The sequence below is a fragment of the Streptomyces anulatus genome (genome assembly GCF_014650675.1).
GTDB lineage: Bacteria > Actinomycetota > Actinomycetes > Streptomycetales > Streptomycetaceae > Streptomyces > Streptomyces anulatus.
In genome coordinates this window covers 114286-343469 of record NZ_BMVK01000004.1, presented here as the reverse complement: position 1 = coordinate 343469, position 229184 = coordinate 114286, and the positions used below count along the sequence as shown (strand labels likewise).

Genomic DNA, 229184 nt, shown 5'->3' with positions numbered 1-229184 from the left:
TGGTTGATCTCGTGGCAGGCGCCGGAGGCCGGGCGGGAGTCGCCCGCGACCGACATCGAGATGCCGGTCAGCACGAGCCCCTCGGCCAGCACCTTCAGGAAGGCGTCGTCGCCGACCCCGCCGGGGTGGCGCAGCACTGCCTCGCCCGCCTGGCGGGCCATCGCGGCCGCCAGGCCGTCGATCTCCTCGCCGTTGACCTCGTGGGCCAGCTCCCAGTCGGCGACACAGGAGATGTTCGAGATCGCGTCGCCGATGCCGGAACGGACGTAACGGGCGGGCGCCTCACGGATCACGTCGAGGTCGATGACCACGGCGATCGGGGTGGGGACCCCGTAGGAGCCGCGCCCGTTGTCGTTGTCCAGCGTGGCGACCGGCGAGCACAGGCCGTCGTGCGAGAGGTTCGTCGCGACGGCGACCATGGGCAGCCCGACCCGCGCCGCGGCGTACTTCGCCACGTCGATGATCTTGCCGCCGCCGAGGCCGACGACGGCGTCGTACCGGTTGCCCTTGATGCCGTCGGCGAGCTTCACCGCCGAGTCGATCGTGCCGTCGGACACCGGATACCAGTCGGCACCCGGCAGGACCGGGGCGAGCCTCTCCCGCAGGGCGCGCCCGGAGCCGTCGCTGATCGCGATGGCGAGCTTGCCCGAGGAGGAGATCCGCTGATCGGCCAGGAGACCCGCCAGATCGTCCATGGCGCCGCGCCGGATGTCGACGACGACCGGGGACGGAATGAGCCGGGTCAGTACTGGCACGCGATCTCACGGCCCTTCTTGAGGTCGTCGTGGTTGTCGATCTCGACCCAGGTCACGGTGCCGATGGGGGCCACGTCGACGGTGAAGCCGCGGTTGACGAGCTCCTGGTAGCCGTCCTCGTAGTACAGGTCGGGGTCGCGCTCGAAGGTGGTCTTCAGCGCGTCCGCAAGCTCCTCGGCGGCCTCGGCCTCGATGAGGGTGACGCCGATGTACTCGCCGGTCGCGGTGGCCGGGTCCATCAGCTTCGTGATTCGCTGGACGCCCTTGCCCTCCTCCGTGATGACCTTCATCTCCTCGTCGGCGAGGACCTTCTCGGTGTCCAGGGCGAGGATGATCTTCTGGCCCTTGCCGCGGGCGTCCAGGAGGGTCTTCTCGACGGAGACCGGGTGCACGGTGTCGCCGTTGGCGAGGATCACGCCGCGCTTGATGACGTCACGGGCGCACCAGAGGGAGTAGGCGTTGTTCCACTCCTCGGCCTTGTCGTTGTCGATGAGCGTGAGGGTGACGCCGTAGGTCGCTTCCAGCTCGGCCTTGCGGGCGTAGACGGCCTCCTTGCGGTAGCCGACGACGATCGCGACCTCGGTGAGTCCGACCTCGGCGAAGTTGGCGAGCGTGAGGTCGAGGACCGTCTTGTCGCCGTCGACAGGGACGAGCGCCTTGGGAAGCGTGTCCGTGTAGGGGCGCAGACGTCGTCCTGCACCGGCTGCCAGTACGAGGCCGATCATGCGAGTTCTCCTTCGTCGTGTACGGCGGGGGCCGAGGAGGACACCCAGAAGCGGATGGACTCCACGAGCACCACCAGAGCCACGGCGACCGCGAGCGCGGTCAGGGCCGTGGTGAAACCTGAGGTGTGGGTGAGTACGGCGGCGAGGACGACCACCAGCGCGGTCCGGCCCTCGTGTCCACCGATCGTCCGCACCAGCCACTGGGGCGGCGCGCCGGTGCCTCCGCGAATGCGGTACACCGTGTCGTAGTGATGGTAGGCGACGGCCGAGACCAGCCCGAAGGCTGCCGGAACGGCGTGCGGGACGTCGCTGCGGGCCGCCAGCACCAGGATCGTGACGTACTCCGCGGCCCGGAAGAACGGCGGCACCAGCCAGTCCAGCGCGCCCTTCAGCGGGCGGGCGACGGCGAGGCCGGAGAGGACCACGTACACCGCGGCCGCGGCGACGGTCAGCGGGCTGCCGTACGGGAGGAAGAGGGCACCGCCGATCATGACCAGCGTCCCGAGCAGGGCGACGGCCGGGGCGGTGAACGCGCCCCGGAGTCCGGGGGCGACGGCCGCGACGGCCTGGGCGAGGGGGCCGGAGTCGGCGAGGTCCGCGAGGGCCCGGGCGGCGCGGTCGGTGCGGCTGGCCCTGCGGGTCAGCGAGCGCAGCAGGCGGCCGGCCGTGGTGTAGCAGGCGGCCAAGGAGCAGCCGACGAGCAGGGCGTAGAAGACGACGCGGGGGGTGGTGAGCGCGGTGAGCACGGCGATCATGGCCCAGCGCTCACCGATCGGCAGCACGATCATCCGCCGCACCCAGACCGTCCAGCCGACGTTGTCGAGCTTGTCGGAGAGGGCGGCGGTGGGGCTGGTGTTGGCGACCGCGTCGTGGTTGGCCTCGTTGAACGAGAAGTCCACAACGTGGCGGCAGGCCTGGAGGACCATCGCGCCGAGTGCGAGGGCCCACACGTCGTCGCCGCCGCGTACGGCGCCGATGGCGAGCCCGGCGTAGTACGCGTACTCCTTGGCCCGGTCGAAGGTGGCGTCCAGCCAGGCTCCCATCGTGGAGTACTGCAGCGAGTAGCGGGCGAGCTGCCCGTCGGTGCAGTCCAGCACGAAGGAGACCAGGAGCAGGATCCCGGCGGCGACGTAGCCGCCCCGGGTGCCGGTGGCCGCGCTGCCGGCCGCGATGAGCGCGGTGATCAGCGAGGCGGTGGTGACCTGGTTCGGGGTGAGGTTGCGGCGGGCGCACCAACGGGCGATGTAGCGGGAGTAGGGGCTGATGCAGTACGTGGTGAAGAACCCGTCGTGGGCCTTCACCGCGTTGCGCAGCCGTACCGCCTCGTCGTCGACCGAGGCGAGGCCCGCCTCGGCGGCGGCCTGCTGCTCCGGGTCCGTGGGGACGACCGCGACGAGCGAGCCGAGGGCGGGGCGCTGTACGGCGGTGCCCTCGGCCTCCAGTGCGACGGCGATCCGGCCGGGGACGGTGCGGTCCTCGGGCGCGGGGTCGGCGTCCGGCTCGACGACCGGGGCGCCCGCGCCGACCGCGGCGGCGGTGCGGTGCAGGGCGCGCAGCAGGGCGCCGCGCGCCTCGGGCTGGGCGGTGAGCGCGCCCGGGACGGTGGCGGCGGGGAAGCGCGGGTCGGTCAGCCCGAGCCGCAGCGCGTGGACGTGGCCCACGAAACGCGGGTCGACGAGGGCGACCCGGCGGCCTGCCGGGACGGCGGCGAGGAGCGTTGCGGCGTCACCGGCGTCGGCGGCGGTCTGCACGTCGAAGCCCAGGGACCGCAGATCGTCCGCGAGCGACGACCCGGGTACCGGCGCACCGGTGAGGATGGCGGTCGACAGACGAACTCACTCCTTGGCACTGACGTGGACGGCACGCGGCGGCACGGCCACGGGGCGGGCCGGCGGCGTGTCGGCTGAGGCTATCGGATGAACGGAAGGCCGAATTCACCGCCCGTTTGTGCGCTGTACGGGTGGACCTGCAAGCCCGGGCGGCGTTGGCGATCATCATCATCGATCGGGGGCCCGGCCCACAAACCGCCGGTCGGTGCCGGAGGGCGGGCCAGGGCCTGTCGTTCGGATCAGGCCGGATCAGGGAGCGGGGTCCGGTGCGTGCAGCTGCAAGGCGGAGGATTGAGGCAACGCGGAGCGTTGGTGACTGATGACAACGCCGCAGATGCGCGTGCCGGGGCACGCGAGCCCGGCATGATCCGAACGACAGGCCCTTAGGCTGACGGGCATGACATGGCTGATCACAGGCGGGGCGGGATACATCGGGGCACATGTGGCGCGGGCCATGGTGGCGGCGGGCGAGCGGGTCGTGGTGCTCGACGACCGCTCCAGCGGCATCGTGGAACGGTTGCCGGACGCGGTCACGCTGGTGGAGGGCTCGGCCTCCGACCGGGCTCTGCTGGACCGGGTGCTGGCCGACCACGCGGTGAGCGGTGTGGTGCATCTCGCGGCGAAGAAGCAGGTCGGCGAGTCCGTGGAGAAGCCGCTGCTGTACTACCGGGAGAACGTGGCCGGGCTGGCCGTCCTGCTGGAGGCCGTGGTCGCGGCGGGGGTGTCGCGCTTCCTCTTCTCGTCGTCGGCGGCCGTCTACGGCGTACCGGACGTGGACCTCATCACGGAGGAGACGCCCTGTCTCCCGATCAATCCGTACGGCGAGACCAAGCTCACCGGTGAGTGGCTGGTGCGGGCCGCCGGGAAGGCCCACGGGATCTCGACCGCCTGTCTGCGGTACTTCAACGTGGCGGGCGCCGCCGCACCCGAGCTCGCGGACACCGGGGTCTTCAACATCGTGCCGATGATGTTCGAGCGGCTGACGCGTGGTGAGGCCCCGCGGATCTTCGGCGACGACTACCCGACGCCGGACGGCACCTGCGTCCGCGACTACATCCATGTCGCCGATCTGGCGGATGCGCATCTCGCCGTCGCGCGGCGGCTGGACGGAGCGGGCGCCGGCGACCTGACGCTGAACGTCGGCCGGGGCGAGGGGGTCTCGGTCCGGGAGCTGGCCGAGGTGATCGGCGAGGTGACGGGCCGCGGCCCGAAGCCGGTGGTCGAGGCGCGCCGGGCCGGTGACGCGCCGAAGGCGGTGGCGTCGGCCGCGCGGATCACCGAGGAGCTGGGCTGGACGGCACGGCGGGATGTGCGCGAGATGGTGGAGTCGGCCTGGGAGGGCTGGTGCCTGCGCCACCCCGAGGCGCTGGACGAGCGACGTCCGTGACGGGCGGCGGGGGCCTCTCGGCCGTGCGCGAGTGATCGTGTCAATGCTCTGACCTGCGGAACGTTTCCGCAGGTCAGAGCACATGACAACGGTGTTCAGTGCCGTGTTGCCTGATACCCCCCACCCGTAGTTCACTGGCCATGTCGGGGCGGTTTCGCCCCGGCGCCGACGCACGGACCTGGAGGCGTTTCGCATGGGGGCTGGCCACGATCACGGGCATACGCACGGCGGGCCGCCACCGACGGGCACGGCGGCCGCCGCGTACCGGGGCAGGCTCCGGGTGGCCCTGGCAATCACGCTGAGCGTGATGGTCATGGAGATCGTCGGCGGGGTGCTCTCCGACTCGCTGGCCCTGATCGCGGACGCCGCCCACATGGCCACCGACGCCCTGGGGCTCGGGATGGCGCTGCTCGCCATCCACTTCGCCAACCGTCCGGCCGGGCCGAACCGCACCTTCGGTTTCGCCCGAGCGGAGATCCTGGCGGCGCTCGCGAACTGTCTGCTGCTGCTGGGGGTCGGCGGCTATCTGGTCTTCGAGGCGGTCGAGCGGTTCATCACCCCGGCCGAGACGAAGGGCGGCCTGGCCATCGCGTTCGCCGCCGTCGGTCTCGTGGCCAACGTCGTCTCCCTCTCGCTGCTGACGCGCGGGCAGCAGGAGAGCCTGAACGTGCGGGGCGCCTATCTGGAGGTGCTGGCCGACACCCTGGGCTCGCTCGCCGTGATCATCTCGGCCGGCGTCATCATGGCGACCGGCTGGCAGCCCGCCGACCCGATCGCCTCCCTGGTGATCGGCCTGATGATCGTCCCCCGGACCGTGAAGCTGCTGCGGGAGACCCTGAACGTGCTCCTGGAGGCGGCGCCCAAGGGTGTGGACATGGCGAAGGTACGGGCCCACATCACGGAGCTGCCCGGGGTCCTGGACGTCCACGATCTGCACGCCTGGACGATCACCTCGGGCATGCCGGTGCTCTCCGCCCACGTGGTGGTGCGTCAGGAGATGCTCGACTCGATAGGGCACGAGAAGGTGCTGCACGAGCTGCAGGGCTGCCTCGGGGACCACTTCGACGTGGAGCACTGCACCTTCCAGCTGGAGCCGAGCGGTCACGCGGAGCACGAGGCGCGGCTCTGCCACTGAGGCCCTCCGCGTGCGGGCCGAGGGGTGCTAGTCTCGGTTCGCTGAGACGTTCGAGTCTCGCGGTGGAGCGGAGCCCGGTGACACCGGGACCCTGACGAGAGGAGCTGAGGTTGATGACGGTCACGACGACGCCTTCCCGGCGCGGTAATCGATCCTTCCTCATCTCCCGGGTTTCCGGCTAGGTCCGCTTCTTCCCGGATCGGGTCGGAGCCCTCACACTCAAGGGTTCCCACGTTGACCGACCACACTGACAACGCCTCGCGCACCGAGGCGTCCTCCACCCCCGACGAGTACGGCCACGGCGTGTATGTGCCGCGCCCCGTCGATCCTCGATGGACCACCCGTCCGGAGACACCGGCGGACCGTGCTGCCGTGCACGCGATCAACACGGCCGCTTTCCCGACCCGGGACGAGGCCGACCTCGTGGACGCCCTGCGGGCCGACGCCGAGGCCTGGCTGCCGGAGCTCGGCCATGTCGCCGAGGCCCCGGACGGTTCCCCGGCGGCGTACGCGCTGCTGACCCGCTGCCGGGTCGGCGACGCCCCGGCGCTCGCACTGGCCCCGGTGGCCACCTCTCCCGCGTACCAGCGGCAGGGTGCCGGGCAGGCCGTGGTGCGGGCGGTGCTGAACGCCGCCCGGATGCGCGGTGAGGCGCTGGTGCTGGTGCTCGGCCATCCCGAGTACTACCCGCGCTTCGGTTTCGTACCGGCCTCGCGGTACGGAATCCGGCCAGGTTTCGAGGTGCCGGACGAGGCGATGATGGCCCTGGTACTGGACGATTCCGTCCCTGTTCCGGCGGGCATGATCCGTTATCCGGCGGCCTTCGGGGTCTGATGACCCGTCCGTCCCGCCGTGCCCGAGGGGCGCGGCGGGACGGACATGCCCGGACCCGAAGTGCGGACAAGCGGCTTTTGTACGGCAGACTTGACCGGACTCCAGGGGTCCGGCGCACGAGGCCGGGGACCAAAGCGAAGGATGGGTATGCCGACCACACCAGCCACCGCGACGCACAGCTCGTCGAACGGCACCGCAGAAGCGATCATGCTCGAACTGGTCGACGAGAACGGCACCACCATCGGCACCGCGGAGAAGCTGGCGGCCCACCAGGCCCCCGGGCAGCTGCACCGCGCGTTCTCCGTGTTCCTCTTCGACGAGCAGGGGCGGCTCCTGCTCCAGCGCCGGGCACTCGGCAAGTACCACTCCCCCGGCGTCTGGTCGAACACCTGCTGCGGGCACCCCTATCCGGGCGAGGCCCCGTTCGCGGCCGCCGCCCGGCGTACGTACGAGGAGCTCGGGCTCTCCCCCTCGCTGCTGGCCGAGGCCGGAACGGTCCGCTACAACCACCCGGATCCCGCCTCGGGCCTGGTGGAGCAGGAGTTCAACCACCTGTTCGTGGGGATGGCGCAGACGGCGCTGAAGCCGGACCCCGAAGAGGTCGGGGAGACCGCCTTCGTGACGGCGGCGGAGCTGGCGGAGCGGCACGCGCGGGCGCCGTTCTCGGCGTGGTTCATGACGGTGCTGGACGCGGCGCGGCCGGCGATCCGTGAGCTGACGGGCCCCTCCGCGGGCTGGTGAACCCTCGCTCGTATCCGTACGGGGCGGTCAGAGCTGCGTCTTCAACGGCAGCGCCGCCCAGATGATCTTTCCGCCGCTCGCGGTGTGCTCGACGTCGCAGGTGCCGCCCGCCTCGGCGGTGATCACCTTGACCAGCAGCAGGCCCCGGCCGCCGGTCTGCGCGTAGTCGGTCTCCAGGGCGGTGGGGCGGTAGGGGTGGTTGTCCTCGACCGACACTCTGACCCAGTCGGCGGCGATGGCCACCTCGACGGCCAGCTCGGGCGAGAGGAGCGCCGCGTGCTTGACGGCGTTGGTGACCAGCTCCGAGACGATCAGCAGGAGCCCCTGGAGGATGTCGTCCTCGATCGGCACGCCCTGCCTGCCGAGGAGGTCGCGTACGGCGTGCCGGGCGCTCGGCACGGAGGCGTCCACGGCGGAGGCGGTGAAGCGCCACACCCCCTCGTACGACACGGGGTCGGCGGGGGCACTCCCGAGGCTCTCCATCGTCCGGCACCAGCTCTCACTCGCACTGCACTGACCGTCGAGTAAAGAGTGTTGGGAATGGCCTGGTCCGGACCGTGCCACTGACCGGAAGTAGCCAGGTATCGGCGCTATTTGACCAAACGCGCGTGTCCCCGACAGCCCAGGGACTACTTCTGCTCGCCTTCTGGTGATGTGAACGGCTCGTCCGAGTTCGGAGCAGTTTCATCGAGCCGCCCCGCGACCATGCTGACGATCCGTCGGCCACCGAGACCGAAGGCGATCAGTCCGAGACCGTCGAACAACAGGGCCAGCGAGAAGAAGCAGCCGAGGACGTAGAGGCTGCTGTGCGGCCAGTCGAACAGCACCAGCAGGCCCAGGAGCAGGCCGAAGGCTCCCTGCAGCAGCGTCCAGCCCATCTGCGGACCGCGCACCACGACGCTGCCGACCAGCCGGAAGACCCCGCCGGTCAGGAAGAGCAGGGCGGCGAACATGGTCAGCGCCTCGGCCGTGCCCTCGGGGTGCTTGATGACGACGACGCCGGCGGCGATGTTGAGGGCCGCGACCACCACGCCCAGCCAGAAGTAGTTCGTGCCGCGTGACTCGATCGCGTGCAGAAGCCCGACCAGACCGCCGACGAGCAGCAGCCAGCCGAAGAGCAGCATCGAGGTGAGCGTGGCGACGCCGGTGTAGACGAGGCCGATGACGCCCGCGATCACCAGCAGCGTGCCGAGCAGGGCGAGCCAGCCGAAACTGCGGCTGAGCTTCCTGCCCTCGACGGTGGGTTCGTTCATCGACGACTCCTTACGGTGCGTGCCCGCCCCGCGACCCCTTCTTGATCATAGGTTCGAACCCTCCGGATAGCATCCGGCGCATGGACCGTACGGAACCCCGGCTGATCACGTCCGTCGAGCGCGGCGTCGCCACCGTCGTGATCGCGAACCCGGCCAAGCGCAACGCGATGACCACCGCGATGTGGCGGAGTCTGCCGGAGCTGCTGGAGCGGCTCGCGGCCGACCCGGCGGTCCGGGTGCTGGTGCTGACCGGAGCCGGGGACACCTTCTGCGCCGGGGCCGACATCTCCACGCTGCGGGAGATCCCGGAATCCGCCCAGGGCCTGGCGGTGGCGGCCGAGGACGCGCTCGCCGCGTTCCCCCGGCCGACGCTGGCCGCCGTACGCGGCTACTGCGTGGGCGGCGGCAGTCAGCTCGCGGCCGCCTGCGATCTGCGGTTCACGGAGGAGGGGGCCTCCTTCGGGGTCACCCCGGCCAAGCTCGGCATCGTCTACCCCGCCTCCTCGACCCGGCGGCTGGTCGCACTCGTCGGACCGGCCACGGCCAAGCATCTGCTGTTCTCCGGCGAGCTGATCGACACGGAGCGGGCGCTGCGCACCGGCCTGGTCGACGAGGTGCTGCCCTCGGGCGGCCTGGACGAGCGGGTCGAGGAGTACGTACGGGTCCTGGCGTCCCGGTCCCTGCTCACCCAGGCCGCGGCGAAGGAGTTCGCGGCGGGCCGGACGGACCGGGACGCCCACTGGGCCGGGGAGGCGCGGGGTAGCGGTGACACGGCGGAGGGCGTCGCCGCGTTCCTGGAGCGGCGCGCGCCCCGGTTCACCTGGACCACGGGGCCTACCGCGTGATGTGACGGCTCCTGGCCCGCCATTCCTCGACGAGGGCCGCGGGCGCCTTCTCCGGTGATCCGCAGTCGTAGGGCGGCTGCGGGTCGTACTCCGTGAGCAGCTGCACCGAGCGCGCCACGTCGTCGCCCGCGATCCGGCCGAGCAGGGTCAGCCCCATGTCGATGCCGGAGGAGACCCCGGCGGCGGTGACGTACTTGCCGTCGAGGACGACGCGCTCCCCGGTGGGCTCGACGCCGAACTCCTTCAGCGCCTCCAGCGCCAGCCAGTGCGAGGTGGCCCTCCTGCCCTTCAGGAGCCCGGCCGCGGCCAGCAGCAGCGAACCGGTGCAGACGGAGGTCGTCCAGGTGCTGGTGGCGTCGACCGAGCGCAGCCAGCCGAGCAGGGCCTCGTTCTCCATCTGGTCGCTCTGGCCGGGACCGCCGGGGACGATCACCAGGTCCGGGGAGGGCACCTCGGCGAGCGTCTTCTCCGCGACGAGCGCGAGGCTCCCGCTGTCGTTGCGGACGGGGCCGGTCCGTTCGGCGACGAAGACGGGCTCGGCGCCGGGCGCACGGCTGAGGATCTCGTAGGGGCCCACCGCGTCCAGGGCGGTGAAACGGTCGAAGAGCAGGATGGCGATCTGCACGGGAGCTGCCTCTCGGTTCGGTCGGTGGCGGTTCTGGCGACGGTCGGGCGCTGTTGTGACGGCGCTGTCGGCGGTCAGGGTGCAGTTGACGATCGGGCGCTGTCGGCGGTCAGGTGCTGGATGCGGGGGTGCGGAAGCGGCGGCGGTATTCGGCAGGCGCCGTCGCGAGGGTCTTCACGAAGGCACGGCGCATGGCTTCCGGGGTGCCGTAGCCACTGGCGCGGGCGATCCGCTCGACACCGTCGGCGGTGTCCTCCAGGAGCCGGCGGGCGTGCTCCAGGCGGACGCGCTCGACGTACCGCCCGGGGGTCGTTCCGGTCTCCGCCCGGAACGCGCGGGCGAAGTGCCGGGGCGAGAGCCGGGCGCGGGCCGCGAGGGCGTCGACCCCGAGGTCGGCGTCCGGGTGCTGGGTGATCCAGTGCTGGACCTCGCGCAGCGGTTCGCGCCGGGCGGTCTGGGCGCTGAGCTGGGCGCTGAACTGGGCCTGGTTCCCGGGGCGGCGCAGGAACACCACGAGGTGCCGGGCGATGTCCAGGGCGAGGTCCCGGCCGTGGTCCTCCTCGACGAGCGCGAGCGCGAGGTCGATGCCCGCGGTGACGCCCGCCGAGGTGGCCAGTCTCCCGTCCCGTACGAAGATCGGTTCGGGGTCGACCCGGACGGCCGGGTAGTCGCGGGCCAGCCGCTCGCAGTAGTTCCAGTGGGTGGTGACCCGGTGGCCGTCCAGCAGGCCCGCCTCGGCCAGCAGCAGGGCGCCGGTGCACACGGAGACGAGCCGCTCCGCCCTCGGCCCGTGCTCGCGCAGCCAGCCGGTCAGCTCCGGGTGGGAGCCGCGGGTGCCCTGCCCGCCGGGCACCAGCAGGGTGTGCGGTGCGGGCGCGTCGGCCAGGCTGCTGTCGGGCACCAGGGTCAGGCCGCAGGTGGACCGGACGGGTCCGCCGTCGAGCGAGGCGGTCCGCAGGTCGTAGGAGACGCCCGGAGACCGGGAGGCTCCGGCGAAGACCTCCATCGGGCCGGTGGCGTCGAGACTCTGGATGCCATCGAAGAGGACGACGAGGACGGTTCGCTGCTTCACGTCCGCCATCCTGTGCGGTGGGCGACGATGGCCGCAATGACGAGTACCCCACCTTTCCTGCCATCGGCCTGCCCTCGATCAGCGCTCGGCCTACGCTGGACCCGCGCTGGAGGATCGTTCCGTTCCCCCGGGGTTCCACTCCGTACCGACCAGTCGGTAACGTGCTGGTATGAGTAATCTCCCGGCCCGCGCGGAGCGCCGCTGCCACAACGCCGTCAACCCACTGCACTCCTGCATCTTCTTCTCCCCCGACCTCGGTGCGGAGATGGCGAAGATCGGCATCGAGGATCCCGCCGCCGCCTACTTCGCAACCCGGGCCGCCGCGCTCGGCGCGGTGGGCGCGGGGACCGTCGGCGCCACCTTCTACAACTTCAACCCCGTGCTGGTGGCCCGCCATGTGCCGGCCGTCTGGGAGACCGCCTCCCCCGACGTGGTTCTCGACGCCCGGATACGGGCGGCGGACTCCACGCTGCGGCGGCTGCTCGGCGAGGAGATCATCGCCTCCGACGAGATGGCGGAGGCGGCCCGCCTCGCGCTGCGCGCCACCGAGGCCTGCACCCCGCACGCCCGCCCGCTGTACGCCGCGCACGCGGATCTGCCGGTGCCCGAGGAGCCGCACCTGGCGTTCTGGCACGCCACGACCCTGCTGCGCGAGCACCGGGGCGACGCGCATCTCGCCGCCCTGCTCGCGGCCGGCCTGGACCCGCTCGAATCGCTCGTCAGCCACACGGCCACCGGCAAGGGCATGGCGATCGGCTGGATCCTGTCCACCCGCGGCTGGCGCCGCACCGACTGGGAGGCGGCGTCCGACCGGCTGCGGGAGCGCGGACTGGTGGCCGACGGCGAGGAGTTGGCGCTGACCGGGGCGGGCACGGCGCTGCGCGCGGAGATCGAGGAGGCGACGGACCGCATGGACACCGCCCCGTACCGGCACCTGGGCGCGGAGGGCGTGGAGCGGCTCACCGAACTCGCGCGCGGCTTCCTCTTCACGGCCGCCGCCGCGGGCGCCTTCCCGGCCTCGGCGACCGGCCAGGGCTGACCCGGGACAGGCCCCCGCACCGCCCGGGGCCCCCGCACCGGTGCGGGGGCCCCGGGCGTGTTGCCCGAGGTCACGCGACACGGCCCCCGGCCACCCGGCACAATGCAGACCAGGGGGGATGCCCCCCGGCAAGCAAGAACGTGCTCATCGCGACACGAGCACGGCCAGCACAGCCAGTACGAGAAGGCGAGTCGGGAAAACCGTGACGACGTCCATCGAAGGCAGGATCGCCGAGGAGCTCGGCGTACGTGAGCGACAGGTCAGGGCGGCCGTCGAGCTGCTCGACGGCGGATCGACCGTGCCGTTCATCGCGCGCTACCGCAAGGAGGCGACCGAATCCCTCGACGATGCGCAGCTGCGCACGCTGGAGGAACGGCTGCGCTATCTGCGGGAGCTGGAGGAGCGGCGTACGTCGATCCTCGAATCCGTGCGTGAGCAGGGCAAGCTCGACGCCGCGCTGGAGGCGAGCATCCGGGCCGCCGAGACCAAGGCGCGCCTGGAGGACATCTACCTGCCGTTCAAGCCGAAGCGGCGGACGAAGGCGCAGATCGCCCGGGAGGCGGGGCTCGAACCGCTGGCGGACGGGCTGCTCGGCGACCCGTCGGTCGACCCGCTCGCGGCGGCCGCCGCGTTCGTGGACGGCGACAAGGGCGTCGCGGACGCGGCCGCCGCCCTGGACGGGGCCCGGTCGATCCTCACGGAGCGGTTCTCCGAGGACGCCGACCTGACCGGCGAGCTGCGCGAACGCATGTGGACGCGCGGCCGGCTCGCGGCGAAGGTGCGCGAGGGCCAGGAGGAGGCCGGCGCGAAGTTCGCCGACTACTTCGACTTCGCGGAACCGTTCACCGCGCTGCCCTCGCACCGGGTGCTCGCCATGCTGCGCGGCGAGAAGGAGAACGTGCTCGACCTGGTCCTGGAACCGGAGGAGCCGGAGGCCGCCGACCGGCCCGGCCCCTCCGCCTACGAGAACATGGTCGCCCGTCGCTTCGACATCGCTGACCGGGGCCGCCCCGGCGACAAGTGGCTCGGCGACACCGTGCGTTGGGCGTGGCGGACCCGGATCCAGGTGCACCTCGGCATCGACCTGCGGCTGCGGCTGCGCACGGCGGCGGAGGACGAGGCGGTGCGGGTCTTCGCCTCGAACCTGCGCGACCTGCTGCTCGCCGCCCCGGCAGGGACCCGGGCCACGCTGGGCCTGGACCCCGGATTCCGTACGGGGGTGAAGGTCGCGGTCGTCGACGCCACCGGCAAGGTGGTGGCCACCGATGTGATCCACCCGCATGTGCCCGCCAACAAGTGGGACCAGGCGCTGGCGAAGCTCGCGCACCTCGCGAAGGAGCACGCGGTCGACCTGATCGCGATCGGCAACGGCACGGCGTCCCGCGAGACGGACAAGCTCGCCGGTGAACTGATCGACAAGCACCCGGAGTTGAAGCTCACCAAGGTGATGGTCTCGGAGGCGGGCGCTTCGGTGTACTCCGCCTCCGCGTTCGCCTCGCAGGAACTGCCCGACATGGACGTGTCGTTGCGCGGCGCGGTCTCCATCGCGCGGCGGCTCCAGGACCCGCTGGCCGAGCTGGTGAAGATCGACCCGAAGTCGATCGGCGTCGGCCAGTACCAGCACGACCTGTCCGAGGTGAAGCTGTCCCGTTCGCTGGACGCGGTCGTCGAGGACTGTGTGAACGGGGTCGGGGTGGACGTCAACACCGCGTCCGCGCCGCTGCTTTCGCGGGTGTCGGGCATCAGCTCGGGCCTCGCGGAGAACATCGTCGCGCACCGGGACTCCAACGGCCCGTTCCGGTCCCGCAAGGCCCTCAAGGACGTGGCGCGGCTCGGCCCGAAGGCGTACGAGCAGTGCGCGGGCTTCCTCCGGATCCGGGGCGGCGACGACCCGCTCGACGGCTCCAGCGTGCACCCCGAGGCCTACCCGGTGGTGCGGCGGATGGGGAAGACGTCGGGTGGCGAGGTGGCCTCGCTGATCGGCAATGCGGAGGCCCTGCGCGCTCTGCGGGCCGCGGACTTCGTGGACGACATGTTCGGGCTGCCGACCGTGACGGACATCCTCAAGGAGTTGGAGAAGCCGGGGCGCGACCCGCGTCCGGCGTTCCGCACCGCGACCTTCAAGGAGGGCGTCGAGAAGCTCGGCGACCTGGAGCCCGGCATGGTGCTGGAGGGCGTCGTGACCAACGTGGCGGCGTTCGGCGCGTTCGTCGACGTCGGCGTCCACCAGGACGGTCTGGTGCACGTCTCGGCACTGTCGAAGACGTTCGTGAAGGACCCGCGCGATGTCGTGAAGCCCGGGGACATCGTGAAGGTCAAGGTCATGGAGGTCGACGTGCAGCGCAAGCGGATCTCGCTGACGCTGCGGCTGGACGACGAGCCCGGCGCGGGCGGCGGCTCCGGCGGCGGGCAGCAGGGCCGCGGCGAGCGGGGCGGCCGTCCCCCGAAGCAACGCCAGGGCCAGAGCCAGGGGCAGCCGTCCGGTGGCGGCCAGGGCCGACAGGGTGGCGGCGGCCGGGACCGGCGCGGCGGTGGCGGCGGCGCGTCCCGGCAGGGCCAGGGGGCTCCGGCGCCGGCCAACAGCGCCATGGCGGACGCGCTGCGGCGGGCCGGGCTGACCGACCCGAAGCAGGGCGGCGGCCGGGGACGCTGAACGAAGCGGGTGGTGGGGGCGGGTCGCCGTGTGCGGCCCGCCCCCACCCCGTGAACGACCTCAGACTTCCTTGACCTGGCCGTCGGCCACCTCGATGCGGCGGGTCGTGCGGACCGCCTCCAGCATCCGCCGGTCGTGGGTGACCAGCAGCAGGGTGCCCGTGTACGTCTCCAGGGCCGCCTCCAGCTGCTCGATGGCGGGCAGGTCCAGGTGGTTCGTCGGCTCGTCGAGCACCAGGAGGTTGACGCCCCGGCCCTGGAGCAGGGCGAGGGCGGCGCGGGTGCGCTCCCCCGGGGACAGGCTGGTCGCGGGGCGCATCACATGGTCGGCGCGGAGGCCGAACTTGGCGAGCAGCGTGCGGACTTCGGCCGGTTCCGTGTCGGGCACGGCCGCGCAGAACGCGTCCAGCAGCGACTGCGCGCCGAGGAACAGCTTGCGGGCCTGGTCCACTTCGCCGACGACGACGCCCGAACCGAGCGTGGCGTTCCCGGAGTCCAGCGGCAGCCGCTCCAGCAGGGCGGCCAGCAGCGTGGACTTGCCGGCGCCGTTGGCCCCGGTGATGGCGACCCGGTCCGCCCAGTCGATCTGGAGCGAGGCGGGTCCGAACGAGAAGTCGCCGCGCGCCACCTGGGCGTCGCGCAGGGTCGCGACGACGGATCCGGAGCGCGGGGCGGAGGCGATCTCCATCCGCAGCTCCCACTCCTTGCGCGGCTCCTCGACGACGTCGAGACGTTCGATCATGCGCTGGGTCTGCCGGGCCTTCGCGGCCTGCTTCTCGCTGGCCTCGCTGCGGGCGTTGCGGCCGAGCTTGTCGCCGTCGGTGGCCTTGCGGCGGGCGTTCTTGACTCCCTTGTCCATCCAGGAGCGCTGCATATGGCCGCGTGCTTCGAGGGACGCCTTCTTGTCGGCGTACTCCTCATAGCCCTCGCGGGCGTGCCGGCGGGCGGTCTCCCGCTCCTCCAGGTAGGCCGCGTAGCCACCGCCGTACAGGTTGATCTGTTGCTGCGCGAGGTCCAGCTCCAGCACCTTGGTGACCGTGCGCATCAGGAACTCGCGGTCGTGGCTGATGACGACGGTGCCCGCGCGCAGGCCGGACACGAAGCGCTCCAGGCGCTCCAGTCCGTCGAGGTCGAGGTCGTTGGTGGGCTCGTCGAGCAGGAAGACGTCGTAGCGGGAGAGGAGCAGCGAGGCGAGTCCCGCGCGGGCCGCCTGTCCGCCGGAGAGCGCGGTCATGGGCCGGTCGAGCCCCACGGTCAGGCCCAGCTCGGCGGCGACCTGCTCGGCCCGCTCCTCCAGGTCCGCGCCGCCGAGGGCGAGCCAGCGCTCCAGGGACTCGGAGTAGGCGTCGTCCGCGCCCGGGGCGCCCGCGACCAGGGCCTCGGTCGCCTCGTCCATGGTGCGCTGGGCGTCGGCGACGCCGGTGCGGCGGGCCAGGAACTCCGACACCGTCTCGCCGTCGCGACGCTCGGGCTCCTGCGGGAGGTGGCCGACGGTGGCGGTGGGCGGGGAGAGCCGCAGCTCGCCCTCCTCCGGGCGGTCGAGCCCGGCGAGCAGCCGGAGCAGGGACGATTTGCCCGCGCCGTTGACTCCGACGAGACCGATCACGTCACCGGGGGCGACGACGAGGTCGAGCCCGGCGAAGAGCGTGCGGTCGCCGTGTCCGGCGGCGAGGTCCTTGGCGACGAGAGTGGCAGTCATCAGGGTGTCGATCCTAATCGCCGCCGCTCCATGCCCATCGCCCCGTGCCCCTGGCCGCCGGTTTCCGGCTTCCGTTAGCGTCCGTGGAGCGACGGGCCCGTACCGAGGGACAGGAGTGACCGTGATGGCGGATGTGATCGTGGTGGGTGGCGGGGTCATCGGTCTGACCACCGCCGTGACGCTGGCGGAGCGCGGGCTGCGGGTGCGGGTCTGGTCGCGCGATCCGGCGGGGGCGACGACGTCGGCGGTGGCGGGGGCCCTGTGGTGGCCGTACCGGATCGAGCCCGCCGAGCGGGTGGGCGACTGGTCGCTGGCGACGCTGGCGGTGTACGAGGAGCTGTCGGGCGCCCCGGAGGAGACCGGCGTACGGCGGGTGGCGGGGCTGCACCACGGAAAACGGCTCGCGGCGCTGGGCGACTGGTCGGCCGGGCTGAAGGACGCCGCGGAGGTGCCCGAAGGGCTGCGGGTGACGCTGCCGCTGCTGGACATGCCCGTCCACCTGGCCTGGCTGGAGCGGCGGCTCGCGGCCGCGGGCGGGGCGGTGGAGCGGCGGGCGGTGGCGGGGTTCGGCGAGGCGGCGGAGCGGAGCCCGGTGGTGGTGAACTGCACGGGGCTCGGGGCGCGCGAGCTGGTGCCCGACGCCGGGGTGCGGCCGGTGCGGGGGCAGTTGGTCGCGGTGGAGAACCCGGGGATCGAGGAGTGGTACACGGAGGCGGATCCGGCGTCGGCCGCGACGACGTACTTCTTCCCGCAGCCGGGCCGGCTGGTGCTGGGCGGTACGGCCGAGGCGGACGATCCGCGCACGGAGCCCGACCCGGGGACGGCGCGGGCGATCGTGGCGCGGTGTGCGCGGATCCGGCCGGAGATCGCCGGCGCCCGGGTGCTCGGGCACCGGGTGGGGCTGCGGCCGGCGCGGGAGGCCGGGGTGCGGATCGAGTCGGAGGCGCTGCCGGGCGGCGGTCTGCTGGTGCACAACTACGGGCACGGCGGCGCGGGCGTGACCGTGGCATGGGGATGCGCGCGGGCGGCGGCGGCGCTGGTGGGCTGACCGGGGGCCTGCCGGGAACGGGTCCGCCCGGTGGCGCGCGGGTCACGGCGTACCGGAGCCCGCGACCGTTCGGCGGTCGCGGGCTCCGGTGCGGACGGTTGGTTCCCCGGTCAGTCGGAGGGGCGCTTCTCCGTGGCCGTGGAGCCCGAACCGGTGGGATCGGGCCTGTGGCGCTCGTCCGTGACGGTCGCGGCCCCGGGGCCGATGCGGATCTCGAAGTCGCCGTCGTACTTGGCGTGCCCCTCGATGACCGCGGACTCGACGGCCTCCACCCCGAACTCCTGGCGGACGATCTGCGGGTCCTTGCGCAGGTCCCGCATCAGGGCCACGCACATGCCGAGCATCACGATGGTGAAGGGGGCGGCGACCAGGATGGTGAGGTTCTGGAGCCCGGCCAGCGCATCACCCTGACCGTCACCGATGAGGAGCATGATCGCGGCGACGGCACCCGTGACGACACCCCAGAAGATGACCACCCAGCGGCCCGGCTCCAGGACGCCCTTCTGCGAGAGCGTGCCCATGACGATCGACGCGGCGTCCGCCCCGGAGACGAAGAAGATGCCCACCAGAATCATCACCAGAATGCTCATCACCGTGGCGATCGGGAACTCCTGGAGGACGCCGAAGAGCTGCGCCTCGGGGGTGTCCGCGCCCGCGAGTTTGCCCGCCTCGTCCAGCTTCATGGCCGAGCCGCCGAAGACGGCGAACCAGACGAGGCTGACCGTGCTGGGCACCAGGATGACACCGCCGACGAACTGACGGATCGTCCGGCCGCGGCTGATCCTGGCGATGAACATGCCGACGAAAGGCGTCCAGGAGATCCACCAGGCCCAGTAGAAGACCGTCCAGCTGCCGAGCCAGTCGGCCACGTCACCGCCGCCGGTCGCCTCCGTGCGTCCGACGAGCTGTCCCAGGTCGCTCACGTAGGCCCCGAGGGACGTGGGCAGGAGGTCGAGCACGAAGATCGTGGGTCCGGCGATGAACACGAACAGGACGAGGATCAGCGCCAGCACCATGTTGGTGTTGGAGAGCCACTGGATGCCCTTCTCCACACCGGATACCGCGGAGACGACGAAGCAGACCGTCAGTACGGCGATGATCGCGATGAGCAGACCGGTGCCGGTCTTCTCCATCCAGTTCAGTTCCTCGAAGCCGCTGCCGATCTGGAGCGCGCCGAGTCCGAGGGAGGCGGCCGAGCCGAACAGCGTCGCGAAGATCGCCAGGATGTCGATGAAACGGCCGAAACCGCCGTAGGCGTGCCGCTCGCCGATCAGCGGCACGAAGACGGCACTGATCGTCTGCCGCCGGCGCCGCCGGTAGGCGCTGTACGCGATGGCGAGCCCGACGACCGCGTAGATGGCCCAGGGGTGCAGCGTCCAGTGGAAGAGCGTGGTGGCCATCGCCGTCTGCATCGCCTCGGCGGCGTCGGCGGGGTCGGTGCCGGGCGGCGGGGTACGGAAGTGGGCGAGCGGCTCGCTCACGCCGTAGAACATCAAGCCGATGCCCATGCCGGCGCTGAACATCATCGCGACCCAGGAGATGGTCCGGAACTCCGGTTCCTCGCCCTCCTGGCCCAGGCAGATCTTGCCGTACCGGCTGATGGCCAGCCACAGCGCGAAGATGACGAAGCCGGTGGCAGCGAGCATGAAGGCCCAGCCGCCGTTGTGGATCAGCCCTTCGAGCAGGTCGCTGGAAACGCTCTCCAGGGAATCGGTGGCGGTCGCTCCCCATACGACGAAGGCGAGCGTGAGGACCGCGGCGACGCCGAACACCACTCGGTCGGTGGTGGGAGTCCTGGCACTGACCGGTTCAGGGGGAAGGTCGGCCGTGACCGACAGCCCTTCCCGCCCGTCCGTCGTCTGGTCGTCCTGGGACACGAATGGCACCTTTCACCGTGGCTGAAAAACGCTCCTTGTAGGCAGTACCACACCTGCCCGGAATCCCGAAGGATCAACAAGCGATGTCAGCTTGACCTTTTGTGATGGAGTAATTCGCCCGCTGATCAAGAAGGAGAGGGATTAGATTACGGGCAAACTGACGCAAAGACACAAACACGCCGCCCCCCTCCTCCGGCTGGGCCGTGACGCCGTGCAGGGCCAGCTCGTCCTTCACCGCCGCGTACTGGGCCGCGTCCAGCCGGTAGCCGCACGGCGGGTCCGCGAGGATCTCGGCGGGCTCGGCCGGGTCGTTGTCGGCGCCGCCGAGGTACACGGGCCCCCGGTCGGCGAGGCCGGTCAGGCGCGAGAGGGCGGTGGCCGTCCGGAGCCGGGCGCGCTGCTCGTCGGTGAAGTCGAAGAGACCGCCCAGCGCGGTCCGCTGGGAGTGGACCCTGCGCCGGTGGTTGAGCGCCTGATCCGCCTGCTCCGCGTCGCTCAGCGCGTCGACCCGGGATTCGATGAGCAGGCCGACGGCGTGCTTGAGGCCGGAGGTGTTGCGGAGGATGCGCTCCTGGCCGTCGCCGGCGACCTGCTTGACGGGCTCCCCGGTGGCCGGGTCGGTCCAGATGCCGTAGTGGCCGCTGCTGTAGCCGCCCGCCGTCGCGGCGGGGCGGACGTACCGCTCGGAGAGGGTGCGCGAGACGTCGTGGACCCGGTGGTCGACGTTGAGGTTCCTCGGCCACAGCGCGAACAGGTCCTTGTCGTAGTACGGCGGCGTCGCGCCGTACTCGTGCAAGTCGTAGATCACCTGGGGCCGTTCGTCGCGTACGACGGCGGCGACGGCCCGTGCCTCGGCGGTCTCCAGGGCGATGTGGTCGCGGTTGACGTCGACCCCGTCGGCGTTGCCGCGGGTGTCGGCGGCGCGCCCGTCGGGGTTGGCCGTGGGCAGCACCAGCAGGGTCGTACGGGCCAGGAAGGCGCGGGTCGCCCGGTCCTCGGCGAACGCCAGGTCACGGATGGTGGTCAGACAGGCCTCGCGTCCGGCGGGCTCGTCGCCGTGCTGGCTGCAGATCAGGAGCACGGTGGTGGCCCCGGGGCGCTCCTGCCCGACGCGTACGAGCCGCAGCGGCCGGCCCTGACCGGTCGTGCCGACGCGGTCCACGGAGACCCGGTCGCTCCCCCGGTCCACCGCGGCCAGGAAGGAACGCTCCTCCGCCTCGCCGGTCCAGCGGGCCCCCTCGCTCGTCTCGAACCCGGTGCGGGGCGGACGGTGAGCGGCCTCCGCCGGTGCGACGGCGAACGGGAGGGCCAGAGCGGCGATCGTCGCCGCCACGGCGCTCCGCCGCATCGCCCGCACGCCGCGACGCGCGGACCGCGGCCGGCCGGGGCCGGCGACCGGCGCGAGCCACGGGTGCGGGCTGAGCACGCGGAGCGTGCGGGCGATGCGAGGGGTCATCAGCGGTTGCCTCCGGAACATGGGGGGGCGGGCGCCGTGACGCCCGTCCGGCTGTCGGCAATGTGCGGACGTTACCCCGGTCAACTCCTGTGCGACAGGGGGCGATCACTGCCATCCGTGCGGACGTCCGTGACGACGTAATGGCGATCGTGTGACAGGAGTGCCCGGAATGGCCCGTCCTGCTCCGGCTGGTGCATAGCCTCGTGACGACCGGTCGGAAGATCATCCGACCCGACCATGTGGAGTTTGCGTGCACCGCAGATTCATCGTCCCCAGCGCACTGGCGGCCACCCTTCTGCTGGCGATCCCGGCAGCGGCCTCACCGGGCACCGTGGGCGCCCCGGGTATCGGCGACCCCTACTACCCGGCCAGCGGAAACGGTGGCTACGACGTGTCCCACTACGACCTGCGGCTGAAGTACCGGCCCACCACCGACCTGCTGGAGGGCACGGCGACGATCCTCGCCACCACCACGCAGGAGCTGTCCCGCTTCAACCTCGACTTCGGGCTCGACGTCTCCGAGGTGCGGGTGAACGGCAGGAAGGCCCGGTTCGCCACGAGCGGCGACCACGAACTGGAGGTGACCCCGGCGGCTCCCCTGACGAAGGGCAAGGACGTCTCCGTCGTCGTCCGGTACGCCGGGAAGCCCTCCGAGCTGAAGATCAACGGCTGGACCGCCTGGGCGCGGACCCCGGACGGCGGTGTCGCGGCGCAGGAGCCGGAGTCGGCCGTGTGGTGGTACCCGAGCAACGACCACCCGCTGGACAAGGCGACCTACGACGTGTCGGTCTCCGTCCCGGACGGCACCCAGGCGATCAGCAACGGGGTGCTCCAGTCGCAGAGTTCGAAGCTCGGCTGGACCCGCTTCAACTGGCGCTCCGACAAGCCGCAGGCGACCTATCTGACGACGCTCGCCATCGGCAGGTTCGACATCACGACCGACAGGACGGCGGACGGCCTGCCGGTCCTGAACGCCTACAGCAAGGACCTCGGCCCGAACGCCGGTGCGGCCCGGGCGAGCATCGAGCGGACCACCGAGGTCGCCGAATGGCTGACCGAGGTGTTCGGCCCCTACCCGTTCAACGCGCTGGGCGGCTACGTGCCGAACGTGACGAGCGGCTTCGCCCTGGAGACCCAGACCAGGCCCTTCTACAGCCCCAAGCAGTTCGCGGGCGGCGCCAACGTCTCGGTCGTCGTCCACGAACTGGCCCACCAGTGGTACGGCGACAGCGTCTCCGTCGACGGCTGGAAGGACATCTGGATCAACGAGGGCTTCGCCCGCTACAGCCAGTGGCTCTGGTCGGAGAGGGAGGGCGAGGGCACCGCGCAGGAGCTGGCGGACTACACGTACGCCCAGCACCCGGCCGACGACCCGTTCTGGAAGGTGAAGCCGGGCGACCCGGGCCCGGACGACCAGTTCGACCTCGCCGTCTACGACCGGGGCGCGCTGGCGCTCCAGGCGCTGCGCGACGAGGTCGGCGACGCCACCTTCTTCGAGCTGCTGAAGGGCTGGCCGGCCGAGCACGCGTACGGCAACGCGAACGTCGGCGACTTCGTCCGGTACGCGGAGCGGGTCTCGGGCAAGCCGCTCGCCGCGCTCTTCGACACCTGGCTCTACCAGCCGTCGCGCCCCGCGCTCCCGGCGGCGGCCGACGCGGGGATCGCCGGGGGTGCGCTGTCGGCGCGGTCGGCGGCGCGGGTCGAGCGCCCCGCCTCCTGGCAGAAGATCGCGGCGACGAACACCGTGCACGACCACGGGGACCGCGGCGATGAAGCCGGCCGGGGGCAGGCGGGACACGACCACCGCTGACCTGTCCCGGGGCGTCGGAGCGGCGGGCGTTCAGCCGTTCCGACGCGCCCCGGCGGTGCGGGCGCCCCGTCCCGCCGTACGCGACGCGGCGCGGGCCGCTCGTGCCCGGGGCAGATAGCGCAGCCGCTCCGGGAGGGCGGGGACGACGAGGCGCAGCACCGCGCACATCCGGCGCAGCCGCTTCTCCTGGTCCGGGGTCCACGGCAGGCCGACGGCCATGCGGGCGTCGGGCGGCATGAGCCCGATGGTGACGAACCGGCGGAAGCGGGCCAGCGGCGGCAAAAGCACCGGCCACAGCGCCCGCAGCAGCAGCCGGAGCAGCCACGGGCCCCGGTCCGGCGGCGGGACGGACTGGTCGGTGGCGACGAGCTCCCGCACGACGGCGGTGGCCTCGATCTCCCCGGCGAGCATCTTCTCCCAGTACGGCCAGAAGTCCTCGATGGTCTGAGGCATGTCCCGGTCGTGGATGCCCAGGATCCGTCCGACCTGGAGCCATTCCGCGTACAGGGCACGCTCCTGGGCGGGGCTCATGGGGCGGATCAGATAGCGGGCCGCGTGCTGGTACACCGGGAAGCCGGTGGCGTGCACCCAGGCGTAGTTGGCGGGCGTCAGGGCGTGGTAGGGGCGGCCACGGGTGTCGGTCCCCCGGATGGTGCGGTGCAGCACCCGCAGCCTGCGGCCCTCCTCGGCGGCCTCCGCGCCCCCGTAGACCCAGAGCTGGAGCGAGCGCAGCGAGCGTTCACCGCGCCCCCAGGGGTCCGTACGGAAGACGGAGTGCTCGTCGACACCGGCTCCGACGGCCGGGTGGGCGACCTGGAGGGTGAGGGCCGCCGGCAGCATCAACAGGGCGCGGATGTCCCCGGACAGGCTCCAGAGCACTCCGCCGGGCGGGGGCGGCTCGGGGTTCTTCACGTCGGTCGCGCCACTCATCCGTGCTCCCGCGGTCCCGGCGGGCCTGCCGTGCGCTGCCCGTCCCCTTCCTCTCCATGATCCCTCGCTCGCGGAAGAACCCCGGCGGCGGGGTCCGGGACCGCCCCCGCCCCGGTCAGTCGTGGTCGTACACCGTCACCGGTATGCCGGCGGATATCAGGCGTCGCTCGATCAGCGGCTCGATCCTGGACCACGTGCCGCCCGCGAGCCCGCAGCCGATCCGCGGCATATGGACCGAGGCCTCCAGCTCGGCCGCCCTGACGGCCACCGCGCCGAGCGCCGCGTCGATCGCCTCGTACCGCACGGGCACCCCCTTGCTGCCGGTGCGCATGCCCCGCTGGCCGACCATGTTGGCCACCCAGAGGTAGGGCCCCACCTGCACGAACTGCGCCGCGCCCAGGGCGAAGTCGTTGCCCGCTCGCTCCCGGTGCCAGCGTCGGTAGGCGGCCTCGGGCTCCGGCCAGCGGCGGGAGAGGGCCAGGACGAAACCCTTGCCCCAGCCGCCGAGGTCGTTGCAGACGTGGACGATCAGCTTGACGCCCTTGCCCTGGGGGGCGGTGGCGTCCCCCCGTACATAGATGATCTCCGACATGCCCTCACCGTACGGGCCGCCACTGACAACGGGTCCGGGGTGGACGGCGGGGCGATGGTGCCGGAGACTTTCACAGTAATGGTGAGACAGCGGAACTGTCCGATACGAGGGTTCGACGGCGGGGAGCAGAGATGGCGACGGGGACCGACGAGCCGACGCTCACGGTGGACGAGCTGGCGGCGCGCGCCGGGGTCACCGTGCGTACCGTGCGGTTCTACAGCACCCGGGGCCTGTTGCCGCCCCCGGTCATCGGGCCCCGCCGGGTCGGACACTACGGGCCGGACCATCTCTCGCGCCTCGCGCTGATCGAGGAACTCCAGCAGCAGGGCATGACGCTCGCGGCGATCGAACGGTATCTGGAACAGTTGCCGCCCGACCTGAGCGCCCACGATCTGGCGATCCACCGGGCCCTGGTCGCGTCCTGGGCGCCGGACCGGACCGAGGAACTCTCCCGGGCCGAGCTGGAGCGGCGGGCCGGGCGGGCGCTGTCGGAGGCGGATGTGGAGCGGCTGGCGGCGATGGGCGTCCTGGTCCGGCCGCAGGAGGCCGGCGGGCCGCACCGGGTGGATGCGGGGCTGCTGCGGCTCGGGGTGGAGCTGCTGGACGTGCCGATCGCGCACGAGACGATCCTGGCGGCGCGGACCGTTCTGCTGGAGCACACCCGGGCGGCCGCCCAGGAGATGACCCGGCTGTTCAAGGACGAGGTGTGGAACCCCTACCGGGAGCGCGAGGGCGACCCGGAGCATGTGGCGGCGATGAAGTCGCTGTCCGCCGACATGCAACCGATCGTGGTGCAGGCGCTGGTGACGGCGTTTCAGCGCTCACTGAAGGAGGAGCTGCGGGCCGCGTTCACCGCCGAGTGACGGTGAAGGCGGCCCGCGAGCGCCTCAGTCGTGGAAGGTCTCGCCCTTCTCCGCCTTCTCCACCAGCAGCGCGGGCGGCAGGAAGCGGTCGCCGTAGCGCTCGGCGAGTTCCCGGGCGCGGGCCACGAAGCCGGGCAGGCCGCCCTCGTACCCGTTGATGTACTGGAGGACGCCGCCGGTCCACGGCGGGAAGCCGATGCCCATGATGGAGCCGATGTTGGCGTCGGCGACGGAGATGAGGACGTTCTCCTCCAGGCAGCGGACGCTGTCCAGGGCCTCGGAGAAGAGCATCCGCTCCTTCATGTCCTCGAAGGGCACATCGGCGTCGGGCTTGGCGAAGTGCTCGCGCAGTCCGGGCCAGAGGCCTGCCCGCTTGCCGGCCTCGTCGTAGTCGTAGAAACCCGCGCCGCCGCTGCGTCCCGGGCGGCCGAACTCGTCGACCATGCGGTCGATGACGTCGTCGGAGGGGTGGCCGGGCCAGGTGCCCCCGGCCTCCTCCACCGCGCGCTTCGTCTCGTTGCGGATCTTGCGCGGCAGGGTCAGGGTCAGCTCGTCCATCAGGGAGAGCACCTTGGCCGGGTAGCCGGACTGGGCGGCGGCCTGCTCGATCGACGCGGGCTCGACGCCCTCGCCGACCATGGCGACGCCCTCGTTGATGAACTGGCCGATGACACGCGAGGTGAAGAAGCCGCGCGAGTCGTTGACGACGATCGGCGTCTTCTTGATCCGGCGGACCAGGTCGAAGGCGCGGGCGAGCGCCTCGTCGCCGGTGCGCTCGCCCTTGATGATCTCGACGAGCGGCATCTTGTCGACGGGCGAGAAGAAGTGCAGCCCGATGAAGTCGACGGGGCGCGAGACGCCTTCGGCGAGGACGGTGATCGGGAGGGTGGAGGTGTTGGAGCAGAGCAGCGCGTCCGGCTCGATGACGTCCTGGATCTCCTGGAACACCTTGTGCTTGAGGGCGGTGTCCTCGAAGACGGCCTCGATCACCGCGTCGCAGCCCGCGAGGTCGGCCGCGTCGCCGGTGGGGGTGATCCGGGCCAGCAGTCCGTCGCGCTCCGCCTCGGTCGTCCGGCCCCGGGAAAGCGCCTTGGCGAGCAGTTTCTCGCTGTACGCCTTGCCCTTGGCGGCCGCTTCGGTGGAGACGTCCTTGAGGACCACCTCGATGCCGGCCCTGGCGCAGGAGTAGGCGATGCCCGCGCCCATCATCCCGGCGCCGAGGACGGCGACCTTGCGGACGGGTCGCTCGGGGATGTTCCTGGGGCGGTTGGCACCGGAGTTGACGGCCTGGAGGTCGAAGAAGAACGCCTGGATCATGTTCTTGGAGACCTGGCCGGTGACCAGCTCGGTGAAGTACCGGGCCTCGATGGTCAGGGCGGTCTCGAAGTCGACCTGCGAGCCCTCGACGGCCGCCGCCAGGATGTTGCGCGGCGCGGGCATCGGCGCGCCCGCGAGCTGCTTCTTCAGGTTGGCCGGGAAGGCGGGCAGGTTGGCGGCGAAGCGCGGGTTGGACGGGGTGCCGCCGGGGATCTTGTAGCCCTTGACGTCCCAGGGCTGCTGGGACTCGGGGTTGGCGTCGATGAAGGCGCGGGCCTTCTCGATCATCTCCTCGCGGGTGGCGGCGACTTCGTGGACGAGCCCGTTCTCCAGGGCGCGCCGCGGCGTGTACTGCGTGCCCTGGAGGAGCACCTTGAGCAGGGCGTCGGCGATGCCCATGAGGCGTACGGTCCGGGTGACGCCGCCGCCCGCAGGGAGCAGGCCGAGGGTGACCTCGGGCAGGCCGATGCGGGAGCCGGGGGCGTCGAGGGCGACGCGGTGGTGGCAGGCGAGCGCGATCTCGTAACCGCCGCCGAGGGCCGCTCCGTTGATGGCGGCGACGACGGGCTTGCCGAGGGTCTCGATGCGGCGGAGCGAGGCCTTGATGGCGTTGCCGGCGTCGAAGGCGTCCTGGGCGTTCTCCGGGCCGACCTTGATCATGTCCTTGAGGTCGCCGCCGGCGAAGAAGGTCTTCTTGGCGGAGGTGTAGATGATGCCGCGGATGGAGTCCTTCTCGGCCTCGGCGCGGTCGGCGACGGCCGCGATGGAGTCCTTGAAGGCCTGGTTCATCGTGTTGGCCGACTGGTTGGGGTCGTCGAGGACGAGGGTGACGACGCCGGTGTCGTCCTGCTCCCAGCGGATGGTCGTGCTCTCGGTCATGGCGGTGTCTTCTCCGTAAGCAGGTGGGCCGGGAACTCAGATGCGTTCGACGATCGTCGCGACGCCCATGCCGCCGCCGACGCAGAGGGTGACCAGGCCGAACCGCTGGTCGCGGCGCTCCAGTTCGTCGATGACGGTGCCGAGGATCATCGCGCCGGTCGCGCCGAGCGGGTGGCCGAGCGCGATGGCCCCGCCGTTGACGTTGACCTTGTCCAGGGAGAGGCCCATGTCCTTGACGAAGCGCAGGACGACTCCGGCGAAGGCCTCGTTGATCTCGACGAGGTCGATGTCGTCGATGGTGAGTCCGGCCTTGGCGAGCGCCTTGCGGGTGGCGGGGGCGGGACCGGTGAGCATGATGGTGGGCTCGGAACCGGAGACGGCGGCGGAGACGATACGGGCGCGCGGGGTCATGCCGTAGCGCTCGCCGACCTCCTTGGAGCCGATGGCGACGAGCGACGCGCCGTCCACGATGCCGGAGGAGTTGCCCGCGTGGTGGACGTGGTCGATCTTCTCGACCCAGTGGTACTTCTGGAGCGCCACCGCGTCGAAGCCGCCCATCTCGCCGATGCCCGCGAACGAGGGCTTGAGACCGGCGAGGGAGTCGGCGGTGGTGCCGGGGCGCAGGTGCTCGTCGTGGTCGAGGACGAGGAGGCCGTTGCGGTCCTTGACCGGGACGACGGAGCGGGCGAAGCGGCCGCCCTTCCAGGCGGCGGCGGCGCGTTCCTGGGAAAGTGCGGCGTACTCGTCGACGTCGCGCCTGCTGAAGCCCTCGACGGTGGCGATGAGGTCGGCGCCGATGCCCTGCGGGGCGAAGCCGGTCTCGAAGCTGGTCATCGGGTCCATGGCCCAGGCCCCGCCGTCGGAGCCCATCGGCACCCGGGACATCGACTCGACGCCACCGGCGAGGACGAGGTCCTCCCAGCCGGAACGGACCTTGGCGGCGGCCAGGTTGACCGCTTCCAGGCCCGAGGCACAGAAGCGGTTCTCCTGGACCCCGGCGACGGAGTCGGGCAGGCCGGCCGCGATGGCGGCGATGCGGGCGATGTCGGAGCCCTGGTCGCCGAGCGGGCTGACGACGCCGAGGACGATGTCGTCGATGGCGGCCGGGTCGAGGTCCGGGAAGCGGCCCCGGATCTCGTGGATGAGGCCGACGACCAGGTCGATCGGCTTGGTGCCGTGCAGGGCGCCGTTGGCCTTGCCTCGGCCGCGCGGGGTGCGGATCGCGTCGTAGACGAATGCTTCGGTACTCAAGACAGCTGCCTTTCGAGGGTGGTTGTCGGCCCGGGTGAGGGGCGGCTCAGGCGAGCAGCGAGCGGCCGATGATCTCCTTCATGATCTCGGTCGTGCCGCCGTAGATGGTCTGGATACGGCCGTCGGTGAACGCCTTGGCGACCTTGTACTCGCTCATGTAGCCGTAGCCTCCGTGGAGTTGGAGGCAGCGGTCGGCGACGCGCTTCTGCAGTTCGGTGGCCCACCACTTGGCCATGGAGGCGTGGACGGCGTCCAGGACGCCGTCGGAGTGGTCGACGATGCACCGGTCGAGGAAGGTCCGGGTGACGGCGCACTCGGTGGCCATCTCGGCGATCTCGAAGCGGATGTGCTGGAGCTTGGAGAGGGGGCGTCCGAAGGCCTCGCGCTCCTTGACGTACCGGGTGGTGATCTCCAGCAGGTGTTCGGCGGCGGCGATCCCGGCGACCGCTATGCCCATGCGCTCCTGGGCCAGGTTGGTCATCAGGTGGATGAACGCGCCGTCGCGCTCGCCGAGGAGGTTCTCCTTGGGGACGCGGACGTCGTCGAAGAACAGTTCGGCGGTGTCCTGGGACTTCTGGCCGATCTTGTCGAGGTTGCGGCCGCGCTCGAAGCCCTCCGCCCCGCGTTCGACGACGATGAGCGAGAGACCCTTGGCCCCGCCGTCGGGGGTGGTCTTCGCGACGACGACGACCAGGTCGGCGAGGATGCCGTTGGAGATGAAGGTCTTGGAGCCGTTGAGCAGCCAGTGGTCGCCCTTGTCCTCGGCGGTGGTGCGGATGCCCTGGAGGTCGGAGCCCGCGCCCGGCTCGGTCATCGCGATCGCGGTGACGGTCTCGCCGGAGCAGAAGCCGGGGAGCCAGCGCCGCTTCTGCTCCTCGGTGCCCAGGCCCGTGAGGTAGGGGCCGATGATGTCGTTGTGCAGGCCGATCGCGAGTCCGGGGGCCCCGGCCCGGGTGAACTCCTCGGCGAGGACGGCGCTGTAGCGGAAGTCGTCGCTGCCGCCGCCCCCGTACTCCTCCGGGACGGCGAGACCCAGCAGTCCCGCGCGTCCGGCGGCGAGCCAGGCCTCGCGGGAGACGATGCCGTCCTGCTCCCACTGCTCGTAGTACGGGAGGACCTCCTTGGCCAGGAAGGCCCGGACGGTCTCGCGGAAGGCGTCGTGCTCCTCGGTGAAGATCTGCCGTTGCACGGGGTCTCCTAGTAGGTCTCGGGTGAGTCTGCGGGCCGCAGTGCGGGGACGTCCCAGTCGGCGGCGACGGCGGCCGTGTCGCCGCCGGGCCGGGCGGGCCCGCTGCGTACGGAGACGGGGGTGGCCGAGAAGCGCGGGGCGGGGGCGGGCTGGGTGAGGCCGCTGTGCTCGACGAAGGTGGAGCGGGCGGCGAGGTGCGGGTGGTGCGGCGCTTCGGTGAGCGAGAGCACGGGGGCCACGCAGGCGTCGGTGCCGTCGAACACCTCGGTCCACTCGGCGCGCGTACGGGTCAGGAAGCGCTCGGTGACGGCGGCGCGCAGCTCGTCCCAGCGGGCGAGGTCCCACCGGTCGGGGAAGGCGTCCGCGATGCCGAGGAGGCCGATGAACTCCGCGTAGAACTGCCCCTCCAGCGGGCCGACCGCCATGTGGCCGCCGTCGGACGTGGCGTAGGTGCCGTAGAACGGGCAGCCGCCGTCGAGGAGGTTCGTGCCGCGCCGGTCCTGCCAGCTCCCGGCGGCCAGCATGCCGTGGATCATCGTGGCGAGATGGGCGGCGCCGTCCACGATGGCTGCGTCGACGACCTGCCCCTCACCGTGGGCGCGGGCGTGCTGGAGGGCGGCGAGGACGCCGACGACGAGGTAGAGCGAGCCGCCCGCGTAGTCGCCGACCAGGTTGGCGGGGACCACGGGCGGCTCGTCCGGCTTGCCGATCATGGACAGGGTGCCGGTGAGCGCGAGGTAGGCGATGTCGTGTCCGGCGCGCTCGGCGAGCGGCCCGTCCTGGCCCCACCCGGTCATCCGGCCGTAGACGAGCTTCGGATTGCGGGCGAGGCAGGCCTCGGGGCCGACGCCGAGACGTTCGGCGACGCCGGGGCGGTAGCCCTCGATCAGGATGTCGGCGCGTTCGACGAGGTCCAGGACGCGGGCCGGCCCCTCGTCGCTCTTGAGGTCCAGGAGGACGGAGCGCTTGTTGCGGTTGGTGAGGTCGGACGCGGGATCGATGCCGAGCCCCGCGCCGCCGGGCCGGTCGACGCGTACGACGTCGGCCCCGAGGTCCGCCACCAGCATCGCGGCGAACGGTCCGGGTCCGATGCCCGCCAGCTCGACGACGCGGACACCGGTCAGCGGACCATGCCCGGACCTTGGGCCTTTCGCCATCTGTGAGCCCCCAGGGGTGTGACACAACCGATGTAACATCAGTGATGCTAAGAACGCGCCGGGCTCCGCACAACCCCTTGGGCCGAGCAAGCGCTTAGTTCTTCCACCCGATCCTCTCGCATCCGGCCCGCCCGGCCGGGCGCCGCCACGTCGCTCTCCGCTACCCTCTGCCTGCCACGTCGGCACCCGGCTCGCAGCGGAGGTACTCGTGAACAGGCAGAACGACGCGACACGCCCCTTGGACGTCGTCCTCTTCGGTGCCACCGGCTTCGTGGGGACGCTCACGGCCGAGTACCTGGCGGCCCACGCCCCCGCCGGCCTGCGCTGGGCGCTGGCCGGTCGCAGCCGGGCCAAGCTGGAGGGGCTGCGGGAACGGCTCACCGCGATCGCCCCCGGCTGCGCGGACCTGCCGCTGCTGGAGACCGACGCGGACGACGCGGAGGCACTGGCCGAACTGGCCGCCTCCACCCGGGTGGTGGCCACGACGGTGGGGCCGTACATCCGTTACGGCGAGAAGCTCGTCGCCGCGTGCGCGGAGGCCGGGACGGACTACGCGGACCTCACGGGCGAGGCGGAGTTCATCGACCGGACGTATCTGGAGCACGACGCCCGGGCCCGCGAGACGGGGGCGCGCATCGTGCACGCCTGCGGCTTCGACTCCGTCCCCCACGACCTGGGGGCGTACTTCACCGTCAAGCAGCTGCCCGAGGATGTCCCCCTGACCGTCGACGGCTTCGTCCGTACCGATGCGGTGTTCTCCGGCGGAACGTTCGCCTCGGCGCTGACCGCGATGGGCCGGGGCCCGCAGATGCTGGCCGCCGCCCGGGAGCGCCGGCTGCACGAACCGCGCCTGGTGGGCCGGCGCGTCCGCACCCCGGCGGGCTCCCCGCACTTCAGCGGGTCCGTCGGCACCTGGGCGCTGCCGCTGCCGACGGTGGACCCGACGATCGTCGGCCGCTCCGCGCGGTCCCTGGAGCGGTACGGCCCCGACTTCCGCTACCGGCACTTCGCCTCGGTCAAGACCCTGCCGATGGCCCTCGGCGCCCCGGTGGCGATCGGTGCGCTGGTGGCCGCCGCGCAGGTGGAGGGCGCCCGGGAGTGGCTGATGGGCCGTTACGAGCCGGGGCAGGGGCCGGACGAGGACCGCCGCCGGCGGAGCTGGTTCACCATCCGCTTCGTCGGCGAGGGCGGCGGGCGGCGCGTCTTCACCGAGGTGTCCGGGGGCGACCCGGGCTACGGCGAGACGGCGAAGATCCTCGCCGAGTCGGCGGTGTGCCTGGCCCTGGACGAGCTGCCGGAGACCTCCGGGCAGGTCACCACGGCGGTGGCCATGGGCGACGCGCTCCTGGAGCGGCTGACGGCGGCGGGGCTGCGGTTCCGGGTTGCGGCGGTGCGGTAGCCGACGCCACCGGGCGGACCCGGCGCGTCTAGAAGATCCAGCCGGCCAGCGTGTAGAGCATCGCGCCCAGCCAGACGAGCCCGACGGCGCTCCCGAGGAGCATGCCGAGGGCCATGCGGCGCTGAGCGGGGTCGAAGGGCTCGGTGCGGACGGCTGTACGAGAGGCGTTCATACGTGTCAGCCTGCCCAGCCGTACGGATCTACGCCATCCGTACGCGTACTCAGTTGCAGGACTGTTCCACGCCCGGGACCGTCACACGGCGGGCGGCGGCTGTTCGCGTACCCGGGCGGGGTCCCGGGCGCGCGTCAGGCGGTCGCTTCCCGCAGGGTCTGCCGGCACAGGGCGTCCGCCCGGCGGGTGCTCTCCGGCTGGCGGAAGCGGCCGGCGAGGCGGAGCGTGTGGGCGCAGGCGTTGTCGAGGCTGATGCGGTGGCCCACCGAGACGAACACCGGGTTGGTGTTCTCCTGGGTGCGCAGCGCCCGGCCGACCACCTCGTCGCCGTCCAGCAGCGGGGAGAAGTCGCCGCGCCGGGGGCCGGGGGCCTCGTACGTGAACGTGAACGGGTTCTTGCCGACGCCGATCACCGGCAGCCCGGTGAGCACGCCCAGGTGGCTGGCGAGTCCGAAGCGGCGCGGGTGCGCCAGACCGTAGCCGTCGCAGATGACGAGGCCCGGGTCGACGCTCAGCCCCTCCAGGGCCTCCAGCGCCGTCGGGATCTCCCGGAAGGCCAGCAGCCCGGGGACGTACGGGAAGGTGATCCGGCCGACGGCGGTGGCCTCGTCGACCGTCTCCAGGGTCACGGCGTCCAGCACCACGGCCGCCGCGACGACGACGTCCTTCACGTCGTCGTAGGCCACGTCCACCCCGGTGACCAGCCCGGTTCCGGGCTCCGGTCCCGCCTCGTCCAGGATCACCCGGCCGCGCAGCCGGTCCTGGATCGCCCGGCCCTCGGCTTCGTCGGCGGGGGTCTCGTGGGCGGGGGTGGGGGAGGTCGTCATGTCCGGAAGCTTATGCGGTGACGGGCCCGTGCCCGTTACCCGGTGTCCTGCGAGGTCCGCAGGTCCGGCCGGGTGTACCGGTCGCGGCCGGATCCTCATACTGGCGCGATGGACAGAGCGGACCGCGAACGTCTCGACGGCCTGGCGCGCAACCCGGCCGGCATCCTCACGGCGGCCGGGGTCCCGTAGCCTGATGATCATGTTCGTACTCGAATTGACCTACACGGCTCCGGTCGAGCGCGTCGACGCGCTGATGCGGGAGCACCTCGCCTGGCTCGACGAGCAGTACGCGGCGGGCGTGTTCATCGCCTCCGGCCGCAAGAACCCCCGGGACGGCGGAGTGATCCTGGCCGTCGGGGAGGACCGGGCGGCGATCGAGAGGACCGCGGCGGCCGACCCCTTCGCCGAACACGGTGTGTGCGCCTACCGGATCACCGAGTTCATCGCCACCAGGACGGCGCCCGCACTCGCTCCGTACCAGCAGCCGTTGCCGTGACGGACTGTCGGGACCGCCCCTCCCGGTACGGCTCCGGCCGATGAGTTTCGGACCGATGAGTTTCCGGGGCGGGGCCGGTCTGCACGGGTATGGAGACGTACACACTCAAGACAGCCGGCGCCGACCTCGTCCACGACGTACGCGGGCCCCTGCCGACCGCTGACGGCCGCCCGCCGTTGTTCATGATCGGGCAGCCCATGGACGCCACCGGATTCGTCGCGCTCTCGGCACGCTTCCCCGAGCGGACCGTGGTGACCTATGACCCGCGGGGGCTCGGCCGCAGCGTCCGCAAGGACGGCCGGACCGACCACACGCCCGAGACCCAGGCCGACGATGTGCACGCCGTCATCGAGGCGCTCGGGGCCGGGCCGGTCGAGATGTTCGCCAGCAGCGGCGGAGCGGTCACCGCTCTCGCCCTCGTGGCGCGCCACCCCGGCGATGTGACCACCCTCGTCGCGCACGAGCCGCCGCTCATCACGCTCACCCCGGACGGCCCGGCGGCCGTCCGGGCGCGGGCCGGGGTCCGGGACGCGTACGAGAAGCGCGGGTGGGGGGCCGGGATGGCCGCCTTCGTGGCCATGACCTCGTGGGAGGGCGAGTTCACCGACGCGTACTTCGCACAGCCCGACCCCGACCCCGCCGCGTTCGGCATGCCCACCGAGGACGACGGCACGCGCGGCGACCCGCTGCTGTCCGACGGGTCCTGGGCGATCAGCGACTACCGGCCGGACGTCGACGCCCTCGCCTCGGCCGCCACCCGTGTGGTGATCGCCGTGGGCGAGGAGTCCCGGAGCGTGCAGACCGGGCGGACGTCCGACGCGACCGCCGAACTGCTCGGGCAGCGGGTGACCGTCTTCCCGAGCCATCACGGCGGCTTCCTCGACGGGGAGTTCGGCTATCCGGGCAAGCCGGACGAGTTCGGGCAGCGGCTGCGGGAGGTGCTCGACGCCTCGTAACCTCGTAGGGCGGTCTAGAAGCCCAGCCGGGCCACCCGCCCCTTCTCGCCCGCCGCCCAGCAGCCCAGGTCGGGCGTGCAGTCGACGGTGTCGTACGAACCGGAGTCGACCGTCCGCCAGGTGCGCCCGCCGTCCAGGGTGAGGTCGGTGCCCGTCGGGCCGACGGCCAGGGCGGCGGAGCGGCTGTGGGGCAGCCAGGTGACGCCGGAGCGGTAGGCGGGCGGCGGGGTGGCGGACGCCCGCCAGCTCCGGCCGCCGTCCCCGGTGACGGCGGCCGCCTTCGGGGAGGCCTGGTCGGGGCGGTAGTCCCCGCCGACGGCGATACCGTGCCCCCGGTCGCGGAAGGCGACGGCGAAGACCCCGCGGGCCGGGTCGCCCGCCGGGAGGGTCGACGCGCTCGCCGTCCAGGTCAGGCCCCGGTCCCGGGAGTGCAGGACCCGGGCGGTCGCCGCTCCCCCGGTGGTCAGCCAGACGTCCTTGGGGCCGGAGCTGACCAGGCACTGGCCGCTCGCCGCGAAGCCCGCCTCGCCCGGCTGGGCGGCGGGCATCCCGGCGTCGGGCAGGACCCGCCAGGAACGGCCGCCGTCCGCCGTGGACAGGACCCGGAACTTCCCGTCCACCGGGTCGCCCGCCGCAAGACCGTGCCGACTGTCGAAGAACGTCAGGCAGTTGAAGAAGGCGCGGGGGTCGGTGTTGCGGAAGGACTCCGTCCAGGTGGCCCCGCCGTCGTCGGTGCGCAGCACCCGGGAGGCCTCGCCCTCGCCGATGGCCAGGGCGACGGCCCGGCGGCCGTCGAACGCCTCGATGTCCCGCAGCTCCAGTTCTGCCGCGCCCGGCGGTGACACGTCGCGCCAGGTGCGGCCGCCGTCGCCGGTGCGCAGGACCGTGCCCTTCGACCCGGCGACCCAGGCGGTGGTGCGGCTGACCGCCGCCAGCCCCCGGAAGCGGGCGTCGGTTGCGGTGTCGGTGAGCCGCCAGCCGGGCAGCGGTCCGCGAACACCCGCCTCCCGGGAACCGGCCGCTCCGCCCGGCGCTCCGGCCGGACCTTCCGCCGGTGCCGCGTGTGCGCCCGGTGCGACCAGTGCGGCGGCCAGGGCCGCACCGCCGGTCACCAGTGCCATCAGCCGTCTCGTGTTCCCCATGGCCTTCATGGCGCTGGAAGCTAGCCGACGGGTTCCGGCCCGTCCAGGGTGCGTCGCCGCCGGCCGGGCAGGAGAGCGGGGGTGCGCGGTGGCCGGCAGGGGCCGCCGGAAGCCGGTGACGCAGCTCACGCCGCGCGCCGGTGCACGAAACGAGGAGTTCCGTCGTCTACTCCAATGCCGGGAACCGTTTACCCGGCCGTGCGAGAGGGAGCAGGTCTTGTCCAGCGTTATCGAGCAGTCCGTGCAGGCCCGCATGGTCGCGTCCGCACCGCGGATGGAGACTCTGCCCGCCACGCTTCAGTACGACCGCCAGTACCCCTTCGCCGTACGCATGGCGTTCCCGGCCCCGGCGACCCTGGAGGGCACCGAGGTGTCCTGGGAGTTCTCCCGCGAGCTGCTGGCCACCGGGGTGGACTCCCCCGCCGGGCAGGGAGACGTGCGGGTGAGGCCGTTCGGGTACGAGCGGACCGTGCTGGAGTTCCACGCCCCCGAGGGCATCGCCATGGTCCATGTGCGCACCGAGGAGCTGCGACGCTTCCTCCAGCGGGCGCAGGAGCTGGTTCCGGTGGGCGACGAGCACCGGTATCTGGACCTGGACCGGAGTCTGACCGACCTGCTCGGCGGTCCTCGCTGACCTCGTAAACCCGGTTGCCGGGCCCGCGCCCCGGCCCTACCTTCGTGATGGTTCCTGTTGTCGTCGATCGGAGTGGGACGTTGCTGATCTGAGGTCCTGTGCACACCGTGCAGCGCCCGCCGCGCCATGTCGCGGCCGGAGCGCCCGTGTGCGATCTCAGCTTCCGCCGACCGTCCTTGTCGTTCCCGACGTACAACGGGAGATCCGTATGCCTGCCACCGACACCCACATCAGCTGTACCTCCCTCGCCTTCTCCTGGCCCGACGGCAGCGAGGTCTTCACCGGCCTCGACCTGGCCGTGGGGCCCGGTCGTACCGGTCTCATCGGCCTCAACGGCTGTGGCAAGTCCACCCTGTTGCGCCTGGTCGCCGGTGAACTCGCCCCGCATTCCGGCGGGATCAGCATCCGCGGCGAACTGGGCCATCTGCCCCAGACCCTGGTCCTGGACACCGCGCTGCGGGTCGACGAGGTGCTCGGCGTCGCGGACCGGCGCGCGGCGCTCGACGCGGTCGAGTCGGGCGACGTCCGGCCCGAGCACTTCGTGGTGATCGGCGACGACTGGGACATCGAGGAGCGGTCCCTCGCCACCCTGGACGGGCTCGGCCTCGGGCACATCGGGCTCGACCGCACCATCGGGGAGATGTCCGGCGGCGAGTGCGTCCTGCTGCGGCTGGCCGCGCTGCTGCTGGAACGGCCCGGGGTGCTGCTGCTGGACGAGCCGACGAACAACCTGGACGCGTACGCCCGTCGGCGGCTGTACGACGCGGTCGACGCCTGGACGGGCGCGCTGCTCGTCGTCAGCCACGACCGGGAGCTGCTGGAACGGGTGGACCGGATCGCGGATCTGCGCGAGGGCTCGGTCACGTGGTACGGCGGAAATCTGTCGGCGTACGAGGAGGCGGTGGCCGTCGAGCAGGAGGCGGCGCAGCGCATGGTGCGCGTCGCCGAGTCGGACGTCCAGCGACAGAAGCGTGAACTGGCCGACGCTCACATGAAGTTGGCCCGCCGCAAGCGCTACGGGCAGAAGATGTGGGACACCAAGCGTGAGCCCAAGGTCGTCATGGGGCAACGCAAGCGCTCCGCGCAGGAGTCGGCCGGCAAGCACCGCATCCTGCACACGGAGCGGCTGGCCGCGGCCAGGGAGCGTCTCGACGAGGCGGAGCTCGCGGTGCGGGAGGACGAGGAGATCCGGGTCGAACTGCCGGGCACCCGGGTCCATCCGGGCAGCGAGGTGCTGCTGCTGCGCGATCCGGTGCCGCCCTACGGCACGCCGCTGCGGGGCGGGTTGATGGTGCGGGGACCCGAGCGGATCGCGCTGACCGGTCGTAACGGGGCGGGCAAGACGGCGCTGCTGCGAATGATCGCCGGTGAGCTGGCGCCCCTCTCGGGCGAGGCGAGCACCCTGGTCACGACGGGCTTCCTGCCGCAGCGGCTGGACGTGCTGGACGACGCGTCGTCGGTGGCGCGGAACGTGGCACGGTCGGCCCCCGGCCGGACGGACAACGCCGTGCGGGCACGGCTGGCCCACTTCCTGTTCAAGGGGGCTGCGGCGGACCGCCCGGCGGGGACCCTGTCGGGCGGGGAGAGGTTCCGGGCGACGCTGGCGATGCTGCTGCTGGCCGACCCGCCGCCCCGGCTGCTGCTGCTCGACGAGCCGACGAACAGCCTCGATCTGGCGAGCGTACGGCGGCTGACCGAGGCGCTGGAGGCGTACGAGGGGGCGTTGATCGTGGCGAGCCACGACGTGCCGTTCCTGGAGTCGATCGGGATCACCCGCTGGCTCCGGCTCGACGGCGGGCTGCGGGACACGACGGCGGAGGCGGTGCGCGAGGGCCGCTGAGGCGGGTGCCCGTCTGCCGACCCGGCCGCCTGCGGCCTGTCCTTGATCCGCCCGGCGTCGCGGTCACGAGCGCGTCCTCGGATCTCCCGGGAAAAGGGGACAGAAGCTGTCGGGTATCCCGCCTAGCGTCACGCTCATGGATCGCTTCCCCGAGTACGGCGCGGAGCCGGAAGGCCCCGGCCCCACGCACCGCGACATCGTCATCACCGGCGCGCGCGAGAACAATCTGCGCGACGTCTCCCTCCGGATCCCCAAGGGCCGTATCACCGTCTTCACCGGTGTGTCCGGTTCGGGCAAGTCGTCGGTCGTCTTCGACACGATCGCCGTGGAGTCGCAGCGGCAGCTGAACGAGACCTTCACCTCGTTCCTCCGCAACCGGCTGCCGAAGTACGAGCGGCCGCACGTCGAGTCCGTCGAGGACCTGTCGGTGGCCATCGTGATCGACCAGAAGCCGCTGGGCGGCAATGTCCGCTCCACGGTCGGCACGGCGACCGACATCTGGTCGGTGATCCGGGTGCTGTTCTCCCGGTGCGGGGCCCCGAGCGCGGGCGGGGCGACCGCGTACTCCTTCAACGACCCCACCGGGATGTGCCCGGAGTGCGACGGGGTGGGGCGCACGGTCCAGCTGGATCTCGACCGGGCGGTCGACTGGTCGAAGTCGCTGAACGAGGGGGCGCTGCTGCTGCCCGGCCTGACGGTGGGCAGCTGGGAGTGGAATCTGTACGGGGGTTCGGGGCGCTTCGACAACGATCTGCCCCTGTCCGAGTTCGGCGAGGAGGAGCGCCGGACCCTGTTGTACGGTTCGGGGTTCACCGTCCGCATCGACATGCGGACCGGCTCGGCCGACATGCGGTTCGAGGGGGTCGTGACGCGCTTCGAGCGCCTGTACCTCAAGCGCGACACCGCCTCGCTGTCCGAGAAGCGGCGCGAGGCGGCCGCCCGGTTCACCGTGGAGCGGGTGTGCGGGGCCTGCGGCGGGGCACGGCTGAACGCGGCGGCGATCGCCACCCGGATCGACGGGCTCTCGCCCGCCGACTACGGACGGATGGAGGTCTCCGAACTCGTCGGCGTCCTGGAGCGGGTCGACGATCCGGTGGGCGGGCCCATCGCCGCCGCCGCCCGGGAACGGCTGGAGCGGCTGGTCGGCATCGGGCTCGGGTATCTGAGCCTGGACCGGGAGACCACGACCCTGTCGGGAGGCGAGGGCCAGCGGCTCAAGATGGTGCGGCACCTGGGCAGTTCGCTCACCGGGCTGACGTTCGTCTTCGACGAGCCCAGCGTCGGGCTGCACCCGCGCGACGTCGGGCGGCTGGGCGATCTGCTGGTGCGACTGCGCGACAAGGGCAACACGGTGCTGGTCGTCGAGCACGACCCGGATGTGATGGCCGTCGCCGACCATGTCGTCGACATGGGGCCGGGGGCCGGTTCCGACGGCGGTCACATCGTCTTCGAGGGGACCTTCGAGCGGCTGCGCGAGGCCGACACACTCACCGGCCGGTCGTTGCGCGGCCGCACCCCGCTCAAGGAGACGGTCCGCTCCCCCACCGGCCGGCTCCCGGTGTACGGGGCCGATCTCCACAATCTCAAGGGCCTGGACGTGTCGTTCCCCGCCGGGGTGCTGACCGCGGTGACGGGGGTGGCGGGATCCGGGAAGTCGACCCTGGTCTCGCGGGTGTTCACGGCGGCGTACCCGGAGGCGGTGGTGATCGACCAGAGCGCGATCACGGCCTCGTCGCGCTCCACCCCCGCCTCGTACCTCGGCGCGCTGGACGCCATCCGCAAGGTCTTCGCCCGGGAGAACGGCGTGGACGCGGGACTGTTCAGCTTCAACTCCGCCGGAGCCTGCGCGGGCTGCTCGGGCCGCGGAGAGATCTCGACCGATCTGGCGTTCATGGACCCGGTCACCACGACCTGCCCGGAGTGCGAGGGCCGCCGGTTCCACGACGATGTGCTGAAGCACCGGGTCGGCGGCCGGTCGATCGTGGACGTCCTGGACATGACGGCGGCGCGGGCGGCCGGACTGTTCGAGGATCCGGTGCTGCTGCGGAAGCTGCGCACCCTCGACGAGGTCGGCCTCACCTACCTCACCCTGGGGCAGCCGCTCTCCTCCCTGTCGGGCGGTGAGCGTCAGCGGATCAAGCTCGCCACCCAACTGCACCGCACCTCCAGCGTGTACGTGCTGGACGAGCCGACGACCGGACTGCACCTGGCGGACACGGGCACGCTGGTGGATCTGCTGGACCGGCTGGTCGACGCGGGGAACACGGTGATCTGCGTGGAGCACAACCTGGATGTGGTCAAACGGGCGGACTGGGTGATCGACCTCGGTCCGGACGGCGGCAAGGGCGGCGGGGAGCTGGTCTTCGAGGGGACGCCCGCGGATCTGCTCGCGCATCCGACGTCCGTCACCGGCCGGTATCTGCGCCGGGATCCAGGGGTGGAACCGCTCCCGGGTCCCGAGGTGGAACACCCCCGCGATCCAGGGGTGGAGCAACCCGTTCCGGAACGGTGAAACGGGGCCCGGAAAGGCCCGGAAGGGCCCCGGGGAGGCTCTGGCGCATCCCCCCACCTGGGCGTATCACTCCGTGTATCCACTCGCTGCCGGGGGCGGGCTTGGCTTTGGCCTTACCGTCGCCTTAACCTACGGTCACGTAACCTACGAAGCCGTAGGTAATTCTCCCGTCCCCAGGAGCTCCCCGTGACGATCACCTCTCCCCACCTCGGCAGTTCGAAGGCGTGGACCGACGCCCAGCTGCTGTACGCGCTGGAAGAGGTGGTGGAGAAGGAACTCAACCGCCATCTCAAGGTCGCCAAGGACTGGATGCCCCACGAGTACGTCCCCTTCTCCGACGGGCGGAACTTCCCCGGCGTCTTCGAGGACGGCGAGGCGTGGTCGGCCGACCAGTCCAAGGTCACCGACATCGGCAAGATCGCTCTCGTGGTGAACCTCCTCACCGAGGACAACCTCCCCAGCTACCACCACGAGATCGCCTCCCTCTTCGGCCGCGACGGCGCGTGGGGCACCTGGGTGCACCGCTGGACCGCCGAGGAGGGCCGCCACGGCATCGTGATGCGCGACTATCTGCTCACCTCGCGCGCCGTGGACCCGGACAAGCTGGAGCAGTTCCGCATGGCGCACATGGCGGAGGGCTTCGAGTCGGACAACCGGCACTCGATGCTGCACTCCGTCGCGTACGTCGCCTTCCAGGAGCTGGCCACCCGTGTCTCGCACCGCAACACCGGCCACCAGTCCGGCGACCCGGTCTGCGACCGGATGCTGGCCCGGATCGCGACCGACGAGAACCTCCACATGGTCTTCTACCGCAATCTGCTGGGCGCCGCCTTCGAGCTGGCCCCGGACCTGACCATGCAGGCCGTGCGCGACGTCGTCGTCGACTTCCGGATGCCCGGACACGGCATGCCGGGCTTCGAGCGGGCCGCCGCGCAGATGGCGATCGGCGAGATCTACAACATGCGCATCCACCACGACGACGTGATCCAGCCCGTGCTGCGCTTCCTGAAGGTCATGGACATCGACGGGCTCGGCCCGGAGGGTGCGAAGGCCCAGGAGGAGCTCGGTCTGTACATGGGCGGGCTGGACAGCGAGGCGTCGAAGTTCGACGAGAAGCTCGCCGCCCGCAAGGCCCGGATGGTGGCGCGCGGCCGCGCCTGATCCCCACCCGGGGTCCTGATCCCACCCGGGGCGCCCGATCCATCGGGCGCCCCGGGCCCGCCGGGTCCGTGACGTCACTCCTCGGCGGTGGCCTCGGCGTACGCCACGTCGCGCACGTCGTCCCAGGAGTGCTGGCGGAGCATCCGCAGCTGGGTGCGCCACGGCCCGGTCCACCCGGTGCGCAGGCCGCACGCCACGGTCAGTTCGGCGGCGAGCAGGCCCTCGGCCGGATCTCCCGTACCCGCCAGCCGTGCGACGACGAGCAGCAGGGTGTCCGGGTCGCCCGCCTCCGCCCCCCGGTAACCCGCGACCCGCCTGCCTACCGTCGCCGCGGTCCTGGCGGCCAGTGCGGGGCGGCCGGAGTGCAGGGCGGCGAGCGCGACCAGCTCGGTGTGCAGGGTGTCCGGGTCCCCCGCCAGGTCCAGGGAGCGCGAGAGCAGGGCGACGGCGTCCGGCACGAGGTCGCGGTGGGCGGCCAGGGTCCGGCCGGCGGATGCGAGCACCGCCGATGCGGGCCGGTTGTTCGGACCGGCCCGCAGCGACAGCGTCCGGGCCAGCCGGCCGAGCCGCCGGCGGGCGGGCCGGTCGCGCTCCGTCCCGGCGTCGTCCGCGGTCTCGCCGGTGGCCAGCAGCGACAGGGCACGGTTCAGCGCCCCGACGGCCTCCGGAGTGGTCAGGGCCGCGTCCACCAGGGCGTCGGCGGCCGAGCGCCACCTCCCCCGCCGGTCCAGATCGGTGACCGCGTCGACCAGGACCGCCGCCGCGTGCGGGGCCCAGGGCAGCCAGCGGACCAGCGCGGTGTGGGCGAGGGCGGCCAGCGTGTCGTCGTCCGTGCGGCACACGTCCTGGACCAGCCGGGCGTAGCGCGGCCGCAGGGCGGGGTCCAGCTCCGTCGGGTGCGCCCGCAACACCGCCACCCGCAGCGCGTGTTCGCCGCCCGCCGCGTCCTCCGTCGCCTCCCATACCCGTACGTCCGCGAGCAGCGGCGTACCGGCGGCCACGCAGGCGGCCCGTACGTCGAGGTGCTGGCCGGGCCGCCCGTACGCGTCCGCGAGGAGACCGGCCGCCTCCGCCCGGGGCAGCAGGGCGGCGGCGAGGCGGACCATCTCCTTGCGGCTCGTCACCTTGCCGGTGCCGGGGCCCGTGCGGGCGGCGAGCAGGGGGGCCAGCCGGGAGGGCCGGGTGCACGCCGCGGCGCGGCCCGCCACGTACACCGCGACGCGGGCCCGGTCGCCGCCCGCGTGGGCGAGCAGCTCGGGCAGCGCATCGGCGGGCCGGTCGGTGTGGGCGAGTGCGGCGAGCGCCGCCTCCGCGATCACCACGTCCCGGTCACCGGTCCAGGCGCGTACGGCGTCGGCGCCCTGCCCGGGTATGCGGGCGAGCTGCCCCAGGGCGGCGGTGCGCAGGTACAGCGGCAGCTTCTCGTCCGCCACCGTGCGCTCCACAGCACGCTGTGCGGCACGCTGCTGACGGGGCGTCCAGCGTTCGGCTCCGGCGACCTCGACGGTCCACCGCTCCCCGGGCCCGAGGAACCGGCCCCGGGGTGGTGTCCCGTCGAGGCATGCCTCCAGCAGGTCCGTCCGCCGTCGGGTCACGACGTGCCGGACCTCGGGGAGGCCGATGGCCGATGGGTGCCGGGCGAGCAGGCTTTCGACCCGCTCGTCCCGGCCCGCCGGGGCCCGGAGCCAGAGCCCGGCGGCGCTCCGGGCGGCCGCCGGCTCGCCGTAGTTCACCGCCTGCCACAGCAGGTCCTGGAGGCCGGGCATGGCGTCGGCCCGACGGCCCACGGCGCGGGCCAGGGCCAGGACGAGGCCGTAGTCGGAGCGTTCCGCGCCCGCTTCCAGCCAGGGCCGCAGCGCGTCGAAGACGGTGTGCTCCTGGCCCCGGCGCAGCGTCCGGTCCAGTCGGCCGAAGTCGGCGCTGCCGCTGGTGCCGGTGATCCGGACCAGGGTGCGCAGCGCCCAGTTGAGCAGGTCGCGCTGTCCGGTCACCGCGTGTTCGCGCAGCGCGCCGACGGCCAGGGAGCCGAGGGCACGGCGGGTGGCGGCGGAGGAGTCGCGGGCCTCCACGGCATCGGCGGCGATGCGGTCGAGCAGCGGCTCCACCGCGTCGGTGAAGAGGGCGGGCTTCACCCCGGCCAGGGCGGTGAGGGCGGCGGAGCGTACGGGGTCCTGTTCGTTGCGCAGCCGCAGCAGGTCCTCCAGCACGGTGGCGACGTGGGCCGGATCGCCGGAGCGGCCCGCGCTGCCGACGAGCAGCCCCCAGGCCGCGGCGCGGTCGTCGGCGGCGGGCCCGCGGGTGGCGGCCAGGAGCTGTTCGCGTCCCTCGTCGAAGGGGAGGTGGGACACGGCGTCGAGGACGGCGGCGTCGTCCCCGCGGGCACGGGCCCGGTCCGCCGCCCGGCGGGCCACGGCCGCGACCCGGTTGCGGGGCAGCGCGTCCAGGAACCGGGTGTCGACGGAGGCTGCCGAGGTTGCCTCGCCCCCGTCCTCGGTGAGCGCCTCGTGGAGTGCGGCTCGACGGCCGGGCGGCAGGGCGCGGAGGATCCGGGGTCCCGGGCCCGCCGGGTCGGGGGCGCTGCGGGCCAGTTCGACGAGCAGGGGGTCGGGCAGGGCGCGGACGAGGCGGCGGAGCTGGGTCCCGCTGAGTGCGTGGAGCACCTGCGCGCAGACGTCCGCCCCGATGACCAGGCGGGCGACCCGGACCGGGTCGGCCGAGACGAGCTGACCGAGGGGGGCGCCCAGCACGACCGGGAACCGGGTGGGGCCGAACCGTTCGAGGAGGTCGAGCACCCGGTGCGGAAGGGCCCGGGTCGCGGTGGCGACGCCCCGGGGGTGTCCGTACCCGTGCCACCAGGCGTCCCGGCCCGCCGCGGGGAGGCCTGCCAGCTCCTCCTCGGCGGAGTCCAGGACCGGTCCGGGGTGGTGGTGGCCGAGCGAGGACCAGCAGGCCGTCGAGCGCCGCAGTTCGGGCAGCAGCGTTCCGACCGTCGCGGCCGAGCAGCCGGGCAGCAGCCGGGCCGCCTCGATGTCGCCGTGGGTCTCGCGCTCCGCGAGCACCAGGCGGTCGGCGAGCGCGGTGCGGCGTTCGGCGACGATCGCCCGCACGAGATGACGGCGCACGGCGGCCGGCGCGTCGGCGAAGGCCCTCTCGTACGCCGCGTCCGGCACCCCGAGTGTCCGCGCCGCGCGCAGGGCGTGCCCGCGCACGACGGCGTCCTCGTCGGCGAGATGCGCGCCGATCCACTCGGCGTCCCGGCCGACCGCGGCGGCGATCACCGCGATCCGGCGCTCGTACGGGTCGCCGTCCTCCAGTTCGTCGAGGACGGCGCGCAGCGCCCCTTGGGCGGCCAGCCGGCCCGCTGCGGCCGCCAGTTCGCTCATGCGCCCCGGATGGGGCAGCGCTTCGAGCGCGTCGAGCAGGGCGGCGGCGAGGACGAGGGGCGGTGCGTCGGTCATGGCCCGATTGTGCCGGGCCCGGCCCTAACACCCCAGGGGTTTACGGTGCGTGTGTGCGGCCGGGGACGTTCAGCCCCGGTCGCGTCCTTCTCTGCGCAGCCGCTCGCGCTCCTTCTCCGAGAGCCCGCCCCAGACGCCGAACCGCTCGTCGTTGGCGAGTGCGTACTCCAGGCAGGCCAGACGGCCTTCGCAGGCGTTGCACAACTGCTTGGCCTCGCGGGTCGAACTGCCCGGGGCCGGGAAGAAGAACTCGGGCCCGGCCTGCGCGCACAACGCGGACTCCTGCCAGGCGAGCGCGTCGTCGGTCACGGTGTTGATCAGCATGGTGCACACGGTGCCCGGTGGCGATAAACAACCGATCAACGATTCATCAATTCCGCTCCGAAGCCGGTCCCTGAGTCCTCGCCGGAGCCACCGGGGCCGCGGTCCCCCGCTCGTGGCTACTGCCTGGGCTCGGGCCTCATGACCGCGAAGACCGCCCCGAACGGATCGGCGACGTTGGCCATCTTGCCGACGCCGGGCACGTCCATGGCCGCCAGGGTCTCCGTGCCGCCGAGCCGCTTCGCCGTCGCCACCGTGGCATCGACGTCGGCCACGGCGAAATACGGCAGCCAGTGGGGGCCGCGTGCGGCCTCGGAGGGGACGTCGCCCATCCGGACCAGGCCGCCGAACGACGCCTCCGGACCGGCGCCGGCCGGGTGGACGGTGGTGTAGGTGTAGTCGGTGCCCTCCACCTTCAACTGGTCGGTCCCCCAGCCGAAGACGTTGTTGAAGAACGCGGCCGCCGCCGGGACGTCGGAGGTGTACAGCTCGGCCCAGAGGAACGAGCCGGGTTCCTGGACGACGCCGAAGCCGGGGTGCTTCTTGGGCTGCCAGGCGGCGAAGTACGCTCCGGCCGGGTCCGTGAAGCCGCCCATGCTGCCCAGGTCCAGGACGTCCATCGGCTCGAACGCGGGGCTGCCGCCCGCCCGCTCCACCGCCGCGGCGGTGGCGGCGATGTCGGGCGACTGGAAGGAGACCGACCAGGCGCTCGGCGATTCCTCCTCCGACACCGTCATCACACCGCCGACGTACCGGCCGTCCAGGGTGAGCATCCCGTAGCCGCCGACCTCGGGGCCGCCGGGTACCAGATCCCACCCGAACAGCTCCCGGTAGAAGGCGGTGGCCGCGTCGAGGTCGGGCGTGCCGAGATCGACCCAGTCGGGCGCTCCGTCGAGGAAGGTGGGGCTGATCATGGCGTGCTCCTCCGTCGGTCCGGGTGATCCTGCTCGTCCTGTGCTGCCGGGTGATTCCTCTCGTTCCGAGTCTTGCACCGGGCGCCGACGACCGCAGTCCGCGCGGGTCCGACCGGGGTGCGATACACCTGCGGAGCCGTGGGGCCCGGCTGCGGACCGGTGGGAACCGGGTCCGGCGGTGATCGCTGCTGTCATGCGGCTCAGAGTAGACAGCGCCGAGGGGCCGGGGCGAAGCGTTGGAGCGGCGCGTCGTCCCGGCCGTCGGGCGGTGTCGTTCAGCGCCGTACGTCCAGGGACGGGAGCACGGTCTCGGCGACGCGGTAGGCCTCCTCCAGCAGGGGGTTGCCGGACAGGATGAAGGTGTCGACGCCCAAGTCCTGGAATTCCCGGAGTCGTTCGACGACCTGGGCGGTGGAGCCGACGACCGCCGTGCCGGGGCCGGGCCGGAAGAGGCTCATGCCCGGCCACATGTTGGGGTGGACCTCCAGCTCCCGCGCGCGGGCGGGCACTCTGCCGCCGTGCTGGCGGAACTGCCGCTGCCAGCCGACACCGTCCTCGCCCGCACGGTCCCCGAGCTGCCGGGCGTACGTGGCCTCGCTGGTGACGTCCAGCAGCCGGTCGGCGGCCGCCCAGGCCGCGTCCTCGGTGTCGCGGACGATGAGGTGCAGGCGCAGCCCGATGCGCAGGGTGCGCCCGTGGGCGGCGGCCCGCGCCCTGACCCGCTCCAGCTTCTCCTTGAGGAGGTGCGGGGGCTCGCCCCAGGTGAGGAAGACGTCGACGTGTTCGGCGGCCATCTCGATGCCGGGGTCGGAGGAGCCGCCGAACCAGAGCGGGATGTGCGGGTCCTGGACGGGCTTCAGCTCGCGGAAGGACGCGCCCGCGTCTCTCAGGTCGTAGAAGCGGCCCCGGTGGTCGAACACCTCGCCGGCGGTGAGCCGCTTCACGATCGACCAGTACTCGGCGCTCAGCGCGTACCGCTCGTCGTGTTCCACGTGGAGCCCGTACTCCTGGAGGGACTTGGTGGATCCGTTGACGACGTTGAAGCGCAGCCGCCCGCCGAAGAGGGTGTCGAAACTGAGGGCCATCTTGGCGAGCAGGGTCGGCGAGATCAGTCCCGGGTGGACGGCGAGCAGCGGCTTGAACCGGGTGCTGGTGGACGCGGCCAGCGCACTGCCGAGCGGCCAGACGTCGTAGAGGTCGGTGGCGAGCAGCGCACCGCTGTAGCCGAGCTGTTCGACGGTTCCGGCGAGTCTGCTGAGGTAGCCGAGGTCGACGGGGCGCCGGCCGGACGGCTCCCAGGGGTAGGCGCCCTCGCGCGGGATGATGTACCAGAGGACTTCGGTGGCCATGGCCCTCAGACCGCCTTCGCGGGTGCGTGGGCGACGGCGTGCGCCACGGTGACCGGGCGCTCGATGAAGCCGGTGCGGTGGAAGATGTCGGCGGCCTCCTGCTGTTCGGCGAGGAAGGCGTCGCCGACCTCCTCGATCCGCCACGGCAGTGCGGAAAGCGCGCTCTCCCAGTCCTCGACCGTGCCGCCGAGGTCGGCGGAGGCGATCCGCGCGGCGTCGCGGGGGTGGGCGGCGGCCCAGTCGTCGGCCCGCCGGAGCGCGCGGGTGAGGGCGTCGATGATCTCGGGCCGCTCTTCGGCGAGTGCGCGCCGGGTGAAGAACACCGAACGGTCGGTGATGACGTCGCCGGTGCGGATCAGGGTGCGCAGCCCGCCGGTGCGGCGGGCTGCGGCGAGCTGCGGTCCCTGCGCGACCCAGGCGGCGACGGCTCCGGTGCGCAGGAGCTGTTCGCTGTTCTCGGTGGAGCGTTCGGCGGTGATGTCGTCGGCGTAGGAGAGTCCCGCGTCGTCGAGCGCCTTGGCGATCAGGTGCGTCTGCCAGGAGCCGATCGCCAGATGGACGGTCCTGCCCTTGAGGTCGGCGGCCGTCCGCAGGGGGCTGTCCTCGGGGACCAGCAAGGCACCGTGCTCGGGGCGCGGGGCGGAGACCGCGGTGTAGACGAGGTCGTGGCCCGCGGCCTGGGCGGTGACGGGCGGGGTGGAGCCGGTGCCGCCGAAGTCGATGACGCCCCGGCTGAGCAGCTCGCCGGTGCGGACGCCGTTGCTGTACGGGTGGAAGGCGACGCTCTCGCCGAGGGGCTCCAGCTCCTGCTGGGCGAAGCCGTGCCGGGTCAGGTGGTAGAGGTGGTAGAGGGACGGATTGCTGGCGTGGACACCGATGGTGATGGTCATTCAGATCACTCCGACGGAGAGCGGGGCGGGCGTGGTGGCGGGGCCCGTGGTGGGCCCGGTGGCGGCTCCCGGCGCGGCGGGGACGCCGAGATCGTCCAGGAGGCGGCGGCGCAGTGCGGCGAAGGCCGGGTCTCCGGGGTCGCGGGGGCGGTCGACGGCGACGCGCTCGTCGGTGACGAGCCGCCCGTCGCGCAGGACGGCCACCCGGTCGGCGAGCCGTACGGCCTCGTCGACGTCATGGGTGACCAGGAGCACGGCCGGGCGGTGCTTGCGGCACAGTTGGTCGACCAGGTCGTGCATCTTCAGCCGGGTCAGTGCGTCCAGGGAGGCGAACGGCTCGTCCAGCAGCAGCAGTTCGGGCTCGCGCACCAGGGCCCGGGCGAGGGCGACCCGCTGGGCCTCGCCGCCGGAGAGGGTGGCGGGCCAGGCCTCGGCGTGCCCTTCCAGGCCCACTTCGGCGAGCGCCCTCAGTCCGTCCGGCGTACGGGATCCGGGCAGGGCGACGGTCACGTTGGCGAGGACCTTCTTGGACGGTACGAGGCGGGGTTCCTGGAAGACGATCGTGCGGCTCTCGGGCACCAGCACCTCTCCCCCGTCGGCCCCGTCCAGCGCCCCGAGGATGCGCAGCAGCGTCGTCTTGCCGCTGCCGCTGGCGCCCAGAAGGGCGACGAACTCCCCTCGGGCGATGTCGAGTTCGAGGCCGTCGAGCACGGCGCGGCTGCCGAACACGCGGCGCAGCCCCCGTACCCGTACGGCTGTGGACTGCTTCCTGTCACCGGTCATCGGCGGGCTCCTTGCGGGGTGCGCCACGGCATCAGGACGCGTTCCAGGAGGCGGACGAGGATGTCGGCGGTGAGGCCGAGGAGCCCGTACACGAGGATGCAGACGGCGAGGATGTCGGTGCGGGCGTAGCTCTGGGCCTGGGACATCAGATAGCCGATGCCCGCGGTGGCGTTGATCTCCTCGGCGGCGATGAGGGCGATGACGCTGAGCGTCATGGAGAGCCGCAGTCCGGCGAGGAGCGAGGGCAGCGCGCCGGGCAGGACCACTTCGCGGACGATGCCGAGCCGGCTCATCCCGAAGGCGCGCATCGCCTCGATCAGCTTCGGGTCGGTGGTGCGGACGCCGCTGGAGGTGGAGACGTACATGGGGAACGTGGTGGCGACGGCGATGAGGAGGATCTTCGCGGTCTCGTTGATGCCGAACCAGACCATGAACAGCGGGACGAGGGAGAGGAAGGGGATGGTGCGCAGGGTCTGGAGGGAGGAGTCGAGCAGTTCGTCGCCGAGCCGGGTGAATCCGGTGACGATGCCGAGCGTGAGTCCGGCGGCGAGGCCGACGATCAGGCCGAGGCCGGAGCGGGTCAGCGAGGTGGTGAGGGCGTCGGGCAGTTGCCCGTTGCCCCACAGCTCTCCCACCGCGCGGAACACCTCCGCCGGTGAGGCCAGGACGTCGGCGGTCAGCAGCCCGGTGGCGGACGCCGCCCACCACAGGGCGAGCAGGACCACCGGGCCGAGCGCCCGGACCGTGACGGCGTAGGAACGGCTCCGGGGTCTGCGCAGCTGCGGGCGCGGGGCGACGAGGCCGGGGGGCGGAGCGTCGCCGGTGTCGGGGGCGCCTGTGCGGGGTGGGCCGGCCGGGCCGGCCGCCGGGGTCACGCTCATGTCAGCTTCTCCACGTCGAGGAGGTGGGCCGCCACGTCGACCTTCTCCTTGGTCACCTTCTGTTCGGCGTAGAAGGCGGCGACCGCCTCGAAGCGGGCGATGTCCTCGGGGCCGATCGGGTCGACGGTGCCGCCCTGTGCGGTGAACTCGGTCTGGACCTCCTTCGCCTTGCCGGTGACGGCGGTCGGGCCGACGTCGGTGAAGACGTTGAGGTAGGCGGCCGGGTCCTTCTTCTCCCGGGCACTGGCTTCGTGGAGGTAGTCGTAGAGCGCCCGGACGATCTCGGGATGCTGCTCGGCGAAGCCCGTACGCACGGCGTTGAGGCTGTAGTTGTCGGAGCCGATGGCCGCGCCGTCGGCGACGAAGTGCGCCTTGCCGCTGCCGATCTCGGCGACCGCGTAGGTGGCCCAGACGGCCCAGGCGTCGACCTGTCCGGCGTTGAGGACGGCGGCGGTCTGGTCGGGCCTGAGGTAGACCCGCTCCACCTTCTCCGCCGGGATCTTCGCCTTGGCCAGCGCCTTGAGCAGCAGGTACTCACCGGTGCCGCCCTGGTTGACGGCGACCTTCCTCCCGATGAGGTCGGTGACGGATTCGATGCCGGAGCCGTCGCGGACGAGGATGCCCTCGCCTGCCGCGTCCGGGTCGACGGCGGTGAAGAACTTGAAGCCGGGGCGCTGCGCGAGGGAGGTGATGCCGGAGGTGATGGAGCCGGTGGCGATGTCCAGCTGGTCGGCGTTCATCGCCTGGGCCGCCGGGGCGAAGGGCCCAGCACTGCCGGTCCACTTCACCTTCGCGCCGACCTCGCCCAGCGCCTTGTCCAGGCTGCCGTCCTTCTTGCCGAGGGCGAGCACGCCGGAGTTGCCGGGGTCCGGGATGCGCACCTCGACGGTCTTCCCGGAACCGGAGCCGGAACCGTCGGCGCCGGTGGTGTCCGCCTCGGAGGTGCCGCAGGCGCTCAGCGCGAGGAGTGCGGTGGCCGTCAGCAGGGCGGCCGGAGCGGTGGTGCGGAGTGGTCGGGTGACCTGCATGGTGGTGGTCCTCGGGGTCAGGGAGTGGCGGGTGGCGGGAGTGCGGGCGTGCCGTTCAACGCGGCGGCACGGCGGAGCGGTGCGGGGTCGGCCCAGGATTCGATGTCGACGGCCTCAGGGAGGAAGCCGTGGGCGCGCAGGGCCCTCTCCTGTTCGGCGAGCAGGGCGAGACGGCGCGGCGAGAGGTCGGGGTGCAGGGTGCGGTGGGTGCCGGGGAGGTAGGCGCCCGCGACCCCCTCGGCCCCGGCCCCGGTCTCGGCGCCGAGGATCCGGTCGACCTCGTCCGGCCGGTCCGCGGCCCAGTCGGCGGCCCTGAGCAGGACGGCCAGGAAGCGGTCGACGAGCCCGGGGTGTTCGTCCAGGAGGTCCTGGTGGACGGTGATGGGCCTGGGTGTGCCGTTGTTGATCCGGTGGGCGGGGTCGGGCAGGTCGTCGAGTTCGACGGCCACCTCCGCGCCGGCCCGGCGGGCCGCTTCGACGGCGACGGCTCCCTTGACGTACACCGCGTCGACGTCCCCCCGGCGCAGCGCGGCCAGTCCGGCCGACCACTGCTCCCGGGAACCGCCGGCCGGTACGTCGACCGGGACGGTGTCCGCGAGGCCGAGGCCCGCGGAGGCGAGAGCCCCCTCGAAGCCGCGCAGGGCCATGGCCCGCCAGAAGTCGATGGCGATGGAGTGGACCGGCAGGGCGATGCGCGATCCGCGCAGCGCGGCGGCTCCGCGCAGTCCGGAGCCGGGGGCGACCAGGATGCTCTGACGCTCCTCGATCCAGGTGAGGCCGACGAGCCGGGTCCGCTCACCGCGTGAACGCGCCCAGAGGGCGGGGACGTTGCCCCCCTCGCGGAAGAGGCCGGGCAGTGCGTGGGTGTAGTGCGCGGAGCGGTCGGCGTCGGGTTCGGCGTCCTGCAGGGAGCGCACCGCGATGCCGTCCCGGGCGAACTCGTCGGTGAGCCACCGCCGGTCGGCGGCGATGCCGGTCGCTGTGGGCACAGGACAACGGGTGAACCAGAGCGTGCGGGGCAGGACGGGGGCATGCGTCATGGAGGTGTCTTCCCGGGAGGGTCGGCTGAGCGGGCGGAGGCCGGTGAACGGCGAAGGACGCGATGCGGCACGCGACTGCCGCGGACGCCCCGTTGGCCCCCGTACGCCCGTGGGGGCGGGACAGGGGGTGGCACGCGGTGAGGACGGCTGCTCGGCGAGGGGCGGTACGCGCGGACGCGGGAAGCGGAACGCGCCGCGGCTCGACCGGGCTACCGGGCTACCGGGCTACCGGGCTACCGGGCTACCGGGCTACCGGGCCGTCGTACGGGACCGGGCGGTAGGCCGGGTGCGCGGCGTGCGGCGGCGGTCAGCGACAGGTGGCGCTGGAGACGCGGGCCAGGTCGATGTGGCGGCGCGCGGTGAGAGCGAGCGGCACCGGGACGCCGGGGGCCGACTGCACGACGGTGTGTCCGGACATGGTCCACGGCTCCTTTCCGCTCGTCGGTGGGGACGGCCGAAGCCTGCCACGGATCCGGACGGGCCGACAACTCGCTTCCCATGATGTGGGATTCCATATGAACAGCGTGTTTCCCGCGAAGGATGAGCCCCTTATCCACTCCCGTAATGTGGCAACGATGGAGCGCCCTTCCCATCTCACGAGCGGAGAGTGAACCGATATGACCGAGACCGCGGCAGCACGCGCCCCGGGCGGCGCCCAGGCGGTCCGGAGGGCCCTCGACGTCCTGCACTGTTTCCATGACAACGGCCCCGACCTCAGCGCCTCCGACCTGGCCCGCCGCCTCGGACTCCCGGTCTCCACCGCCCACCGGCTCGCCCGGACGCTGCTCGCCGCGGGCTTCCTGGAGCAGGACCCGCGCACGTCGCGCTACCGCCTCGGCCCCGCCGTGACCGAGCTGGGCCGGCTGTCGTACCACCAGCGCGGGCTGCATCTGGCGGCGCCGGAGCTGGCCGACCTGGCGGAGCGGACCGGCGCGACGGCCGACCTCGCGCTGCGCAGCGGACCGCACGCGGTGATCGTGGCCGGCGGCTCCGTCACCCCGAAGGTGGGGCTGCGCAGGCCGCTGCACTCCACGGCGCTGGGCAAGGTGCTGCTGGCCTGGGCCCGGCCGGGCGAGGGCGGCCCCGGCACGCTGCCGCCCCTGCCCGCGTTCACCGACCGCACCATCGTCGACCCCGCCGCGCTGGAGCGGGAGTTGGAACGCGTGCGGACCGACGCGTACGCGGTGAACGACGGTGAGTCGGCGCTCGGGGTGCGGACCCTGGCGGTGCCGGTGCTGGACGGTGCGGGGTACGCCCGCTTCGCCCTCGCCGTACGGGCCACGCCGGAGGTGATCACCCCCGAACGCACCGGGTGGCTGCTGACCGAGGCCCGCTCCTGTGCCCGGGCCCTGGAGGTGCTGCTGCTCTCCCCCGCGGAACGCCGCCCGCCCGCCGGGCCGTAGCGCCCGCCGCCCGGCGCCGCGCGGCCGGCAGGGGCGGGGCGCGACCGGCGGGGCGCGACCGGCGGGAGCGGGGCCCGGTGGCGCACGCCCGGGGCCTGTCGGTGGGGCGTGGCACGATGGCGCGAAAGCCGACGGAGCGGGACCCGGGGCGGTGAGACACCCCCTCCGGGAACAGAAGGACGCACATGAAGCAGAGCGGGGCGGCGGGCGGCACGGCCCTCGGGACACTCGCGCGCGGGGCCGCCGGGAGTCCGGTGCCCACGGGCAGCGCGGTCCGTGAGCTGCTCGCCCGGGCGGAGCGGCTCCTGGAGAGCGCCCGAGCCGTGCCGGCGGACCGGGCAGACGCCGTGGACGCCGTACGCTCCGTGCTCGATCCGCTGCTCGACTCCCTGGTGGGCCGGGAACTGGCCGCCATCCCCGTCTCCCGGCTCAAGGACGTCACCGAGGGGCGGCTGCGTCTCGGGGCGCTGGAGCAGGCCGGGTTCGGCACGGTCGGTCAGGTCCACGGCACGCACCGCTACGAGCTCCGGCAGCTCCCCGGAGTCGGTGCGCACACCGCCGACCAGGCGCTGGCCGCCGCCGCGCAGATCGCCCACGCCGTGCGGGACACCGTCTCGGTGCGGATCGACGTGGACGCCCCGGACGACACCAGCACCGCACTGGTCGTCGCCCTGCACCGGCTGGCCGAGGCGGGTGCGGACGCGCGGCGGGCGGTGGACGCGGCCCGCCGGCTCGCCGAGCGGCTCGGGCCCCCGGTGGCGGCGGCCGGGCCGGCCGGGAGCCGGCTGCGGATGCTGTTCACCGGGCGGGAGGCACGCGCACGGGTGCGCGAGGCCGTCGACTCGGTGCGTGCGACCGTGGCGGACGCCGTGGAGCGGGAGCTGCCGGTGCTCTTCGCCCAGGCGTCGGCGGACCTGCTGCGGTCACCGGCGTCGCCCGCCGAGGCCTGGGTGGACTTCGAGCTGCGGTCCGCCGAGTACTACAGCCTGCTCGCCGAACTGTCCGGCAGCGGGCCGGACCGGGACGCCGCCGAGGGGTTCCTGCCCGCCGGGATCGCGGACCGGGTACGCGCGCTCCGCCTCGACGACACGCATCTGCGGGTGTCCCTGCGCGGGTACCAGGCGTTCGGGGCGCGCTTCGCGCTGACGCAGAAGCGGGTCGTCATCGGGGACGAGATGGGGCTCGGCAAGACCGTGCAGGCCATCGCGGCGCTCGCCCATCTCGCCGCCCACGGCGAGAGCCACTTCCTCGTGGTCTGCCCGGCGAGCGTACTGATCAACTGGACCCGGGAGATCCGGGCCCGCTCCACCCTGCGCGCCGTGCCGGTGCACGGCGCGGAGCGGAGCGAGGCGTTCGCTGACTGGCGCGAGAACGGCGGGGTGGCGGTGACCACGTTCGACGCGCTGCACCTGCTGCCCGGGGCGGGGGCCTCGGTGCGGCCCGGGATGCTGGTCGTGGACGAGGCCCACTTCGTGAAGAACCCCGCGGCCCGCCGGTCGCGGGCGGTCGCCGGCTGGGCGGACCAGGTGGAGCGGGTGCTGTTCCTCACGGGCACCCCGATGGAGAACCGGGTCGAGGAGTTCCGCAGCCTGGTACGCCGGCTCCGCCCCGAACTCGCGCCGTCGGTCAGCGGTACGCACGGCGCGGCCGGTTCGCAGGCCTTCCGCCGGGCCGTCGCCCCCGCCTATCTGCGCCGCAACCAGGTCGACGTGCTGGCCGAACTCCCGGCGCTGGTCCAGGTGGACGAGTGGGAGGAGTTCGGCTCCGAGGACCGGGCCGCCTACCGCGAGGCGGTCGCCTCCGGGCGGTTCATGCGGATGCGCCGGGCCGCCTACGCGGTGCCCGGGTCCTCCGCCAAGCTGGAGCGGCTGCGCGAACTCGTCGACGAGGCGCGGGACAACGGCCTGAAGGTGGTCGTCTTCTCCTACTTCCGCGAGGTCCTCGCGACGGTCGGGGACGCCCTGGGTCCGGACGCCTTCGGGCCGCTCTCCGGGAGCGTCCCGCCGGCCCGGCGACAGGAGCTGGTCGACGCCTTCTCCGCCGCGGACGGGCACGCGGTGCTGCTGAGCCAGATCCAGGCCGGGGGCACCGGGCTGAACATGCAGGCCGCCTCCGTGGTCATCCTGTGCGAGCCGCAGATCAAGCCCACGCTGGAGCACCAGGCGGTCGCCCGTGCGCACCGGATGGGCCAGGTGCGCACGGTCCAGGTGCACCGGCTGCTGGCCACGGACAGCGTCGACCAGCGCCTGGTGGAGCTGCTGGCCCGCAAGGACCGGCTCTTCGACGCGTACGCCCGGCGCAGCGACCTCGCGGAGACCACCCCGGACGCGGTGGACGTCTCCGACGCCGCACTGGCCCGGCGCATCGTCGAGGAGGAGCAGCAGCGGCTCGCGGACGACGCCCGCCGTCCGTGACCGGGCCCGCCCCCGGCACGGGCCCCGTGACGGACGGGGTCAGTGCTGGTGCTCCCCGGCGGCCTTCCCGGCCTTCTCCTCGGCGCCCTTCGCGCCGGACTTCTCCTCGGTCCTCTTCTCCGCGCCGCCCGCCGCGTGGTGGGGTTCGTAGCCCGGGATCGTGCCGTCGGGCTTCTTGATCAGCAGGAGCCCGGCCATCCCCATGTCGGAATGGCTCTGGACATGGCAGTGGTACATCCAGGCGCCCGCGCCCACGCGTTCGCCCGCGATGATCTGGAGGCCGAAGGAGTCGGCGGGGCCGCAGATCTTGTTGTCGATGACCCGGCTCGGGTCGTCGGGGCCGGTGAGGATGCCGGTCCGGTTGTCCGCCCAGCGGTGACCGTGGATGTGGAAGGTGTGGTAGTACTCACCGTGCGTGATCATCACGAATTCGAGCCGATCACCCACCGTGGCCTCGAAGTTGACGCTGTTGTGGGCCGTCTTGTTGTTGATCGTCATGTCGTTGAAGACGACCGTGCAGGTCTGGTCGGGCAGGATGTCGCCCTTGCGGCGCACGACGACCGGCCCGTAGAGCCCCTTGCGGATGCCGCCGGTGCCGTGGTCCGTGCCGACGACGTGGTCGTGGTAGTGCCAGTAGCCCGCGCTGCCCGGCTCGTAGGTGCCGTCCTTGCGGAGGCGCGGGGCGTGGGTGCGCCAGGTGTACGTCCGGGTGCCGCCGGGCTCGACGTGACTCTTGTTCATCCGGGTGCCGTCGTTGGCGATGTCGTAGTCGACGCCGTGGACGTGGAGGCTGGCGTCGACGTCGGTGAGGTTCTCGAACTCGATGTGGACCGTGTCGCCCTCGTTCAGCTCGATGAGGGGGCCGGGGATCGAGGCCTTGCCCTTCTCGAAGCCGTAGCCGAGCTGACCGTCCGCCAGCTTCTCGGCGTACATCTTCAGTCGGCGCACCACGCCGCCGGCCGGGGCCGTACGCGGCGGGTTCTCGGCCGAGCTCGCCTCCACCGCCCCGAGCGACAACGATGTCACCCCCGTCGCGGCCGCGGCTGCGCCACCGACCAGCATCCGCCGGCTGAAGGTCCTTCGGTCCATGTCGAACTCCCCACTGCGATAAGGAAACTGGCGATGCCGCCGAAACGGAACGGCGCTCACGGGATCCCGGAACGGGCCACACCGTAGCCGGGGCATCCCCGTTTATCCACACCCAGGACAAAGTTCACACGATTGCTGCCATACCTATTGGCGGACCGCGAAAAGAGGTCTAGCTTCGTGCGCTGTCGCAGTGAATCAAGAGGTACTGACGAAGAGTGAGCAAGCCACAGTCACCGAGAGGTGCAGTGACCACAGAGGGGTGGGTGACCACATGCAGCGCGCATCACATCACCGGTCCAGATCACGACGCGGCCTCGCGGCGGCCGTGGCGGCCGGCGCACTGACCGTGTCCATGCTGGGCAGCGGCGGCCCGGCCAGCGCGGATCCGTCGCCGGACCGGGCCCTGGTGGAGAAGATGGCGACAACGTTGTCGCTGCCGACTCCGCCCGGCGCCGCGAACCAGGTCAAGGTGCTGGTCTTCCACGCCTCGGCGGGCGACGAGGCACCGTACACGGACGCCGGTATCGCGGCGATCGAGAAGATCGGGCTGAGCGGCCCGGAGGCCGGCCGGTTCACCACCGTGGCCACGGCCGACCCGAAGGTCTTCACCAACGGCAAGCGGCTCGGCTCCTTCCACGCCGTCGTCTTCCTGACCGGCGGGGGCGACGTCCTCGACCCGGAGCAGGAAGCGGGCCTGGAGGCCTACATGGAGGCGGGCGGCGGTTTCCTCGGCATCCATGACGCGGCGCGGACCGAACCGTACTCGGACTGGTTCACCGGACTGGTCGGAGCGCGTCCCGCGGCGAACAGCCCGGCTTCCGTACAGCGGGCGACCGTGGAGATCGGCGACCGGATCCACCCGGCCACCAAGAACCTGCCGTTGGAGTGGAAGCGCCCCGACAAGTGGCTGAACTGGACGAAGAACCCGTCCGGTGACGTGCACACCGTGGCACGCGTACGGGAGTTGACGTACAAACCGGGCGCGAGCGCCAACGGCTGGGACCACCCGGTCTCCTGGTGTCGCGACTACGACGGCGGCCGGTCCTTCTACACGGCCATGGGCGGTACGGCGGACAGCTTCGCGGAGACCGACTTCCGCGACCATCTGCGCGGCGCCCTCGCCTGGACGAACCGGACCTCGCAGGCCGACTGCAAGGCGACGATCACCTCCAACTACACCGCCGAGCGCCTGACCCAGCCCAACCAGCCGGGCCAGAACGACCAGATCGGCGAACCGCACGGTCTGGTGACCGCACCCGACGGGCGGGTCTTCTACATCGGGCGCGGCGGGGCCGACAGCTCCGTCCCGGTCGTCATCGACTGGAACGACCCGAACATCGGCAAGGGCAAGGGCGAGATCCACGTCTACGACCCGAAGACCAGGAAGGTCACCCTGGCGGGTGCGCTGGACGTCTTCGGCAACAAGGGCGGCGGCGACGAACTGGTCAAGGTCGAGGAGGGGTTGCTCGGCATCGAGCTGGACCCGGACTTCGCGTCCAACGGGTGGGTGTACCTGCACTACACCCCGCACGCGAAGATCGACCGCGACAAGCGCATGGCGACCCGTCAGGTCTCCCGCTTCACCTTCGACTCCGCGACCGGCAAGCTGGACCTGGCCTCGGAGAAGGTGCTGCTCGGCTGGCCGGTGCAGATCAACAGCTGCTGCCACGCGGGCGGCGGCATGGCGTGGGACTCGAAGGACAACCTGTACATCGCGACCGGTGACAACAACTCCTCCGGCTTCAGCGGTGGTTACTCCGGCAACAACCCGGAGCCGAACTACAAGGGCGTCGGCTTCGCCGACGCGCGGCGCACCGCGGGCAACACCAACAACCTCAACGGGAAGATCCTGCGGATCCACCCGGAGGACGACGGCACGTACACCCTGCCGTCCGGCAACCTCTTCACCGGCGAGGAGCCGGACGAGGGCGGCGGGAAGACCCGGGGCGAGATCTATGTGATGGGTGTGCGCAACCCGGCCCGGATCTCGATCGACGCCTCGACGGACACGCTGTACGCGGGCTGGGTCGGCCCCGACGCGGGCGCCCCGTCCACCACCTGGGGTCCGGCGAAGTACGACACGTTCGCCGCGATCACCAAGGCCGGCAACCACGGCTGGCCGTACTGCATGGGCAACAACCAGCCCTACCGGGACCGTAATCTGCCCGACCCGAGCAAGCCGCTGGGATGGTACGACTGCGACGCCCCGAAGAACGAGTCGCCGCACAACGACGGCCTGGTCAAGATCCCGCCGGTGACCCCGAACACCATCTGGTACTCCCCGCAGGGCGGCGGGGTCGACTACCCGCGCGACGCGAACGGCGTGCCGAGCTACAAGGCGGAGGAGGGCAAGGAACTGCTCCCCTGGCTGAAGGGCGGCGGGCAGGCCACGATGAACGGCCCGGTCTACCGCTACGACGCGCAGAGCGGGTCCACCGCCAAGTGGCCCGCCTACTGGGACGGCAAGTGGTTCGTCGGCGACTTCTACGACGACACCCAGCCCCGGCACGCCGTGCTCACCGACCCGAAGACGGTCGGCAAGGGCGGACTGCCCACGCACGCCGAGTCGTTGAAGAAGATCATCCCGGTCGGGGCGGACGGCATCCGCAACCTGATGGACTGGAAGTTCGCGCCGGACGGTTCGCTGTACGTCCTGGACTACGGGCGCGGCTTCTTCACCTCCGACCCCAAGTCCGCGCTGTGGCGCGTGACCTACAAGGGCGGCGCCGCGACCCCGGCCGCCAAGGATCTCGTCGGAAAGGCGGCAGCGAAGTGAGACATCACCCGCACCTCGCACGCGGGCGGCACCGTCCGCCGAGCTTCTGGGTGGCCCTGCTGGCCTCCCTCCTGATGGTCCTCGGACTCACCTCGACGGCCGCGTACGGCAAGGGGGACGACGCTCCCCCGGCGGCCGCAGCCGACCAGGTGCTGAACTGGACCGCGGGCGACCCGATCGACCGCTATCTGTCCGCGCCGAAGACGGCGGTGGCCGGCAAGGCGACCATCGTCTTCGAGAACAGCACCGCCACCGGGAACACGACGAGCATGCCGCACACGCTGACGTTCAGCGTGTCGGACCCGGAGTTCAACAACGACGTCCAGCTGAACATCCTGGCCAACCCGGGTGACGCCGAAGGCGGCAAGCACAGCGTGGAGGTCACGCTGTCGCCCGGCCGGTACTTCTACCACTGCACGATCCCCGGCCACGGCATGATGCAGGGCATCCTGACCGTCACCGAGGGCAGCGGCGAGGACACCGAGGCCCCCGCGACCTCGGCGAAGGTCGACGGCGACCAGAACGGCGACGGCGCGTACATCGGCCAGGCCACGGTCGGCATCGAGGCCACCGACGAGGGCTCCGGCGTCGACACCGTCGAGTTCGCCCTCGGGGCGGACGGCGAGTGGCAGCCCTACACCGCGCCCGTCGTGGTGAACGAGGTCGGCGAGCACACGGTCCGCTACCGGGCCACCGACAAGGCCGGGAACGTGGCGGCGGAGAAATCCGTCGACTTCGCGGTCGCCGCGCCGCCGACCGACGACAAGACGCCGCCGGAGACCTCGGCGACCGTCTCGGGCGAGAAGGACGACGCGGGCGCGTACCTGGGGATGGCCACGGTCACCGTGACCGCGTCCGACACCGGTTCCGGCGTCAACACCATCGAGTACGCGCTCGGCGCGGACGGCGCGTGGCAGCCGTACACCGCACCGGTGATGGTCCACGAGGTGGGCGAGCACAAGGTCCGCTACCGGGCCACCGACCGGTCGGGCAACGTGGCGGACGAGAAGGCCGTCGACTTCACCGTGGTCGAGCCGCCGTCGCAGGACCAGACGGCTCCGGAGACCTCGGTGAAGGTCGAGGGCGACAGGAACAGCGACGGCGCGTTCATCACCAGCGCCAAGGCCACCGTCTCGGCGACCGACGACGACTCGGGCGTGGACAAGGTCGAGTACTCCCTCGACGGCGGTCCCTACCTGGCGTACACCACCCCGGTGATCGTCGACCGGGTCGGCTACCACTCCATCGCCCACCGGGCGACGGACAAGGCGGGCAACACCTCCGAGGCGAAGAAGGTGTCGTTCACCATCGCCCAGGGCGGCGGGGTTCCCGCGCCGAACTGCGCGGAGTTCGACGAGCGGCACACCGTCTTCGTCGGCACGATCGACACGGGCGTGCCCAACAGGATCACGCGCAACCGCTGCACGATCAACGAGCTGATCGAGGACGAGAAGGACTGGTCCTCCCACGCGCTGTTCCTCAAGCACGTGACGACGGTGCTCGACAAGCTGAAGACCGACGGCGTCATCGACCAGCGCGAGCGCAGGGCCATCAACCAGGCCGCCAAGCAGTCGGGCATCGGGAAGCCGGGCCAGGTCGAGGGCTACACCAAGCTCTTCGACGGCACGGCGGCCTCGCTCGCCAAGTGGCAGCACGTGGGTGGCGGCAAGTTCGAGCTGAACGAGGAGGAGGGCTCCATCACCAGCTCCACCACGGTGGACGGGATGGGCATGCTGTGGCTGCCGAACCGGGCCTACGGCGACTACTCGCTCAAGCTCCAGTGGCGGGACGACGCCCCGGGCTCGGGCAACGCCAACGGCGGGGTCTTCGTCCGCTTCCCGAAGGTCCACGACCACCCGGAGGAGTCGCGCCCGGAGTGGGTCGCCATCAAGTACGGCCATGAGATCCAGGTCAACGACCGGCCGGACGGCGACATGTACAAGACCGGTTCGGTGTACGGCTTCGACCGGGTGGGTCTCGGCGGCGCCGGCGTCACGCCGAAGGGCACCTGGAACGACTACGAGATCAAGGTGGTGGACCAGCACTTCGAGATCTACCGCAACGGTGTCCTGATCAACGAGTTCGACAACACCGGCGGTCAGCTCTTCGAGCCGCCGCGCGGCGACGACCCGGGCACCGACGGCCGGCGGTTCGCCTCCGGTTACATCGGGCTCCAGGTGCACGGCGTCACCGACGTCATCTCGTACCGCGACATCCGGATCAAGGAGCTGTAGACCGCAGGGCCCGCTCAGGTGGCCGCGTCCGCATGCTCCGGCGTGCGGGCGCGGCCACCGGGGTGTCGGTGCCGCCACACCCAGAACACCGTGCAGGAGACCAGCGCCCAGCCGGCGAGGACCAGGTAAGGGAAGACGAACTGGTGCCCCTGGTAGTAGACGGCGGTGTGCTGGGCGTTGACGGAGGCGCCCGGCGGCAGCCAGCGGCCGATGTGCCCGAGCACCGAGGGCAGCAGCGGCCAGGACACCGCCCCGCCGGACGACGGGTTGCCGAGCAGCACCATGACGCCCCAGGTGGGGATCATCGCCCAGCGGCCCATCAACGTGTTGAACATGGTGAAGACCATGCCGGAGGTGAACATCGTGAACGCCAGGATCAGCCAGGACTGGACGAACGGCAGGTCCACCGCCCCGAGCCACCAGTCCACGGCCGCGGCGATGGCGAATCCGCCGAGCAGGGCGTAGGCGACGGTGAAGGCGATGCGTTCGGCCGGGTTCAGGCCGTGGGCGTGCACGCTGAGCTGGATCGCGCCGAGGAAGCCCATGATCACGGCGGCCAGCGAGATGTAGAACAGGGCGAGTCCGCGCGGGTCGCCCCGCTGGAGCGGCTTGATGTCCCGGACCGTGACCTCGACCCCGGTGGCGTCGCCCACCTCCAGGCCCGCCTTGCCGAGCAGCTCGGCCACGGACGCGCCGGAGGCTCCGGCCACGTCGAGGGCGACTCCCCCGTCGGACGCGCGCACGATCGCGAAGACCTTCTGCTCGTCCATGGCGCGGCGGGCGTCGGGGACGTCCGGGTAGTCGCGCAGTTCGAGGGAGGCGTCGAGGGCCTTCTCCATTCCCGCGACGAACGCCTCGCCGCGGACCACCTCCGGCCGGGTGACCAGGGCGGCCGGGATGCGGTGCGGGGTGGGGTCGGCCATCGCGTACGTGTAGGAGCCGGCGAAGAGACCGGCCGCGGCGGCGACGATCAGAACGAGGACGGTAGCGGGGAGGAACGGGCTGTTCTTGTACGTCTCCCAGCGCTCCCGGAGCGTCGGGGCCCGCCCGTGCGCGCCGTGCCGGTCACCGCTCCCGCTCACGCCATCTCGCCGTCGTCGTCGTGGCGGGCGCGGCTGGGCTGGACGCGCCTGGGCTCGCCGGGCATCTTCGGATACTCCGGCGGATAGGGCATGTCGCCGAGCCCGCGCTCCTTCTCGTCCCGGTCGGCCAGTTCCAGCAGGGCGTCGAGCCGGAACGCCTCCTGGTCCATGTCGGCGTGGACGTCGCCGAGTTCGGCGTAGCGCGCCGGGAGCGTGACGATGTCGAAGTCGCGCGGTTCGGCGTCGTCGATCTCCTCCCAGCGCAGCGGCGCGGAGACCGGGGCGTGCGGGAAGGGGCGTACGGAGTAGGCGGAGGCGATGGTGCGGTCGCGCGCGGTCTGGTTGAAGTCGACGAAGATCCGCTCGCCGCGCTCCTCCTTCCACCAGGCGGTCGTCACCCGCTCGGGCATCCGCCGCTCCAGCTCGCGCCCGGCGGCGATGGTGGCGCGCCGCACCTCGGTGAAGGTCCAGGCGGGCTCGATGGGCACGAAGACGTGGATGCCCCGGCCGCCGGAGGTCTTGGGCCAGCCGCGTACGCCGTGGTCCTCCAGGACGGAGCGCAGCTCGTGGGCGGCGGTGACGGCGTCGGCATAGGTGGTGCCGGGCTGCGGGTCCAGGTCGATGCGGAGTTCGTCGGGGTGGTCGGTGTCCCCGGCGCGGACGGGCCAGGGGTGGAAGGTGAGGGTGCCGAGGTTGGCGGCCCAGATGACGGCGGCGAGCTCGGTGGGGCAGATCTCGTCGGCGGGGCGGCCGCTCGGGAAGGCGATGCGGGCGGTGGGGATCCACTCGGGGAGGTTCTTCGGGGCGCGCTTCTGGTAGAAGAAGTCGCCCTCCACCCCGTCCACGAAGCGCTGGAGCGTGGTCGGCCGGTGGTTCAGGGCCCGGGTGATCCCCGGCCCCACCGCCAGGAAGTACTCGGCCACGTCCCTCTTGGTGTAGCCCTTCTCCGGGAAGTACACCTTGTCCGGGTTGGACAGCCTCACGGCCCGTCCGCCCGCGTCCAGCTCCACCGCTGCTCCCATGACGGCCACCGTAGGCCGGTCGCACATATGCCGCACATCGGGAGACATGGGCACGAGGGCGGTCCAGAATCGGCCCATGGACCTGCCGGTGATGCCCCCCGTGAAGCCGATGCTCGCCAAGTCGGTCTCCACCATCCCGCCGGGCATGAGCTACGAGGCGAAGTGGGACGGCTTCCGGGCGATCGTGTACCGGGACGGCGACGAGGTGGAGCTCGGCAGCCGGACGGGCAAGTCCCTGACCCGCTACTTCCCCGACCTGGTCGACGTCGTACGGGAGAACCTCCCGCCGCGCTGTGTGATCGACGGGGAGATCGTCATCGCCCACGAGGGGCGGCTCGACTTCGAGCGGCTCGGCGAACGCATCCATCCGGCGGACTCCCGGGTACGGCTGCTCGCCGAACAGACCCCGGCGAGCCTGATCGCCTTCGACGTCCTCGCCGTCGACGACACCTCCCTCCTCCCCACCCGGCAGGCGGACCGGCGGGAGGTGCTGAGGGCGGCGCTCTCGGAAGCGTCCGCGCCGGTGTTCCTCGCCCCGGCCACCACGGACATCGAGGTCGCCCGGGAGTGGTTCGAACGGTACGAGGGGGCCGGGCTCGACGGGATCGTGGCGAAACCGCTCGATCTCCCCTACCGGCCCGACGCCCGGGCGATGTACAAGATCAAGCACGAGCGGACCGCCGACGTCGTGGTGGCGGGCTATCGCGAGCACAAGAGCGGCCCAATCGTCGGCTCGCTCCTGCTCGGCCTGTACGACGCCGACGGCAAGCTCCAGCACGTCGGGGTCTGCGCGGCCTTCCCGATGAAGCGGCGCGCCGAACTGGCCGAGGAACTCGCGCCGCTGCGCGTCGGGTTCGCCGAGCACCCGTGGAGCGCCTGGGCGGACGCGGCGGCGCACGAGCGGTCCCGGCTGCCGGGGACGCAGAACCGCTGGTCGGGCAAGAAGGACCAGTCCTGGGTGCCGCTGCGCCCGGAGCGGGTGTGCGAGGTGGCCTACGACCACATGGAGGGCGACCGGTTCCGGCACACCACCCAGTTCCGTCGGTGGCGGCCGGACCGGTCCCCCGCGGGCTGTACGTACGCCCAGTTGGAGGAGGTCGTCTCCTACGACCTGTCCGAGGTGCTGTCAGGCGGCTGATCCCGGCTCACCGGTCGGCGTGGCGCAGGGCTCGTCCGACGCGCCCGGGTCCGCCGTACCCGGGTCGCCGGACGGGGACGGCGACGGGGTGTCGTCGGGGCAGCCCGGGTCGGTCTCGCCGGGGTCGGGCGGTGTGGTGGGGCCGGTCGGGCTGGGACTCGGGCCGGGTTCGGTGGGACCCGGGTCGGTCGGACCGGTCGGGTCGGGGCTCGGGCTCGGGCCGGGGTCGGTGGGGCCGGGGTCCGTCGGGTCGGGGCTCGGGCTCGGTGAGCCGGGGCCCGTGGGACGAGGTGTCGGCGTCGGGCTCGGCGGCCGGGTGGGCTGCGGGCCGACGACGACGCCGCCGTCGCCCTTGCCGGGACGTGCCGGTGCGCCGGGCCCGCCGACCGGCGCCTTGGGCGGGGTCTTGCCGCCCGGGCCGGGGCTGGCCGGGAGGACGCCCTTGCCGTCGGCGACCGGGTGGCTGCCGCTGCGGTAGAACTCCAGCCAGGACCGTACGGTCCGCAGGTAGGTGTCGGACCGGTTGTAGCTGAGGATGGCCCGGTCGAGGTCGGCGCCGCGGGTCAGATCGCGGGACCCCGCACAGAGGTAGCGCCCGGCGGCGAGCGCCGCGTCGTAGATGTTGTTCGGGTCCCGGCGGCCGTCGCCGTTGCCGTCCGCGCCCCAGGTCGCCCAGGTCGAGGGGATGAACTGCATCGGCCCGACGGCCCGGTCGTAGGCGCGGTCGCCGTCGTACGCCCCGCCGTCGGTGTCCCGGATCAGGGCGAAGCCCCTCCCGTCGAGCGCGGGGCCGAGGATCGGGGTGAGCGTCGTCCCCCGGGCGTCGACCCGCCCGCCGGACGCCTGGCCGGACTCGACCTTGCCGATCGCCGCGAGCAGTTGCCACGGCAGTCCGCAGCCCGGGTCACCGCGGCGCACCGCGCTCTCCGCCTTGCGGTAGGCGGCCAGCACGGTCGCCGGAATGCCCGCCTCGGACCACGCGCGGGCCACGAGCGGATCGGGCTTCGCCCCGGGCTTCAGGGGCGCGGGCGGCTTCGGGGACCGCAGCGGCGGTAACTCGGTGTGGTAGGCGTCGTCTCCCGGCACCTCGCTCCACACGACGTCGTCCGACGACGCCGCCTTCCCCTGCCGGGGCTCGGACGGTGCGAACCCCGGGGCCTGGGACGCGGTGAGCGCGGTCATCGCGGCGACGGCGGTGGCCGTGGTCCCGATCCGGCGGCGCACCGTGCGGTTGAAGGTCATCTGGACTCCCCTCTCCGGGGCTCAGCGGGTGAACGTGTCGATGGTGGCGATCAGCCAGGTGTCCCCTCGGCGGACGGCGTCCACGGCGAACATGGCCGCCGCGTAGGTCGTCTCCTCGTCCTTGCCGGTACGGGTGTTGCTCTGGTCGGCGAAGATCAGCAGCCGGGCGCGGTCGCCGTCGAGGAACTCGACCCCGCTCTCGGTCACGGTCGTGGTCAGGACGAGCTTCTGCCGCGGAGCCTGCTCCCGTACGTCGGCGAGCATGTCCTTGTGCTGCTGCACGGCCCGGCCGGTCAGATAGGTGCTCGCGGCACGGTCGGACCGGGCGGGCGAGGCGTAGTCGTACGAGAACACCGCGCCGACCGCCTCGCTGATCCGGCCCTTCACCTCACTGGTCCGGCCGATGTCGGTGAGCGCGGTGTTCTGCCGGGCCGGCTCGTCGCGGAGGTCGCCGGCCGAGGCGAACGCCCAGACGGCGAAGGCTCCGAGGAGGACGGTGAGGGCGCACAGCACGGCGGGAAGTCCGACGCGCAGGCGGGACGCCTTGCCACGGGGGGCGTTCCCCGGGGCGTCGGGGGCGGTGTCGGAGCCGGCCGTGGCATCCGTGTCGGCATCGAGATCGGAGGCGGTGTCTTGCGCAGCCTGCGGTCCGGCATCGGCATCGGTGTCGGTAGCAGTGGCGGTGGCGGTGGCCTGCTCGGAAGCCTGATCCGGCTCGGCCCCCGGCGTACGCGGTGGCGCCGTGGCCAGCCGGCGGCGGCGGTTCACGAGGTGACGGGTCGTCGACATGCGTGGGGTCCTCTCCGGAACGTGCGGGGCAGGCGGATGCGGGGGCGGGGGGTCAGCCGCCCGTGCCGCCGACGGGCGCCTGGCCCAGCGCGCTGAGCTTCCACCCCCCGGCCGTGCGGGTGAGACTTCCGAGCAACCGGCTCTCCTTCACCGCCGGTTCGCCCTTCGGCGCGGTCACGGTGACCCGCAGCGCCACCATCACCCCTGCCCGGCCCGCCCGTTCGTCCAGTTCGGTGACCGCGCCGGAGAGGACTTCCGCCGTGCTCACCGTCTTCGCCTCGGCGATCTGCTCGGCGAACGCATCTCGTCCGTCGACGAGTTGGCGGTGCAGATCGCCGGTGGTGGACTGTTCCCAGCTGTCGAGCCCCTTCTCCAGCGACCGGTGGTCCAGGGTGTTCATGTTCTGCACCGCCTGTTCGCCCGCCGCCAGTGCGTCGTCCCGCGTCCGCGCGAAGGCCGCCGCGTCGTCGTGCGTGGCCTCGTAGCGCAGCCAGCCGCCCCAGCCCGCCGCTCCGGCCGCGCAGACCGCCAGGGCCAGCGCGACGATCACCAGCGGATTCCTCGTTCCCGCCCGCACCGCCCCCGCCGAGCCCTCCCGCCCCGTGCCCTCCGGTGCCGTTCCCTGCCGTGCCGTCCGCTGCCGTGCCATGTGCTGCCTCTCCCCTGCCTGCCGAACCGGACCGGTGCGCCATCGCCTCCGGCCCGCCGTCATGTGGAGCCGATCTCGACGATCCACCAGCGCCCTTCGCGCAGTTCCGCGACCACCGTGAGCTGCGCGGAGGCGGTGGTGGGGGCGCGGCCCCGGCGCTCGTAGACCTGGTCGAGGAAGACCAGGAGGTGGGCGCTGCTGCCGGTCAGCCGGGTCACCCCGGCCCGGACGACCTCGGTGGTGAGCGTCAGCTTCTGGTCGGCGGACTGCCGCTCGACCTGGCCGAACAGCGCCGCGTACTGCTGGAGCGCCTTGCCCGCCAGGATCTCCTTCGCCGCCGCCCTGGTGGCGGCCGTGGCCCCGGGGCCGTAGGAGAAGATCTTCCCGAGCGCGCTGCTGACGTCGCCGGTGACACGGGTGGTCGCCTCCGCGTCGGTGAGCGCGAGGTTCGCCGTGGCCGGGGTGTCCCGCAGCTGGCGTCCCTCGGCGTACAGGGCGCCGCCCGTGGCGATCAGGGCGACCGCCAGAAGTGCGCCGAGGACGCGCGGCCATCGGCGGCGGGACACGTCCACGCCATCCGACACGTCCGGCTCGCCCGGCTCACCCGGTGCGTCCGGTGCGGCCGGTGCGTCCTTCTCCGCCGTGGCGTCCGTCGGGTCCGATGCGTCCGTCACGTCCGTCGCGTCCGCCACTTCCGCCGCGTCCGTTGCCGTGCTGTTCACCGTGGTCGTTCCTCCCCGCGGTCTCATCGGCCGCCGCCCGTTCCGATCGCCGTGAGCGCCTTGACCTTCCAGCCGTCGGCCGTACGGGCGAGGGTCGCCCCGAACCGTTTGCGCTGGGTACCGGGCGCGCCGGTGCGCGGGGTGACCGCGACGTCCACGGTGGCGATCAGCTCCGCCGTGCCCGTGCGCTCGTCCAGTGCGGTCAGCGCCGCCGAGGTGACCTTGCCCCTGGCCGTGTCGCCCGCGGTCGTCAGGGACTTCGCGTCGGCTTTACGGGTCCGCTCCAGCTGGTCGTGCAGCGGACCCGTGGAGGAGTCGAGCCAGGCCCGCAGCCCGTCGTCGACCCGCTTCGCGTTCTCGCCGTCCAGGCTGTTCAGCGTCGCGAGGTGCCGTCTGCCGTCGGCCAGTGCCGTGTCGCGGGCCTTCGCGTAGGACAGGGAACGGTCGCCGCGCGCCTGCCCGTACGACCAGGCACCCAGGCCGCAGACCAGAGCGGCGACGAGCAGCACGGCCCAGCCGGCCCGGCGTCGGGTGCGGGGCGTCATGAGCCGCCTCCCAGGCCCAGCAGCCCGGCCATGCCCTCGGTCGGCGGCTGTGTGCTCGCGGACCCGGCGTCCACGGTTCCCGGCAGCTTCATCGAGCCCGGAACGGCCGGCTTCGGCACCGGGCCGCCCTTGGGGGCGTTGGCGCTGCCCCGGACGTTGATGCCGGTGCCGGGCGAGGAGGTGCAGCGGGCGGCGGTGTTCACGGCGGGCCCGTCCGAGGTGTTGAGGCCGTTGCGGTAGACCGTGCCGCCGTACCCCGCGGTGCACGGCAGCGGTTCGAAGAAGGTGACGGACATCCCGAACCGGGCGCCGTCGTCGTCGACCGCGCTCGCTCCGGCGGCGACCACGGCGGGCAGCTTCACGAGAAGTTCCTCCAGACCGCGTTGGCGGGTGACGGCGACCTCCGAGGTGGTGAGGAGGTTGGCGACGACGACGCCGAAGGCGGGATCCAGGTCGCGCAGCAGCCCGCTGATCTGGACGGCGGCGTCCGGGGTGGTCGCGATGAGGCGGCGCAGGTCGCCGTCGGAGCCCTTGAGTTCGGCGGCCAGTTCCTTGGCCCCCGAGGCGAAGCCCTTGAGTGCCTGCCCCTGTTCGGCCTGGGTGCGCAGGACGCGCTCGCCGTCGGCCATCAGCCGGGTCGTGACCGGAAGGGACTTGTCGGCGGCCTCGATGAAGTCGCCGCTCGTGTCCAGCAGGACCTGGAGGTCGTCGCCGCGCCCCTCGAAGGCGGCCCCGAACTCCTCGACGACGGTCCGCAGGCTTTCCAGGTCCACGGAGCTCGCCAGGTCGTCGACGCTGGTGAGGACGTCGGTGGGGGGTGCGGGGGTGCTGGTGTCGGCCTCGTCGATGACCGAGCCGTTGCCCAGGAAGGGCCCGTCCTCGCGGGTGGGCCGCAGATCGACGTACTGCTCGCCGACCGCCGAGAGGTTCGCGACGACGGCGGTGAGGCTGTCCGGGATCGGCGGGGCGTCGTTCTCGATCCGCAGCTCGGCCTCGACACCGTCGTCGGTCAGCTCGATGGGGCCGACGCGGCCCACGGAGACGCCCCGGTAGGTGACGTTGGAGTGGGTGTACAGGCCGCCCGTCTGCGGGAGTTGGACGGTGACGGTGTAGTAGCTGCGCAGTCCGACGTAGTGGCCGAGATCGGCGTACCGCACACCCAGGTAGCCGAGGACCAGAGCGGCGATGACGAGGAAGGCGAGGTTCTTCAGCCGGATGGAGAGGGTGATCACGGTGTCGCCCCCTTCGCGGGGTTCGAGGCCCCCGGAGCGCCGGGCTTCGACGCGTCGGGCGCTTCGGTCTTCGGCGCGCCGGTCTTCGGCGTTCCCGACACGACGGGAAGCGGCAGGGGCAGCGCGCCCCGGGCGGCCGCGCCCCCGCCCTCGGCCGGTGGCAGCGGGATCCCGGGGGGATCCGGGGTGAGCGCGGGGATGATCTGCGTACCGGGCACGGCCGCCACGTCCAGGTAGACGTTGAGGTAGTCGCCCTTGACGCCGCGCAGCACCTCGTCCGTGAAGGGGTAGGTCAGCAGCACCTGGAGGGAGTCGGGGAGGTCCTGGCCGGAGTCGGCGAGCGCCTTGAGGGTCGGGGCGAGCGCCTTGAGGTCGGCGATCATGTCGGCTTTGCTCCGGTTGATCGTGTCGACGGCCACGGTGGAGAGGGTGTCGAGGGAGCGCAGCATGGTGAGCAGCGAGCCGCGCTGTTTCTCCAGGACCTTGAGCCCGGGGCTGAGTCCGGTGAGGACCGTGCCGACGTCCTGCTTGCGGGTGGCGAGGGTGGCGGCGAGGCGGTTGACGCCGTCCAGGGCCTTGGTGATGTCGCTCTTGTTCTCGTCCAGGTTGGTCACCAGGGTGTCGACCCGGTTGAGCATGGAGCGGATCTGCGGTTCCTGCCCGGCGAGCGCCTTGTTGAGTTCGGTGGTGATGGTCTTGAGCTGGTTGACACCGCCCCCGTTGAGGAGCAGGGAGAGGGCGCCGAAGACCTCTTCGACCTCCGGGTTCCGGTTGGTGCGGGAGTGCGGGATGCGGCCGCCGGCGGCGAGCGACCCGCGTGCGGTGCCTTCGGGGGGCGGGGCGAGCTGGATGAACTTCTCACCGAGCAGGCTGGACTGTTCGAGGCGGGCGTAGGCGTTCGCGGGGAGCTTGATCTTCCCGTTGACCTGCATGGTGACCCGGGCCCGCCAGCCGTCCGGGGCCAGCGTGATCTTCGTGACGCGCCCCACGGCCACGTCGTTGACCTTGACCGAGGACTGCGGCGCGAGGCTGAGGACGTCGCCGAACTCGGCGGTGACCTCGTAGGGCCGGTCGCCGAGGTCCGCGCCGCCGGGCAGGGGGATCTGTTCGATGCCGGTGAAGGTGGGGCCGTCGGGGCGGACCACGACCAGGGCGATCAGCGCGCCGGTGGCGAGCAGGGCCACGGCTCCGACGGCGGCCCGTACGACGGGTCTGCGCCGGTCGTCGTCGTTCATCGTCGCGCCCCCTTCTGCTTGCCGGGCTGCTTGCCGGGCTGCTTCTCGGGGGTGCCGTAGACCGTGCCGACCTCCGGGAGCGGCAGGACCGGCAGGGCCTTGCGGCGGGTCGCGTCGACGGGGGCGAGGCCGGTGAGCCGGCCGGCTGCGGAGGCGGCCCCGGGGTCGACGAGCGGTCCCCCCATGGACAGTTCGTTGAGGTTGGCGCGCCCGTTGAGGGTGCGGTTGGCGGGGTCGTAGGCGTTGAGGACGTTGCCTGCGGCGAGCGGGAGGGTGTCCATCGCCTCGGCGAGCGAGGCGCGCTGGTCGACGAGCGCCTGGGTGACGGGCACCAGGGCCTCGACGTTCTTCTTGAGCGCGCCCCGGTTCTTGGCGATGAAGGCCTTCACCTGGCCGAGGGCGGTGCCGAGTTCCTTGAGGGCCGCGCTGAGGTTCTTCTTGTCGTCGGCCAGGAAGGAGGTGACCGTGTTCAGTTGCTGCTCGGCGCTGCGGACGTTGCCGTCGTTCTCCTTGAGCATGGTGGTGAAGGTCTGGAGGTGGGCCAGGGTGTCGAACAGGTCGCCGCTGCTCCGGTCGAGCGTCTTGGTGGCCTTGCCGAACTGCTCGATGGAGTCCCCGATGGCCTTGCCGTTGCCGTCGAGGTTCTTCGCCCCGGTGTCCAGGAGCCGGGCGAGCGCCCCGTCGGCGTTGGCCCCGTTCGGGCCGAGCGCGGTGGAGAGTTCGGTGATGGAGGCGTACAGCTCGTCGACCTCGACGGGGGTGGCGTTGCGGGCGGCGGGCAGGACCGCGTCGTCGGCGAGCCGGGGGCCGCCGTCGTAGGCCGGGGCGAGCTGGATGTAGCGGTCGGCGACGAGGCTCGGGGCGACGACAACGGCGTGGGCGTCCTCGGGGACGTCGATGCCCCGGTCGAGGCGCAGTACGACCTTCACCTCCTCGCCACGGGGCTCGACGGAGGTGACGGTTCCGACCTTGACGCCGAGGATCCGCAGGTCGGATCCGGCGTAGACGCCGGTGGCGCGCTCGAAGTAGGCGGTGACGGTGGTCTTCCCGTCCTCCTCCAGGGCGCTCACACCGGTGGCGGCCGCGACAGCGACGAGGGCGAGTCCGGCGGTGATGCCGGTGATGCGGGTGCGTCTCATGTCAGCGGCCCCCTTGCTGCCGGGGTGGCATGCATCCGGTCGCCGGGGGTGTGCCGGCGGGCAGGTAGTTCTTGGGCACGACTCCGCAGACGTAGTTGTCGAACCAGCGCCCGCTGCCGAGGGTGTTGCCGATGAGCCGGCTGTAGGAGCCGGTCATGGAGAGGACCTTGTCGAGGCTCTTGCGGTTCTTGACCAGGACGGCGGTGACCCGGCCGAGCGACTGGAGGGTCGGCCCGAGCTGCTTGTCGTTGTCCCGGACGAGCCCGGTGAGCTGGGTGCCCAGGTCGCGGGTTCCGGTGAGCAGCAGGTGGATGGAGTCGCGGCGGGCCCGGATCTCGCCGAGCAGCAGGTTCCCGTCCTCCAGGAGCGTTTCGAAGCTGCTCTTCTTCCCGGCGAGGGTCTTGGTGAGCTGTTTGCTGTTGCGGAGCAGGGTGGCGAGCTGGGCGTCGCGTTCGGAGACGGTACGGGAGAGGGCGGAGAGCCCGTCGGCGGCGCTGCGGACGTGGGGCGGGGAGTCCTTGAAGGTGGCGGAGATCGTCTCGAAGCTCTTGGCGAGCTGTGCGGTGTCGATCTCCCCGATGGTCTCCCCGAGCCCGTTGAACGCCTGGGTGACGTCGTACGGGGAGGTGGTGCGGCTCGCGGTGATGCGGGAGCCGGGGTCCTGCGGGGCGTCGCCGAGGGGGTCGACGGCGAGGTACTTGTCGCCGAGGAGGGTCTTGACGGCGATGCCCACGGTGGAGGAGTCGCCGATCCAGGCGCCCTTCACCCGGAAGTCGACCCGGACCTTCGCGCCGTCGAGGGAGACTCCGGTGACCTCGCCGACCTTCACTCCGGCGATCCGCACCTCGTCGCCGTCGGTGAGGCCGGCGGACTCGGTGAAGTCGGCGCTGTAGGAGGTGCCGCCCTGGACGAACGGCAGGGAGTCGGCACGCCAGGCGGCGAGGCCGAGCAGGGTCAGGACGAGGAGCCCGACGATGGCGACGGAGACCGGGTTGCGTTCCCGTACGGGAGTGATTCTCATGCCAGGCACCTCGGTTGGGTGATCGCGATGCCGCCCGGCGGTTTGCTGCCGTCGTCGTGGGTGACGCCGCTGACCTTCGCTTCGCAGAGGTAGAGGTTGAGCCACGATCCGTAGGACGTCAGCCGGCTGATGGCCGCCATCTTGGCCGGGGTCTTCTGCAGGAAGTTCTCGATCTGCGGGGTGCCCTTCTCCAACTGTCCGCTGAGGCGTCCGAGTTGGCGGATGTCGTCCTTGAGCGGCTTCCTGCCGTCCTGGAAGAGGTCGGCGGTGACGGTGGTGAGCGCGCCCATCGCGGTGATGGCCTCGCCGAGGGGTTCGCGGTCACCGGAGAATCCGGTGACGAGCTTCTGGAGGGTGACGACGAGGTCGTCGAAGCCCGCCTCCCGGTCGTTGACCGTCTTCAGGACGGTGTTGAGGTTCTTGATCACCTCGCCGATCACCTTGTCCTTCGCGGCGACGGTGGTGGTGAGCGAGCCGACGTGACGCAGGATGCTGTCGACGGTGCCGCCCTCGCCCTGGAGGACCTGGACGATGGAGCCGGCGAGCTGGTTGACGTCGGGCGGGGACAGCCCTTCGAAGAGGGGCTGGAAGCCGTTGAAGAGCTGGGTGAGGTCGAGTGCCGGGGTGGTGCGGGAGAGCGGGATGGTGTCGCCGGGCGCGAAGGCGCGGCCGACGGGTCCGGGGCCCCGGTCGAGGTCGACGTACCGCTGGCCGACCATGTTGAGGTACTTGATGGACGCCGTCACCGAGGCGGGGAGGCTACGTCCCTTGCGTACGGCGAAGGCGACCTCGGCGACCCGCCGGTCGGCGACCTTCACGGATTCGACCTGGCCGACCTTGACTCCGGCGATCCGGACGCTGTCGCCGGGGATGAGCCCGGTGGCGTCGGTGAACCGCGCCCTGTACGTGGTGGTGTCCCCGACGCCCGTGTTGGCGATGGAGAGCCCGAGGACGGTGGTGGCCAGCACGGTGACGACGATGAAGACGAGGGACTTGGTGATCGGTCCCGCGAGCGAGCGGCGATTCACTTGAGCTTCACCTCCGCACCGCGGAAGGCCGGGCCGATGAGCACGCTGCTCCAGTCGGCCAGGTCTCCCGGCCGGGCTTTCAGCGAGGGGGCGACCAGTTCGTTGACGAGCCGGGACTCCTCGGGCGAGTTGGGCAGTCCGAGCCCGGTGTCGGCGTCGTCGCCCGCGTCCGCCGGGGGCGCGGTGACGTCGGTGGCCCGGCGGGTGTCGGCGGTCGGGGCGTGCTTGCCGACATACGGCACCGAGTAGCAGGCGGGCCCGCCGCTCGCGCTGTAGACCGGGGTGTCCTTGCCGGGGACGTATTTGCCCTTGGAGGGAACGGACTTGATCGACACATGCAGCCCCGGTTCGTCGGTTCCCTTGCCGAGGGCCTTGTCCATGGCGGGCACGAAGCCGGCCATGGTGCGCAGCGTGCAGGGGAACGACTCGGCGTATTCGGCGAGGAGTTCGAGGGAGGGCCGGCCGGCGGCGGAGAGCCGGATCAGGTTGTCCTTGTTCTCCCGCAGGAAGGAGGTCGTGTCCTGTGCGGCAGCCGTGGTGGTGCCGTAGAGCCCGGCGAGCCGCGCTTCCTGGTCGGCGAGGGTGGAGCTGGTGACCGTGGCGTCGGTCAGCGCGTCGAGAACGTCCGGCGCGGCGTCCGCGTACAGCGTGCTCACCTTGACGAGTTCCTTGATGTCGGCGTTGAGGGTGGGGAGTTGGGGGTTGAACTTCTTCAGGTGGCCGTCCAGCGTGGTCAGCGTCTCGCCGAGGCGCTCGCCTCGCCCCTCCAGCGCCTGGGACACGGCGTTGAGGGTGGCGGAGAGCTTCTCGGGCTTCACGGCGGTCAGCAGCGGCAGGACGTTGTCCAGGACCTGTTCCAGCTCGATGGCGTTGCTGGAGCGGTCCTGCGGGATGACCGCCCCGGCCCGCAGGGTGGAGCCGGTGGGGATGCGGGGCGGTACGAGCGCGACGAACCGTGCGCCGAAGAGGGTGGTGGGCAGCATCTGGGCGGTGACGTCGGCGGGCACCTGTTCGAGCTTGTCCCGGTCGATGGCCAGGGTGAGGCGGGCGCCGTCGCCGTCGGTGGCGATGGAGCGGACCTGCCCGATGACGACGCCGCGCAGCTTCACGTCGGCGTTGTCGTGCATCTCGTTGCCGACCGCTCCGGTGCGGACGGTGACCGTGGCATCGTCGGTGAAGTCCTTCTCGTACACGGAGACCGAGACCCACACCAGGACGGCGGGCACCAGCAGGAAGGTGACTCCGGCCAGCCGCCGGCGGACCGTGCGTGTGCTGGATGTGCGCATCAGCCGGCCACCTTCACCGTCGTCGTGGCGCCCCAGATGGCGAGCGAGAGGAAGAAGTCGGTGACGCTGATGAGGACGATGGCGTTGCGCACCGACCGGCCGACCGCCACGCCCACGCCGGCCGGTCCCCCGGTGGCGTGGAAGCCGTAGTAGCAGTGGGCGAGGATCACCAGCACGCTGAAGATCAGCACCTTGAGCACCGACAGCAGTACGTCCTGCGGGGAGAGGAAGAGATTGAAGTAGTGGTCGTAGGTGCCCGCCGACTGCCCGTTGAAGAAGATGGTGATCCAGCGGGAGGCGACGTACGAGGAGAGCAGCCCGATCGCGTACAGCGGGATGATCGCGACGACTCCGGCGATGATCCGGGTGGTGACGAGGTAGGGCATGGAGCGGACGCCCATCGCCTCCAGGGCGTCGACCTCCTCGTTGATCCGCATCGCGCCGAGCTGGGCGGTGAAGCCCGCGCCGACGGTGGCGGAGAGGGCGAGGCCGGCGACCAGGGGGGCGATCTCCCGGGTGTTGAAGTAGGCGGAGATGAACCCGGTGAACGCCGAGGTGCCGATCTGGTTGAGGGCCGCGTAGCCCTGGAGCCCGACGACGGTGCCGGTGAACAGGGTCATGGCGACCATCACGCCGATCGTGCCGCCGATGACGCCGAGTCCGCCGCTGCCGAAGGCGACCTCGGCCAGCAGCCGCTGCACCTCTCGCAGATAGCGGCGCAGGGTGCGCGGGATCCAGACGAGTGCCTTGACGTAGAAGGTGAGTTGGTCGCCCGATCGGTCGAGCCAGCTGAGCATCGCCATGGGTCAGCTCCCCTTCGCGGGGACGATCTGGAGGTAGATCGCCGTGAGGACCATGTTCACGAAGAACAGCAGCATGAAGGTGATGACGACGGACTGGTTGACCGCGTCGCCGACGCCCTTGGGGCCGCCGCGCGGGTTGAGGCCCCGGTAGGCGGCGACGATGCCCGCGATGAAGCCGAAGATCAGGGCCTTGAACTCGCTGATGTAGAGGTCGGGCAGCTGGGCGAGGGCGGAGAAGCTCGCGAGGTACGCGCCCGGGGTGCCGTCCTGCATGATCACGTTGAAGAAGTAGCCGCCGAGGGTGCCGACCACGGAGATCAGCCCGTTGAGCAGGACGGCGACGAGCATGGTGGCGAGCACCCGGGGGACGACGAGGCGCTGGATGGGCGAGACGCCCATGACCTCCATCGCGTCGAGTTCCTCGCGGATCTTGCGGGAGCCGAGGTCGGCGCAGATCGCGGATCCGGCGGCTCCGGAGATCAGCAGCGCCACGATGATCGGGCTGGCCTGCTGGATCACGGCCAGCACGCTGGCGCCGCCGGTGAAGGACTGGGCGCCGAGCTGCTGGGTGAGGGAGCCGACCTGGAGGGCGATGACCGCGCCGAACGGGATGGAGACGAGGGCGGCGGGCAGGATCGTGACGCTCGCGACGAACCAGAACTGCTCGATGAACTCGCGTACCTGGAACGGCCTGCGGAAGATCGCCCGGGCCACCGCGACGGCGAGCGCGAAGAGCTTCCCGGTCTCGCGGAGCGGGGCGAGCAGCCGGGAGGGCCGCCGCTGCTCGGGCGCGGCCGGGGCGGTCGCCCCGGGGCCGGTGGGCGGCGGGGGCTTCTCGGGCGGCTCGGGCGGCCGCACCGGCATCGGGGCGGTCACGCGCGCGCACCTCCCGCGGCCGGGGCGTAGCTGTTGAGGATCGCCGTACGGGCGGCCTCCGGCAGCTGGCCCATCATCGACATGACCCGCTCCCGGCGGCGCAGCGCGCCCTGGCGTACGGGCATCCCGGGCGAGGGCTCCAGCTGGGGGACGACGGTGCGGGGCCCGGTGCGCGGCGGCGCGGTGTCGGCCAGCTGCTCGGCGGCGAGGGTGGCGGCGTCCTTCTCCTCGGACATGCCGATGGGTCCTTCGCGGCGCCCGGCGAGGAACTGCGAGACGACCGGGGTGTCGCTGGTGAGCAGCACCTCGCGCGGGCCGAAGGTGACGAGGTTGCGGCAGAACAGCATGCCCATGTTGTCGGGGACGGTCGCCGCGATGTCGAGGTTGTGGGTGACGATGAGCATCGTCGCGTCGATCTGCGCGTTGAGGTCGATGAGGAGCTGCGACAGGTAGGCGGTGCGGACCGGGTCGAGGCCGGAGTCCGGCTCGTCGCAGAGGATGATCTGCGGGTCCAGGACCAGGGCGCGGGCGAGGCCGGCGCGCTTGCGCATGCCGCCGGATATCTCGCCCGGCAGCTTTCCCTCCGCGCCGAGGAGCCCGACGATGTCGATGCGCTCCATGACGATGCGGCGGATCTCGGATTCCTTCTTGCGGGTGTGCTCGCGCAACGGGAAGGCGATGTTGTCGAAGAGCGACATCGAGCCGAAAAGGGCCCCGTCCTGGAACATGAGGCCGAAGAGCTTCCGGGTCTCCATGATGTCGCGCTCGGAGCTGTTCACCATGTCGACGCCGTTGATGAGGACGCGTCCCTGCTCGGGCTTGAGCAGCCCGATGATGGATTTCAGGAAAACGGTCTTTCCGGTTCCGGAAGGACCGAGCATGACGCTCACTTCACCGGCGGGCAGGGTGAGGCTGACGTCCTGCCAGATGTTCTGCTTGCCGAAGGACTTCGTCAGACCCTCGACGACTACTTCGATTCCCATCGGCCCTCCCTCGAGGTGGCGGTGAACGTGTTCATCGTTAAGCGCTCCGGCTCTGAGAAAAGCGATGGCGGCTCGTCACACATGCACCAGGGGGCGCACGTTATGTCCGCCGAAACCGCCAGGGCAAGCCGTTGAACAGCGGAGATCGACGAACGCGGGGCTGAGAATGGATCACTTGTCATTCGGTGACAAGGCCGGTTCCCGTCCTTGTCGAAATCTGCGCAAACACTGGGGGTCTGATCCGGGGTGCCCCTGGACCGGAGCGGAGCGAACCGGGCCCGGGCGTGCCCGCCGAGCAGGGAAGCAGGCGTTTTCGATCGGCACGTCTGGGACGCTACGGGCCGGTAACCTGACTTCGCAATACTGGGTACAGACTTTCCTCGGCGAGAATTCACGTGGGGCGGAGGATTGTTCACGGGTGAGTAATCCTCGAACCAAACCTGTCGGATGATGAGGAATCGCACGACGGTCGGCGGGCAGGAAAGAGCCCTTCCGGACCGGGGACCGGAAGGGCTCGGGGGGTGTTCGGGTCAGCGCTCGGGCGTCGGCACCTTCGGCGGGCAGTCCGGCCCTTCCGGGTTCGTGGCCACGCACAGGGGCGCCTGCGTCATCTTGGTGTAGTTGTCGGCCTTCTTGCCCGGGCTGGAGATGGCCGAGGTGAAGATCGGGTCGAGGTCCTCGCTCACACCGCAGCCCTCGAACGGCGGGATGTGGGCGTACCCGGTCAGGGTGCCGCCGTACGCCACGAGGTAGCCGGCCGGCGGATAGCTCTGCCCGTACCCCCTCAGCACCTGCTCGAAGGGGCGCGCCGTGCGGCAGTCGGGGCCCACGTCCAGGGGGACGCCGTTCACCTCGACGTCGGAGAGCCGCATCACGAGCTGGGCCGTGACGGTCGTCTCCTCCGGGTAGGTGGGCGTGTTGGTGACCGTGTGGGTGTGGATCGCGGCCGGGGGTCCCACCTGCTCCAGCGTCATGGTCGCGGTCGTCGGCATGAAGCCGTAGCTGAGGAACGTGGCCTTCGTCGGGGGGAGTTGCCGACGCCCCTGGTAGTCGAAGTTCACCTCCGAGCTGACGTCGACGGTCGAGGCGCAGGAGTCGTTGATGTAGCGCTTGTTCAGCACCACCTTCATGAACGCGGGCCCCAGCGCCGCCGCGCCGTCCAGCTTGGCGGCGTTGGCGTAGCCGGCCGCGTACGTCTCGGCGGTGGTCATCACCCACTCGGGCGGGATCTCGATCGGGCAGCTGCCCGGGTCCTCGCCGTCAAGGGCGTCGAGCCGTTCGTCGGTGAGGGCGTCGATCTTCTCCCGGGCGCTGGGCGGCAGTCCCTCGGCCGGGCGGGTGGGGGTCGGGTCCGGTACGGGGTCGCTCTCCCCCGGCTGTGGAGCGGGGGCCGTGGGGTCGCTGTCGCCGCGGACCGTGATCGCGGCGAGTTCGGGTTCCTGGCCCGGGGCCGGTTCGCAGACGACGTCGAGTCCCGGAGGTGTGGTCGGCTCGCCCGCCCCGGTGAGCGAGGACAGCGCGAGGGCCAGCCCGGCGGGGGCCAGCGTCGCGCGCCCGGGGCTGCCGAAGGAGACCGTCGGCACGTCACCGGTCGCGGTCAGGGCGAGGCCGCCCCCGTCGGGTCCCGGCAGGGCGACGGGGGGAGCGGTCAGGTCCTGCCAGGAGGCGTCGGCGGACTTGTCGCCGACGGTGTTGCGGACGGTGAGCCGCGCGACGGCCGACAGGGTGGCGGCGTCCAGCTCCCCGAACCGGGCGAGCGCCGTGGGCTCCAGGTTCACCTCGACGGAGACCTGGGACGGGCGGACCTCCTCTCCCGTGCGGACGGAGGTGGGGAGCACCGCCGAGACGACGACGTCCACTTCCTCGGGTCCGGAGGGGAACGGGCAGGCGTAGCGGAGGGCGACCTCCGAGGTCTGTTCCGCGGCGGCCGACTCGGCGCTGGGAACGAGCGCGGTGGCGACGACGAGCGCCCCGCCCACGGCCCAGTGGATCGGTCGTCTCGCTGCGGCGCGTGCATCGACGGTCATACGGATGTGTCCTTCCGGCGCGCGTGGGCCCAGGGATGGCTGCGGAAAGCGGGTCCACTTCTCGGCAACGGCCCCTGCGGGCGGACGTCGAGCGGACTTCGAACGGACGTCGGGCGGGCTTCGGTGGTACGTCGACCGGGCCCGGCCGTAGGGCGACCGGACGGGGTACGGCCCCTACCGACGGGTACGGTACGCACGCCGACGACGCCTGGGAAGGGCCCGGTTTCCGATCGGATCACCGGTGCCCGGACTTTGGCAGCCGGTGACAATCCGCCGCCGCTTCCTTGTCGGCGGGTGCGTGGAAACGGGGCGTGGCCGGCCGGCGCGGCGGAGCGGCGCGTGCGGCTCCGGCCGAGGCCCGGAGCGCCCCCGGTCGCCGTCGTGCCCGGCCGTCGGGTGCGCACGGCCGGGCACGACGCTCAGATGCGGGACGTCATCGGCGGTGGGTCACCCGCTGATGACCGGGGACTTGCCCGATGCCGTGTTCACGATGGTGTAGAGGCCCTGGAAGCTGGCCGTGGTGCCGACGATGCCGCAGCCGCCGCCGACCTTGTTGGCGATGGCGAGGGTGAGGCCGCCGCCCGCGGTGTTCAGTGTGCCGTTGCTGCCGCCCGCGGTCGGGTTGTTGTACTTGGCCGCGACCTTGCCGGTCACGTCGAAGGTGCAGGGGCCGAGGACGCTGCTCCCGGACACCTTCGCCTTGATCGCTCTGATCTCACCGGTCGTCTGGCCCGTGGAGTTGGTGCCGGCGCCCGCCGCGTAGTCCAGGCCCCAGATCTCCCACGGCGGCGTGGTGGTCACCGTCCACGTCGAGCTGAACGGCCCGGTGCAGGGCGAGTTGAAGGAGATGGCCGAGATGGACGCGAGCTTGGCCGGGCTCCCGGCGACCGGGGAGGTCGGCGCCGAGCCCGAGGCGGCGGAGGTCGCACACTGGATCTTGTTGCCGTTGTTGTCGGTCAGGACGGTCACTCCGGCACTGCCGTTGAAGGCGCCGGTCGGGCTGATCGTCCAGCTGGTCGGCGCGGCGACGGCCGACGGGGCGGCCAGGACGACGGATGCCGCGGCGGCACCGATCGCGGTCAGGACACCGGTTCGCTTGAACATGGGGGTACTCCCTTTTCTCGTCCCGTTGGGGATTCGGCTGAACGTGACTGGAGAGGCGCTTGCTCAGTTGCTCGCCGTGCCGGACGGTGCGGCACTCGGCGGGTCCACGACACGGCTCGTGTCGAGGTGCGCGGACAAGGACGTGGGGGCTGCTGTCGCATCACCTCCTCGTACCGGGGGTCGGGGCGGGTTCCGGCGGACTGGACCGGGGCCTACCGCTTCGCGGAGTGCCAGAATTCGGACAGCTTCCTGCCCTCGTCCGGTGCGAGGCCGGCGGGGTCGTAGGGGCTGCCGAAGTACGTCGTGGTGGCGTCGAGCGTCACGCTGTTCTTTCCGGCGGCGGACGGGAGGCCGGTCTTGAGGTTCACCGCCCAGTCCAGGAGCCCGGCACCGCAGCCGCTGGCCCCGGGAACGGCGAACGCCGCGTCACCCTGGTCGGCTCCGTCGAAGGTGTAGCGCCCCATCTCGCCCTCGTCGTCGTTCGGCGTCCCGTCGGCCGAGAACCGCTGCAGCGAGAGGCTCGGCGCCGTCGTGTTCTGCGGCTTCAGGAGCACCGGATTGGACGTGGTCCCGATGTAGCACTTGTCACCGAGGAACGGATTCTTGAGGTGGATGCGGACCGGAATGGTGAGAATGGGCTCACCGGTGGAGAATGCCGCGCTCATATTGAAGTCGCGCGGTGCTCCGGCCGGTTCGATGGTGGCCGTCACACGGTTGAGATTGTTGTCCGTCAACTGGCGGCAGATTGCGGATACGACCGGAATTCCACTGGGGCACATGAGCCCGATCAGCCCGCCGGGGATCTCCGCCGGGTCCGCGGTCAGCGCCCCCTCGGGCGGGGCCACCAGTGAGGCGGCGCCGCCGGGGCGCTGGATGACGCCGAGCTGCAGATCGGTGTGGCCGGTGGAGACCTTGGTCTTGCCCAGCGTGATGGTTCCGGTGGCCGAGCTCGACGCTATGCAGGTGGCGATGGTGTTGAGGCCGTCCGCCGCCAGCATGGCGGGCGCGTCGACCGGGCAGCGGTCGAAGGGCGCCCAGTCGCCGTTGAGCTGGGTGGCGGCGGTGGCCGAGCCGGTGGAGAGCAGGGCGCTGAATGCCGTGAACGCCGCGAGCAGACCTACGCGGGTTCGATTGGAAACGGATCTCATGTCGTCCCCTCTGTCGGCCGCCGTGGCGCGGCCTCGTGCACGAAGTTGACCGGTTCTGCCATGCGAGCCCGCACCGCGACGGCCGTCGACGGTGATGGAGCCTCGGGGGCCCGGGGGCGGAGGATCGGAGCATCAAATTTCGGGCAGATTTCGTGACCGAATTGATCGAGGCGTGATGTTACTCGCGGGAAACAGGGCGACACAATCCGTCCGTCTAAGATTCTTTGCACCGCGCTCTTTTTGATCCGGAAATGAGCATCGGAGCACCGCTTCCTTGTCAGGGAATGCGCACCCGGGGGCACGGAATTACGCACCGGCGACCGGAACCCCGCGTGCCGTGCGTACGCGGGTCCGCGAGGGCGGGGACCACGGAAGTCCCGCCTCCGCTCCCGCACGAGTGGCACGAAATTCGGCCACTCGGCCGAAAATACCCGTCAGAGCGCGACCACCCACCCGCATTCGCCGTGGTGAGCCGCCCGCGCACCCGTTCACCGCGGGAATCGACCGATGCCGCGCGCACCACACCGGGATCATCCCGGGACGACGGAACGGCTTTGTTGTCATCACCGGAGCATGCGGCCGAAATTCATTGTCCGAAAGCGCGTAGCACCGCCCGACCTGCACGGAAGTCGCACAGTGCGGCCAGGATGTGTGCCCCCTGCACTTCGATCTTGTCCAAGTGGTGTGCAGTGCCTGTTCGTTGGTCTATCTTCGTCGCGAACTTGGTACGCACCTGTCGGTTCGTGGGAGCGCTTTCCCCCCACCGCCTCACCCCACCACCGGGCGCCGAGAGCAAGGGGACTTGTCATGCCACATCTCATACAGCCGTTGGATACCGAAGACCCGCTGGGGCCGCTCCCTCAGGAATTCGCGGCGATCATGCGGCCCGAACTGCCCAGCCTCATCAAGGAAATCGGCGTCGAGGTCACCCGGGCCTATCCGGAATACGCCCGGCTGCTCGACGGTCCGAACGGGCAGGCCATCCGGGTGGGCGTGGAGCAGAGCCTCGCCTCCTTCGTCGATCTGGTGGCCGAGCCCACCTCCCCCACCACGCTCCGGGACGACATGTGCCGGCGCTTCGGACGGTTCGAGGCGTACGAGGGCCGGAGCATGGACACCCTCCAGGGGGCCTACCGGCTGGGCGCACGGGTGGCCCTGCGGCGGGCGAAGAAGGTCGGGCAGAGCTATCACCTGTCCCCCACCCTGATGCTGAGCTTCGCCGACGCGCTCTTCGCCTATGTCGACGAACTGGAATCGCTTTCCCGGGAGGGTTTCCTGGAGGTGCAGTCCCAGTCGGGCGAGCACAGCGAGGCGTTGCGCCGCCGTCTGCTCCACCTCATCCTCGCCGGTCGCCCGGCCCCCGGAAGCGCCATCGCCGACCTGTGCGAACAGGTCGGGTGGGCGCTGCCCGAGGAGGTCACGCTGATCGCCGTCCGCGCTCCGGCGGAGCTGGACCGGCTCAGAGCGGACCGCGACCTCCTCGTCGATCTCAGCGCCCCGCAGCCGCACCTGCTGATCCCCGGAGCGCTGGACGACGCACGAAGATCGATGCTGGAACAGGCTCTGCCGGCCGGCCGCGCGGCGATCGGGCTGACCGTTCCCACCGCGCTGGCCTGCGAGTCGATCCGCTGGGCCCGCCGGGTCCTGGAGCTCGTCGACTCCGGCGTGATCGACGACGCACCGCTGATCCGCTGCGAGGACCACCTCACCACTCTGTGGCTGCTGTCCGACCCCGCCCTGCTGGACCAACTGGCCCAGCGGGAGCTGGCCGCGGTCGCGGGGATCAGCGCCACCCGCCGTGACCGGCTGGTGGAGACGCTGCGGATCTGGCTCGACACCCGGGGAACGGCGGCCCAGATGGGCGCACTGCTGGATGTCCACCCGCAGACCGTGCGCTACCGCATGCGGAGCCTGGAGACCATCTTCGGTGACCAACTCGTCGACCCCGAGAGCCGTTTCGCCACCGAGGCGGTGCTGCGCGCGCTGCGGCTGCGCTCCCGCTCCACGGGCACATCCCCCTGATCCGGATCACGTTCGGCGCGCCGGGTCAACTTACCGGCGCGTAAGGCGAAATAGACGGTCAGTCCCAAACGGTTGCGACACGGAGACGTATCCGACGAGAAACCCGGAACCGCGTCCCGTACACAGGAAGGAACCTGCCGCCCACCAGGCGACAGGCCCGTGCACCGCCTCCTGGCCAACCATCCGAGAGGGAACGCCCCATGACCGCCTCGCACCTCCTCGTCCCCGTGCCGATCCCGGACCGGGTCGCCGCGCTGATCGGCTCGTGCATTCCGCCGCACATCCTCCAGGCGGAGTTCGACGCCGACTGCGCGGCCCGCGAGGTACGCAGGTTCCGCGGCCCCCGGCTCGGCGTCGAGGACCAGGCCGACCGCGAACAGGCCCTGTCCGAACTGGCCCGCGCCAACAAGGTGCTGGCCGCGCACCACCCCCAACTCGCCGTGCTGCCCGGCTCGCCCTTCTGACCGGCTGCCGACACCCGCCCCTCGCCTCCCGCCTGCCGTATCCCACCCCGCCGGGCGGCGGACCGGCCTTGCGGGGCGCCACCACTCCCCTTACCTTACTCAAAAGTAAGTTTACTTTGGAGTAAGGAACTGGCGTGGACGGAACCAGCAGCGACAACCTCACCGACGGCCTGTCCGGGCTCGACTTCGCGGCGGTCGCACCCGATGAGTTCGCCCGGATCGTCAAGAACCTGTCCGCCAAGCAGCTCGCCGAGGTCATGCGGGGCGAGCTGCGCACCCGGATACTCGGCGAGATCTTCGGCCGGATGAAGCAGCAGTTCCGGCCCGAGGCGGCCGGCGGCCTCACCGCGCTGATCCGCTGGAAGATCACCGGGGAGAGCGATGCCGTCTACGAGACCGCGATAGCCGACGGCGCCTGCCGGGTCACCCCCGGCCGCTCGGACGCCGAACCGCGCACCACTCTGGTGATGGGCGACGCGGAGTTCCTCAAGCTCGTCTCGGGCAACGGCAATCCGGTCACCATGTTCATGATGCGCAAGCTCAAGGTCGCCGGAGACGTCGGCCTCGCCTCCGGCCTGACCCGCTACTTCGACATCCCGAAGGCGTGAGCGCATGAGCTTCTTCTCCCTCGCCCTGACCGAGGAGCAGCAGGACCTGCGCAACTGGGTGCACGGCTTCGCCGCCCAGGTGGTCCGCCCGGCCGCCGCCGAGTGGGACGCCCGGGAGGAGACCCCCTGGCCCGTGATCCAGGAGGCCGCCCGAATCGGTCTGTACGGATTCGAGTCGCTCGCCGACCTGTACGGGGACCCCACCGGACTCTCCCTCCAGATCGCCAACGAGGAACTGTTCTGGGGCGACGCGGGCATCGGCATGGCCCTGTTCGGCACCTCGCTCGCGGTTGCCGGAATCTTCGCCTCCGGCACCCCGGACCAGCTCGCCGAGTGGGTGCCGCAGTGCTACGGGGACGAGGACGAACCGAAGGTCGCCGCGTTCTGCGTCTCCGAACCGGGCGCCGGATCCGACGTCTCCGCGATGACGACGCGGGCCCGCTACGTCGAGGCGAGCGACACGTGGGTGATCTCCGGCCAGAAGGCGTGGATCACCAACGGCGGCATCGCCGAGGTCCACGTCGTCGTCGCCTCGGTCGACCCGGCGCTCGGGTCCCGCGGACAGGCCGCGTTCATCGTGCCGCCGGGCACGAAGGGCCTGACGGCGGGCCGAACGGTCAAGAAGCTGGGGCTGCGCGCCTCGCACACCGCCGATCTCTTCCTCGACGAGGTGACCGTACCGGGGCACTGTCTGCTGGGCGGGAAGGAGAAGCTGGACGCCCGCCTGGCCAGGGCACGCGAGGGCGGCGCCGCCAAGGGCCAGGCGGCGATGGCGACGTTCGAGGTCAGCCGCCCCACCGTCGCGGCGCAGGCACTCGGCATCGCCCGGGCCGCCTACGAGTACGCCCTGGAATACGCCGGTGAGCGCGAGGCGTTCGGCAGGCCGATCATCGAGAACCAGTCGATCGCCTTCGCCCTGGCCGACATCCGCACGGAGATCGAAGCCGTACGCCTGCTGATCTGGCAGGCCGCCTGGATGGCCCGCAACGACCGGACCTTCGACGCCGGACAGGGCTCCATGTCGAAGCTGCGGGCCGGCGAACTCGCGGTCGCGGCAACGGAGAAGGCGGTGCAGATCCTCGGCGGCGCGGGTTACAGCCGGGAGCACCCGGTGGAACGGATGTACCGCGACGCCAAGATCTACACGATATTCGAGGGAACCAGCGAGATCCAGCGCCTCGTTATCGCGCGGGCGATCTCGGGGCGGCACATCCGCTGAGGAGGAGCCGAGGGCCGAATCTGTCCCCGGTCCGGGCCCGCTCCGCCCCGAATCCGTGTGATCCTCGTCGCGCCGAACGCGTACGCCGACGGGGAACGGAACCGTGGAGATCATCATCGGGCCGGGCCGGGCGGAGACCGTCACCGAGCGCGTCGGGACGTGCACACAACACCGCCGGGGCCCCGCCACACGCCGCCGACGTGCGACAACAGGGTCCCGACCGCCCGGCCGTGACGATCCGCGGCCATCCGTGACGACGGTGTGGAGAGGGCCGCGGCACGGGTCACCATCATGCCGGGGCCGCTTCGAGGCCGGGGACGAACGGTGCCCGTGGCGGGCCCCACACGCCGCACCGGTGCGTCTCCGGCCTCCCTGCCACTAGCCTCTTCACATGACCTCCACTTCGACCGAGCCGACGCCTGCCCGCCCGATGGTTGAACTGAACGCGGAGATCCGCGCTCTGGTGGCCGACGGCGGTGTGGTGTCGCCCGAGGGCCGCCGGGAGTACGAGCGGCTCCTCGTCGAGTGGGTGGCGGCCGTACGGGGCGGAGCCACGGAAGCTGTCTGACCCCGGGGCGACGGGCTCCCGCCGGGAGCGGTGAGCGCCCCGACGCAACGGGCACCACCCGCTCCGCGAGGCCGGCCGGGCGTCGGCGATAGTGATCGTCCGTCCGCGTCCTCATCCCGGGAGAGCCCCATGACCGCCGCGTCACCCGCCGGCGCACGCCGCCCGTCCCTCCTGCTCGTCACCGACCTCGCGTACGAGGCCCGTGGCCGCCGCTACTGCGACGAGGACATCTTCCTCGGCTCCCGGCTGCGCGAGACGTTCGACGTCGCGCTCTGCCATCCCCGGGACGCGGCCGCGCTGCTGGAGGGCTTCGACACCGTGCTGATCCGCAACAGCGGGCCCGTGCTGCACTACCGGGAGGCGTACGACGCTTTCCTCTCCCGGGCCCGGGAGCTGCGGACGCCGGTCTACAACCCGCTGGGCGGGCGTGGCGACATGGCGGGCAAGGACTATCTGATCGAGATGGACCGGGCCGGCCTCCCGGTCATCCCCACGGTGGACCGGGCGGCGGATCTGCCGGAGCTGCCCGACGTCTCCCGGTACGTCGTCAAGCCGAAGCTGGGGGCGGACTCGGTCGGGCTGCGGTTCGTCACGGCGGCGGAGGCCGCCACCGAGCTGGAGCGGGCGGCCGAGGGTTCTCTTCTCGTCCAGCCGCGGATCGACTTCCGCCACGAGGTGTCCTTCTACTTCGTCGACGACGACTTCCAGTACGCGCTGTACGCTCCGGATCCGGAGCGGCGCTGGGTGCTGGAGCCGTACGCGGCGAGCGCGGCGGACCTGGAGTTCGCCCGGCGCTTCATCGCCTGGAACTCCCTCACGCACGGGATCCAGCGGGTCGACGCCTGCCGGACGGCGGACGGCGCCCTGCTGCTGGTCGAGCTGGAGGACCTCAATCCCTATCTGTCGCTCGACCGGGTCGGCGAGGAGGTCCGCGAGGCGTTCGTGGCGCGGCTGAAGGCGTCGATCGCCTCGCTGCCCCGCTGACCACCCCCGTCCGGCCCGCCCCCGCATGCGGGGGTCCTGGGCCGGTGTGAGGGTGCAGAGGTGACCACTGCCAGCGAGCAAGCCCCCGCCGCGCAGAGTGCCGCCGCGCCGCCGCCCGTCCTCGACCGGCGGCGGCGGAACATCGTCTTCGCGACGATCGTGCTGGGCATGTTGCTCGCGGCACTGGACCAGACGATCGTGGGCACGGCGCTGCCGACGATCGTCTCGGACCTGGGCGGGGCCGCGCACATGTCGTGGGTGGTCACCGCCTATCTGCTGGCGGAGACGGTGGCCACCGTCCTGGTCGGCAAGTTCGGCGACCTGTTCGGGCGGAAGCTGGTCTTCCAGGTCTCGGCGATCATCTTCATCACGGGTTCGTTTCTGTGCGGCCTCGCGTCGGACATGCTGCTGCTGATCATCTGGCGCGGTATGCAGGGCATCGGCGCGGGCGGTCTCATGGTCACGTCGATGGCGCTGATCGCGGATGTGATCCCGCTGCGCGAACGGGGCAAGTACCAGGGCGCGATCGGGGCGGTGTTCGGCATCTCGACCGTGATCGGGCCGCTGCTCGGCGGACTCTTCACCGACCATCTGACCTGGCGCTGGGCGTTCTACGTCAATGTGCCGATCGCCATCGTGGTGGTGATCGCCGCCGCCCGGAACATCCCGTCGGTGAAGGCCGCCGGCCGGCCGGTCATCGACTACTCCGGGATCGCGCTGGTCACGGTCGGGGCGAGTGCGCTGATCCTGGCGACGAGCTGGGGCGGGAACGAGTACGCCTGGGGCTCGCCCATGATCATCGGGCTGTTCGTCGGCGGGCTCATCGCCCTGGCGCTGTTCTGCGTGGTGGAGACGCGGGCGAAGGAGCCGATGCTGCCGATGCGGCTGTTCCGGAACCCGGTCTTCACGGTCTGCTCGATCCTCAGCTTCATCGTGGGTTTCGCGATGCTCGGCTCGATGATCTTCCTGCCGACCTATCTGCAGTACGTGGACGGGGACTCGGCGACCCTCTCGGGGGTGCGGACGCTGCCCCTGGTCGTCGGTCTGCTGGTCGCCTCGATCTTCAGCGGCAACGTGGTGAGCAAGACGGGCCGCTACCGGGTGTTCCCCATCGTGGGGACCCTGGTCATGGCGGCCGGGCTGTTCCTCCTGTCCCGGATGGGGCCGGGGACCGGCGTCTGGCTGGAGTCGCTCTACATGGTGGTGCTGGGGCTCGGCATCGGCCTGGCCATGCAGGTGCTGACGATCGCCGTGCAGAACACCGTCGACTACGAGGACCTGGGCACGGCCACCTCGGGCGTGACGTTCTTCCGCACCCTGGGCAGCGCGTTCGGCACGGCGGTGTTCGGCACCATCTACGCCAACGCGCTGAAGCCGAACCTCACCGACGGCGTCGCGCGGGCGGTGGCGGCGGGCGGCGACCCGGCGGCCCTGGCCCGTGCCTCGCAGAGCCCGCAGGCGCTGCACGCCCTGCCCGCCGCCCAGTCGGAACCGCTGGCCCAGGCCTACGCGGACACGCTGCACACCGTGTTCCTGTGGACGGTGCCCGTCGCGTTGATCGGCTTCGTCGTCGCACTGTTCCTGAAGGAGGTGAAGCTGCGGGACTCGGCGCGGCTCGGGTCGACGGACATGGGCGAGGGCTTCGCCCAGCCGGGCACCGGGGACTCGGCGAAGGTCCTGGAGTTCTCCGTGGCCACGATCCTGCACGGCGCGGGCCCGGACACCGCCCGGCGGATCACCGCCGAGTCCGACACCCGCCTCGACATGGCGGGGGCCTGGGCGGTGATGCAGGTGGACCTCTTCACCAGGATGGTCGGCCACGCGGGCCTCGGGCTGATCGCGGCCCGGCACCGCATCCCGCCGGAGGTGCTGGTGCCCGTCTTCGACCGGATGATCGAGGAGGGCTACCTGACGGGCGACGGCCGGATCTTCTCGCACACGGCGGCGGGCCGGCGCGAAGCCTCGGTGATCTCCGACGCCTGGGGCCGCTGGCTCAACGAGCGCCTGGCGGAGGACGGCGCCCGCCCCGACGACGGCCAGCTCCGGGCCACGGTGGATGTGATCGCCAAACGGCTGCTGGCGGAGGACCTGGCCCAGGAGCTGTCCCCCGCGGCCGGTCCCGGCGGTTCGAGTCGGGTCGGCGCCCCGGTCTGAGGCGGTGGCTCGGGCCTGATCCCGGCCCGGGCCCCGGCCACTCCCGTACGGGCGGGTCACTCCCGTACGGGCGGGTCAGTGCTCCCAGGACCGGGGGCGGGCCAGCGCCTCCCACTCCGCGCGGAGCAGGCCGAGCACCGCGCTGTCGTGCCGGCGGCCGCGGTGCAGACAGGAGGACCGGCGTACGCCCTCCCGGACGAACCCGGCTCCGCCCAGGACGGCGAGGGCCGCCGCGTTGTCGGTGTGGGTGACGGCCTCGACCCGGTGCAGGGGCAGTTCGCCGAAGGCCAGATCGGTGAGGGCTTCGAGCGCGTCGGCTCCGATGCCCTTGCGGCGGTGTTCGGGGGCGAGGAGGAGGTAGGCCTCGGCGGTGCCGTCGACGAAGTCCTCCTCGATGAGGGCGATGTGGCCGACCGGGGTGCCGTCCGCGAGGAGGACGAGGAAGTCGTCCCGGTGCCGGTCCTCCACGTTGGCCTCGACGCGCTCGCGGAGTTCGTGGAGGGAGCCGGGCCAGACGCCGATCTCGTGGGCGGCCACCGGGTCGGCGCGCCAGCGGTGGATCAGTTCGGCGTCGTCGGGCTCGACGGGGGTGAAGGCGACGTCACGGCCCCGCCAGAATCGTTCCCGCGCGGCGTTCGGCGTCGCTGCTTCGTCCTCGTCCATGCGCGGATCGTACGGTCGCGCACGGCCCGCCGGAAAACGGATTACACGCCTTCGCGACCCGCGCCCCGGATACGCCGCTCGGGACGTCCTCGGGAGCGCCGTTCGGCCGGCTCAGTCGACGAAGACCGCCGTCGTGTAGACCCAGGCGCCGTCGTGCCGGACGAAGCGGCTCTTCTCGTGGAGGGAGTCGGGGCGCCCGTCGTCGGTGTAGTGGGCGCGGAAGGTGACCGTTCCGGTGGAGTGGAAGGCGCTGCCCTCGGTGGTGTCCAGGATGTCCAGCCCCACCCAGTGCATCGCGGGGTCGAAGTCGACGCCGGGCGGCCGGGTCTCGGGGTGCCAGGTGCGCAGCAGGTATGCCGCGTCCCGGACGACGAAGGCCGCGTACCGGGAGCGCATCAGCGCCTCGCAGGTCGGAGCGGCGGCACTGCCGGAATGGAACCGGCCGCAGCACTGCCCGTAGGCGGCGGGCAGGCCGCAGGGGCACGGGGAGGCGGAGGTGATCCGCGCGGCGGCGGGCCCCCGGGGCCGGGAGGTACGTCGTGACATGGGTCCATTGTGACGCGTGGCGGCGGGCTCAGCGGGCCGGGGCGAAGCGACGGCGGTATTCGGTGGGCGTCAGTCCGGTACGGCGGCGGAGCTGGGTGCGCAGGCTGGTCGCCGTGCCGAGTCCGCTGGCGCGGGCGATCACGTCGAGCCGGTCCTCGCCGCGTTCCATGAGGCGGCGGGCGAGCGTGACGCGCTGCTCGGTGAGCCAGGCCAGCGGCGTGGTGCCGAGCTGGGCGCGGAAGCGGCGGTGGAGCGTGGCGGGGCTGACGGCGGCGCGGGCGGCGAGCGCCGTCACGTCCAGGCCGTCGGCCAGATGCCCGGTGGCCCAGTCGAGGAGCGGGCCGAGCGAGGTGTAGGCGGTCTCGGGGAGCGGGTGCTCGACGAACTGGCGCTGGCCGCCGTCCCGGTGGGCCGGGTGGACGAGCCGTCGGCTGACGGCGGCGGCGGTCTCCGCCCCGTGGTCGGCGCGGATGAGATGAAGGGCGGTGTCCAGGGCCGCGGCGCTGCCTGCCGCCGTGATCACCTGGCCGTCGTCGACGAAGAGGACGTCCGGGTCGAGATCGACGTGCGGGTGGCGGGCGGTGAAGGCCTCCGCCCACCGCCAGTGCGTGGTGGCCCGTCTGCCGTCCAGCACCCCTGCGGCGGCGAGCGTGAAGGTGCCCGTGCAGAAGCTGACGAGGCGCGCCCCGCGGGCGTCGGCACGCCGGATCGCCGCCAGGACGTCCGGGTCGGGCTCTTCCAGAGGGTCGGGCCGGTTGGGCACGATGACGGTGTCCGCGTGGTCCACGGCCGTCAGTCCGGCGACGCCGGAGAGCTGGAAGAAGCCGGAGTGCATCCGGACCGTGGGGGTGGGCGAGCACAGGGTGAAGTCGTACCAGTCGACGGGGAGCTCGGGCCTGCGCAGGCCGAAGAGCTCGGTCGCCACACCCATCTCGAACGGGTTGGAACCGGCCGAGACGATCATCACGACCCGGTGCGAGGATTCTTTCGCCATAGGCGATTCCTAGCACTCACGGGCGGTGGGGTCCAGCGCACAGGATGGATCCCATGAGCAACGAGAACGTGACGCCGCGCGTCGCCGAGCCGATTCTGCTGAGTGCCGCCCTGGGCTCCTTCGACGCGTTGTGGAGTCCGCGCGTCGTGACCCGGGTCAACGACTACGACGTACGCGTGGCCAAGGTGGCCGGCGAGCATGTGTGGCATGTGCACGAGGACACGGACGAGTTCTTCCTCGTGGTGGAGGGGACGCTGGACATCGCTCTGCGCGACGGCGATGAGGGGGGCGACGGCGGCGAGCGCTGCGTGACCCTGGAGCGGGGTGCTGTCTTCGTCGTCCCGCGCGGGGTCTGGCACCGCCCCCGTTCCGACCGGGGCGCGTCGATCATGCTCCTCGAACCGTCGGGTACGTCGACGGTGGGCGACGCGCACGACGAGGTGCCCGGGCATGTGGACGTCACCACGGGACACGCCCTCGGCGCCTGAGCACGGAGCGCCACCGCCCGCCCGCGCCGGGTGCGGGCGGGCGGAGCGGCGGTGGAACCGGGGGGTCAGGGTTTGCGGGCCACTCCGGCATAGCCGGGGATCGGCTCGTCGCCCGGGACGTCGATGACCTCGCCGAGCTCCGGATGCCAGTCGGCGGAGAGCGAGACGCCCGGCTCGACCAGTTCGAGACCGTCGAAGAACGCCGTGAGTTCGGCGCGGCTGCGGGGCCGCAGCGTCATCCCGCGCGCCTTGTACATGGCCCGTGCCTGCGCGGCACCTTCCGGGTTGAAGTCGCCGGTGGTGTGCGAGAGCACCAGGTAACTGCCGGAGGGAAGCTGCTCGACCAGCTTGTCGAGCAGTTCGCCCGCGCCGTCCTCGTCGTCGATGAAGTGGAGCAGGGCCAGCAGCGACAGGGCGATCGGCTGGTCGAAGTCCAGGATCTGGCCGGCCTCCGCGAGGATGGTCTCCGGCTTGCGGGCGTCGGCCTGGATGTACTCGGTGGCGCCCTCGGGCGTGGAGCGGAGCAGCGCCGCCGCGTGGGCGAGCACGATCGGGTCGTTGTCGCAGTAGACGACGCGCGCGTCGGGAGCGGCCTGCTGGGCGATCTGATGGAGGTTCGGCTCGGTGGGTATGCCGGTGCCGATGTCCAGGAACTGGCGCACGCCGCTCTCGGCGAGCCAGCGGGTGGCCCGGTGCATGAACGCCCGGTTGACCCGCGCCATGTCACGGCCCCGCGCGTCCAGGGCGAGCAGCTGTCGCGCCATCTGTTCGTCGACCGGGTAGTTGTCCTTGCCGCCGAGGAACCAGTCGTACATCCGGGCCGGATGCGGCTTGCTGGTGTCGATCTCGATGGAGTGGGGTTCTTGCCCGGTCATGGCGCGCTCCGTGGTCAGGGGTCCGTACGTCGACGATGGGGAACAACCGAAGGAATGGCGGGGTCTCAGGTGAGGAGGAAGTCGGCCTGGCCGGCCTTGGCGCCCTGGATGAACGCGGCGATCTCGCCGTTGGAGTAGATGAGAGCGGGGCCGTCCGGGTCGGCGGACTGGCGTACGGCGACCCGCCCGTCGGCGAGCTTCATGGCCTCGATGCAGTTGCCGCCGTTCCCACCGCTCCACGGCTTGTACCAGCCTTCGGAGCCGAGGTCACCGGCGGGCATGCCGTTGTATATGTGGTTCATCACAGCTCCTTGCGGAAGTCCCGGAGGATTTCCTTCGTGCGTTGTGCAGTTGCGGCCTGAGCCGCCATGCGGTCCATGACTTCGAGATAGGAGGCCACCTCGGGTCGGGCGTCGAAGTAGACGGCTCCGGTCAGGTACTCGCTGTAGACCATGTCGGGGAGTTCGGGGACGGCGAACCGGAAGAGGACGAACGGTCCGTAGGTTCCCGGGTGGTGGCCGGTGGCGAACTCCGCGATCTGAAGCGTGACGTGGGGAAGCTCCGTGGATTCGAGCAGCTTGTCGATCTGCCCGCGCATCACCCGCGCACTGCCGACGGGCCGCCGCAGGACGGTCTCGTCCATGATCGCCCACAGCCTGGGGGCGTCGTCCTTGGCCAGCAGGGACTGGCGCTCCATCCGCAGCGCCACATGGCGCTCCATGTCCTCGGGCCGGGTCTGGCCCACCGCTCCGGTCTGCATCACGGACCGTGCGTAGTCCTCGGTCTGGAGGAGTCCGGGCACGAAGTGCGGCTCGTACATGCGCAGCAGGCTCGCCGCGCCCTCCAGGCTGACGTACATGCTGAACCAGTCGGGCAGGACGTCGTGGAAACGCTGCCACCAGCCCGGCTTGTTCGCCTCCTCGGCCAGGTCGACGAAGGCGTCGGCCTCCTGGTCGGCGATGCCGTACGCCTTCAGCAGCAGCTGCACATAGGGGATCTTCAGCCCGACCTCGGCCGTTTCCATTCTGCGTATCGTCGCCGGGGCGACCCTGAGCACCTTCGCCGCCTGGTCACGGGTCAGGCCGACACGCTCGCGCAGATCCTGCAGACGCTTGCCGAGAACGACCTGGCCCACGGTCGGGGCGGACCGCGGTTCGCTCACTTCAGACCTCCCCATGCGCTGTTTGCGAGCAGTGTGCCATGCGTGCGCCCCCAACGACACAGACACTCTGGAAATTTCAGAGTGCCCCTTGCCAAGTGTCATCGTCGGGGGGAGAGTTGACTCCAGAACCAGTTCGCTCAGTCACGCCCGTCCCCGATCACCCGGGGAACGAAGCGTGACGCAGCCCCCACTGTGAGGAATCGGTCGTGGCACCTGGCAGTGCGCTCATCCCCCGGCTCATGGACCTCAGCCCCGGGACGGAGACGCTCCGTTACTGCTTCGCGCTTCCGGCGCACCCCGAGTCGGTGGCCGGTGCGCGCGAGCGGACGCGGGCCCGGCTGGATGCCTGGAAGGTGGGCCACGACGCCTGTGACGCGGCCGTCCTCATCGTCTCCGAGCTGGTGACCAACGCCGTCGTGCACACCGCGAGCACCCGGGTGGTGTGCGAGCTGAGCCGGATCGGCAGACGACTGCGGATAGCCGTGCAGGACCAGGGGCACCAGCCCGGCGGCCCGCGGCTGCGCCGCTCGTCCGACGACGAGCACGGCCGCGGTCTGCTCCTCGTCGACGCGATGAGCAGTGCCTGGGGTTCGCACGACGCCGGGGACGCTTCCGGCCGCATCGTCTGGGCGGAGCTGCCGCACGACGCCGAGCAGCTGCCCGGCACGGAGCAGCCATGCTGAAGAACGCGCTGGCCAAGCTGCGCGCGGCACGGGCCCGGACGCCCGAGCAGGCCCGGGGCGGCCGGGCGCGGCTGGTCCTGCCGGCCACGATGTCGGCCAGCCTGGGCTGCGACGCGGTCGGGGTCCCCGCCCGGCACGGCTTCCGGCTCATGTCCCATCTGCCGCGCACCGGTTGCGTCTTCGCCGACGCGGACCGCTGGTGGTGGATCGTCCCGGCCGGCTCCGACCTGGACCTCGACTGGCCCGAGCAGGTGACGTACGCGCGTGACGCGGACATTCCCGGCGGACGGCCCCGGCTGATCCACTCGCCGGACGGCCTCACGCCGTACACGCCGCCCATCCCGCTCTTCCTGATGGTCTGCCAGGTGACCGGCGTGACGCCGAGCTGGGCCACCGCCGGAGCGCCGAGCGTCGTGTCCGCGCCATAGCCTCCCTGACCACCGGGCGGGCGGGGCTCGCGTGGGGACGAGCCGGGCCCGGTCAGGTCGGGCCCGTACCGTTCCCTCGCGGGCCCCACGGGGTCAGGGCCGGCCGAGGTACGCGAGCCCCGGGTGGACTTCGGCGTACCGGTCGAGCAGCCGCCGGGCCACGGTCACGGAGTCGACCAGCGGGTGCAGCGCGAACGCCTGGACGGCCGCCGCGCGGGACCCGCTATCCGCCGCCTCCAGCACCGCCCGCTCCACGGCCTTCACGGCGGTGACGAGGCCGACCGCGTGGTCCGGCAGGGGGGAGACGGCCACGGGGTGGGCCCCGTTGGCGTCGACGAGGCAGGGCACCTCGACGACGGCGTCCGCGTCCAGGGCTGAAAGGGCGGTGCGGTTGCGGACGTTGAGGATCAATGAGGTGCGTTCGTTGCGGGCGACGGCCCGCATCAGGGCGAGCGCGACCTGTTCGTAGCCGCCGGACCCCAGGTCGCTCTCCTCCCGCTCCCCCGCTCCGGCGACCTCGCGGTTCTCCGCCATGTACGTCGCCTCGCGTTCGGCCCGGGTGCGGTCCCAGGTGGCCAGGGCGGGGGTGCCGGGCTCCCGCATGCGGGCGTAGAAGCCCTCCTGCTGATCCCGGAGGAAGGCGCCCCGGGTCTGTTCGGCCTCCTGGTAGGCGCGTACGGCTTCACGGTTGAAGTAGTAGTAGTGCAGGTATTCGTTGGGGATCGCGCCCAGCGACCTGAGCAGCTCCGCGCCGAAGAGGCGGCCCTCCTCGAAGGAGTCGAGCAGTTTCGGGTCGGCGAGCAGCCGGGGCAGTTCGTCCCGCCCGTCCACGTACAGCCCCCGCACCCACCCGAGGTGGTTGAGCCCGGCGTAGTCGATCCAGGCCCGGTCCGGGTCGGCGCCCAGGACGCGGGCCATCCGCCGCCCCAGACCGACCGGCGAGTCGCAGATCCCGATGACCCGGTCGCCCAGGTGCCGGGACATCGCCTCGGTGACGAGGCCCGCCGGGTTGGTGAAGTTGATGACCCAGGCGTGCGGGGCGAGCCGGGCGATGCGACGGGCCAGGTCGAGGGCGACGGGAACGGTGCGCAGCCCGTACGCGATGCCGCCGGCGCCGACGGTCTCCTGGCCGAGGACGCCCTCGTCGAGGGCCACCCGTTCGTCGGCGGCGCGTCCGGCCAGGCCGCCGACCCGGATGGCGGAGAAGACGAAGTCGGCGCCGCGCAGCGCCTCGTCGAGTTCCGTGGTGGCGACGACGGCGGGGGCGTCCGCGATGCCCCGCCCCTGTTCCTCGAGGACGCGGGCGACGGCGGTGAGCCGGTCGGCGTCGGTGTCGTACAGCGTGACCCGGGAGACGCGGCCCTCGGCGTGATCGCCGAGGAGGGCCCCGTACACGAGAGGCACCCGGAATCCGCCACCGCCAAGAATTGTCAGCTTCACGCTGCTCGATGGTACGGGCAGGTCCGGGCTCCCCGGCGCTGCCCGCGCCCACCCCGGAACACGACGCGGCGGCCCCGGGCCCGTGGGCGTGATCCGGGGCCGCCGCGGCAGGACGGGCGACGGCGTGTCAGTAGCCGCTCCACCAGCGGGCGACCGCCTGCCAGAGCCGGGCGGGGGCGGCCGGGCGGCGTTGCCGCGGGATCGTCGCCACCGGAGCGGCTTCGGGGGAAGGGGCCGGTCGGGGCGCCGGGGGTGCCGCCGGGGCGGGAGCGGCGCCCGGGGCATGGGCGGGCTGCGCCATGGGTGCCTCGGGCCGGGGCTCGGGGACCTGCCTGGCCGGGGAGGAGATCTCCCAGGCGTCGGCCGGGCGGGCGGCCCGGGCCATCACCGAGAGCGGGTCGGCGTCCAGCTTCTGCTGGGGGCTGGGGGCGAACTTCACCGGAAGCTCGACCAAGTGGCGGGACATGATGTTGCCGACCCAGCGCAGCTCGCTCTCCCCGACGCCGAGCTCCAGGTCCGGCAGGCGCATCAGGAGCGCGTCGACACCGACGTCGGCGATGGCCCGGCCGATGTCCTGTCCCGGGCACTCGTGGGGGCCGCCGCTGAAGGCGAGGTGGGCGCGGTTGCCGCCCATGTCGGCGCCCAGGTCCGGACGGACGGTGGGGTCGGTGTTGGCCGGGGCGATCCCGACGAGCAGGGCGTCGCCCGCCTTGATCTGCTGGCCGCCCAGCTCCGTGTCGCCGACCGCCCAGCGGCCGAAGACGGCGGTGAACGGCGGCTCGTCCCAGAGGGTCTGCTCGACCGCCTCGGGGACGGTCATGTGCCCGCCGCTGAGCCGGGCGCGGAAGCGCGGGTCGATCAGGACCATGCGCAGCACGTTGGCGATGAGGTTGGCGGTCGACTCGTAGGCGGCGATCATGATGAGGCGCAGGTGCTCGATGACCTCGGTGTCGGTCATCGTCGCGGGGTGTTCGACGAGCCAGGAGGCCAGGTCCGGCGCGGGGTCGTTGCGGCGCCCCTCGACCAGGCGCGTCAGCACGGACACGATGTGGGCGTTGCTGGCCACGGCGGTCTCGGTGCCGCGGGTCATGTCCCGGGCGGCCTGGACGAGACGCTCGTCGTACTCCTCCGGCATGCCGAAGATCGCGCACACCACCATCATCGGCAGATGCTCCGCGAACTGGCTGACCAGGTCGGCGGTGCCCTTCTCGCAGAAGTCGTTGACGAGGCGGTTACTGAAGCGGTTGATGTGGCGGCGCACCCCGCGGGTGTCGATGCGCTCCATGCTGTCGGTGACCGCGCCGCGCTGCCGCTCGTGCTTGGCGCCGTCGGCGAACACGCAGACGGGCTGCCAGGTGAAGATCGGGGCGAGCGGGTGGTCCGGGGCGACGCTGCCGTCCTGGAGGGCCCGCCAGCGCCGCGAGTCCCGGGAGAACTGGGAGGGCGTACGGGTGACGTGGAGGTTCTCGCTGTGGCCGAGCACGAGCCAGGCGGGCACGTCGCCATGGAGCAGGATCGGGGCGACCGTGCCGTGTTCGGCGCGGAGCTTGTCGTAGAGGCCCGCCGGGTTGTTCTCCGCCTCGGGACCGTAGAGCCGGCGCAGTCCGCCGGGGCCGATGTCGAGGTTGTGGGCCGGGCACTGGGGCGGGGGCACGGCGCCGGGTTCGTGGTGGAAGGGGGTTGTCACAGGGGCTCCAGGGATCAGGATTCCAGGGCTGGTGCGCGAGCGGGCGGGACGGGGCGCGGGCCGGACCGGGCCGGGGGCAGGCGCCGGGAGACGGCGCGCGCCCCCGGTCGTGCATCCGGTCGATCCGGTGGATCCGGTCGTGGATCCGGTGGACCGGGGCGTCCCGAAGCGGAGGTTCGGCGTCAGGCGAGGGGGACGGCCAGGCTGTGCAGATAGCGCATCAGGGTCATCAGCACATCGCGGCTGGAGGCCCGCAGCCGGGCGTCGCAGTCGATCATCGGGACCTCGTCCGGCAGGTCGAGGGCTCTGCGCAGGGCCTCGACCGGGTGGTGCGGCGCGTCGGGGAAGGTGTTCACGGCCACCACGAAGGGCACTCCGCGCTCCTCCAGGCGGCCGATGACGTCGAAGCTGACCTCGAGCCGTCTCGTGTCGATGAGGACGACCGCGCCGAGGGCGCCCTCGAAGAGGCCGTTCCAGAGGAACCAGAAGCGTTCCTGGCCGGGGGTGCCGAACAGATAGAGGATCAGTTCCTCGCTGAGGCTGATCCGTCCGAAGTCCATGGCGACCGTGGTGGCGGTCTTCGTCTCCACCCCGGCGTTGTCGTCCACGCCGACGCCGGCCTGGGTCATGGTCTCTTCGGTCGTCAGCGGCCGGATCTCGCTCACCGAGCCGACCATGGTCGTCTTGCCGACGCCGAACCCGCCGACGATCACGACCTTCACCGCGGCGGTGGCCGTGGTGGGAAGGACGTCCTCGCTGCGGGGTCCGGTGATCGTGTCAGAGCTTCTGAAGTCCATGCATCACCGCTTCGAGAAGGGACCTGTCGGGGAGAGTGGCGCGGACGATCGGCGCACGCGACTCGATGAGCTCGGTCGCGAGGAGATCGCTCAGGAGCGAGGTGACCACGCTGAACGGCAGGCTGAGGTAGGCCGAGATCTCGGCGACGGACAACGGCGCCTGGCAGAGCCGCAGGATGGCGGCCTGCTCGGGCTGGAAGGTCGGCGAGGGCTCCGCCTGCGCGACGACCATCGTGACCAGGTCGAGCGCGGACCGTTCGCTGTCGTCGAGATCGCCGGTGATCACGTAAAGCCGTTCCGGATCGTGCAGATCCGGATCGGCCTTGCGGCGCTCTCGTCGAGGTCCACTCATCCGGACTGCCCGCCGTGGCGGGGCGGGCTGGTCAGGTGGGCTCCGATCCGCACGACCATGTCCCGCATCCGGGCCCCGACGAGCCCGGCGTCGACGGTCTCACCGGCCAGGACCGCGAGGTAGGCGCCGGCCCCGGCCGCCATCAGGTAGAAGAACCCGCCCGTCACCTCGATGACCACGAGCTTCATGAGGCCGTCGCTGTACGGGATCTCGGTGGCCACCGCGGCGGCCAGGCTCTGCAGTCCGGCGCAGGCCGCCGCGAGCCGGTCGGCGACGTCGGGGTCGCCGCCGTGCATCGCGATGCGCAGACCGTCCGACGAGAGCACCACGATCTGGTGGATGCTCGGTACGTCGTCGGCCAGCTCCTTGAGCATCCAGTCCATGTTTCCCCGCTGCTGGATCACTTCAGGTCTCCCTTGTCCCACGCGTCATCGGAGTCTTCGCCGTGCTTTCGTTCCTGCGGTACGCCGTTGACGGCCTTGGTGAAGGCCTCCAGCCACAGACCTGGGGGCTTCTCCTCGCCGCGTCCGTCCTCCGCGCCCTCGTCCGCGCCGGGCTGGAACCCGTTGGCGGGGGCGGGGGGTGGCGGGGGCTGCTGCGGGAGGTTGTGCGAGCCGAGCGGGGCGCGGCCCCGGCTGCGGCGCTGCGGCAGCCCGTTCTCGGTCCACTCGGTGACCACGGGAAGGTCGTCCTCCATGGCTGCCGCGGGAACGGCCGGGCGCGACGCGGCCGCGGGGGCTCCGGTGGAGACCGGTGCGGCCACGGACGGCACGGGGCCGGTGGCGGCGGGCTTGGGCTTGCGCTTGCCGGGCGGCGGCACCACGTGCTGGAGCTGCGACATGTCCAGGGAGCTGGTGGGCCGCGAGGTGGCGCCGATGCCGTGGGCGATGCCCGGGGCGGGCCCGGTGGTGATCATGTCGCGCGGCACGATGAGGACGGCGCGGACGCCGCCGTACGCCGACTGACGCAGCGACACCTGGAGCTGGTACATCCGGGAGAGCCGGCCGACGACGGCCATGCCGAGGCGCGGGGACTCCCCGAGGTCGTTCATGTTGATGCCGGCCTGGGCCTGGGCGAGCATGTTCTCGGCTCGGGCGCGGGCCTCCTCGCTGAGGCTGACGCCGCCGTCCTCGATCTCGATGGCGATGCCGGTCTGCACCTCGACCGCGGTGACGTGCACCCGGGTCTGGGGCGGTGAGTAGCGGGTCGCGTTGTCGAGGAGTTCGGCGCAGGCGTGGATGAGCGGTTCGACCGAGGTGCCGACGATGGCGACCTTGGCGATCGAGTGCAGATCGACGCGCTGGTACTCCAGGATGCGGGACATCGCGCCGCGCAACACGCTGAACAGCGGTACGGGCTTGGGCCACTGGCGGCTCGGGCGGGCGCCGCCGAGCACGGCGATGGAGTCGGCCAGGCGGCCGATCAGCGCGGTGCCGTGGTCGATGCGGAGCAGGTCGTCGAAGACCTCGGGGTTGCGCCCGTAGTGGTCCTCCATCTCCCGCAGTTCACTGGCCTGGCGGTGCACGATCGCCTGGACGCGGCGGGCGACGCTGACGAAGGCGCGCTGAGCGGAGTCACGCCGCGCCTCCTCGTTGTCGATGACTTCGAGGACCTGGTAGATCTGCTCGCGCAGCGCCTTGGGCAGATGGCGGTTGGCCACGTCCGCGTCGACGATGTCGCGCATCACTTCTTCGGGCGAATTGCCCACGCGCAGCCGTCGGATGGCGGCGGGCATGACTTCCTTGGTGAGCCGTACCGTCTCGGAGTCGTGCGAGAGGATCCGGTGTTCCAGGTAGGCGATGCGCTGTTCGTACTCCGCGCGCTGGACGCGCATGGCGCGTCGGCGTCGGTGCAGCGCCACGGTGAGTACGGCGACCACGAGCGTGGTGATCGCGCCGCACACGGCGACTGGTATCCGCGCGGCCGGTGCGACCAGGGCCGAGCCGGCGGCGGTGGCGCCGAGGAGCAGGGCCACGGGCAGCAGGACTACGCGGACGACGGGAATTTCTCTGTCGGTCGGCGGTGATTCAACACGGACCATCTAAAACCCTCTGGCGGTTGATTCCGGGATGTATGCGCACATGAGCGGAGACTGAGGAACAAGTGCTCGAATTCATCTCAACTCGACTTCACTGCGCGTGAGCTTAGCCAGATCAGAACAGTGCTTCGGCATATTCACCCAACCCCCTGCGGAAGCTCGCCGAGAGGAATACACTCGCCAGTTTTTGCACGCTGCGCTTCTGGGCGTGCGCGGTGAGTGAGCGTGGCCGAGAATCGCCCTCCTTGAAGGGGCCTGCCGCCGGAACCCCGGGGACAAATAAGCCAGTTACCGCACTTCTCTAGGGCAAATCACCCACGCGCAGGCGCTTCTCACCTCACACAACAGGCCAAAGGCACAGGTGATCGAACCGGATCGAAAGGTGCAGATTCCTGACCGGCGGGCGAGTGACGCGCAAAACCGCCGCGCTGACGCGCCCACGAAGACCCTTCGCCGGGCCGCCGGATCAGCGCCGGGCCGCGCCCAGTCGGCCCTCCAGCTGGACGAGCAACTCACCCAGCCTGGAACCGAGTTCGTCGCGCGCACCTTCGTCGAGACCGGCGAGCACCGTGCGTTCGTAGGCGAGCTGTTCGGGCAGGAGCCGGTCGACCAGGGCCCGGCCCTCGTCGGTGAGCCGGACATGGGCGACCCTCCGGTCGCGGTCGTCCCCCCGGCGCTCGACCAGGGCGCGGTCCTGGAGGGCGCGCAGCCGCTTGGTGACGGCGGCCCCGGAGGAGAAGGTCTCGCGGGCCAGCTCGCCGGGGGTCAGCTCCCGGTCCGTCCTGCGTACGGCGCCGAGGAGGTCGAATTCGGCGCGGGTCAGCCCGGCGGAGCGCAAGGGAGCGTCCTCCGCCTGCTGGAGCAGGGCGGCGCAGCGGTTGATCCGGCCGATGATCTCCATCGGTCCGGTGTCGAGCCCGGGGTTGACGGCCTGCCACTGCCGGACCACCGAGGCAACGATGTCGTCGGTCACTCCGCTCCGATCGAAGGGGCGTGGACCGCAGGAGGTGTAGCTCCCCCGGGCCCCCGCCGTTGTGCTGTCGCGGCGAGCGTACGGTGTCCGGCCCGCTCGGCCGCGAGAAGGCGCTGCTCGGGCAGGGCGCGCTGCCACCATTCGCCCGCGGCGGTGTCGCCGGCCTCGCGCAGTTCGACGAGGCTCGCGGTGAGCGTCCGGCGCGCCCGGTCCCGTGCCTCGGGCGCGGCCCCGGGGTCGGCGCCGGTCCGCTCGGCCTCGGCGCGGGCCCGGCCGGTGGCGTCGAGCGCCCGCTCGACCCGCCCCGCCGCCCGCCGGTTGGTGACGAGCGTCGCGGCCAGGAAGCCGGCGACCGCGCCGAGGACGGTGTCCAGGACCCGGTCGCCGATCAGCTCCCCGGCCGGATGGGCGCCGCCGAACTCCAGCACCAGCAGGGCCATCGGGGTCACCGCGACGGAGCCGAGCCAGTAGTTGCGGGTGATGAGCGCCTCGGCGGCGAAGCTGAAGAAGAGGCAGCAGCAGACGAGGGCGAGCGGGCTGATCCGGGACACCGGCAGGACGGCGGCGAAGACGAGCACGCCCAGGAGGTTGCCCAGGGTGCGCTGGAGGGCCCGGTTCCACGAGAGGGTGATGTTGGCCTGGTAGAGGGAGGCGGCGGTGACGATCGCCCAGTAGGGGCGGCCGACGCCGAGCGCGGCGCAGAGGTATCCGGCGAGTGCGCAGCCCGCCAGGGTGCGGACCGCGACCGGCAGCAGCGGCGATCCGGGGCCGAGCCGGCGCAGCAGGGCACGGCGGGCCGCGCGGCGCCCCTCGGGGGCCCGCAGGGCGGCCCGTTCGGCGTCGATGCCGTAGAGCTCGTCGGCGGTGCCGGGGGCCGGCGGCGGCGCGGGCACGGGCCCCCGGGCCCGGGTCAGGGCGGCCCAGGCGCGCAGCCGGTCCGGGCCGGCCGCCCCTCCGCCCCCGGGGCGCGGGGCCGCGAAGGCGCCTTCGGCGTGCACCACCAGGCGCTCCAGCGACCGGCGTACGGGGGTGGGGCGGCCGGAGGCGAGCAGGCACTGCCAGGCCGCGTGCACGGCGGCGGCCGCCGCGTTGCGGGTACGAGGGCCGGGGTCGGCGGCGCACTCGGCCGCGGCCGTCAGGGCACGGGCGACGGCCCGGCGCTCGGGGCCCTCGCGGCGGACCAGGGCGGGCGCGAGGGCGACCAGCCAGGCGAACGCGCCCGCGCCGAGGGTCAGGGCGAGATGGCCGGGGATCTGCTCCGGGCGCTGCGGGGCGAAGAGGGCGGCGGAGCTGACGAAGGTGAAGATCACATGACCGGGCGGTCCGATCCGGGTGGCGTCGCACAGCACCTTCTGGGCGGCGGCGAGCAGCGCCCCGACCGCGATGAGCACGGCGGTCGATCCGGTGAGGGACGCGGTGACCAGGGCCACGGCGAGCGAGGCGGTCATGCCGAGCACCACGCCCGCCACGGCCCCGGCCCGTCGGGCGTACGGCAGGCCGAGGCCAGCGGGAGGCTGCGGACGGGGAGCCGCCCCGGGCGGGTAGGTGTATCGGTCACCCATACACGTTAACAGGTATTACACCTGTAAACTATTTGAACCCTGTTCGAGCGACGGCGACTCGGGCACACTGTCCCGCGGACGGCGCGACCCATATTCTTTGAATCTTCATGCACCCACTACGATGACGGGCGATGACCAGGGTGAGCACGCGGACGGACCGGCAGCGGTACCGCTCCCGCACGCCCCTCGCTCTGGGCTGGGTGTTCTTCCTGCTGGCCATGCTCTTCTGCTGCTCGGTCACCACCTCGTCCGCCGCCGCGCCTGCCGAGGCAGGCCCGGCCGGGGCGACCGCAGTCCGCGCCTTCACCCCGACGCCCGACGCCGCCCTCGAAACGGTCGTCATGACCTCTCCGGCGGACCGCGGGCTCGGGACCTCGTGCCACGGCGGCTCGACGCACACGGCGGCCGTCGTGCTCCCGGCGTCGTCCGCCCCCGTCACCGTTCCCTCGCCCGTGACCTTCGTCCCCGCCACCCCGCTCACCGGCGCGGCGGCCATCCGGGGTCCCGCGCACGACGGTGTGCGTTCCGTCGATCAACTACGCCTCCAGGTCCAGCGGATCTAGAGGCCGGGTCCGCTCTCCCGCCGCGCCCCGGCGCCGGTTCACCGGGAGCGGTTTTTCGCATGCCCCGCACCCTTTCCCCTTCATGCATCGCCCTGTATGCATCGGTTGAACGACGAGGACTCCCCATGGCTTCCGCCAAGAACCAGAACAACCCGGCCTCAGCGCGTCGCGCCAAGCTCGAAGAGGCGCGCCGCAAGGAACGCGCCCGCGAGCGGCGGGTCCGCATCATCACCATCAGCGCGTCGGTGGCCGTGGTCGCCGCCCTGGTCGCCGGGGGCGGCTATCTGATGTCGCAGGCGAACGAGAAGGAGGAGAAGGAGAACCAGGCCAAGACCTCGCCGGTCACCGGCGAGCGCAGCTGGGACGACCTGGGGCGTGAGCACGTGGCGGCCAAGGTCGACTACCCGATGAACCCGCCCGTCGGCGGCGACCACAACCAGGTCTGGATGAACTGCAACGCCGACGTCTACTCCGACGAGATACCGAAGGAGAACGCCGTGCACTCGCTGGAGCACGGCGCGGTCTGGGTCACGTACAACGACAAGGCCTCGGACGCCGACATCGAGGCCCTCACCAAGAAGGTCAAGTCGACTCCCTACTCCCTGATGAGCCCGGTCAAGGACCAGAAGGACCCGCTGATGCTCAGCGCGTGGGGCAAGCAGGTGACGGTCAAGAGCGCCACGGACGACCGGGTCGCGCAGTTCTTCACCAAGTACGTGCAGGGCCCGCAGACCCCTGAGCCGGGGGCCGCCTGCACCGGCGGGCTGGACAAGTGACCGCCCTGGCGCCTACCGGCTCCACCCGCCGGATGGTCCTCGCGGGGGCCGCCGTGCTGCTCGTGGCGCTGGGGCTGGTGGCGCTGATGGTCGTGCGCCCCTCCGCGGCCTCCCCGTCCGGGGCGTCCGCCGCGGCGCGGTCCGCTCCGGCGGAGGACTCCGTGGACGCGGGCTTCGCCCGGGACATGTCGATCCACCACCAGCAGGCCGTGGAGATGTCGTTCATCGTGCGTGACCGCACCGACGACGCGGACGTGCGCCGTCTCGCGTACGACATCATCAACACCCAGGCCAACCAACGCGGCATGATGCTGGGCTGGCTGGAGCTGTGGGGGCTGCCGAAGAGCGCGGCCGGGCCGCCGATGGAGTGGATGGGACACACCCTCACGCCGACCGACGACGGTTCGCTCATGCCGGGCATGGCCACCGACGCGGAGCTGGCGGCCCTCACGGCCGCGAAGGGCGAGAAGGCCGAGGTGCTGTTCCTGCGGCTGATGACCGTGCACCACCGCGCGGGCGCGGACATGGCGCAGGCGGCCGCCGGTGCGGCGAAGACGGACGCCATCCGGGATCTGGCGGCGGGCATGGTCCTCGGTCAGCAGTCGGAGATGGGTCTGATGGCGGACATGCTGAAGGCCCGGGGCGCCAAGCCCTGAGCCGAGCCCGATCGCCAGGGGGTGGTTCCGGCCGGACGGCCGCGACCACCCCCTCCGCGATGCCGCACCTTTCCGGCTCCGCGATACCGCCCGTTCCCGCACCCCCGCCGGGAGCCCCGCATCACATAGGCTCGGCGACGATATGAAGAGCATCCTCACTCCGCTGGGGCCCAAGGCCGACAAGGACACCGTGCGACGGCACAATCTGAGCCTGGTACTCCGCGCCGTACGGGACGAGGGCGAGCGCGGCGAGGCGACCCGGGCCGGGGTGGCCGCCCGGGTCGGGCTGACCCGGGCCGCGGTGTCCTCGCTCGTCGAGCAGCTGATGGACAGCGGGTTCCTCACCGAGTCGGGCAAGACGTTCAGCGGGCAGGCCGGCCGCCCCGGCACCGCGCTCAAGGTGGCCAGGACCGGCCCGGCCGGGCTCGGCGTGGAGATCAACATCGATTACGTCTCGGTGTGCGTGGTGGACCTGGCGGGCACCGGCCGGGTCCGGCAGACCGAACACCTCGACAACCGGGGCGCGCCCGCCGAGGAGGCCCTGGCACGAGCGGCCCGGATCGCCGCGCGGACCCTGGAGTCGGCGTACGAGCAGGAGTTGCGTCCGGTGGGCGCGGCGCTGGCACTGCCGGGTCTCGTCTCCGGCGGATCGGTGCGGCAGGCCCCCAACCTCGGCTGGAACGAGGTCCCGGCCCAGGAGCTGTTCGCCGACGCGCTGGCCGCCCTGCGCCCCGGCCACCCGGTGCTGCCGGTCGCCTCGGAGAACGAGGCCAATCTCGCGGCGCTGGCCGAGCTGTGGTTCGGCGGTCTCGGGGATGTGCGCAGCTTCCTCTATCTGACCGGGGAGATCGGGGTCGGCGGCGCACTGGTCCTGGGCGGCGAACTGCTGCGCGGTGCGCACGGTTTCGCCGGGGAGATCGGGCATGTGGTGGTGGATCCGGCGGGTCCGGAGTGCCGGTGCGGTTCGCGGGGGTGCCTGGAGCAGTACGCCGGTCAGGCGGCGCTGCTGCGGGCGGCCGGGATCGAGGGGATCGGCGGCGCCTCCGGGGTCCTGGAGCTGGAGCGGCGCGCGGGCGCCGGGGACCCGCGCGCGGTGGCCTCGGTCGGTGAGGCGGGCCGGATGCTGGGCCGGGTGCTGTCGGGGGCGGTGAACCTGATCGACCCGGACGCGGTGGTGCTCGGCGGGATCTACCGGGGGCTGATGCCGTGGCTGGCGCCGCCCGCCGACGAGGAGCTGACCGGCCGGGTGGTGTCGGGGCTCTGGTCCCCGGGCAGCGGCCGGCTCCGGGCGTCGTCGGTGGCGGGCGACGCGGCGCGGGGCGCGGCTGCGCTCGTGGTGCAGGACGTGCTGGACGATCCGGTGGCGTACGCGGAGCCGTCCGGCGGCTGAGCCGGAGCCGGACGGCCCCGGCCCGGCCGGTTCGGACCTGCGCGACGGCTCAGCCGGTGGGTCGGCCCACGGGATCAGCGCACGGCGAGCAGGTGGTCCATGGCGAGCTGGTCCAGCGCCTCGAAGGCCATCCCGCGTGCCGCGGCGGCGTCCACGTCGAAGTCCTCGTACGCGCTGCGGTCGGCGAGCAGGCCCGCCAGTCCCTCGCCTGCGGTGGGGCGTGCCAGTTCGTCCAGGCGGGACGCGCGCAGGGCCGCCCGCACCTCGGGGTCGGCGCGGAAGGCGGCGGCCCGCTCCTTGAGGATGAGGTAGTTGCGCATGCAGCCCGCGGCGGAGGCCCAGACACCGTCGTAGTCCTCGGTGCGCGGGGGCTTGAAGTCGAAGTGGCGGGGGCCCTCGTAGCCGCTCTCCAGCAGGTCGACGAGCCAGAACGCCTGGCGCAGATCGCCCGCGCCGAAGCGCAGGTCCTGGTCGTACTTGATGCCGGACTGGCCGTTGAGGTCGATGTGGAAGAGCTTGTCGGCCCACATGGCCTGGGCGATGCCGTGCGGGAAGTTGAGCCCGGCCATCTGCTCGTGTCCGGTCTCCGGGTTGACGCCGACCAGCTCGGGGCGCTCCAGGCGCTCGATGAAGGCCAGGGCGTGGCCGATGGTGGGCAGCAGGATGTCGCCGCGCGGCTCGTTCGGCTTCGGCTCGATGGCGAAGCGGAGGTCGTAGCCCTGCTCGACGACGTACTCGCCCAGCAGATCGAAGGCCTCCTTCATCCGGTGGAGGGCGAGGCGGACGTCCTTCGCCCCGCCGGACTCGGCCCCCTCGCGGCCGCCCCACGCCACGAAGGTCGTCGCGCCCAGCTCGACGGCGAGGTCGATGTTGCGCAGGGTCTTGCGGAGTGCGTAACGGCGTACGCCACGGTCGTTGGCGGTGAACCCGCCGTCCTTGAAGACGGGGTGGGTGAAGAGGTTCGTCGTCACCATGGGCACGACGAGTCCGCTGCCGTCGACCGCCTGCCGGAAGCGCTTGACGATCCTTTCGCGCTCGGTCTCCGGCGCCCCGAAGGGGATCAGGTCGTCGTCGTGGAAGGTCACCCCCCAGGCGCCCAGTTCCGCGAGCCGCTGCACCGACTCGACGGGGTCGATGGCCGCGCGGGTCGCGTCGCCGAAGGGGTCCCGGCCCTGCCAGCCCACGGTCCACAGACCGAAGCTGAACTTGTCCTCGGGGGTGGGGGTGAAGCGTTCCGTCATCGTCGTCCGACCGCCTTCGCCTGCCGTCGGGACGCCCGGCCGCCAGCCCGGCACCCCTATTTGTTCAGTGTCATGACTAATCAAGCACACCGCACCCCGGGCATGGAACCCCCCTGCCGCACGGAGCATCTCCGGCCCCCTGTGCAGCGGGTCGCGCATCCCGTAATTTGTTCGTGCCGCAGCCGAATGATCAGCACACGTGCACCAGCACCCGCAGCGCGAAAGAGGCCCCCATGCCGTCACCCGCCGTCGTCATCGGCGTGGACAGCTCGACCCAGTCCACCAAGGCCGCCTTCATCGACGCCGTGACCGGCGAGCAGCTCGCCGTCGGACGCGCCCCGCACCTGGTCACCGGCGAGGCCGGGGCCCGTGAGAGCGATCCGGAGATCTGGTGGCGGGCGCTGTGCGAGGCGGTGGCCGCCGGGCTGAAGGAGTCCGGCCTCCCCGCCCGCGCGGTCACCGGCATCGCGGTCGCCGGGCAGCAGCACGGGCTCGTCGTGCTGGACGGGGCGGGCCGGCCGCTGCGCCCCGCGCTGCTGTGGAACGACACCCGCTCCGCGCTGCAGGCCGCCGCTCTCACCGACGCGCTCGGCGGGCCCGGGGCCTGGACGGAGCGGACCGGGTCCGTGCCGGTCGCCTCGATCACCGCGTCCAAGTGGCAGTGGCTGCGCGAGAACGACTCCACGAGCGCGGCGAACGCGGCGGCGGTCCGGCTCCCCCACGACTTCCTGACCGAACGCCTCGCGGGCGTCGCCGCCACCGACCCCGGGGACGCCTCGGGCAGCGGCTGGTACTCCACCGCGACCGGCGCCTACGACCCCGACCTGCTGGAACTGCTCGGCCTGGACGCGGCCCTGCTCCCGGAGGTCGCACCCACCGGGGCGGCCCGGATCGGCTCGCTCACCGAGGCGGCGGCCGAGGCGCTCGGGCTGCCCGCCGGGATCGCGGTGGCGGCCGGCACCGGCGACAACATGAGCGCCGCCGTGGGCCTCGGTCTTGGCGGCGAGGGGCTGCTGGACCACCCGGCCCTCAGCCTCGGCACCTCCGGCACGGTGTTCGCCGCCTCCCGCACCCGGCCCGCGTCCACCGCTCTGAACGGGTTCGCCGCCGCCGACGGCACGTACCTCCCGCTGGCCTGCACCCTCAACTGCACGCTCGCCGTGGACAAGGTGGCCGCCCTCCTCGGCCTGGACCGCGAGGACGCCGCGCCCGGCGGTGACGCCGTCCTGCTCCCCTATCTCGACGGCGAACGGACCCCCGACCTGCCGACCGCCTCCGGGCTGCTGACCGGGTTGCGCCACGACACCACCCGGCAGCAACTGCTGGGCGCCGCCTACGAGGGCGCGGCCGTCACCGTGCTGCGCGCCCTGGACGGTCTGCTGTCGGCCTGCGGTCTCGATCCCGACGCGCCCGAGGTCGCCGACCGCCCGCTGCGCCTGATCGGCGGCGGGGCGCAGGGGCGGATGTGGGTGGAGACGGTGCGCCGGCTCTCCGGCCGCCCGCTCGTCATCCCGGGCAGCGGGGAACTGGTCGCCCTCGGCGCGGCGGCGCTCGCCGCCTCGGCGGCGGGCGGCGGCGACCCGGTGGCGCTGGCGACGGCCTGGCGGAGCTCCGGGACGGACCGTCGGCTGCCGCCGGTGGAACGGGACACGGAGACCTGGGAGCGGGTCACCTCGGTCCTGGAACGCGCCTCCGGGCCCCTGCTCACCGGCCCCTGACGCCTCCTGGGGCCGGGGCGACCATGTCCTCGATCAGGCCGGTGGCGCGCGGGGTGCCGCCCTCGCTCCGGGCGGCGGCGCGCAACCGCGCGGACCGGCGGGCGGTTCCCGGGTCGGTGACCAGGTCGTTCAGGGCCGCCCGCAGGGTGTCGGCCGTGGCGTCCGGGGTGTCGATGCGGCGGGCGACGCCCAGCTCCACCAGCCGGTCCGCGTTCATGAACTGTTCGGCGCCCTGGGGTACGGCGATCATCGGGACGCCCGCGAGGAGTCCTTCGCCGCAGCCGCCCATGCCCGCGTGGGTGACGAAGGCGTCCGCCTGCTCCAGGATCGCCCGCTGCGGGACCCAGGAGTGCACTTCGACGTTGGGCGGGATGTCGCCGAGCTCGCGCGGGTCGGTGTGCCGGCCGATCTGGAGCACGACGTGCCAGCCGGGCAGGTTCCCGTACGCCGCGAGGCACTGGCGGTAGAACTCCGGCCGGTGCGTGTACGCCGAGCCGAGGGAGATCAGCAGGACCTTCTCCGCGTCTTCGGGCCGGGTCCACCGGCCGGTGTCGGCGTGGGCGTCGAAGCAGGGCCCGACGAAGGTCACCGTCCCGGTGTCGACCCTGTCGGCGCTGGGCTGCATGGCCTCGGGGATCAGCGCGAGGGCCCGCGCGGGCGGACCGGAGAAGGCGTCCACGTCGAGGGTGGTCGCCCCGCAGCCGGCGAGCCAGCGGCCGAACCTCTCGCGGTGCGCGGGGGCGCCGGGCAGCCCCCGCAGATGCGCCGCGACCTCCTCCTCGTACCCCTCCCAGGCCACGAACGACGGGGACAGCTGCATGAGGGGCCGTCCCTGTGACTCGGCGAGGGCGCGTGCGGCGTAGGCCCCGATGTCGTACAGGTACAGGTCCGCGGGATCGTGGTCGTAGGCGGCGTGCAGTTGGGGCAGTGCCTGCGTCGCCTCGTCGAGGAAGAGGTCCATCGCGGCGACGGGGTCGGTCGGCCAGTTGTTGTCGGCGACCGGCAACACCGAGGTACAGGGGACGAGTTCGGCGCCGGTGGCCTCGATCCGGTCCGCCATGACCGGGTCGTTGGCGTACGTGACCCGGTGGCCGCGGGCCACCAGCTCACGGACGATGCCGAGTCCGGGCAGGACGTGGCTGACGATCGGGATGCCGATCATCGCGATGTGGGTGCGGCGCGGGGACAAGGGTGATCACTCGTTTCGGGTAGGGGTGCGGGGCCGGCCGAAGTCTCAGCTTTTGAGCGCGGGCACGCGGGCGGCCCGCAGCGCGAGCCGGGCGCCCTGCCAGCGGCGCCGGAGCAACCGGTCGTGGCTGACGAGGACGACGGTGCCGGCGAAACCGGCCAGGGCGGTCTCCAGTTCCTCGGCGAGGGCCGGAGAGAGGTGGTTGGTCGGCTCGTCGAGGAGCAGGACGTCGGCGGGCCGGCTGACCAGACGCGCCAGGGCGAGCCGCTGCCGCTGTCCGGTGGAGAGGCGCGCGACGGGCACCGACAGGCGGGCACGGTCGAACAGCCCGAGGGCCAGCAGCCGTTCGGCGTGCTCGTCCGCTTCCCCGGTGAGGCCACGGGCGTAGGCGGCCAGCAGGGTCTCGTGCGCCGGACCGGGTGCCGGGTCCTGCGGGAGGAAGCCGATCCGGCCGCGCCTGACGACGTGCCCCCGGCCGGGGGTCAGGTCTCCCGCGAGGACGCGCAGCAGGGTGGTCTTGCCCGCACCGTTGTCGCCCGTGATCAGCAGGTGCTCGCCCGCCCGGACCGTCAGGTCGATCGGGTCGAGCCGGCCCGCGACGGAGACCCCGGCAGCGTCGAGCACGGTGCCGGACAGCGGTCCGGCGCGCAGCACGGGTGAGAAGCTCAACGGGTCCGGCGGGGCCGGCACCGGGTCGGCCAGCAGGCGGTTCAGCCGTTCCTCGGCGTTACGGACCCGGCTGGCCAGGGACTGCTGCACGCGGGCCCCTGCCTGGTTGTAGGAGAGTTTGTCGCCGTCCTTCATCGGCCGGCCCGGGGCGACCCGGCGGGCGGTGACAGCGGCCGACGCGCGCGTCCGGTCGACCTCCTCGCGCCACCGGTCGTGGTGCTGGACCCAGCGCTGTCGCGCCGCCGCCCTCTCCGCGAGGTAGCCGGCATAGCCGTTGCCGTACCGGACGACGCCGTGCCGGTCACCGTCCACCTCCAGGAGGCTCGTCGCGACGTGTTCGAGGAAGCGCCGGTCGTGGGAGACGACCACGGTGGTGCCCCGGCGGCTGCGCAGATGTTCCTCCAGCCAGGTCAGGGCGGACTCGTCCAGATGGTTGGTCGGCTCGTCGAGGAGCAGCACCTCCGGGGCGGCCGCCAGCACCGCGGCCAGGCGGAGCCGGGCCCGTTCGCCGCCGGAGAGGGCGCCCAGGGTCGAGGCGCGGTCCACCTGCCTCAGCCCGAGGCCGTGCAGGGCTCGCTCCAGCCGGGCGTCGGCGTCGTAGCCGCCGCGCAGCTCGAAGGCGGAGACGGCCTCGCCGTACGCGTCGAGCGCCGAGGCGTCGCCGTCGGCCATCGCCGCCTCCAGGCGGCGCATCCGTGCCTCGATCGCACGAAGATCGCCCAGCGCGCGATCGATGACCTGCTGGGCCGTCATATCGGCCGGCAGACCCTCGTCCTGCGCGAGGTAGCCGACGCCACCGTCAGCCCGCAGGACGACCCTCCCCCGGTCGGGCCGGACCCGCCCGGCGAGCAGCCGCAGCAGGGTGGTCTTGCCGGAACCGTTCTCACCGACGATGCCGGTGCGCTCGCCCTGCGCGAGCGAGCAGCTCACCGAGTCGAGTACGGGCCTGCCGTCGAAGGCCTTGCTGACGGCGAGCGCGGTGATCTGTGTAGGCATACGGGCAACTCCGAAGCTGTCGTGGACGAAGCGGTGGCGGCGGACCGCAAGGCCGGGGAAAAGCTTCGGAAAAGCATCGACCAGACAACTCCACTAGTGCGACAACTGTTGCTTTAAGATGGTGCCATGACCCACACCGCCGGGCAACCGGATTGCCGATGACCGACCCGACGGGCGGCCCGCCGGAGCCTGCCCGCACCGCCACGCCGCCGGACCGCCGACCGGGCGGCCGCACCGCACGCGTCCGCGCCCAGGTGCTCGAAGCGGTGCGCGCCGAACTCGGCGAACACGGCTACGAGGGGCTCACGATGGAGGGCGTCGCGGCCCGCGCCGGCGTCCACCGGACCACGGTCTACCGGCGCTGGGAGGACGTCGGCGGCCTGCTCGCCGATGTCCTCGACGCGGCGGGCGAGGACGACTGGGAGCCGGCGGACACGGGCTCCCTGCGCGGCGACCTGACGGCCCTCAACGACGAGATCCAGGAGTCCCTGGTCGTGCGGCCGTCGATCCCCCAGGCGCTGATGGCCGCCTCGTTCCGCTCCGCGCGGGCCGCCGACGCCCAGCAGCGGCTGTGGGAGGACCGGTACGCGCGCTGCGAGATCATCGTCGAGCGCGCCGTCGAACGCGGCGAACTCCCGTCGCACACCGACGCGCGGCGTCTGCTGATCGCCTCCACCGCACCGCTCTACCACCAGTTGGTACTCCTGCGGACCGCCCCCGATCCGCAGATGTCCGCCCGGGCCGCGACCACGACGACCCTGGCCGCCGCCGCCGGTGCGTTCGACCGCGCCGCGCCGGTGTGAGCCTTGTCCGGGACTGCCGCCTTCTTCTTACGTAAGAAGGTCTACCGTCCGCCGTCGAGTCGAACCGGGCTCAGCCGAGACCACCATGGGCGGCCCACAACTCCCCGGCACGACTGGCAGCATCGGAGACCAGGGCCGCCAGCTCGGGTCGGTCGGGGACGGGGAACGAGACGTACGCACCCCGGCCACCGTCGACCGGTCTGCCATAGGCCTTCACTGCCAGGTGACCGTCCGGGAGAAGCCGGACGTTGAGTGTCGTCAGCGTGAACGTTTCACCGCGCCGGGTGTCCGTCCAGCGGAGCGCCTGCGGAATCATGACATTGATCGCCAGAGCGCTTACTTCCAGGTCGCTGTTCATGGGCGGATACTCTCACCCGACTCACAGCGGGCGGCCGTTTTCGGACCCGCGCGGGGTCTAGGCCGACCTGGGGAAGGGACAGCGGGACACCCTTGGTACGGTGCGCCGATGTCAACGATCACGCAGTTCCAGGTGACCTTCGACTGCGAGGAACCCGCACGCCTCGCAGCTTTCTGGTGCGAGGTGCTGGGGTACGTCGTACCGACCGTCCCGGAGGGTTTCGCCACCTGGGAGGAATACCACCACTCGCTGCCGCCCGAGGAGCAAGTGATCTACTTCGCGTGCACCGATCCCTCGGGGGTGCGTCCGCGCCTGCTCTTCCAGCGGGTTCCCGAAGGCAAGGTCGTCAAGAACCGGATGCATCTCGATGTGCGGGCCGGTATCGGGCTCGTGGGTGAGGAGCGCCTTGCCACGCTCGAGGCCGAGTGCGCACGCCTGGTCGCGCTCGGCGCGGTACATGTGCGAACGATGCTTGCCGACGGCGAGAACGAGTCCTGCGTGGTGATGCAGGACCCCGAGGGCAACGAGTTCTGCCTCGACTGACGCAGATCCACCCCCGGTCCCCTCGGTGAACCGCCGGACGAACGGTCCCCAACGACCCGGTTGGGAATACGAACTGATTTTCCATAAGATCCGGCGATGATCACTAGAAAACGGCTGACGACCGGGGTGGGCATAGCGCTCGCCACCCTGGCCGCCGGGCTCGGCACCGCGATCCCCGCCGCCGCCGACGAAGCCCCCGCCACCCCCTCCCCCCAGGTCGAGCTGGTGCTCGACGTCAGCGGCTCGATGCGGACCCGCGACATCGACGGCCAGTCCCGGATGGCCGCCGCCAAGCAGGCGTTCAACGACGTCCTGGACGCGGCGCCCGAGGAGGTGCACCTCGGCATCAGGACGCTCGGCGCGGACTACCCGGGCGAGGACCGCAAGGTCGGCTGCAAGGACACCCGGCAGCTCTACCCGGTCGGGCCGCTGGACCGCACCGAGGCCAAGGCCGCGGTCGCCACCCTCGCGCCGACCGGCTTCACCCCGATCGGCCCGGCCCTGCTCGGCGCTGCGGACGACCTGGAGGGCGGGGAAGGTTCGCGCCGGATCGTGCTCATCACGGACGGCGAGGACACCTGCGGGCCGCTCGACCCGTGCGAGGTGGCCCGGGAGATCGCCGCCCGCGGCACCCACCTGGTCGTGGACACGCTGGGCCTGGTGCCCAACGCCAAGATCCGCCAGCAGCTGACCTGCATCGCCGAGGCCACCGGCGGCACGTACACCGCCGTCCAGCACAAGGAAGAACTCTCCGGCCGCGTCAAGCAGCTGGTGGACCGGGCCGCCGAGCCCGTCGTCACGCCGGTGGCGACCGAGGGGGCCAAGAGCTGCTCCGCGGCGCCCGCGCTGAAGCCGGGTCTCTACACCGACCGCGCGGAGATCGCCCAGCACCGCTGGTACCGCGTCGACGTGCTGCCCGGTCAGGAGCTGCGCGCCTCGGCGAGCGTGGCGGCCGACCGCGCCGTCGACGACGACTACGGGGTGCTGCTGCGGGCGGTCACCGTGCACGGGCGGGAGATCGTCCGGGGTTCCGAGGCCGGGACCGGCCGCACCGATGTGATCTCGTCCGGGCTGCGCTATCCGAGGCCCGAGGTGGAGGACGGCGACGACGGCGACGGCAAGCCCGCCGCCGAGACCGTCTGCCTCCAGCTCGCCCACTCCTTCTCCGCGCCCGCATCGGTGAAGAGGTCCCCCGGTCTGCCGGTCGAACTGACCGTGGACCTGGTGGACGGACCGGACAACGCCTCCGACGTGGCGGCCTTCGGGCTCGGCCGCGGCTGGTGGCTGCTCGGCGTGCTCGTTCTGACCGGACTGGTCGCGGGCCTGCTGACCGGCTGGATCTCGCGCTGGCGCGTCGCCGTATGGAGGACCAACTGATGCGCACGACACCTCGCCGCACCCACGGCGCCCGACGCGCGCTGACCGGAGCGCTGCTCGCCGGACTGACCCTGCTCACCTCGGCGGGCGCGGCCGTGGCCGACGGCCCGTCGGCGAGTGCGAGCCCCGCCGACGACGGGGCGGGCCCCACCGAGGCCGGGACCACGTTCCGTACGGCCACCGCACTGGAGCAGGGGCAGACCGGCACCGCCCAGGCCTCGGCGGGCGACTACCTGTACTGGGTGTTCCCGGCCGACGCCGGTCAGCGGCCCACCGTCGAGGCCACGGTGAAGCTGCCTTCGAGCGCCAGAAGCTCCACGTCCACCTGGCAGATCGATGTGTACGACGGACTGCGCCGCCGCCAGGCCTGCATGTACGGGCACCAGACCAGGAAGGCGGCGGCCGACGCGGCCTCCGTCGAGCTGTCCTGCGTGCTGCGGACCGTACGGTCCTGGTCCGAGCCGTGGGCGAACGACCCGCTGCCCGGCAGCTACTACATCCGCCTCACGGTGGTGGATCTGCCCGCCGCCGACCTCGGGCTGCCGGTAGGCGTCGAGGTGAAGGCGGTCTCGAAGGAGCAGGGCGGGGCCCACGACGTGGACGGCGCGCTCTCCGAGCCGCTGGTGCCGGGCGTATCGGTCGCCTCGGCGGGCGACGCGAGTGCCGCGCCGAGGGTGCCGTCCGCCGGTGAGCCGGAGGACGGCTGGGCCTCGGGCTGGTGGACCGACCGCTGGCTGTGGACCGTGGGCGGCGGCGTGCTCGCCGCGCTGGCGGCCGTGTTCGGCTACTCGCTGACGCGGGGCCGGGGCCGGCCGGCCCACGTGCCGCCCGGCGTCTGAGAGACGTGGCCGCCGCTCCCCGGGTGGCGGCCTCCCCCGGCCTCGAAGATCCTGACCCCCGACAGGGACGGGATCTTCGAGGTCGGGGAGGCACGGCCGGTGTGGCAGTTCTTCGCGGACAACCCGTGGGTGGCGGTGTTCGCCGTGATCACGCTCGGCGCGCTGCTCGGCATGGTGCGCTTCGGCCCGGTCCGGCTCGGCGCGGCCGGGGTCCTGTTCGTCGGCCTCTTCGTCGGGGCGCTGGACGAGGACATCGCCGCCGCCGTGCCGGCCGGGGTCTCGGCGCTGGGCCTGGCGCTGTACGTGTACACGGTCGGCCTGGAGTCGGGTCCCGCGTTCTTCCGTGAACTGCGCGGCCAGCTCCCGGTGATGGCCGGGGCGGTGGTGGCCCTGGCCCTCACCGCGGCGGTGGTCGGCTTCGTCGGACACCGCTGGTTCGGCATCGACGGACCGTTCCTCGCCGGCGGGTACGCGGGCATCGGAACCACCACCCCGGGCCTCGCCGCCGCCCAGGACGCCTCCGAGGACCCGACCCAGCCCGCCGTGGGGTACGCCATCGGCTACCCGCTCGCCGTCGTCATCACGATCATGTTCGTCTCGGCGATCGCGGCCCGGCGTCGCTGGACCGCCCGCCGGGACCCCGACTCCGGCCTGCCGGCCACCCTCGTCACCCGTACGGTCCAGGTGGCCCGGGACCTGCGCTGGGCGGACGTGCCCGGCGTCGCCGCGCACCGGGTGCTGGCCAGCGAGTACCGCCCCGCCGACGGCGTGACCCGGGTCGCCCGGGAACTGGGCCGCCTCTCCCCCGGCGACCAGGTCGTCCTGGTCGGCGGCGAGGACGACGTACGGGCGGCGACGGACGCGCTCGGAGCCCTCGCCCCGCGCCATCTGCTGGACGACCGCAGTGCGGTGGACTACCGGCGGGTCCTGCTCACCAATCCGGACCTGGCCGGGCACACCGTCGGGGAGCTCGGACTCGGCGAGAAGTACGGGGCCGTCGTCAGCCGGGTGCGGCGCGGCGACTTCGACATGCTCGCCCACGACGACCTGCTGCTCCAGCTCGACGACCGGGTGCGGGTGGTCATGCCGCGCGAGCGGACGGGCGAGGTCACCACGTACCTCGGGGACACCGAGGCGAAGGTCAGCGAGGTCAGCGCGGTCAGCCTGGGCCTCGGTCTCACCCTGGGCTTCCTCGTCGGCATCCCCTCCCTCACCCTGGGCTCGACCACGCTCGCCCTGGGCACCGGGGCCGGACCGCTGGTGATGGGGATGGTCCTCGGCTGGCGCCGGCGCACCGGACCGCTGGTGTGGACCCTGCCGACCCGCGCCAACCTCACCCTGCGCCAGATCGGGCTGCTGCTCTTCCTCGCCGTCGTGGGGCTCACCTCCGGCTACTCGTTCCGGGAGAACGCCTTCTCCCTCTTCGGGCTGAAGCTGGCAGCCGTGCTGGCGATCGGCGCGGTCGTCAGCTACGCCCTGATGGTGCTGGTCGCGAAGGCGCTGGGGCAGAGCCGGGAGCGGACCATGGGGCTCCTGTCGGGCTACGTCGGCAACCCGGCGATCGTGGCGTACGCCAACAGCCGGGCGAGCGACAGCCGGATCAACAACGGCTACTCGACGCTGTTCGCGCTCGCCATCCTGGTCAAGATCGTCTGCATCCAGCTGATCGTCGGCCTCTGAACCGTGCCGCCCGGCCCGGACCTACGCTGAACCCTTCACCGGCCGCGGCGGAGGGAAACGGGATGAGCGGGACGACGACGTACGTACGGTTCCAGAGCACCGGACGGAGCCCCCGGGGCCACTTCCCCGGGATCTTCGCGCTGGCCAACGGCCTGGCCCGGGAAGGTCGTCTGACCGAGGAGCAGCACCGGTTCTGGCGGGCGGCGAACGACTGGTACGACGCCGCCTACACCGACCCCTCCCGGGTCGACCCCGCGGTGTACGACCCCGGGGTGAACCCGGGGGCGGTGGCCTGGTTCAAGGGGACGGCGACCCATCTGCTGGACCGGATCCCCGGCTATCTCGCCCTGCTGGCCGCGCACGGGGTGCCGTGCGAGCGGCTGGAGTCGGCGGATCCCGGCAGGGTCGTATACGAGGACGAGCACCAGGTCGTCGTGGTACCCCGCCCCCGCAGCGCAGACCCGGCGGACGTTCTCAACGCGCCTTCTCCGCAGGGGGCCTGACGGATTCCGGCCACGCCTGTCGTCGCCCTGGTGGAGCGCTGCCCCCATCCTGTTCGATGGGGCTCGAACAGTCGCGCGCCGGCAGTGGCGCGCCCCAGGGAGCGGAGTTCCACGATGTCCACGCAGACCGGCCCGGCACTCGACACCCAGCCTCGCGGCCATGCGTTCGTGCCGGGGCCCAAGGGGCTGCCGCTCGTGGGGAATCTGCCGCAGTTCGGCAAGGACCCGCTCGCCTTCTTCGAACTCCTGCGCGGCCACGGGGACATGGTGCGCTGGCGGTTCGGCCGCAACCGCTGCGTCTTCATCGCCGACCCGGACCTGGTGGGCGAGTTGCTCACCGAGACGGAACGCACCTTCGACCAGCCGAAGCTCGGCATCGCGTTCCGTACGGTGCTGGGCAACGGGATGCTCGTGGCGCGGGGCCGGGACTGGCGGCGCAAGCGCTCGCTGGTGCAGCCCTCCGTGCGGCCCAAGCAGGTCAAGTCGTACGCGACCACGATGGCCGACTGTGCGGTGGAGCTGGCGGGCCGCTGGGCGGACGGCCAACGGGTCGACGTCAAGCGGGAGATGTCCGCGCTGACCCAGAAGATCGCGGTCCGCACGATCTTCGGGGTGGACACCCCCGCGGACTCCGAGGCGATGGGGCGGGCGATGGACATCGCCCAGATGGAGATCGGCAAGGAGTTCGCCGGGCTCGGCGCGCTGCTGCCGGACTGGGTGCCGACACCGGGCCGGGCGCGGATCAGGAAGGCCGCCGCCGTCATCGACGCCGAGGTACGCCGGGTCGTCGCCCGGCACCGGGGCGACGAGGAGGAACGCCCCGATCTGCTCAGCCGGCTGCTCACCGCCGTCGACGAGAGCGGGACGCACCTCAGTGACGAGGAGATCCGGGACGAGGCGGTCACGCTGTACATCGGCGGTCATGAGACGACGAGTACGACGCTGGTGTGGGCGTGGTATCTGCTCGCCCGCAACCCCCGCGTGCGCGACGCGCTCGCCGAGGAGCTGGACCGGGTGCTCGGCGACCGGGAGCCCGGCTTCGAGGACTACGCACAACTGCACTACACCCAGGCCGTGGTGAAGGAGACCCTGCGGCTGTTCCCGGCGATCTGGCTGATCACCGGGATCGCGAAGGAAGGGGCGACGATCGGCGGCCTGCCGGTCGAGGAGGGCACCCGGGTGTGGAGCAGCCAGTGGGCCACGCACCGCGACGCCCGGTGGTTCCCCGAGCCGGAGGAGTTCCGGCCCGAGCGCTGGGACGCCACGGACGGCGACGAGATACCGGAGTACGCGTGGTTCCCGTTCGGCGGTGGTCCCCGGGTCTGCATCGGCACGCGCTTCGCGATGGTGGAGTCCGTCCTGCTCCTCGCCGTGCTGGCCCGCCGGTTCACGCTGGACGTGGACCCGGGCGAGATCACGCCGCTGACGGGTCTGACGCTCCAGCCGGATCGGGACCTGCTGGCGACGGTCCGGGCGCGGTAGCGGCGCCCGAGGAGAACGGTCGGCGCCCGGCCCCTCGGGAGAAGGGCCGGGCGCCGGACGACGTCAGTCCTTCGGAAGCCACTTCTTCCAGACGTCGGGGTGGCGCTCGATCCAGCGCTCCGCCGCCTCCTGGGGGGCGAGCTTCTGCGAGGCGATCATCTCGGAGACCTCGTTCTGGTCCTTCTCCGACCAGTGGAACTTCTTCAGGAACGCGGCCGCCTCGCCGCCGCGCTCGGCGAAGTCGGCGTTGAGGAACTTCTGCAGCGGTGTCGTCGGGTACGCGCAGTCGATGTCCGCCGGGTCCTTGGCCGCGCACGCGTCGGTGTACTCGGGGAGTTTCACCTCGACCATCGGCACCTCGTTGAACAGCCACTGCGGCTGGTACCAGTAGCTGAGGAAGGGCTTCTTCTCCTTGGCGAACTGCTGGATCTGGGTGATCTGGGCCGCCTCGGAGCCGGCGAAGACCACCTTGTAGTCCAGGTCCAGGTTCTTCACGAGGGCCACGTCGTTGGTGACGTAGGAGGGCGAGCCGTCCATCAGCTGGCCCTTGCCGCCGCTCTCGGCGGTCTTGAGCTCGTCCGCGTACTTGTCGAGGTTCTTCCAGTCCGTGACGTCGGGGTGCTTGTCGGCCCAGTACTTGGGGACGTACCAGCCGATGTGGCCGGTGACCCCGAGGTCGCCGCCCCGGACGATGGTCTTCTTCTCGTCGACGTACAGCTTCTCCTGGTCCGGGTGGCCCCAGTCCTCCAGGATCGCGTCGACCCGGCCCTGGCTGAGGGCGTCCCAGGCGGGGACCTCGTCGGTCTGGACGAGGTCGACGCGGTAGCCGAGCTTCTCCTTCAGGAGCTGCTCCGCCACGGCGACGTTCGCCTGGGCGCCGACCCAGGACTGGACCGAGAGCGTGACCGTCCTGACTCCGGCCGGGGCCGCGAAGGGGGAGGCCTGCTTGGTCATGTCGGCGGCGCCGCAGCCGGCCGTGGCCAGCAGGGCCCCGGCCGAGGCGAGCGCCACGAGCAGGCGGGTGCGGGAGCGGTTCATCTCAGCTCTCCTGTCGCTGGCGGCGGGTGGTGGGCTGGGTGACCCGGTCGAGCATCAGGCCGAGGCAGACGATCGCCGCTCCGGCGACGAGGCCGGTGGCCAGGTCGCCCTGGGCGAGGCCGAGGACCACCTCGTAACCGAGCGCGCCCGATCCGACGAGTCCGCCGATGATGACGACGGCGAGCACCAGGACGACCGCCTGGTTGACGGCGAGCAGCAGGGCGGGCCTGGCCAGCGGGATCTGGACCTGGCGCAGCTGCTGGCCCGGGGTCGCGCCGAGCGAGCGGGCGCACTCCATGGCCGCCGGGTCGACGCCCCGCAGGCCCTGGGTGGTGATGCGGATGACGGCGGGCAGCGCGTAGATCACCGCGGCAGCGGCGGCGGGGGCGCGGCCGACGCCGAAGAGGGCGACGACGGGGATCAGGTAGACGAACTGCGGCATGGTCTGGAAGACGTCCAGGACCGGTCGCAACAGCCTCTCCAGGCGTTCGCTGCGCGCGGCTCCGACGGCGACGCCGAAGCCGATGACCAGCGTGACGGCGACGGCGGCGAGGACCTGGCTGAGGGTGTCCATCGAGGGTTCCCACACGCCGAGTACGCCGATCGCGGCCATGGCGAGGACGGCGGTGGCGGCGGTGCGCCAGGTGCCGATGGTCCAGGCGAGGGCGGCGACGATCAGCAGCACCGACCACCAGGGCAGGCCGGTGAGCCCGCTGCGCAGCGGGTTGAGGACGCCGCTGGTGAAGTGGGAGGCGAGGTCGGCGGTGCCGCCGACGACGGGCACCCCGGTGTAGAGGTGGTCGACCATCCAGTCCTTGGCGGTGTTGACCGGTCCGGCGATGGCCACGGTCACGTCCTCGGGCCAGACCCGGCCGTCGGTGGCCCGTCCGGCGACGGCGACGGCCGCGGTGACCGCGGCGGCCAGGGACCAGCCGCGCCAACCGCGCAGCAGGGCCGGACCGGTGGGCTCGGCGCCGATGCGGCGGCCTGCCGCCTCCGTCGTACGGTCCAGCACGACGGCCAGCAGCACGATCGGGATGCCCGCGGCGAGCGCGGCGCCGACGTCCACGGAGGACAGGGCCTGGTAGACCCGGTCGCCGAGGCCGCCCGCGCCGATCACGGAGGCGATGACGGCCATGGAGAGCGCCATCATGATGGTCTGGTTGAGGCCGAGGAGGAGTTCCTTGCGGGCCAGCGGGAGCCGGGCGCTCAGCAGCCGCTGCCGTCCGGTCGCGCCGAGCGAGGCGACGGCCTCCATGACGCCGGCGTCCGCGCCGCGCAGGCCGAGCGCGGTGAGCCGGGCCATCGGCGGAGCCGCGTACACGACGGTGGCGAGGACGGCCCCGGGGACGCCGATGCCGAAGACCAGCACCACGGGGAGCAGATACGCGAAGGCGGGCAGCACCTGCATGGTGTCGAGCACCGGGCGCAGGAGGCGGAACACGCGGTCGGAGAGACCGGCCGCCAGGCCGAGGAGCAGCCCGAGCACGACGGAGGCGAGGACGGCCACGACCATCAGCGCGAGCGTCTGCATGGTCGGCACCCACATGCCGAGCAGCCCGCAGACCAGGAACGAGGCGGCCGCGGTGAGGGCGAGCCGGATCCCCGCGACGCGCCAGGCGACGGCGGCGGCGAACACGGTGACGCCGGCCCAGCCGAGGGCCAGGAGGACCAGGTAGACGCCGCGTACGGACAGCACGACGGCGTTGCTGATGTGGCCGAAGAAGTAGAGGAACAGCGGGTGGCTGTCCCGGTTGGAGACGATCCAGTCCGTCACGTCGCCGAGCGGCGCGGAGAGGTCGGCGGTCAGCGCGTCGGGCCAGATGCCGCCGCCCCAGCGGCCGTGCACGACGGGGACGACGACAGCGGCGACGAGCGCGAGCAGCAGCAGCTTGGCGGCGGCCGGGCGGTCGCGGAGTGCGGCCAGCGGTCCCCGGCGCGCACCCGCTCGCACGGGGCGGGCCGGGGTGGCCTGTGCGGTGGCCATCAGAGGGTCACCTCGCGGGAGCCGTCCGGCGCGTCGGGGGCGGCGGGGGCGTCCTGGGCGCCGGTCGCGGAGGCGGTCGCGTGGCCGGGTCCGGTCGTTCCGGCGACGACGTCGAGCAGGCACGCGTGGTCGACGACGCCGACGAGCCGGCCGCCGTCCATCACACGGGCGGCGGGGTCGCCGGAGCGGGAGACCGCTTCGATGGCCTCGGAGACGGTGGCGTCGGGGCGTACGGCCGGGCCGCGCTCGCTCTCCCCGGCGAGCGCGGGCCGCATGGCGGTGGCGACGGTGAGGACCTGCTCGCGCGGCACGTCGCGGACGAACTCGCGCACATAGTCGTCCGCGGGCGAGCCCACGATCTCCTCGGGGGTGCCGAGCTGGACGATGCCGCCGTCGCGCATCAGCGCGATCCGGGTGCCGAGGCGCAGTGCCTCGCTGAGGTCGTGGGTGATGAAGACCATGGTGCGGCCCTCCTCGCGGTGCAGCCGGACCACTTCGTCCTGCATCTCGCGGCGGATCAGCGGGTCCAGCGCGCTGAACGGCTCGTCGAAGAGGAGGACGGACGGGTCGACGGCGAGCGCGCGGGCGAGCCCGACGCGCTGCTGCTGGCCACCGGAGAGCTGGGAGGGGCGGCGGTCCTCCAGACCCGCGAGACCGACCTTCGTCACCAGCTCGGCCGCCTTGGCGCGGCGTTCGGCCCTGCTCAGGCCCTGGATCTCCAGGCCGTAGGCGACGTTGTCCAACACCGTGCGGTGCGGCAGCAGTCCGAAGTGCTGGAAGACCATCGCGGCACGGTGGCGGCGCAGTTCGCGCAGCCGGGAGCGGTCCATCGCGAGGACGTCCTCGCCGTCGATGGCGAGGGTGCCGCTGGTGGGTTCGATCAGCCGGGTCAGACAGCGTACGAGGGTCGACTTGCCGGATCCCGACAGGCCCATGACGACGAAGACCTCGCCCTTGCGGACGTCGAAGGAGACGTCGCGCACGGCGGCGGTGCAGCCGGTGGCCTCACGGAGTTCGGCGGGCGGGAGCGCGGCGTGCTCGCCGCCGGGGATCCGGTCGGCCTTGGGGCCGAAGACCTTCCAGAGGTTACGTACGGAGAACACGGGGTTCTCCGTGCTCCCGGCGTTCCCGGTGGCCTTGAGGGTCTCGGTTCCGTTCATCGGGCATCGCCTCCGGTGCTGGTGCTGGTGACCGGCGCGGTGGCACGCGCCCGGTCCGCGAGGAGTTCGGCGCACTTCTCGCCGACCATCAGGACGCCGATCATCGGGTTGACGGCGGGCATGGTCGGGAAGACGGAGGCGTCGGCGATGCGGATGCCTTCCAGGCCCCGGATGCGCAACTGCGGGTCCACGACGGCCTGCTGGTCGTCGGCGGCGCCCATCCGGCAGGTGCCGGCCGGGTGGTAGACGGTGTGGGCGACCTTGCGGGCGTACTCGCTGATGTCCTCGTCCGAGGTGACCTCGGGACCGGGGCAGACCTCGCGCTTGAGCCAGTGGGCCAGCGGTTCGGTGGCCGCGATCTCACGGGCGAGCTTGATGCCGTCGACCAGGGTGCGGCCGTCATGGTCGTCCTCGTCGGTGAAGTAGCGGAAGTCCAGGGCGGGCTTGACCTCGGGGTCGGCGCTCGTGAGGTAGAGGCGGCCCCGGCTTCGCGGCTTGGGGATGTTCGGCGTCATCGACACCCCGTGCTCGGGCTTCTCGTAGCCGAGGCGCTCCGGGTTGTCGGTGAACGGGATCTGGTAGAAGTGGAACATCAGGTCCGGGCCCCGGGATCCGGGGTCGCGGCGCACGAAGAGTCCCGCGTCGGAGTCCATCGCGGAGTTCTCCGGGATGGGCCCGTCGGTCTCCCAGACGATGACGGACTCGGGGTGGTCGAGCAGGTTCTCGCCGACGCCCGGCAGATCGTGGCGTACGTCGATGCCCAGTGCGGCCAGGTCCTCGCGCGGACCGATCCCGGAGTGCAGCAGCAGCCGCGGCGTGTCCACCGCTCCCGCGCAGACGATGACCTCACGGGCGGCGCGCAGCAGGATCTCCTCGCCGTCCTTCGTCCGCACGTGTACGCCGGTGGCGCGGGTCCCGTCGAACTCCAGCCGGTACGCCCACGTCTCCAGCATGATCCGCAGGTTGGGGCGGTCGCCGGCCTCGATGTGCGGGTGGAGGTAGGCCACCGAGGCGGAGGAGCGCTTGTTGTTCTCGGGGTGGTAGGCGAGGTCGAAGAAGCCGACGCCCTCGTGGAACGGCTTGCTGTTGAAGCTGTCCACGCGCGGGACCCCGGCCGCCGCCTGGGCGGCGTCGACGAAGTCGCGGGCGATGGCGTTGCGGTCCTTCTCGTCGACCGGGACGATGTTGTTGCGCAGCTTGGCGAAGTACGGGTCCATCGCGGTCGCGCCCCAGCCCTCGGCGCCGGCCTCGGCCCACTCGTCCCAGTCGCCGGGCAGCGGCTTGAAGCTGATCAGCGTGTTGTGCGAGGAGCAGCCGCCGAGGACCCGGGCCCGGCTGTGCCGGATGTGGGAGTTGCCGCGCGGCTGCTCGGTGGTGGGGTAGTCGTAGTCGAGGTCGCCGCCGAGCAGGCCGAGCCAGCGGCGCAGGGTCAGCACGTCGTCGCGGTCGATGTCGGTGGGGCCGCCCTCGATGACGGTGACGGTGACGTCGGGGTCCTCGGTGAGGCGGGAGGCGATGACCGATCCGGCGGTGCCGCCGCCGACGATCACGTAGTCGGCCACGGGGCCGTCGGGGACTGCGGTGCTGCGGGGGGTGGAAGGCATCGGTCACTGCTCCTTCTGCAAGGTTCGTGCGTGTACGTGGTGCTGCGAACAGCCGGGCGGGACCGGACGTCTCCCGGGAAGGGCCCGGTCCCCGCAGGCGTCAGCCGGCGAACCAGCGCTGGGGGCGCGGGTTCAGGTTCTGGTAGATGTGCTTGGACTCGCGGTACTCGGCGAGCCCGGTCGGTCCGAGCTCGCGCCCCGTGCCGGACTTCCCGAATCCGCCCCACTCGGCCTGCGGCAGGTAGGGGTGGTAGTCGTTGATCCAGACGGTGCCGTGGCGCAGCCGTCCGGCGACCCGGCGGGCCCGGCCCGCGTCGGTCGTCCAGACGGCGCCGGCGAGTCCGTAGTCGGTGTCGTTGGCCAGCGTGACGGCCTCTTCCTCGGTGCGGAAGGTCTCGACGGTGAGAATCGGGCCGAAGGTCTCCTCGCGGACCACCCGCATCTCGCGGTGGCAGCCGTCGAGGACGGTCGGCCGGTAGAAGTAGCCGCCCTCGGGGCGTACGTCGCTGGGCTCCGGGCGTTCGCCGCCGGCCCGGACGATGGCGCCCTCCTCGCGGGCGGAGGCGACGTACATCTCGACCTTGGCGAGCTGCTGGGCGGAGACGAGGGGGCCGCACTCGACGCCGTCGAAGGTGCCCCGGCCGAGGCGGATGGCGTCGGCGCGGCGGGCCAGCTCGGTGACGAACCGCTCGCTGACGCTGTCCTGGATGATCAGGCGGGCACCGGCGGAGCAGACCTGGCCGCTGTGGAAGAACGCGGCGTTCAGGGCCTGGTCCACGGCGGTGTCGAAGCCCTCGTCGGTGGCGCAGGCGTCGGCGAAGACCACGTTGGGGTTCTTGCCGCCGAGCTCCAGGGCGACCTTCTTCACGGTCGGCGCGGCGGCCCGGGCCACCTTCGTACCGCTGGCGAGGCCGCCGGTGAAGGAGACCAGGTCGACGTCGGGGTGCTCGGAGAACCGGGCGCCCACCGGGTCGCCCGCGCCGGTGACGAGGTTGGCCGCGCCGTCGGGGAGCCCGGCCTCGGAGAGCAGCCGGATCAGGTGGACGGTGGAGAGCGGGGTGACCTCGCTGGGCTTGAGCACGAAGGTGTTGCCGGCGGCGAGGGCCGGGGCGATCTTCCAGCTGGCCTGGAGGAGGGGGTAGTTCCAGGGGGCGATCAGGGCGCAGACGCCGACGGGCTCGTGGACGACGATGCTGTGGACGTCGGGGTCGCCCGCGTCGACGACCCGGCCGCCGCTCTCGTTCATCACGAGGTCGGCGAAGTAGCGGAAGGCCGCTGTCACGTCGTCGACGTCGACCCGGCCCTCTTCGAGGGTCTTGCCGGTGTCGCGGCTCTCGGTGATCGCGATCTCCTCGCGGTCACGCTGGAGCAGCTCGGCGACCCGGCGCAGCAGCCCGGCCCGCTCGGCGACGGGCTTGTGCGGCCAGGGGCCGTCGTCGAAGGCGCGTCGCGCCGCCGCGATCGCCGCATCGGCGTCCTCGGCCCCGCCCTCCGCGACAACGGCCAGGACCGTGGCGTCGGCGGGGTCGATGACCTCGCGCGTCGCGCCTGATCCGGCGGCCCGCCAGGTGCCGTCGATGTGGATGGTATGGAGCGCCGACATGTCGATTTTCGCCTTCCGTGCCTGAAATGCCCCCTCCGGTTCGGCCGGGGCGTGCTGCGCGGTGAACCGGGGTACGGCCGCACCAGCGGCCTGGACCCCTCCCCGGTCCGGCGGAATGTATGCCGAGAATTTCACGCAGAGTGATGCGCCTCACGCGCGAAGGGGTCCCCGAGAGGCTCCCGGACGCTCCGTGCGGGCGGCCCGGCGCCGGTCAGACGCGCGGTTGCGGGGCAGCCAGCCGGTGGGCGGCGAGCTCCCACAGCTCCGGCCCCTCCCCCGCGACAGCGGCGGCGAACCGCTCCGGGCGGGCGAGGAGCCGCCGGTGGCCGGGGTGGAGCGCGGTGTGCGCCAGCAGCCAGCCCGCCAGCGGGTGCGGGTCCCCCGGCGCCTCGGACCAGCGCTCCCGGTACGCCTCCCGTGCCGCCGCGGACTCCCCTCGGACCAGCAGCACATCGGCGCGGACCGGCGGCGCGATCTCCGGTCCGACGCCGCGAGCGACGGCGGCCGGGGCGACATCCCGAACGGCGACCGACGCGAGACCGGGCGCCCGGTCCGCAACGGTGACGTCCGGCGCGCCGTCCTGCGCGAGGTCCGGGCGGAGGTAGAGCGCGCCCCGCACGTCCTGCCAGGGCACGCGTTCCGGGGCGGGGACGAACAGCGGCTCCCGTACGGGCGGCGGCGGAGCCCCCGTGCGCAGCGCCGCCGCCAGCCCGGCACGCTCCTCGTCCGCGCACCGCAGATTGCGCAGCCGCCACTCGACCCGGTGACCGGCCGCCGCCTCGCGGGCCCGCGCCACGGCCCGCCCGTCCACCGGCTCGCGGAGCCAGCCGTCGACGGTGCGGGTGAGTCCGGCGACCAGCCGCCGGCCGGGCCCGGTGAGCGCGGCGCGGGTCGCCAGGGTCCGCAGGACCGTACGCGTCTGGATGCGGCGGAGCGCGAACCGGAAGGGCGCCAGGTCCAGCGGATCGGCCGCCCGGTCCCCGATCCGGTCCCGCCAGAATCCGGCGACGCCGACGAAGGCGTACGCCCCGTGGAGAAGCCCCGGCAGATGACGCGGGTCCGGGCGCCACGGGGCGTAGTGCTCCTCCTCGCGATCGTCGTCGAGCATCGCGAAGAGGTGCAGCAGCGCCCCGAGTTTGCTGTGCTGGAACTCGTGGACCATCGTCTCCGCGAGCGCCGCGCCGTCCGGGGGCCGGGCCACCACCATGGAGCCGAACGCGTCGGCGGTGGAGGCGCTGAGTCCGGCGACGGGGCCGTGTCGCAGCCGTCCGGGCCAGGGCACGATGCGCCTGATCGCCTCGGGGCGCAGGGTGCCCGGACCCGTACCGGGGGAACGCGGACCGGGGCCGGAGGCGGGTCCGAGCAGCGCGACCGCCTCGGTGAAGAGGCCTTGCCAGGTGTCGAGTTCGCGCGGAGTGAGCCGTCGGGGCGGGATCGGCCGGTCGAGGTCGCGGTACGGGTCGATGTCGTCGAGGGCGACCTCGGGCCCGCCCGGCCGGACCGGCAGCCGGTGCGTCGGCCACCACAGGGCGCTCTGCGGCGCGGTGAGCGGCCGCAGGGTCAGCGCCGTCGCCCCGGTGCCCCGTCCGGTCGGGAGGAGGAGCAACTCCCCCTCCCGTACCCTCGCGTGGACCGGCTGGAAGCCCAGCAGCGGAATGCCCGGCAGCCGGGCGAGGCCCAGCGTCGGAAGGGCCACCGCGCCCTCCCTCGCGGGCACGACGAGCTCCGCCGCCGTCCCGGCCCGCAGGGCGGCCACCACGGCGACGCCGGCCAGATGTCCGGTGTCCACCCACAGCGGAGGGCCGACGGAGGTCCCGTGCAGGCGGCGCAACGTGTGGGCGAGCCAGCTCCCGACCTGCGGGCTGAGCAGCAACTCCTCCACGCAGCCCGGCTTTCGGGCCTCGGCCCGTTCGACGGCCCGCCAGATGACGCCCAGGTCGGCCGGGCCGAGGAGCGCGGGCCGCTCCTCCAGCCGGCCCAACAACTCCCGCAGCAGGACGAGGCGTCGGGCCCGCTCACCCTTCATCAGGAAGCCGACGGCCGCCACCGAACCACCGCCCGCGGCGAGTTCGTCGAACCAGTGGCCGGGCATCCGCATCGGTCCGTGCACCCGCGCTCCTCTGTCGTGGTCCCGACGCGACCCGCGGGGCCCGTCTTCGGGGAGGGTCGCGCAACCTCAGTCGGCGCGGGCTCCAGGGGGTTCCTCGGACAGTGTGCTGGTGCGCGCTCTTCGGATCTCCTCCAGCAGACGCTGTCCGGGTGCGGGAGCGAGGGCGCGCACGGTGGCGACGCCCACTTCCGCGAGGTCCGCCACATCGGACTCCAGGTAGTCGGCCGGATCACCGGCCGATGCCGTCTGCTGCAAGGCCTTTTCCCCCTTTTCGGTCCGGCGGCACACGATGCCACCCGTCCCTTCCCATCATGACGAATGGGCCGCCTTCCGGAAACCCGTGCGATCACGCGGGTCGATCACGGACCCGGCGGACCGGACCGGCCCTCGGCCAGGAACTCCCGCAGGGCTTCCTCCAGTTCGGCGGCCCTGCCGGGGTCGTCGTCGAGCAGGGTGACGGCCCGGTAGAGGTCCCAGGGGCCCTCCGGACGCCGCCGCAACGTCCGCAGGATGCCCAGGACGTCCGTACGGGGCACCGCGTGCCGCGGCATCCGGGCCACCAGGACCGGGTCCAGCTCCGCGACCATCGTCTGGCGTTCGTCGCGGTCGCTCATCAGCGGATAGGCGAGGAGCGCTTCGACCACCCGGACCAGCCCGCCGCCCGTCCGGTCGGGTCCGGGGCGACCTCCGTTCGCCGGCGGCGGGGTCTCCGGCCGGCCGGGCAGATGCTCCGCGTGCCCGGGGCGGTGGAGCTGGAGCGTGGGGAGCTGGGTGCGGCTCGCCCCGGCGCGCAGCCGGTCGAACCGGTTCCGGACGGCCGCGAAGAGCGCCTCCGGGTCGGGGGCCGGACCGCCGGGCAGGGCGGCCAGCTCGTGCAGGAGGATGTCCGAGAAGACGCCCAGCCCGCGTACGGGGTCGTTGGCGGCGCGCTGCCCCCGGTCGGCGGCCAGCAGCACGTTCTGCCGGTGCACCCGCTGCCGCTGCCCGGCGGGGAGGCTCCCGTCGGGGATCGTGACCGCCGGGCGGTGGCGCTCCTCGAAGGTCTGGCAGGCGTCGACGACCCAGTTCTGCTCCGCGAAGCCGGGCAGGACGTCGCTGCTCAGGCGGCGCCGGGCGGACTCCAGGTCGATGTTGCGCCGGTCGGCGTCCGTGGCGTCGGCGCAGTAGAGCCGCAGGTGCTCGTCCCGGTCCAGGACGCCGTGCCCGCCCCACCAGACCCAGAGCACGTCCCCCTGCCGGGCGGGCAGTTCATGGACCAGGACCCGCCGCAGGGTCTCGTGGTCGGCGCCCCGGTGACCGGCGACGGCGTCCGTCCCCTCCGCCGGGGCGAGGTGCAGCAGGATGTTGGCGTCCGGCACGCCCGTGGACCGCAGCCAGTCCCGGAAACGCAGCGCGTCGCGGACCGGCCCCGGCAGCGTCCAGTGCGGGCCCGCCGCATAGGCCTCGACGCCGACGACGAGCGCCACCACACGTGCCGGGTCGACACCGCCCGTGCTCACGGCAGCCGCTCCACGATGGCGCGGTAGACGGCCGGATCGGTCCAGTAGGCGCTGTGGGCGGCGGGGAACGGCTGCCGGTTGTCGGTCGCGACGTCCTCGGCCCGGCCGGGGAACAGCGGTGCGGCGGCGAAGCCGAGCAGGTCGCGGCGGTCGTGGATGTTCAGCCAGGCGGGGACGTGGGCGGGCAGCGGCTGAGGGTGTTCGAGGTGGGGCAGTGCCCCCGTCTCGTACAGGAACGGCCCCTGCGAGCCCACCGTGACCAGCAGCCGGACGCCGGGCAGCGGGGCCTCGATCAGGGTGTCGAGGGCGATGATCCCGCCGAGGCTGTGGCCGAGCAGGACGACCGGGGGCTCCACGGCGGCGACCAGCTCGCGCAGGGCGGCACGGAGGGGGCCGCCCCGGACGAGGAACGTGAGCACGTCGCCGGCCGCCGGATGGGCGGCCCCGGTGAGGGCGCGGCGGCGGCGCACCGCGTAACGGGAGCCGAGCCGCAGCGCGGGCCGGGCGGCCAGGCGGCCCACGAGCCCCCTGCTGGTGCCGGGCGCCGCGCCGCCGAGCTCCTGGGCGATCCGGTCCACGGCGGCGTCGCGGGTGGCCCCGTCGGGGATCACCGGCGCGTCCTCGGTGAGGGCCGCGCCGATCACGGCGGCGACCAGCGCACGGGCCAGGAGCGTCGCCAGGGCTTCGGGGTCCACGGCTTCGGCGGCCGGGGCGAGCAGCGGACTGCGGGCCAGGGCCGCGGCCCGCGCACCGAGACCCGGACCCAGCTCCGGGGCGGCCGCCTCGCCCCGGGCGGCCAGCTCCGCCAGCCGCTCCCGGAACTCCTCGTCGGCGAAGGCCGCCCCCGGCGGTATCTCCCCCGAGGGGACACGCGCGGCGGCGAGGGCCAGCTCCGCCTCCGGGTCGCGGTAGAGGCGCTCCCAGGCGGCGGTCCCGTCGTCCTCCTCGCCCTCCGCGTCCCGTTCTGTGGCTCCGGCCCCGTCGTACGGGATGCTCGCCCCGCCCGCGGCGAGCCGGGCCCCGTACCGCTCGCCCCAGTCGAGCGGCACGACCCGCACGCCCGGGGCGGCCTCGGCGAACGAGGCCGTGACCCGTGCGTACAAGGTCTCGGCGTGCGGTGGTCGCACACCCGTGCCGTGGATGAATATGACCGTGGTCATGCGTCGCCCCCGTCCGTGGTCTCCCGGCCGGCCGGTCCGGGCCGGGTCCCGTGGTCCGTCCGGACCGGGCGTCGGAGACCCGGCCCGGTCCGTCGCCTCACAACGGAATCACCGGCACGTCGTACTCGATGCGCTGATGCAGCCGGGCCGAGGCCCGCCACGGGTGCTGGTCCCCCAGGACTCGCGTCAGGCCCTCCACCGCCCGGGCGTTGAGCCGGTCCGCCTCCTCCGGACGGCCGAGTCCGCGCTGGTCCAGGGAGAGGTTCGCGACGCAGACGAGGGTGAAGGGATGGTCCTCGCCCGCCACTTCGGTGAGCAGGGGCAGCGTGGCGCTGTCCACCTCCAGGGCGCCCGCGAAGTCCAGCCGGGCGTAGTGGTCGTTGGCCCGGCCCAGCGCGGCGGCCAGCGTGTAGACGTGCCGCTCCCCCAGGTCCGCCCGGAGCCGGGTCCCCGCGACCGTGTCCAGCCGTTCGGCCTCCTCCACCTCGCCCATGGCCCGCAGGGTGGCGGCCACGTTGACCATGGCGCACAGGGTGTACGGGTGGTGCTCTCCGAAGATCTCCCGGTAGCGGTCGAGGATCTGCCGGCCGAGGCGCCGGGAGTCCTCCAGCCTGCCCGCGATCCTGCGGTCGACGACGGCCGCCAGGGCGGCCCCCAGGGTCTCCGGGTACTCCGCGCCGTACCGGGTGGTGAAGCGCTCCAGGATGTCCTCGACCAGCTCGGCGGCCCCCTCCAGGAACCCTGCCCGGCGCCGGCAGATCGCGAGGTTCAGCGCGGCCCGGATCGTCGCCGCGTTGGTGGGGCCGAAGTGCGTCCGGTACGTCTGGTACGTCGACTCCTGCAGGACCCGGGCACCGGGGAAGTCGCCCGCCTCGCGGGTGTCCACCGCCAGGGCGCTCAGGGTGTTGAGGGTGAGGCCGCTGGTCGGACCATAGAGCAACTGGCGCTGCCTCGCGGTCTCTTCGTCGATCTCCTTCGCCTGCCGGAAGTCGCCGTACACCCGCAGCGAGACGCCGTAGCTGTGGGCCGCGTTCAGGCTCGTCGGATCCTCGGGACCGTAGAGGTCGTTCGACCGCTCGAAGGCCTCGGCGCTCAGCTCCCGGGCGGCGAGGAAGTCGCCCCGGTAGCGCAGCGACCCGGCCATCTGGAGCATGGAGTCGATGAGCTCCTCGTCCGGGATCGGCGCGGTGCGCGAGACCTCCATGGCCTGCTCGCTCAGGGCCACGGCCTCCGGGATCCGGCCGAGATGCTGGAGGTAGAAGCCGAGCATCTTGGTGATCCGGATGACGTGCAGGTCGTCCTCGGCCGACTGCTCGCTCCAGGCCTCCCAGGCCCGCCGGGTCAGGTCCGCGCCCGCCTGGTGCGCACCCCAGTAGTAGAGGAAGGTGACCATGTCGAACACCAGGTCGCGCACCCAGCCGTCGGCGCTGTCGACCGCGTCGGATGCGATCACGTGGGGCAGCAGTCCGAGGTAGGCGGGCCACTGTTCCGGTGAGGCGGGCAGCCCGGGTTTGGCGGTGGTCAGGAGCAGGTGGGCGGCGTTGCGCATCGTCTCCCGCTCCTCCGGATCCAGCCGGGCGACGATCACGTTCTGCATCAGCCGGTGCATCTGGAGCGTGCCGGCCTTGTGGTCGAGGCGCACCAGCGAGAGCTTGCTCAGGTCGCGGGTGGCGCGGGCGAGCAGCAGCGGGTCGCGCAGCACCCGGTCCAGCTCCGGGGTGATCTGGACGTTGCGGCCGCCGCGGAGCATGTTCAGCGGGATGGGCTCGGGCGCCATGCAGGCGCAGATCTGCAGCAGTTGGCGGGCGGCCGGGTTCTCCACGGACAGCCGGCCGAGCGAGATGTCCCAGACCGCGGCGACGGGCAGCGGGTAGTCCGGGGACGGGGCCATTTCGAGGATCTCGGGGCGGCGTTCGTCCAGCAGTTGGAGGTACTCGTCGACCGGCATACCGGTGGCCGCGTGCCAGGCGCCCGCCTGTTCGACGGCCAGCGGCAGATCGCCGAGCGCCTCGGCGAGCCGCCCCGCGTCATGGGCGCTCAGGCCCCGGGCCCGGCGCTGGAGCAGCGAGATGCTCTCCTCCCGGTCGAAGACGTCGACGCTGAGGGGGGTGGCGACCCGTTCCCACTCCCGGTTGCGCGAGGTGACGATGATCTTCCCCGGGCCGCCGTTGGGGAAGTACGAGCGGACCGCCTCGATGTCCTCGGCGTTGTCGAAGACCAGCAGCCAGTTGTCGAAGGGCTTGCCGGTGCGCAGGGCCTCGCGGACGGCGGGGACGGCGGTGTTCGCCTGCGGCCCGACCTCCAGGCCGAGGCCGGCCGCCAGCTCGGCGAGCGCGGCCAGGATCAGGCTCTCCTGCTCGGCCGGGATCCACCAGATGACGTTGTACTCGCCGCTGTGGCGGTAGACGTACTCCACCGCGATCTGCGATTTGCCCACGCCACCGAGGCCGTGCAGCGCGTGCGGGAGGACCGCCGTCGTCTCGTCCTCGGTCAGCTGCCGCTCCACGGCCGCGAGAAGGGACTCGCGGCCGGTGAAGTTGGGATTCTTGGGCGGTACGTTGCCCATGATCCTCGGCTGGCCCGAACGGACGACGCGTGCTTCCGGCGGTTTGACTTCCATCTCCTCGCGAGCCCTCCGGGCGGTGTTGTCAGCTGGTGCCGAGGTGTCAGCTGCTGGGGGTGTCGTGGGCGGCACGGGTCCTCCTGGTGAAACGACGCTGTCCGGTGGCAGCTTTGCCCAATTCGCGGCGTTTTTCATCGGTTCCGCACCGATCTCACCCGGCCGGGCAGACGGGCCGCCCGACGAGCCCATCAGGCGGGTGGCCACCCTGGCGGCCCGGCCGGCGTACGGGCCCGCCAGCGCTCGCAGGACGGCCAGTTCGATCCGGAGCCAGGGGCGGGCCCCGGGCTCCGCACCGGGGAGGGCGGTGCGCACCGGGTCGTGGAGGGCCGCGCGGAGCCGCGCGCCGTGGCCCTGCCCCGTACGCAGCTCCGCCAGCAGGCCCACGGTGCGGGCGAGTTGGGTCCTGGTGCTGGTGGCGAGCAGCGCTTCGCGTACGTCGTCGGCGAAGTCCGGGCCGCCCTCGGCGCCGGTGTCCCAGTCGATCAGCCCGCCCATCATGACCTCGGCGAGGTGCTCGGGCCCGGCGTCCGGCAGGGCCAGGTCGCGCAGCTCGTCGATGACGGCGAAGTCCATCGGGGCGAGGGCCAGCAGCACGGCGAGCTGCCGGGCCAACGGGCTGGCCAGCGAGCGGAACCTGCGTACGGCGGCGGCCGCCGCCCGGGGACCGTCGACGACGGGGGTGCGCAGTCCGGGGGCGGAGGCCCCCTTGGCCATCGCACCCGCCAGGACGACCGGCAGCGTTCGCCGCACCCCGCGTTCGCCGGTCACCAGGTCGGCCCAGGCGCGGAAGGACCCGGCGCGCACGCTGAGCACCGGTACGGGCACGGTGTCGTCGTCCGGTTCGGGCAGCGGCCGGACGGGGTCGTGCGCGCCGAGCGGCGGGCGGAAGCGGAACCGTCGGTTCGGCGCGCCGAAGCCTCCGGCGTCCAGTTGGGCGCGGAAGGGGAACAGCGAGGAGCGGTGGCGCAGATAGGGCGGCAGGAGGTGGACGAGCGCGGTGGGCCCGCCGGATGCGAGCCGTTCCAGTAACCGGTCGGCCCCGTGGCCCGCCCAGCCGTGGGCGAGCCCGTCCGTGACGACGAGGAAGAGCCGTGAGCTGCGGCCGTCGAGCAGTTCGGCGGGGTCGCCGTCGCGCCCGCCGGGCCAGCGCAGCGCGGGTTCGCCGGCCCCGGCGGGCAGGGTCACCCCGACCGTGCGGACATCGCGGAAGGCCCCGCTGCGGGCGGCCTCGTCGGCGATCTGCCGGACGGTGGCGCCCCACGGCGGCATGGTGGGGGCCCGGTCGACGAGGAGTACCAGGTCGAACGCCCGCTCGCGGTCGGGGAGGAAGTAGGGGACCCACAGCCCGTCGGTGAGCCCGTGCTCGGCCGTGCTCTCCTCGTCCAGCGTGCTCCGGCCGCCGGTGGGCACCCTGCGGCCCAGCCCGCGCAGGGACCTGGCCAGCCGCGGCGGGGCCGTCCGCACGGCCCGGGGGCGGGGTCCCGGCAGCCGGTCGGGGCCGGTGCGCGTGCGCTCCTGTACGGTCCGGATCTCCCGTTCGTACGCCGGTGGCCCGGGCAGCCCGGAGACCCCGGGCACGGTGTCGGACGCGGGGTCGGACGGTGTGCCGGGGACCGGCCCGGGCAGCGGGTCGGGCCCTCCGGCGGGCGGTGGGCCGGCGGGTGACGGCTGCCCGGGGCCGGACGGGTCGGGGCCGGGCGCGTCGGGGTGCGGTCCGGCGTGCGACGGATGGTCCGGTGCGGGTCCGTGGGTGCGCCGGGCTTCGAGGCGGGCGGCGGCGAGCCAGGCGGCGTCGGCGAGCCCCGTCCAGTCGGCCCCGCCCGGGTCGTACGGGCTGTCGTCCTCGTGCCGGTCGCCGGTGGTGGGATCGGGGGAGTCGGCCGGCACGGACGCGGGGTCCGGAGCACGCTCCCTGGGCAAGCCGTTCATCAGCGGCCCTTCGAGAGGTCTCGGAGGAGCATCTCGACGAGCTTACGCCCGTCGGCATCCGCTTGAAAACCGCCCGCGGTCGTCAGCTGGACGGCGTTGAGCAACTGGTCGATCGACTGGGTGCCGCCGCCGCGCAGCCGGTTCTCGAACTCGTCCACCAGCGCCTCGACGCCCTCCGGGCGTTGCCGCAGATGGCTGACGACGATGCCGATCAACTGCTCGCGGCCCGGCGGCAGCATCTCCAGGGGCAGGCAGCGGCGGCGGAACGCGGCGGGGAACTCCCGTTCGCCGTTGCTCGTGATGATCACGACGGGGAACTGCGCGCATTCGACCCGGCCGCCCTCGACCCTCGCCGAGCCGCGCGGGTCGTCGGTGAACACGGTCGCCGACTCCTCGTTGCTGCGGACGAGTTCGGGGATCTCGTAGCTGCCGTTCTCCAGTACGTGCAGGAGGTCGTTGGGCAGGTCGATGTCGCTCTTGTCCAGCTCGTCCACGAGCAGCACCCGGGGGCGCCCGTAGGCGAGCAGGGCGGTGCCGAGCGGGCCGAGGGTGACGAAGTCCCCCAGTGCGGGCGGTCCTTCACGGGTCGGGCCGTTCTCGCCCGGATCCGCGCCGGTGGCGTCGGAGGCGGGGCCGGGAGCGTCTCCGGCAGCGGGGCCGTGCGCGCCGCTTCCGGCGTCGGCCGCCCGCCAGGCCGCGATCGCCTGGGCGCGGCCGATCGCGTCGTACGCGTACAGGCCGTCCTTGAGCGTGCTGCGGCTGACGACGCTCCAGGGCAGGACCCGGCCGAGCCCCAGCTCACGGGCGATCAGATAGGCGAGGGTGGACTTGCCGACGCCCGGCGGGCCGGTGATGAGCAGCGGGCGGCGCAGCAGCAGCGCCGCGTTGACCGCGTCGATCTCCTCGCGGCGCAGTTGCGGCCCGTCCTGGATCCGGCCGAGGCGGCGCTCCGCCGCGCGGTCGTCCTCGGGCGGTGGCGGCTGGAGCGGTCCGCCGGGGAACGTACGCCAGGGCGGCGGCTCCGGCAGCTCCGGCGGCTCGCCCCCGGGCGCCCTTCCCGTCGCGTGGAAGACCCACCACGGGGGCGGCGGTGGTACGGCAGAGGCCTCTCCGGTCATGCCGACAACAACTCCTCACGATCGACCAGTCGGTACGGGTCGTCCCAGAAGAACGCGATGTGCCTGCCCACCCACAGGGGGCCGTCCTCCTCGATCTCCGCCCCCGCCCTCAGCCTGTGCACCTTCTCCGGCAGTTGTGTGTACGTGTGCCCCAGGAGCAGGGTGAGCAGTTCGCTGGACTGGGAGGAGCTGTCGGCCCTGCGGTCCCAGGCGGCGACGCCCACGCCCTCGGCGACGGCGGACCGCAGCGCCTCCAGGCCGTGCCCCTGGACGGCGGGCGCGTCGAGGATGACCGCGGTGAGCGAATCGTCCCCGGCGAGTTGGGCGTGCCAGCGTTCGAACCCGTCCCGGTCCGCTGCCTTCCAGCGGTGGGCGGCCGGGGCGGTCGCGGTCCGGAGCTGATCCCAGCGGGTCTGCCAGCGGCGCAGTTGCCCCGCGTCGCCGCGCATCCGGTCCAGGCTGCGCAGATGGACCCGGTAGTGCATGCCGATCGGCCGGGGCCTCGGGACTCCTGTACCCAGTTCCAGGCGGGCCATGTCGTGGTTGAGCAGGTCGAAGGGGAGCAGGAACTCGACGTGGACCGGCCCGCCGCCGGCGCCCGCCGTCCCCGCCTGCCCGGGTGTCTCCGGCTGCCCCGCCCGCTCCTTCCGCGTCTCGGCCCAGAGCGCCTCGCCCCGCTCGACTGCGCGCTCGACCGCTCCGGCCAGGGTGTCCAGGGTGACGGTCTCCATGGGGCACAGCTCCGGCCGCCAGTAGCCGTGGGCCTTGTTGACCCAGTGCCGGACGAAGACGTCCGGTGATCCGTCCCGGGCCGGTTCGACCATCACGACCAGACACCGGGGCACCGTCGGGTCGGGGGCGGCGGGCCGCTCCAGGCGCCGCCGGCAGGCGGCGAGCGCCTCCGCCGACCCGGGGACCCCCGCCGCCCAGCGGTCCGCCCACCGGCGCAGTGGTGCGCCCTGCTCGGCCGACAGGGCGGCGGCCGCCTCGACCAGGACGACGGCGGCGGGGAGCCCGTCGGCGAGCGCGGTCATGTCCAGTGCGTGGTCGAAGAGTTCGGCCGGTGTGCCACTGTCCGGCAGGTCCCCGGGCAGTTCCTCGCCGAGGAGGGCGGCGAGGCGCCCGCCGTCGATGTCCTTCGCCTCGACGAGCAGCCGACGCGCCTGCCGGGCGATGTCTTCGGCGAAGACCGGTGCGGGCCAGGGCCCCGGCCGGCCGGCCCCGGTCCGGATGCCCGCCTCGGCGGCGATCCGCTCGGCGTCGTCCCTGCCGGATACGGCGCGGACCGCGTAGACGATCGCCTCCGGACCGCCGGGCCGGTGGATCACCTTGCGGACCAGATGCATCATGTCGATCCGGGGCGTGCTGTCCGGGTAGGTCAGTTCGGCGCCGAGCCGGTACGCCACCGCGTCCACGAACTCGACGCGCTGGCTCCGGTCCCTGACGCAGTCGAGCAGGGTCAGCGCATCGACCAGGGTCTGCACCAGGTCCGGTCCCGGGCGCCCGTGCGGGACAGCATTCATCGCCGACCATCCCCCGCCGAGTCGGTCCAACTCACATGGCTGACGGCGAAGTTACCACGATTGAATCTTCGGCAACCAGGATCTTCACACGCCCCGACGGCCCCGTCCGCAGCGCTGCCTCAGCCCCTGGACGCGGGCCCGGCGGGGCGGGGCCGCCGGAACGCCAGGTCCCGCTCGCGGACCAGGGAGCCGGGTCCCGCCGACCGGAGCACCACGTCCAGGGCACGGTCGGGATCGGCGGCGTACACGGTGCTGAACCAGGCCATGTTGGCCTCGACGACCGCCCAGACGGCGGCCCGGCCGGGGCGGCTCATCCGCCCGATGTCCACGACGACGCCTCCGGGCAGGGTGTCCCCGCACTCCTCGATGAGCCGGCCGGCGAAAGCGTGTGCGGCGGCCTCCTGGGGGTGACCGGACAGCGGGGCCGGGTCGAGCCGTCCGTGCACGGCGTAGCGCGATCCGGTGCGGATCTCGCCGTCGAGCAGGAAGAGTCTGAACTCGTCCTCCCAGGTGACGACTTCGCTGATCTGGACGAGCGGGTCACCGGAGCCCGGCGGAGGCTGCGGGAGACAGGCGCCGTGCCGGTGGACGGCGGCGGGGAAGCTCTTGTCGGTGGGCGGTTTGACGAAGAGCGGGCCGGTACGGCGGCGGGCCTCGGAGAGGGGCATCCGGCTGACGCTCCGGCCGGTGAAGGCGTCCGGAAGGGCGTCCAGCCACCCGTCGTGCGGCTCCAGGAGCGCCACCCCGAGCGGATCCGCGACCCGGGCGCCGAAGCGCGGGCCGCCGTAGTAGTGCCCGTCCGCCCTCTCCCGGTACCGCTCGGGGACTCCGCCGGCGGGCAGCACGGTCACCTCCATGCCGCGTCGGCGTGCCGCGTCGTACAGGAGGGTGGCCGTGCCGGAGCGATGCGGCGCGAGCGCCAGGAACCCCGGTCCGGATGACATACCGCCCCTTCTCCCGGCGCGCCGGTTCCGCCGTCAGCCCAGGAGGACCGGGAAGGCGGTCATGTCGTTCTGCGTCATCACCGGAAGCCTGGTGATCTCCTCGTCCGGGACGGCGAGGCGCAGTCCGGGGAAACGCGTGAACAGGGCGGGCAGCGCGATGCCGGCCTCGACGCGCGACAGGGCCGCGCCGGGGCAGATGTGCGGGCCGTGGCCGAAGGTCATGTGGCGGTTCCGCGTGGGGCGGGTGATGTCGAAGGCGTCGGCGTCGGCGCCGTGTTGCTCGATGTCGCGTCCGATGGCCCGGTAGGAGACGACGAGTCCCTCGCCCTTGCGGATCACCTCGTCGCCGACGGTGATGTCCTCGGTGGCGAACCGCATCAGCAGGTGGGTCGTGGGGGTGTCCCAGCGCAGCGTCTCCTCGATCACCGCATCCCAGCCGACCTCGCCGGCGAGCACCTTGCGCAGCTGGTCGGGGTGGGCGAGCAGGGCGCGTACGGCGTTGAGGACGAGTCCGATGGTGGTCTCGTGCCCGGCGGCGACCATGGCCTTGAGGTTGCCCACCACCTCCTCCTCGGTGAGCGGCTCGCCGCCCTCCTCGGCCAGGATCAGCGCGCTGGTGAGGTCGTCCGTGGGCCGGGCGGTCTTCTCCCGTACGAGGTCGGTGTAGAAGACGTCCAACTCGGCGAGCAGCGCCAGGCGTTCGTCCTGGGGGGTGAGCATGGAGAAGAACGCCTTGTACTGCCTGGTCAGCATGGCGTGCCGGGACTCGTCGACGCCCATGAGCATGCCCACCACCCGCATCGGCAGCGGCTGGGCGAAGACCGCCTTCAGATCGACGACCCCGTCGTCCCCCTGCGCGGCGTCGAGGGCGTCCAGCAGCTCCTGGGTGAACTTCTCGATCTCCGGGCGGATCGCCTCCAGGCGGCGGGGGGTGAGCGCCTGCGAGGTCTTGGTGCGCAGCCGCCGGTGTTCGGCCCCGTCGACGGTGAACATGGAGCGCCCGGCGTCGATCATGCCGATCAGCGGCCACGCGTGGGTCACCGCGCCGCTCCGCCAGAGGTCCCAGGCGTCGATGTCCTTCACCAGCCGCGCATCGAGCAGGAGTCGGCGTGCCTCGGCATGCCGGGTGACCGTCCAGGCCGGGACGCCGAGCAGGTCGATCCGGGCGAGGACCCCGGCGTCGCGCAGCCGTGCGGTCTCGCCGTCCAGGTCCTGGACCATGGGGTCGATGACGACGGTCCCGGCGCCCCGGTCGGCCGGCGCGGCGGCAGTGTGCGGGCAGTTCACAACGCGTCTCCTGTCGTGCGTACGGGTGTGAAGCGGACGGGCAGCGCGGTCGTCCCGCGCAGGAAGGCGGACGGCCGGCGGACCAGTTCGGTCGCGGGGACGGCCAGTTCGAGGTCGGGCAGCCGGTCCAGCAGGACCTCGATGCCGGTACGGGCGATGATCTCCGCGATCTCCTGGGCGGGGAAGGGGCAGCGGTACTCGCCGTGGCTGAACGCCAGGTGCGCGCTGTTGCCGCCCTGCCCGGAGCGGACGGCGGAGGCGGTGACCTGCTGCCGGATGTGCGGGTCGGCGTTGGCCGCGCCGAGCCCGAGGAGCAGCATGTCGCCCCGGGCGATGTTCTGTCCGCCGAGCCGGGTGTCGCGCGCGGCCCAGCGACCGGCCAGGATCTGGGTGGGGCCGTCCTCCCAGAGCACCTCGTTCATGGCCTCGGCGACACTGTGCCGGCCGCCGGACAGGGCGTCGGCGAACTGGTCCTCGGTGAGCATCAGCCGGGTGGAGTTGCTGATCCAGTCGGCGGTGGTCAGGTGGCCGGCGGCCGTGATGGCCATCAGGTCGAGCGCGTACTCCTCGTCCGTGAACGGTTCGGGGTGGGCGAGCATCCGGGAGGTCACGTCGTCGCCGGGCCCGGCCCGCTTGGCCGCGACCAGGCGCCGCATGTGCTCGCCGAAGCGCAGGTGCGCCTTCTGCGCGCCGGGGCCGCCGTCGGCGAGGTCCTTGAGCACCCGCGCGATGTCGGCTCCCTCGTCGTCGGGGAAGCCGACGAGCCGGGCGAGCACGAGGACGGGCAGCGGCTCGGCGAACTCGGCGACGAGGTCGGCCGTTCCCCGGCTGCACACGGTGTCGATGAGCCGGTCGGCCAACTGCTCGCAGTGCTGCCGGATCTCGAAGGGGTCCGCCCCTTCGAGCGCCGGTACGACCATGTCGACGTGCCGGCGGTGTTCGGCTCCCGCGGTGAAGTAGATGGACGGCATGGGGGTGCCCACCATGGGCAGCAGCGGCCAGTCGGCGGGGACGTGTCCCCACTGGTTCCACAGGGAGACGTCCCGGGGGAACAGCTCCCCGTCGCTGGTGACCTGGTGGAGCTCCCGGTAGCCGATCACCAGCCAGGCGGGAAAGCCGCCGGGCAGTTCGACCGGGACGACGGGCCCGTGGTCGCGCCGCATGGACCGGTAGAGCGCCTGCGGTTCGGTGGGGAAGCCGGGCCCGCCGAGCGCGACGGCGCCCGTACCGGCGCCCACCGGGCAGCCACCGCCGGTACCGGCCGTGGACGCGGGCGTGGCGGACGAGGGGTTCGTCATCGTACGGACTCCAGGGGCGGCGGCTTCGCGCGTTGCGACCATACGATCAACGCGGCACCACTATAAGGAGGTTGCGTGAATCGCCGGAGCTGTTCACGCTCATTTTCGCCCGAACTCCGAACGATTCGACCCCACCTTCCGCCCTTTCTCCTATGACATCTGCACGCCTTTGATCACAAGGTCGGCATCGGCGCGGAGGCCCCGCCGGGCGCAGGCGGCCGTCGGACCCGGTCGGTACCACGTCCGGGACGCGGGCTGCGTGGTGGCCTCCCCGGGCTCGCGCCGCGTTCCCGCCGCTCTACGATCGGGGGCGTGTGCGCAGACGTCATAGTTGCCGAGGACGACGAGAAGCAGGCCGAGCTCGTACGCCGCTATCTGGAACGGGAAGGACACGCCGTACGGATCGTGGGCGACGGCCTCGCCGCGCTCGACGCCGTCCGGCACCAGGAACCCGACCTGCTCGTCCTCGATGTGATGATGCCCCGGGCCGACGGCCTGGACGTGGTGCGGGTGCTGCGGTCCGAGAACCGCGAACTGCCCGTGCTGATGCTGACCGCCCGCTCGACCGAGGACGACCTCCTGCTCGGTCTCGACCTGGGCGCCGACGACTACATGACCAAGCCCTACAGCCCGCGCGAACTGATGGCCCGTGTCCGCACCCTGCTGCGGCGTACACGGCGGACCGCCTCTCCGGAGCCGGTGGCCGAGGACCCCGTCCTGCGCGTCGGCGCCCTCGTGGTCGACCCGGCGCGGCACCAGGTGTCCGTGGGCGGCGGGGCGGTGGAGTGCACCCCGGGCGAGTTCCGGATCCTGGCGGCCCTCGCGGCGGGACCGGACCGGGTGTTCAGCCGTCAACGGCTGCTGGAGGAACTCCACGGGTTCGACCGCTACATCAGCGCCCGGACCGTCGACGTGCACGTCATGAACCTGCGCAAGAAGATCGAACGGGCCCCGCGGCGGCCGGAGCGGCTGCTCACCGTGTTCGGCGTCGGCTACAAGCTCACCGACCCGGCGAAGGCCACCCCGCGTGCGTAGGGCGCGTGGCGGGAACGACGGGGTGCTCGGGCGCGGAACGGACGGGGACGGCGAGGGCACCGGGCGGCGCGGTCGGCGCGACGGCCGGCGGGAGACGCCGCGCCGGTCGCGGCTGCCGCTGCGCCGGAGCCTGCTGGGGCGGCTGCTCGCCGTTTCGGCGCTGGTGGCCGCGTGTTCGGTGGCGGCCACCGCCTGGATCGCCGTGCAGACCACCTCCGGCGCGATCAAGCAGGAGCAGGGGCAGAACCTCACCGCGGACGCCCGGATCTACGACACCCTGCTGGACTACGCCGCCCGCAACCCGACGTGGGACGGGGTCGGTGCGACGGTGCGGGAGCTGGCCCGGGAGTCGGGCCGCCGGGTCGCCCTGACCACGCAGGGCCGGCAGCCGCTGGCGGACTCCGCGACGGCGGCGACCGCCCCGGCGCTCCCGCCGCAGGCGTCCGCCGTGGTCGACCCGTTGTCCGTGGACACCGTGCTGGCGGCGCGCGGGACCGACGGTCAGGGCACGGCGGCCGACCGTATCGATCCCCGGGCGGTGGGCCCGTTCCGGCTCTCGGCTGCCGACAGCAAGACGTTGCGGCGGACCGCCGACGACAAGGTGGAGTGCCTGAACCGGGCGGGGATCGCCTCGGACGTGGTGGTCGGCGCGAGCGGCCGGCCCCGGGTGCAGATCGTGGGCAACGACCCCGAACGCGCGCTGGGCACCCGCTGCGACCTCGCCGCCCTGGACACGCCCACCCGTTCGGAACAGAAGGCGCTCGACGCGCTCACCGAGCTGGCCGACGCCTGCCTGAAGCGCCAGGGCCGCGAGGGCGTACAGCTGAACAGCGACCTGTCCTGGGGCGATCCGGCCTCCTCGACCGTGCCGGGCGAACCCGGCCCCCTGGTGCCGCGTGTGCCGCTGCCGGCGCCGGCGCCGGTGCCGACGCCGCGCGACGCCCCCGCGGAGGACACCGCGCCGTCCGTCGTGACGCCGGAGCGCACCGGGGAGAACGACCGGGCCATCGCGTCCTGTGTGAGCGCGGCCCGGACCGAACAGCTCAGCTCGTACGTGGCCTCCCCCGCCCTTCTCTTCATCGGCGACGAGGGCGGCGCGACGCTGCCCGGGTTCGACCTCTCCCCCGCGAACACCGCCAGGATCGCCGGGGCCGCGGCGCTCGTACTGGCCCTCACCGTGGGCGCGTCAGTGTTCGCGGGAGCCCGGCTGGTACGCCCGCTGCACGCGCTGACCGGCGCCGCGCAGCGTATGCGCGACGGGGAACAGCCGGAGTCGGTGCCCGTCTCGGGGGACGACGAGGTCGGACGGCTGGCCGCGGCGTTCAACGACATGTCCGCGCACCGGGCGCGGCTGGAGGAGCAGCGCAAGGCCATGGTGAGCGACGTCGCCCATGAGCTGCGCACCCCGCTGAGCAACATCCGGGGCTGGCTGGAAGCCGCCCAGGACGGACTCGCCGACCCCGACCCGGCGTTCGTCTCCTCGCTGCTGGAGGAGGCCGTGCTGCTCCAGCACATCATCGACGACCTCCAGGACCTGGCCGCCGCCGACGCCGGGGTGCTGCGGCTGCATCCCGGATCCGTCGAGATCCGGGAACTGCTGAGCCAGGTCACCGCCGCCCACCAGGCGCGGGCGGAGAACGCGGGCGTCACGCTCGCCGTCACGGCCACCGCGCCGGGGCCGGCCCTGCGCGCCGACCCGGTCAGGCTCCGGCAGGCGGTGGGCAACCTGGTGTCCAACGCCGTACGGCACACACCGGAGGGCGGGCGGGTGACGTTGCGCGCGTACGCCGCCGAGGAGGGTGACGGGACGGTGCTGGTCGAGGTGACGGACACCGGGTCCGGCATCCCGCCCGAGGACCTTCCCCATGTCTTCGACCGGTTCTGGCGCGCGGAGAAGTCCCGCAGCCGCCGCACGGGCGGCAGCGGCCTGGGCCTCGCCATCGTCCGCAAACTGGTCGAGGCCCACGGCGGCACGGTGGACGCCACGAGCGTCGAGGGCGAGGGGTCGACGTTCGTCCTCCGGCTGCCCGGAACGACGCCGTCCGGCCCCTGATGGGATGACCACAGCGTTCTGACAGCTTCTTCATATCTCCACGCCAGCCTGGCGGCATGCCCCGTCCCCGGTGCGAACCGGCATCCGGGACCGTCACGGGGCCGAGTATGGAATGGAGCCATCCGTATGACCGCTTTCCCCTCTCGCCGTACCCTGCGTGCCGCCGTCCTGGCCGCTGTCGCGGCCGGCGCGGTGCTGGTCCCGTCCTCCGCCGCCTTCGCCGACGCCTCCCCGAAGCCGTCGGAGCCCGCCGTGGTCGACCTCTCCTCGAAGCCCTCCGAGGCTCCCACGGAGACCCCGAAGGACGCCGCCCCGGCGGTCACCCCGCGCGGCGGCGTGGCAGCGGGCGACCGCCCGGCGCCCGCACCGAAGGAGGCCGGACCCGCGAAGGCCCCTGCCGTGACCCCGCGCGGCGGCGTGGCGGCCGGCGACCGTCCGGCGCCCGCGCCGAAGGACGCGGCCCCGGCGGTGACCCCGCGCGGCGGTGTCGCCGCAGGTGAGCGCCCGGCCGGCAGCGGTGACAACAGCACCGCGGTGCTGGCCGGTTCGGTGGCCGGGACCGCGCTGCTCGCGGGCGTGGGCACGATCGTGCTGCGCCGCCGCCCGTCGGCCGGCCTCGACGGCTGACCCGCGCCGCACACCACCGCTGATCGTGGCGTCGCCCCGCACCGGGGCGGCGCCACTCCCGCTCCCCGCCCGCACCGCCCCACCCGTACCGATCCCGGAGTCCTCTGTGCCGTCCCGTACGCCCCACCGCTTCCGGCGGACCACCGCCCTGTTGACCGCCGTCGCGGCCTGCGTCGCACTGGCCGGATGCTCGTCCGCCGAGCCCTCCGCGTCCTCCTCCGCCGCATCGGGTGCGCCTGCCGCCTCCGCCTCTTCCTCCGCACAGGGCGAGACGGAATCCGGATCGAGCGGAACAAGCGGATCGAGCGGATCAACCGCATCGACGGGACCGACGGGACCGACGGGATCCACCGGCTCGTCCGGCACCGACGAGCCGGACCAGCCGGCTCCCGCCCACGTCTCCATCCCCTCGATCGGCGTGCGGAGCGCCCTCATGGATCTGGGGCTCAACGCGGACGGCACGGTCGAGGTCCCGCCCGCGGAGAAGGGCATGACGGCGGGCTGGTACACCGGCGGATCCGCGCCCGGGGCGCCGGGGCCCGCCGTACTGATCGGCCACAACGACACCCGCTTCGGCCGAGCCGTCTTCCACGACCTCAAGAAGATCCGCAAGGGCGCCGAGGTGCTGGTCCGCGACACCGCGGGGAAGACCCTGCGCTTCACGGTCACGGGCAAGGAGACGGTCGACAAGAAGGCGTTCCCCACCGAGAAGGTCTACGGCCCGACGAAGGACAGCACCCTGCGGCTCATCACCTGCGACGGGGAGTTCGACGCGCAGGGCCATCCGGTCGACAACCTCATCGTGTACGGCGCCCTCGGCTGAACGTGGTTGCCGCCACGGGAATCATCCCCACCCTGACCATGCCTTCACCACGGCGCGTACTGATGTCACGGTCGGGACCTCGGCTCGGCGCCGCCGCGGGTCGGCAGTGCGCGACCGGTCGGCGACGGATGGCAGCCGGCCGGACAGACTCGTGCCACCCGATGTCTACCCGTGGGTAACTCCCGCTGCTTGGATGGGGTCGACCGGTACGCCCCCCACTCGACCACAGGAGACCTCGTGCCGAACACCGCGTTCCGCCGCCTGACCGGCGTGGCCTTGTCCGCCACCCTCGCCACCGTCACCCTCGCCGTGAACGCACCGCAGGCGACGGCTGCCGAGACCCCGTCGCTGCGGGTGCTCTCGTACAACGCGTTCATCTTCAGCAAGACCCTGTACCCGAACTGGGGCCAGGACCACCGAGCGGCCGAGATCCCGAAGACGTCGTTCTTCCAGGGCAATGACGTCGTGGTGATCCAGGAGGCCTTCGACAACGGGGCCTCCGACGCGCTGCTGCGGAACTCCGCGTCCCAGTACCCGTACCAGACCCCGGTGGTCGGCCGGAGCAAGAGCGGCTGGGACGCGACGGGCGGATCGTACGCGGCGGCGACGCCGGAGGACGGCGGCGTCACGATCCTGAGCAAGTGGCCGATCGTGCGCAAGGAGCAGTTCGTCTTCAAGGACGCGTGCGGCGGCGACTGGTTCTCGAACAAGGGCTTCGCCTACACGGTGCTGAACGTCAACGGCGCCCGGGTCCACGTCGTCGGCACCCACGCCCAGTCGACCGACCCCGGCTGCTCGGCGGGCGAGGCCGCGCAGATGCGCAGCCGGCAGTTCAAGCAGATGGACGCGTTCCTCGACGCGAAGAACATCCCGGCCTCCGAACAGGTCGTCGTGGCGGGCGACTTCAACGTCGACGGGCACTCGGCCGAGTACGCCTCGTTCCTCTCCGACGCCGGCCTGAGCGCACCGGAGTCCCGGACGGGCCACCCGTACTCCTTCGACACCCGCGACAACTCCATAGCCTCCGAGCGCTACCCGGACGACCCGCGCGAGGACCTGGACCACGTCCTGCACCGCACGGGCCACGCCAAGCCCTCGGGCTGGAAGAACGACGTGATCAAGGAGCAGAGCGCCCCCTGGACGGTCTCCAGCTGGGGCAAGAACTACACGTACACGAACCTCTCCGACCACTACCCGGTGATCGGCTCCGGCCAGTAGCCGCACCATCACGTCGCCGTCCCCTCCGCACGACGCCGGAGGGGACGGCGCCCTCGCCCGGCTCCTGCCGATTTTCCTGCCGATATATCGTGGCCAGCGCTTGTGTCCGGGAGTGCGAGAGGGCCGGTGTGGACGAGGAGCAGGACCAGTGGATACGGGTGCCGGTCGGGGACGACGCGGCGCGCTGGGCCACGCGGGTGCGATGCCGCCGCGTGCTGTTCGTCGTGCACAACGTCACCTCGGCGACCCGGCTGCTCGATGTCCTGCCACTGTTCGACGACGACCTCGGGGTGCAGCTCCTCGCCACCTGCACGGGCTCCTCGGCCTTCCGGTCGGGCGTCGCGGACCTGCTCGCGGACACCGGGCTGCCCGTACTCCCGTGGGAACAGGCCCTCGCGACGCCGGTGGACCTTGCGATCTCGGCCAGCTTCGGGGGTGAACTCGCGTCGATCCAGGGGCCGTTGATCATACTTTCGCACGGAATTGGCTACACTAAGAGGCTGGCCGCACCGAGCACCGAGCACCGAGCACCGAGCACCGATGCGGATGCAGATGCGACGGTCCTGCCCCGGAGTGCGCCTCCCCCCGTCTTCGGACTCGCGCCGGACTGGCTGCTCGCGGACGGTGTTCCCCTTGCCGACGCACTCGTCCTCTCCCACCCCGAGCAGTTCGACCGGCTGGCTGCCGCCTGCCCTGAAGCACTGCCCACCGCCGTGCTCGCGGGCGACCCCTGCTTCGACCGGATGCTGGCGGCACGCCCGTACCGGGACCGGTTCCGCAGGGCGCTCGGCGTGGGGCGAGGACAGCGTCTCGTCCTGCTCAACTCCACCTGGAGCCCCCAGTCGTTGCTGGGCGACGGCGAAGGAGAAGGAGCTCGGGGCACCGGCGGGGACGACGCGCTGCCCGCGCTGCTCCCGCGGCTCGCGTCGGAGCTTCCCGCCGACGAGTACCGCGTCGCCGCCGTCCTTCATCCCAACATCTGGCACGGTCACGGCCCCGGCCAGATCAGGGCCTGGCTGGACCGGGCCAGGCGCGCCGGTCTGGCGCTGATCGACCCGCTGGAGGACTGGCGCCAGGCACTGCTCGCGGCCGACGTGGTCATCGGGGACCACGGTTCCGTCACCTATTACGCCGCCGCTCTCGGCACCCCCGTACTCCTCGGAGCCGCGCCTCTGGACAGCCTGGATCCCGATGCGCCCGTCGCCGACTTCATCCGGACCGCTCCCGGACTCGACGCCCGGGCACCTCTGCGCGGCCAGGTGAACACGCTGATCGAGAGCCACGTCCCTCAGCCGGGTCCGATGCGCTTCACCTCTTCCGTGCCCGGCGAGGCGGCGGTACGGCTGAGGCGTGCCTTCTACGGGCTGATGGGCGCCCCCGAACCGCCGGGCCCCGCCCTGCTCCTGCCGCTGCCGCTGCCGGACCCGGAACCCGCTCTCCGTACGGCTCCCCTGTACGTGCTGACGCGCGTCCTCGCGGGGCCGGAGGTCGTCGTGACCCGGTACGCCGATCCCGCCCGGGAACCCGCCGGGGCGGGGGACGCCCATCTGGCTGTTCCTGAGGACACGCGCGATCCGGGGCAACTCGGCCTGGCCGACGTCGTCTTCCGGTGCGGCGCCCCGGACGACCCTCGGTTCGGCCCGCCCGGACGATGGGCCGCCGAGGTGCTGGACCGGCACCCGCACTGCGCGCTCGCGGCGTACGTCACCGGGCCCTCGTCGTGTGTCGTCCGGACCCGGGACGGGGTCCTGCTCCGGCTCACCTCGGGAGCGGAAGCCGACGCGGACCCGGCGGTGTACGCGTCGGCGGTGCACGCCTGGCTCGCGGCGGGCAGGACCCTTGCCGCGCTGATCGAGGACGGCCTGACCGTCCGTACGGGCCGCACCGGCCACCACGTGGTGATCGCGGCCGAGACGGACGGGCCGACGACGGGCGGAACGCGGCAGCGCCCCTCCCCTACTCCCGCGGACCGGAGCACCGCTCACGCAAGCGGCGCAGATACTCCACGTGCTGGTCGGCGTTCTCCTCGGACAGGATCCTGATCGCCTCGTCGGTCAGCGGCAGTGCCGCGGCGGGCTCCTCGGCGGCCAGCAGGATCTCGGCCAGGTCCGTGAGAGCCCGTGCGGTGTTGTACGCCTCACCGTTCGCCCGGGCAGAGGCCAGACCGCGGGTGTGCCCCGCCGCCCGCTCGTCGCGTGCGGCCGCCGCCGCTTCCGCACCGGCCTCGTCCTCGGGCTGCCAGGAGAACGGGACGGCCGTCCGGCGCCTTCCGGGCCCGGTCCGGGATGCTGGTGCGGGAACGAACGAAACACACCGAAGGAGTACGCGTGAGTGATCCGCAGCCGTTCACGCTCGTCCCGGGAGCTGCCGGCTCACCGGTCATCCTGCACGTACCGCACGGGTCCCGCCGCATCCCCCGGCAGGTGCGCGAAGGAATCACCTTGGACGATGCCGCGCTGGAGCGCGAGCTGGACCACATCACCGACGCCCATACCGCCGAACTGGCGGCCGCGGCGGCGGAGATCGCCCCGGCCGCCCCGTGGCGCTTCGTCAACAACCTCTCCCGGCTGGTCGTCGACCCGGAACGCTTCCCGGACGAGCGGGAGGAGATGCTCGCCGTCGGGATGGGCGCCGTCTACACGCACACCACCCACCGCGAACCGCTCCGCCCACCGGAGACGGACCCGGGCCCCCTGCTGGAGGCGTACTTCCACCCGTACGCCGACGCGATGACGGCGGCGGTCGAGTCGCGCCTCGCCGCCGCCGGCCGCGCGGTGATCATCGACGTCCACTCGTACCCGACCGCACCCCTCCCCTACGAGCTGCACGGCACCGGCCCCCGTCCGCCCGTCTGCCTGGGCACCGACCCGTTCCACACCCCGCCGGAGCTCCTCGCGGCGGCGGAGGCAGCGTTCGGGGGCCGCGTCGGTCACGGTGGCGTCGGGCGCGACACCCCGTTCGCGGGTACGTACGTTCCTCTCCGGCACTACGGAACGGACCGCCGGGTCACCGCGCTGATGATCGAGATCCGCCGCGACACGTACATGAGTGAGCCGGGCGGCGCGGCGGGGCCGGGGCTCGACACGCTGGCCGGGGCGCTGGCGGAGCTGGTGGGGGTCCTGGAGGTCCTGGAGGTGGGGTGATCGGCGGCTCGGGGGGGCGGGCCTGACACCTTCCGTACGGGTGCCGGCCGGCTACCCGATCTCCACCACCCGCGCCCATGCCGGCGGTCGCGGAGGGACGTAGTCGGGGTTGTTCTCGTCCCAGGAGCGGCGCCTGTGGTCCCTCGGGAACAGGCCGACGACCGTCCGGCACGCCGGTTGCGCGGCCGGCCAGGGTGTCTGCCCGTCGGTCAGGATCACGATGGCGTCGGGGCGGGGATGCCCCCGCAGCGCCTTGGCGAAGCCCGTACGCAGGTCGGTGCCGCCGCCTCCGACCAGCGGGATGCCCTCGGCCTGGCACAGCGGGTGGACGACCCGGGTCGCCGCGTCGCAGGCGAGGACGGTGACCAGGTCACGGCGTCCGCCCACGGCGCGGGAGATGGCGGCGACCTCCAGGAGGGCGCTGCCCAGTTCGGCGTCGCTGACCGAGCCGGAGGTGTCGATGACGACGGAGACCCGGGGCGGTCTGCGGCGCAGGCTCGGCAGGACGACGCCGGGCAGTCCGGTGGAGCGGCGTGACGGCCGCCCGTAGGTGTAGTCCTCCCCCGCGCCGGGACCCGAGGCGGCCGAGCGGATGGCGGCGCCCAGCAGATCCCGCCAGGGCTGGGGCGGATGGAACGCCTCCTCCGCCCAGCGTTTCCATCCCTTCGATGCGTTGCCCGGCCGGCCGGTGATGCCCTGTGCCACCCGGAAGCGGACCGCGTCCTGTTCATGGGTGCCGAGCCCGTGCGCGCCGTCGGGCCCCACGTCCCATTCCCTCTCCAGCCCGTCGGCGCCGCTTCCGCAGTCCAGCCAGGCGAGGTCCTGGGTACGGGAGCCGAGGCGGAACTGGTACAGGTAGTCCTCCATCAGCTCGCCGGGTTGCAGGTGCAGCGTCGACGGGTACACAGCGCCCTTCGGGCTGGCCAGGCCGTCGCCGTACACGTCGTCGTTGATCTCGCAGTCGGCGGCGATGTTCATCCGCAGCCGCTCCCCCGGCCCGGTCAGCCCGCGCTGCCGGGCGACCCGGTCGCTGCGGCCGTGGTGGTCGCGCAACAGGTGCGACACCTCGTGGACCCAGACCCCGGCCAACTCCTCGACGGGGGTACGGGCGACGAAGGACGGCGAGACGTAGCACCGCCAGTACCGGTCGACGGCCATGGTCGGGACCTGCCGTGACTCCACGGTGTGCAGGGCGAACAGCGCCGTCGCCAGATAGGGGCGGACCCTGGCTGCCTGGAGGCGGGCGGCGAAGAGTTTGTCCAGGTCGAGCGCGCTCGGCGCGTCCGTCGTCGTCATCGGCCCGCCGTCGCCTTCGCCTTCGCCGTGACCCGGGCCGCCGCCCTGTCCGCGCGCCCGGACAGGGACACGACGCCTGCCAGCTGTTCGATGGAGGCCGGTACGTCCCAGTCCTCCTGGCGCAGCGAGGCGAGGGTCGTCGCGGGGACGACCACCAGATCCGGAGCCCCGGCCTCCAGCGCCCGGACGAGCAGCGCCCAGGCGGCGTCCCAACGGGCCCGGTCCGGGCGGGTACGGACCGCCGCGACGACTCCGTCCAGCGCGGCCTGCCGGAGATCGCCGCGCTCGGGCAGCACGGCGCCCGCCGGGTCGGCGAGGAGGTCCTCGGGGTCCGGAAGGTCCATCCGGTCCAGGCTCGCCAGCAGCTCAAGACCCGGGCCGTCCCCGACCGTTCCCCTGACCAGCAAGGACAGCACGTCCCGGGAGGATCCGGCGGCGGTCGCGAAGGCGATCAGGTTCAGCGTCATGTCCCAGCTGCGCGGCGAGGGCCACGGGCCGCCCCGCCGTGTCTCCGTGGTGGGCAGCCGGTGGACGAGCGTGGGGCGGGCGGAGAGGAGCCCGCACACCGCGCGCCGGGCGAAGTCCACCGCCTCGGGCAGCCTTTCGGGGTCGAGGCGGGGCAGTGTCGCGCGGGGCCAGGTGCCGGCGAGTCCGCGTACGACGACCTCGTGGTCGTGGGTCCACTGGAGGTGGACGAAGCGGTTGGCGAGCGGCGGGCTCAGCTCCCAGCCGTCCGCCGCGGAGGAGCGTGGGTTGGCGGCGGCCACGATCCTTACGCCGGGCGGGAGTTGCAGCGCTCCGATCCGCCGTTCCAGTACGAGGCGGAGGAGCGCGGCCTGCACGGCGGGCGGTGCGGTGGAGAGCTCGTCGAGGAACAGGAGCCCCTTTCCTGCCCGTACGAGGCGGACGGCCCAGTCCGGCGGGGCCATCGGTACTCCCTGTTCGGCGGGGTCGTCGCCGACGATGGGCAGCCCGGAGAAGTCGGACGGCTCGTGCACGCTGGCGATGACCGTGGTGAGCGGCAGGTCCAGGGAGGCGGCGAGCTGGGTGAGCGCAGCGGTCTTGCCGATCCCCGGCTCACCCCAGAGCAGCACGGGCAGGTCGGCGGAGACCGCCAGGGTCAGCGCCTCCAGTTGGATGTCGGGGCGCGGCTCGGTGGTGGTGTCGCGGAGCAGGCTCATCAACGCGTCGGCGACGGCCAGTTGGGAGACGGGAGCTGAGTCCGTGGACATGGGAGCGGAGTCCGTGGACACGGGAGCGGGCGCGACGGACGGGGCGTTCGTGAGCATGAGTGATCACCTGAGGGTATGTGAGAGGGCGAATGTGCAGCGGTGGGTACGAAGGTGACGGGTAGGTGGGCGCGGGCGGTCGCGGTGCGGTGACCGACAGGCCCGGCGGCCCCGGGGTCAGCGGACGACTGTGTGACGCGGGCGCCGGGGCCGGCGAGGACGGGGGTCGACGGGACGGCGGGGGTCGGAGCGCCTGTGGATGGGGCCGGGACCGAGCAGGTCGGCCCGGAACAGTCCGTAGGTGATCCGCCGTTGCGTGGCGGCTTCCAGTTCGTCCCGCAGAGGACCGTCGCGCAGCAGTGCTCCAGGGCCGAGCAGCCCCTCGACGACGGCCAGCGCACCGGCGATGTCCCCGTGATCGAGCCGTTCTCGCACACCGGTGAGGCAGTCCGGCCGCCGGTGCGCCTCGTCGATGGCCTGGAGACAGGGCAGCGGAGTGCCGGTCAGAGCGACCAGCAGTTCTTCGCGGCGGACCTCGGCCGGATCGTGGTCCATCGGGGCGAGAACCCCTTCGACCAGGCCGATCCGGTGCTGCTCTCCCCGGCACTCCACGAGACGCGACGCTCCCGCCCGGCCGCCGGCATCCGGACGATGCGATGCCCGAGCAGGCGGAGGCAGGTCCGGCACGAGCGCCCGCGCGACCAGCGGGTGCAGTTGACCGGCCTCGATCGCCCCGGTACGGAGCAGGTCGAGGTCGGGCAGCACCCAGGTGGCCGCGTCCGGCAGCACCGGTGGTGTGGACGCGCCCGGGGCCGCCTCCGCGACCCGCGCGACAGGCTTCCCCCGGCCGTCCGCGCCGGCCTCCAGTTCCAGGAGCAGCCGGCGCCGGCCGCCCAGCCGCACGCTCACCGCTCCGCCCGGCCCCTGCCCCTCGGCGCGGAGCAGGATCGCCGCCTCCGCCGCCCAGCGGTCGACGGCGCAGCGCCGGTCCGGCGGGACAGCGCCCCACAGGTCCGGGTCGAGGGCTTCGGCGGCACGGGCGGACGGCAGGTCGTCGAGGCCGGAACGGATCCGTAGCTCATCGGCCCTGCGCGCGTCCCAGAGATGACGGTGCAGATCGAGGCGGAAGCGCCGGTTCGGACGCGGGTGCGGGTGACGGCGGGCGGTGGGCTCGGTGTGCGACCCGTCCCACAGTGCGAGGCTGATCCGCTGCCCGGCGTCCGCCCAGGCGGGCGGGGTCCGGACGACCAGGTGCAGAGGGGCCGGTCCGTCGCGCTCCGGCGGGTCGTAGCGGGCCAGTTCGAGCGTCAGCCCCGGGCGCAGCAGCCCGTGCGGGGCGATCCTCGGCAGGTGCCAGCGCAGCAGGTCAGGAGCCAGATGGCGCAGGTCCGCCCGGATGCGGGCGGCGAGTTCCCGGCCGTGGCTGCGCACCACGGACCGGAGGCGGAAATCGATGTCGACGCCTGCTGCGGCGCACGCTCCTGCCCAGTCCCCGGCCTCACGGCGGGCGGTCGCAGTCTCGATCATCGAGGCAGGCACGGCGAACTCGCGCACGCGCGGCCAGAAGGACGGGGAGGACAGGGGGGACGGGTGGGAATCCCGGTTCGCGGTCGAAGGGAGCATCAGCACTCACCTTGCGCGGACGGGTCCCCCAATCTGTTCATGGAGTGATTCATCGCGGGGAGCCTAGCTCCGGTCGGCGGGATCTGCCAGGACCTTTTCCCGTGACGGAACGCGGTACGACCGGAGCAGGGCGCCCACATCGCCCCTGAGCAGCACTGACGAGCCACTCCGCTGCCCGGAACAGGACCGCTCGTCCCTCGCCCCGCGCCGCCGGTGGACATCGCACACTCCCACCGGCCAGACTCGTCCCAATGACGTCGTGGTCGGCCCCGCACACGTCGACCGCATCCGCACAACCCCCGGGGGAACGGTGTCACCACGGGTGATCGCCGTTCGGTACGAACTGCTGGAGGGGCTCGACAGCCAGCGGAACCGGACGGAATGGTGGAGCGGGTGCGCGGCTGGCTCGACAGCGGCATCGCCGCAGGCGAGATCGGAGTCAGCTCAGCGCAACGCGCTCCTCCCCTGCCACTCGGCCCACGAGACGTTCCACGCGCCGAAGCCGTTCCCGGGCGCGACCACGCCCTTGGTGTCCTTGCCGGTGATCTCGAACGGGTCGCCGGGCCGCACCTGCCCGTAGAACCAGGCAGCGTCCGCGTCGCTCATTCCTATGCACCCGGAACTGCGGTTGGCCCTGCCCAGATGGCGGGCGTTCCACGGGGCGGCGTGCGCGTACATGCCCGACCAGGTCAACCGCATCGAGTGGTCGACCATCTTGTCGTAGGCGTCGGCAAGGCCCACGGTCTCGGAGTTCATGTTGATCGTGCCCTCCTTGGCCATGAGCACGGCGGTTCCTCGCCAGGATCGTTTGTCGCCGCCGGGGGTGCCGCCGGAGACCGGGATGCGGCGGACGGTCCTTCCGTCCCGTACGAGGGAGAGCCGATGGCGGTCGAGGTCGACCTCGACGATCTGCCGGGCGCCGACGGTGAAGGACGTCGTGTAGTCGCGTACGAACCAGCCGCCGTCCGGGCCCGAGTCGGTGCCGTTCAACTCGGCGTTCAGCCTGACCTCGGTCCCCGGCTTCCAGTACGTCCGGGGCCGCCAGTCCACCCGGTCCCGGCCCGACCAGTCGCGTATCCAGCCCCAGGAGCCCTCGGTGTCGTCGGAGGTGGTGACCTTGAGCTGCTTCTCGACCTCGGCCCGGTTCCTGACCGGGTGGTCGAAGACCAGGGAGATCGGCTGGGCGACGCCGACGGTGGTTGCGGCGCCCGGTCTCCAGTCGACCTTGTTGACCTTGTCCGCCTTCGCCGTGGTGAAGGCGGCCCGGGCGCTCCGGGCGGTTCCGCCCACGCTCCGGGTCGCAGCCGTCACCTCGTACTCCGTACCGGGTGCGGACGTGCGGTCGGAGACCCAGGACCGGCCGTCGGCGGCGGTCTTTCCGGTGAGCCGGTGGCCCTCGGCGTCGGTGACGGTCACCGAGGTGAGGCTGCCGCCCGAAACCGTGACGCGTACGGGCTCACCGGCCTGGATCTGCTTGCCCGCGGGCGTGACGGAGACCGTGACGGGGCGGTCGTCGGGGCTCGGCGTCACCTCGGCGACCGGGGCGGCGGGAGAAGCGCTCGACGAGCATGCGGCGAGCGGTGCCAGCAGAGCGGCCGCGACGGCGGCCCGGACGCGGGCATGGATGCGTGCGGGTGTGCGTGACGAGCGGGACAACAGGACCTCCGGGAGAGCCGCGAGAGAGCCGGACGAGTCGGCGATGCTGCGACTGTAGAGCCGGAAAAGCCGAGGTCAGACGCTGTGGAGCGATGTGACGGCGACTGGTGAGGAACGGTCATGGTCCGGTCACATTCGGCGGTCGGAGCGGTCATGAAGCGCTGTGAGCATCCTCTGCATCCCCGCGAACGATCCGGGGAGCCGTCCCCGCGACAGCGTCCGGGGAGAAGGAGAGGCCAGACCGTGTCAGCGCTGCTCGTGCCGTCGTCGTCCAGCCCCGTGCCCCGAGCCCGGAACCGGGACGTGGCCCTGGGAACCATCACCCCGAAGACCTACCGCGCCTTCCTCGCGTCCCCCGAAGGCCGGGCCCTCGGCGCCGGCTTCCTCCAGTGCCCTTCCTGGGCGGGCGTCAAGGAGGGATGGGGCTCCCAACTGATCGGCTGGGGACCGGATCCGGAGGCGGGCGAACTGACGGGCGTGGCCCTGGTGCTGCTGCGTCAGTTCCCCGGTACGCACAAGTACTTCGCCTACCTCCCCGAAGGACCCGTCGCCGACTGGAGCGACCCCGATGTCGACGACTGGCTCGATCCGCTCCTGGGGCACCTGCGCCGTGCGGGCGCCTTCGCCGTGCGCATCGGCCCGTCGCCCGCCTACCGGTGCTGGGACGCCGCCCGGCTGAAGGCGCTCACCGGCCCGGGCCGACGCCTCGGCGACGTCCTGGCCAGCGAGGTCGACCCCCTCGGCTCCGCCGTCGCCGACCGACTGCGGGTCAGGGGCTGGCGCCGCTGCGGTGGCGACGGGACCGGGCAGGGCGGGGACGCCCAGCCCCGCCATGTCTTCCGGGTGCCGCTCGCCGGACGCACCACGGACGACGTGTGGGCCGGGCTCAACCAGGAGTGGCGACGCAATGTGCGCCGGGCCCGGAAAGAGGGCGTGGAGGTGGTGGTCGGCAGTGCGGCGGACCTTCCCGAGTTCTGCCGGCTGCTCGCCGTCACAGAGCGACGCGACGGATTCCGCCTCGGCCGCTCGCTCGCCTACTACGAGCGCCAGTACGCCGCGCTCAACGCCGAGGAACCGGGTCGGATGAAGCTGTACCTGGCCCGTCACCGTGGCGAGATCCTGGCCGCCCACACACTGATCACCGTGGGCCGCCGCGCCTGGTACCAGACCGGCGCCTCCGCCGACCACCGCCGCGAGGTCCGGCCCTCCAACGCCCTTCAATGGCGGATGCTGCTGGATGCCCACGCCCTCGGGGCGGACGTCTACGACATGCGCGGGGTTGCCTCCACTCTCGATCCGGAAGAACACGGCTACGGATTGCTGCGGTGGAAACTCGGCACCGGTGGGCAGGTCGTCGAGACGTTGGGGGAATGGGAGAGGCCCTTGGGGGGCAGCGCCAACCTCGTGCTTCACCGTGCCTTCCAGGCGTACCTGAACCGCCGATGAAGCGGACATCGCCGTCGACACACACCGCCGCGGACCGTCCGGAAGCCGGGGCGGCAGTCTCTGCTCCGCGCGGCAGCGCCGTCATGGCCGCCGGATCCGTCGTCTCCCGCGCCACCGGTTTCGCCCGGTCCGCCGTGGTCGCGGCGGCTCTGGGCACCATCGGGCCGAGCGCCGACGGCTACGCGGTCGGCAACGCCCTGCCCACCATCGTCTACATGCTGCTGCTGGGCGGCGCGCTGAACGCCGTCTTCGTTCCCGAGCTGGTCCGGGCCGCGAAGGAGCACCCCGACGCGGGGGCCGCGTACACCGACCGGCTGGTCACCGTCTGCGTCGTCGCCCTGCTGGTCATCACGGCGACCGCGGTGTGGGCCGCCCCCACCATCGTCGACGTGTACACCGACTACACCGGCCGACAGGCGGCCATGACCATCGCGCTGGCCCGCTACTGCCTGCCCCAGATCTTCTTCCTCGGACTGTTCACGCTGCTCGGCCAGATACTCAACGCACGGGGCCGGTTCGGCGCGATGATGTGGGCGCCGGCCCTGAACAACATCGTCGTGATGGCTGTCTTCGGGCTGTACCTGGCCCTGTCCCTGGGGGGCGGCGACACCCTCACACCGACCGGGACCGCCCTGCTCGGCTGGGGCACGACCGCGGGCATCGCCGTCCAGGCACTCGCCCTCGTCCCGGCCCTGCGCGCCGCCCGCTTCCGCTGGCGGCCCCGCTTCGCCCGACGCGGCAGCGGACTGACCCGCCCCCTGCGAGCGGCCGGATGGCTGGTGCTGCTGGTCCTCGCCAACCAGGCCGCCTACTGGGTCACCACCCGGCTCGCCACGAACGCCGGCCTCGACGGCGGACCAGGATTCGGTGCCTACAACAACGCCTACGCCCTGTGGGTCGTACCGCACGGCGTCATCACCGTGTCCGTGGTGACCGCGCTCCTGCCCCGGATGAGTGCGGCGGCGGCCGACGGGGACACCACCGCCCTGCGGCACGACGTCTCCCACGCTCTGCGGGTCTGCGCGGCCTTCGTCGTACCCGCCGCCTGCGCGCTGCTCGCCCTCGCCGGGCCGGTGACGTCCCTCGTCTTCGGATACGGCAGGACCAGCGCCGCCGACACGGCCGCCCTGGCCGGAATCCTGATGGCCTTCGCACCGGGACTGATCGCCCTGTCGGGCCAGTACGTCCTGTCCCGCGCCTTCTACGCGCTCTCCGACACCCGTACGCCGTTCCTGCTCAACCTGGTGATCGTCGTCCTCAACGCGGGACTGTCCGTGGCCGCCTCGCACGTGCTGCCGGCGCGCTGGGCCGTCACGGGCATGGCGGCGGCCCACTCGCTGGCTCTGTGCGCGGGCTGGGCGCTGACCGGCAGGGTGCTGAACCGTCGGCTCGACGTCGTACGCCCCCTGCGGCGGTCGTCCTCCGCGGCCGCCCACGCACGCCTGCTGGTCGCCGCCGTCCCCGCCACCGCGCTCGGCCACCTCGCGGCCCTCGGCGCGGCACGGGCGGGAGCCCTGGCCGCCACCGTCGCCGGCGCGGCCGTCGTCGTCCTCACCTTCGCCCTGCTCGCCCGTCCGCTGCGGCTCGCCGAACTGAACGCTCTGTTCCTGCGTGTAGACATGCGGCGGACCCGGACCCGGAGCTGACCACCATCACCACCGAGGGAGAAAAGCCGATGCCCCGCGTGCTCCTCGTCGAGGACGACCCTTTCGTACGCGAGGGGGTCCAGCTCGGTCTGCGCCGTCGCGGCCACGAGGTACGGGCAGCCGAGACCGGTGAGGACGGCCTCGCCGCACTGGCCGAGTTCCGCCCCGATCTGCTGCTGCTGGACCTGATGCTGCCCGGAATGACCGGCGTCCAGGTGTGCCGGCAGGTCCGCGAGCACAGCCAGCTGCCGATCATCATGCTCACCGCGCGCGGCGACGACTTCGACGTGGTCATCGGCCTGGAGGCCGGCGCCGACGACTACATCGTCAAACCCGCCCGGCCCGAGGTGATCGACGCCCGGATCCGGGCCGTGCTGCGCCGCATGGACGATGGCTCCACGGGCCGCCCGGCCATCGAGGTCTACGGCGACCTCACCATCGACCGGGTCGGTCTGACCGTGTCCAAAGCGGGCCGTCTCCTGACGCTCGCTCCCTCGGAACTCAGGCTGCTCCTGCACCTGTCCGCCGCCCCCGAGCAGGTGTTCAGCAGGCAGCAGCTCCTGGAGAACGTGTGGGAGCACACCTTCCACGCCGACGGCCGGCTGGTCGACGCCTGTGTCGCCCGGCTGCGCGGCAAGATCGAGAACGAGGTCGGCAGCCCGCGTTACGTCCAGACGCTGCGGGGCTTCGGCTACCGCTTCGGTCCGCTGTGATCACCGTCCCCCGGCCCGGCCGCCCGCGCAGCTGCGGGAGGGACGACCAGGACGGCGCGGGTTCGGCCGTGAGCACCCGCGGGCGCTCTCGGGCCAGGGCGTTCGGCCTGCGTGCCCGACTGCTGGCTGCCTTCCTGCTGGTCGCCGTGGTCAGCGCCGGCACGACGTCCGCGCTGACCTACCGCGAGGCCCGCAACGCGCTGCTGAAGACCGCCCAGGACACAGCGGTCTCGACGTTCCGCGACCAGGTCCAGCGGACGGGCTGGGGGCTGCCCGTCCAGGAGGAGGGGCTGGAGGAGGTCCTGCGCGACCTCGCCCGCACGGGCAAACCGCGCCCCTGGGTGGTGTTCGCCGAGTACGGCACCCTCCGCGCGTCCTCCGGCGAGAACCCGGTCTCCACCGTCATCACCCCCGAACTGCGGCGGGCCGCGTCGGCCGACCGGTACGGGAGCTTCGAGCGGGTCGTCAAGGACGGCGTCCCGTACCTGACCATCGGCATGCCCACGGTCTTCAGAACCGGCCCGGACAGCGTGCTGCCGACCGGACTCGTCCTGTACGCCGTCATGCGGATGACCGACGAGCAGGTCAACGTCGACGCCCTGCTCGTCGCCGCCCGGAACGGTGCCCTGCCCGGCCTCGCCGTCGCGCTCGTACCCGGCCTGATCGCCGCGCGCAGTGTGCTGCGTCCGGTGCGGGAGTTGCGCCGTGCGGCCAGGAGCATGGGCAGCGGCAGGCTCGACACCCGTATCCCGGTACGCGGCACCGACGAACTGGCCGACCTGGCGGACACGTTCAACGAGTCGGCGGGGCAACTGGAGCGGTCCGTCGGCGCACTGCGCGACGCCGAGGCACGGGCGCGTCGCTTCGCCTCCGACGTCTCGCACGAACTGCGCACCCCCCTGGCCGGGATGCTCGCCGTCACCGAGGTCCTCGATCAGGACGCGGACCGTCTGGACGCCGACACCGCCCAGGCGGTCCGGCTGGTCAGCGCGGAGACCGGAAAGCTCGCCGTGCTCGTCGAGGACCTGATGGAGATATCCCGCTTCGACGCCCGCGCGGCCGAGCTGAACTCCGACGAGATCGACGTCGCCGAGGCCATCCGCAAGTCCCTCCAGACCCGGCACTGGTCGAACGACGACCGGATCCGCGCCGAGCTCCCCACCGGCATCCGGGCCCGGCTCGACCCACGCCGCTACGACATCGTGGTCGCCAACCTGGTCGGCAACGCCCTGCGGCACGGCGGCGCTCCCGTCACCGTGCGCCTGCGCACCGAGGCGAGCTCCTCCGGCACGCAGGTGCTCATCACCGAGGTCGCGGACAGCGGCCCCGGCATCCCCTCCGCCTCGCTCCCGCACATCTTCGACCGCTTCTACAAGGCCGACGCGGCCCGTTCCCGATCGCCGGGCAGCGGCCTGGGGCTGGCGATCACCCTGGAGAACGTGCGTCTGCACGGCGGAACGATCCGCGCGGGGAACCTTCCCGGCGGCGGTGCCGTCTTCACCGTCGAGATTCCGCTCCGGGTCGAGGAGGACGGCGGATGAGGCGTGCTGGGTGGCGGGGACTCGTGGTGGGCTCCCTCGTCACGGTCGGCGCGCCACTGGTCGGCGGCTGCGGGATCCAGGCGTCCGATGCCATCGAGGCGGGGGGACCCGCGACCGTGGACGCCTTCCTCAACCGTGACAACGACATGCTGCTCTTCTTCCGCTCCCCCGACGGCGGGTTGAGTCCCGTGATCCGGGCGGTCAGGCCCTCGGCCGGGTTCGGCGACGAGTACGTCGAGCTGGGCTCCGGCGAACGGGACCCCACGGGACCGGCGGGCCCCGCGCCCACGGAGAAGGTCGTCCTGGCGCTGCTCTCCGGCCCCGGAAGGACGGACCGGGCGGCCGGTCTGACCACCGCGCTTCCCGCTGTCCGCGAGGGCGGGACCGTGGCGGTCCAGGTCGCGTCGGACGGCGGGATCGCGGTTCGCCTGCCCTTGGCCGTGGAGGGGCTGGACGCCGCGGCTCTACAGCAGTTGACCTGCACGATCGTCTACAACGAGGCCACCGACGGCCGGGGAGTCGTGACGCTGACGGGACAGGACGGGGCGAAGAGGTCCGGCACCTGCGGACTCGCACCCGGCACAGCCGGCTGAGGACGGTTCACCGACCGGAAGCCGCCCCGCACCGCCCTGCGTACGACGAAGTCCCGGACCCGTAGCGTGCTGCTACGGGTCCGGGGCGCCCTCGCTCAGAAGAAGACCCCGCATCTCAGCAGTACGTTCGCGTACGGCCGGGCCTCCCCCGTCCGTACGACCAGGCGGGCCGCCGGCGTGAGCGCCTTGAGGTCGTCGTGCGGGATCAGTTCCAGCCAGGGGAAGTGACCGTCCAGGAGCGCCGCGGCCTCCGGGTTGGCGTCACGGATCTCGTGGGCGGCCGTCGCGCCCTCCACGACCAGTTCGTCGAGCAGGCCGTCCAGCACCTCCGCGAACGACGGAGTACCGGCGCGGAAGGCCAGGTCGATCACCCGGGGGCCGGGTGGGATCGGCATGCCGGCGTCGCAGACCAGGACGCCGTCGCCGTGGCCGAGTTCGGCGATCGCGCCCGCCAGGTGGCGGTTGAGGATGCCCGACTTCTTCACAGCGCGTCGACCTCCTCCAGCGTCGGGAACGACTCCTGCGCGCCCCGCGCCGTGACCGCCGCCGCGCCCACCCTGACCGCGAAGGCCGCCGCCTCCCGCAGCCCGTCGCCACGGCCCAGACGCCAGGCCAGGGCCGCTGTGAACGCGTCCCCGGCGCCGGTCGTGTCGAGGGCCTCGACCTTCGGGCTGACCAGATGGTCCAGGGATTCCGTACGGCTGTCCGCCACCAGGGCCCCGGCCGCGCCCAGGGTGATCACGACCGAGCGCGGGCCGAGCGCGAGCAGGGCCGGGGCCCAGTCGTGCGGGGACTCCCCCGCCCCGTCGCCGAGGATGTACCGCGCCTCGTGCTCGTTGACCACCAGCGGATCGCAGGCGGCCAGCACCTCCTCGGGGAGCGGGGCGGGCGGGGACGGGTTGAGGACGAGCCGGGTGTCCGGCCCCCGGCCGCGTACCGTCTCGGCGACCGTGTCCAGCGGGATCTCCAGCTGTACGGAGATCACCCGGGCTGCGGCCAGCAGCGGGGCCGCCGCCCGGACGTCCTCGGGTGTGAGGCGTCCGTTGGCTCCCGGGGAGACGACGATGCTGTTGTCGCCCGAGGGGTCGACGGTGATCAGCGCGACACCGGTGGGGGCCCCGCCCACCAGGACGCCGTCGGTGTCCACGCCCGCCGCGCGCTGGGTCTCCAGCAGGAGGCGTCCGTGGTCGTCGTCGCCGACCCGGGCGAGCAGAGCCGTCCTGGCGCCGAGGCGGGCGGCGGCCAGCGACTGGTTGGCGCCCTTGCCGCCGGGGTGGACGGCCAGGTCGGAACCGAGGACCGTCTCGCCGGGCGCGGGGCGGCGCTCCACGCCGATCACCAGGTCGGCGTTGGCCGACCCGACGACCAGCAGGTCGTACCGGTCGTCGGGGGCGTTGTCGTGCATGTGCGTACTTCCTGCTTTCGTCGGTCCGGGGTCGGCGGGCCCCGGTTCACGAGCCGGGTGGCGGTCAGGAGAAGTCGGCGACGTTCTCCCGGGTGACCACCTTGACCGGCACCTTCACCGTGCTCTCGACCTTCTCGTCCTTCGCAGCCTTCACGGCATTCTGCACCGCGATCTTCCCCAGTTCCGCGGGCTGTTGGGCCACCGAGGCGTAGAGCGTGCCGGCCTCGACCGCCTTCAGGCCGTCCGGGGTTCCGTCGAAGCCGACGACCGAGACGGACTTCCCGGCCTTGCTGCCGAGCGCCTTGGCCGCGCCGAGCGCCATCTCGTCGTTCTCGGCGAAGACGCCGGTGACGCCGGGGTGCGACTGGATGAGGTTGGTCATGACGTCCAGGCCCTTGGTGCGGTCGAAGTCCGCGGGCTGCTTGGCGACCACCTTGATGTCCGGGTACGCCTTGAGTCCCTCGGCGAAACCGGCACCGCGCTCACGGCTGGCGGAGGTGCCCGCCGTGCCCTGGAGGATGACGATGCTGCCCTTGCCGCCGAGCTTGTCGGCCAGCGCGTCGGCGGCGAGCTTGCCGCCCGCCACGTTGTCCGAGGCGACGAGCGTCGCGGTCTCCGCCTTGTTGACGCCCCGGTCGGCGGCGATCACGGGGATGTCCGCCTTGTTGGCGCTGCGGACGCCCGGTCCCACGGCGTCCGAGTCCACCGGGTTGACGATGATCGAGGAGACGCCGGAACTGGTGAAGTTCTGCAGCTGGTTGGCCTGTTGGGAGGCGTCGTTCTGGGCGTCGGTGACGGTGAGGTCGATGCCCGCCTTCTCCGCCTCCGCCTGCGCGCCTTCCTTCATCTGCACGAAGAAGGGGTTGTTGAGGGTGGAGAGGGACATGCCGACCTTCGTCGTGCCGCCGGACGAGCCGGAGTTGAAGAAGGAGACCGCGCCGACGACGAGGGCGACGCAGAGTGCCGCACCGGCCAGCTTGAGTGCTCCCTTGCGGCCGGCCCCCGGCGCCCCGGGGGCGGTGCCCGCGGAGGAGGCCGCTCCCGATCCGGCCTTGCGGCGCAGCGTGTCCAGCAGGACGGCCAGCGCGATGACGACGCCGATGACGACCTGTTGCCAGAACGCCGACACGGAGAGGAGGTTGAGGCCGTTGCGGAGGACGGCGAGGATGAGCGCGCCGATCAGGGTGCCGGACGCCTTGCCGACGCCCCCGGCCAGGCTCGCCCCGCCGATGACGACCGCGGCGATGGCGTCGAGTTCGTACCCCTGGGCGGCCTGCGGCTGGGCGGAGACGAGGCGCGAGGCCAGGACGATGCCCGCGACGGCGGCGAAGAGACCGGACAGCGCGTAGATGACGATCTTCTGGCGCTTGACGCGGAGCCCGGAGAGCCGGGCCGCCTCCTCGTTGCCGCCGATCGCGTACATCGAGCGGCCGATGAAGGTGCGGCCGAGGATCAGTGCGGTGATCAGACCCATCGCGATCATCACGAGGACCGGCACGGGGAGCCAGCCGCCGAGCGTGTCGCCGAGCACCGAGACGGATTCGGGGAAGGCGATCGGGCTGCCCTGCGAGATGACGAGGGAGAGACCTCGGGCGATCGAGAGCATCGCCAACGTCGCGATGAACGGCGGGAGTTTGCCGTACGAGACGAGGGCGCCGTTCACGAAGCCGCAGGCGATGCCCGTGACGATCGCGAGCACGACCGCCAGGACGACCGGGACTCCCGCCGAGGTCGCCGACCAGGCGAGGACCGTCGCGGACAGGGCCGCCACCGAACCGACGGACAGGTCGATGCCCGCCGAGACGATGACGAAGGTGACGCCGAACGCGAGGATGGCGGTGACGGCCGCCTGGACGCCGACGTTCAGCAGGTTCTGGGTGGTCAGGAAGTCGCCGGAGAGCAGCGACATCGCCACCACCAGCACGACCAGGGCGCTCAGCGCGCCGTTGTCGAGCAGGACGCGGCGCATCACGGAGACTCCGCCCGTTCCCGCGCCACTCCTGGCTGTCTCAGTGGCCACGGGGGCCCTCCTCTTCCTTCTTCGGTGCGGGGTGTTCGGTGGGGACGGTGCCCCGGGTGGTGGTCGGGGTGCCGACGGCGAGCGCCATCACCGCGTCCTGGGTGGCCTCGTCGGCGGGGAGTTCCCCGGCGATCCGGCCCTGGGCCATGACGAGCACCCGGTCGCTCATGCCGAGGACCTCCGGCAGATCGCTGGAGATCATCAGGACGGCGTGTCCGGAGGCGGTCAGCTCGTTGATGAGCTGGTAGATCTCGACCTTCGCGCCGACGTCGATGCCCCGGGTGGGTTCGTCGAGGATGAGCACCCGGGTGTCGGCCAGCAGCCATTTGCCGATGACGACCTTCTGCTGGTTGCCGCCGGAGAGGGTGCGCACATGCTGGCCGAGTCCTGACATGCGGACGCCGAGCTGCTCGGCGATGCGGGCGGCGGCCGTGCGCTGCCCCTTGAGGTCCACGAGTCCGGAGCGGGTCGCGGAACGCAGGGTGACCAGGCCGAGGTTCTCCTGCACGGAAGCGTCCAGGACCAGGCCCTGGCCCTTGCGGTCCTCCGGTACGAGTCCGATCCCGGCGCCCATCGCGGCGGGCACGTCGTGCCGGGCGAGGCGTTCGCCGCGTACGTCGACGGTGCCCGCGTCGTACGGGTCGGCCCCGAAGACGGCGCGTGCCACCTCCGTCCGCCCGGCGCCGACCAGTCCGGCGAGGCCGACGACCTCGCCGGCGTGCACGTCGAAGCTGATGTCGTGGAAGACGCCGTCGCGGGTGAGCCCGCGCACCGACAGCAACGCGTCTGCGGAATTGGGGCGTTCGGGGCGTTCGCGCGGGTACTGCTGCTCGATGCTGCGGCCCACCATGAGCTGGACGAGTTCGTCCTCGGGGGTCGACGCGGGGACCTGGTCGATGCTGCGGCCGTCGCGGAGGACGGTGACGCGGTCGCCGAGTGCGGCGATCTCCTCCAGGTGGTGGGTGATGAAGACGATCCCGACGCCGTCCTCGCGCAGTTGGCGGACGATCGCGAAGAGCTTGTCGACCTCCTCGGAGGTGAGCACGGCGGTCGGCTCGTCCATGATCAGGACGCGGGCCTCCAGGCTGAGCGCCTTGGCGATCTCCACCATCTGGAGCCGGGCGATGCCCAGTTCACGGACCTTGGCGTCGGGTCGCACGTTGACGCCGACCCGGTGCAGCAGCTTCTCCGCGTCCTCGCGCATCCGGCGGTGGTCGACGAGCCCGTAGCGGCGCGGCTGGCGGCCCAGGAAGATGTTCTCGGCGACGGTGAGATCGGGCACCAGGTTGAACTCCTGGTAGATCGTGGCGATCCCGAGCCGTTCCGCGTCCTGCGCGCCCTCGATGCGCACCTCACGTCCCTCGGCCAGAATGCGGCCGTGGTCGGGGCGGTAGGCGCCGGAGAGCATCTTGATGAGGGTGCTCTTCCCCGCGCCGTTCTCGCCGAGCAGGACGTGCACCTCGCCTCTGCGGAGGTCGAAGTCGACGTTGTCGAGCGCCACCACGCCGGGGAAGGTCTTGCGCAGACCTTCGATGCGCAGCAACTCGTCTGGTGCGGTCACCAGTTGCCTGTCCGGTGCGGTCACCGGTCGCTCCTCTGGTTCGATGCGGCCCCGCCGCACGAGCGGCGTACGACGAGGCGGGCGGGCAGGGTGACGGACTGCGGGGTCCGTCCTTCGATCCGGTCGGCCAGCGCGCGCACGGCGGCCCGCGCCAGGTCGGCGGTCGGCTGGGCGATGGCGGTGATCGGCGGGTCCGTGTGGACGAACCACGGGATGTCGTCGAAGGCGGCGAGGGCGATGTCGTCGGGGACGCGCATCCCTCGGGCCCGGATCGCGTCCAGGGCGCCGAGCGCCATCAGGTTGTCGGCGGCGAACACGACCTCGGGCGGCTCCGCCAGGGCGAGGAAGCGCTCGGTGGCCCGGCGGCCGCTGGCCGCCTGGAAGTCGCCCTGGCCGATATAGGCGTCGGGCAGGGCGAGCCCGAGCTCGCGCATCGCGTCGCGGAAGGCCTCGACGCGCTCGTTTCCGGTGGTGGTGGCGGCGGGCCCGGCGATGATGGCGAGCCGGCGGTGACCGAGGCCGTGCAGATGCGCGACGAGATCCTTGACCGCACCCGTACCGTCGGCCCGGACGACGGGCACGTCGATGCCGGGGATCCAGCGGTCGACGAAGACCATCGGGGTGCCGCTCAGGGCCACGTCCCGCATCAGCGGGGAGCCCCCGTCGGCGGGCGAGACGAGGAGCCCGTCGATCCTACGGTCGATGAGCGTGCGGATGTGGTGGTCCTGGAGCTCGGGCCGCTCGTCGGCGTTGCCGATGATGACGCTGTAGCCGAGCGCGCGGGCCTCCTCCTCGACGAAGCGGGCCAGCTCGGTGAAGTACGGGTTGAGCACATCACTGATGACCAGGCCGAGGGTGCGGGTCTGCGCGGTGCGCAGTGAGCGGGCCACCGCGTTGGGCCGGTAGCCGAGGGCCTCGACGGCGGCGAGGACGCGGGTACGCGCCTCCTCGCTCACGGACGGATGGCTGTTCAGCACGCGCGACACCGTGGCGACGGACACACCCGCCTCGGCCGCGACATCCTTGATGCCCGCCATGTCCGGACCACCTCCTTGTGGTTTCCGTACACCTCGAAACCCGTGCGCCGACCGGTCGTGGACCGGCGGCTCGACGCCATGGAATCGATTACACGGATGATTGGAATCGATTACATGGCCGAAAGCAAGACCCCCTCCCGCGTCCGAGACCGGATCGTGACGGGAGGGGGTGGGGTGCGGGACGGACAGTGCGGGAGGAGGGGGCGGCCGGAGGCCCCCGCCGGGTGCGGCGCCATCGGACCCGCTAGGCCGTAGCGCCGTCCCGGTCGGGGGCGACCCGGTCCGGGGGCGGCTTTCGGGTCGGGGAGACCCGATCGTGCCGTCCCCTTCGGTTCGCGTCGTGTCGGACGGTCACGCCGGGTCGAAGTCGAGCCAGGTGCCGGCGAGGCCCTGCTGCCCCGCTCCGGGCACGGACCAGTCGCAGACTCCGGTGCCGAAGACCGACTGCAGATCCGCGAACTGACCTTCGGTCAAAGGCACTTGGTAGTCGGTGCGGGTCACGGGACGCTTGCGGCATTTCACGATGTCGTTGGCCACATCGGCTCCGGCGACCATCCGCGGCGAGGTCCACACCGGGTAGAGCGTGTTGCACTCGGTGTTGCCGATGCCCTCGACCTGGGGCTCCGCGATCTTCTTCGCACCGATGCCCCGGGTCCAGCAGGCGTCCGTGAGGCCCGGCGGCCGGTTCCGGACGATCTTCTCGATGGGGGTGTCGCCGCCGGGGTCGCCCTTGATGCCGGTGAGCCACTGGTCCATGTCGGACAGCATCCCGGCGAGAGTGAATCCGTGCCCGCTGGAGCGGGTGAGCATGACCTGGTTGGCGTGCGTTCCGTTGGCCTTGTCCAAGCGCGCCCGGGTGGAGAAGGAGTGGAAGCGCATGTGCATGTCGCCGGCCGCCGCGTCGTCCGTGTAGTCGCGGTAGTCGATGATCGGAACGTCGGCGAGGCCGCCGCCGCCGTTCAGCAAGCGGCCCGTGCGGTAGGCGAGCCGCACCGCCTTGAGATCGGCGGCGGTCCGCTCCGCGGTGGGCTTGGCATCGTCGTCGAGGCCGCCGATACGCCGGTTCAGGTCGATGAACCGGTCCATGTCGATGATGCCCTTGTTCAGGGCCTCAAGTCCGTACTGGATACCGGTGTTGTCGAGCGGCCTGCGCGCCTTCCCGGTCTCCGGCACCTCGCCGTAGACGTTCACGGCGTGGCTGTAGACGTCGCAGCGGGCGCCGTCCGGGTTGGTGGCGGGGTTGTAGCGCTGCCCCGGGGGCAGTTGCGCCGGACAGTACACCGTGGGGTCGATCCGGCCACTGGCCCTGGCCAGGCTGCCGAGGCTCTCCCACATGCCGAACCCGGAGACCGCCCTCTGCTGTTCCTTGGTGAACGCGTCCGGTGCGACGTTCTTGAAGTAGTGGTTCAGGAGCTGGGCGTCGCTGAGCGTCTGGATCGTGCCGAAGCCGACGTCGGGGAAGCTGCAGCCGGAGAGGATGCCGTCCAGCAGACCCGGATAGTTGTCGGCGATCTGGTGGGTCTGGTACGAGCCACCGGAGCAGCCGTTGCCGATGGTGAAGGCCGGTTCGCCGTACGTCTCGACGAAGTGTTCCTTGACCATGCTCATGGTCTCGGCGGCCAGCACGTCGTTGCAGTTGTTGCCGAAGACGTTCAGCGAGGACGATGCGACGCCGTATCCCTTGCTCAGATAGGTGTCGTTCATGATGCCGACGGTGTTCCGGCCCTGGACGTACCAGCCGCCGTTGCAGCCCCCGCCGAAGCCGTACACGAGGCGCCCGTTCCAGCCCGGCCCGCGCTGCAGCGGGTCGGGGGTGCCGGCGTCCGGTTCGTGCAGCACGGCCGTCTCGTAGATGGCGCGGTTGATGGTGCCGGTCTCCACGCGGACGATGTACGGCACCTTCCGGCCCGTGCTCGTCGTGGCCGTCGCCAGGTCGGCGGGGCGGGCGTTCTCGTCGGGCAGCGGAACGTACGTGCCGGCCGTCGTGCGGTACATGTAGTCGACGCGCGTCCCGACCGAGCAGTCCGCGTCGAGCGGCGGCCCCAGGCTGACGCCGGTGACGGTCTTGAACTCGGCGGTGTCGCAGATGAACGGCTGCTCGTGCGGCCCGGCGAACACCGGTCCCGTGATGGGGTGGTTCTTCACGGTCAGCTGTCCGGAGTCCGCGCCCTGGGCCCTGGCCGTGAACGTGTTGCCACCGGTGGCCAGTCCCTTCACCACGCCCATCAGCGCGTGGTCGCCGGACGGCCGGAAGTCCGAGGTCACGTCCCGGCCCGCCACCTCGACCCGGACCGTGTCGGCCGTGATGGACGCGGGCACCTCGACACGTATCAGGGCGTCGTCCCCCGACACCGCGCCGGGCCGCGACGACACGGCGGTCACCTGCAACTTCCCGCTTTCCTGGCTGCTGGCCGGCGTCGCCGACGCGCCTACCAGCACGCCCATGAACGCTATGCCGACCAGGAGAGGTCGGACTGGTCTCGCGGTTCCCCTGAATGACACGACGGAACTCGCCTCACTTCCTGGAGTGGGAATTCTTGTTCGGTGTGCGGATGTGCGGCTACCAGTTGGTGAACGCCCCGTCCGACGTGCGCAGGTGCGGACGCTCGGCGGCCGTGGCCTGGTACCGGCGCGCCGCCGCGCGGTCGATGTCGACGCCGATGCCCGGCAGTTCGCTCAGCTCCACCCGTCCCGGCACGATCGTCGGCCGCGCGGTGAAGAGGGCGGCGATGGCCGGATCGGGGTCGGTCTGGTGCTCCTGGATCGCCACGTTCGGGCAGGTCAGGTTGAGTTGGAGCGAGGAGGCGGCGGTGACGGGGCCGAGCGGATTGTGGGTGGCGAGCTTGATGTGGTGCGCCTCCGCCATCGCCGCGATCTTCTTCGCCTCGGTGAGACCTGCGGCCACCCCGACGTCCACCCGCGCGTAGTCGATCAGGTCGTCCTCGATGAGCGTCCTGAACTCCCATTTGGAGCCGTACTGTTCACCGGCGGCGAGGGGGACTCCGGTGCGGGCCCGCAGCATGCGGTAGCTGTCGGGGTTCTCGCAGCGCAGCGGGTCCTCGACGAAGTACGGGCGGGCCGCCTCGATCTCGCGGCACAGGGTCAGCGCCTCCGGCGGATCCAGGCGCGTGTGGACGTCGAGGATCAGCTCCACCTCGTCGCCGACCGCGTCCCGCACCTGGTGGAAGAGCTCGACCGAGTCGCGCAGACAGCGGCGGGCGTCGAGCGTCCCGTCGGCGTCGTGCGGCGAGGCGAACCGCAGATGGCGCCAGCCCTCGGCGACGAGGTCACGGCAGCGGTCCAGGAACCACGCTCGGTCGTGGTAGCCGTCGCCGACATGCACGTAGGCGGGTACGTGATCACGCACCCGGCCGCCGAGCAGCTCATGCACCGGTACGCCGAGCGCCTTGCCGCGGATGTCCCAAAGGGCCACGTCCACCGCTGCGATGGCGGCTCCGAGTATGCGGTCGGCGGGGAAGAAGCCGCGCCGGAACATGACCTGCCAGAGGTGCTCGATCCGTCGCGGGTCCTCGCCGACGATCAGCTCCGCGAGGTGCTCCAGTCCCCCGGCGACCGCCCGTTGGCGCGACCTGATGCCGACCTCGCCCAGGCCGTGGATGCCCTCGTCGGTGTCGACCACGACCAGCATCATGCTGTCGCCGTGGTCGGGGAGAGTCAGCACTTCCAGGCCGGTGATCTTCATGCCACTCCTCTATGAAAACGTTCCCGCAACTTGCATGACGTTCTTGGGAACACATCATTCGCAGCAGGCGGGTTGAAGCGCAAGGCCCGTGCACACAGAAGGTTTCCCTGGAAGAAATACTCCTGACACATGCCTTGACACGCCATGGGAACGTTCGCAAACATCAACCGCATTCGCAGGATCCAGCTGCGAGGCGACCGGGTCACCCGGCTCAAGACGATGAGGAGGCCGTCCGTGGCAGTCACGATCCGGGAGGTGGCGAGCGCCGCGGGCGTATCCGTGTCGACGGTGTCCCGCGCCTTCACCGCACCCGACCAGGTGCAGCCGAAGACGCGGCAGCGCATCCTCGACGCCGCGGCGAAGCTCGGCTACTCCGCCAACCCGGCGGCCCGGTCACTGCGCGGCGGCGGCACCGGGACGCTCGGCCTGATCGTCCCGGACATCGCCAACCCGTTCTTCCCGCCGATCATCAAGGCGATGCAGGCCCGCGCCCGGCACCTGGGCTACACGGTCCTGGTCGCCGACAGCGACGAGCGCGAGGCGGACGAGCTGGCCGCCATCGCGGCCGTGTCGAAGCGGGTCGACGGCCTGATCCTGTGGGCCTCCACCCTCACCGAGGACCGGCTCCACGAACTGGCGGCCCGAATGCCGCTGGTGGTGGTGAACCGGCATGTACCGGGCATCCCCGAGGTCCGGATCTCCCTGTCGGCCGGCATCGCGCAGGCCGCCGAACAGCTCAAGGCGTACGGTCACAGGCGCTGCGTCTTCATCAACGCGTCCCGCCCCGAGCTGAGCCGCGGAAAGTCCATCCAGGAGTCCTTCGAAGCGCTCGACCTCTCCCTGTCGGAACTCGGCCCGTACGAGCCGAGGTTCGAGACGGGCGTGCACGCCGCCACCCTGGTCGCCGCCCATGAGGCGACGGCCGTGATCGCCCACAACGACCTGGTCGCCCTCGGCGTGCTGCACCAGATGGCCAACCTCGGCATGAGCGTCCCGCGCGACGTCAGCGTCATCGGCATCGACGACACCCTGCTGGCCTCCGTCTCCACTCCCGGCCTCACCACGATCAGGATCGACCCCGAAGAGGTCGCCACCCGCGCGGGTGACCTCCTGATCGAGACGATCGCACGTCAGCCGGACCGCGCCGGAGGAGGACCCGGACCCGACTCCCCCTTCGTGGAGATCGGCTCCCGCCTCATCCCCCGCGCCTCGACGGGCCCCGCACCCGCCCACTGATCCACGGCGCGCACCACCACGACGAACACAGCACCGCACCGCACCCACTCCTGCCCTTCTTGGAGCCGTTATGCCCAGAAACTCCCGTCGTGCGGCCATACTTGGCTGCATGGCGCTGACCGCGACGCTCGCGGGCTGTTCCTCCCTCACCCCGAGCAGTGCCGGCGGGGACGGCGATCTCGTGCTGCGGGTGCAGGGCATGCCGCCCGCCACCGACAAGCCGGGGCTCGCCCTGTTCAAGCAGCAGGTGGCCGACTTCGAGAAGGCCAATCCGGGCATCCGGATCAAGGGTTCGACGACGGTCTTCGACCCGCTGACGTTCTCCGCGAAGCTGTCCGGCGGCAATGTCGAGGACGTCATCAGGGTGCCGCTGACCGAGCCGCAACGGCTCATCCAGCAGAAGCAGGTGCAGCCGATCACCGGGCAGCTCAAGGAGTGGGAGCACTTCAAGGAGTTCAACCCCCAGGTCCTCCAGCCGCTCACCGACGGCGCCGGCGACGTGTACGGCGTACCGCAGAATCCGTACGCCCAGGGCCTGGTCTACAACCGGGAACTCTTCGAGAAGGCCGGCCTCGACCCGGACAGGCCGCCGGCCACCTGGGCGGACGTCCGCACCGCCGCCAAGAAGATCAGCGACAGCACCGGCACGGCGGGCTTCGTGCACGAGTCCAAGGACAACCAGGGCGGCTGGCAGCTGACGATGCTGTCGTACGCCTTCGGTGGCGAACTGCAGAAGGAGCAGGGCGGCACGTACACCGCCACCCTGACCGGGGAGCCGACGAAGAAGGCGCTGCGGCTGCTCAAGGACATGCGGTGGAAGGACGATTCGCTCGGCAGGAACCTCCTCACCAATCAGAACGACGTGATCAAGCAGTTCGCGGCCGGGCAGGTCGGCATGTTCATGGGCAGCCCGGGGACGTACCGACTGGCGAAGATGCAGTTCGGCATGGAGAACACCGACGCGTTCGGAGTGGCCCCGATGCCGCAGTCCGGCGGCGACGCGACACTCACCGGCGGCGACATCTACATGGTTCCGAAGTCCGCCGACAAGAAGCACGCCGCGGCGGCCGTCGAGTGGCTGACCTTCGCCTACGCCAAGCCGCAGTACAGCACCGACATCGCCGCCGAACAGGCCAAGGCGCTCTCCGGCGACCCGAAGTCCGCGGTGGGCGTGCCGACGCTGCCGGTCTTCGACCGGAAGCGGCAGACCGAGATCGACGCCGCGATCAAGCCGTACGTCAATGTGAAGCTGCGGAACTTCAAGCCGTACACCGACGGTCTCGCCACGCTGAAGCTGAAGCCGGAGCCTCCGTTCCAGGCGCAGAAGCTGTACGCCGCGCTCGACCCGGTGGTGCAGGCTGTGCTCACGAAGCGCGACGCCGACATCGACGCCCTGCTGGCCTCGGCCGAGAAGGACGTCAATGCCAAGCTCGCCGCGGACCAGAAGTAGCCGGCCCATGGCCCTGCTCACTCCGTCCCGGCGCCCGGCCGCCGTGTCCAAGGAGCCCCTGACCCACCCCCTGCCGAGGCGGCGGCGCGGCACCGGCGCCCGCAAGCAGTTCACGGCCTGGCTGTTCCTCGTCCCCGCGCTGCTGATCTTCGGGCTCTTCGCCTGGTGGCCGATCGTGCGCAGCCTGCTGCTCAGCTTCCAGCGGACCAACCTCGTCGAACCCGCGGTCTGGGTCGGCCTGGACAACTTCCGTACGCTCTTCGACGATCCCCTGCTCGGCACCGCCGTCGGGAACACCGTGTTCTTCGTGGTCCTGGGCGTGCTGATCGGCTTCCCGGCGCCGCTCGTCCTGGCCGCGATCATGTCGACGGTGCGGCGCGGCGCGGGCGTCTACCGGTTCCTGGTGTATCTGCCGGTGGTCATCCCGCCGGTCGTGGCGATCCTGCTCTGGAAGTGGTTCTACGATCCCGGGAGCGGGCTCTTCAACAACGTCCTCGGCAAGGTCGGGCTCGGCCCGTACGCGTGGCTGGAGTCCTCCGACAGCGCCATGCTCTCGCTGGTCCTGGAGGCCACCTGGGCGGGCATGGGCGGCGCCGTCCTGATCTACCTCGCGGCGATGGTCGGCATCCCCGGCGAGCTCTACGAGGCCGCCGAGGTCGACGGCGCCGGCATCTGGCGGCGGATCTGGCATGTGATGCTGCCTCAGCTGCGTTCCGTGATCGGCCTGTTGCTGCTCGTGCAGCTGATCAACACGGTGCAGGTCTTCACCGAGCCGTACGTCTTCACCGGCGGCGGACCCGAGAACTCCACCCTCACGGTCCTGCTGCTGATCTTCCGGTACGCCTTCCAGGACGGCGAGTACGGCCAGGCGGCCGCGCTCTCCTTCCTGATGGTGCTCGCCCTCGCCCTGCTCTCCGCGGTCTATCTGCGGGCCACCCGCAGCTGGAGCACGTCATGACCACGCTCACCACCTTCGTCTCCACCAACGACCGTCAGCGCCCCGGCGTACGCGCCGCGGTGCGCTCCATCCAGGTGTTCACCCTGATCCTGCTGCTGCTCATCGGCATCGGACCGCTGTACTGGATGGTCAAGGGGGCGGTCTCACCGCCCACCGAGCTCACCACCGCGCCCCTGGCCCTCTGGCCGGACCGGCCGGCCCTGGGCAACTTCGCGACGGCGTACACCGATCTGAGCGTCGGCCGCTATCTGATGAACACCTTCCTGGTGGTCGGCGGATCGTGGTTCGTGCAGCTCTTCGTCTCGGCCACGGCGGGCTTCGCCCTCTCGGTGCTCAGGCCGAAGTTCGGCAAGGTCGTCTACGGGGCGATCCTCGCCACGATGTTCGTGCCGTACACGGTGAACATGGTCAGCCTCTTCATGACCGTGATCGATGTCCCGTTCCTCCACCTCAACCTGGGCGACACCTACTGGGCGATCTGGCTGCCGGCCGGCACGAACGCCTTCACGGTGCTGCTCGCCAAGCAGTTCTTCGACGCCCTGCCGAAGGAGCTGTTCGACGCGGCGCGGGTCGACGGGGCCAGTACCCGGCAGCTGCTCACCAAGATCGTGCTGCCCATGAGCAAGCCGGTGCTCGCCGTGATCAGTCTGCTCGCGGTGATGCACTCCTGGAAGGACTTCATCTGGCCGCTGGTGGCCATCACCGACCCCGAGAAGCAGCCGATCAGCGTCGCGCTCGCCCAGCTCGCCACGCAGGCGCCGCAGGACCAGCTGATCGCCGCGATGGTGCTCGCCGTCGCCCCGCCGGTGCTCGTCTTCGTCGTCTGCCAGAAGTACATCGTCGCCGGGCTCGGCTTCACCGGAGTCAAGGGCTGATCCCCGGCCGGGCCGACAACCCGGCGGTCAGCTCCCGCACCACACCTTCCGCTTCGGAACATCCGGAGCATCCGGAACACCCCGACCAAGAGAAGGGCACCTCCATGCCAGTCGCCCGCCGCAGGTTCATCCAGGGCACGGCCGTCGCCACCGGCGCCGCGCTGTTGCCGACCGTTCCCGCGTACGCCGCGGATCCGGTCACCATCGAGGCCGACGGCATCACCCTGGTCGGCCGCAGCGACGGCAGCGTCCTCGTACAGGACGGTGCGGGCGCCGACCGCGTCTTGCTCAGCCACTTCATGTTCAAGGACTCCGCACTCGGCCAGCAGCGCACCTTCGGCGGCACGCCCGCCCGGATCACGCTCCCCGACGGACGGCCGGCGATCCAGGTCACGTACACGATGGCGAGCGGCACGCCCGGAATCACGGTGCGCGGCACCTTCGACGTCACCGCTCGCAAGGCGCACATGAAGTGGGAGGTCGGCGGCTCCAGCACGCTCACACCGGCCGGCTTCATGTTCTCCCGCACGGTGTACGGGGCGAGCGCGCCGGAGTCGTACGAGGCGCTGACCGTCTGGGAGCGGGACGCCCGGGGTGGCATCCCGTACGAGGTCAACGCGGGCGGCACGTACGTGGAGACATGGGCGGGATCGAAGGGCTTCTTCTGCCTCCCGTCCACCAACCCCGCGAACACCAACGCCACATGGATCCACTCCCCGGGCGTCCCGACCGGCGCGGGCACCGCGGTCACGGAGGCCGATCTGGTCCTCGGCGACCTGCGGCCGCGCGGGGCGGGAGCGCTCGCCGCCAGGAGGCCGCTGGGCGTGGAGGTGTGGACCGACCAGCCGTTCAACCTGTACAAGGCGGCCGGGCAGACGATGACGCTCAAGGCGCAGGTCGTCAACGGCTCCGCCGCCGACCGGAAGGTGACCCTGACGTGGTGGGCGCGCGACTTCGGCGGCAAGAGGATCGCCGGCGGCACGCTCGTCAAGAGCCTCGCGGCGGGCGCCGCCTGGGACGCCGCCTTTCCCGTGACCTCGCCGTCGCAGAACATCGTGTTCACCGGGGTGGAGGCGGTCAGCGGCAGTGACAGCGCGCTGGCCCGCACCAATCTGAGCGTGCTCCCGGAGTTCACGTACAAGGCGGGCAAGGAGTCGATGTTCGGCCTCGCCAACTACCCGTGGCTGCTCAAGCCCGGCAAGGACGCCGTACTCGACCTGGTCAGGACGCTCGGCATCAAGTGGATCCGTATCGCCTACGCGGGCGCACCGGGCATCGACATCGCGACGCTGGACGCGAACGGCATCGGGCACAACGTGGAGCTGTCCGGCATTCCCGTGGGCGGCAGCGCGGAGCAGATCGCGGCCTGGGCCGACACGAACGTCGCCAAGGCCCTGGCCGCCGAGGCCGCCTACTTCGAGGTGAGCAACGAGGTCAACCAGCCCTGGATGTCGGGCCGCGGCGCCGACGCCTACGTCCGGGACGGGCTGCGCCAGGTCACCACGCGCCTGGACGCGGCGGGCTCGCGGATGAAGGTCATGAACGCCGGCCTGGGCGGCATGGACTACGTCTGGACGAAGAACTTCCACGACGCGGGCGGCTGGGACCTCATCGACGCCTTCGCCTTCCACCCCGGCCGCGGCAACTTCACGCCCGACTTCGCCCCGCCGCCCGAGGAGTGGACGCAGGGTTCGGCCGGCTCGTACTGGAACTTCCTCGGCTCGCTGCGCAAGGCGAAGGAGGTTCTTCAGGAGTACGGCGGCGACAAGGAGCTGTGGCTCACCGAGGCGTACGCGCCGACCCGGCCCAATGCGTGGTGGAGCGACACCTACCGGCACGCCGCCGAGAACACGCTGCTCAGCCTCGCACTCGCCAAGGCCGAGGGCGTGCGCGCCGTCAACTGGTACCAGCTGCACGACTCGACGATCCACCACCCGCAGGAAGCCGACCCCGCCAACGCCGAGTACCACTACGGCCTGATGAACCGCGACACCAGCGCCAAGCCCTCGCTCCTGGCGTTCGCGACCGCGGCCCGGGTCCTGGACGAAGCGGAGTTCGTCCGGCACCTCGCCTTCGCGGACAAGGACGTCAAGGGGCTCCTCTTCACCACGCCCGGCGGACCGGTGTCGATCCTCTGGAGCCGCAAGGACGGCTACATCCTCAACTCCGAGCACGGCGAGGACCCCTGGTTCGCGTCGCCGGAGCCCTGGATCGACACCTGGACGACCAGGACCCCGGTCGTGGCCCACTCGGGAGCGGTCGAGGGAACGGTGCGGGAGCTGAACTGCATCGGCCAGGAACGCTCCCTGAAGGCCTCCGGCGGCAAGATCACCCTCACGCTCGACGGCGCCCCGCGCATCTACTACGGACTCGCCGCCAATCCCGACTGGAAGTAGTGACGTACGACATGAGGAACGAAACCGCACGGCACGACATCACCGTCGTCGGCGGCGGCCTGGCCGGGGTCTGCGCGGCGATCGCCGCGGCCCGGCTCGGCCGGAGCGTCGCGCTGATCAACAACAGGCCGGTGCTCGGCGGCAACGCGAGCAGCGAGGTCCGGGTCTGGGTGTGCGGCGCGACCGGGCACGGCAAGAACCACCATGCCCGTGAGGGCGGCATCATGGGCGAACTGCTCGTGGAGAACCAGTTCCGCAACCCGGACGGAAACCCCTACTACTGGGACGCCGTGGTCCTGGACGCCGTCCGCGCCGAGCCCGGCATCACGCTCTACCTCAACACCGACGTGCGTGAGGTCGACGCGGAAGGCCCGGACGAGGCGCGGCGGATCACTTCGGTGACCGGCTGGATGATGGGGTCGGAGCGGCGGATACGTTTCGAGAGCTCCCTCTTCCTCGACTGCACGGGCGACGGTCTCATCGGCCACCTGGCGGGCGCCCACCACCGCATCGGCCGCGAGTCGCGCGCCGAGTACGACGAGCCGTGGGCTCCGGAGACGGCCGACGACATCACCCTGGGCTCCACCCTCCTCTTCTATACGAAGGACGCCGGCCACCCGGTCAAGTTCGTGCCGCCGGACTTCGCCAAGGACATCACCCGGACCTCCATCCCGCAGCGCCGCATCATCAAGGCGGGCGACAACGGCTGCGCGTACTGGTGGATCGAGTTCGGCGGCGAGCTCGACACCGTCCACGACAACGAACGCATCCGCGACGAGCTGTGGTCGGTGATCCACGGCATCTGGGACCACATCAAGAACTCCGGCGAGTTCGACGCGGCGAACATGACCCTGGAGTGGGTCGGCTCGATCCCCGGCAAGCGGGAGTACCGGCGCTTCCTCGGCGACTACGTCCTGCACCAGGGCGACATCCTCGGCCAGACCGAGTTCGCCGACCGGGTCGCCTTCGGCGGCTGGTCCATCGACCTGCATCCGCCGCAGGGCGTGTACGCCACCGAGGCAGGCGCCAAACAGCTCTACGCGGACGGCATTTACCACATTCCGTACCGCAGCCTCTACTCGGTGAACACCGAGAACCTGCTGTTCGCCGGGCGCAACATCTCCGCCAGCCATGTGGCCTTCGGCTCGACCCGCGTCATGGCGACCTGCGCCACGATCGGCCAGGCGGCCGGCACAGCGGCGGCCCTCTGCGCCGCCGGGGACGTCACCCCGCGCGAACTTCCCGTACCCACCCTGCACCGGGCGCTGCTGCACGAGGACGCCTCACTCATCGGGCTCGCCTCGACGGACCCGGAGGACCTGGCGCTGAGGGCGACGGCCACGGCGTCGTCCACCTTGCGCAGCCTGGCGGTCGAGGACTCCGACGAGCCCTGGCCCCTCGCGGCGGACGCCGGACTGGTCCTCCCCGCCGACCCGGAACTCGCGGGGGTGGAACTGCTCGTCGACGCCGACCGCGACACCGAGATCGTCATCGATCTGTACGACCCGGAACTCGGCCAGAACTACGTCCCGCGCCGGCTCGTCGCCACGACCACCCTGCCCGTCCCCGCCGGCGCCCGGCAATGGCTCAAGACCGGCCTGGACTGGTCTCCCGAGACCCCGCGCAACGCCTTCCTGGTCGTCCGCGCCAACGACGCCGTCGCCCTGCACCGCTCCGACCGCCCGACCCCCGGGGTCCTGTGCTTCACCCGCGTCCCGCTGCGCCCGACGGACGAATCGCCGCAGCCGCTGCGCGAGTGGACGGACAGCGGGCTGCTGCGCCGCACCTTCTGCTTCCGTACGGGAGAGACCTCGGCCTACTCCCCCGCCCGGGCCATCGACGGCTACGCCCGCCCGTACGCGGGACCGCACATGTGGGTCTCCGCACCACTGGCGGACGACGCGGCCCCCTGGCTGGAGCTGGCCTGGCCCGAACCGGTCACCCTGGGCCGCATCGAGGTCGTCGCCGACGACGACGTCAACGAGGACCTGATCAATCTGCACCACCACCGCACCCCCTTCGACACCCTCCCCACCCTCCTTCGCGACTACCGCGTCGAGGCGCGGGATCCTGACGGCGCCTGGCGCGTCATCGCCCGTGCGGAGGACAACCGGCGGCGTCGCGGGATCCACACGCCGGCCGCGCCGGTCACCACAGCGGCGATCCGGGTCGTCGTCGAAGCCACCAACGGGGCAGCGGCGGCGCATATCGTCGCCGTGCGCGCCCACCAGTAGAAGCACCGACTCAGGAGAGTGACCGCATGGTCGCAAGAGCGATGGTCACCGGGGCCGCCGGGCGGATCGGGCGGGCGGTCCTCGCGCTGCTCGCCGAGCGCGGGATCGAGGCGAACGCCCTGGTCCTCGACGATCCCGGTGATCTCGCGGCACGCCTCGTCGTGACCGGTGACGCGACGGACGCGACAGCCGTGCGGGCGGCTCTGGAGGGCGCCGACGCGGTCATCCACCTGGCAGCGATCCCGACCCCCGAGCGCAACACCGCGTACGAGGTCTTCGCGGGCAACAGCCTCGCCACCTTCACCGTCCTGGAGGAGGCCGGCCGGGCCGGGATCCGGCATGCCGCGGTGGCAAGCTCCTGGGGCGTCACGGGCCTGCCCTGGACGGACGCCGAGGACCCGCATCCGCCGTACGCTCCGGTCGACGAGGCCATGGCCTCCCAGGTCGCCGACCCGTACGGCCTCTCCAAGCAGGTGGACGAGCTGACCGCGCGGATGATGGCGCGGCGGCACGGGATGAGCGTGGTGTGCCTGCGCTATCCGTACGTGGGCGGCTACGAGGAACGGCTGCGCGCGCACGCCGCCCGGCTCACGGCCGACCCGGCGGCGGGGGCAAGGGACCTGTGGACGTATCTGGAGGTCCGCGACGCGGCGCGGGCCGCGCTGCTGGCCCTGGACGTACCCGGCCGCGCGGCGCACGCGGTCCACGTCTGCGCCCCCGAGATCATCGTGCCGTACCCGACCGAGGAACTGCTGCGCCGCTACCACCCCACCACCGAGCTGCGGAGCCCGCTGCCGGGCCGGGCGGCGCCGGTGGACACCTCGGCCGCGCGCAGGCTGCTGGGCTTCACGGCGGAGCACCTTCTCGATCACGGGGCGGTTCCGCCAAACTGAGACACGAAGAAGCCGGTCCCGGCGACAAAGTGTCGCCGGAACCGGCTTCTGTTCGGTCGATCGACCGCTGGTGGCCAACCGAGACAATCCTCTGGCCTGCACCGATGAGCCCCACCGGGAGTGGCAGTTCCCGGATCGAACAAGATCGGTTCCCCGGTTATCTGCCGTCAGTCATGGCGTATGCGTTGCCGCCGGCGAGGCCGCCCGCACCGCTTTCCTCGCCCCGTCCTGGGGCGCGCTTCCCGCCCACGCCCGCGCCGACCTGCTCCACCGCCTCGGCGATGTGCTGGTCGCGCACACCGAGGAACTCGCGCTGCTGGAAACCCGGGCGAACGGCAAACCCCTCACCGCCACCCGGGGCGAGGTCGGCGCGCTGGCCCGTTGGAACCGCTACTTCGCGGCCGTGGCGGAGACCATGGAGGACGTCTCCCGTCCGCTCAGCGGCACGGCGAGGGCGCTCATCACCCTGGAACCGCTGGGCGTCGTCGCCGCGCTCACTCCCTTCAACGGCGCGCTCTCCCCGGGCTCCTGGAAACTCGACCCGGCGCTGGCCGCAGGCAACACCGTGATCCTCAAGCCGCCGCGCGCCCCGGCCTCCTCGGTGCGTCTGGCCGAACTGGCCCTGGAGGCGGGGTTCCCGCCCGGGGTGATCGGCGTTGTCATCGGCGGCGCCGTAGAGGGCCGCCGGCTTGGGGCGCGCGCCGCCGAGCGGATGAAGCAGTACGTCTGCGAGGCGGGCGGCAAGTCCGCGCACATCGTCTTCGCCGACGGCGACCTCGACGCAGCCATTGTCGCGGCCCGGCAGGGCGCCTTCTCCGCAGCCGGTCAGACCTGTGTCGCGGGCTCCCGGATCCTCGTCCTGAGCGAGGTGTACGAGGAGTTACTCCGCAGGTACGGGGAAGCGGTCGGGCGGCTGCGGGTCGGCGACCCCCGCGATCCGCGCACCCACGTCGGGCCGGTGGCCTCGGCCGCGGCTCTGGAACGGATCGAGGGGTATGTGGACGACGCCCTCGCGAAGGGGGCGCGAGCCGTCACCGGCGGAAAGCGGGCCACCGTCGCCGCTCCGGCAGAGGCGGGCTTCTGGTACGAGCCGACCGTGCTGGCCGACGCCACGCCCGACCTCGCGGTCTGCCGGGAGGAGGTCTTCGGCCCGGTCGTCACGGTGCACCCCTTCGACACGGAGGACGAGGCGGTCGCGTTGGCCAACTCCGTCGAGTACGGCCTGGCCGCTGGCTTCCGGCCCCCGCGATGCGGCGCGTGCGCACCGGGTGGCGCGACGGCTGGAGGCGGGCGTGGTCTGGGTGAGCACCTACCGGCTGCCGCACTGGAGCGTGCCGTTCGGCGGCTACAAACAGTCCGGCCGGGGCCGGGAGAACGGCGTCGAGGCCGTCGCCGAGTTCCTCCGACAAAGTCCGTCATCACCGAACACGGCACCCCGGCCGAACCGTTCGGCGACTGACCCGCACCTCCCCCGCCGGGCCGCCTCCGGAATCACTCACCACCAGGAACAGGACGCGTCCCATGGAATTCCTCGTCAACATCCGGATCACCTGGCCTGAGGTCTCCGACGACGAGCGCCGCCGCGCCGCCGAACTCGCCGCGTCCGGGACGCTGGTCAGCATGTGGCGGGTGCCCGGCCGGACCGGGAACTGGGGACTGCGGCACGCGGCGGACCCCACCGAACTCCACGCCGTCATCTCGTCGCTGCCGGTCTGGCCGTGGATGGACGTCACCGTCCACGCCCTGTCCGATCACCCGGTCGACCCGGGACCGAGAGCCTGAAAGTTTGCCCGGGTGCCCGGAGAGGCACATCGGGATCCATCCGGCGGCTTTCGCCGTCCCGGGCGACCGGGCAGTGCACGCCTGGTCGCCCGGGACGGATCTCAAGGGGTCCGGTTCGGTGCTGCGGCGCTGTCGGGTCGGTCTTCCGTGCCACTGGGACGGGCTGCGTTGCCGGTCGGGCTCGGCTTGGACAGCTTGAGTCCGGCGATGCAGCCGATGATGCCGATCAGGAACAGCACTTTGAGCGTGCTCGCCGCCTCGCCGCCGGTGGCCATGGCCCATGTCACAGTGAGGGCGGCACCGGTGCCGGTCCACACGGCATAGGCGACGCCGATGGGGATGTGCTTCGCGGCGCGCGACAGGCCGATCATGCTCAGGACCAACGCGGTGAAGAACACCACGCTCGCGACGGGCTTGGAGAGGCCGTCACTGGCGCCGAGCGCGGTGGCCCATACGGCCTCCAGCACGGCACTGAGGAAGAGAATCAACCAGGGCATTCAGCTCACCGCTTTCAGTCCGACGACGCAGCCGATCAGGCCGGCCAGCAGGGCCGCGCGCAGAAGCGTCAGCCTCTCCTGGCCCCGCGCGGCGGCGACCAGGACGGTCAGGACGGCACCGATGCCGACCCACACCGCGTAAGCGGTGCCAGTGGGCAGCGAGGTCATCGCATAGGCCAGTCCCGCCATGCTCAGCGTCATGGCGACGGCGAAGACGACGGTCGGGGCGGGCCGCCGAAATCCCTGGGACATCCCCAGGGCGGTGGCCCAGACAGCCTCCAGCACAGCGGAGGCGATCAAGACGATCCACGCCATGTCCACGTTCCTCTCCATGTTTTCGTACGACTGTGCCAAAAAGACAGTAGCACGTAGTCGCACAGTCGTGCGACAATGGCGTCATGCCTCGTGTGATCGACACCGATGAACGCAACCGCCGGGTTACGGAAGCGGCGTGGAGAGTTCTGGTGCGTGACGGCATCCCGGCGCTGTCGGTGCGCAAGGTCGCCGCCGAGGCGGGGCTTCCGCCGAGCTCGCTGCGCTACACCTTCCCGACGCAGGCCAGCTTGCGGATCAGGGCCTACGAGCTGGTGGTCGAGCGCCTGGCCGAGCGGGTCGCCGCCATCGCGCCGGGCGCCAACTGGGCGCGGGCGGTCCTGTTGGAACTGCTGCCCATGGACGAGTCGCGGCGCCTGGAGATGGAGATCACCGTCGTCCTCGGCACGGCGGCGATGGCGGACGGCGCCCTGCGTGCGACACACCGCACGGCGCACCAGGCCGTGCGAGACCTCTGCGAACGGGTGGTACGCGCAGTGGGCGTGGCCCCGGCGGACGTCCGGGGCGAGACCGAGCGCCTGCACGCGATGGTGGACGGGCTCGCTCTGCACATGATCCGGCAGGGCGAGGATGAGGGCACGGACTGGGCCGTAAAGGTCGTAGACACCCACCTGGCGGATCTGAAACGGGTCCCGCCGCCGTCGGCGCTCGGGTAGGGCCCGCACCGAGTCGACGTGACGCGACGGCGGACCAGGTCGGCTGGGCCCTCGGTTCCAGCGGCCTCCCCGACACCACCCCAGAAGCCTGACCCACCCCACCCCACACATCCCGCCTTAACAGCACAAACACATCTGGCCCCCTGCGAACCCGCAGAGGGCCAGATCACGTCCACCACAACAACAAAGCCGGTCAAAGCGACAAAGTGTCGCTTTGACCGGCTTTATTTGGTCAGTTGACCGCTGGTGTCCGAGGGGGGACTTGAACCCCCACGCCCGATAAAGGGCACTAGCACCTCAAGCTAGCGCGTCTGCCATTCCGCCACCCGGACAAGGTGTCTGTCGTTCGCGGTGTGTTCCCCGCGGCGACATGGAAAACAATACCAGGGGTTCGGCGCGCCCTTCACCCGTATATCCGGTGGTCAGTGCGGTGCGGCGTGCCGGTGGGACCTCGGCCTCCCCGGTCCTCGGAGGTCCCGGGGCTACCTTCGCGTCCATGAGTGATCGCGGCTACCGCCGGCCCCGTCCGCTGTCCCCTCTGCGCGAGCATCTGCGCGACACGTTCTGGTTCGCCCCGACCATGGGTTTCGTCTGCGTGTTCGTCCTGTGGCTGGTCGCCACCGAACTGGACGACGCGATCGTCACGCTCCTCCAGCGGGAGGAGGCGTACGACGAGCTGGGGGAGCTGATCGCGTTCTCCCAGGACGCGAAGACGATCGTGACCACGATCAGCTCGGCGATGATGACGTTCATCGGCGTCGTGTTCAGCATCTCGCTGGTCGCGGTGCAGATGGCGAGCGGCCAGCTGACGCCCCGGGTGGTGCGGATCTTCGTCAGGAGCCGGATCAGCAAGCTCACGCTGACGGTGTTCCTGGCGACGTTCCTCTTCTCGTTGCTGGTGCTCTCCTCCTACGAGAGCGAGAGCGACCCGCGCCGGGTGGTCTCGGTCCCGCTGGTGCAGAGCCTGCTCATCCTGGTGATGCTCGGGCTGAGCCTGCTGCTCTTCGTCGTCTACGTGAGCGCGACGCTGCGGCTGATGCAGGTGGGGCCGGTCGTCGACCGGATCGCCCGCGACTCGTTGCGGGTGCTGGGCCGGATGCCGAGGGGGTCGCGGGGAGAGGACGGGCCGGGGCCGGAGACCGCGCGGGTGATGCACGAGGGGCGGGCCGGGGTGCTGCGGGACGTGAATACGGCGCGGCTGGTCCGGGCCGCGCGGCGGCAGGACGTCGTGCTGCGGCTCATTCCCCGTATCGGGGACTTCGTGGTGCCGGGGACGCCGGTGCTCGCCGTCCATGGCGGGGCCGTGCCGCCTCCGCACCGGCTGCGGTACACGGTCTCCGTCTCGGTGGAGCGCACCCTGCACCAGGATCTGGCGTTCGGGCTGCGTCAGCTCGCGGACATCGCGCTGCGGGCCCTGTCGACGTCGGTGAACGATCCGACCACCGCCGTGCAGTGCCTGGACCGGATCGTGCAGTTCCTGGCGGCCGTGGCGCACCTGCCGCTCGGGGCCGTGCACCACCGGGACCGGGACGGGCGGGTGCGCCTGGTGCAGGACGGTCCGGAGTGGGAGGACCTGGTCGACCTCGCCTTCGAGGAGATCCGGTGGTGTGTCGCCGGCAGTCCCCAGGTGTCGCGCCGGCTCATGGCCGGGCTGGACGATCTGCTGCTGCTCGTTCCCGAGGACCGGAAGAGGTCCCTGGTCAGGCATCGTGCGCTGCTCGTCCAGACCGTGGAGCGCACGGTGCCGGTGTCGGCCGACCGGGAGTTCGCCCTGCTTCCGGACCGGCAGGGAATCGGGTAGCCCGGCCCGCCGGAGAGACTCCGGCGGGCCGGGCTCCACCCGTCAGTCGCCGCAGCGGCCCTCGCGCAGGGAGTGCAGGTGCTCGCTCGACTTGCGGGCGAACGCGAGCGACTCGACCGGGTTGTCGTGCTCCGCCTGCCAGTGGTGGTAGGTCCGGCCGTGGTGGGTGCGCCGGGTGACCTTGGACAGGAACGTCTTGTAGTCGATGTCCCCGTCGCCCACGTCCGACATGCGGTAGCCGTCGCGGGTGGTCTCGTCGCGGACCCCGTCCTTGACGTGGAAGAGCGGGTAGCGGTTCGGGTGCTTCAGGACGTACTTCAGCGGGTCGAGCGGGGCCGGGCTGCCGTCCACGCGCTTGCTGAAGCGGAACTGGGCGCAGAACGCCCAGTAGATGTCCATCTCCAGGTAGACGAGGTCCGGGTCGGTCTCCTCGAGCAGAACGTCGTAGAGACGCACGTTCGGCTTGTCGGTCGCGAAGGAGAATTCCTCGGCGTGGTTGTGCTGGTAGAACTTCATGCCGCGCTTGCGGGCGGCCGCCCCGTAGATGTTGAACTCCTCCGCCGCCCGCTTCCAGCCGTCGACCGTGGAGCCGTAGCGGAAGGGGCCCGAGGCCGTGCCGATGTGCTTGAGGCCGAGCGCCTGGGCGTCGTCCAGGACCTTCTCCAGGTTCTGGGCGAAGGTGTACGCGCCGGGGTTGTTGTCGTCGTAGTAGCCGACGTGGCTGCCGATCGGGTTGAGTCCGTGGTCCCGGGCCAGCCGCTTGAGCTGGGCCAGGGTGATGGGACCGGCCGAGCCCTGGGTGTAGCCCGCGAGTTCGATCTCGTCGTAGCCGTACTTCTCCAGTTCGGCGAAGACCGGCGCGAAGCCCAGCGTGGAGATCTGGTCGCGGAGGCTGTAGAGCTGGATGCCGAGGCGACCGGGGGGCAGGACGGGCTTGCCCTTGCCGTGACCGTGACCGTGGCCGTGGTCATGTCCGTGACCGTTGCCGTGGCCGTGTCCCTGACCGCGGCTGTCGGCCTGGGCGCTCGCCGTGCCGATGATGGTGGCGGCGGTGGCTCCTGCGGCGACACCGAGGATGTTGCGGCGGCTCAGTCTGCGGGCGAGTTCGGTGTCCTTGGGGGTGCGGCTCATGTTCGGGTGTCTCCCTTGCTGACCTGACGGGATGAATGGTGCGGTGCCGGGCGCGTGACGGGGAATGTCAGTGCAGTCCGGCAAGCTGGAGGAGCAGGGCCTTTACTTCGGTGGCCCTGACCCGGTCGGGGAACGCGTGGGGGGTGGAGCAGAGGATGAGCGGACCTTCGTCGTCGCTCTCGGGGAGGCGGCCGTGGCTGCCGCGAATAGGCGAGGGGTCCAGGGGGACGACCGCCATGCGGTAGCGCATGCCGAGCTTCTTGCGGGCGACCGCCGAGACGGCCTTGACCCGGACGTAGGGGTCCTGGGGGTCCATGAAGAGCTCGACGGGGTCGTAGCCGGGCTTGCGGTGGATCTCGACGAGCTGGGCGAAGTCGGGGGCGCGGGCGTCGTCGAGCCAGTAGTAGTACGTGAACCAGGCGTCCTTCTCCGCGACGGCGACCAGTTCGCCGGAGCGGGGGTGGTCCAGGTGGTGCGCCTTCTTGCCCTCGTCGTCGAGGAGCTGCTCGATGCCCGGCAGGTCCGCGAGGGCCGCCCTGGTCGCTTCCAGGTCCTCGGGCCGGCGTACGTAGACGTGGGCGAGCTGGTGGTCGGCGACGGCGAAGGCCCGGGAGGCCATCGGGTCCAGGTATTCCATGCCGTCCTGGGTGTGGACCTCCAGGAGGCCCGCCCGGCGCAGGGCACGGTTGATGTCGACGGGGCGGTCGACGCGGGTGATGCCGTATTCGGAGAGCGCGACGACGGTACGTCCCTCGGCGCGGGCGTCGGCCAGCAGCGGGGCCATGGCCCGGTCGAGGTCGGCGGCGGCCCGGTGGGAGCGGGGGTCGTCGGGGCCGAAGCGCTGGAGGTCGTAGTCGAGGTGCGGCAGGTAGCAGAGGGCGAGGTCGGGGGTGCGGGTGGCGATGATGTGCCGGGTGGCGTCGATGATCCACTGGGAGGAGACGAGGTCGGCGCCGGGCCCCCAGAAGTGGAAGAGGGGGAATGTGCCGAGCTTGTCGGTCAGTTCGTCGTGCAGGGCGGGGGGCCTGGTGTAGCAGTCGGGTTCCTTGCGGCCGTCGGCGTAGTAGACGGGGCGCGGGGTGACCGTCCAGTCGGTGTCGGCGCCCATCGCGTACCACCAGCAGATGTTGGCGACGGTGTAGCCGGGGTGGGCGCGGCGGGCCGCGTCCCACAGTCTGTCGCCCTCGACGAGCCCGTTGTGCTGGCGCCACAGCAGGACGTCGCCGAGCTCGCGGAAGTACCAGCCGTTGGCGACGATGCCGTGCTCGGCGGGCATCGTGCCGGTGAGGAAGGTCGACTGGGCGGCGCAGGTGACAGCCGGCAGCACGGTGGAGAGCGGTGCCTTCGCGCCCTGCTCCCCCATGGCCCGGAGGTTCGGCATGTGGGCCAGGAGCTGCGGGGTGAGGCCGACGACGTCGAGGACCAGGAGGGGGGTGGGGCCGGGGGCGGCTTCGTCGGTCATGGCAGTTCCTTCAGGCCGAGGTCGACCAGGAGGTCGCGGGCGAGGGTGAGTTCGGCGGCGATGCCGTCGGCGAGCTGGGTGCGGGTGCGGGGACGCAGTTCGGCGGGCAGTGCCTGCCAGGTGTACGTCTCCACCTCCAGGTGCCGGGTCAGGGGCACGGGTCCGCCGACGAGCCGGGCGAGCGTGTCGCGGAGCACGGGCAGCGTCGAGGTCAGCGGGGGCGCCGGGGGTGCGTGGAGCGGTACGTGGAAGTGGGCGCGCCAGGGCGTGCTGTCCGGGAGCGCCCGGCCGGCGACGGCTTCGTCCAGGTCGTCGGTGCCGCGCAGTCCGGCGGCGGTGCGCGTGCGGGTCTGGTGCAGGAAGCGGGGTTCGGCGAACGCGGCGAGCGCGGTGCGGACCTCGGGCAGGTGGGGGTGGTCGGCGTGCAGGGCGGCGGAGAGCTGGGACTTGACGACGCGGATGCCGGCGGCGGCCAGTGCGTCGAGTGCGGTGCCGGGGTCCTCGAAGGAGGTGGCGAGGTGGCAGGTGTCGACACAGATGCCGATCCGGTCGTGGGCCACGTCGGTGAGCGGGGCGATGGCGTCGGCGGTGGTCTCGACCGTGCAGCCCGGTTCCGGTTCGAGTCCGACGCGGATGGACTTGCCGGTCAGTTCGGCCAGTGCGTCGAGGCGCTGGGCGAGTGTGGTGAGGGCGGCACGTGCGGTGCGGGCCGCCCCGAGGTCGCCGTCGTAGGGGGTGCGCCAGGCGAGCGGCAGGGTGGAGATGGTGCCTTCGGTGGCGTCGTCCGGGAGCAGGGCGGCCAGGAGGCGGGCGAGGTCAGTGGTGTGGGCGAGGCGGTCGGGTTCGGTCCAGTCCGGCCGGTAGACCCGGTACTTGACCTCGTCGGAGCCGAACCCTTCGTAGGGGAAGCCGTTGAGGGTGACCACTTCGAGGCCGCGGCTGTCGAGTTCGGCGCGCAGCGCGCGGAGTTCGGCGGGGTCGTTGATCAGGGTGCGGGCCGCGTCCCGGGCGAGCCAGAGGCCGATGCCGAGCCGGTCCCGGCCGAGTCGGCGGCGGACGGGTTCGCAGTGGTCGCGGAGCTGGGCACGGACGCCCTCCAGGGTTTCCGCCGGGTGGACGTTGGTGCAGTAGGCGAGGTGGACCGTCGAGCCGTCCGGGTGGCGGAAGCGCATCGCCTCACTCCCCGCCGCGCAGGATGGAGTTGCCCTCGTGGAGTTGATCGGGGGCCGGGACGTCGAGCTGGAGGCGGCCGCTCTGGCCGTAGAAGGCGACCGGGTTGCGCCACAGGACCTGGTCGACGTCGTCCTCGGTGAAGCCGGCCTTCAGCATGGCGTCGGCGACCTTGCGGGTCTTGAGGGGGTCGCTCTTCCCCCAGTCGGCGGCCGAGTTGACGATCATCTTCTCGGTGCCGTGGTTCCGGAGGATGGTGACCATCCGGTCCTCGTCCATCTTGGTGTCCGGGTAGATGGAGAACCCGGCCCAGCAGCCGCTGTCGGCAGCGGCCTTCACCGTCGTCTCGTTGAGGTGGTCGAGGAGGACGTGCTCCGGGGGGAGGTTCGATTCGCGGATGACGTCGATCGTGCGGTGCAGTCCGGCGAGCTTGTCGCGGTGCGGGGTGTGGACGAGCGCGGGCAGCCCGTGGTCGGCGGCGAGCTGGAGCTGGGCGGCCAGGGCGTGGTCCTCGGCCGGTGTCATCGAGTCGTAGCCGATCTCTCCCACCGCGACGACGCCGTCCTTCACGAGATAGCGGGGCAGCGCGTCCAGGACGGGAGTGCAGCGGGGGTCGTTCGCCTCCTTGGGGTTGAGGGCGAGGGTGCAGTGGTGCGCGATGCCGTATTGGGAGGCGCGGAAGGGCTCCCAGCCGAGGAGCGCGTCGAAGTAGTCGAAGAAGCTGGCGGGCGAGGTGCGGGGCTGGCCGAGCCAGAAGGAGGGTTCGACGAGCGCGCGGACGCCCGCGTCGTACATCGCCCGATAGTCGTCGGTGGTGCGGGAGGTCATGTGGATGTGGGGATCGAAGATGCGCATCAGGACTCCTCCGTGGGGGCGGGGGCTGCGGGAGCTGCGGTCGGCGGGGCCCGGTGGGCGCCCCCGTCGGCGGGGGCGGTGAGGGCTGGGGCGTGTCCGGCGGATCAGGGCCGGATAGGCCGCGGTGTCTGGTGCGGTGCATCGCAAGGCGCTGGAACGCCCTCATCGCGGAGCGATTCGGGTGTTTCGGCAACGCCGCGAGGGATGGGGCCTCCCCTGCTCGAGCGAAGCCGAGAGCTTGGGGAAGTGCCAGGCGTCGTGGACCCGGCCCTGATCCGCCGGACATGCCCTAGGACCGTGCGCAGGTCTTCGGGGACGGCGCGGCCGGCGGCGGTGCGTTCTTCGGCGAAGTCGCTGAGCATGCGGGCGAGTTCGGCGTCTCCCCGGGCCCGGTCGTCGAGCCGCGCGACGGCCGCGACCGGCACTTCGGTGAACAGGCACTTCAGTACGGCGTGCCGCCAGGCGTGCGGGTCCAGGTGGTCGGCGGCGTAGGGGCCGACGGCCGCGGCGACCAGCCGGGTGTCGTTGGCGCGCAGGGCGTCCTCGACGAGCGGGAGCGCGGTGTCGCCGAGGTCGAGGCGGTGCAGGGTGAGCAGGACGGCGCGGCGTTCGGCGGCGGTGCCCTGTTCGTAGAGCCGGGTGACGGAGGACAGCGGGGCGCGGGCCTCGACGAGCAGGAGGGAGCGTACGGAGTCGGCGTGTTCCGGTCCGCAGTGCCGGCCGGCGGCGGCGTAGCGCAACTCCCACGGCGGGGAGGTGTACGGGCCGGGGAGGTCGGGCGTGGCCGCGTCGTGGGCGGCTTCGGCGAGGGCCTCGTCGAGCCAGGCCCGGGCGGCTCCGCCGAGTTCGGCGTCGAGTTCCTTGCGGGACTTCAGCACGGGGCGGCTCCCTCGGTCGCGGTGCCGCGCGTCATGGCGTCGCGCAGGAAGTCGATGGAGGTGCGGGCCAGTTCGGGGCCCGCGTGGGAGTGGCGGGGCAGTTCGACGACGGTGAGGCCCCGGTAGTCCGAGGCGGCCAGGGCGGCGAGCACGGGCGGGAAGTCGATCTCCCCCTCGCCGAACGGGAGGTGCTCGTGGACTCCGCGCCGCATGTCCTCGATCTGGACGTGCCGGAGCCAGGGGGCGGATTCCTTGACGCACTCCAGGGGCGTCGCCTCCTCCAGGCACTGGCAGTGGCCGATGTCGAGGGTGAGGCCGAGCGGTCCCGGGTCGCCGAGGAGGCCGCGCAGGTGGTGGAAGTCGGCGAGGGTGGCGAGGAGGTGACCGGGTTCGGGTTCGATGGCGAGAGGTATGCCGGACCGGTCGGCCGCTTCGAGTACGGGGGTGAGCGCTTCGGTGAGCCGCTTCCACGCGGTGTCCGGCGAGGTGCCGGGCGGGGTGATGCCGCTGAAGCAGTGGACGGCGTGCGCGCCGAGTTCGGCGGCCACGTCGACGGCGCGGACCAGCAGGGCGGTGCGGGCGGCACGGGCGTCGGGGTCCGGGTCGAGGAGGGAGGGGCCGTGCTTGCGGCGCGGGTCGAGGACGTAGCGGGCGCCGGTCTCCACGGTGACCCGGAGCCCGAGGGAGGTGAGCCGGCGCCGGACCTGGCGGGTGCGCTCGGTGAGGTCCGGGGCCAGGGGGTCCAGGTGCATGTGGTCGAGGGTCAGGCCGACACCTTCGTAGCCGAGGTCGGCGAGCAGGCCGAGGGCGTCGTCGAGGCGGAGGTCGGTGAGCCCGTTGGTGCCGTATCCGAGGTGGAGGGTCATGTGAGGCTCACCTTCCGGGCGAGGCTGCGGGCGAGGGGGACGAGCCCCATGACGGCGAGAGCGGTGACGGGCGCCCCGGCGCGGGCGGCGAGCGCGGCCTGGAGCGGGATCATGGCCCGGATGCCCCCGCCGACCGCCCGCTGGGTCAGGGGCGGGGACGGGTTGAGCGCGGCGTGCAGGAGGGGTGGCCCGGCGGTGCGGAGGTAGGCGCCGGTGAGCGTGACGGCCAGGAGCCGGACGGGGTCGGTGACCTTCCCGAGCGGGCCTGTGTCGAGCCGCCGCGCGACGGGGCCGGCGTCGGCTTCCGCCCTCGTCGTACCGGACCGGCCGGGGGCCCGTCCCCAGGACTCCCGCAGCACCGCTGCCGCGAGTGCCGTCGTCGTGGCCAGCACCGCGAGCGGGGTGCCGGTGGAACCGCCCTGCGTCTCGTGGCGGGATACGGCGGTGACGCCGTAGGTGTGGGACCCGAGCACCAGGGCGGCGGGCAGAGCGGGCAGGCATGCGGGCAGGCCGCGGTGTGCCGCCGCGGCAACGTTGTCGGGTGCACTGGTGCCGCCCGGCGCGCGTACGCCCGTCGCCGTGGCCGTCGCGCCCAGCAGCAGGTCCAGCGAGCGGGCCGCCGCCATGGCGGCCGGGCCCGCCTTCGTGTGCTTCAGGTGCAGGTCGTAGGCCCAGACCGTGGCGGCCAGGCCCGTGGCGACGGTCAGCGCGGGGCGGCCGGCCCGGGCCGCGAGGGCGAGGCCCGCGGCGGTCAGCACCCCGGCCGCGCCCAGGGCCGCCGCCGGGCTGATGCGGCCCGAGGGGATCGGGCGGTGCGGCCGGTCCACGGCGTCCTCGTCGCGGTCGGCCCAGTCGTTGAGGGCCATCCCGGCCTCGTACAGGCACAGCGAAGCGCCGATCGCCAGTGCGGTGCCCCGGCCGGGTCGGCGGCCCACCGCCGCCGCGCCCGCCAGGGCGTCCCCGGGCACGGAGAACAGGGCGGAGACCCGCAGCAGTTCCGCCCAGGCCCGCAGGCGCTGCCGGGGCTCGCCCCGGTCGGATCCGGTGTCCGGCCGGCCCGCGGCGGTGTGCGCGCCCTGTTCCCCGGGCCGGCTCGTGGAGGGCGGTTCGGGCCTGTCCGGTGCGGGCGCAGTCCCACCCGCACCGGACAGGCTGTCTTCGGTCACGGCGGTCGGCCCGCCGTGGGAATACCCGTTCCGCCTCCCGGACGGGAGCACCGACAGGGTCGCCGCGAGGACGGCCGGGAGGGTGTTCCGTCGCCACCTCACGCCTGGGCCCGCAGCCGCTCGGCGAAGGTGAGCAAGGTGGCGTACTGCTCGGCGAGGGCCGCGGAGGTGCCGCCGTCCGGGTCCTTGAAGTAGAAGCCGAGCTCCGGCAGCGGGCCGCTGATCCCGGCCTCGTGGGCGCGGGCGAGCAGCCGTGCCAGGTCCAGGACCAGCGGGGCCGCGAGGGCCGAGTCGCAGCCCTGCCAGATGGTCTGGAGGATCATGCGGGAGCCGAGGAAACCGTCGAAGGCGATGTGGTCCCAGGCGGTCTTCCAGTCCCCCATCGCGGGCACGTCGTCGATGTGCACCTCGCCCTCGGGGGCGGTGCCGAAGGTGTCGGCCAGGACGCGTTCCTTGCCGGCGTTCTTGGCGGCCGCGGCCGCCGGATCGGCCAGCGCCGCTCCGTCCCCGCCGCCCAGCAGGTTCGACCCGGACCACGCCCGTACGGCGAGGGCCCGCTGGAGGAACATCGGGGCGAGTACGGAACGGAGCAGCGTCTGGCCGGTCTTGCCGTCGCGTCCGGCGTGGGGAAGTCCGCTGGAGGCGACGGTGTCGGTGAGCGCGGGGGTGCGCAGTCCGGTGGACGGGGTGAAGTTGGCGTAGGAGCAGCCGGCGCGCAGGGCGGCGGCGGCGTAGAGCGAGCTGGCGGGCAGCCGGGGGTCGCCGGGTCCCGGTGCGGGTTCGGTGGAGGCGACGTTGACGACGACGGTGCGGGCCAGGTCGTGGCGGTGGGCGAAGTCGGTGAGGTCGGCGGCGAACGCGGCGATGAGTTCCTGGTCGGTGCGGGTGTCGCCGGGGAGCGGTCCGCCGGGGCGGATCTCCGCGTCGGCTGCGTCGAGTTCGGCGCGTACGGCGGAGGGCAGTCCGTGGGGCAGTACGCCGCCGTCGGCCAGGGCCTCGGCCCGCTTGGCCAGCGGGCAGTCGAGGGTGTCGTGGCCGCCGAAGACCAGGCTGGTCAGGGCGGGCAGTCCGCTGTCGGCGAAGGGGGGCGTCTCGGTGACCATGCCGGTCGGCGGGTGCAGGCCCGCGGCGATGGCGGCGCAGCCCGCGGTGGCGGTGGTCGCCACGGAGCCGCGTGCTCCGATGAACCAGACACCGGTGCGGCCCGCGGTTCCCGCGGGGCCGGTGGCCTCCGAGGTGCTCGGGACGTCGGTGCGGCCTGGGGCGTCGGTTCGGCCTTCACGATCGGCGCGTGCGGTCACGGGCTGCCTCCCTGGGGGGATGTCGGGGGTGGAGGACGACGGGCGGGGGAAGGTGTGCATGCTTCCCCCGCCCGTCGTCGGCAGAGGCGCCGCCCTACTGCGAGGGCAGCTCCTTCAGTTGGATGTTGCGGAAGGACACCTGGTCGTCGGCTCCGTGGTTCTGGAGGCCGATGTAGCCGTCCTTCAGACTGCGGGCCGGGTCGGTGTTGGTGAAGTCGTTGATCTTCGATCCGTTGAGGAAGATCTGCAGACGTTCGCCCTGGACCTTGATCTCGTAGCTGTTCCACTGGCCCGGCGGCCGCAGGACGCGGTCACGGGCCTTGATGTTGGCGGACTTGAAGGTGTAGACGGCGCCGGTCGTGCGGTCGGCGGCATCGGTGGCGTCGATCTGGATCTCGTACCCGTTGTTGACCGCCGACCAGGGGTCGTCGGACTCCGGGAAGCCCACGAAGACACCGGAGTTGTCGTCGCCGGACATCTTCCAGTCGAGCTTGAGCGAGTACGACTTCAGTTCCTTGGCCTGGTAGGTGAGCAGGCCCATGCCGCCCTCGGAGTGCAGGGCGCCGTCACTGACGGAGAACTTCCCCGGGCCGGCCTGCTTCCATCCCTCCAGCGTCTTGCCGTTGAAGACGGGCCGGTAGTCCTTGTCCGGCTTGCAGTCGGCCTTGACCTGGCCGGTGGCGTAGCGCAGGCCGCCCAGCACGTGGCTGCGGAAGGCCGGCTCGGCGTAGGACTCCTTGGTGTGGCCGAGGCCGGTGTAGAAGGAGCGGCCGCCCTCGTAGGTCTGGCACCAGGAGATCGGGTGATCGCCCTTCATGTTCCCGCCGGTGTAGGTGGTCTCGTCGAGTGTGGCGAGGACCTTGGCCTTGTCCCGGGGGTTGGTGCCGTAGTTGTACCACTCGTCGGTGCGCTGCCACTCGTCGTCGAGGTGGGCGGTGGCGGGGTGGTCGTGGTCCTCGACGCGGACGGTCGCGGGCTGGATCTGCGGGTGGGAGTCGAAGTAGGCGCCGACGAGGCCGCCGTAGAACTCCCAGTCGTACTCGGTGTCGGCGGCCGCGTGGATGCCGACGTAGCCGCCGCCGGTGGCGACGTAGTTCTCGAACGCCTTCTGCTGCTCGGCGTTGAGGACGTCACCGGTGGTGGAGAGGAACGCGACGGCGTCGTAACGGGCCAGGTTGCTGGTGGTGAACTGGGCGGCGGACTCGGTGGAGTCGACCGTGATGTTGGTGTCCTTGCCGATCTCCTTCAGCGCCGCGATGCCCGTGGGGATCGAGTCGTGGCGGAAGCCGGCGGTCTTGGAGAAGACCAGGACGCGCTTGGCGGTCCTGTCGACCGGGGTGCTGGACAGTTCGAAGTCGTCGACGTCGTAGAGCGCTCCGTCGCCGCCCTTGAAGACCAGGAAGAGTTCCGTCTGCTTCTTGGGCGCACCGCGCAGCGGGATGTCGATGTCCTGGAAGGTGTCCCAGCTGCCGGTCACCGGGACGGGGCCCGAGCCGAGGATCTTCCCGGTGGGCGATCCGGCGCGTACTTCGAGGAAGCCGCCGGAGCCGGCCGAGGAGACGCGGGCGGTGAGCTTGGTGGTGCCGCCCAGGACGTACGTCTTGAAGGAGATCCAGTCGTCGTTGTGGATGTCGCCGACGGTCTTGCCGCCGTGGGCGCTGGACTTGCTCGGGGTGGTGACGCCGGAGGAGGCGTCGAAGTGCTCGGCCTGACGGTGCTTGGGCTGGAGCCGGGAGGCGTCCTTGCCGGTCAGCTTGGCCTGGCCGCCGCCGCCGTTGTCGGTGTAGGAGGCGGAAATGCCGCCGTAGATGTTGGCGTTGGGGTCGTGGCCGCCTTCCATGGCGGTCTTGATGGTGCCCTCGCAGCCGTGCTCGGTGGTGATGTCGTGGCCGTGGCTGTCGTGGCCCAGGGTGAACTTGACCTCGACCTTGGTGCAGTCGATGGTCCCGTCCTCCGGGTCGCTGACGTTCACCTTGAACGGCACGGCGTCACCGAACTCGAAGAGCTGCCCGTCCTCGGGAAGCACCAGCTCCACGGTCGGGGCGGTGTTGCCGACGGTCACGTGGACGCTGGCGGAGCCGGTGCGGCCGGTGGGGTCCTCGGCGGTGAGGGTGGCGGTGTAGGTGCCGTTCTTCTTGTACGTGTGTGTCGGGTTGGCGGCGGTGGACTTGGAGCCGTCCCCGAAGTCCCAGGCGTAGGTGAGCGGGTCGTCGTCGCCGTCGGACGTGCCGGCCGAGGAGAACTTCACCTTCAGGGGTGCGGTGCCCGAGGTCTTGTTGGCCGCGGCCTCGGCGATGGGCGAGCGGCCTCCGGTGGCGTTCTCGATGCGGTAGAGCGCGGAGTTCTCGTCGCCGCCGAACCAGGCGAGGCCGTAGTCGAGGACGTACAGGGCCCCGTCCGGGCCGAAGGCCATGTCCATGATCTGCGTGCCGGACCACGGCACGTCGTTGATGGACTGGACGCCGCCGTCGGCGTCCTGCTCGATGCGCTTGATCCACTGGCGGCCGAACTCACCGGCGAAGAAGTCGCCGTCGTAGGCCTCGGGGAACTTCACCGGGGAGTCCAGGTCCGCGTCGTAGCGGTAGACGGGTCCGCCCATCGGGGACTCGGAGCCGGTGCCGAACTCGGGCACGGATCCGCCGTCGTACGGGATCCACGCGGCCTGGGCCGGCGGGAGGTCGACGAGCCCGGTGTTGTGCGGCGACTCGTTCTTCGGGGCGGCGCAGTCGAAGGCGGCGCCCGATGCCTTGGTGGCGAAGTCGTAGTCGATGTAGGGCTCGTTGTCGCCGACGCAGAAGGGCCAGCCGAAGTTGGCGGCCTTCGTCACCTTGGCGAACTCGACCTTGCCGGACGGTCCGCGCTTGGGGTCGGCAGCGCCGGCGTCGGGGCCGTAGTCGCCGACGTACACGGTGCCGGTGGCCTGGTCGACGGAGAAGCGGAAGGGGTTGCGGAAGCCCATCGCGTAGATCTCGGGGCGCGTCTTGTCCGTCCCGGGTGCGAAGAGGTTCCCCTCCGGAACGGTGTACGAGCCGTCCTCGGCGACCTTGATGCGCAGGATCTTGCCGCGCAGGTCGTTGGTGTTGCCCGAGGTGCGGCGGGCGTCGAACGCCGGGTTGCGGTCGGGGCGTTCGTCGATCGGGGTGAAGCCGTCGGAGGCGAAGGGGTTGGTGTCGTCGCCGGTGGAGAGGTAGAGGTTGCCCTCGGCGTCGAAGTCGATGTCGCCGCCGACGTGGCAGCAGGTGCCGCGCGAGGTGGCGACGTCCAGGACCTTCTTCTCACTGGCGGTGTCGAGGGTGCCGTCCTCGTTGAGGACGAAGCGGGAGAGCCGGTTGACGCCCTCGAACTTCGCGAAGTCGGCGGGGGTGCCGGTCTCCGGGGCGTCGCCCGCGGGGGTGTCCATCGGCGGTGCGTAGAAGAGGTAGATCGCCCGGTTCTCGGCGAAGTCGGGGTCGACGCCGACGCCTTGGAGGCCTTCCTCGTCGTGCGTGTACACGGGGAGGGTGCCGGAGATCCGGGTGTTGCCGGCGCTGTCGGTGATCCGCAGCTCGCCGCCGCGTGAGGTGTGCAGCACGCTGCGGTCCGGGAGGACGGCGAGCGACATGGGCTCGCCGGTCTCCTCGGCGCCCTTGGCCAGGGTGACTTGCTGGAAGTCCTCCGCCACGGGCTCCTCGTGCCCGGGGTGCCCCGGGTGGGCGGTGGCTCCGGGGGCGGAGCCGAGGGTCAGGGTCGCGGCGGCGAGCAGGCCGCCGGTGAACAGCGCGAGCGATTTACGGACGCGGGTCCGGGCCAGGAGCCGCTTTCTGGTTCTGTGCACGTAGGTCCTCCGGAGAGTGCCGGTTGTACGGGCGGGTGTAGCCGTGCCGTGCCGCGCGGGGACTGCCGCGCGTGCGTCACCGGAGACGGGAGCGACCCCGGTGACGCGAGTCATGTCGTGTACACGAAATGGACGGTAGACCTGTTCGTCCTCGACGGAAAGCCCTTGTGCAACAGGTAAGTCGAACTTCTGCTTCCGTCAGGACAAAGGAGTTTCCGGGCAGCGCGAGGCAGCCCCGGGGGCGGGGAGCCGTGAACCGGATCATGCCCCCGGGGCTTGGTCGGGCGTCCTACTCGCCGCCGCCGAAGGCCGCGTCGAAGGAGGCCGACGGCGGGTCGAAGTCGAACCGCTTGAGGCTGGCGAGCGCTTCGGGAGCGCCGGTCAGCCGGTCCATGCCGGCGTCCTCCCACTCCACGGAGATCGGGCCCTCGTAGCCGATGGACCGGAGCATCCGGAAGACGTCCTCCCAGGGCACGTCGCCGTGGCCGGCGGAGACGAAGTCCCAGCCGCGCCGGGGGTCGCCCCAGGGCAGGTGCGAGCCGAGCCGGCCGTTGCGGCCGTCGAGGCGCTTGCGGGCCTCCTTGCAGTCCACGTGGTAGATCCGGTCCCGGAAGTCGTAGAGGAAGTTGACCGGGTCGAGGTCCTGCCAGACGAAGTGGCTCGGGTCGAAGTTCAGCCCGAACGCGGGCCGGTGGTCCACCGCTTCGAGCGCGCGCTTGGTGGTCCAGTAGTCGTACGCGATCTCGCTCGGGTGCACCTCGTGCGCGAAGCGCACCCCCTCGGCGTCGAAGACGTCGAGGATCGGGTTCCAGCGCTCGGCGAAGTCCTCGTAGCCCCGCTCGATCATGTGCGGCGGGACGGGCGGGAACATCGCGACGAGGTGCCAGATCGAGGAGCCGGTGAACCCGATGACCGTGTCCACCCCGAAGGCGGCGGCGGCCCGGGCGGTGTCCGCGATCTCGGCGGCGGCCCGCTGCCGTACGCCCTCGGGCTCGCCGTCGCCCCAGATGCGGGCGGGCAGGATGCCCTGGTGGCGTTCGTCGATCGGGTTGTCGCAGACGGCCTGGCCGACCAGATGGTTGGAGATCGCGAAGCACTTCAGGCCGTACTTGTCGAGCAGCTGGTGCCTGGTGTCCAGGTATCCGGGGTCGGCCAGCGCCTTGTCGACCTCGAAGTGATCTCCCCAGCAGGCGAGTTCGAGCCCGTCGTAGCCGAAGTCCCGGGCGTGCTTGCAGACCTCCTCCAACGGGAGGTCGGCCCACTGGCCGGTGAACAGGGTGAAGGGGCGGGGCATGGGCGGCAGCCTCCTAGGACGAGGACGGGACCGGGGTGTGGACGGAGTTCTTGGCGGCGCTCTCCTCGACGGCGGCGAGGACCCGCTGCACCTGGAGTCCGTCCGCGAACGACGGTACGGGCTGAGCCCCTTCGGCGATCGTGTGGACCACGTCACGGGCCTGATGGACGAAGGTGTGCTCGTAACCGAGTCCGTGGCCCGGCGGCCACCAGGCCTCCAGGTAGGGGTGCTCGGGTTCGGTGACGAGGATGCGCCGGAAGCCCGCGGTGGCGGCGGGCTCGGTGTGGTCGTGGAAGGACAGCTCGTTGAGCCGTTCCAGGTCGAAGGCGAGCGACCCCCGTTCCCCGTTGATCTCCAGGCGCAGGGCGTTCTTGCGCCCGGCGGCCATCCGGGTCGCCTCGAAGGAGGCCAGTGCGCCGGAGGCGAGCCGGCCGGTGAAGATCGCCGCGTCGTCGACGGTCACCTCGCCCCGCTCCACCGTGTCGGCGCTGCCGGAGAGCCCGGCCGACGCCCCGGCGAGCAGGGGCCTCTCGCGTACGAAGGTCTCGGACACGGCGGACACACCGGTGAGCAGCTCGCCCGCCAGGTACTGGGCGAGGTCGACGATGTGGGCGCCGAGGTCCCCGAGCGCGCCGGACCCGGCGTGCTCGCGCTTGAGCCGCCAGGTGAGCGGTGAGGCCGGGTCCACCAGCCAGTCCTGGAGGTAGGTGGCGCGCACATGGCGCAGGGGGCCGAGCCGGCCCTCCGCGATGAGCTGCCGGGCGTAGGAGATGGCGGGCACCTTGCGGTAGTTGAAGCCCACGATCGCCACCTGCCCGCGGGCGGAGGCCGCTTCGGCGGCGCGGACCATCGCCTCCGCCTCGGCCACGGTGTTGGCGAGCGGCTTCTCGCACAGGACGTGCTTGCCCGCCTCCAGGGCGGCGATGGCGATCTCCGCATGGCTGTCGCCGGGGGTGCAGATGTCGATCAGCTGGACATCGTCCCGGGCGATCAGTGCCCGCCAGTCGGTCTCCGCCGCCGCCCAGCCGTGCCGGGCGGCGGCGGCGTCGACCGCCGCACGGTCGCGTCCGCAGATCGCGGCGAGAGCGGGTCGCAGGGGCAGGTCGAAGACGTGTCCTGCGGTGCGCCAGCCCTGCGAGTGGGCGGCGCCCATGAACGCGTATCCGACCATGCCGACCCCGAGCGTTCCTCGCGCCTCCTGCGGCGACGGTGCCGGGCCTTGCGTTTCCGTCTCTTGACTACGGGCCATGCGGACTTCCTCCTCATCGGTGTGCGGTAACGGGCCGGGGGATGCGCTCTCCGCACCCCCCGGAGTCCCGGTCAGTTGAAGCCCGTCGGCAGGTACTGGTCGATGTTGTCCTTCGTCACGACCGCGGAGTACAGGGTCAGGGAGGTCGGGATCTCCATCTCGGAGAGGCCGCTGACGCCCTTGCTCTGGCCCAGGGCCCGTGCCAGGTCGATCGCGGACGCGGCCATCGTCGGCGGGTAGAGGACGGTGGCCTTGATGACCGAGTTGTCGGCCTTGATGGCGTCCATCGCGGACTTGGCGCCGGCGCCGCCGACCATGATGAACTCGTCCCGGCCCGCCTGCTCGATGGCGCGGAGCGCGCCGACGCCCTGGTCGTCGTCGTGGTTCCACAGGGCGTCGAACTGCTTCTGTGCCTGGAGGAGTTGGGCCATCTTGGCCTGACCCGACTCGACGGTGAAGTCGGCGGCCTGACGGGCCACCAGCTTGATGTTGGAGTAGTTCTTGAGGGCGTCGGCGAAGCCCTGGCTGCGCTGCTTGGTCAGCTCCAGGTTGTCGATTCCGGCGAGCTCGACGACCTTGGCGTTCGCCTTGTCCTTGAGCTGCTCGCCGATGTAGTGCCCGGCGTTGAGGCCCATGCCGTAGTTGTCGCCGCCGACCCAGCAGCGGTAGGCCTGCGGGGAGGCGAAGATGCGGTCCAGGTTGACGACGGGGATACCCGCCCTCATCGCTTCCAGGCCGACCTGGGTGAGGGCCTTGCCGTCGGCGGGGAGGACGACGAGGACGTCGACCTTCTTGTTGATGAGGGTCTTGACCTGGCCGATCTGGGCGGCGGTGTCGTTGGAACCCTCGGTGATCTCCAGGGTGACGTCGGAGTACGTCTCCGCCCGGGACTTGGCGTTCACGTTGATCGCGTTGAGCCAGCCGTGGTCGGCCTGCGGTCCGGCGAAGCCGATGGTGACGGCCTTGCCCGGCTTGTCGTCGGCGGGGGCGCTGTTGCCGGCGGGCTCGGTCTTCTTGGGCTCGTTGCTGGTACAGGCGGTGAGGAGCGCGCCCGCGGAGACGGCGGCGGTTCCGAACAGCAGCCCTCTGCGGCTGGTTTCTGGCATGACGGTCTGACCCTTCATCCGGTGGGTGCGTACGAGGTGCGGGTGCTGGGGGGGGGTGCGTTGTGGGGCGCTCGGGTGCCGGGACGCTCGGTCGCTCAGGTCTCCCTGCCGCGCATGGTGCGGCGCTGGACGAGGACGGCGGCGACGATGATGGCGCCCTTGGCGATCTGCTGGACATCGCTCTGGAGGTTGTTGAGAGCGAAGATGTTGGTGATCGTGGTGAAGATCAGGACGCCGAGGACGGAGCCGACGATGGTGCCCCGGCCGCCGCTGAGCAGGGTCCCGCCGATGATCGCTGCGGCGATGGCGTCGAGCTCGTACAGGTTGCCGTTGGTGTTCTGGCCGGAGCCGGCGAGCACGATCAGCATGAAGGCGGCGATGCCGCAGCACAGCCCGGACAGCAGGTAGAGGTAGAGGCGCTGGCGGCGGACGTCGATCCCGGCGAGCCGGGCGGCCTCGGCGTTGCCGCCGACGGCGACGGTGCGGCGGCCGAAGGTGGTCCGGTTGAGGATGAGCCAGCCGACGACGGTGACCACGGCGAACATGATGACCAGCGGCGGGATGCCGAGAATGTAGGAGTCGGGCAGGCCGAGGTCCAGGACCGAGTCCACGGTGACGATCTGCGTCTTGCCGTCGGTGATCTGGAGGGCGAGTCCGCGCGCCGAGGCGAGCATGGCGAGCGTCGCGATGAAGGGGACCATTCCCCCGTACGCGATGAGGACGCCGTTCACGAGTCCGGCGGCGAGGCCGACGATGACCGCGGTGAACGCGATGCCCGCGAAGCCGTACTCCTGGGTGGCCAGGGTCGTCGCCCACACCGAGGCGAGGGCGACCATGGCGCCGACGGAGAGGTCGATGCCGCCGCTGATGATGACGAAGGTCATCCCGACCGTGACGACGCCGATGACGGACGCCTGGGTCAGGATCAGCTGGAGGTTGCCGGTGTCCAGGAAGGCGTCAGGTTCGGTGATGCCGCCGACCACGATCAGCGCGGCGAGCACGCCGAGCAGGGACAGGATCCGGACGTCGAGCCGCAGACCGAGGGCCGGCATGCCACCGCCCGACTTCGAGGGCGGCGTGTCGGAGGGGCCGGTGAGGGTCCCCTTGTCCGGCCCGTTGTGCTGCGCCGACGGGGCGGGCTGTGTCATGGCGTCGGGCTCCCTTCCATCACGAGGTCGAGTACGCGGTGCTCGTCGAGCTCCTGGGCGGGGGCCGTGTGGACCACTTGGCCCTCGCGGAGCACCAGCACCCGGTCGGCGAGGCCCAGGACTTCGGGCACTTCGCTGGAGACGAGCAGAACGGCGAGGCCTTCGTCGGCCAGCCGGCGGATCACGGCGTAGAGCTCGGCGCGCGCGCCGACGTCGACGCCACGGGTGGGTTCGTCCAGCAGCAGGACCCGGCAGCCGCGCAGCAGCCAGCGGGCGAGGACGGCTTTCTGCTGGTTGCCGCCGGAGAGGGTGCGGACGGCGGCGTCCGGGTTGTCGGGCCGCATCTGCAGCTCACGGGTGGCCCCCTGAGCGGCCTTCCGCTCACCGCCCCGGTCGATCCAGCCGATCCGGGCGAAGCGGGAGAGGGAGGAGACCGACACGTTGCGGGTGACCGACTCGGTCATCAGCAGCGCCTGCGCCTTGCGTTCCTCGGGCGCGAGTCCGATGCCCGCCGCGACGGCGGCGCGGACGCTGCCGGGGCGGAGCTGCTTGCCGGCGACGGTGACGGTCCCGGTGCTCGCCTTGCGGGCTCCGTAGATGGTCTCCAGGATCTCGGAGCGTCCCGAGCCGACGAGTCCGGCGAGGCCGACGATCTCGCCGGGCCGCAGCTCCAGGTCGACGGGGGCGAACTCGCCCTTGCGGGACAGGCCTTGGACCCGGAGTACGGGTTCGGCGGTGGCGGCGGCCGGCTCTTCCGGGCGCGGCGGGAAGACATAGGCGACGTCCCGGCCGGTCATCATGGCAACGATGTCGCGGGTGGGTGTGTCGGCTGCGGGCAGCCCGACGGCCACGGTCCTGCCGTCCTTGATGACGGTGACCCGGTCGCCGATGCGGCGGATCTCCTCCAGGCGGTGCGAGATGTAGACGACGGCCACCCCGTCGGCGGTGAGGCTGTCGACGATCCGGAAGAGGTTGTCGACCTCGTCGGGGTCGAGGGCGGCGGAGGGCTCGTCCATCACGATGAGCCGGACGTCGTGGGAGAGCGCCCTGGCCATGGAGACGATCTGCTGCTGGGCGGCGGAGAGGTCCCCGACGTGCCGGGCGGGGTCGATCTCCGGGTGCCCGAGGCGGGCCAGGAGCGCCTTCGCGGCGAGACGGCCCTCCCCCGTACGGACGATGAAGCCCGCGCTGGTCGGCTCGTGGCCGAGGAAGACGTTCTCGGCGACCGACAGGCCCTCGACCAGGTCGAGTTCCTGGTAGATGGTGGCGATGCCCAGGCGCATGGCGGCGATCGGCGACTTGAGCTGGACGGTCTCGCCGCGCCAGGTGATCTCGCCGTCGTTGGGCTGGTGGGCTCCGGCGAGCACCTTGATGAGGGTGGACTTGCCGGCGCCGTTCTGGCCGAGGAGGCAGTGGACCTCGCCGGCCTGGACCTCCAGGTCGACGCCGTCCAGGGCACGGACGCCCGGGAAGAGCTTGGTGATGCCGGACATGGTGAGCAGGGGTGGTTCTGGTGCCATGACGAATCCCCTCGGCGAATGGGGTCTCCCCTGCTCGGGCGGTGCCGAGGGGCCGGGGAGGGCCGGTGAGCGGACAGGGCGCAGGGCTGGAGGTGCCGTGGAGCCGGCGGCACCGCGAACGGCTGCTGGACTAGGACCTGACGAGCGAGTACCTGACTGGTTCCTGGCTGATCTGCCTGACGAGCGGGTACCTGACGAGTACCTGACTAGTACCTGGCTGATGCCGGGTACCTGACCAATACGGTGGTGCGTCGGCCCCTGTGGTCAGGCCGGTGAGAAGAGGTGGTCGCTGATGAGCCGGGCCGCGCCGATCACTCCGGCGGTGGGGCCCAACTCGCCCAGCACGATGGGGAGGTTGCCGGTGGCCAGGGGCAGCGACTGCTTGTAGACCTGGGTGCGGACACTGGCGAGGAGGTTGTGACCGAGGCCGGTGACCCCGCCGCCGATCACCACCAGACCGGGATTGAAGAAGCTGACCAGGCTCGCGATCACCTGGCCGAGCCGGTTGCCGCCTTCGCGGATCAGGTCGAGCGCGGCGGCGTCCCCGGCAGCGGCGGCGGCCGCCACGTCGGCGGCGGTGAGGCGGCCCGCCGTCTCCAGCCGGGCGGCGAGCTCGGGCGAGCGGCCCTCCCGGGCGGCGTCCTCCGCGTCCCGGGCGAGGGCGGCGCCGCTGAAGTGGGCCTCCAGGCAGCCCTTGTTGCCGCAGGCGCAGGCCCGGCCGTCCGGGTCGACCTGGATGTGCCCGATGTCCCCGGCGCTGCCGGTCGTACCTCGGTAGACCTCGCCGCCGACGACGATGCCGCAGCCGATGCCGGTGCCGATCTTGACGCAGAGGAAGTCGCCCACGGAGCGGGCCACGCCCGCGTGCTGCTCCCCCATCGCCATGAGGTTCACGTCGTTGTCGACCATGACGGGGCAGCCCAGCTCCTGGCTGAGCGCCTCGCGGACCGGGAAACCGTCCCAGCCGGGCATGATCGGCGGCGCGACCGGCACGCCCTCGGGGAAGCGGACGGGGCCGGGGACCCCGATGCCCGCGCCGTCGAAGCCCTCGGCGAGTCCGGAGGCCCGCAGTTTGGCGGCCAGCGACAGGACCTGCTCGAAGACGGCTACGGGTCCCTCGCGCACGTCCATCGGGTGGTTGAGGTGTCCCAGTACCTCCAGCTCCGCGTTGGTGACGGCCACGTCGATCGAGGTCGCGCCGATGTCGACCCCGAGGAACCGCAGTTCGGGAGCGAGCCGGATGTTGTGCGAGCGGCGCCCGCCGCGCGATGCGGCGAGTCCGTCGGCCACCACCAGGCCGGTCTCCAGCAGCCGGTCCACCTCGACGGCGAGCTTCGAGCGCGAGAGCTCTACCTGATCACCCAGTTGCGCACGGGAGTTGGGGCCCCCGTCGCGCAGCAGCCGGAGCAGCCGCGCCTGATGCGCGTTCGCGGGTCGTGCCGTCATGCGTCTCACGCGTCCCTCCCCGCCACATCGGCCAGTCCGTCGGGCTTTCGAGGGGAACGTAGCAGCGCTTTCCCGGAGTGGGAAGAAGTTGCGCAGGAATCCGCCCCAACTTTCTCCACACCCAGGACAAAGGTCTTCGGCCGGAGGTCACCCGGACGCCCGGGAAGCGGTCACGGGCAGCGGATGACCTGGCCCGCGTAGGAGAGGTTTCCGCCGAATCCGAAGAGCAGGACGGGCGCGCCGGAGGCGACCTCGCCGCGCTCGACCAGCTTGGACAGGGCCATCGGGATGGAGGCGGCGGAGGTGTTGCCGGAGTCCACCACGTCCCGGGCGATGACGGCGTTGACCGCGCCGATCTTGCGGGCGACCGGCTCGATGATCCGCAGGTTGGCCTGGTGCAGGACGACGGCGGCCAGGTCCTCCGGGGCGATGCCCGCCTTCTCGCAGACCCGGCGGGCGATCGGGGGAAGCTGGGTGGTGGCCCAGCGGTAGACGGACTGGCCCTCCTGCGCGAAGCGCGGCGGCGTTCCCTCGATCCGGACCGCGTTGCCCATCTCCGGCACGGAGCCCCACAGCACCGGTCCGATGCCGGGCCCGTCCGGGGTGTCGGGGGCCGTCGGGTCGGCGGTGACGACCGCGGCGCCCGCGCCGTCGCCGAGCAGGACGCAGGTGGAGCGGTCGGTCCAGTCCGCGATGTCGGCCATCTTGTCGGCGCCGATGACCAGGGCGCGGCTCGCCGCACCGGCCCGGATCGTGTGGTCGGCGGTGGCCAGCGCGTGCGTGAAGCCGGAGCACACCACGTTGATGTCCATCACGGCGGGCGAACCCATGCCGAGCCGTGCCGCGACCCGTGCCGCCATGCTCGGGGACCGGTCGATCGCGGTGGAGGTGGCGACGAGGACCAGATCGATGTCCGAGGGCGCCAGCCCGGCCGTGGCCAGCGCCTTGGCTCCCGCGTGCGCGGCCATCTCGTCCACCGGCTCGTCGGGGCCACCCACATGGCGGGTCTTGATACCGACCCGGCTGGTGATCCACTCGTCGCTCGTGTCGACCATGGCCGCCAGATCGTCGTTGGTGAGCACCTTGGCGGGCTGGTAGTGGCCGAGCGCCACGACACGTGAGCCGGTCATACGGGTTCCCATCGTCGGGTAGGGCAGGAAACATCCAGTCTTGGTCGCTACCGTCGGGTACGGGGGCACGTGATCCCACAGGAATCCGGCCCGCACGTTGGAGCATTGACAACAGCCTGGTCAGCGTGCTGTGGCCGTGGCAGCGACACGCCGGTGCGGGTGCCGGACAATGGCGGGATCAGCTTCCGGCTTCCGCTCGTACGGACAGAAGCCATCGCACACGGACAGAATCGGGGTTCACATCCATGGGACGGGCCACCGAACGCCGCCGCACCCTCCGCATCCGGGACGGCGCCGTCTCCTCCCGCGCGGACACCCTGGTGGCGGAGGAACCCCTGGAGATCCGCCTGAACGGCCGTCCGCTGGCCATCACGATGCGTACGCCGGGCGACGATTTCGCGCTGGCCGCGGGCTTCCTGGTCAGCGAGGGGGTGATCGCCGAGGGGGACGAGGTGCAGTCGATCGTCTACTGCGCCGGGGCGACGGCGGACGGGGTGAACAGCTACAACGTGGTGGACGTGAGGCTGGCGCCCGGGGTCCGGGTCCCCGACATCACGCTGGAGCGGAACGTCTACACCACCTCCTCCTGCGGCCTGTGCGGCAAGGCCAGCCTGGACGCGGTACGCACCACGACCCGGCACCCCGTGGCCGACGCACCCCCGGTGCGGGTCACCCCGGAGCTGCTGTCCGCCCTCCCGGACCGGTTGCGGGCCGCGCAGCGGGTGTTCGACCGGACGGGCGGCCTGCATGCCGCCGCGTTGTTCTCCGAGGAGGGCGACCTGTTGGACGTCCGCGAGGACGTCGGGCGGCACAACGCGGTCGACAAGCTGGTGGGGCGGGCGCTGACGGACCACCGGCTGCCCCTGTCCCGGGCCGTCCTGCTGGTGTCGGGGCGGGCCTCGTTCGAGCTGGCGCAGAAGGCCGTGATGGCGGGGATCCCGGTGCTCGCCGCGGTTTCGGCGCCGTCGTCGCTGGCCGTGGACCTGGCGGCGGAGAGCGGACTGACGCTGGTCGGCTTCCTGCGCGGCCGGTCGATGAACGTGTACGCCGGTGAGCACCGGATCGCACTGGAGGCGGCGGTCCGCCAGGGCTGAGGCACGGAGCGGGGCCCGCGCGGGAGGCCCTGAACCTGCCCGGCGCGGGAGGCCCGGAGCGTACGGGCCTCACTCCCCCGCGAAGGCCAGGCCCTCGGCGGCCAGCGCCTCGCGGAGGACCCCGATCGCCTTCGGGCCGACCCCGTGGAGCGCGAGCACCTCCGCGGCGGTCACGGTCGTGAGCTGGGCGAGGCGGGTGTAGCCCGCTGCCCGCAGGGCGCCCCGGGCCGGGTTTCCCGCACCGTGCGGAAAGTCGTCGGCGGGCGTACCGGGCTCGTCACTCATGGCGCTTCCTCGCTGTCGGCTACCGGCTACCGGCTACCGGCTACCGGCTCACCGTAACCGGTGGGTCCGACAACGCCCCGGAAGCGGAATCCGCCGGGTCCCGGGGCGCCTCGGGATCGCGGGAGCGGCGTTTGGCGATCACCGCGCAGACCATCAGCTGCATCTGGTGGAAGAGCATCAGCGGCAGCACCGCCAGGCTCGCGTGCGCCCCGAAGATCACGCTCGCCATCGGCAGCCCGGCCGCCAGGCTCTTCTTCGACCCGGCGAACTGGATGGCGATCCGGTCCGCCCGGCCGAACCCGAGCCGCCGTGCCCCGTACCAGCTCAGGGTGAGCATCAGCGCCAGCAGGACCCCCTCGGCGGCGAGCAGCGCGCCGAGCCGGGCCGGGGTGACCTGGCGCCAGACGCCGGCGACCATCCCGTCGCTGAACGCGGTGTAGACGACGAGCAGGATCGATCCCCGGTCGACCAGGCCGAGAACCTTCTTGTGCCGGGCGAGGAAACCGCCGACCCAGCGGCGCAGCAGTTGCCCGGCGAGGAACGGGACGAGCAGTTGGAGCACGATCTTCAGCAGGGAGTCCGCCGAGAACCCGCCCCCGGTCGATCCGAGGAGCAGGGCGGCGAGCAGCGGGGTGACAAGGATCCCGGCGAGGCTGGAGAAGGACCCGGCACAGATCGCGGCGGGCACGTTGCCCCGGGCGATCGAGGTGAAGGCGATGGACGACTGGATCGTCGAGGGGACCAGGCACAGGAAGAGGAAGCCCGCCTGGAGCTCGGGCGTCAGCACGTACGGCACCAGCCCGGCGCTCGCCAGCCCCAGCAGCGGGAAGAGGACGAAGGTGCAGGCCAGGACGGTGAGGTGGAGGCGCCAGTGCTTGAGTCCGTCGAGCGCCTCGGCCGTGGAGAGCCGCGCCCCGTAGAGGAAGAACAGCAGGGAGACCGCGCCGGTGGAGGCCGCGCCCGCCACATCGGCGGCGGTTCCGCGGGCGGGCAGCAGCGCCGCGAGGGCCACGGTCGCGGCCAGCGCCAGGATGTAGGTGTCGACCGGCAGCCAGGACGGCGGTCTCGGGATGCGGCGGGTCATCTGTCGGGGTCTCCAGGGGTCGGCGGGCCGCGCCGGGCGGACGGCGTCGCGTACCGCCGCTCGGCGCGGCCCGGCCTTACGTCGTGCGGTCCTGCGTAGTGCGGCTTGCGTCGTGCGGCTTGCGTCGTGCGGTCCTACGTCATGCGGTCCTGCGTGGTGCGGCTCCGCGTTCGGGCAGCGGGCAGCGGGCCGTGTCGGCATCCATCCTGCTCCCGCGCCTCCCCATCGGGAATCACGCATACCGCTCTGACTGTCATCACGTATCCCGATAGCGTGGCCCCATGGACGCCACGTACGACCCCGCCCAACTGCGCACCTTCCTCGCCGTGGCCCAGACGCTGAGCTTCACCCAGGCCGCGCGCAGGCTCGGGATCCGCCAGTCCACGGTCAGCCAGCACGTGCGGCGGCTGGAGGGGGCGGCCGGGCGGCAGTTGTTCGCCCGGGACACCCATCGCGTCGACCTCACCGAGGACGGCGAGGCGATGCTCGGCTTCGCCCGGTCGATCCTGTCGGCGCACGAGCGGGCCGCGGCGTTCTTCGCGGGCACCCGGTTGCGCGGCCGGCTGCGGTTCGGGGCCTCCGAGGACTTCGTGCTGACCCGGCTCCCCGAGATCCTGGAGTCCTTCCGCCGTGACCATCCGGAGGTCGAGCTCCAGCTCACCGTGGAACTGTCCGGGACGCTGCACCGGCAGCTCGCGGCGGGCCGGCTGGATCTGGTGCTGGCCAAGCGGCGGACCGGTGACACCCACGGCGAGCTGATGTGGCGGGACGCGCTGGAGTGGATCGGCGCTCCGCAGCTGCGCGTCGATCCGGAGCGTCCCGTGCCGCTGGTCGTCTTCCCGCCACCGGCCATCACCCGGGCCCGCGCCCTGGAGGTGCTGGAGGAACACGGGCGGGCCTGGCGGATCGCCTGTACGAGTACGAGCCTGAGCGGTCTGGTCGCGGCGGCACGGGCGGGCCTGGGGGTGATGGCGCACTCCCGGGGGATGGTCCCGCCGGGGCTGGCGCCGGTTCCGGCCAGGGCAGGGCTGCCGGAGCTCGGCGACGTCGACTTCGTCCTGCTGCACGGGAACCGCCGGGGCGCGGCCCAGGAGGCGGCCGACGCGTTGGCCTCGGCGATCCTGGCGGGCGGCGACCGGCTGCACCGCGGGACCGGCGGCGGGGAAGGGCCGTAGGTCCTGTCGTCAAACTGCCGCCTGCCCCGCGGCGCCATGCACGCGCTCTCGCCGCACCGGACACAGGCCCGAGTACGTCCAGTACGAGGACCTGCACCCGGCACACCGAGAGCACGCACCTGACCCCGCAGGGCCGCCCTCCGGGCGACGACGGCAGTTTGACGACAGGACCTAGCCGCTCCGCGGACCGGCAGTGCTCGCAGCGGTCGGATTCGGTGGAGATTCCGGCGCGAGCCGCTTACCCCTCAGTCAGAACTGGACCGGCCGAACGCCCGAGCCTTGCCCATCTGGCCGGATTTCGACGGTTGACCTGGGCGGACGACAGGGAGCGCGGAGGGTCCGGGCCCCTCCCGCCGGGCCCCCGCTTGGGGTAGCGTCGCGGCGCTGTGCGGAGCGCCACGAGGAGCATGTCATTGCGCGATTTCACTGTCCCACCCATGCCGGCGGCACCTCAGGTCGGCGGTCTCGCCGATGTGGTCTTCGACTACGCGGAGGACGATCCGCACCACGTCGCGCTCGGCCGCAAGGACGCCGGTGGCCAGTGGCGTGATGTGACCTCCGGGGAGTTCCGCGATCAGGTGCTGGCCCTGGCCAAAGGACTGATCGCGCACGGGGTGCGGTTCGGCGACCGGGTCGCGCTGATGTCCCGTACGCGCTACGAGTGGACGCTCTTCGACTTCGCGCTCTGGACCGTCGGGGCCCAGTCGGTGCCGATCTACCCGACCTCCTCCGCCGAGCAGGTCCTGTGGATGCTGCACGACGCCGAGGTGGTGGCGGTGATGGTCGAGCACGAGGACCACGCGATGACCGTCGGCTCGGTGATCGACCGGCTGCCGCACCTGAAGCGGCTGTGGCAGCTGGACGCCGGCGCGGTGGACGAGCTGTTCGGGGCGGGTTCGGATATCGACGACGAGGTGGTGCAGCGGCACCGGCGCGCGGTGACGCCCGACTCCGTGGCGACCATCATCTACACCTCGGGGACGACGGGCCGCCCCAAGGGGTGCGTGATCACCCACGCGAGCTTCATGTTCGAGAGCGACACGATGGTCACGCGCTGGGAGCCGGTGTTCCACTCCAAGCCCGGCGACGAGGCGGCCACCCTCCTCTTCCTGCCGCTGGCCCATGTCTTCGGGCGGATGGTCGAGATCGCCGCGGTCCGGGGCCGGGTCAAGCTCGGCCATCAGCCGGAGCTGTCCGCGAACGCGCTGATGCCGGACCTGGTGACGTTCCGGCCGACGTTCATCCTGGCGGTGCCGTACATCTTCGAGAAGGTGTTCAACGGGGCCCGGCGCAGGGCCGAGGCGGAGGGCAGGCACGGGCCGTTCGACAAGGCCGTCGACATCGCGGTGAAGTACGCCGAAGCCATGGAGCAGAAGGCGTTCGGGGACGGTCCCGGTCCCTCCGCCGGGCTGCGGATGCAGCACCAGTTCTTCGACAAGGTCGTCTACAAGAAGGTCCGCGACGCGATGGGCGGCCGGGTGCGGCACGCGATGTCGGGCGGCTCGGGCATGGACCGCCGGCTCGGGCTGTTCTTCGCGGGCGCCGGGGTGAGCGTCTTCGAGGGGTACGGGCTGACCGAGTCGACCGCTGCGGCGACGGCGAACCCTCCCGAGCGCACCCGGTACGGGACGGTCGGGCAGCCGATCCCGGGGACGTCGGTGCACATCGCGGACGACGGCGAGGTGTGGGTGCACGGGCCGAACGTGTTCTCCGGCTATCTGGGCAACCCCGGGGCCACCCGGACGGTGCTGCAGGACGGCTGGCTCGCCACGGGGGACCTCGGTGCGCTGGACGAGGACGGCTATCTGACGATCACCGGGCGGAAGAAGGAGATCCTGGTGACGTCCGGCGGCAAGAGCGTGTCCCCGGCCGGTCTGGAGGAACGCGTACGGGCGCATCCGCTGGTGGCGCAGTGCATCGTCGTCGGCAACGACCGCCCGTACATCGCGGCGCTCGTCACCGTCGACCAGGAGTCCGTGGACCACTGGCTGTCGATGCAGGGCCGCACCCCGCTGGGCCCGGCCGACCTGGTGCGGGACCCGGACCTGGAGATGGAGGTCCGCCGGGCGGTGGTGGCCGCCAACACGGCGGTGTCCCAGGCCGAGTCGATCCGTACGTTCCGGATCCTGGCCCATCCGTTCACCGAGGAGCTGGGCCTGCTGACGCCCTCGCTGAAGCTGAAGCGCAAGGCGATCGAGGCGGCGTACGCGGTCGAGGTCGACGCGCTGTACCACTGACCCGGCGGCGGGACGGGCGGCCGGTCCGGCGGGACGCCCGGGGCGGGAATGACTGGGCCCGCCCGGTCGTTGTCGTGGGGAGTTATCAACCGACGACGTAAGGATCGACCGCTCGTGAGCCAGGTCCCCTCCATCACCCTCAACAACGGCCTCGACATGCCGCAGCTCGGTTTCGGTGTCTGGCAGGTGCCGGACGACGAGGCGGAGAAGGCGGTCGCCACGGCCATCGAGACCGGGTACCGGAGCATCGACACCGCCGCGATCTACGAGAACGAGACCGGCACCGGCAAGGCCATCGCCGCCTCCGGCGTCGCCCGCGACGAGCTCTTCGTCACCACGAAGCTGTGGAACAGCGAGCAGGGCCACGACAGCACCCTGCGCGCCTTCGACGCCTCGCTGGACAAGCTCGGCCTGGACTACGTCGACCTGTACCTGATCCACTGGCCGGTCCCGGCGAAGGACGCGTACACCGACACGTACAAGGCGTTCGAGAAGATCCTCGCCGACGGCCGCGCGAAGGCCATCGGCGTGTCGAACTTCCACCCCGAGCACCTGAAGCGGCTGCTCGCCGAGACCTCCGTGGTCCCGGCCGTCAACCAGATCGAGCTGCACCCGCAGCTCCAGCAGGCCGAGTCCCGCGCCTTCCACGCCGAACACGGCATCGCCACCGAGGCGTGGTCGCCGCTGGGCCAGGGCAAGGGCCTGCTGGAGGTGCCGACGGTCGTCGCCATCGCCCAGAAGCACGGCCGTACGCCCGCCCAGGCGGTGCTGCGCTGGCATCTGCAGACCGGCAACATCGTGATCCCGAAGTCCGTGACGCCCTCGCGGATCAAGGAGAACCTCGATGTGTTCGGCTTCGAGCTGGACGCCGACGACCTCGCCGCCTTCGCGGCCCTGGACGAGGGCAAGCGGCTCGGCCCCGACCCGGCGGAGTTCAACGTCGGCGCCTGAGCGTCCGGCCGACGGCGCCCCCACCGTGATCCCGGTGGGGGCGCCGTCGTCAGCCGGTGCGCCGGCGGCAGTCACACACGTCGAACCGGGGAGACAGGGAACATGAGCGGCGAACTCGCGCCCGTCGTCGAGGCGGGTCCGTACCGCCTGCGCAACGTCGGCAGCAAGCTGGTGCTGGAGGTGTACGGCGCGGCCAGGGGCAGCGGGGCCCGGGTCCAGCAGGGCGAGGACGACGGGACGGCCGCGCAGGTGTGGCGGCTCGCCCCGGTGCACGAGGGCGCAGCCCTCTTCCACCTGGTCAACGAGCACAGCGGGAAGCGGCTGGACGTGGCGAACGCCGACACGGCGAACGGCACCCGGATCCAGCAGTGGAAGGCCAACAACTTCGGCGCCCAGGAGTGGCTGATCGAGCAGCACCCGGAGGCGCCCGGGACGGTGACGCTGGTGAGCTTCATCAGCGGCCTCGTCATGGAGGTCGCCGAGCGCTCCACCGAGGCAGGGGGCACGGTTCAGCAGTGGGAGGACACCGACTCCCCTTTTCAGTGGTGGCGGTTGGAGCCGGTGCCGCGGGCGACGCCTGTCAGCTGATCCTCACTGGATCAGCTCGATGTGCGGATGGTCCGGAGACACCGGGCAGACGTGGAGCTGCAGGTCGTAGCCTCGGGCGAGGTCGATCATGGTGAAGTTCGCCGGCGGGTCGCCGGGGAGGACCGGGACGGGATCCGCCTGGTCCTCCTCGGGTTCCCAGTCCCCGTCGGCGTCCCATTCGGTGGTGGCGATCGTCAGCAGCGGGACCGCCTCCGCACCGCAGGCGGAACAGGTGCGGGGCGTGGGATCGGTGAGACCCCAACGGGTCCAGCCGCCGGCCTTCCAGCCCGGGGAGATGGACAACATGTCCATGTAGAGCTCCTCCGGGGCGACCTCGTAGGAGGTGTCCAGCGCCTGCCCGGCCGCCTGCCAGCTGCTCCAGTCGCCCAGTTGCTCCCGCAGTTCCCCGCTCAGCTCCAGATAGTGGGGGTATTCGGTGACCTGCTCCGGTGCGAGCCGGCACGGCTGCGGCAGGTAGGTGGAGAACTGGATCGCCGGCGGCTCGGGCGGCACGGCGAGGAGGTCGGTGACCGTCGCGGCGGAGCGCCAGAACACTGCGGTCGCAGGGTGTTCCGGGTGGTCGAAGGGGCACCAGAGGACCTGGAGCAGATCGGCACCGGACTGCCCCGGCGGGCGCAGCAGGGGGACGTCACGGACGTACAGCTGGGCCACGGGCAGCAGGGCGACCGGGCCCTCGGGCCACGGGCGGCCCGCCTTGATCCGCTCCTCGGCGGCCAGCTCCTCGGGCGTGGGCCCGGAGGGCCGGTTCGCCACCGCGGCCCGGATACGCCGGTGCAGCCGCTCGTCGTCGGGCGAGAGGGCCGTGTTCGTCCGGTCCCCTGTGTGCGGTCCTTCGCAGTGCGGCCAGGGCTCGTCGGCGGGCCAGAGGAGCGGCCCGCCGACCGAGCTGTCGTGCGGCGTCGGCGACCCGGGGCGTGGATGCAGCCGGGTCGCCGGGCGTGCCAGGGAGGCCAGTCCGGGAAAGACCGCTGCGACGTCGAACGGCCGCGGCGGGGTGGTGCGACGCATACTGGCTCCCGTTGGCACGGACTGGGTGAGATCAGTTTCCGAGGTTGAGCTGCCCGGTGTCCGCCTTGGTGTTGGGCACGTAGACGTTGGGGAACAGCGCCTCGGTCGTACCGTTCGCCCGCTCGATGCTAGCGGTCATCGTGACTCCCACCGGAATCGTGCTGGTGACGTCCCGGAAGACGGGCGTCACCTGGTAGAAGATCGCGTCGTTCACCCCGAAGCTGCTCTCCTTCACGGCGCTCTGCGCCATGAACTCGTAGGTTCGCATGCTGGGCGTACCGGTGTTCATTCCCGACTGCCAGCAGGGGACGAGGTTGTTCTGCCCGCCGTCCCTGACCCTTCCCGGTCCGCCGAGGATGTTCGCGATCAGGTGGCACCGGGCCTGGCTGGTCAGCGGCGGGTTGTCCGCGTTGAACTTCTGCGCGTCCCGCCAGCCGGTGATGTCCCCCGAGGCTTCCTTGCCCTTGCCGGGGGTCTTCCCCAGACAGGCCAGTGCCTTGGCCGGCCGGGTGCCGGCCGGGCCGATCGGGGTGATGGTCTTGTTGACATGGGCGACCGGATCGGTGGTGTTCTTGATCCACCCGGTACCCGAGGGAAGCGAACCGGTCGGCGGGGTCGCCAGGCAGGGGGCCTGCGGCACATCGGCCGGCGTGGTGAACTCCACCTGGAACTGGTCGGCGTCGATGACCCGCTGACTCGCGAATCCCGCGGTGAGCTCTCCGTCGGCGAACTGCTTGTCGACGGCCGGGACATGGGCGCGCACGCAGGGAGCGGCGGGATCCATGTCCCGGCTGTCGCCGAGGACGTAGGTGTCCCATCCGCCGCTGCTGGCGTTGGGGATCACCTCGACGCACCGTGCGCCGTCGATTCCTCCCTCCTTGGCTTCCGCGAAGGGGAATTCGCCGCAGGTGTCGGTCTCCACGAGGTCCGTGTTGGGATCGAAGGGCTGGGTACCCGCGCTGCCGCAGGTGCGACCCGTGCGGCCGGCCGTGCCGCTCTTCTCCCTGGTCAACGGCTTGTTCTTCCCCCAGCCGTCGGCGAGGTTCTGCTGGGCCCACTGATAGGCGGCCACCGCGCCGCCCGGGTCCGAACCCTGCGCGCCCATCGGCACGACGGCCATGACCGTGGGGATGGCGCAGCCCGGGGACGGAGTGGTGCCCGTGACGTCCCGCACGGCGTCGTCACAGCGGATTCTGCGGGGGTTGTCCCAGGAGGCGTTCGGGTCGGTGGGTGTGGCGCCCGGGGAGGTCACGTACATCTTGTACGAGGTGGTGAACTCCGCGGCGGTGTTGGCGGCGGGGGTCGAGGAGTAGGTGACGGAGCCGCTGGCGGACTTGCCCTGGGTGAGGTCGCCGCCGTACCAGGGAGAGGTCTTCGTCGTCGTGCAGCCTGCCGTGCAGGAGGCGCGGAGCTTGGCGTTGAGGGCGGTGACATCGCCGCTTGCACGCGTCATCGTCGCGGTGATCTGCTCGCTCCAGCCCGTTCCCGCGGCGGGCAGGGTCGCGCTGGCGGAGACCTCCAGGGTGCCGCTCCCGATCTCCTTGCCGTTGCTGTCGCGCAGGACGTAGAGGATGGTCAGCCCGGTCACGCAGTAGGCGAAACGCTTGTAGGTGTAGGTGCCGGGGTTGGTGATGTCGCAGCTGCCGACGCCGGCGGCCGCGGCCCGCCCCTGTCGCGGCGTCGCGGTGGCGGTGCTCGTACTCACACACGCCTCGACGGCGCCCGCCCTGCGTTCCTTCGATCCCGCCCGCGTGGGCTCGCAGTGTTCCCCGGACCTCACGCGCAGTGCCGAAGTCTCGGTGGGCGCGGTGGGCGCCGTGCGCGCGGCGGGGGCCCCGGCGGCGACGTCGCTCACCCGCTGCGGCTTCTTCCCGGCGTCCTGCGGCGCCGGACTCATGCCCATCGTGGTGAGCCCCAGCGACACCACGGTCACCAGGGCCAGTACGGTCGACCGGGCACGTCTTCGGCCGGGCCGTCCGGGTCGTATCGCATGCATGATCGTCATCCCTCTCGTTCGGTCGTGGGCGCCCCGACGGCTTCGGCCGGGGTGACGGACAGGGGGCGCCGGCAGCACGGTGCCCCGGGCTGCGGGCGGTCGCCGGGCTTGCGGGGCGCCCGGACCGGCGTGGTCCGGGCGCCCGCACAGGCGTCGCTCACGTACGACGGGGACCGGCCGGGCCGCCGGGCCCGCCGGTGCCGGGATCGTCCCGGCCCGGTGCGGGCCCGTTCGGGCGGGCCGGGTCCCCGAGCGCCGCGACGCGGGTCAGAAGATGGACGACAGGACCTTGGTGGCCCCGGACACGACGTCCTCGCCGACGTCGGCGATCTTGCCGACGACGGGCTTGATGAGCTTGCCGCCGAGTGCCTTGTCCGCGGCGCCGATCCACTTGGACTGGCCGAAGGTGACCAGGCTCAGGCCGGTACCGATGGCGGATTCGAAGAACTCGCCGCTGGTGAAGCCGTGTTCGATGCCGGTGAAGAGGGTGCCGAGGCCGCTCGCGCCTGTCGAGACCGCGGCGAAGAAGCCGGCGGCCGCGGCCGCCGGGGGGAACACGAAGGAGGCGAGGGCGCAGCCCGCGGCCAGGAATCCGGCGCCGACGCTGATCGCGTTGAACGCGTCGGCGTAGAAGCCGGCGTCGTTCCACCATTCGTCGGCGTCCGCGCCGGTGCCGTTGGGGTTGATCTGGTCGTTGGTGCCCGAGTCGGCCGGGTCGGTCTTGGCCTCCCGCTCGCGGCGGGCCTTCTCGGCAGCCGCCTTCGCGGCCGCCTTGACCTCGGCCTCACGCTTGGCCGCGGCGATCTGCCTGGCCTGGGTGGCCGCAGCCGCCGCGGTGGCCGCGTCCTTGCCGGCCGCGATCGCGGACGCACGGGCGCTGGCGGCCGAAGACTGGGCGCTGTAGGACGACTTGAGGGCGGAGCGGGCGGAGTCCATCGCCTTGTTCGCCGAGTAGTTCGCGGTGCGGGCGGCGCCACGGGCGGTCGCCGCCGCCGTGCTCGCCGTGTTCGCGGACGCCTTGGCGTCGGCCGCGGACTTGTCGGCGGCGTCCGCGTTCCGCCGGGCCTCGGCGGCGTAGTCGTCGGCCTTGGCCGCGGAGTCGAGTGCCTTGGCCGCCCACACCTTGGCCTCGGCGGCGGCGCTACGGGCCTCGGCGCCGGCCTTCGATGCCAGGGCGGCGTTCTCCTGTGCCTTCTCGGCGATCTTCGCCGCGGCCGCGATGGCGCCGCGGATCGCGGCGACATGGGTGGCGGTGTCGTGGTCGAGCTGCGCCGTCCGGTACTGCACCAGGTTGACGAAGTTCCGGCGCATCCAGGTGGGCCCCTCCATGGCCACCTCGGCGTACGCCTTGGTGAAGGCACCCCCGGTGTTCATCAGTGTGAGCGTGCGGACCGCGTCGTCCTCACGGATGGCCTCGGGGTAGTCGTGGTCGAAGAATCTCGAAAACGCTTCCGTGGTGTTGAGGTCGAGGGCCTTGTTCGCCGCGATGGTGACGGACCTGCCGGGGTTCGAGCCCAGGATGCGGATGATCGCCACCCGGTTGTCCTCGTCGGACGCCCGCTTCATGCCGCCGGTGAGGAAGTCGCCGACGGCCTTGGAGTCGGGGCTCTCCAGGGCGCCCTGGGCCGCTGCGGCGATCTTGGGGGCGGCGACCGTGGCCACGTGGAGCGTGGTCTCCCGGTCGTCCTGTCCCTGGGCCAGGGCCCGGTCGAGGTCGATCCAGGCGTACACGTCGTCGTCGCTGCCGGAGAGGGCGAACTGGGCCGCCTGCCGGGTCCAGGCGCCCCTGGAGTTGAGCAGGGCGACGGCCGCCTTGCGCCCCTGGACCGCCGCGGCGGCCATGTCGTTCGCCGCCAGGGCCTGCTCGGCCTTGGTGATCAGGTCCTTGGTCGCCTGGTCGGTCTGCTGGGCCTGGGCCGCCTTGTTCTGATAGGCGGCCACCTCCTTCGTCTCGATCTCGGCGAGCAGCCGGACCTCCTCGATGGCCTGCAGCTTGTCCTGCTCAAGGGTCTCCGCCTCGGCCTTCCGGGCGTTCTGCTCGACCAGGAGGGCGTCCGAGACGGCCTTGGTGGCCGTGTTCGCGGCCAGCACCGCCGCCGCCGCGCTGGCGGTCGACCTGTTGGCGTAGTCGACGGCCTTGCCCGCGTACTTCACGGCCTCCTCGGCGGCGGCCGCCGCCTTGTCGGCGTGGTCCGCCGCGGAGTTGGCGGCGTCCCGGGCGGTGCGGGCGGCCGCGGCAGCGGTGGTGGCGAGGGACTGGGCGGTCGAGGCGGCGTTGGTGGCCCGGTTCGCGGCGCTGGACGCGATGGCGGCCTGGCGCTTGGCTTCCGCGGCCTCCGACTGTGCGGCGCCCGCGGCCGCGCCGGCCTGGGCGGCGGCGTTCGCGGCGGCGGCCGCGTTGCGGGCGGCGGAGGCCGCGGCGGAACCGGCGGAGGCGGCCTTGCTTCCGGCGATGGCGGCCTGGTCGGCCGCCTTGGCCGCGGTACGCGCCTTGGCGGCGGCGTTACGGGCGGCGACCGCCGCGTCCTTGGCGGCGGAGGCCTTGCCCGCGTCCTTGGAAGCGCCGATCGCGGCATGGTAGGCACGGGCCGCGGCGCTGCCCGCGTTCGCGGCGGCCTGGGCGGCGCCGGTGGCCGCCCACGAGGCACGGCGGGACGCCGACACGGCGGCGTTCGAGGCGTTGATGGCGTTACGGGCGGCGTCCGCCGCACCCTTCGCTGCGGATGCCGCCTTGCGGGCCGCCGCCCCGGACTTCTGTACGTCATCCTTGGCCGCGGCTGCCTCGGAGGCGGCCTTCTCCGCCGCCTCCTTCGCCTTCAGCGCGGCGGTCTGGGCGCGCTCGGACGCCTCGACGGCCAGGTTCGTCTGGCGCTCGGCGCGCTTGCCCTCCCGCTCGACGACGGCGACGAGTTCCTCGATCTTCGACGACTCCTGGTCCCGGGCACGGGCGATGTGCTGCCCGGTCTCGATGAACCACTCCACGTCGGACGCGGTGCCGCTGAGCGCACGGTCGGCGTACTTCTGCACCTCCGGGCCGGCCTGCATCATCATGGCAGTCACCTGGACCCGGGCGTCCTCCAGGCGCGCGTCGTACTGGGCGTCGGTGAGGAACGCGGTCAGGGCCGGCTGGGTGTCGGCGTTCAGGGCGTCGTTGGCTTCCCGCTGGACCGCCCTGTCGCCGGTGGCCGACACGATGGCGGTGGCCACCCGGAGGTCTTCGAGGATGGCGGGTTTGAAGCCGTTCTTCAGGAACTCCGCGATAGCGGCGTCACCGTTGTCGAGGGCGGCGACCGCCTCACGGCGCAGGCCCTTGCCCGCGCGGTCCAGGCAGCTGACGATGGCGACGCGGTTGTCCTGCACGGTCTGGTTCGGCAGCGTTTGGGCCAGGAAGGTCTGGATCTCGCTGTCGGAGCCGAGGAGGGCTTCGGCGGCCGCGGATTTGGCGCCTCTACCGCCGGATATCCAGGCCTTGACCACCTTCGCCCGCTCGGTGTCCGGCAGCGGCACCGGGTCCGCCGCCGCGCTCTCCGCCGCGACGGCGACCGGAGTGAGGAGCATCGAGGGCGTCGAGGCCACGGCGGTGGCGGCGGCGAGGGCACCGAGCACGCGGCGCCGGCTCCAGAAAACTGTCTGCATAAGAGAGTCGTCCTCGTGTGAGCTGTTGACAGGACATGCCGATTCTCACCGGCAGCGCGCATTCCGACGTGCCCGCGCGGGATGAAATGCCCAGGGAGGCGAAGTAGCGGGCAGGCAACGCTTGTTGCCGTGCCGGACCATATCAACTGTTCATACAGGAGGTGTCGATTAATGAAACTGCTACGTCAACTCAGTGCAATCCCGACTCCCTTGCTCCTCCATCAATCAGCATTCACATGTCCTTCACAATATTCTGTGCAACCTTTACAAGATGTGGCGGAAATCACGAATGATGAACGCGGATTGGCGCGCTTTGCGTGACTTTCCCGCACTCGACCCGCAGCATGCTTCATGCTGATATGGGGAATCGGATGACGGTCGCCGGGGCAGGGGGCTTCTCACTTCGAGAGCAAGGGGCCTATTTCCCGCAGGAGTCGGGGCATGCGGAGGGGCGCTGCGGTTATCGCTGCCCTGCACCCTAATGCGAGCCCGGTGACGCGAATCCGGTCGTCAGCAACGAACGTGGGGGATGCGACGAAGGAATGCATCAGAATGCCCGCGGAACCGCAGCACAAGCGGCTCACGCGGCACGCTCCGGGCGCGACCGTGGTCGGCGCCCCGGCGTGGATCGCGGCGGACTCGGACATTCCCGTCGGGGCGTCGCAGCAGACCGGCCCCACCGCGCTGGTCGCGGAGAGCGGCCCCGACCACGCGGTAGAGATTTCACCTACCCGCAGGCGGACAAGGTCTGCTCATCGAGATCAGGCCCTCCCAGTAGTCACTCGAAGAACTCGGTGGGTTTCCGGCGGCGGGGGTGCCGTACTGGTCGCCATGCCCGTGACCGCCCCACCGCCGGCCTCAACACCGCTGCCGCCGACGTCCTCGACGGATCAGCCGTCCGCCGCCACCTCCGACGTATGCCTCAGGCCGTGTCCCGTCGGCCCAGGTGCACCGTGCGGGCGGTGAGCAGGTGGACGTCGGGGCGATGGTGAAGACCTTCGCGGTCCTCGGGGTCCAGCAGCCGGTCCAGTACCGCGCTGTCCTCGGCCGTCAGCAGCTCGCCGAGCACCTCCCGCTCGCGGGTGATGCTCGCGACGACATGGTCGCGGGCGGGACGGGAGAGCGGGGCGGGCAGGTCGAGGAGGAAGGTCCGGGTGCCCTGCGGGACCAGGCCGACAGCGGTGAAGAGCGCACTCCAGTCCTCGGTCTCCCGCTTCGCGCCCGGAAGTTCGGACCGCATGTGCTCGAAGCGCGTGGCGGCGGCCGCGCCCATACGGGCCTCCAGGCCGGGCTGTCCGATGCCGATGTCGCGGGGCAGTCGCCGGGTGGGCAGGCCGCCCTCGACGAGCGCGACCGTGCCGCCGGGCCGCAGGAGCCCGGCGAAGCCGGCCAGGGCGGCGCGCTGGTCGCCCAGATGGTGCAGGGAGTTGCCCGCCCAGATCAGATCGGCCTCGCCCAACCGGCCGAAGTCCTCCGGCAGTTCGGCCTCCAGGGTCTGGAAGCGGTCGATCACTCCGAGACGTCGCGCGCGGTTCTTCGCACGCTCCAGGAGAGCGGGCGTGGCGTCCACCGCCACCACCTCGGCCTCCGGGAAGACCTCGGCCAGCAGGCAGGAGACGACGCCGGGGCCGCTGCCGACGTCCAGGACCCGGCGGACCTTCGGCACGGTGGGCAGGGCGGCGATCCAGCGGGCCGCCTCCTCATACTGTGCGGCGTTGAGTTCGGCCTCCTGCTCCAGCAGGGGGCCCAGGACGTCCCAGTCGATGTCCGTCGCCGGATCGCCGCCCGGTCCGTGCGCATGGGCATGGGCATGCGCGTGGGCGTGTACGGGCGTGGCGGGTGCGGGCGCGTCGTGGTGGCCGTGGCCGGCGTGGCTGCTCATGGGGTCAGCCTCACCGAAGAAGGACCGCCCGGCAATCTTCTTTGCCGATCCGGCAAATCGAGGTGGTCCTCCGGCGGGCTGCCCCGGTA

Annotated in this window: 189 protein-coding genes, 1 tRNA gene and 2 pseudogenes (2 of these 192 only partly in view); 73 read left to right on the top strand and 119 right to left on the bottom strand. The window is 72.1% G+C overall.

Features of this window, described 5'->3' with window-relative positions; translation table 11 throughout:
• The 3 genes in view from IE272_RS13130 to IE272_RS13120 are tightly spaced (each overlapping or abutting the next) and all read right to left on the bottom strand, a layout consistent with a single transcriptional unit that may run on beyond the window.
• Positions 1 to 755: the 5' portion of an iron-containing alcohol dehydrogenase family protein gene (locus IE272_RS13130; protein WP_050362121.1), read on the bottom strand. 307 nt of this gene lie to the left of the window's left edge; 755 of the gene's 1062 nt are visible here — the first part of the coding sequence; the start codon lies at positions 753 to 755; its stop codon lies beyond the left edge, outside the window.
• Entirely contained in the window at positions 743 to 1480 is a 738-nt protein-coding gene (locus IE272_RS13125; RefSeq protein WP_007452390.1) for a phosphocholine cytidylyltransferase family protein, read from the bottom strand. Before IE272_RS13125 ends, IE272_RS13130 begins: the two co-directional genes overlap by 13 nt.
• Positions 1477 to 3231 (bottom strand): DUF5941 domain-containing protein, encoded by a 1755-nt coding sequence (locus tag IE272_RS13120; protein ID WP_190006896.1) that lies wholly within the window; start codon positions 3229 to 3231, stop codon positions 1477 to 1479. Before IE272_RS13120 ends, IE272_RS13125 begins: the two co-directional genes overlap by 4 nt.
• A gap of 475 nt (positions 3232 to 3706) precedes the next feature.
• On the opposite strand from IE272_RS13120, the gene galE reads away from it, so the two are divergent.
• The 4 genes and pseudogenes from galE to idi all read left to right on the top strand — a co-directional run bounded on the left by galE (position 3707) and on the right by idi (position 7406).
• Complete coding sequence (gene galE / locus IE272_RS13115; protein ID WP_050362124.1) at positions 3707 to 4696, top strand: UDP-glucose 4-epimerase GalE; 990 nt, start codon at positions 3707 to 3709, stop codon at positions 4694 to 4696.
• A gap of 193 nt (positions 4697 to 4889) precedes the next feature.
• On the top strand, positions 4890 to 5831 hold the full coding sequence (locus tag IE272_RS13110) for a cation diffusion facilitator family transporter (RefSeq protein WP_190006895.1): 942 nt from the start codon (positions 4890 to 4892) through the stop codon (positions 5829 to 5831).
• Positions 5832 to 6119: 288 nt separating this feature from the next.
• A pseudogene (locus IE272_RS13105) lies at positions 6120 to 6665 on the top strand (GNAT family N-acetyltransferase); the annotation flags it as partial.
• A 147-nt stretch (positions 6666 to 6812) separates the two neighbouring features.
• On the top strand, positions 6813 to 7406 hold the full coding sequence (idi, locus tag IE272_RS13100; protein WP_050362125.1) for an isopentenyl-diphosphate Delta-isomerase: 594 nt from the start codon (positions 6813 to 6815) through the stop codon (positions 7404 to 7406).
• Positions 7407 to 7433: 27 nt separating this feature from the next.
• On the opposite strand, the gene IE272_RS13095 is transcribed toward idi, so the two are convergent.
• Both IE272_RS13095 and IE272_RS13090 read right to left on the bottom strand, forming a co-directional pair.
• Positions 7434 to 7889 carry an ATP-binding protein gene (locus IE272_RS13095; RefSeq protein ID WP_032792249.1) on the bottom strand — a complete coding sequence of 152 codons (456 nt, stop codon included), beginning with the start codon at positions 7887 to 7889 and terminating at the stop codon, positions 7434 to 7436.
• Positions 7890 to 8035: 146 nt separating this feature from the next.
• Complete coding sequence (locus IE272_RS13090) at positions 8036 to 8659, bottom strand: HdeD family acid-resistance protein (RefSeq protein WP_190006894.1); 624 nt, start codon at positions 8657 to 8659, stop codon at positions 8036 to 8038.
• Positions 8660 to 8739: 80 nt separating this feature from the next.
• Between IE272_RS13090 and IE272_RS13085 the strand changes: the two genes are divergently transcribed.
• Entirely contained in the window at positions 8740 to 9504 is a 765-nt protein-coding gene (locus IE272_RS13085; protein WP_050362127.1) for an enoyl-CoA hydratase/isomerase family protein, read from the top strand.
• Here the strand turns inward: IE272_RS13085 and IE272_RS13080 are convergent.
• Entirely contained in the window at positions 9494 to 10129 is a 636-nt protein-coding gene (locus IE272_RS13080; RefSeq protein WP_050362128.1) for a DJ-1/PfpI family protein, read from the bottom strand. The two genes, IE272_RS13085 and IE272_RS13080, sit on opposite strands and share 11 nt — an antisense overlap.
• A 109-nt stretch (positions 10130 to 10238) precedes the next feature.
• Positions 10239 to 11201 (bottom strand): GlxA family transcriptional regulator, encoded by a 963-nt coding sequence (locus IE272_RS13075; RefSeq protein ID WP_056705593.1) that lies wholly within the window; start codon positions 11199 to 11201, stop codon positions 10239 to 10241.
• Between the two features lie 169 nt (positions 11202 to 11370).
• Here IE272_RS13075 and IE272_RS13070 point away from each other — a divergent pair, with 169 nt between their 5' ends.
• Together IE272_RS13070 and IE272_RS13065 are read left to right on the top strand one after the other, a co-directional pair.
• A complete protein-coding gene (locus IE272_RS13070; RefSeq protein WP_050362131.1) occupies positions 11371 to 12240 on the top strand; it encodes an SCO6745 family protein in 870 nt (289 codons plus the stop codon).
• A gap of 202 nt (positions 12241 to 12442) precedes the next feature.
• A complete protein-coding gene (locus tag IE272_RS13065; protein WP_057666945.1) occupies positions 12443 to 14893 on the top strand; it encodes a Tex family protein in 2451 nt (816 codons plus the stop codon).
• A gap of 60 nt (positions 14894 to 14953) precedes the next feature.
• On the opposite strand, the gene IE272_RS13060 is transcribed toward IE272_RS13065, so the two are convergent.
• Complete coding sequence (locus tag IE272_RS13060) at positions 14954 to 16591, bottom strand: ABC-F family ATP-binding cassette domain-containing protein (protein ID WP_050362133.1); 1638 nt, start codon at positions 16589 to 16591, stop codon at positions 14954 to 14956.
• 115 nt (positions 16592 to 16706) lie between these two features.
• On the opposite strand from IE272_RS13060, the gene IE272_RS13055 reads away from it, so the two are divergent.
• On the top strand, positions 16707 to 17639 hold the full coding sequence (locus IE272_RS13055) for an FAD-dependent oxidoreductase (RefSeq protein WP_107085818.1): 933 nt from the start codon (positions 16707 to 16709) through the stop codon (positions 17637 to 17639).
• Positions 17640 to 17749: 110 nt separating this feature from the next.
• Here IE272_RS13055 and IE272_RS13050 read toward each other — a convergent pair whose 3' ends face one another.
• Positions 17750 to 19516 (bottom strand): BCCT family transporter, encoded by a 1767-nt coding sequence (locus IE272_RS13050; protein ID WP_050362135.1) that lies wholly within the window; start codon positions 19514 to 19516, stop codon positions 17750 to 17752.
• Between the two features lie 73 nt (positions 19517 to 19589).
• On the bottom strand, positions 19590 to 20972 hold the full coding sequence (locus tag IE272_RS13045; protein WP_190006893.1) for a M14 family metallopeptidase: 1383 nt from the start codon (positions 20970 to 20972) through the stop codon (positions 19590 to 19592).
• Between the two features lie 250 nt (positions 20973 to 21222).
• On the opposite strand from IE272_RS13045, the gene IE272_RS13040 reads away from it, so the two are divergent.
• Positions 21223 to 22782 (top strand): M1 family metallopeptidase, encoded by a 1560-nt coding sequence (locus IE272_RS13040; RefSeq protein ID WP_190006892.1) that lies wholly within the window; start codon positions 21223 to 21225, stop codon positions 22780 to 22782.
• Positions 22783 to 22812: 30 nt separating this feature from the next.
• On the opposite strand, the gene IE272_RS13035 is transcribed toward IE272_RS13040, so the two are convergent.
• A complete protein-coding gene (locus IE272_RS13035) occupies positions 22813 to 23712 on the bottom strand; it encodes an oxygenase MpaB family protein (protein ID WP_190006891.1) in 900 nt (299 codons plus the stop codon).
• A 115-nt stretch (positions 23713 to 23827) separates the two neighbouring features.
• Positions 23828 to 24304 (bottom strand): macro domain-containing protein, encoded by a 477-nt coding sequence (locus IE272_RS13030; protein ID WP_190006890.1) that lies wholly within the window; start codon positions 24302 to 24304, stop codon positions 23828 to 23830.
• 131 nt (positions 24305 to 24435) lie between these two features.
• Between IE272_RS13030 and IE272_RS13025 the strand changes: the two genes are divergently transcribed.
• Positions 24436 to 25167, top strand: coding sequence for a MerR family transcriptional regulator (locus IE272_RS13025; protein WP_050362141.1), 732 nt, complete (start codon positions 24436 to 24438; stop codon positions 25165 to 25167).
• A 24-nt stretch (positions 25168 to 25191) separates the two neighbouring features.
• Here IE272_RS13025 and IE272_RS13020 read toward each other — a convergent pair whose 3' ends face one another.
• The 4 genes from IE272_RS13020 to IE272_RS13005 are packed head-to-tail and all read right to left on the bottom strand — an operon-like array spanning position 25192 to position 30960.
• Positions 25192 to 27363, bottom strand: coding sequence for a 3-hydroxyacyl-CoA dehydrogenase NAD-binding domain-containing protein (locus IE272_RS13020; RefSeq protein WP_057666934.1), 2172 nt, complete (start codon positions 27361 to 27363; stop codon positions 25192 to 25194).
• Between the two features lie 36 nt (positions 27364 to 27399).
• The gene (locus tag IE272_RS13015) at positions 27400 to 28614 is read right to left on the bottom strand and encodes an acetyl-CoA C-acetyltransferase (protein WP_190006889.1); all 1215 of its coding nucleotides are present in this window, start codon (positions 28612 to 28614) and stop codon (positions 27400 to 27402) included.
• A gap of 46 nt (positions 28615 to 28660) precedes the next feature.
• Positions 28661 to 29803 (bottom strand): acyl-CoA dehydrogenase family protein, encoded by a 1143-nt coding sequence (locus IE272_RS13010; protein ID WP_050362144.1) that lies wholly within the window; start codon positions 29801 to 29803, stop codon positions 28661 to 28663.
• Between the two features lie 8 nt (positions 29804 to 29811).
• The gene (locus IE272_RS13005) at positions 29812 to 30960 is read right to left on the bottom strand and encodes a CaiB/BaiF CoA transferase family protein (RefSeq protein WP_190006888.1); all 1149 of its coding nucleotides are present in this window, start codon (positions 30958 to 30960) and stop codon (positions 29812 to 29814) included.
• 208 nt (positions 30961 to 31168) lie between these two features.
• On the opposite strand from IE272_RS13005, the gene IE272_RS13000 reads away from it, so the two are divergent.
• On the top strand, positions 31169 to 32359 hold the full coding sequence (locus IE272_RS13000; protein ID WP_057666933.1) for a saccharopine dehydrogenase family protein: 1191 nt from the start codon (positions 31169 to 31171) through the stop codon (positions 32357 to 32359).
• A 28-nt stretch (positions 32360 to 32387) separates the two neighbouring features.
• On the opposite strand, the gene mmpA is transcribed toward IE272_RS13000, so the two are convergent.
• Together mmpA and IE272_RS12990 are read right to left on the bottom strand one after the other, a co-directional pair.
• Positions 32388 to 32531, bottom strand: a complete 144-nt coding sequence (gene mmpA / locus IE272_RS12995) for a morphogenic membrane protein MmpA (protein WP_007452356.1) — start codon at positions 32529 to 32531, stop codon at positions 32388 to 32390.
• Positions 32532 to 32665: 134 nt separating this feature from the next.
• A complete protein-coding gene (locus IE272_RS12990) occupies positions 32666 to 33358 on the bottom strand; it encodes an endonuclease V (RefSeq protein WP_007452355.1) in 693 nt (230 codons plus the stop codon).
• Between the two features lie 199 nt (positions 33359 to 33557).
• Here IE272_RS12990 and IE272_RS12985 point away from each other — a divergent pair, with 199 nt between their 5' ends.
• Positions 33558 to 33854 (top strand): YciI family protein, encoded by a 297-nt coding sequence (locus IE272_RS12985; protein ID WP_050362271.1) that lies wholly within the window; start codon positions 33558 to 33560, stop codon positions 33852 to 33854.
• Positions 33855 to 33943: 89 nt separating this feature from the next.
• Positions 33944 to 34810 (top strand): alpha/beta fold hydrolase, encoded by an 867-nt coding sequence (locus IE272_RS12980; RefSeq protein ID WP_190006887.1) that lies wholly within the window; start codon positions 33944 to 33946, stop codon positions 34808 to 34810.
• Positions 34811 to 34824: 14 nt separating this feature from the next.
• Here the strand turns inward: IE272_RS12980 and IE272_RS12975 are convergent, their stop codons facing one another.
• Positions 34825 to 35961, bottom strand: a complete 1137-nt coding sequence (locus tag IE272_RS12975; RefSeq protein ID WP_050362149.1) for a WD40/YVTN/BNR-like repeat-containing protein — start codon at positions 35959 to 35961, stop codon at positions 34825 to 34827.
• A gap of 208 nt (positions 35962 to 36169) precedes the next feature.
• Between IE272_RS12975 and ssgD the strand changes: the two genes are divergently transcribed.
• The 4 genes from ssgD (at position 36170) to IE272_RS12955 (ending at position 42099) form a co-directional block, all read left to right on the top strand.
• Positions 36170 to 36586, top strand: a complete 417-nt coding sequence (gene ssgD, locus IE272_RS12970) for a spore wall synthesis regulator SsgD (RefSeq protein WP_050362272.1) — start codon at positions 36170 to 36172, stop codon at positions 36584 to 36586.
• Between the two features lie 208 nt (positions 36587 to 36794).
• Entirely contained in the window at positions 36795 to 38426 is a 1632-nt protein-coding gene (locus IE272_RS12965) for an ABC-F family ATP-binding cassette domain-containing protein (protein ID WP_190006886.1), read from the top strand.
• 136 nt (positions 38427 to 38562) lie between these two features.
• A complete protein-coding gene (locus IE272_RS12960; protein ID WP_190006885.1) occupies positions 38563 to 40938 on the top strand; it encodes an ATP-binding cassette domain-containing protein in 2376 nt (791 codons plus the stop codon).
• A 186-nt stretch (positions 40939 to 41124) separates the two neighbouring features.
• Positions 41125 to 42099, top strand: a complete 975-nt coding sequence (locus IE272_RS12955) for an acyl-ACP desaturase (protein WP_007452345.1) — start codon at positions 41125 to 41127, stop codon at positions 42097 to 42099.
• Between the two features lie 74 nt (positions 42100 to 42173).
• Here IE272_RS12955 and IE272_RS12950 read toward each other — a convergent pair whose 3' ends face one another.
• The 10 genes from IE272_RS12950 to IE272_RS39290 form a co-directional block, all read right to left on the bottom strand.
• Entirely contained in the window at positions 42174 to 45557 is a 3384-nt protein-coding gene (locus IE272_RS12950) for a hypothetical protein (protein ID WP_190006884.1), read from the bottom strand.
• Between the two features lie 69 nt (positions 45558 to 45626).
• The gene (locus IE272_RS12945; RefSeq protein ID WP_026290061.1) at positions 45627 to 45881 is read right to left on the bottom strand and encodes a WhiB family transcriptional regulator; all 255 of its coding nucleotides are present in this window, start codon (positions 45879 to 45881) and stop codon (positions 45627 to 45629) included.
• A gap of 116 nt (positions 45882 to 45997) precedes the next feature.
• Positions 45998 to 46792, bottom strand: coding sequence for a VOC family protein (locus IE272_RS12940; protein WP_050362153.1), 795 nt, complete (start codon positions 46790 to 46792; stop codon positions 45998 to 46000).
• A 275-nt stretch (positions 46793 to 47067) separates the two neighbouring features.
• Complete coding sequence (locus tag IE272_RS12935) at positions 47068 to 48141, bottom strand: LLM class flavin-dependent oxidoreductase (protein ID WP_050362154.1); 1074 nt, start codon at positions 48139 to 48141, stop codon at positions 47068 to 47070.
• Positions 48142 to 48146: 5 nt separating this feature from the next.
• A complete protein-coding gene (locus IE272_RS12930; protein ID WP_050362155.1) occupies positions 48147 to 49031 on the bottom strand; it encodes an ABC transporter substrate-binding protein in 885 nt (294 codons plus the stop codon).
• Complete coding sequence (locus IE272_RS12925) at positions 49032 to 49814, bottom strand: ABC transporter ATP-binding protein (protein ID WP_056705631.1); 783 nt, start codon at positions 49812 to 49814, stop codon at positions 49032 to 49034.
• Positions 49811 to 50695, bottom strand: a complete 885-nt coding sequence (locus tag IE272_RS12920) for an ABC transporter permease (RefSeq protein WP_050362158.1) — start codon at positions 50693 to 50695, stop codon at positions 49811 to 49813. Before IE272_RS12920 ends, IE272_RS12925 begins: the two co-directional genes overlap by 4 nt.
• Positions 50692 to 51723 (bottom strand): NrtA/SsuA/CpmA family ABC transporter substrate-binding protein, encoded by a 1032-nt coding sequence (locus IE272_RS12915; RefSeq protein WP_050362159.1) that lies wholly within the window; start codon positions 51721 to 51723, stop codon positions 50692 to 50694. Before IE272_RS12915 ends, IE272_RS12920 begins: the two co-directional genes overlap by 4 nt.
• Positions 51724 to 51740: 17 nt before the next feature.
• Positions 51741 to 52763, bottom strand: a complete 1023-nt coding sequence (locus IE272_RS12910; RefSeq protein ID WP_050362160.1) for an ABC transporter substrate-binding protein — start codon at positions 52761 to 52763, stop codon at positions 51741 to 51743.
• Positions 52764 to 53070: 307 nt separating this feature from the next.
• Complete coding sequence (locus IE272_RS39290; RefSeq protein ID WP_326620095.1) at positions 53071 to 53181, bottom strand: putative leader peptide; 111 nt, start codon at positions 53179 to 53181, stop codon at positions 53071 to 53073.
• Between the two features lie 199 nt (positions 53182 to 53380).
• Between IE272_RS39290 and IE272_RS12905 the strand changes: the two genes are divergently transcribed.
• Together IE272_RS12905 and IE272_RS12900 are read left to right on the top strand one after the other, a co-directional pair.
• On the top strand, positions 53381 to 54166 hold the full coding sequence (locus IE272_RS12905) for an IclR family transcriptional regulator (protein WP_056705643.1): 786 nt from the start codon (positions 53381 to 53383) through the stop codon (positions 54164 to 54166).
• 185 nt (positions 54167 to 54351) lie between these two features.
• Positions 54352 to 56580, top strand: coding sequence for a DEAD/DEAH box helicase (locus IE272_RS12900; RefSeq protein ID WP_190006883.1), 2229 nt, complete (start codon positions 54352 to 54354; stop codon positions 56578 to 56580).
• Positions 56581 to 56619: 39 nt separating this feature from the next.
• Here IE272_RS12900 and IE272_RS12895 read toward each other — a convergent pair whose 3' ends face one another.
• On the bottom strand, positions 56620 to 57669 hold the full coding sequence (locus IE272_RS12895) for a multicopper oxidase domain-containing protein (RefSeq protein ID WP_057666916.1): 1050 nt from the start codon (positions 57667 to 57669) through the stop codon (positions 56620 to 56622).
• Between the two features lie 271 nt (positions 57670 to 57940).
• Here IE272_RS12895 and IE272_RS12890 point away from each other — a divergent pair, with 271 nt between their 5' ends.
• Positions 57941 to 60445 (top strand): ThuA domain-containing protein, encoded by a 2505-nt coding sequence (locus IE272_RS12890; RefSeq protein WP_229897294.1) that lies wholly within the window; start codon positions 57941 to 57943, stop codon positions 60443 to 60445.
• On the top strand, positions 60442 to 62679 hold the full coding sequence (locus tag IE272_RS12885) for an OmpL47-type beta-barrel domain-containing protein (protein WP_098892865.1): 2238 nt from the start codon (positions 60442 to 60444) through the stop codon (positions 62677 to 62679). Before IE272_RS12890 ends, IE272_RS12885 begins: the two co-directional genes overlap by 4 nt.
• Positions 62680 to 62693: 14 nt before the next feature.
• Here IE272_RS12885 and IE272_RS12880 read toward each other — a convergent pair whose 3' ends face one another.
• Positions 62694 to 63761, bottom strand: a complete 1068-nt coding sequence (locus IE272_RS12880; RefSeq protein ID WP_190006882.1) for an ABC-2 transporter permease — start codon at positions 63759 to 63761, stop codon at positions 62694 to 62696.
• The gene (gene ligD / locus IE272_RS12875) at positions 63758 to 64783 is read right to left on the bottom strand and encodes a non-homologous end-joining DNA ligase (RefSeq protein WP_229897293.1); all 1026 of its coding nucleotides are present in this window, start codon (positions 64781 to 64783) and stop codon (positions 63758 to 63760) included. Before ligD ends, IE272_RS12880 begins: the two co-directional genes overlap by 4 nt.
• Before the next feature lie 76 nt (positions 64784 to 64859).
• On the opposite strand from ligD, the gene IE272_RS12870 reads away from it, so the two are divergent.
• Positions 64860 to 65921 (top strand): ATP-dependent DNA ligase, encoded by a 1062-nt coding sequence (locus IE272_RS12870; RefSeq protein WP_190006881.1) that lies wholly within the window; start codon positions 64860 to 64862, stop codon positions 65919 to 65921.
• Here IE272_RS12870 and IE272_RS12865 read toward each other — a convergent pair.
• From IE272_RS12865 to IE272_RS12785, 17 genes are all read right to left on the bottom strand, one after another.
• Entirely contained in the window at positions 65910 to 67163 is a 1254-nt protein-coding gene (locus tag IE272_RS12865; protein WP_190006880.1) for a lytic transglycosylase domain-containing protein, read from the bottom strand. The two genes, IE272_RS12870 and IE272_RS12865, sit on opposite strands and share 12 nt — an antisense overlap.
• Before the next feature lie 21 nt (positions 67164 to 67184).
• Positions 67185 to 67952, bottom strand: a complete 768-nt coding sequence (locus IE272_RS12860) for a hypothetical protein (RefSeq protein ID WP_098892867.1) — start codon at positions 67950 to 67952, stop codon at positions 67185 to 67187.
• 52 nt (positions 67953 to 68004) lie between these two features.
• On the bottom strand, positions 68005 to 68601 hold the full coding sequence (locus IE272_RS12855; protein WP_250571351.1) for an Rv1363c family protein: 597 nt from the start codon (positions 68599 to 68601) through the stop codon (positions 68005 to 68007).
• Between the two features lie 59 nt (positions 68602 to 68660).
• Positions 68661 to 69350, bottom strand: a complete 690-nt coding sequence (locus IE272_RS12850) for a hypothetical protein (RefSeq protein ID WP_179890816.1) — start codon at positions 69348 to 69350, stop codon at positions 68661 to 68663.
• Positions 69347 to 69868 carry a hypothetical protein gene (locus IE272_RS12845; RefSeq protein ID WP_032792232.1) on the bottom strand — a complete coding sequence of 174 codons (522 nt, stop codon included), beginning with the start codon at positions 69866 to 69868 and terminating at the stop codon, positions 69347 to 69349. Before IE272_RS12845 ends, IE272_RS12850 begins: the two co-directional genes overlap by 4 nt.
• The gene (locus IE272_RS12840) at positions 69865 to 71100 is read right to left on the bottom strand and encodes an MCE family protein (RefSeq protein ID WP_050359272.1); all 1236 of its coding nucleotides are present in this window, start codon (positions 71098 to 71100) and stop codon (positions 69865 to 69867) included. Before IE272_RS12840 ends, IE272_RS12845 begins: the two co-directional genes overlap by 4 nt.
• Complete coding sequence (locus IE272_RS12835; RefSeq protein WP_073959565.1) at positions 71097 to 72335, bottom strand: MCE family protein; 1239 nt, start codon at positions 72333 to 72335, stop codon at positions 71097 to 71099. The genes IE272_RS12840 and IE272_RS12835 overlap by 4 nt, the downstream gene beginning before the upstream one ends.
• On the bottom strand, positions 72332 to 73474 hold the full coding sequence (locus tag IE272_RS12830; protein ID WP_190006879.1) for an MCE family protein: 1143 nt from the start codon (positions 73472 to 73474) through the stop codon (positions 72332 to 72334). The genes IE272_RS12835 and IE272_RS12830 overlap by 4 nt, the downstream gene beginning before the upstream one ends.
• 1 nt (position 73475) lies before the next feature.
• The gene (locus IE272_RS12825; RefSeq protein ID WP_190006878.1) at positions 73476 to 74495 is read right to left on the bottom strand and encodes an MCE family protein; all 1020 of its coding nucleotides are present in this window, start codon (positions 74493 to 74495) and stop codon (positions 73476 to 73478) included.
• Positions 74492 to 75523 carry an MCE family protein gene (locus IE272_RS12820; RefSeq protein WP_050359266.1) on the bottom strand — a complete coding sequence of 344 codons (1032 nt, stop codon included), beginning with the start codon at positions 75521 to 75523 and terminating at the stop codon, positions 74492 to 74494. The genes IE272_RS12825 and IE272_RS12820 overlap by 4 nt, the downstream gene beginning before the upstream one ends.
• Positions 75520 to 76809, bottom strand: a complete 1290-nt coding sequence (locus tag IE272_RS12815; RefSeq protein ID WP_057666898.1) for an MCE family protein — start codon at positions 76807 to 76809, stop codon at positions 75520 to 75522. The genes IE272_RS12820 and IE272_RS12815 overlap by 4 nt, the downstream gene beginning before the upstream one ends.
• On the bottom strand, positions 76809 to 77612 hold the full coding sequence (locus tag IE272_RS12810; protein WP_050359263.1) for an MlaE family ABC transporter permease: 804 nt from the start codon (positions 77610 to 77612) through the stop codon (positions 76809 to 76811). Before IE272_RS12810 ends, IE272_RS12815 begins: the two co-directional genes overlap by 1 nt.
• A gap of 3 nt (positions 77613 to 77615) precedes the next feature.
• Positions 77616 to 78488: an MlaE family ABC transporter permease gene (locus tag IE272_RS12805; protein ID WP_050359261.1), complete on the bottom strand. Its 873-nt coding sequence runs from the start codon at positions 78486 to 78488 to the stop codon at positions 77616 to 77618.
• Positions 78485 to 79471 carry an ABC transporter ATP-binding protein gene (locus tag IE272_RS12800; RefSeq protein WP_050359260.1) on the bottom strand — a complete coding sequence of 329 codons (987 nt, stop codon included), beginning with the start codon at positions 79469 to 79471 and terminating at the stop codon, positions 78485 to 78487. Before IE272_RS12800 ends, IE272_RS12805 begins: the two co-directional genes overlap by 4 nt.
• 530 nt (positions 79472 to 80001) lie before the next feature.
• Positions 80002 to 81498 (bottom strand): DUF6801 domain-containing protein, encoded by a 1497-nt coding sequence (locus IE272_RS12795; RefSeq protein WP_050359258.1) that lies wholly within the window; start codon positions 81496 to 81498, stop codon positions 80002 to 80004.
• A gap of 447 nt (positions 81499 to 81945) precedes the next feature.
• Positions 81946 to 82602, bottom strand: a complete 657-nt coding sequence (locus tag IE272_RS12790; RefSeq protein ID WP_007454783.1) for a hypothetical protein — start codon at positions 82600 to 82602, stop codon at positions 81946 to 81948.
• 212 nt (positions 82603 to 82814) lie between these two features.
• Positions 82815 to 83750 (bottom strand): hypothetical protein, encoded by a 936-nt coding sequence (locus tag IE272_RS12785; protein ID WP_050359257.1) that lies wholly within the window; start codon positions 83748 to 83750, stop codon positions 82815 to 82817.
• Between the two features lie 807 nt (positions 83751 to 84557).
• Here IE272_RS12785 and IE272_RS12780 point away from each other — a divergent pair.
• The 7 genes from IE272_RS12780 (at position 84558) to IE272_RS12750 (ending at position 91769) form a co-directional block, all read left to right on the top strand.
• The gene (locus tag IE272_RS12780; RefSeq protein ID WP_073805328.1) at positions 84558 to 85772 is read left to right on the top strand and encodes a PucR family transcriptional regulator; all 1215 of its coding nucleotides are present in this window, start codon (positions 84558 to 84560) and stop codon (positions 85770 to 85772) included.
• Between the two features lie 200 nt (positions 85773 to 85972).
• Positions 85973 to 86236 carry a hypothetical protein gene (locus IE272_RS12775; protein ID WP_069755582.1) on the top strand — a complete coding sequence of 88 codons (264 nt, stop codon included), beginning with the start codon at positions 85973 to 85975 and terminating at the stop codon, positions 86234 to 86236.
• Positions 86237 to 86370: 134 nt separating this feature from the next.
• On the top strand, positions 86371 to 86844 hold the full coding sequence (locus IE272_RS12770; RefSeq protein ID WP_190006877.1) for an SCP2 sterol-binding domain-containing protein: 474 nt from the start codon (positions 86371 to 86373) through the stop codon (positions 86842 to 86844).
• Positions 86845 to 86848: 4 nt separating this feature from the next.
• Complete coding sequence (locus IE272_RS12765) at positions 86849 to 88063, top strand: acyl-CoA dehydrogenase family protein (RefSeq protein WP_056705679.1); 1215 nt, start codon at positions 86849 to 86851, stop codon at positions 88061 to 88063.
• 391 nt (positions 88064 to 88454) lie between these two features.
• Positions 88455 to 88631 carry a hypothetical protein gene (locus IE272_RS12760; protein ID WP_157875700.1) on the top strand — a complete coding sequence of 59 codons (177 nt, stop codon included), beginning with the start codon at positions 88455 to 88457 and terminating at the stop codon, positions 88629 to 88631.
• A gap of 129 nt (positions 88632 to 88760) precedes the next feature.
• Positions 88761 to 89615, top strand: a complete 855-nt coding sequence (locus tag IE272_RS12755) for an ATP-grasp domain-containing protein (protein ID WP_190006876.1) — start codon at positions 88761 to 88763, stop codon at positions 89613 to 89615.
• A gap of 60 nt (positions 89616 to 89675) precedes the next feature.
• Positions 89676 to 91769: an MDR family MFS transporter gene (locus IE272_RS12750; protein ID WP_190006875.1), complete on the top strand. Its 2094-nt coding sequence runs from the start codon at positions 89676 to 89678 to the stop codon at positions 91767 to 91769.
• 75 nt (positions 91770 to 91844) lie between these two features.
• On the opposite strand, the gene IE272_RS12745 is transcribed toward IE272_RS12750, so the two are convergent.
• The 3 genes from IE272_RS12745 to IE272_RS12735 all read right to left on the bottom strand — a co-directional run bounded on the left by IE272_RS12745 (position 91845) and on the right by IE272_RS12735 (position 93972).
• A complete protein-coding gene (locus IE272_RS12745; RefSeq protein WP_056705693.1) occupies positions 91845 to 92432 on the bottom strand; it encodes a GNAT family N-acetyltransferase in 588 nt (195 codons plus the stop codon).
• Positions 92433 to 92543: 111 nt separating this feature from the next.
• Positions 92544 to 92978 (bottom strand): YchJ family protein, encoded by a 435-nt coding sequence (locus IE272_RS12740; RefSeq protein WP_050359246.1) that lies wholly within the window; start codon positions 92976 to 92978, stop codon positions 92544 to 92546.
• 28 nt (positions 92979 to 93006) lie between these two features.
• Complete coding sequence (locus IE272_RS12735) at positions 93007 to 93972, bottom strand: GlxA family transcriptional regulator (protein ID WP_190006874.1); 966 nt, start codon at positions 93970 to 93972, stop codon at positions 93007 to 93009.
• A 53-nt stretch (positions 93973 to 94025) separates the two neighbouring features.
• Here IE272_RS12735 and IE272_RS12730 point away from each other — a divergent pair, with 53 nt between their 5' ends.
• Entirely contained in the window at positions 94026 to 94460 is a 435-nt protein-coding gene (locus IE272_RS12730) for a cupin domain-containing protein (RefSeq protein WP_050359244.1), read from the top strand.
• A gap of 65 nt (positions 94461 to 94525) precedes the next feature.
• On the opposite strand, the gene IE272_RS12725 is transcribed toward IE272_RS12730, so the two are convergent.
• From IE272_RS12725 to IE272_RS12715, 3 genes are all read right to left on the bottom strand, one after another.
• A complete protein-coding gene (locus IE272_RS12725; protein WP_050359243.1) occupies positions 94526 to 95335 on the bottom strand; it encodes an SAM-dependent methyltransferase in 810 nt (269 codons plus the stop codon).
• Positions 95336 to 95400: 65 nt separating this feature from the next.
• Positions 95401 to 95637 carry a DUF397 domain-containing protein gene (locus tag IE272_RS12720; protein WP_010058136.1) on the bottom strand — a complete coding sequence of 79 codons (237 nt, stop codon included), beginning with the start codon at positions 95635 to 95637 and terminating at the stop codon, positions 95401 to 95403.
• Entirely contained in the window at positions 95637 to 96497 is an 861-nt protein-coding gene (locus IE272_RS12715; RefSeq protein ID WP_050359242.1) for a Sco1979 family transcriptional regulator, read from the bottom strand. Before IE272_RS12715 ends, IE272_RS12720 begins: the two co-directional genes overlap by 1 nt.
• Positions 96498 to 96703: 206 nt before the next feature.
• Here IE272_RS12715 and IE272_RS12710 point away from each other — a divergent pair, with 206 nt between their 5' ends.
• Complete coding sequence (locus IE272_RS12710; protein WP_050359240.1) at positions 96704 to 97180, top strand: ATP-binding protein; 477 nt, start codon at positions 96704 to 96706, stop codon at positions 97178 to 97180.
• On the top strand, positions 97174 to 97608 hold the full coding sequence (locus tag IE272_RS12705; protein ID WP_050359239.1) for a hypothetical protein: 435 nt from the start codon (positions 97174 to 97176) through the stop codon (positions 97606 to 97608). Before IE272_RS12710 ends, IE272_RS12705 begins: the two co-directional genes overlap by 7 nt.
• Positions 97609 to 97701: 93 nt before the next feature.
• Here IE272_RS12705 and IE272_RS12700 read toward each other — a convergent pair whose 3' ends face one another.
• The 8 genes from IE272_RS12700 to IE272_RS12665 all read right to left on the bottom strand — a co-directional run bounded on the left by IE272_RS12700 (position 97702) and on the right by IE272_RS12665 (position 106457).
• Positions 97702 to 99048, bottom strand: coding sequence for a 6-phospho-beta-glucosidase (locus IE272_RS12700; RefSeq protein WP_190006873.1), 1347 nt, complete (start codon positions 99046 to 99048; stop codon positions 97702 to 97704).
• A 127-nt stretch (positions 99049 to 99175) separates the two neighbouring features.
• Positions 99176 to 100735 (bottom strand): cytochrome P450, encoded by a 1560-nt coding sequence (locus IE272_RS12695; protein ID WP_190006872.1) that lies wholly within the window; start codon positions 100733 to 100735, stop codon positions 99176 to 99178.
• Positions 100736 to 100917: 182 nt separating this feature from the next.
• Positions 100918 to 101532, bottom strand: coding sequence for a GTP-binding protein (locus IE272_RS12690; protein WP_003964952.1), 615 nt, complete (start codon positions 101530 to 101532; stop codon positions 100918 to 100920).
• Positions 101513 to 101884, bottom strand: coding sequence for a DUF742 domain-containing protein (locus IE272_RS12685; RefSeq protein ID WP_003964953.1), 372 nt, complete (start codon positions 101882 to 101884; stop codon positions 101513 to 101515). Before IE272_RS12685 ends, IE272_RS12690 begins: the two co-directional genes overlap by 20 nt.
• Positions 101881 to 102288, bottom strand: coding sequence for a roadblock/LC7 domain-containing protein (locus IE272_RS12680; protein WP_007454741.1), 408 nt, complete (start codon positions 102286 to 102288; stop codon positions 101881 to 101883). The genes IE272_RS12685 and IE272_RS12680 overlap by 4 nt, the downstream gene beginning before the upstream one ends.
• Positions 102285 to 103925 carry a sensor histidine kinase gene (locus IE272_RS12675; protein ID WP_050359229.1) on the bottom strand — a complete coding sequence of 547 codons (1641 nt, stop codon included), beginning with the start codon at positions 103923 to 103925 and terminating at the stop codon, positions 102285 to 102287. Before IE272_RS12675 ends, IE272_RS12680 begins: the two co-directional genes overlap by 4 nt.
• Positions 103926 to 104388: 463 nt before the next feature.
• Positions 104389 to 104895 carry a MarR family winged helix-turn-helix transcriptional regulator gene (locus tag IE272_RS12670; RefSeq protein ID WP_056705699.1) on the bottom strand — a complete coding sequence of 169 codons (507 nt, stop codon included), beginning with the start codon at positions 104893 to 104895 and terminating at the stop codon, positions 104389 to 104391.
• Positions 104892 to 106457, bottom strand: a complete 1566-nt coding sequence (locus IE272_RS12665) for an FUSC family protein (RefSeq protein ID WP_229897291.1) — start codon at positions 106455 to 106457, stop codon at positions 104892 to 104894. Before IE272_RS12665 ends, IE272_RS12670 begins: the two co-directional genes overlap by 4 nt.
• Before the next feature lie 131 nt (positions 106458 to 106588).
• Between IE272_RS12665 and IE272_RS12660 the strand changes: the two genes are divergently transcribed.
• The 4 genes from IE272_RS12660 to IE272_RS12645 all read left to right on the top strand — a co-directional run bounded on the left by IE272_RS12660 (position 106589) and on the right by IE272_RS12645 (position 109842).
• On the top strand, positions 106589 to 107020 hold the full coding sequence (locus IE272_RS12660) for a hypothetical protein (protein WP_050359226.1): 432 nt from the start codon (positions 106589 to 106591) through the stop codon (positions 107018 to 107020).
• A gap of 125 nt (positions 107021 to 107145) precedes the next feature.
• On the top strand, positions 107146 to 107796 hold the full coding sequence (locus IE272_RS12655; RefSeq protein ID WP_097967975.1) for a thioredoxin-like domain-containing protein: 651 nt from the start codon (positions 107146 to 107148) through the stop codon (positions 107794 to 107796).
• Positions 107793 to 108452: a DUF305 domain-containing protein gene (locus IE272_RS12650; RefSeq protein ID WP_190006871.1), complete on the top strand. Its 660-nt coding sequence runs from the start codon at positions 107793 to 107795 to the stop codon at positions 108450 to 108452. The genes IE272_RS12655 and IE272_RS12650 overlap by 4 nt, the downstream gene beginning before the upstream one ends.
• Before the next feature lie 142 nt (positions 108453 to 108594).
• Positions 108595 to 109842, top strand: a complete 1248-nt coding sequence (locus IE272_RS12645; protein WP_056705702.1) for an ROK family protein — start codon at positions 108595 to 108597, stop codon at positions 109840 to 109842.
• Positions 109843 to 109916: 74 nt separating this feature from the next.
• On the opposite strand, the gene xylA is transcribed toward IE272_RS12645, so the two are convergent.
• On the bottom strand, positions 109917 to 111083 hold the full coding sequence (xylA, locus tag IE272_RS12640) for a xylose isomerase (protein WP_050359223.1): 1167 nt from the start codon (positions 111081 to 111083) through the stop codon (positions 109917 to 109919).
• Positions 111084 to 111316: 233 nt separating this feature from the next.
• On the opposite strand from xylA, the gene xylB reads away from it, so the two are divergent.
• Positions 111317 to 112801: a xylulokinase gene (gene xylB, locus IE272_RS12635; protein ID WP_190006870.1), complete on the top strand. Its 1485-nt coding sequence runs from the start codon at positions 111317 to 111319 to the stop codon at positions 112799 to 112801.
• Here the strand turns inward: xylB and IE272_RS12630 are convergent.
• Positions 112788 to 113963: a macrolide family glycosyltransferase gene (locus IE272_RS12630; protein ID WP_057668602.1), complete on the bottom strand. Its 1176-nt coding sequence runs from the start codon at positions 113961 to 113963 to the stop codon at positions 112788 to 112790. The genes xylB and IE272_RS12630 overlap by 14 nt on opposite strands.
• Positions 113964 to 114035: 72 nt before the next feature.
• Positions 114036 to 115655, bottom strand: a complete 1620-nt coding sequence (gene abc-f / locus IE272_RS12625; protein WP_056705706.1) for a ribosomal protection-like ABC-F family protein — start codon at positions 115653 to 115655, stop codon at positions 114036 to 114038.
• Between the two features lie 158 nt (positions 115656 to 115813).
• On the opposite strand from abc-f, the gene IE272_RS12620 reads away from it, so the two are divergent.
• The gene (locus IE272_RS12620; RefSeq protein WP_050359220.1) at positions 115814 to 116458 is read left to right on the top strand and encodes a TetR/AcrR family transcriptional regulator; all 645 of its coding nucleotides are present in this window, start codon (positions 115814 to 115816) and stop codon (positions 116456 to 116458) included.
• 70 nt (positions 116459 to 116528) lie between these two features.
• Here the strand turns inward: IE272_RS12620 and IE272_RS12615 are convergent, their stop codons facing one another.
• Positions 116529 to 116816: a hypothetical protein gene (locus IE272_RS12615; RefSeq protein WP_057666865.1), complete on the bottom strand. Its 288-nt coding sequence runs from the start codon at positions 116814 to 116816 to the stop codon at positions 116529 to 116531.
• A 108-nt stretch (positions 116817 to 116924) separates the two neighbouring features.
• Here IE272_RS12615 and IE272_RS12610 point away from each other — a divergent pair, with 108 nt between their 5' ends.
• The 6 genes from IE272_RS12610 to IE272_RS12585 all read left to right on the top strand — a co-directional run bounded on the left by IE272_RS12610 (position 116925) and on the right by IE272_RS12585 (position 123240).
• A complete protein-coding gene (locus IE272_RS12610; RefSeq protein ID WP_190006869.1) occupies positions 116925 to 117359 on the top strand; it encodes a VOC family protein in 435 nt (144 codons plus the stop codon).
• 96 nt (positions 117360 to 117455) lie between these two features.
• Positions 117456 to 118736 carry a VWA domain-containing protein gene (locus tag IE272_RS12605; RefSeq protein ID WP_056705719.1) on the top strand — a complete coding sequence of 427 codons (1281 nt, stop codon included), beginning with the start codon at positions 117456 to 117458 and terminating at the stop codon, positions 118734 to 118736.
• Complete coding sequence (locus IE272_RS12600; RefSeq protein ID WP_056705723.1) at positions 118736 to 119575, top strand: hypothetical protein; 840 nt, start codon at positions 118736 to 118738, stop codon at positions 119573 to 119575. The genes IE272_RS12605 and IE272_RS12600 overlap by 1 nt, the downstream gene beginning before the upstream one ends.
• A gap of 99 nt (positions 119576 to 119674) precedes the next feature.
• The gene (locus IE272_RS12595) at positions 119675 to 121255 is read left to right on the top strand and encodes an aspartate:alanine exchanger family transporter (protein ID WP_050359206.1); all 1581 of its coding nucleotides are present in this window, start codon (positions 119675 to 119677) and stop codon (positions 121253 to 121255) included.
• A gap of 62 nt (positions 121256 to 121317) precedes the next feature.
• Positions 121318 to 121758, top strand: a complete 441-nt coding sequence (locus IE272_RS12590) for a hypothetical protein (protein ID WP_056705726.1) — start codon at positions 121318 to 121320, stop codon at positions 121756 to 121758.
• 114 nt (positions 121759 to 121872) lie between these two features.
• Complete coding sequence (locus IE272_RS12585; RefSeq protein ID WP_190006868.1) at positions 121873 to 123240, top strand: cytochrome P450; 1368 nt, start codon at positions 121873 to 121875, stop codon at positions 123238 to 123240.
• Between the two features lie 63 nt (positions 123241 to 123303).
• On the opposite strand, the gene IE272_RS12580 is transcribed toward IE272_RS12585, so the two are convergent.
• The 15 genes from IE272_RS12580 to IE272_RS12510 all read right to left on the bottom strand — a co-directional run bounded on the left by IE272_RS12580 (position 123304) and on the right by IE272_RS12510 (position 146123).
• A complete protein-coding gene (locus IE272_RS12580) occupies positions 123304 to 124278 on the bottom strand; it encodes an ABC transporter substrate-binding protein (RefSeq protein ID WP_056705730.1) in 975 nt (324 codons plus the stop codon).
• A 1-nt stretch (position 124279) separates the two neighbouring features.
• Positions 124280 to 126265, bottom strand: coding sequence for an ABC transporter permease (locus tag IE272_RS12575; protein WP_050359201.1), 1986 nt, complete (start codon positions 126263 to 126265; stop codon positions 124280 to 124282).
• Positions 126265 to 127425: a quaternary amine ABC transporter ATP-binding protein gene (locus tag IE272_RS12570; RefSeq protein WP_050359199.1), complete on the bottom strand. Its 1161-nt coding sequence runs from the start codon at positions 127423 to 127425 to the stop codon at positions 126265 to 126267. The genes IE272_RS12575 and IE272_RS12570 overlap by 1 nt, the downstream gene beginning before the upstream one ends.
• Complete coding sequence (locus tag IE272_RS12565) at positions 127422 to 129029, bottom strand: GMC family oxidoreductase (protein ID WP_050359197.1); 1608 nt, start codon at positions 129027 to 129029, stop codon at positions 127422 to 127424. The genes IE272_RS12570 and IE272_RS12565 overlap by 4 nt, the downstream gene beginning before the upstream one ends.
• A gap of 100 nt (positions 129030 to 129129) precedes the next feature.
• Positions 129130 to 130632, bottom strand: coding sequence for an aldehyde dehydrogenase family protein (locus tag IE272_RS12560; protein ID WP_057666855.1), 1503 nt, complete (start codon positions 130630 to 130632; stop codon positions 129130 to 129132).
• A 211-nt stretch (positions 130633 to 130843) separates the two neighbouring features.
• Positions 130844 to 132742, bottom strand: a complete 1899-nt coding sequence (locus IE272_RS12555; protein ID WP_190006867.1) for an HEXXH motif domain-containing protein — start codon at positions 132740 to 132742, stop codon at positions 130844 to 130846.
• A gap of 66 nt (positions 132743 to 132808) precedes the next feature.
• Positions 132809 to 132997 (bottom strand): hypothetical protein, encoded by a 189-nt coding sequence (locus IE272_RS12550; RefSeq protein ID WP_229897290.1) that lies wholly within the window; start codon positions 132995 to 132997, stop codon positions 132809 to 132811.
• A gap of 104 nt (positions 132998 to 133101) precedes the next feature.
• Entirely contained in the window at positions 133102 to 134241 is a 1140-nt protein-coding gene (locus tag IE272_RS12545) for an effector-associated domain 2-containing protein (protein WP_056705745.1), read from the bottom strand.
• The gene (locus tag IE272_RS12540; protein WP_190006866.1) at positions 134238 to 135401 is read right to left on the bottom strand and encodes an RBBP9/YdeN family alpha/beta hydrolase; all 1164 of its coding nucleotides are present in this window, start codon (positions 135399 to 135401) and stop codon (positions 134238 to 134240) included. Before IE272_RS12540 ends, IE272_RS12545 begins: the two co-directional genes overlap by 4 nt.
• A gap of 97 nt (positions 135402 to 135498) precedes the next feature.
• Positions 135499 to 139953 carry an FxSxx-COOH system tetratricopeptide repeat protein gene (fxsT, locus tag IE272_RS12535; RefSeq protein ID WP_190006865.1) on the bottom strand — a complete coding sequence of 1485 codons (4455 nt, stop codon included), beginning with the start codon at positions 139951 to 139953 and terminating at the stop codon, positions 135499 to 135501.
• On the bottom strand, positions 139953 to 141071 hold the full coding sequence (locus IE272_RS12530) for an AAA family ATPase (RefSeq protein ID WP_190006864.1): 1119 nt from the start codon (positions 141069 to 141071) through the stop codon (positions 139953 to 139955). The genes fxsT and IE272_RS12530 overlap by 1 nt, the downstream gene beginning before the upstream one ends.
• Positions 141068 to 142594, bottom strand: coding sequence for a VMAP-C domain-containing protein (locus IE272_RS12525; RefSeq protein ID WP_190006863.1), 1527 nt, complete (start codon positions 142592 to 142594; stop codon positions 141068 to 141070). The genes IE272_RS12530 and IE272_RS12525 overlap by 4 nt, the downstream gene beginning before the upstream one ends.
• A 119-nt stretch (positions 142595 to 142713) precedes the next feature.
• Entirely contained in the window at positions 142714 to 143538 is an 825-nt protein-coding gene (locus IE272_RS12520) for an ATP-grasp domain-containing protein (protein ID WP_190006862.1), read from the bottom strand.
• Between the two features lie 33 nt (positions 143539 to 143571).
• The gene (locus tag IE272_RS12515; RefSeq protein WP_073959597.1) at positions 143572 to 144825 is read right to left on the bottom strand and encodes a cytochrome P450 family protein; all 1254 of its coding nucleotides are present in this window, start codon (positions 144823 to 144825) and stop codon (positions 143572 to 143574) included.
• Positions 144822 to 146123, bottom strand: a complete 1302-nt coding sequence (locus tag IE272_RS12510; protein ID WP_190006861.1) for a cytochrome P450 — start codon at positions 146121 to 146123, stop codon at positions 144822 to 144824. Before IE272_RS12510 ends, IE272_RS12515 begins: the two co-directional genes overlap by 4 nt.
• Positions 146124 to 146435: 312 nt before the next feature.
• Between IE272_RS12510 and IE272_RS12505 the strand changes: the two genes are divergently transcribed.
• The 7 genes from IE272_RS12505 to IE272_RS12475 all read left to right on the top strand — a co-directional run bounded on the left by IE272_RS12505 (position 146436) and on the right by IE272_RS12475 (position 155022).
• Positions 146436 to 147158, top strand: a complete 723-nt coding sequence (locus tag IE272_RS12505; protein WP_007448426.1) for a response regulator transcription factor — start codon at positions 146436 to 146438, stop codon at positions 147156 to 147158.
• The gene (locus tag IE272_RS12500; RefSeq protein WP_373304171.1) at positions 147151 to 149211 is read left to right on the top strand and encodes a sensor histidine kinase; all 2061 of its coding nucleotides are present in this window, start codon (positions 147151 to 147153) and stop codon (positions 149209 to 149211) included. The genes IE272_RS12505 and IE272_RS12500 overlap by 8 nt, the downstream gene beginning before the upstream one ends.
• A gap of 126 nt (positions 149212 to 149337) precedes the next feature.
• Positions 149338 to 149838, top strand: a complete 501-nt coding sequence (locus IE272_RS12495; protein WP_056705759.1) for a hypothetical protein — start codon at positions 149338 to 149340, stop codon at positions 149836 to 149838.
• 106 nt (positions 149839 to 149944) lie between these two features.
• Positions 149945 to 150661, top strand: coding sequence for a class F sortase (locus IE272_RS12490; RefSeq protein WP_190006860.1), 717 nt, complete (start codon positions 149945 to 149947; stop codon positions 150659 to 150661).
• Between the two features lie 237 nt (positions 150662 to 150898).
• Positions 150899 to 151879, top strand: a complete 981-nt coding sequence (gene sph, locus IE272_RS12485; RefSeq protein ID WP_056705763.1) for a sphingomyelin phosphodiesterase — start codon at positions 150899 to 150901, stop codon at positions 151877 to 151879.
• A gap of 128 nt (positions 151880 to 152007) precedes the next feature.
• Positions 152008 to 153921, top strand: a complete 1914-nt coding sequence (locus tag IE272_RS12480) for a hypothetical protein (protein WP_190006859.1) — start codon at positions 152008 to 152010, stop codon at positions 153919 to 153921.
• 285 nt (positions 153922 to 154206) lie between these two features.
• Positions 154207 to 155022 (top strand): N-formylglutamate amidohydrolase, encoded by an 816-nt coding sequence (locus IE272_RS12475; protein ID WP_190006858.1) that lies wholly within the window; start codon positions 154207 to 154209, stop codon positions 155020 to 155022.
• Positions 155023 to 155073: 51 nt separating this feature from the next.
• Here the strand turns inward: IE272_RS12475 and IE272_RS12470 are convergent, their stop codons facing one another.
• From IE272_RS12470 to IE272_RS12455, 4 genes are all read right to left on the bottom strand, one after another.
• A complete protein-coding gene (locus IE272_RS12470) occupies positions 155074 to 156318 on the bottom strand; it encodes a vWA domain-containing protein (protein WP_190006857.1) in 1245 nt (414 codons plus the stop codon).
• Entirely contained in the window at positions 156315 to 157607 is a 1293-nt protein-coding gene (locus IE272_RS12465; RefSeq protein WP_373304170.1) for an AAA family ATPase, read from the bottom strand. The genes IE272_RS12470 and IE272_RS12465 overlap by 4 nt, the downstream gene beginning before the upstream one ends.
• A 117-nt stretch (positions 157608 to 157724) precedes the next feature.
• On the bottom strand, positions 157725 to 159170 hold the full coding sequence (locus IE272_RS12460) for a hypothetical protein (RefSeq protein WP_190006855.1): 1446 nt from the start codon (positions 159168 to 159170) through the stop codon (positions 157725 to 157727).
• A gap of 444 nt (positions 159171 to 159614) precedes the next feature.
• The gene (locus IE272_RS12455) at positions 159615 to 160826 is read right to left on the bottom strand and encodes a L,D-transpeptidase (RefSeq protein WP_098893057.1); all 1212 of its coding nucleotides are present in this window, start codon (positions 160824 to 160826) and stop codon (positions 159615 to 159617) included.
• Between the two features lie 243 nt (positions 160827 to 161069).
• Here IE272_RS12455 and IE272_RS12450 point away from each other — a divergent pair, with 243 nt between their 5' ends.
• From IE272_RS12450 to IE272_RS12430, 5 genes are all read left to right on the top strand, one after another.
• A complete protein-coding gene (locus IE272_RS12450; protein WP_050359175.1) occupies positions 161070 to 162272 on the top strand; it encodes a lipid II:glycine glycyltransferase FemX in 1203 nt (400 codons plus the stop codon).
• A gap of 83 nt (positions 162273 to 162355) precedes the next feature.
• Positions 162356 to 163918, top strand: coding sequence for a murein biosynthesis integral membrane protein MurJ (gene murJ, locus IE272_RS12445; RefSeq protein ID WP_229897289.1), 1563 nt, complete (start codon positions 162356 to 162358; stop codon positions 163916 to 163918).
• Positions 163919 to 163947: 29 nt separating this feature from the next.
• On the top strand, positions 163948 to 164631 hold the full coding sequence (locus IE272_RS12440) for a response regulator (protein WP_056705781.1): 684 nt from the start codon (positions 163948 to 163950) through the stop codon (positions 164629 to 164631).
• The gene (locus tag IE272_RS12435) at positions 164628 to 166172 is read left to right on the top strand and encodes an ATP-binding protein (protein WP_190006853.1); all 1545 of its coding nucleotides are present in this window, start codon (positions 164628 to 164630) and stop codon (positions 166170 to 166172) included. The genes IE272_RS12440 and IE272_RS12435 overlap by 4 nt, the downstream gene beginning before the upstream one ends.
• A complete protein-coding gene (locus tag IE272_RS12430; protein ID WP_050359170.1) occupies positions 166169 to 166765 on the top strand; it encodes a hypothetical protein in 597 nt (198 codons plus the stop codon). Before IE272_RS12435 ends, IE272_RS12430 begins: the two co-directional genes overlap by 4 nt.
• A gap of 95 nt (positions 166766 to 166860) precedes the next feature.
• Here the strand turns inward: IE272_RS12430 and rbsD are convergent, their stop codons facing one another.
• The 7 genes from rbsD to IE272_RS12395 all read right to left on the bottom strand — a co-directional run bounded on the left by rbsD (position 166861) and on the right by IE272_RS12395 (position 176491).
• Positions 166861 to 167250, bottom strand: coding sequence for a D-ribose pyranase (gene rbsD, locus IE272_RS12425; protein WP_007448808.1), 390 nt, complete (start codon positions 167248 to 167250; stop codon positions 166861 to 166863).
• A complete protein-coding gene (locus IE272_RS12420; RefSeq protein WP_057666827.1) occupies positions 167247 to 168170 on the bottom strand; it encodes a ribokinase in 924 nt (307 codons plus the stop codon). The genes rbsD and IE272_RS12420 overlap by 4 nt, the downstream gene beginning before the upstream one ends.
• 64 nt (positions 168171 to 168234) lie before the next feature.
• A complete protein-coding gene (locus IE272_RS12415) occupies positions 168235 to 170190 on the bottom strand; it encodes an ABC transporter permease/substrate-binding protein (RefSeq protein ID WP_057666825.1) in 1956 nt (651 codons plus the stop codon).
• On the bottom strand, positions 170180 to 171775 hold the full coding sequence (locus IE272_RS12410; RefSeq protein WP_057666823.1) for a sugar ABC transporter ATP-binding protein: 1596 nt from the start codon (positions 171773 to 171775) through the stop codon (positions 170180 to 170182). The genes IE272_RS12415 and IE272_RS12410 overlap by 11 nt, the downstream gene beginning before the upstream one ends.
• On the bottom strand, positions 171772 to 172788 hold the full coding sequence (locus IE272_RS12405) for a LacI family DNA-binding transcriptional regulator (protein ID WP_050359164.1): 1017 nt from the start codon (positions 172786 to 172788) through the stop codon (positions 171772 to 171774). Before IE272_RS12405 ends, IE272_RS12410 begins: the two co-directional genes overlap by 4 nt.
• Before the next feature lie 351 nt (positions 172789 to 173139).
• A complete protein-coding gene (locus IE272_RS12400; RefSeq protein ID WP_050359163.1) occupies positions 173140 to 175233 on the bottom strand; it encodes a DUF6351 family protein in 2094 nt (697 codons plus the stop codon).
• A 115-nt stretch (positions 175234 to 175348) separates the two neighbouring features.
• A complete protein-coding gene (locus IE272_RS12395) occupies positions 175349 to 176491 on the bottom strand; it encodes a mandelate racemase/muconate lactonizing enzyme family protein (RefSeq protein WP_050359162.1) in 1143 nt (380 codons plus the stop codon).
• Between the two features lie 234 nt (positions 176492 to 176725).
• On the opposite strand from IE272_RS12395, the gene IE272_RS12390 reads away from it, so the two are divergent.
• The 10 genes and pseudogenes from IE272_RS12390 to IE272_RS12350 all read left to right on the top strand — a co-directional run bounded on the left by IE272_RS12390 (position 176726) and on the right by IE272_RS12350 (position 188315).
• Positions 176726 to 177727, top strand: a complete 1002-nt coding sequence (locus IE272_RS12390; RefSeq protein WP_063804637.1) for a LacI family DNA-binding transcriptional regulator — start codon at positions 176726 to 176728, stop codon at positions 177725 to 177727.
• Positions 177728 to 177836: 109 nt separating this feature from the next.
• A complete protein-coding gene (locus tag IE272_RS12385) occupies positions 177837 to 179177 on the top strand; it encodes an ABC transporter substrate-binding protein (protein ID WP_050359160.1) in 1341 nt (446 codons plus the stop codon).
• Between the two features lie 7 nt (positions 179178 to 179184).
• The gene (locus tag IE272_RS12380; RefSeq protein WP_098893051.1) at positions 179185 to 180135 is read left to right on the top strand and encodes a carbohydrate ABC transporter permease; all 951 of its coding nucleotides are present in this window, start codon (positions 179185 to 179187) and stop codon (positions 180133 to 180135) included.
• Positions 180132 to 181010, top strand: coding sequence for a carbohydrate ABC transporter permease (locus tag IE272_RS12375; RefSeq protein ID WP_007448818.1), 879 nt, complete (start codon positions 180132 to 180134; stop codon positions 181008 to 181010). Before IE272_RS12380 ends, IE272_RS12375 begins: the two co-directional genes overlap by 4 nt.
• A gap of 104 nt (positions 181011 to 181114) precedes the next feature.
• On the top strand, positions 181115 to 183406 hold the full coding sequence (locus IE272_RS12370) for a hypothetical protein (RefSeq protein WP_050359156.1): 2292 nt from the start codon (positions 181115 to 181117) through the stop codon (positions 183404 to 183406).
• A gap of 11 nt (positions 183407 to 183417) precedes the next feature.
• Complete coding sequence (locus IE272_RS12365; protein WP_190006852.1) at positions 183418 to 185640, top strand: FAD-dependent oxidoreductase; 2223 nt, start codon at positions 183418 to 183420, stop codon at positions 185638 to 185640.
• Positions 185641 to 185666: 26 nt separating this feature from the next.
• Positions 185667 to 186533 carry an NAD-dependent epimerase/dehydratase family protein gene (locus IE272_RS12360; RefSeq protein ID WP_229897287.1) on the top strand — a complete coding sequence of 289 codons (867 nt, stop codon included), beginning with the start codon at positions 185667 to 185669 and terminating at the stop codon, positions 186531 to 186533.
• 70 nt (positions 186534 to 186603) lie between these two features.
• Positions 186604 to 187707: pseudogene (locus IE272_RS12355) on the top strand (aldehyde dehydrogenase family protein); the annotation flags it as partial.
• Positions 187708 to 187801: 94 nt separating this feature from the next.
• Complete coding sequence (locus IE272_RS39095; RefSeq protein ID WP_268254166.1) at positions 187802 to 188092, top strand: aldehyde dehydrogenase family protein; 291 nt, start codon at positions 187802 to 187804, stop codon at positions 188090 to 188092.
• On the top strand, positions 188055 to 188315 hold the full coding sequence (locus tag IE272_RS12350; protein ID WP_190006851.1) for a muconolactone Delta-isomerase: 261 nt from the start codon (positions 188055 to 188057) through the stop codon (positions 188313 to 188315). Before IE272_RS39095 ends, IE272_RS12350 begins: the two co-directional genes overlap by 38 nt.
• Positions 188316 to 188416: 101 nt before the next feature.
• On the opposite strand, the gene IE272_RS12345 is transcribed toward IE272_RS12350, so the two are convergent.
• Together IE272_RS12345 and IE272_RS12340 are read right to left on the bottom strand one after the other, a co-directional pair.
• A complete protein-coding gene (locus IE272_RS12345) occupies positions 188417 to 188812 on the bottom strand; it encodes a DMT family transporter (RefSeq protein ID WP_050359152.1) in 396 nt (131 codons plus the stop codon).
• Positions 188813 to 189127 carry a DMT family transporter gene (locus IE272_RS12340; RefSeq protein WP_032790916.1) on the bottom strand — a complete coding sequence of 105 codons (315 nt, stop codon included), beginning with the start codon at positions 189125 to 189127 and terminating at the stop codon, positions 188813 to 188815.
• Positions 189128 to 189210: 83 nt separating this feature from the next.
• Here IE272_RS12340 and IE272_RS12335 point away from each other — a divergent pair, with 83 nt between their 5' ends.
• The gene (locus tag IE272_RS12335) at positions 189211 to 189801 is read left to right on the top strand and encodes a TetR/AcrR family transcriptional regulator (RefSeq protein ID WP_190006850.1); all 591 of its coding nucleotides are present in this window, start codon (positions 189211 to 189213) and stop codon (positions 189799 to 189801) included.
• A gap of 244 nt (positions 189802 to 190045) precedes the next feature.
• Here IE272_RS12335 and IE272_RS12330 read toward each other — a convergent pair.
• Positions 190046 to 190133 (bottom strand) — tRNA-Leu (locus IE272_RS12330).
• Between the two features lie 164 nt (positions 190134 to 190297).
• On the opposite strand from IE272_RS12330, the gene IE272_RS12325 reads away from it, so the two are divergent.
• Positions 190298 to 191602, top strand: a complete 1305-nt coding sequence (locus IE272_RS12325) for a DUF2254 domain-containing protein (protein WP_190006849.1) — start codon at positions 190298 to 190300, stop codon at positions 191600 to 191602.
• 42 nt (positions 191603 to 191644) lie between these two features.
• Here IE272_RS12325 and IE272_RS12320 read toward each other — a convergent pair whose 3' ends face one another.
• The 16 genes from IE272_RS12320 to IE272_RS12245 all read right to left on the bottom strand — a co-directional run bounded on the left by IE272_RS12320 (position 191645) and on the right by IE272_RS12245 (position 213138).
• Positions 191645 to 192733, bottom strand: coding sequence for a sugar phosphate isomerase/epimerase family protein (locus IE272_RS12320; RefSeq protein ID WP_050359149.1), 1089 nt, complete (start codon positions 192731 to 192733; stop codon positions 191645 to 191647).
• Positions 192734 to 192800: 67 nt separating this feature from the next.
• Positions 192801 to 194195, bottom strand: coding sequence for an alkaline phosphatase family protein (locus tag IE272_RS12315; protein WP_056705848.1), 1395 nt, complete (start codon positions 194193 to 194195; stop codon positions 192801 to 192803).
• On the bottom strand, positions 194192 to 195367 hold the full coding sequence (gene eboE / locus IE272_RS12310; protein ID WP_190006848.1) for a metabolite traffic protein EboE: 1176 nt from the start codon (positions 195365 to 195367) through the stop codon (positions 194192 to 194194). The genes IE272_RS12315 and eboE overlap by 4 nt, the downstream gene beginning before the upstream one ends.
• Positions 195368 to 195371: 4 nt before the next feature.
• Positions 195372 to 196220, bottom strand: a complete 849-nt coding sequence (locus IE272_RS12305) for a TatD family hydrolase (protein WP_097932419.1) — start codon at positions 196218 to 196220, stop codon at positions 195372 to 195374.
• A gap of 104 nt (positions 196221 to 196324) precedes the next feature.
• The gene (locus IE272_RS12300) at positions 196325 to 197098 is read right to left on the bottom strand and encodes an EboA domain-containing protein (RefSeq protein ID WP_229897286.1); all 774 of its coding nucleotides are present in this window, start codon (positions 197096 to 197098) and stop codon (positions 196325 to 196327) included.
• Positions 197092 to 197964, bottom strand: coding sequence for a sugar phosphate isomerase/epimerase family protein (locus IE272_RS12295; RefSeq protein WP_050359144.1), 873 nt, complete (start codon positions 197962 to 197964; stop codon positions 197092 to 197094). Before IE272_RS12295 ends, IE272_RS12300 begins: the two co-directional genes overlap by 7 nt.
• Positions 197961 to 199232 carry an SCO3242 family prenyltransferase gene (locus tag IE272_RS12290; protein WP_190006847.1) on the bottom strand — a complete coding sequence of 424 codons (1272 nt, stop codon included), beginning with the start codon at positions 199230 to 199232 and terminating at the stop codon, positions 197961 to 197963. The genes IE272_RS12295 and IE272_RS12290 overlap by 4 nt, the downstream gene beginning before the upstream one ends.
• On the bottom strand, positions 199229 to 200431 hold the full coding sequence (locus IE272_RS12285; RefSeq protein WP_179890924.1) for an inositol-3-phosphate synthase: 1203 nt from the start codon (positions 200429 to 200431) through the stop codon (positions 199229 to 199231). Before IE272_RS12285 ends, IE272_RS12290 begins: the two co-directional genes overlap by 4 nt.
• Before the next feature lie 94 nt (positions 200432 to 200525).
• Complete coding sequence (locus tag IE272_RS12280) at positions 200526 to 204245, bottom strand: ThuA domain-containing protein (protein ID WP_190006846.1); 3720 nt, start codon at positions 204243 to 204245, stop codon at positions 200526 to 200528.
• A 289-nt stretch (positions 204246 to 204534) separates the two neighbouring features.
• On the bottom strand, positions 204535 to 205539 hold the full coding sequence (locus IE272_RS12275; RefSeq protein WP_050359141.1) for a sugar phosphate isomerase/epimerase family protein: 1005 nt from the start codon (positions 205537 to 205539) through the stop codon (positions 204535 to 204537).
• A 13-nt stretch (positions 205540 to 205552) separates the two neighbouring features.
• Positions 205553 to 206788, bottom strand: coding sequence for a Gfo/Idh/MocA family protein (locus IE272_RS12270; RefSeq protein ID WP_050359140.1), 1236 nt, complete (start codon positions 206786 to 206788; stop codon positions 205553 to 205555).
• Between the two features lie 71 nt (positions 206789 to 206859).
• Positions 206860 to 207894 (bottom strand): substrate-binding domain-containing protein, encoded by a 1035-nt coding sequence (locus tag IE272_RS12265; RefSeq protein ID WP_056705856.1) that lies wholly within the window; start codon positions 207892 to 207894, stop codon positions 206860 to 206862.
• Between the two features lie 95 nt (positions 207895 to 207989).
• Entirely contained in the window at positions 207990 to 209042 is a 1053-nt protein-coding gene (locus tag IE272_RS12260; RefSeq protein WP_050359138.1) for an ABC transporter permease, read from the bottom strand.
• Positions 209039 to 210562, bottom strand: a complete 1524-nt coding sequence (locus IE272_RS12255) for a sugar ABC transporter ATP-binding protein (RefSeq protein WP_050359137.1) — start codon at positions 210560 to 210562, stop codon at positions 209039 to 209041. The genes IE272_RS12260 and IE272_RS12255 overlap by 4 nt, the downstream gene beginning before the upstream one ends.
• Positions 210563 to 210826: 264 nt before the next feature.
• Positions 210827 to 212008 carry an ROK family transcriptional regulator gene (locus tag IE272_RS12250; RefSeq protein ID WP_056705858.1) on the bottom strand — a complete coding sequence of 394 codons (1182 nt, stop codon included), beginning with the start codon at positions 212006 to 212008 and terminating at the stop codon, positions 210827 to 210829.
• A gap of 170 nt (positions 212009 to 212178) precedes the next feature.
• Entirely contained in the window at positions 212179 to 213138 is a 960-nt protein-coding gene (locus IE272_RS12245; protein WP_050359135.1) for a beta-ketoacyl-ACP synthase III, read from the bottom strand.
• A gap of 245 nt (positions 213139 to 213383) precedes the next feature.
• Here IE272_RS12245 and fdhD point away from each other — a divergent pair, with 245 nt between their 5' ends.
• Positions 213384 to 214232 carry a formate dehydrogenase accessory sulfurtransferase FdhD gene (gene fdhD, locus IE272_RS12240; RefSeq protein ID WP_190006845.1) on the top strand — a complete coding sequence of 283 codons (849 nt, stop codon included), beginning with the start codon at positions 213384 to 213386 and terminating at the stop codon, positions 214230 to 214232.
• 69 nt (positions 214233 to 214301) lie between these two features.
• On the opposite strand, the gene IE272_RS12235 is transcribed toward fdhD, so the two are convergent.
• Both IE272_RS12235 and IE272_RS12230 read right to left on the bottom strand, forming a co-directional pair.
• On the bottom strand, positions 214302 to 214517 hold the full coding sequence (locus IE272_RS12235) for a helix-hairpin-helix domain-containing protein (protein WP_030623563.1): 216 nt from the start codon (positions 214515 to 214517) through the stop codon (positions 214302 to 214304).
• 40 nt (positions 214518 to 214557) lie between these two features.
• A complete protein-coding gene (locus IE272_RS12230) occupies positions 214558 to 215601 on the bottom strand; it encodes a bile acid:sodium symporter family protein (RefSeq protein ID WP_190006844.1) in 1044 nt (347 codons plus the stop codon).
• Between the two features lie 281 nt (positions 215602 to 215882).
• Here IE272_RS12230 and IE272_RS12225 point away from each other — a divergent pair, with 281 nt between their 5' ends.
• The 4 genes from IE272_RS12225 to IE272_RS12210 all read left to right on the top strand — a co-directional run bounded on the left by IE272_RS12225 (position 215883) and on the right by IE272_RS12210 (position 220552).
• Positions 215883 to 216776, top strand: coding sequence for a LysR substrate-binding domain-containing protein (locus tag IE272_RS12225; RefSeq protein ID WP_056705863.1), 894 nt, complete (start codon positions 215883 to 215885; stop codon positions 216774 to 216776).
• A 437-nt stretch (positions 216777 to 217213) separates the two neighbouring features.
• Positions 217214 to 219013, top strand: a complete 1800-nt coding sequence (locus IE272_RS12220; RefSeq protein WP_190006843.1) for an AMP-dependent synthetase/ligase — start codon at positions 217214 to 217216, stop codon at positions 219011 to 219013.
• 114 nt (positions 219014 to 219127) lie between these two features.
• A complete protein-coding gene (locus IE272_RS12215) occupies positions 219128 to 219964 on the top strand; it encodes an aldo/keto reductase (RefSeq protein WP_057666806.1) in 837 nt (278 codons plus the stop codon).
• A 102-nt stretch (positions 219965 to 220066) separates the two neighbouring features.
• A complete protein-coding gene (locus IE272_RS12210; protein WP_057666804.1) occupies positions 220067 to 220552 on the top strand; it encodes an RICIN domain-containing protein in 486 nt (161 codons plus the stop codon).
• A gap of 3 nt (positions 220553 to 220555) precedes the next feature.
• On the opposite strand, the gene IE272_RS12205 is transcribed toward IE272_RS12210, so the two are convergent.
• The 5 genes from IE272_RS12205 to IE272_RS12185 all read right to left on the bottom strand — a co-directional run.
• The gene (locus IE272_RS12205) at positions 220556 to 221581 is read right to left on the bottom strand and encodes a hypothetical protein (RefSeq protein WP_190006842.1); all 1026 of its coding nucleotides are present in this window, start codon (positions 221579 to 221581) and stop codon (positions 220556 to 220558) included.
• 31 nt (positions 221582 to 221612) lie between these two features.
• Positions 221613 to 223577, bottom strand: a complete 1965-nt coding sequence (locus IE272_RS12200; RefSeq protein ID WP_179890805.1) for a DNA/RNA non-specific endonuclease — start codon at positions 223575 to 223577, stop codon at positions 221613 to 221615.
• 267 nt (positions 223578 to 223844) lie between these two features.
• A complete protein-coding gene (locus IE272_RS12195) occupies positions 223845 to 227213 on the bottom strand; it encodes an ALF repeat-containing protein (protein WP_190006841.1) in 3369 nt (1122 codons plus the stop codon).
• Between the two features lie 922 nt (positions 227214 to 228135).
• Complete coding sequence (locus IE272_RS12190; protein WP_190006840.1) at positions 228136 to 229095, bottom strand: class I SAM-dependent methyltransferase; 960 nt, start codon at positions 229093 to 229095, stop codon at positions 228136 to 228138.
• A protein-coding gene (locus tag IE272_RS12185) for an AraC family transcriptional regulator (RefSeq protein ID WP_057666798.1) crosses the window boundary here: on the bottom strand, positions 229092 to 229184 show its 3' portion. Its footprint extends 918 nt past the window's final position; 93 of the gene's 1011 nt are visible here — the last part of the coding sequence; the start codon falls outside the window, past its right edge; the stop codon is at positions 229092 to 229094. The genes IE272_RS12190 and IE272_RS12185 overlap by 4 nt, the downstream gene beginning before the upstream one ends.

Excerpts from the sequence above, each read along its gene's own strand:
- IE272_RS12420 (WP_057666827.1), bottom strand. The coding sequence starts at position 168,170 with ATGCACGACAACGCCCCCGACGACCGGTACGACCTGCTGGTCGTCGGG.
- IE272_RS12690 (WP_003964952.1), bottom strand. The coding sequence starts at position 101,532 with ATGGACTTCAGAAGCTCTGACACGATCACCGGACCCCGCAGCGAGGAC.
- IE272_RS12380 (WP_098893051.1), top strand. The coding sequence starts at position 179,185 with ATGGCCCTGCTCACTCCGTCCCGGCGCCCGGCCGCCGTGTCCAAGGAG.
- IE272_RS12745 (WP_056705693.1), bottom strand. The coding sequence starts at position 92,432 with ATGGACGAGGACGAAGCAGCGACGCCGAACGCCGCGCGGGAACGATTC.
- IE272_RS12675 (WP_050359229.1), bottom strand. The coding sequence starts at position 103,925 with ATGGTCCGTGTTGAATCACCGCCGACCGACAGAGAAATTCCCGTCGTC.
- IE272_RS12305 (WP_097932419.1), bottom strand. The coding sequence starts at position 196,220 with ATGCGCATCTTCGATCCCCACATCCACATGACCTCCCGCACCACCGAC.
- IE272_RS12685 (WP_003964953.1), bottom strand. The coding sequence starts at position 101,884 with ATGAGTGGACCTCGACGAGAGCGCCGCAAGGCCGATCCGGATCTGCAC.
- IE272_RS12780 (WP_073805328.1), top strand. The coding sequence starts at position 84,558 with ATGCCACATCTCATACAGCCGTTGGATACCGAAGACCCGCTGGGGCCG.
- IE272_RS12920 (WP_050362158.1), bottom strand. The coding sequence starts at position 50,695 with ATGAGCGTGACCCCGGCGGCCGGCCCGGCCGGCCCACCCCGCACAGGC.
- ligD (WP_229897293.1), bottom strand. The coding sequence starts at position 64,783 with ATGGGAGCAGCGGTGGAGCTGGACGCGGGCGGACGGGCCGTGAGGCTG.
- IE272_RS12890 (WP_229897294.1), top strand. The coding sequence starts at position 57,941 with ATGCAGCGCGCATCACATCACCGGTCCAGATCACGACGCGGCCTCGCG.
- IE272_RS12730 (WP_050359244.1), top strand. The coding sequence starts at position 94,026 with ATGAGCAACGAGAACGTGACGCCGCGCGTCGCCGAGCCGATTCTGCTG.
- IE272_RS12575 (WP_050359201.1), bottom strand. The coding sequence starts at position 126,265 with ATGGCCACCGCACAGGCCACCCCGGCCCGCCCCGTGCGAGCGGGTGCG.
- mmpA (WP_007452356.1), bottom strand. The coding sequence starts at position 32,531 with ATGAACGCCTCTCGTACAGCCGTCCGCACCGAGCCCTTCGACCCCGCT.
- IE272_RS12825 (WP_190006878.1), bottom strand. The coding sequence starts at position 74,495 with ATGAGAATCACTCCCGTACGGGAACGCAACCCGGTCTCCGTCGCCATC.
- idi (WP_050362125.1), top strand. The coding sequence starts at position 6,813 with ATGCCGACCACACCAGCCACCGCGACGCACAGCTCGTCGAACGGCACC.
- IE272_RS12900 (WP_190006883.1), top strand. The coding sequence starts at position 54,352 with ATGAAGCAGAGCGGGGCGGCGGGCGGCACGGCCCTCGGGACACTCGCG.
- murJ (WP_229897289.1), top strand. The coding sequence starts at position 162,356 with ATGGCCGCCGGATCCGTCGTCTCCCGCGCCACCGGTTTCGCCCGGTCC.
- IE272_RS12255 (WP_050359137.1), bottom strand. The coding sequence starts at position 210,562 with ATGGCACCAGAACCACCCCTGCTCACCATGTCCGGCATCACCAAGCTC.
- IE272_RS12735 (WP_190006874.1), bottom strand. The coding sequence starts at position 93,972 with ATGGCGAAAGAATCCTCGCACCGGGTCGTGATGATCGTCTCGGCCGGT.
- IE272_RS12245 (WP_050359135.1), bottom strand. The coding sequence starts at position 213,138 with ATGACCGGCTCACGTGTCGTGGCGCTCGGCCACTACCAGCCCGCCAAG.
- IE272_RS12235 (WP_030623563.1), bottom strand. The coding sequence starts at position 214,517 with ATGAGTGACGAGCCCGGTACGCCCGCCGACGACTTTCCGCACGGTGCG.
- IE272_RS12540 (WP_190006866.1), bottom strand. The coding sequence starts at position 135,401 with ATGACCACGGTCATATTCATCCACGGCACGGGTGTGCGACCACCGCAC.
- IE272_RS12615 (WP_057666865.1), bottom strand. The coding sequence starts at position 116,816 with ATGAACAGCGACCTGGAAGTAAGCGCTCTGGCGATCAATGTCATGATT.
- IE272_RS12530 (WP_190006864.1), bottom strand. The coding sequence starts at position 141,071 with ATGACCGGAGAGGCCTCTGCCGTACCACCGCCGCCCCCGTGGTGGGTC.
- IE272_RS12945 (WP_026290061.1), bottom strand. The coding sequence starts at position 45,881 with ATGCTGATCAACACCGTGACCGACGACGCGCTCGCCTGGCAGGAGTCC.
- IE272_RS12465 (WP_373304170.1), bottom strand. The coding sequence starts at position 157,607 with ATGCTCACGAACGCCCCGTCCGTCGCGCCCGCTCCCGTGTCCACGGAC.
- IE272_RS12510 (WP_190006861.1), bottom strand. The coding sequence starts at position 146,123 with ATGACGAACCCCTCGTCCGCCACGCCCGCGTCCACGGCCGGTACCGGC.
- IE272_RS13025 (WP_050362141.1), top strand. The coding sequence starts at position 24,436 with ATGGCGACGGGGACCGACGAGCCGACGCTCACGGTGGACGAGCTGGCG.
- IE272_RS12275 (WP_050359141.1), bottom strand. The coding sequence starts at position 205,539 with ATGCCCCGCCCCTTCACCCTGTTCACCGGCCAGTGGGCCGACCTCCCG.
- IE272_RS12910 (WP_050362160.1), bottom strand. The coding sequence starts at position 52,763 with ATGACGCATGCCCCCGTCCTGCCCCGCACGCTCTGGTTCACCCGTTGT.
- IE272_RS12725 (WP_050359243.1), bottom strand. The coding sequence starts at position 95,335 with ATGACCGGGCAAGAACCCCACTCCATCGAGATCGACACCAGCAAGCCG.
- IE272_RS12835 (WP_073959565.1), bottom strand. The coding sequence starts at position 72,335 with ATGAACGACGACGACCGGCGCAGACCCGTCGTACGGGCCGCCGTCGGA.
- IE272_RS12790 (WP_007454783.1), bottom strand. The coding sequence starts at position 82,602 with ATGTTCAAGCGAACCGGTGTCCTGACCGCGATCGGTGCCGCCGCGGCA.
- IE272_RS12345 (WP_050359152.1), bottom strand. The coding sequence starts at position 188,812 with ATGCCCTGGTTGATTCTCTTCCTCAGTGCCGTGCTGGAGGCCGTATGG.
- IE272_RS12520 (WP_190006862.1), bottom strand. The coding sequence starts at position 143,538 with ATGTCATCCGGACCGGGGTTCCTGGCGCTCGCGCCGCATCGCTCCGGC.
- IE272_RS12580 (WP_056705730.1), bottom strand. The coding sequence starts at position 124,278 with ATGAACCGCTCCCGCACCCGCCTGCTCGTGGCGCTCGCCTCGGCCGGG.
- xylA (WP_050359223.1), bottom strand. The coding sequence starts at position 111,083 with ATGACGGAACGCTTCACCCCCACCCCCGAGGACAAGTTCAGCTTCGGT.
- IE272_RS12845 (WP_032792232.1), bottom strand. The coding sequence starts at position 69,868 with ATGACGCCCCGCACCCGACGCCGGGCCGGCTGGGCCGTGCTGCTCGTC.
- IE272_RS12405 (WP_050359164.1), bottom strand. The coding sequence starts at position 172,788 with ATGGCGGGCATCAAGGATGTCGCGGCCGAGGCGGGTGTGTCCGTCGCC.
- IE272_RS12775 (WP_069755582.1), top strand. The coding sequence starts at position 85,973 with ATGACCGCCTCGCACCTCCTCGTCCCCGTGCCGATCCCGGACCGGGTC.
- IE272_RS12895 (WP_057666916.1), bottom strand. The coding sequence starts at position 57,669 with ATGGACCGAAGGACCTTCAGCCGGCGGATGCTGGTCGGTGGCGCAGCC.
- galE (WP_050362124.1), top strand. The coding sequence starts at position 3,707 with ATGACATGGCTGATCACAGGCGGGGCGGGATACATCGGGGCACATGTG.
- IE272_RS12830 (WP_190006879.1), bottom strand. The coding sequence starts at position 73,474 with ATGAGACGCACCCGCATCACCGGCATCACCGCCGGACTCGCCCTCGTC.
- IE272_RS12755 (WP_190006876.1), top strand. The coding sequence starts at position 88,761 with ATGACCGCCGCGTCACCCGCCGGCGCACGCCGCCCGTCCCTCCTGCTC.
- IE272_RS12765 (WP_056705679.1), top strand. The coding sequence starts at position 86,849 with ATGAGCTTCTTCTCCCTCGCCCTGACCGAGGAGCAGCAGGACCTGCGC.
- IE272_RS12225 (WP_056705863.1), top strand. The coding sequence starts at position 215,883 with ATGGACGCCACGTACGACCCCGCCCAACTGCGCACCTTCCTCGCCGTG.
- IE272_RS12525 (WP_190006863.1), bottom strand. The coding sequence starts at position 142,594 with ATGAATGCTGTCCCGCACGGGCGCCCGGGACCGGACCTGGTGCAGACC.
- IE272_RS12360 (WP_229897287.1), top strand. The coding sequence starts at position 185,667 with ATGGTCGCAAGAGCGATGGTCACCGGGGCCGCCGGGCGGATCGGGCGG.
- IE272_RS12325 (WP_190006849.1), top strand. The coding sequence starts at position 190,298 with ATGAGTGATCGCGGCTACCGCCGGCCCCGTCCGCTGTCCCCTCTGCGC.
- IE272_RS12645 (WP_056705702.1), top strand. The coding sequence starts at position 108,595 with ATGAAGAGCATCCTCACTCCGCTGGGGCCCAAGGCCGACAAGGACACC.
- IE272_RS12610 (WP_190006869.1), top strand. The coding sequence starts at position 116,925 with ATGTCAACGATCACGCAGTTCCAGGTGACCTTCGACTGCGAGGAACCC.
- IE272_RS12430 (WP_050359170.1), top strand. The coding sequence starts at position 166,169 with ATGAGGCGTGCTGGGTGGCGGGGACTCGTGGTGGGCTCCCTCGTCACG.
- IE272_RS12795 (WP_050359258.1), bottom strand. The coding sequence starts at position 81,498 with ATGACCGTCGATGCACGCGCCGCAGCGAGACGACCGATCCACTGGGCC.
- IE272_RS12870 (WP_190006881.1), top strand. The coding sequence starts at position 64,860 with ATGGACCTGCCGGTGATGCCCCCCGTGAAGCCGATGCTCGCCAAGTCG.
- abc-f (WP_056705706.1), bottom strand. The coding sequence starts at position 115,655 with ATGCCTACACAGATCACCGCGCTCGCCGTCAGCAAGGCCTTCGACGGC.
- IE272_RS12315 (WP_056705848.1), bottom strand. The coding sequence starts at position 194,195 with ATGACCGACGAAGCCGCCCCCGGCCCCACCCCCCTCCTGGTCCTCGAC.
- fxsT (WP_190006865.1), bottom strand. The coding sequence starts at position 139,953 with ATGAACGGCTTGCCCAGGGAGCGTGCTCCGGACCCCGCGTCCGTGCCG.
- IE272_RS13030 (WP_190006890.1), bottom strand. The coding sequence starts at position 24,304 with ATGTCGGAGATCATCTATGTACGGGGGGACGCCACCGCCCCCCAGGGC.
- IE272_RS12655 (WP_097967975.1), top strand. The coding sequence starts at position 107,146 with ATGGCTTCCGCCAAGAACCAGAACAACCCGGCCTCAGCGCGTCGCGCC.
- IE272_RS13045 (WP_190006893.1), bottom strand. The coding sequence starts at position 20,972 with ATGACCCCTCGCATCGCCCGCACGCTCCGCGTGCTCAGCCCGCACCCG.
- IE272_RS12705 (WP_050359239.1), top strand. The coding sequence starts at position 97,174 with ATGCTGAAGAACGCGCTGGCCAAGCTGCGCGCGGCACGGGCCCGGACG.
- IE272_RS13020 (WP_057666934.1), bottom strand. The coding sequence starts at position 27,363 with ATGACCGAGAGCACGACCATCCGCTGGGAGCAGGACGACACCGGCGTC.
- IE272_RS12985 (WP_050362271.1), top strand. The coding sequence starts at position 33,558 with ATGTTCGTACTCGAATTGACCTACACGGCTCCGGTCGAGCGCGTCGAC.
- IE272_RS12965 (WP_190006886.1), top strand. The coding sequence starts at position 36,795 with ATGCCTGCCACCGACACCCACATCAGCTGTACCTCCCTCGCCTTCTCC.
- IE272_RS12495 (WP_056705759.1), top strand. The coding sequence starts at position 149,338 with ATGACCGCTTTCCCCTCTCGCCGTACCCTGCGTGCCGCCGTCCTGGCC.
- IE272_RS12760 (WP_157875700.1), top strand. The coding sequence starts at position 88,455 with ATGACCTCCACTTCGACCGAGCCGACGCCTGCCCGCCCGATGGTTGAA.
- IE272_RS12950 (WP_190006884.1), bottom strand. The coding sequence starts at position 45,557 with ATGACCGACGCACCGCCCCTCGTCCTCGCCGCCGCCCTGCTCGACGCG.
- IE272_RS13125 (WP_007452390.1), bottom strand. The coding sequence starts at position 1,480 with ATGATCGGCCTCGTACTGGCAGCCGGTGCAGGACGACGTCTGCGCCCC.
- IE272_RS12935 (WP_050362154.1), bottom strand. The coding sequence starts at position 48,141 with ATGGCCACCGAAGTCCTCTGGTACATCATCCCGCGCGAGGGCGCCTAC.
- IE272_RS12980 (WP_190006887.1), top strand. The coding sequence starts at position 33,944 with ATGGAGACGTACACACTCAAGACAGCCGGCGCCGACCTCGTCCACGAC.
- IE272_RS12915 (WP_050362159.1), bottom strand. The coding sequence starts at position 51,723 with ATGCAGGTCACCCGACCACTCCGCACCACCGCTCCGGCCGCCCTGCTG.
- IE272_RS12865 (WP_190006880.1), bottom strand. The coding sequence starts at position 67,163 with ATGACCTTCAACCGCACGGTGCGCCGCCGGATCGGGACCACGGCCACC.
- IE272_RS12190 (WP_190006840.1), bottom strand. The coding sequence starts at position 229,095 with ATGAGCAGCCACGCCGGCCACGGCCACCACGACGCGCCCGCACCCGCC.
- IE272_RS12600 (WP_056705723.1), top strand. The coding sequence starts at position 118,736 with ATGCGCACGACACCTCGCCGCACCCACGGCGCCCGACGCGCGCTGACC.
- IE272_RS12585 (WP_190006868.1), top strand. The coding sequence starts at position 121,873 with ATGTCCACGCAGACCGGCCCGGCACTCGACACCCAGCCTCGCGGCCAT.
- IE272_RS12385 (WP_050359160.1), top strand. The coding sequence starts at position 177,837 with ATGGCGCTGACCGCGACGCTCGCGGGCTGTTCCTCCCTCACCCCGAGC.
- IE272_RS12740 (WP_050359246.1), bottom strand. The coding sequence starts at position 92,978 with ATGTCACGACGTACCTCCCGGCCCCGGGGGCCCGCCGCCGCGCGGATC.
- IE272_RS12440 (WP_056705781.1), top strand. The coding sequence starts at position 163,948 with ATGCCCCGCGTGCTCCTCGTCGAGGACGACCCTTTCGTACGCGAGGGG.
- IE272_RS12195 (WP_190006841.1), bottom strand. The coding sequence starts at position 227,213 with ATGCAGACAGTTTTCTGGAGCCGGCGCCGCGTGCTCGGTGCCCTCGCC.
- IE272_RS12975 (WP_050362149.1), bottom strand. The coding sequence starts at position 35,961 with ATGAAGGCCATGGGGAACACGAGACGGCTGATGGCACTGGTGACCGGC.
- IE272_RS12570 (WP_050359199.1), bottom strand. The coding sequence starts at position 127,425 with ATGAACGGAACCGAGACCCTCAAGGCCACCGGGAACGCCGGGAGCACG.
- IE272_RS12785 (WP_050359257.1), bottom strand. The coding sequence starts at position 83,750 with ATGAGATCCGTTTCCAATCGAACCCGCGTAGGTCTGCTCGCGGCGTTC.
- IE272_RS12815 (WP_057666898.1), bottom strand. The coding sequence starts at position 76,809 with ATGCGCACATCCAGCACACGCACGGTCCGCCGGCGGCTGGCCGGAGTC.
- IE272_RS12460 (WP_190006855.1), bottom strand. The coding sequence starts at position 159,170 with ATGCTCCCTTCGACCGCGAACCGGGATTCCCACCCGTCCCCCCTGTCC.
- IE272_RS12665 (WP_229897291.1), bottom strand. The coding sequence starts at position 106,457 with ATGGGTGACCGATACACCTACCCGCCCGGGGCGGCTCCCCGTCCGCAG.
- IE272_RS39290 (WP_326620095.1), bottom strand. The coding sequence starts at position 53,181 with ATGTCCGGACACACCGTCGTGCAGTCGGCCCCCGGCGTCCCGGTGCCG.
- IE272_RS12200 (WP_179890805.1), bottom strand. The coding sequence starts at position 223,577 with ATGCATGCGATACGACCCGGACGGCCCGGCCGAAGACGTGCCCGGTCG.
- IE272_RS12605 (WP_056705719.1), top strand. The coding sequence starts at position 117,456 with ATGATCACTAGAAAACGGCTGACGACCGGGGTGGGCATAGCGCTCGCC.
- IE272_RS12850 (WP_179890816.1), bottom strand. The coding sequence starts at position 69,350 with ATGAGACCGCGGGGAGGAACGACCACGGTGAACAGCACGGCAACGGAC.
- IE272_RS12800 (WP_050359260.1), bottom strand. The coding sequence starts at position 79,471 with ATGGGAATCGAAGTAGTCGTCGAGGGTCTGACGAAGTCCTTCGGCAAG.
- IE272_RS12590 (WP_056705726.1), top strand. The coding sequence starts at position 121,318 with ATGAGCGGGACGACGACGTACGTACGGTTCCAGAGCACCGGACGGAGC.
- IE272_RS12660 (WP_050359226.1), top strand. The coding sequence starts at position 106,589 with ATGACCAGGGTGAGCACGCGGACGGACCGGCAGCGGTACCGCTCCCGC.
- IE272_RS12395 (WP_050359162.1), bottom strand. The coding sequence starts at position 176,491 with ATGAAGATCACCGGCCTGGAAGTGCTGACTCTCCCCGACCACGGCGAC.
- IE272_RS12620 (WP_050359220.1), top strand. The coding sequence starts at position 115,814 with ATGACCGACCCGACGGGCGGCCCGCCGGAGCCTGCCCGCACCGCCACG.
- IE272_RS12630 (WP_057668602.1), bottom strand. The coding sequence starts at position 113,963 with ATGATCGGCATCCCGATCGTCAGCCACGTCCTGCCCGGACTCGGCATC.
- IE272_RS12375 (WP_007448818.1), top strand. The coding sequence starts at position 180,132 with ATGACCACGCTCACCACCTTCGTCTCCACCAACGACCGTCAGCGCCCC.
- IE272_RS12210 (WP_057666804.1), top strand. The coding sequence starts at position 220,067 with ATGAGCGGCGAACTCGCGCCCGTCGTCGAGGCGGGTCCGTACCGCCTG.
- IE272_RS13060 (WP_050362133.1), bottom strand. The coding sequence starts at position 16,591 with ATGACTGCCACTCTCGTCGCCAAGGACCTCGCCGCCGGACACGGCGAC.
- IE272_RS12925 (WP_056705631.1), bottom strand. The coding sequence starts at position 49,814 with ATGACCGGTGACAGGAAGCAGTCCACAGCCGTACGGGTACGGGGGCTG.
- IE272_RS12470 (WP_190006857.1), bottom strand. The coding sequence starts at position 156,318 with ATGACGACGACGGACGCGCCGAGCGCGCTCGACCTGGACAAACTCTTC.
- xylB (WP_190006870.1), top strand. The coding sequence starts at position 111,317 with ATGCCGTCACCCGCCGTCGTCATCGGCGTGGACAGCTCGACCCAGTCC.
- IE272_RS12990 (WP_007452355.1), bottom strand. The coding sequence starts at position 33,358 with ATGACGACCTCCCCCACCCCCGCCCACGAGACCCCCGCCGACGAAGCC.
- IE272_RS12565 (WP_050359197.1), bottom strand. The coding sequence starts at position 129,029 with ATGCCTTCCACCCCCCGCAGCACCGCAGTCCCCGACGGCCCCGTGGCC.
- IE272_RS12960 (WP_190006885.1), top strand. The coding sequence starts at position 38,563 with ATGGATCGCTTCCCCGAGTACGGCGCGGAGCCGGAAGGCCCCGGCCCC.
- IE272_RS13005 (WP_190006888.1), bottom strand. The coding sequence starts at position 30,960 with ATGGCGAAAGGCCCAAGGTCCGGGCATGGTCCGCTGACCGGTGTCCGC.
- IE272_RS12905 (WP_056705643.1), top strand. The coding sequence starts at position 53,381 with ATGACCGAGACCGCGGCAGCACGCGCCCCGGGCGGCGCCCAGGCGGTC.
- IE272_RS12320 (WP_050359149.1), bottom strand. The coding sequence starts at position 192,733 with ATGAGCCGCACCCCCAAGGACACCGAACTCGCCCGCAGACTGAGCCGC.
- IE272_RS13090 (WP_190006894.1), bottom strand. The coding sequence starts at position 8,659 with ATGAACGAACCCACCGTCGAGGGCAGGAAGCTCAGCCGCAGTTTCGGC.
- IE272_RS12370 (WP_050359156.1), top strand. The coding sequence starts at position 181,115 with ATGCCAGTCGCCCGCCGCAGGTTCATCCAGGGCACGGCCGTCGCCACC.
- IE272_RS12365 (WP_190006852.1), top strand. The coding sequence starts at position 183,418 with ATGAGGAACGAAACCGCACGGCACGACATCACCGTCGTCGGCGGCGGC.
- IE272_RS12350 (WP_190006851.1), top strand. The coding sequence starts at position 188,055 with ATGGAATTCCTCGTCAACATCCGGATCACCTGGCCTGAGGTCTCCGAC.
- IE272_RS12855 (WP_250571351.1), bottom strand. The coding sequence starts at position 68,601 with ATGGCACGGCAGCGGACGGCACGGCAGGGAACGGCACCGGAGGGCACG.
- IE272_RS12860 (WP_098892867.1), bottom strand. The coding sequence starts at position 67,952 with ATGTCGACGACCCGTCACCTCGTGAACCGCCGCCGCCGGCTGGCCACG.
- IE272_RS12205 (WP_190006842.1), bottom strand. The coding sequence starts at position 221,581 with ATGCGTCGCACCACCCCGCCGCGGCCGTTCGACGTCGCAGCGGTCTTT.
- IE272_RS12265 (WP_056705856.1), bottom strand. The coding sequence starts at position 207,894 with ATGCCAGAAACCAGCCGCAGAGGGCTGCTGTTCGGAACCGCCGCCGTC.
- IE272_RS13035 (WP_190006891.1), bottom strand. The coding sequence starts at position 23,712 with ATGAGTGGCGCGACCGACGTGAAGAACCCCGAGCCGCCCCCGCCCGGC.
- IE272_RS12295 (WP_050359144.1), bottom strand. The coding sequence starts at position 197,964 with ATGACCCTCCACCTCGGATACGGCACCAACGGGCTCACCGACCTCCGC.
- IE272_RS12720 (WP_010058136.1), bottom strand. The coding sequence starts at position 95,637 with ATGAACCACATATACAACGGCATGCCCGCCGGTGACCTCGGCTCCGAA.
- IE272_RS12940 (WP_050362153.1), bottom strand. The coding sequence starts at position 46,792 with ATGATCAGCCCCACCTTCCTCGACGGAGCGCCCGACTGGGTCGATCTC.
- IE272_RS12930 (WP_050362155.1), bottom strand. The coding sequence starts at position 49,031 with ATGACCATCACCATCGGTGTCCACGCCAGCAATCCGTCCCTCTACCAC.
- IE272_RS12810 (WP_050359263.1), bottom strand. The coding sequence starts at position 77,612 with ATGGCGATGCTCAGCTGGCTCGACCGATCGGGCGACCAACTCACCTTC.
- IE272_RS12340 (WP_032790916.1), bottom strand. The coding sequence starts at position 189,127 with ATGGCGTGGATCGTCTTGATCGCCTCCGCTGTGCTGGAGGCTGTCTGG.
- IE272_RS13085 (WP_050362127.1), top strand. The coding sequence starts at position 8,740 with ATGGACCGTACGGAACCCCGGCTGATCACGTCCGTCGAGCGCGGCGTC.
- IE272_RS12335 (WP_190006850.1), top strand. The coding sequence starts at position 189,211 with ATGCCTCGTGTGATCGACACCGATGAACGCAACCGCCGGGTTACGGAA.
- IE272_RS13070 (WP_050362131.1), top strand. The coding sequence starts at position 11,371 with ATGAGTAATCTCCCGGCCCGCGCGGAGCGCCGCTGCCACAACGCCGTC.
- IE272_RS12560 (WP_057666855.1), bottom strand. The coding sequence starts at position 130,632 with ATGTCGGCGCTCCATACCATCCACATCGACGGCACCTGGCGGGCCGCC.
- IE272_RS12260 (WP_050359138.1), bottom strand. The coding sequence starts at position 209,042 with ATGACACAGCCCGCCCCGTCGGCGCAGCACAACGGGCCGGACAAGGGG.
- IE272_RS13095 (WP_032792249.1), bottom strand. The coding sequence starts at position 7,889 with ATGGAGAGCCTCGGGAGTGCCCCCGCCGACCCCGTGTCGTACGAGGGG.
- IE272_RS12270 (WP_050359140.1), bottom strand. The coding sequence starts at position 206,788 with ATGGCCCGTAGTCAAGAGACGGAAACGCAAGGCCCGGCACCGTCGCCG.
- IE272_RS12250 (WP_056705858.1), bottom strand. The coding sequence starts at position 212,008 with ATGACGGCACGACCCGCGAACGCGCATCAGGCGCGGCTGCTCCGGCTG.
- IE272_RS13110 (WP_190006895.1), top strand. The coding sequence starts at position 4,890 with ATGGGGGCTGGCCACGATCACGGGCATACGCACGGCGGGCCGCCACCG.
- IE272_RS12230 (WP_190006844.1), bottom strand. The coding sequence starts at position 215,601 with ATGACCCGCCGCATCCCGAGACCGCCGTCCTGGCTGCCGGTCGACACC.
- eboE (WP_190006848.1), bottom strand. The coding sequence starts at position 195,367 with ATGCGCTTCCGCCACCCGGACGGCTCGACGGTCCACCTCGCCTACTGC.
- IE272_RS12400 (WP_050359163.1), bottom strand. The coding sequence starts at position 175,233 with ATGGGCGTGCTGGTAGGCGCGTCGGCGACGCCGGCCAGCAGCCAGGAA.
- fdhD (WP_190006845.1), top strand. The coding sequence starts at position 213,384 with ATGGGACGGGCCACCGAACGCCGCCGCACCCTCCGCATCCGGGACGGC.
- IE272_RS12220 (WP_190006843.1), top strand. The coding sequence starts at position 217,214 with ATGCCGGCGGCACCTCAGGTCGGCGGTCTCGCCGATGTGGTCTTCGAC.